Here is a 230,686-nt window from a genome sequence, read left to right on the forward strand (position 1 = left end):
AATATTGTCGCTGATGCCTTCCAGTTCCGGGATCAGCGAGCACATGCCGCGGATCAGCAGATTAACCGGTACGCCGGAGCTGGACGCCGCGTACAGCCTGTCCACCAGCCCTTTGTCGACAAGGTTGTTGAGCTTCAGCGTGATGCCGGACGACAGCCCTTTCTGGGCATTGGCGATCTCTTTATCGATCATATCGTACAGCAGGCGGCGAGAGTTCTGCGGCGAGACCAGCAGATAGTCAAAGTTCACCGGACGGTACGGGTTTTCGATAAAGTTAAAGACCCGGCGCACTTCGTTAGTGATGCGCGCATCGGCGGTTAATAGCGAGTAGTCGGTATAAATTCGCGCCGTTTTCTCGTTAAAGTTCCCGGTACCGATGTGGGCATAACGCACCACATCGTCGCCCTCTTTGCGGGAGATGAGGAACAGCTTGGCGTGAATTTTTAGCCCCGGCGCGGAGAAGATGACGTGCACACCGGCTTCCGTCAGACGGCGCGCCCAGTGAATGTTTGCCTCTTCGTCGAAGCGCGCCTGCAGCTCAACCACCACGGTGACTTTTTTGGCGTTGTGCGCCGCATGGATCATCGCGTCGATGATGCGGGAATCTTTTGCCACGCGGTAGATGTTGATTTTGATCGCCAGCACGCTCGGGTCGAACGAGGCCTGACGCAGCAGCTCCAGCACGTGCTCGAACGTGTGGTACGGATAGTAGAGCAGCACATCGCGTTCGCGGATGGCGTCGAATCCGTTGCGGAATTTATCGAACCACAGATGGCGCAGGCGCGGCAGCGGCTTGTTCACCAGATTGGCTTTGCCGACGTTCGGGAAGCCAATAAAATCTTTGAAGTTGTGGTAACGACCACCCGGTACGATGGAGTCATAGCGCGAAATGGTCAGTTTCTCGCGCAGCATTTCCACCATGGCGTCCGGCATATCGCGCTGGTAAACAAAGCGCACCGGCTCGGCCGTCAGGCGCTGTTTCAGGCTGGACGACATCAGCTCCATCAGGCTGGCTTCCATCTCGTGCACCAGGTCATATTCGGCGTCACGGGTCATCTTCATCGAGTAGGCGTTTAACGCATCGTAATCGAAGAAGCCTTTGAAGATGTCGTCCAGACAGTAGCGCAGGATGTTGTCCAGCAGGATCATTGGCTTGCGTCTGCGCGGGGTTTCCGGCGGCAGGTTCACAAAGCGCGGCACCTTGTCGGACGGGATCTCCAGCAGCGCGTAACGGATGGAATCACCGCGAATAATTTCCACCGCCAGGTAGGTGTAATCATCCTTCAGGAACTGAACCAGATCGGTTTCGCGGTTGATCAGAATCGGGGTAATGTGCTGGCGCAGGTAGTGTTTGAAGTAGTGGCGCAGCCAGTTTTGTTGGTTAACGGAAAGCTGGCGTTCGTTAATCAGGAAGATTTGATTGCGCGCCATCTCCAGCAGCAGTTCGTTATACAGGCCGTCAAATTCCTGATCGGCTTTCAGCACGCGGGACTGGATTTTGCCCAGCAGATGCCGCGAGTGCGAGTTTAAGCCCTGTTCTTCGCTGATGATGATGCGTCTTTTCAGCTCGGCAAAGCGAACCTTGTAGAACTCATCCAGGTTGTTGGAATAAATGCCCAAAAAACGCATGCGCTCGATCAGCGGGTTACTTTTGTCTGCCGCTTCCTGGAGTACACGTTCGTTAAATGCTAACCAGCTTAGCTCTTTCTCGATATATAACTTTTCCTGACCCATTACAGCTCACACTCCAGTTCAATCACAGGACGTGGTAAATCCGTCTCGTCCTTATTATGGCGAGCATTTCCACGATATGTCCAACAGTGCCAGAAAAGTATGACAGTTATTTTTTTTGTTGGGGATTTTAGAAGGTTGGAGAAGGGGATATCGGGTAATGCAATGTACAGGTCGGGTAAGCGCAGCAGCGCCACCCGACATAGCAAACTACTCTTCCGCAGCATGACCCTGCGGGGGTAACTTCACGCCGTCCAGCCAGGCTGCGCCATCGCGCATCTCGAGACGCCCGTCGACAAACCAACTGACCACCAGCGGGTAAATGGCGTGTTCCTGGGTCTGCACGCGTTCGGTCACATCTTCTTCGCTGTCGCCGTCAAAGACCGGGACTTTGGCCTGCAGGATCACCGGACCGCCGTCCAGCTCGTCGGTAACGAAATGCACGGAGGTGCCGTGCTCTTCATCGCCGTTTTCCAGAACCTGACGATGGGTGTGCAGGCCGGGATATTTCGGCAGCAGGGAAGGGTGAATATTCAGCAGACGTCCGGCGAAGTGTTCGACGAAGGTCGGGCTCAGAATACGCATATAGCCCGCCAGCACGACCACGTCCGGTGCGTAGGCGTCAATCTCATGCACCAGCTCGCGGTCAAAGGCTTCACGCCCGGCGAACTGGCTGGCTTCCAGCGCGTGCGCAGGAATGTTCGCTTCCCGCGCGCGCTCAAGGCCGAACGCGTCGGCCTTGTTGCTGAAAACTGCCCGAATGGTGCCATTGATTTTCTTCTGTTTGCAGGCGTCTATGATTGCCTGCAAATTACTTCCGTTGCCGGAAATGAGCACCACGATGTTTTTCATTCAATAACCACACGCTGTTCGGAATCGGAAGCTTTAATCGTACCGATTTTCCACGCGTTTTCACCTTTTTCAGTCAGCAGCTTAACCGCTTTATCCGCTTCGCTTGCCGGCAGGGCGATAACCATGCCCACGCCGCAGTTAAAGGTGCGGTACATTTCGTGAGAGCTCACGTTGCCTGCGGACTGCAGCCAGTTGAAGACGGCCGGCCACTGCCATGAGGATTCGTCGATCACCGCCTGGGTGTTATCCGGCAGGACGCGCGGGATGTTTTCCCAGAAGCCGCCGCCGGTCAGGTGAGCGATAGCGTGAACGTCGACGTTCTCGATAAGCTCAAGCACGTTTTTCACGTAGATGCGGGTCGGCGCCAGCAGATGGTCAGCCAGCGGTTTACCGTCAAGCTCGGTCGTCAGCGAGTCGCAGCCGCTCACTTCGAGAATTTTACGCACCAGGGAGTAGCCGTTGGAGTGCGGGCCGCTGGAGGCCAGCGCGATCAGCACATCGCCATCGGCCACTTTGCTGCCGTCGATAATTTCTGATTTTTCTACTACGCCGACGCAGAAGCCCGCGACGTCATAATCTTCGCCGTGATACATGCCCGGCATTTCCGCGGTTTCACCACCGACCAGCGCACAGCCGGACTGCAGGCAGCCTTCGGCGATGCCGTTGATCACGCTGGCAGCGGTATCCACGTCCAGTTTGCCGGTCGCGTAGTAATCGAGGAAGAACAGCGGCTCTGCGCCCTGAACCACCAGGTCATTCACGCACATCGCGACCAGATCGATACCGATCGTGTCGTGACGTTTTAAATCCATCGCCAGGCGCAGTTTAGTGCCTACACCGTCAGTTCCCGAGACCAGAACAGGTTCACGATATTTTTGCGGCAGCGCGCACAGTGCGCCGAAGCCACCCAGACCACCCATCACTTCCGGGCGGCGGGTTTTTTTCACCACACCTTTGATTCGGTCAACCAGCGCATTACCTGCGTCAATATCAACACCGGCATCTTTGTAGCTGAGAGAAGTTTTGTTGGTCACGGCTTAAATCCCCACGCGATTGCATAGCTAGTAAGAAAAATCGGCGCAATTCTAACAGTCCAGGCAAACGTTTGCGAGCCTATTCTGGACGTGGGGATCTTTTTTTCTGTGTACCCCGGTAATGCAGCCAAACTTGACTCTGTTCACGAAAATGAAACCGGTTTCTGAGAACTGCTTGCAACGGTTATTCCCTTTGCACATCATCGAACTGAAACCGGTTTCTGTAATTGTTTTTGCAGAAAATAACGCAGAATGAGGGAAAGCGAATGTCAGGATTTAAAGCAGGTTTTCTGTGGGGTGGGGCCGTTGCGGCGCATCAGCTTGAAGGCGGCTGGAAAGAGGGCGGCAAGGGCGTAAGCGTGGCCGATGTGATGACCGCGGGCGCGCACGGCGTGCCGCGTGAAATCACCAACGGCGTGCTGGAAGGGAAAAATTACCCTAACCACGAAGCCATCGATTTCTACCACCGCTATAAAGAAGACATCAAACTCTTTGCCGAGATGGGGTTCAAATGCTTCCGCACTTCTATTGCCTGGACGCGGATCTTCCCGAAAGGGGACGAGCTTGAGCCTAACGAGGCTGGCCTGAAATTCTATGACGATCTGTTCGACGAGTGTCTGAAGCACGGCATCGAACCGGTTATCACCCTGTCGCACTTCGAAATGCCTTTCCACCTGGTCACGGAATACGGCGGCTGGCGCAACCGTAAGCTGATCGACTTCTTCGTTCGTTTCGCAAAAGTGGTTTTCCAGCGCTACCAGCATAAGGTGAAGTACTGGATGACCTTCAACGAGATCAACAACCAGGCCAACTTCCACGAAGACTTTGCCCCGTTCACCAACTCCGGTCTGAAGTACGCGCCGGGTGAAGACCGCGAGCCGGTGATGTTCCAGGCGGCGCACTATGAGCTGGTGGCCAGCGCCCTGGCGGTGAAGGCGGGGCGGGAGATTAACCCGTCGCTGCAGATTGGCTGCATGATTGCCATGTGTCCTATCTATCCGCTGACCTGCGCGCCGGACGATATGATGATGGCGATGAACGCGATGCACCGCCGCTACTGGTTCACCGACGTGCACGTGCGCGGCAGATACCCGCAGCATCTGCTCAACTACTTCGAACGTCGCGGCTTCGCGCTGGATATTACCGAAGAAGATAAAGCGGCGCTGACGCAGGGCTGCGTGGACTACATCGGGTTCAGCTACTACATGTCCTTCGCCACCAAAGCGACGGCGGATAACCCGCAGCTGGACTACGACGAGAGCAAGAGCCTGGTCTCTAACCCGTACGTGCAGAAATCCGACTGGGGCTGGCAGATTGACCCGGTGGGGCTTCGCTACTCCCTCAACTGGTTCTGGGATCACTACCAGCTGCCGCTGTTTATCGTTGAGAACGGCTTTGGCGCGATCGACGTGCAGGAGAGCGACGGCACGGTGAACGACCAGTACCGCATTGACTACCTGGCCGCGCACATCAGCGAGATGAAAAAAGCGGTGGTGGAAGACGGCGTAGACCTGATGGGCTATACCCCGTGGGGCTGTATCGACCTGGTGTCTGCCGGTACGGGCGAAATGAAAAAACGCTACGGCTTTATCTTTGTCGATAAAGATAACGAAGGGAACGGCACGCTGAACCGCAGTAAGAAGAAGTCGTTCGACTGGTATAAGCAGGTGATTGCGAGCAACGGCGATAACCTGTAATTGTCGGGTGGCGCTAACGCTTACCCGACCTACACTACACGTAGGCCCGCGTAAGCGCAGCGCCACCGGGCAGAACCCGCACCCAAGCCGGAGCCCAGCCTCCGGTTTTTTGTCTTTGCTTGATCCCTGTCAAGCAACATGGGTATGGCCTAATCCGAAAAAAGCGGTATAATCCCGCGATTTTTTTGCGGACGCCACCTCAGAGGAGAAAGAGAATGAAGATTGTGGAAGTGAAACACCCACTCGTTAAACACAAGTTGGGCCTGATGCGTGAGCATGACATCAGCACGAAGCGTTTTCGCGAACTGGCATCTGAAGTCGGCAGCCTGCTGACCTACGAAGCGACCTCTGATCTGGAAACAGAAAAAGTCACCATCGAAGGCTGGAACGGCCCGGTGCAGGTTGAGCAGATCAAAGGTAAGAAAATTACCGTGGTGCCAATCCTGCGTGCCGGTCTCGGCATGATGGAAGGCGTGCTGGAGCACGTGCCAAGCGCGCGTATCAGCGTGGTCGGGATCTACCGTAACGAAGAAACCCTTGAGCCGGTTCCTTACTTCCAGAAGCTGGTGTCTAACATCGACGAGCGTATGGCGCTGGTAGTTGACCCAATGCTCGCAACCGGCGGTTCTATGATCGCTACCATCGACCTGCTGAAAAACGCCGGCTGTAACAGTATTAAGGTGCTGGTACTGGTTGCCGCTCCGGAAGGGATCGCGGCGCTGGAAAAAGCGCACCCGGACGTTGAGCTGTACACCGCCTCTATCGACCAGGGCCTGAACGAGCACGGGTACATCATCCCGGGGCTCGGCGATGCCGGCGATAAGATCTTTGGTACGAAATAATCGAATAACGATAAATAAGCCGACTTTGATAGTCGGCTTTTTTTTGAATAAAACACCAACAATACTACACAGAGGAAAACACTATGACGCGCCGTGCTATCGGGGTGAGTGAAAGACCGCCGCTTTTACAGACTATCCCGCTTAGTTTGCAGCACCTGTTCGCCATGTTTGGCGCAACCGTGCTGGTGCCAATCCTGTTCCACATTAACCCGGCTACCGTGCTGCTGTTCAACGGCATTGGTACGCTGTTGTACCTCTTTATCTGTAAAGGCAAAATCCCGGCGTATCTCGGGTCAAGCTTCGCCTTTATCTCGCCGGTGTTACTGCTGCTGCCGCTGGGTTATGAAGTCGCGCTGGGCGGCTTTATCATGTGCGGTGTCCTGTTCTGCGTGGTGTCCTTCATTGTGAAGAAAGCCGGTACCGGCTGGCTGGACGTCATGTTCCCCCCTGCGGCGATGGGCGCAATCGTTGCCGTCATCGGTCTTGAACTGGCAGGTGTCGCGGCGAATATGGCCGGTCTGCTGCCTGCTGACGGCCAGTCACCGGATTCCAAAACCATTATCATCTCGCTGGTAACGCTGGGCGTGACGGTGTTTGGCTCCGTGCTGTTCCGCGGCTTTATGGCGATTATCCCGATCCTGATCGGCGTGCTGGCGGGCTATGCGCTCTCCTTCGCGATGGGCGTGGTGGATACTACCCCGATTGCTCAGGCGCACTGGTTCGCCCTGCCAACCTTCTATACGCCACGCTTCGAATGGTTTGCGATCTTCACCATTCTGCCTGCGGCGCTGGTGGTGATTGCGGAGCACGTCGGCCACCTGGTGGTGACGGCAAACATCGTTAAGCGCGATTTAATCCGCGACCCGGGCCTGCACCGCTCCATGTTTGCGAACGGTTTCTCCACCATCATCTCCGGTTTCTTCGGCTCTACGCCAAACACCACCTACGGTGAGAACATCGGCGTGATGGCGATTACCCGCGTCTACAGTACCTGGGTTATCGGCGGCGCGGCGATCATCGCCATTCTGCTCTCCTGCGTCGGCAAGCTGGCGGCAGCGATTCAGATCATTCCTGTACCGGTGATGGGCGGCGTTTCTCTGCTTCTGTATGGCGTGATCGGTGCCTCCGGTATTCGCGTGCTGATCGAATCCAAAGTGGATTACAGCAAGGCGCAGAACCTAATCCTGACCTCCGTTATCCTGATTATCGGCGTGAGCGGCGCGAAGGTGCACATTGGTGCAGCGGAGCTGAAGGGCATGGCGCTGGCGACCATCGTCGGCGTGGGCCTGAGCCTGATCTTCAAGCTGATCTCGGTTATCCGCCCGGAAGAAGAAATTCTGGACGCGGACGATAGCGAAAAAGCGTCACACTGATCGTATTAACGGGCGAGGGATCGCCCGGTTCTCTCCTTGCAGGTTCCGTGTTAAACTCCATTCCGATTTTACGTAGGATCTCTGGTTGAGGTATTTCTGAACGGACCGGCACAGCTCTCTCTGCCACTCTATCTCCCTGACGACGAAACTTTCGCGAGTTTCTGGCCGGGTGATAACCCCTCTTTACTGGCTGCACTGCAAAACGTGCTGCGCCAGGATCACAGCGGATACATCTATATCTGGTCACGCGAAGGCGCAGGGCGTAGCCACCTGCTGCATGCCGCCTGCGCGGAGCTTTCGGCGCGCGGAGATGCGGTAGGCTATGTGCCGCTGGATAAACGTACCTGGTTCGTGCCTGAGGTGCTGGAGGGAATGGAACATCTCTCGCTGGTCTGCATCGATAATATCGAATGCGTGGCGGGGGATGAGCCGTGGGAAATGGCGATCTTTAACCTCTATAACCGCATTCTGGAATCGGGTAAAACCCGGCTGCTGATCACCGGCGATCGTCCGCCGAGACAGCTCAATCTGGGGCTGCCGGACCTGGCGTCTCGTCTGGACTGGGGACAAATCTACAAGCTTCAGCCCCTGTCGGATGAAGATAAGCTTCAGGCGTTACAGCTGCGCGCAAAGCAGCGCGGGTTTGAGCTGCCGGAGGACGTGGGGCGCTTCCTGCTTAAACGACTGGATCGCGAAATGCGCACGCTGTTTGACACGCTCGATCAGCTCGATCGCGCCTCGATTACCGCCCAGCGCAAGCTGACCATTCCGTTTGTGAAAGATATTCTCAAGCTTTGAGTTTGTTCGCCCGGTGGCGCTGCGCTTACCGGGCCTACAAAACCCGTTGCACTTTGTAGGCCGGGTAAGGCGCAGCCGCCACCCGGCTAAAGATCCCCCATTAGATGCTCAACCAAAAGCGGAATCGGTCTTCCCGACGCCACGCTCCGTCCGTTTTCACGCCACAGCGCCGTACCGCTAATGTCCAGATGGGCCCACGGAATAGTTGGCGGGCAGAAGTGATTCAGCAGCCACGCCGCCGAGGCGCTGATCGCCGCATTGTTGGTCGGCGTGTTGCACAGATCGGCAATCGCGCTGTCGGTCTGCTTTTTCAGCCGCGCATCCAGCGGCAGGGACCACACTTCATCGCCGCTCTGCTTACCGGCCAGCGTTAGCGCCGCGCGCAGCGGTTCATCCTGCGCCATTAATCCGCTCAGCTCATACCCCAGCGCCTTCACGACCGCACCGGTTAAGGTCGCCATATCAATAATATAGCGCGCCTGCGGATGGCGCTGGCTGGCCCAGGCGATGGCGTCCGCCAGCACCAGTCGGCCTTCGGCATCGGTGTTGTTGATTTCAACGGTGGTCCCGTTGCAGGCCGTTGCTACCGTGCCGGGCTGCATGGCTTCCGGACCGATGGCGTTTTCCGCCAGCGCCAGCACGCCCATGATGCGAACGGGAAGCCCCAGTTCTGCGACGGTCAGCATCAGGCCCAGCACGTTAGCCGCGCCGCACATGTCGTATTTCATGGTGTACATGCCCGCGCCTTCCTTCAGCCACAGGCCGCCGGTATCGAAGGTTATGCCTTTACCCACATAGCAGCGCACCGGGCCGTCGCTGGCACCGTCATAATGAATCGCCAGCAGGCGCGGCGGACAGGTTGCCCCTTTGCCGACGGCGTGCAGTAGCCCCAGACCCTGCTCAGCAATAGCCTTTTCATTCAGCACTTCGCAGCGCAGAGCGGGGAAGGCGGCACACAGTTTTTGCGCCTCTTCGACTACAAACTGCGGCGTGCAGCGGTCGGACGGGATATCCGCCAGGCGTCGCGCCGCGACCATGCCTTGGGCGATGGCCTGCTGCTGGCGGAAAATAACCCCCAGTCGGTCCTGCTGTTCGGGTAAACAGAGCGCGGTGATGCGCTCAAGACGGACGCTGTCACGGGTTTTCTTCAACTGCAAATCGCTTAGCCTGTGCGCCTGATTAAAGAGAAAACGCAGCACCTGCGCCAGAACCACCTCGTCGATATCAGTCACGTCCAGTATCAGCTCGGGGCTGACGGGCGAGGCAAGCAGCGGGCGCAGCGCCGTCAGTAATCCTTCGGTCAGGCTATCCTGCCAGAGCCCATCGGGCAGCAGGGTGATCCGGGCATAAGGCGCGCAGCCAAAGCGGGCGTCAGCGATGCTGGCAGACTCGCGCATTTCCGCGACCAGCGCCGTTTCGGGCAAATGCGTACAGGAGGTGGAGGCAATCAAATGGCTTTGCGGAGCCGCGTCAGAAAGCGTTGTAATAAACTGATACGTAATCATCATGACTCCTCAATCGGCGCGCGGATCCGCGCGGCATAGGCCTGCATCCACGCATCGTCTACCGCGTGATAATGCGTTTTCTCCCGCAGGCGTTCGGTACGAAAAACGGTGAGGGGCTGGCGAGCCGTCGCCACCACGAACGAAAAGGTTTTGATGTTGGTGGCGGCACCGAATTCGCCCCTGTTGTTCATGCACACCACGGAGAGATCGCCCACGCGGCCAAAGCGCGACATCAGCTTGTCCTCCAGTTCGAACACCACCGAATCCGCCGCCTGCTGCGGCGTCATACCCTGCGCCATCCGGCGGACGATTTCGTAGCTGGTGCAGCCTTTCATCAGATCTTCACCGACGCCCGTGGCGGTGGCGGCGCCGGTTTCGCTGTCACAGTAAAAGCCGGAGCCGATAATGGGCGAATCGCCGAGTCGACCGCGCTTTTTCATGAACAGGCCGCTGGTGGAGGTGGCGACGCTCATCGAGCCCTGCTTATCGAGGCCGATAATGCCGACGGTGTCATGCCCGTCGTAAGGGCTTAAGCCCTTATCCAGCGTTTCGCGGCAGCGTTTGCGGTAGTGCTGCATGGCGCGGTCAGTGAGCATGGTTTTGTCGGCAAAGCCCTGGCTCAGCGCCCATTCCCGCGCGCCCTGGCCGACCAGCAGGCTATTGTAGCGCTGGCGGCTTAACGCATGCGCCACGCGCACCGGGTTGGCGATATCCACCAGGTTGCCCACGGCACCAAACGCCAGCGTGTCGCCGTCCATGTAGGCGGCGTCCAGCTCCACCTCGCCATTTTCGGTGGGCAGCCCGCCGTAGCCGACGGATTTATAAAACGGAAAGTCTTCGACGGCGGCGACGGCATCCACCACCGCAGCGGAGACCGGTTTCCCCGCAGCCAGCGCGGACGCAGACTCCGTAACGCCTTCAAGCGCCATTCTCCAGGTCGCGATAATTCCCCACATGCTTTACTCCTGTTTTGCAAGGGTGGTGTCGGTTTGCGTAACGGTGGCCATTTCCGCCGCGCGGTACTGTTTGTCCACGATACGCATGAAAGGCAGGTACAGCATGGCGCCAATCAGCAGGTTAATAAGCTGCATCACGCTGCCGCTCAGGTGCCCGGTGACGATAAAACCGCTGATGACCGGCGGCAGCGTCCAGGGAATAAACACCCCGGTGGTGACGGCAACCGCGCCAATCTTCATCGCTGCATACTGCACCGTGACCAGCACCAGCGGCACCAGGTTGAACGGGATAAGCATGATCGGGTTCATGATCACCGGCAGGCCAAACAGGATCGGTTCGTTGATATTAAACACCGACGCCCCGGCGCCGAGGCGCGCCACTTCACGCATGTTTTTGCTGCGGGCGAAAATCAGCATCGCAATCACCAGCGACAGCGTGGCCCCCGCGCCGCCCATCCAGATCATGTCAAAAAACTGTTCGGTGATAATGTGCGGCGGCGTCGTGCCTGCCTGAATCGCCGCGATGTTGTCGGTCTGGTTCTCCATCCACAGCGGTCGAATGATGCCGTTGATCATCGAGCCGGAGTTAATGCCCACGGACCACAGAATGGTGATGCTGAACACCGTCATCAGCGCGCCAAAGTATGAGGTGCCATAGTGGCGCACCGGCGTGGCAACCACTTCGTAAATAAACTGGTGGATGGTGTTGTAGTGGGTGTTTTCAAACACGATGCGGATACCCAGCACCAGAATCATCACCAGCAGGGCCGGGATCAGCGCGGCGAACGACTCTTGCACCGCCGGAGGCACGCCGTCCGGCATTTTGATCACCAGTTTTTTGCGCTTCAGCCAGCAGAACAGCTCCGTCCACAGCAGGGAACCAATCATCGCCACGAACAGCCCTTTGCTGCCAATCCACTCCACCGGAATGACAGTGATACCGCCGTTTTCCGCCACTTTGATAAAGGGCGTCAGGATGAGAAAGGCGACCAGCGCCAGGATGCCGCAGGAGATGCGATCCTCACCGTAGTGTTCCGCCAGGCGGAAGGCGACCAGGAAGCTGATGAACAGCGACATGGTGGAGAACACCGCGTTGAACGGGATTTCGATAATGGCGCTCCAGCTCTCACCAAAGGCCTGAGACATAAACTGCTGATAGGCTTGATTCGGGAACGACGAGATCACCAGCAGAATAGAGCCGACGATGATAAACGGCATGAAGGAGACGTAGGCGCCGCGAATGGCCCCGAGATGACGCTGCTGGGCCGTTTTGGCCGCCAGCGGCATCAGTTTTGCTTCGAGAAATCCCAGAACATTGTTCATTGTGAACTCCGTACAAGATTGAGGGGTGTTGTTTGTGTTATGTCTGGGGATTATCAGTGAAGCGTGGCGAGCGAAAGGTGAAATCGGTCACAAAGCAATCGCTGGTGTAGTATAAATCTCACAAGATTGGTTCTGAGGATCCTGCGATGGAAATTAAACTTCATGCTAATGCCACCACGACGCCGCGCATCCGTCGCTATCTTCAGCAGTCCGATAAAAGCGACAGGGAGCTAGCCGCCGAGCTGGGTATTTCGGTCACTACCGTCAGGCGCTGGCGCAACCGCGATCAGGTTTCGGATAACCACACCACGCCAAAAGTGATACACAAAGCATTGAGACACGAGCAGGTTGCGCTGGTCAATGCCCTGCGGGATATCACGGGTGCCCCGCTGGACGAGCTGCTGCAGATGGTTAACAACGGACTCGGGATCGCCGTATCCCGCGCGACCCTGAACCGCTACCTCAAACCGGCTTCGGTAAAGCAGAAGGGCGCGACGTTGCAGGGGAGAAAGGCGCTGAAGGCAGGCATCGTGCCGCAAAAACTCCTGTTACATCATCAGCCTCTGTCTCTGCATATGGACGATGGCGGGGAACAGCACCTGCTCTGGGCGCGTGAACCCGTGAGCGGCTGGTGCTACGCCCGGCTGTACGCGGGCATTTCTCCGCAGCTGCTGGCACACTGGGCGAACGACGCGCTGGAAGCCTGTCCGGCTGATATTCAATCTGTTGAGACTTTTGGTTTCGAGGTTAAGCTAAAGGAGCGCAATGCCACCGTAACGGTGCATCCGCAGCAGTACCGCGCCGTTCAGGTTGATCTGCCGCTATGTGAAATCATCCCACGCCTGAACAGTGAACCGGCAGGCGAGCTGTTGATCCAGCTGTGCGAATTTTACAATCGGGGAAAAACGCAGAAAAAGCTGGGAGAGAGTACGCCGCAGGCCTTTCTGGAAGCGCTGCGGCATAAGGACTAGAGGATCTCGAGCACGTCTTCCGGCGGACGTCCAATGCGCGCCTGGCCGTTCGCCACCACAATCGGGCGCTCAATCAGCTTTGGATTTTCAACCATCGCCTGGATCAGCTCAGCCTCGGTGAGGCTGCTGTCATCCAGGCTAAGCGACTTATACAGATCTTCTTTCTGGCGCATCAGCTCTCTTGCACTGCCCATTCCCAGCATGTGCAGCAGCTGGCGGAGGGTTTGCGCATCGGGTGGGGTGTCAAGGTACAGCACCACCTCCGGCTCAACGCCGTTAGACTTTAGCAGGCTCAGGGTATCGCGGCTCTTGGAGCAGCGAGGGTTGTGATAGATTTTTACGGCGTCGGTCATGACGTGAATTCTCCTTTATTACATCTTCTCGTAAGGCTTAAAGCGCTGCTGCAGGGCGCGCAGCTGATCGATACGCGCGTCGTAACGGGCCTGCTGGAGGCTGCCGAGTTTGACCTGCGAGCTGGCGCTGCTGAGCGTGGAAATCGCCTGATCGAGACGGCCCACCAGGGCAAAACCTTCGGCACGCGCCGCCAGCTCCTGATCGCGGTTGCCAAGCTGGGCTTCCGCCTGAGCGAGCAGATCCCAGCCGTTTTGATCGTCTTTATTATTAAAGGTGTAGCGGTTCAGAATGGTCGCCGCTTCGCCAGGCTGACCGCCCTGTAAGTAAGCGTTCGCCAGGTTAAGCTGCAGCACCGGGTTGGTACGGACGTCTTTCGCCCCTTTCAGACGGTTAATCGCATCGGCCGTTTTCTTCTGCCCCAGATCGATATCCGTCGACAGATCGAGGTACCACGGGTTGTTCGGGTCGGCCGACAGAAGCGGCTGCAGCGCTTTACGCGCCTCGTCGTATTTGCTGGCTTCCATCGCCTGGAGCGCCTGACCATACTGCGCGGCATTTTTCTCACGCACGTTGCCCTTCGCCAGGGTATCCAGCAGGTCGCTGGTGAGCTGGTTACGCCCGGAATTGTACATCCCCAGGGTTCTCACCTTCGCCATGTAGAAATCCTGTGAAGACTGGACCACGACCGGACGCATCTGGTTGGCACGGTTACGCGCGTCCGACAGACGGCTTTCAGGTAATGGGTGCGTCAGCAGGATTTCCGGCGGACGGGAAGAGTAACGCGCCTGATCGAGCAGTTTTTCCAGGAAGCTCGGCATGGCCTGCGGGTCAAAGCCCGAACGCTGCAGCACCTGAATCCCGATGCGGTCCGCTTCCTGTTCGTTTTGCTGGGTAAAGCTGATCATCCCCTGGCGCGTTCCCGCCAGCGTACCGGTCAGGGCTGCCATCCCGGCCTGCGGGCTGGCCATCGCCAGCAGAATAGAGCCCAGCGCGCCCACCCAGGTGAGGGGGGCGTTACGTTTCTGATCTTCCATGGCACGCGCCAGGTGGCGCTGGGTGACGTGCGAAATTTCGTGCGCCATCACCGAGGCCAGCTGGCTTTCGTTGTCAGAGTAACGGAATAACGCCGAATGCAGCACCACGTTACCGCCAAAGAAGGCGAAGGCGTTGATTTCGTCATTATTGATTAAATAGAAATGGAAGGGCGTTTTTACCGAGTCGGCGTGCGAAACCAGGCGCATCCCCAGCCCGTTAATGTACTGTACCAGCAAAGGGTCGTTAATCAGCGGGGCGCTGCCGCGCAGCTGGCGAACATAGTAATCCCCCATTTGCATCTCTTGCCCAATAGAGAGCGTGCTTCCTGCTGTGGTGCCCATGTCCGGCAATGAATCGGACGAGTCAGCAAAAGCGGGCAACACCTGACCGACCGTCACCGCGGCAATCAGTGTTGCAACCAGTGTTTTTCTCAACTGCCTGAACATAACCACTGTCCTGTATGTTGGATGTGCTAATTTGACCGATGAACCGGCATAACGTTCATCTCTGCTGCTCTGCGAGTGTAGCCGTGTTACAGCATGAAGAAAATCCCATTCATCAGGCTTTTGCGGATTGCGATCGGGATACAAAAAGCGAAAGTCTTTTTTGTGACAGTTAGATACAATTCACCGTCTCACTCCCGCCATTCGATTCAGGGAAGGGTTGTATGCTCGAAATGTTAATGCAGTGGTACCGGCGTCGGTTCAGCGACCCGGAAGCCATTGCTTTGTTGGTTATTCTGGTTGCCGGGTTCGGCATTCTGTTCTTCTTTAGCGGCCTGCTCGCGCCCCTGCTTGTGGCGATCGTGCTGGCGTACCTGCTGGAGTGGCCAACGGCGCGCCTGGAGCACATCGGCTGTTCCCGTCGCTGGGCGACCAGCATCGTCCTGGTGCTGTTTGTCGGCATCCTGCTTTTAATGGCCTTTGTGGTGATGCCGGTGGCCTGGCAGCAGGGGATCTACCTTATCCGCGATATGCCCGGCATGCTGAACAAGCTTTCTGATTTTGCCGCCACGCTGCCGCGCCGTTACCCGGCCCTGATGGACGCCGGGATTATCGACGCGATGGCCGAAAACATGCGCGCCCGCATCATGACGATGGGCGATTCGGTGGTGAAATACTCTCTGGCCTCGCTGGTCGGGCTGCTGACGCTGGCGGTTTACCTTGTCCTCGTGCCGCTCATGGTCTTCTTCCTGGTGAAAGATAAGGACCAGATGCTCAACGCCGTGCGCCGTATTCTGCCGCGCAACCGCGGGCTGGCAGGGCAGGTCTGGGAAGAGATGAACCAGCAGATCACCAACTACATTCGCGGCAAGGTGCTGGAGATGATTGTCGTGGGGGTCGCCACCTGGATTGGCTTCCTGATTTTCGGCCTGAACTACTCGCTGCTGCTGGCGGTGCTGGTGGGGTTGTCGGTCCTGATTCCGTACATCGGCGCGTTTGTGGTGACCATTCCGGTGGTTGGGGTCGCGCTGTTCCAGTTTGGGCTGGGGACAGAGTTCTGGAGCTGCTTCGCGGTGTACCTGATTATTCAGGGGCTGGACGGTAACCTGCTGGTACCGGTGCTGTTCTCCGAAGCGGTGAACCTGCATCCGCTGGTGATTATCTTGTCCGTGGTGATTTTCGGCGGGCTGTGGGGATTCTGGGGCGTGTTCTTTGCGATTCCGCTAGCGACGCTGATTAAAGCCGTGGTCCACGCGTGGCCGGATGTGCCGGCGGTGGAAGAGAAATAGGTTTTGTGCGGGCTGGTGCCCTCACCCCGGCCCTCTCCCACAGGGAGAGGGGGAAAACACTAAAAACGGCAACCAGGTTGCCGTTTTGCATTTATCTTGTAGGTCGGGTAAGGCGAAGCCGCCACCCGACACTCACTTTCAGGCACTTTGTTTCAGCCAGTTCAACACCACGTCGTGGTGGTTGCTGGTTTTGAAGTCGTCAAACACATGTTCAACTTTACCGTCAGCGTCAATCAGGAAGCTGATGCGGTGAATGCCGTCGTAGGTTTTACCCATAAACGTCTTCTCGCCCCAGACGCCGAACTGCTCGCACACCTGATGGTCTTCATCAGAAAGCAGCGTGAAGTTCAGCAGCTCTTTTTCAGCAAATCGTGACAGCTTTTCTGGTTTATCCGTGCTGATACCCAGCACTTCCACGCCGACTTTTTTCAACTCGTCCATGTTGTCGCGTAAGCCGCAGGCCTGTACGGTGCAGCCGGGGGTCATGGCTTTCGGGTAGAAATAGACCAGAACACGCTGTCCCTGGAAGTCGGTCAAATTTACTTGCTCGCCGTCTTGATCCGGTAAGCTAAATTTCGGTGCGATGTCACCGGCTTTCAGTGGATTCATTACTCAACTCCATCCTGTTCGTGCTGCGAATAATTGACGACGCTTATACTGCCCTGCGCGTTTAATTCTGTACAGAGGGCTTTGAACGCTTGCTCGATATTTGACGCATCCTGTGAGGCAGGGCTGTGCGCCGTAATTTGGATAAACAGCACCGGAAGACCCTGGTCATCGCTTGTCTGCGTACGGGAAACCAGTTCGGCAATATTCATCTGATGACTGTCAAACAGCGCCGTGAAACGCTCAATCAGATGCGGAGAATCAGGGACTTCAACCTGCACCCAGACGGTAGAAGGCAGTGCCGGACGCGGACGCGCGGTGGTGCGCTTCATGACAATCAGCAAATCCAGTTCGGCCCCCTTCAGCGGCAGGGTCGATTCAATCAACGTAATGGCGTTCCATGTCCCGGAAAGCAACATAATAAATGTGAACTCTTCGCCAAGCATGGCCAGACGGCTGTCTTCAATATTACAGCCGCAGCTGCTTACGTGGCGGGTGATGGTGTTCACGATACCCGGCCTGTCGGCACCCAGCGCAGTGATAACCAGGTAATGTTGTGATGAGGTTGTCAAACCTGTTCTTCCTTTGCATGGTTAAGTCTTCCTAAGGAAAGCATAAAAAAAACATGCATACAACCGCCTGAGCGCCTCAGGTCGCTTGCTTTTATTACAGTTCCAAACGTAACATTGAGGCTCTTGTTCGCACAGAGGATGGCTCATGTTCACGGGAAGTATTGTCGCGCTTGTTACACCGATGGATGAAAAAGGTAATGTCTGCCGGTCAAGCATGAAGAAGCTCATTGATTACCATGTCGCCAACGGAACCTCGGCGATCGTTTCGGTAGGGACTACCGGTGAATCCGCAACGCTGAGCCACGACGAGCACGGCGATGTGGTGATGCTGACCCTGGAACTGGCTGACGGACGTATTCCGGTCATCGCGGGGACAGGGGCGAATGCAACCGCAGAAGCTATCAGCCTGACCAAACGTTTTAACGACAGCGGCATCGTTGGCTGTCTGACGGTGACCCCTTATTACAACCGTCCTACTCAGGAAGGTTTGTTCCAGCACTTCAAAGCCATCGCTGAACATACTGACTTGCCACAAATTCTGTATAATGTGCCGTCCCGTACCGGTTGCGATATGTTGCCGGAAACCGTTGGTCGTCTCTCGGAAGTAAAAAATATTATCGGTATTAAAGAGGCGACAGGGAACTTAAGCCGCGTTCATCAGATCAAAGAGCTGGTTTCAGACGACTTTATCCTGTTGAGCGGTGATGATGCGACCGCGCTGGACTTTATGCAGCTCGGTGGCCATGGCGTGATCTCCGTAACGACAAACGTTGCGGCGCGCGATATGGCAGAAATGTGCAAACTGGCCGCAGCCGGTCACTTTGATGAAGCGCGTGTCATTAATCAGCGTCTGATGCCGCTGCACAATAAATTATTTGTCGAACCCAATCCGATCCCAGTGAAATGGGCATGTAAGGAGTTGGGACTTGTAGCATCCGACACGCTGCGTCTGCCAATGACACCGATTACCGACCACGGTCGTGACATCGTCAGGGCGGCGCTGAAGCATGCCGGTTTGCTGTAGAGTTTAGGGAGATTTGATGGCTTATTCAGTACAGAAGTCGCGCCTGGCGAAGGTTGCGAGTGTTTCGCTTGTTATGCTGCTCGCTGCCTGTAGTTCAGATTCGCGCTACAAGCGCCAGGTGAGCGGTGATGAATCCTATCTGGATGCGACCCCGCTTGCTGAACTTCACGCACCGGCTGGTATGATCCTGCCGATTCAGAACGGCGATTATAATATTCCCGTGACCAACGGCAGCGGCCTGGTCGGTAAAGCGCTTGATATTCGTCCGCCAGCACAGCCTCTGGCGCTGGTTAACGGGGCGCGTACCCAGTTTACCGGTGATACGGCGTCTCTGATGGTTGAGAGCGCGCGCGGTAGCACCCTGTGGCCGCAGGTTGTCAGCGTTATTCAGTCGAAGAATTACACCATCGATAAACGCGATGACGCCAGCCAGACGTTAACCACCGACTGGATCGAATGGAACCGTCTGGATGAAGATCAGCAGTATCGCGGTCGCTATCAAGTCTCCGTAAAACCACAGGGTTATCAGCAGGCGGTTAACGTTAAGCTGTTGAACCTGGAGCAGGCGGGTAAACCGGTTGCGGATGCCTCGTCCCTGCAGCGTTACAGCACCGAAATGCTGAACGTGATTGCCGCAGGTCTGGATAAAACCGCTACCGATGCCGCCAACGCCGCGCAGAGCCGCAGCGGCGCGTCCTTTGATGTGCAAAGCGGCGCGGATGATACCGGCCTGCCAATGCTGGTGGTGCGTGCACCGTTTAACCAGACCTGGCAGCGTCTGCCAGCGACGCTGGAAAAAGTGGGCATGAAAGTGACCGACAGCACGCGTTCAACCGGCAGCATGACGGCAACGTATAAGCCGCTCTCCGACAGCGCATGGCAGGAACTGGGCGCGAAAGATCCTCAGCTTGCCTCCGGTGACTACAAGATTCAGGTAGGCGACCTTGATAACCGCAGCAGTCTGCAGTTTATCGATCCTAAAGGTCACACGCTGACCCAGTCGCAGAACGATGCGCTGGTCGCTGTCTTCCAGGCAGCATTCAGCAAATAAATACGAGGGCTGGTGAATCCAGCCCTTTTTATTTTAGTGCCACGCAAACGTGTGCGTGGCATAATATCCCCAGTTTTGAACACAAATCATCACACCAGGAGTAATGAAGATGCAGAAGCAAGCTGAGTTGTATCGTGGCAAAGCGAAGACCGTATACAGCACGGAAAACCCGGATCTGTTGGTGCTCGAGTTCCGCAATGATACGTCAGCAGGGGATGGCGCACGCATTGAGCAGTTCGATCGTAAAGGCATGGTGAACAACAAGTTCAACCACTTCATTATGACCAAACTGGCCGAAGCGGGTATCCCGACCCAGATTGAAGCGTTGCTGTCCGATACGGAATGTCTGGTGAAAAAACTGGATATGGTTCCGGTTGAGTGCGTTATTCGTAACCGTGCGGCGGGCTCCCTGGTGAAGCGTCTCGGCATTGAAGAAGGTATCGAACTGAATCCACCGCTGTTCGACCTGTTCCTGAAAAACGATGCCATGCACGACCCGATGGTCAACGAATCCTACTGCGAAACCTTCGGCTGGGTGAGCAAAGAGAACCTGGCGCGTATGCAGGAGCTGACCTACAAAGCCAACGACGTGCTGAAAAAGCTGTTTGATGACGCGGGCCTGATCCTCGTTGACTTCAAGCTGGAGTTTGGTCTGTTCAAAGGCGAAGTGGTGCTGGGCGATGAGTTCTCACCGGACGGTAGCCGCCTGTGGGATAAAGAAACCCTGGATAAAATGGACAAAGACCGTTTCCGTCAGAGCCTGGGTGGCCTGATTGAAGCGTACGAAGCGGTTGCTCACCGTTTAGGCGTTAAGCTCGACTAACTCCCTCACTTGCCAAAGGATGTTTGCATCCTTTGGCGTCTTACCTTTGTTTCCTATGGTAATCTTGCCGTTAACCGCCTACGATCATAGCTATTATAAATGGAATAGTTCGAGGTGGTTATGCGCTGGCAAGGGCGTCGTGAAAGTGACAATGTAGAAGACAGACGCAGTGATGGTGGCGGCGGTCCTTCAATGGGTGGGCCAGGCTTCCGGTTACCCAGCGGCAAGGGCGGCATCATCCTGCTGATTGTGGTTTTAGTCGCGGGTTACTACGGCGTTGACCTTACCGGGTTGATGACCGGTCAGCCGCTGCAACAGCAGGAGCATTCTCAGCGCTCCATCAGCCCGAATGAAGATGAAGCGGCCAAATTTACCTCCGTTATTCTCGCCACAACAGAAGACACCTGGAGTCAGCTGTTCGAGAAGATGGGGCGTACCTACCAGCAGCCGAAGCTGGTGATGTACCGGGGGGCAACCCGCACCGGATGCGGTACCGGGCAATCTGTTATGGGGCCGTTCTACTGTCCGGCAGACGGCACCGTCTATATCGATCTCTCTTTTTACGATGACATGAAACGCAAGCTTGGCGCTGACGGTGATTTTGCCCAGGGCTACGTGATCGCGCATGAAGTCGGCCATCACGTGCAAAAGCTGCTGGGGATTGAGCCAAAAGTGCGCCAGCTTCAGCAAAATGCGTCTCAGGCGGAAGTGAACCGCCTTTCCGTTAAAATGGAGCTGCAGGCAGACTGCTTTGCGGGCGTCTGGGGCCACAGCATGCAGCAGCAGGGCGTGCTGGAATCCGGCGATCTTGAGGAGGCGTTAAATGCCGCTCAGGCTATCGGTGACGACCGTCTTCAGCAGCAGAGCCAGGGGCGCGTCGTGCCGGACAGCTTCACTCACGGTACCTCACAGCAGCGCTATAGCTGGTTTAAACGCGGCTTCGACAGCGGCGATCCGGCGCAGTGTAATACCTTCGGCAAAGCGATGTAATGCTGGAGTTTGAACAGCTGACAGGCGAGCTTGAGCGCACCGGCCATCGTCGGCTGGTGGTGCTCAGCGGCGAGGCGCAGTGGACGTTAAGCCAGGCGGTCGCCCTGCGTGACGCCTTGCCCGGAGACTGGGTAAGGCTTGACGAACATCCTTCAAAAGCCATCAGCGGCCTGCTGGGACGCGAGTTCCGGCATGCCGTTTTTGACGCCAGCGCCGGGTTTGATGTCGCCGCGTTTGCCGCCCTGAGCGGAACGCTGAGCGCCGGAAGCCTTCTGGTGCTGCGGGTTCCGCCGCTCGACGCGTGGGCCGGGTTGCCAGACAGCGATTCACTGCGCTGGAGCGACAGCGCCGAAGCGATAGCCACTCCGCATTTTGTACACCATTTCTGCCGGACGATTGCCGCCGATCCCGATGCGATTGTCTGGCATCAGGGCCGCGCGTTATCCCTTCCGCCTTTACCCGACGCGCCTGACTGGCAGCCTGCCAGCGGTGCACCGCAGCGCGAGCAGGCTGAGATCCTGGATGTGCTGCAGGGGATGGCGGAGGGCATCGTGGCCGTCACCGCCGCGCGCGGGCGCGGAAAATCAGCCCTGGCGGGCATGCTGCTGAACCGCATTGCGGGCAGCGCCGTGGTCACCGCGCCGTCGAAGGGGGCGACGGATATCATCGCCCGCTTTGCCGGAGAGCGTTTTCATTTTATGGCCCCGGACGCGCTGCTTGCCTCTTCACACCGGGCTGACTGGCTGATTGTCGATGAAGCCGCTGCGATCCCCGGTCCGCTGCTGGAAAAGTTAGCTGTCCGTTTCCCTCGCGTGCTGTTGACCACCACGGTGCAGGGATATGAAGGGACGGGCCGGGGATTCTTGCTTAAATTCTGCGGTCGGTTTGCCGGGTTGCAGCGCTATAGCTTATCTACACCGGTGCGCTGGGCGGCGGGCTGCCCGCTTGAGCGGATTGTCGCCAGCGCGCTGCTGTTTGACGATACGTTGATCGACCGCCGCCCGGAGGGAGAGGTGCGTCTAACGTCCCTGACGCCGACGGCATGGGAAAGCCGCCCGGCGCTTGCCGCGAGCGTATACGAGCTTCTCTGTGCGGCGCACTATCGCACCTCGCCGCTCGATTTACGCCGCATGATGGACGCGCCCGGGCAGCGGTTTGCCGTTGCCGAAACGGACCCGGATATCGCCGGGGCGCTCTGGCTGGTGGAGGAGGGCGGACTGTCCCCTGAGCTTAGCCGCGCCGTGTGGGCAGGATACCGGCGTCCGCGCGGTAACCTGGTGGCGCAGTCTCTGGCGGCGCACGGCGGCTCTCCGCTGGCGGCGACGCTCAGAGGACGACGGGTGACCCGCATTGCCGTACATCCTCACCGCCAGCGGGAAGGGATTGGCCAGGCGCTTGTACGCAGCGCCAGCGGCGAAGATTATCTGTCGGTGAGCTTTGGCTATACCGATGAGCTTTGGCGTTTCTGGCAGCAGTGCGGGTTTGTGCTGGTGCGGATGGGCAGCCATCGTGAAGCCAGCAGCGGCTGCTACACCGCGATGGCCTTGCTGCCGCAGAGTCAGGCAGGGCGTCAGCTGTGTGAGCAGGCGCAGCAGCGTCTGAAGCGCGATGCGCGGGTGTTATCGGCCTGGAACGGTGAAAAGATCCCCGTGGAGGATGGCTGGGAAGCTACCCTTAATAATGACGACTGGCTGGAGCTGGCGGGGTTTGCTTTCGCGCATCGGGCGTTTTCAACCTCGGTTGCCGCACTGACGCGGCTGTTGTTAACCGTGGACATGCCGCTTCCGGCCCTGCGAGGGAAAATGGCAGGAAAAACGGAAGACGTCGGGCGAAAAGCGTTGCTGGCAACGTTGCGGAGTGAGACCGCGCAAGCGATTGAAAGTCTTGACTATCCGCGCTGCCAGCAGCTGAAAGAAGATATTTTGCAATGGCAATTTTTTCAATGACTTCTTCAGTAAAGTGGCATGGTCATTCACGTCGCGAGGCGTAGAATCCAGGTCATCTATTAAGGAGACCACCATGAAACACGACCATTTTGTTGTTCAAAGCCCTGACAAACCGGCTAAACAGTTACTGCTTCTGTTTCATGGCGTTGGCGATAATGCCGTCAATATGGGTCAGATTGGCAGCTGGTTTGCGCCCGTTTTTCCGGAGGCATTGATTGTCAGCATCGGTGGCGTAGAGCCATGTGGTCCGAACGGACGCCAGTGGTTCTCTGTTCAGGGCGTGACGGAAGAGAATCGTCAGGCTCGCATCGACGCCATCATGCCCACCTTTATCGATATCGTCCGCTACTGGCAGCAGCAGAGCGGCGTGGGTGCCGACGCGACCGCATTGATTGGCTTCTCGCAGGGGTCAATCATGTCGCTGGAAAGCGTAAAAGCGCAGCCGGGTCTGGCGTCACGCGTCATCGCGTTTAACGGCCGTTTTGCGACGTTACCGACCAGCGCGACCACGCAGACCACGATCCACCTGATCCACGGTGGTGAAGACCGCGTGATTGAGCTCTCGCATGCGGTTGCCGCCCAGGAAGCGCTGATTCGCGAAGGTGGGGATGTGACGCTGGATATCGTTGACGATCTGGGCCACGCGATTGACGACCGTAGTATGCAGTTCGCGCTCGATCGTTTGCGCTATACCGTACCGAAGCACTACTTTGACGAAGCGCTCAGCGGCGGTAAGCCGGATAACGATGATATTGTAGAGTTTATGTGAGGTTTTTCCCCCTCACCCCCAGCCCCTCTCCCCAAAGGGGCGAGGGGGGTTTTGTTCCCTCTCCCCTATGGGGAGAGGGTTAGGGTGAGGGGACGTAACGATTACTTCTTCTGGTCTTTATTCGGCCAGTCGTCATCGTCCCACTTGTCGTTAAAATCACGGTGCGGGGGAAGATCCGGTTTGTTGGCGAGAAACTTTTTATGGTCAACGCGCTTAAGATCTTTAATCACGTTCAGCAATACGCCAACCAGAAAAACTAACACCAGAATCCACCAGTACTTTGAAAGCCAATCCATTCGCTATTCCTCTCAGAGCGTTCGTCAGGCGACGAGTTGCTCCATAATACGTTGATACATACGGGCCAGCAGTTGCAAATCTGCCGCATTGACACACTCATTGATTTTATGAATGGTTGCGTTCACTGGACCCAGTTCGACAACCTGGGCGCCCATACGGGCGATAAAGCGTCCGTCTGAGGTGCCACCCGTTGTCAGCAGCTGTGGCTTAATTTCATTATAGTGCTCGATGGCGTTCACCACCGCATCCACCAGTTTACCGCGCTGTGTCAGGAACGGCTGACCGGAAAGCCACCACTCCACGGTATAGCGCAGGTGATATTTTTCCAGAAGGGCGACGACGCGCGCCTTGATCATCTCATCGGTCAGTTCGGTGCTGAAGCGGAAGTTAAACTGGACGAAGTAATCACCCGGGATCACGTTGTTGCTGCCGGTCCCGGCCTTGACGTTCGCAATCTGCATGCTGGTCGGCGGGAAAAATTCGTTGCCTTTATCCCACTCGATGCCCACCAGCTCGCTCAGCATTGGCGCAGCGCGATGGACCGGGTTATCGGCCAGATGCGGGTAAGCAACGTGCCCCTGAACGCCGTGAATGGTCAGGTTACAGGTCAGCGAGCCACGGCGCCCGTTTTTGACGACATCACCCACCACTTCGGTACTGGACGGCTCACCGACCAGACAGTAGTCGAGACGCTCGTTACGCGCCATCAGCGCTTCAACGACCTTCACGGTACCGTTATGGGCGCTGGCTTCTTCGTCGGAGGTGATTAAAAACGCCAGACGGTTTTTGTGGTTTGGATGCTGAGCCACAAAGCGCTCTGCCGCCACGACCATCGCCGCCAGAGAGCCTTTCATGTCTGCCGCGCCGCGACCAAACAGCATGCCATCGCGGATGGTCGGTTCAAACGGCGGGTTAATCCAGCGATCCGCGTCACCGGCGGGAACGACGTCAGTATGCCCGGCAAAGGCCAGCGTTTCACCCTGGCCGCGCCACGCCCAGAAGTTCTGGGTATCGCCAAAATCCATGCGTTCAACGGTGAAACCGATGGCACGCAGGCGCTCAATCATAAGTGCCTGACAACCTGCGTCGTCCGGGCTAAGGGAAGGACGGCGAATAAGCTGCTGAGTCAGCTCAATGACCGGGCATGACATAAACTACACCTCAACGAAAAAAGTCGGAATAAAGGGTTTCACTGAAACCCAGCAGCATAGGCTGCCCTGGCGCGCAGAGCAATGGGCGTTTGATAATTGCCGGCATCTCGAGCATCAGTTTTGCCGCGCTGTCGGCGTTGTTGATACTGGCGCGCAGAGATTCGTCGAGTTTACGCCAGGTGGTGCCGCGGGTATTCAGCAGGGCTTCCCACCCCAGTTCGCCGATCGCGCTATGCAGAAATTCTGCATCAAGCCCGTCTGCACGGTAATCGTGGAAGCGGTACTCCACGCCGTTTGCTTCCAGCCAGCGGCGCGCTTTTTTGATGGTGTCGCAATTTTTAATGCCGTACATCACAACCATGGTGAATCCTTTTGACCTAATGATGATTAAATGTTCAGTAAATTCGAAGATATATCCTTAAGTGGAATATAACACATTCAGGAATCGTCTGGATTTACACTTCTTCTTAATTCAACTCACATCTGTACGCTGAATATTCTTTCATCATTTAAGCATAGATGTCCATACGGTTTAAATTTTGAATAAACTCAGCGGGTAAAATAAAACTCACCCGTCCGTAGGGTTATTTCAAAATATTGCTAGCCGTCACAAAAAATTGAGTCCTCTCCGTTCATATTTATCATAAATCCCCGCAGGACGTGGGGTACAATCACAGCAATTGATTAAATAGTCTTCACAATGATGGTCCGTTTTTGTAGAATGCGCATAATAATAAGAGAGGTTGTTATGATTGAACGTGAACTGGGGAACTGGAAAGATTTTATCGAAGGCATGCTTCGTAAATGACATTCAGTAAGAATTGCAAGAGCACTAAAATAAGTAAAATAACCATAGTGTGAATTAATCACACAATAAAAAGGCGGCCGATAAAGCCGCCTTTTTTTATTTCAACCACTTACTCAGCGCGTTCCTTTAACGGGAAGCGACGACGCACCAGCACAAAGAACAACGGTACGAAGTAAATGGCCAGAATGGTGGCCGAAATCATGCCGCCCATCACCCCCGTTCCGACGGCATGCTGGCTGCTTGAGCCTGCACCCGTGCTGGTTGCCATCGGCAGTACGCCAAAGACAAACGCCAGCGACGTCATCAGGATGGGACGTAAGCGCTGACGGCAGGCGTGCAGCGTGGCGGCCATCAGCTCGTGGCCTTTGGCATTCATCTCGTTGGCAAACTCAACGATCAGAATGGCGTTTTTCGCCGACAGGCCAATCACGGTAAGCAAACCCACCTGGAAGTAAACATCGTTCTCGAGGCCGCGCATCCAGGTCGCCAGCAGGGCGCCGATAACCCCAAGCGGCACGACCAGCATGACGGAGAACGGGACCGACCAGCTTTCATACAGTGCGGCGAGACACAGGAACACCACCAGCAACGACAGCGCGTACAGGGCAGGCGCCTGCGCGCCGGAGAGGCGTTCCTGGTAAGACATCGCCGTCCACTCCAGGCCAAAACCGGTCGGTAGCTCCTGCACCAGTTTTTCCATGATATCCATTGCCGTACCGGTACTGACCCCCGGCGCGGCTTCACCCACAATTTCTAGCGCGGAATAGCCGTTATAGCGTTCCAGGCGCGGCGATCCGCTTTCCCAGCGCGAGGTGGCAAAGGCGGAGAACGGCACCATGCCGCCCGCGTTGTTACGTACGTACCAGCGGTTGATATCGTCCGGTAGCATGCGGTATTTGGCGGCGGACTGAACGTACACTTTCTTCACGCGGCCGCGATCCATAAAGTCGTTCACATAGCTGGAGCCCCACGCGGTTTGCAGCGTGTCGTTAATATCATCGATGGAGACGCCAAGCGCCTGCGCCTTACGCTGATCGATATCCACCTGCAGCTGCGGGCTGTCGTCCAGGCCGTTGTGGCGAACGCGGGTCAGCTGGGGATCTTTACCTGCCAGATCGAGCAGCTTGTCTCGGGCGGCCATGAGCGCGTCGTGGCCCGCGCCCGCGTGATCCTGCAGCTCCATATCAAACCCTGCCGAACTGCCGAGGCCGCTGATGGCCGGAGGGCTGCTGGCAAACACCCGCGCCTCTTTAATGTGGCTGAAGGCTTTAGTCGCGCGCTCGATAATGGCAAACGAGGAGCCTGTCTCGCTGTCACGCTGGTCCCAGTCCTTCAGGCGCACGAACATGCGCGCCACGTTCTGCCCGTTCCCGCCCGGACCCGAGCCGACGGTGGAGAAGACCGACACAACGTTATCTTTCTCTTTGGTATGGAAATAGTCCTCAACCTTTTGCACCACCTTCAGCGTCTGCTGCTGCGTTGAGCCGCTCGGCAGCTGAACGGAGGTGATAAACATGCCGCGATCCTCCAGCGGCAGGAAGGAGGTCGGCAGACGCAGGAACAGGAACACCATGCCGCCCAGCAGCAGAACGTAGACCACCATCCAGCGCACGCTGCGGTGCAGGATCTTGCCCACGCCCGCCTCGTAGCGCGCGGCGTTGCGGTTGAACATGCGGTTGAACCAGCCAAAAAAGCCTTTCTGACCGTGATGCTCGCCCTTGTGTAAAGGTTTAAGAAGAGTGGCGCACAGCGCCGGCGTCAGGATCATCGCCACCAGCACCGAGAGCACCATCGCAGAGACGATGGTAATCGAAAACTGACGGTAAATCGCGCCGGTGGTGCCGCCAAAGAAGGCCATCGGAATAAACACCGCCGAGAGCACCATCGCGATGCCGACCAGCGCGCCCTGAATTTGCCCCATCGATTTTCGCGTGGCCTCGCGCGGCGATAGTCCTTCTTCGCTCATGATGCGCTCGACGTTTTCCACCACCACGATGGCATCATCCACCAGCAGGCCGATGGCCAGCACCATCGCGAACATGGTCAAGGTATTGATACTGTAACCAAAGGCATACAGCACGGCGAAGGTGCCGAGTAGCACCACCGGAACGGCAATGGTGGGGATCAGCGTCGCGCGGAAGTTTTGCAGGAACAGGTACATCACCAGGAACACCAGCGCGATGGCTTCCAGCAGGGTTTTCACCACGTCCTCAATCGACGCTTTAACGAAGGAGGTGGTTTCATAGGCGACTTTGTACTCCAGCCCGTGGGGGAAATACTGTGAAAGCTCGTCCAGACGGTCCAGCACCAGTTTCGCCGTGGCCATTTCGTTCGCGCCGGAGGCAAGCTTAATCCCCAGGCCGGAGGCCTGATTACCGTTGAAGCGGCTCAGGTAGTCGTATTTCTCCGCGCCCATTTCCACCGTGGCGACGTCGCCCAGGCGCACTTCCGACCCGTCCTGATTTACCCTCAGGGTAATATTTCTGAACTGCTCGGGCGTCTGGAGCAGGGACTGTGAGTTGATGGTGGCGTTCAGGGCCTGATTATCAACGGACGGCGTACCGCCAAGCTGGCCCACGGCAATCTGGGCGTTCTGCGATTCGATAGCGTCGGTGACGTCTTTGGCCGTCATCTGCACGCTGTTCAGCTTGTTAGGGTCCAGCCAGATGCGCATGGAATACTGTGAACCGTAGGCGTCAATATCCCCCACGCCGTTAATACGGCTGAGTGGATCCTGAATATTACTCGCCACGTAGTCTGCAATGTCCTGCTTATCCATCGAGCCATCTGTCGAGACAAACGCGATGGTCAAAATGTTGGTATCACCGGTTTTACGCACGGTCACGCCCTGATTCTGCACCGCCTGGGGCAGCTTGCGCATGGCCGACTGCAGCTGGTTTTGTACCTGCTGCACCGCTTCGTCCGGGTCGGTACCCGCCTTAAAGCTCAGGGTCACCGTCGCCTGGCCCGTGGCGCTACTTTGCGAGGACATGTACATCAGGTTATCCAGACCCGTCATGTTCTGCTCGATAACCTGCGTCACGGTGTTTTCCAGCGTTTGTGCGGAAGCGCCGGGATAGTTTGCGGTGACGCGCACGTTAGGCGGTGCCAGATCGGGGTATTGCTCAACAGGAAGTGAAGTAATCGCCAGGACACCTGTCAGACACAACAGGATGGCAAGCACCCAGGCAAAAATGGGGCGATCGATGAAAAAATTCGCCATGAAAGTGTGACCTCGTTTTGCTGCACGTCATTATTGTTTATTGCCCGCATAACTTTAGCGGTAAGGGCCAGGTCAAACGTGGAGAAATAAAGGAGATAATGTAAATTATCATGCGCTTTTCCCTGCGCTTCCCTCTTTACCGTTATTTACCCGTTAACGGCGCGGGTACCGGGAACGTCACGCTGACCAGCGTGCCGCCGTTTTGCGGCTGCGAGAAGTGCAGCATTCCGCCGAGCCGTTGCGCGCGTTCGCGCATAATGTTCAGGCCGTAATGTCCCGGCGGCTCGCTGGCTTCGCCGATCCCGATGCCGTTGTCACGAATGCTGACGCTGTGCGTACCGTCCACCGCGGTCACGCAGCTTACGGTGATCTCGCTGGCCTGCGCGTGCTTAATGGCGTTCAGCACGGCCTCACGCACGATCTGCAGCAGATGCACCTGCTTTTGCGCGTCCAGCGCCAGCGAGGAGAGGCGGCAGTCAAGATGCAGCTTCGCCTGCGTCTGGCTCTGCAGGACGTCGAGGGACTCCTGAAGCGCAGCGGGCAAGTTCGCGTGGTTCAGCGTCAGGCGGAAGGTGGTGAGCAGCTCGCGAAGCTGCTGCCAGGCGTTGTTCAGCTCGCGGGAGAAGTCGGAGATGATGGTCTGCGCCGGAGTATTCTCCTGGGGCACGGCGCGTTTGAGCAGCGCCAGCTGAATGCGCAGATAGGACAGCACCTGCGCCAGCGAATCGTGCAGCTCGCGGGCGATGGTGGCGCGCTCTTCCATCAGCAGCAGCTGCTGGTAGTGCTTTTGCGCCTGGTTAAAGTACAGCCCGCGCCCGAGCATGGTCGCCACGCTTCTCATCAGCGGAAGGGGGACGCTGTCCGTCTCGCTTTGCCAGCGCAGCTCGCCGTAAAGGGTGTCCTGCATCAGTACCGGCAGGTTTTGCAGAGGAGTGCCCTCAGATTCCGTCCCTTCACACAGCCGCCAGTCGTCGCTGGTGCGCAGTTCCAGATAAGTCATCTGCGTATAGTCATGGACAATCTGCAGGATATGCCGGAAGCAGTGGCTGTCTATCTGGCCGGTATTCAGCGCCTGAGAGCACTTGAACAGCATGTCGAGCTGCTGGTGGGCTTCATGCAAATGCCGCGTCTTTTCCGCGACCGAGGCCTCAAGCGAACGGTAAAGCGTAGCGAGCTCGGCGGACATGTGGTTGAAGGCGCGGGAGAGTTGGCCCAGCTCGTTCGGCAGGGCGGTATCCGGCGCCGGGGTCGCAAATTCCCCGCGCTCAACCCGTTCGCTGGCCGCCACCAGATTGTTCAGCGGCAGCACCACCTGGCGACGGATGCGTCGCAGGGTAAACAGCGTCAGGAGCAGGATCCCGAGAGCGCCCGCCAGCGAGAGCAGGGTCACCGTCTGAATTTTATGTTCGGTGTAGTGCTGAAGGGCGAGCACAAAGGCATCAATGCTGCCAACAAAATCCTCAATGTGGGTTTGATACCACGCGCTGTCGCCGCGGGCGATGTGCGCATCCATCTCCAGCCAGGCCACGTGCAGCTGCTGGTAGCGCGCTTTAACATTGTCCGGGACGTACCAGCGGTTCAGCTTCTGCAGGGCAGGCGCGCTCAGCGTCTGTTGCCAGCTGTCGCGATGCGCGGCAAGGGAAGGGCTGTTGCGCTGCATCTCATAGCCCAGACGATAGCTCTGCATGCGCAGCGAACCCGCGATATTGATAGCTTCGGCGTCACGCTGGCTGCTGGCAAGCGTCAGCAGCGCGACGGTGCTGGTCAGCACGGATAAGACAATGATCGAAAAGAAAGCCCAGGCAAGGCTTCCGGAAACGGGTCGTTTAACGGTCACAAAACGGCTCTCTGAATAAAATTGATCTGCCACAGGTTCACTGTAAATAATTCGGCGTTCCGGGCATTTGAACATTGCCCGATCGCGCCGTGATGCGTAAATACCATACTCTTATAAAGAGAAAGGTTATTGAACCAAAAACAGGTGTGGTTATGAATCGTTTTATTATGGCTAACGGCCAGCAGTGCATCGGGTGTCGCGCCTGCGAAGTGGCCTGCGTGATGGCGCACAACGATGAGCAGCACGTCCTGAGCGAGCGCCATTTTCATCCCCGTATTACGGTCCTGAGATCCGGCGACAAGCGACGCCCCGTCACCTGCCATCACTGTGAAAATGCACCCTGCGCGCAAAGCTGCCCGAACGGCGCCATCAGTAAATGCGATGACAGCGTACAGGTGAATCAACAAAAATGCATCGGCTGTAAGGCCTGCGTGGTGGCCTGCCCGTTTGGCACGATGGAGATTATCGTCACCCCGCTCGACAACGGCAGCGTGAAGGCCTCAACGAGCAAGTGCGATCTCTGTCTGACGCGGCCACACGGCCCGGCCTGTATCGAAAATTGCCCGGCAGATGTCCTCTCACTGGCGACGCCTGCTGTCCTTGATACTCTGGCGAAATCGCGCCGACAGCGCACGGCCTGTCTGGAGGCGCAGCCCTGGCATGCGGAGGTCGTCGAAGAAGGTGCTCCGCGCACCAAACTGCAGCAGATGCAGGCGACGGCGCCACGCGGCGAGCCCGACAAACTCGCTGCCGCAGAGCGCGTGGGCCATTTTAACGAAATTTACCTGCCGTTTCGGGCCGAGCAGGCCGCCCGCGAGGCGTCGCGCTGCCTGAAATGCGGCGAGCACAGCATTTGCGAATGGACCTGCCCGCTGCATAACCACATCCCGCAGTGGATTGAGCGCCTCAACGCGGGGGATATCACCGGCGCGGTCGAGCTTTCTCATCAGACCAACTGTTTACCTGAAATTACCGGCCGCGTCTGCCCGCAGGAGCGATTATGCGAAGGTGCCTGCACAATTCGTGAAGAGGCGGGATCCGTGACCATCGGCAACATCGAGCGCTATATCTCCGATCGGGCGCTGGCGATGGGCTGGCGGCCGGATATGTCCGCCGTCACGCCGTCGGGTAAACGCGTCGCGATCGTCGGCGCGGGGCCCGCCGGGCTGGCATGCGCCGACGTGCTGGCGCGCAGCGGCGTGAGCGTGACGGTCTATGACCGGCATCCGGAAATTGGTGGATTGCTGACCTTTGGCATCCCGGCATTCAAGCTGGACAAATCGCTGCTCGCGCGGCGCAGAGAGATATTTACCGCGATGGGGATCCGCTTCGAGCTGAACTGCGAGGTGGGCCAGGACGTGTCGATGTCGCAGTTAAAGCACGATTACGACGCCCTGTTTATTGGCGTGGGAACCTACCGCTCGATGAAGGCAGGTATCCCGCATGAAGACGCGCCGGGGGTCTATGACGCGCTGCCTTTCCTGGTGGGCAACACGCGCCATGTTATGGGGCTGGAGGCGACGGCCAGCGAGCCGTTCATCGACACCCAGGGTTTAAACGTGGTGGTGCTTGGCGGGGGCGATACCGCGATGGACTGCGTCCGCACCGCGTTACGCCACGGCGCGGCGAAGGTGACCTGCGCCTATCGTCGGGATGAGGCCAACATGCCGGGCTCGAAGAAAGAGGTGAAGAACGCCAGAGAAGAGGGCGCGGCGTTTGAATTTAACGTCCAGCCGGTTGAGCTGACGCTGGATCCGAACGGTAAGGTCAACGGTATTCGGATGCTGCGTACCGAGCTCGGAGAGCCGGACGCGCAGGGACGGCGTCGGCCCGTTCCGGTAGCGGGCAGCGAGTTCGTGATGGCCGCGGATGCGGTCATCATGGCGTTTGGTTTTAACCCGCACGCGATGCCGTGGCTGCAGGCGCAGGGCGTCGAAACGGATGACTGGGGGCGGATCGTTGCCTCCGTCGATAGCCGTTACCGTTACCAGACGACCAACCCACAGATCTTCGCCGGGGGCGATGCGGTACGCGGCGCGGATCTGGTGGTAACCGCCATGGCGGAAGGGCGTCATGCGGCGCAAGGAATACTCGACTGGCTTGGGGTTAACGCGCCAAAACATCATTAAACCGGCGGGCGACAAAGCGGGATTCACGGCGTAGTATAGGACGACTCATTGTGTTGTGGAGCCCGTATGACCCTGAAAATTGACGTTATCAAAGACAAAATTCTCTCTGAAAACTACTTTGTCCTGCGTAACATCACCTATGACCTTACGCGTAACAACGGTGAAGTGATCCGCCACAAGCGCGAGGTCTACGACCGCGGCAACGGAGCAACCATTTTGCTCTATAACCGTGAAAAGCAGAGCGTGGTGCTCATCCGTCAGTTCAGGGTGGCGACATGGGTCAATGGCAACCCCGACGGACGTCTGATTGAAACCTGCGCGGGCCTGCTCGATGATGATGAACCGGAAGTTTGTATCCGCAAAGAGGCCGTTGAAGAAACCGGCTTCGAAGTGGGCGAGGTCAAAAAGGTCTTTGAGCTGTTTATGTCACCGGGCGGCGTGACGGAGCTCGTCCATTTCTTCATTGCGGAGTACAGCGACGCGCAGCGCACTCACCGGGGCGGTGGCGTTGAGGATGAAGATATCGAAGTGCTGGAGCTTCCTTTTTCCCGGGCGCTGGAGATGATGCGTTCAGGGGAAATCAGGGATGGTAAAGCGGTGATATTACTGCAGTATTTACAGACGACCGGGTTAATGAACTCTGCTTTCGAACGAATGTAGGGTGTTTTTCGGGTATATCTGATAAATCCGATTGAGCAACCCCGGCGGGAACACGAAGATACTGCCCAGTTAAGCGTTTTCGTTCCGGGATTGTGTCATTCATGCGCTACAGCGTCTTTCTATTTTACCTGTTTTGTGTGCTCCTCGCGCCGCAGGTGCGGGCTGCACCTGCCCAGCAAGCTTTCTCTGACTGGCAGGTAACCTGCAATAACCAGAACTTTTGCCTTGCGCGCAACACGGGTGAACACCGTGGTCTGGTCATGACGCTCACCCGAAGCGCCGGGGCGAAAACGGATGCTACGCTGCGTATCGATCTCGGCGGTCTTGATACGCCCTCGGTCAAAGAGCCGGAGATTGCCCCCCGGCTGCTGCTGGATAACGTTCCCCTGAAGCTGGACAAACAGCGCTGGCAGCTCACGCCCTGGCATCTGAAAACGGACGATGCGGCCACCATCACCGCCTTTCTGAAAAACATCCAGGAAGGGAAGGCCCTGACCCTTCGCGGCGGTAAGCAGGTCATTTCACTGAGCGGTCTGAAAGCCGCGCTGCTGTTCATTGATGCGCAGCAAAAGCGCGTCGGCAGCGAAACCGCGTGGATCAAGAAAGGTGACGATCCGCCGTTAAGCGTTCCGCCTGCACCCGCCTTAAAAAAGGTGGCGGTCGTCAACCCGACTCCGACGCCACTCTCCCACGCCGAACTGAACGACCTGCTGGACTATGGTACCGGACGGATGAACAGCAGCCAGTGCTCGCTGGATCCTAACCGCCGGGAAGTGCGCGTCACCGCGTTAACCGATGACAAAGCGCTGCTGATCGTCAGCTGCGAGGCGGGGGCCTATAACACGGTAGATCTGGCGTGGCTGGTATCACGTAAAAAACCGTTTACCGCCCGCAGCGTCAGGCTGCGTCTGCCGTTTACGCCGTCAAGCAACGGGAGTGAAATGGAGTTGATGAACGCCAGCTTCGATGAGAAGACGCGCGAGCTGACCACGCTCGCGCTGGGGCGCGGTATGGGTGATTGCGGGATCCAGACGCGCTGGCGTTTCGACGGCCAGCGTTTCCGCCTGGTGCGCTACGCCGAGGAGCCCAGCTGCGACAGCTGGAACGGGCCAGATGCCTGGCCCACGCTGTGGATCACGCGGTAGTTTTGCCGGGTGGCGGCTTCGCCTTACCCGGCCTACGAATCTTGCGGTCTGTGACAATATGCCGGGTGGCGGCTTCGCCTTACCCGGCCTGCCAATCCTGCTGCCTGTGACAATGTGCCGGGTGGCGGCTTCGCCTTACCCGGCCTACGAATCCTGCGGCCTGCAAAAGCTCGAACCGTAGGCCGGGTAAGCGATAGCGCCACCCGGCAAAGCAGACAGCTCCTCGTTACTGTTTACGGAAGAAGTCGTTGTACAGCATGTAAAGATGTGCCGCGCTCCACGAGAAATTAGGCGCGCCTTGCTGTGCCCCGGTCAGCGGATTGTAGTTTTCCTGAATCGGGCCGTCGGACGTTAACCCCTTTGCGTGCTTAAAGAAGCTTTCTGCCAGCGTTTGTGCCTGTTCCCGGTAGCCGTAGCGTTCCATCCCTTTCAGGCCAAACCAGAACTGGTCGACCCAGACCCGGCCGCGCCAGTAGATATCCGGACCAAATGCCGGGTTGGTTAGCGCGGCAGTCCCGAGCGGCACGTACGTGTTGAACTCTTTCGGATCCAGCATCACCTTCACCACGGCATCAGCATGCTCCTGCGTGGCCGCACCGTTAAACAGCGGCGACCAGCCTTCCGGCCCTTTTCCGCGCTCGACGATAGGCTTGCCCGCACAGCCGTTCGCCAGCGGTTTATCCTCGATACGGATGTCATAGTAAAAACCGCTCTTTGCGTCGAACATGCAGGTATTGATGTAGCTCGCGAGCCTATCTGCCAGCTGACGGTAGCGGCTGGCCTCCTGCTCTTTACCCAGCAGGCTCGCCATCTGAGCCAGATAGTGATTGTCGCTGTACATATAGCTCGCCTGGTCGACGGACTCCTGCAGCAGCGAGTAGCCCAGCAGCTTGCCCTCTTTGTCGCGGTTTTCGGCAAACTTTACCGTCCAGTCGCTGCGTTTACCGCCGTTTTCGATGTATTTATCCAGCTGGGATTGATCGATAAAACCGAAGACGGCGGCGTCATCGCGCCCTGATTCCCACGAGGCCGCAACCTGCGCCGGGATCTCCAGACTGTCGTAATGGCCCTTATCGATGACTCTGGCATAATTCTTCAGTCCGGAGAGGGATTCTTCTTTATCGCCTCTTTTCACCGCGAAGAGCATGTCGCCACTGGCGGTATTATGGGCCTTGTCGCGCGTCGCGCCGTACTCCGGCACGCCGTTGCCGTTGTGGTCCCGGTTGCGCAGCCACCAGTCGTGATAGGCCACCAGCTTAGGATACATTTCCGCCAGCCAGGCCTTATCCTGCGTGGTGTTGTACACCTCCATCACCGACCACGCCGCCAGGCTCGGTTTGGTATTACGCTCGTTCCAGTTGCCGCCGTCGCCGCCGCGTTCCGGGCTCAGGTTCCAGGCGATGAGGTCCGGCACAAAGCCGGCATCCTGCGGGCGTACCGGATCGTCGGGTTTGATTTGCCAGGAAAAGACTGCACGAATGTTCTCTTTGGCGATTTCCGGGTTGAAGTGCGACATGGCAAACGCCTGTTTCCAGGTATCCCACGGCCAGGTCTGGTTGCCGGAGAACCAGCGTCCGGTGACGGATGGCGTCACCGTGTTATAGCGCACCGCGCCGCCCGGCGAGCGCCAGTTGCCGTTCAGCGTTTCGATGGCCTTCACCGCCACGCGGGTTTGCTCTGGGGTCGCATCAGGGTTGGTTAACCCTTTCTGCAAATAGCCTTCCCAGCGCTGCTGCGAGGCCGTCATATAAGCGGCCGGGCGCGCCAGAATATCGCGGATCTGCACCTGCTCGCGCTTTACCTCATCGGCATTCAGCAGATGGGAGTAGGTGGTATACAGCGTGGTGCTGCCGGTAATGTGCGCCCGGCTGGTAAAGCGGTGCCCGTCAACGGTGGTGTCAACGGGGAGGGATTTATGCACCTGATATTCGGAGCTGCCAGAGGTCAGCAGATCCCAGGTGGAGCGCACTTTGCCAAAGGTCACCTTCAGGCCGTCGCGCGCGGGGACCAGCCTGCGCTGGTAATCCGGATATGCGCCGTCGATGGTCTTATCCGACAGCGGTTTGCCCTCTTTAGCCTCCAGCTTTTCCAGCAGTTCGCCGTCCCACACCAGGTCGAGCGGTGCCTTGCTGATGATGCGGGTTTCCAGCAGCGAGGTGCGCGAGGTGGCAAAGCGCAGCGTCATCACGATCTGCACATCTTTCGCGCTCAGCTTCTGCACGAGCGCGCCGGGCAGGCTGTAAGCCTCAAGGGTAAAATCGACTTTTTTGCCGTTCTGATACACGCTCAGGCGATCGAAATTGGTCGCCATAAAGTTAATGTACTCTTCGGTGAGCAGCGCTACGCCGGGAAATCCTCCCTGGGTCTGCGGCCCGTCCGGCAGCAAATGCCCATGCCAGGCACCCAAATCGAAAAAGGGATTGAAACGCTGGTGGTCGTCAGCGTCGAAATCGTGCATATATTGCGGTGCACCGGCGCGGTTGATGACGTTTTTAAAATCAGCTGGGGTGGTGGCGTGAGCCGAAAAGCTGAGCGCCAGCGCGCAGGCCAGCGGTGTAAGGCTGAGTTTCATGATGGAAGATCCTTTTACCAGTAGAAATATTGCATCAGGAAGACCTGGTCGCTCGGGTCGCCGGAGGCATTTTTCATGTAGAAGCGGCTGTCGGCCGCGGTAGCAAAACGGCCACCGCCGTACTCGTACCAGATACCGAACTGCATAAACGAGGTCGTTTCATCGGCGGCATTGTCCGGGCGATGCTTTGCATAGCTGTAAGCGGTGGAGAGATAGACGCCTTTTAACGCTTCAATCATGGCGCTGACCATATACCCGGTCTCTGTGCCGGAGACGTCCCTGCCGCTGGCGCGTCCGGTGTGATGCCAGGCGCGCGCCGCCAGGTTGGGCGACAGAATGCCGGTCAGGAAGAGTTGACCGGTCCCGTCGGTGACCTCCAGGCCGTTCATCCAGGTGACGTCTTTGACGATGTCATACTGGATATAGCCGTTGGCCATCGCCGGATAGGTATATTTATCGTCATAGCGATCGTATTTGCCAAAATGCAGCCAGGCTTTACTCTCGTCATGGTGCCCCGCAGGCGTGGCGGTGACGCTGTAGCGCAGGTTACCGGAGCGGTTCTGTACCTTGAGCGCGTACATAATGTCGCGGGTGTTGGGGATCACATATCCCAGATCGGGCGTGAAATCCCCCCACCACTGCAGGTCATCGAGGGAGGAGTCCTGACGCAGGCTGAGCATGATTTCGGTGTTGCCGTCAGTTTTGTAGCCGCCGTAAAAGCGGTTAAGCCCACCTTCGAACCCGCCCCAGCTGTGGTCGGGCACCCAGGCGTTCCCCTGATGGTCAGCCTGTACGGTCCAGCCCTCACCGTAAATCAGGCCGAACCAGTGCCCGTGCTTCATTTCCAGACCGCCCTCAATATAGGTGCCGTCACTGTATTTATGCTTATTCTGGCCCTCTAAATCCATATATCCGCCAACCCCCAGTTCGCCATAAAAACGAAATGATGGAGAGGTCATTTCCGGCGTTTTGGTATCGTCGTGCTCCGCTGGCCGAGCCTCTTCTGCGGCAAATGACGGGCAGCAGAAGGAGAGGGCAGCGAGTGCCCCAATCGTTTTCTCTTTAATTTTCATGCACTCATCCCAATGAGAAAATATCCATGCCTTAAGTGTTAATTAATATTTGAGGCAGGTGACGCTTCTATTTGTTGTTGTTCTTTTGATAATCCCCTGACGTATTTGCTGTATTTCCACCAGGCAAATCCGAGGAATAAGACAATGCCACCGACGTTATAGAAAATAATCGTCAGAATATTGGCACCGGTGGGGAAGGTTGAGGCCACAAAGCCGATGGCAAAAATCACAATCAGCATCGACACCACCACCATCCCCGTGGTGCGTGAGCCCATTTTGAAATCACGCGGGAGATGGTCGAGCTTACGACGCAGGTTCAGGTAAGCCAGCATGATGAACAGCGGCGGTAACATTGACGCGGCCGCGGTCATGTTGATGACCGTATTCATCAGCTCCTGCGCGGTGTTCGATCCCATGGTTGGGATAATCATTAACGGAATGACGATCAAATACTGGATCCACGCCGCGCGCGCCGGGACGCCATTCTCGTTCAGCGCCACGGTTTTTGGCCCAAAGATGCCGCTCGGAATTTCAGAGAAGAAGATTTTGACCGGGGTCGCCGTCCACATCAGCAGGGAACCGAACATCGCGGTAAAGGAGACCAGGCCGACAAAGCGGTTCATCAGCACTTCCGGCAGGCCAAACCATACCGCCAGGCCGTGGAACACCTGTACCGAACCACCGGTGAACTTCAGCTCTTTGCTGCTGATAAAGACGTTAATCAGCACCGAGGAGATGGAATAGAGCACGCCGATGAAAATCCCCGCCAGAATGATCACCCTGACGAAGGATTTTGATCCGCCCTTCACGTCGTTAACGTATACCGCAACGGACTCTGCGCCCCCGGCGGCCATAAATATCCAGGTAGTGATGCCAAGAAACGCCCAGTTAAAGTTCGGGATCATCGCGTCAACGGTAATCGGGTCGGCTGGCTGCACACCGCCCATCAGCGCCGCACCGGCCAGCAGAATATAGGAGAGGGTCAGCAGCAGCATCAGCGTTGAGGTCACAGACGTGATCGGCCCCAGCATTTTCGCCCCGTTGGTGGACACCCAGGTCGAGAAGGCGAACAGCACCATGCTCAGTATCGTGGTGGCGAACGGCGTAAGAATGTACTCATAGCCCAAAAAGGCGTAAGAGGCGTAGGCAATAACGCGCGGTAATAACGAGGTAAAGAAGAACAGGTTTACGAACCAGTAGGTGTAGGCAGTAATAAACGCCCAGCGCCCGCCCAGCGAGCTTTTCACCCAGGCGTACACCCCGGCTTCGGAGTTTTTATTCAGGGAGACAAACTCCGCGATGATTAAGCAGAAAGGAATGAAGTAGAACAGGGTGGCTAAAAAGAACATCGGCGCCGAGGCGAGGCCCAGCTCGATATTGTTGTTGATAACGTTATTAAAACTAAATACGGCGGCAAACGTCAGCGACAGCAGGCCGAATTTGCCGATGGTATTACGCTTGGTAGTTTCAGACATAACATATCTCCGGGTACGAGGAGGGCGGTGCTTCATTGGCACCGCTGGTTTTTTTATTTGTTATGGAAATAGCCGTCTTCGATGGTCACATAGAGGACGACTTTTTTAGCAGGCGTTTCGCTGATAAAGCGATACGCCTCGTGGTTTTCACAAATCACGATCTGTCCCTCGCGCACCTGTTCGGTTTGACCCACGCCTTTCAGGTATTCGCGGTCGGTTTCATCCCGGTAGCACTCCACAAGCTGAAGGGCGTCTTTTGCAGCGTACTCAATTTTCTGCGCGCCCTGCAGGTAGTAATGCACCTCGAAATAGCGGCGATGGCCGACGAACAGCGCGTCGGTGCTGGCATCATGTGTCACGCGATAGGCCAGAGAGTCGCCAATCGAATGGGCAACGCCGGGCTGGATGTGGTCGATATTGTTAATGGCCTCTGTGCAGCGCTGCCATTTACGGCCCGTGCGATAACGCTGCTGGAACTGTTCCAGGCTGTCGAGAACGATCATTTTTCTGCCTCGCTGTGCGAATTCATGGAGAAGAAACCGGTGCCGAACCGATGGTGTAACAGTGCCTGCGCGGCGGTTTGTCCGCCTTCCAGCGGGAGCAGGGTGAAGCCGTAGCGGAACGGCCTGAACCAGACGCGCCAGGTATCCAGCACTTCGCTTCCCCAGGAGTTGGAGCCTAAGCCCAGTACCTGATGATCGAGGTTGAGGGTGATGTCATCGCTGCGACGCAGTTCGTTGCAGTGCTGCGCGGCGTGGATGTTCTCTGCCGTATAGTGCCAGGCGCTGAAATGGATGGGCTGTTCAGGCACCACCAGAAGACCGCTGCCGTGACGGTTGGCGAGCGTTGCCCAGCGCACCTGCTGGCGGTTGCCGTTGTTCTGCGGGAACGGGTAGTTTTCGAACATCTCGTCCACCGCGGTGTGCCACAGGTCTATGGTGCTGGCCTGCTGGCTGTCCGGGTAGTTCTCTCCGGGGCCGCGTCCGTAGTAGCTCACCTGGTCGAATTCGCCGTTGATGCCGAGGGTAAAGCCGATGCACGGGATAATGTGCGGGTAATCACCGTAGCGTTCACCGCTCAGCTCAACGTTAATTTGCCCGTCGGCGGCAATGCGCCAGCGGTAGGTGCAGCGCATACCAAAATCAAACACCGGCGGAGCAATCAGCGTGCGGGTTGTAATGACGATCGCATCGTCCTGCTGCTCGATCTCAAAACCGCGCAGATGCTCCTGCATAATCTGCAGGTGGTTGGGTTGCCATAGCCCCTCATACTCCTGCTTGTGGTTATCAATCATCGGCTTGAAGAAATTAATCTTCGGTTCGCGGGTAATCTTATCTACACCGTCAACCTGCCAGGCGCTGAGTTTTCCCGTCATTTTTGAGACGCTTGCGCGGAAATTATGTCCGGTCACGGTACAGTTCAGGCGGTCCTCTTCCAGCAGCAGCGGCGTGGCGTTGGCGTTAATAAACGGCGTAGCGCGAGCCGTGCGCGCTTTAAGCGGGAACTGATACACCGCAATCTCGTGTCCCGCCTCGCTATAGCGGGTGCGGCTGTTTTTGCTGATGCGCACGGTCAGGAACGCTTCGCGCTCGTCGAGTTCGGGCAGGTTCAGGCTCACGCTGCGGGTGCTGTTGGGGGCCAGCCCGGTCATTGTCAGCGGCTGGCTGTGCAGGGTTTCACCTTCGGCACGCACCTCAACGAGCAGGGTGTAATCATCCAGGCTGGTGAACCAGAAGCGATTTTCAACGTGCAGCTCGCCGTTCTGCCAGCGCAGCTTGACCGGGGCAATCACCTGCTTATATTCGCGCAGGCCCGGACCCGGCGTTTGGTCGGAGTAGATCAGCCCGTCGAGGCAGAAGTTGTAGTTGTTCGGATAATCACCAAAGTCACCGCCGTAGGCGTAATACGTATTGCCGCTGGCATCTGCCGCCTGAATACCGTGGTCGCACCATTCCCAGACGTAGTGGCCCTGAATGCAGTCGTGGCGATCGAAGACGTTTTGATACTCGCTCAGACCGCCGGGGCCGTTGCCCATCGCGTGGGCGTATTCGCAGATAATCCGTGGTTTGGCGTGGGGATACTCGCCGAACAGGTTCATCAGCGGCACGCGGGTGTACATGGTAGAGATGATATCCACCACCTCGGCGTCGCGATCTTCTTCGTAATGCAGCAGGCGCGTGTCGTCCAGCGCCTTTGCGGCCCGCGCCATGGCGCGGATATTGCAGCCGTAGCCGGACTCGTTTCCAAGCGACCAGATGATGATTGAAGGATGGTTTTTCTGCGCGTGAATATGGCGTTCGATACGCTCAACGTAGACATGTTCCCACACCGGATCGTCCGTGATGCGGCTCAGGTCGCCGACGTTGGCAAAGCCGTGGGATTCCACATCCGTCTCCGCCATCACGAACAGGCCGTAGATGTCGCACAGCTCGTAGAAGCGCGGATCGTTGGGGTAGTGGGCGGTGCGCACCGAATTGATGTTGTGTTGCTTCATCAGGATCAGGTCGCGCTCGACCCGATCCATGCCCACGGCGCGGCCTTTCTGGTGATCGTTGTCGTGACGGTTTACGCCGTGCAGCTTCAGGTAGCGATTGTTGATGTAGAACAGACCGTCGCGCACCTTGATGTCGCGAAAACCGATACGCTGCGGGATAACCTCCAGCGTCTGCCCGTTCGCATCTTTTAGCGTTACGACCAGATGGTAGAGATAGGGGGATTCCGCAGACCACTGCTGAGGCTGTTTGACCTCAATGCTAAAGGCGGTTTCCGCGCTGCGGGTCACGATCAGGCTGTCGGTTGTGCCCTGATGGATCGCTGCTTCGCCATCATACAGGGCATACTCCAGCGACACGGCTGATGCGTGCGGGGCCAGGTTTTCCAGCTCAAGCTGACAGAAAAGGGTGGCGTTTTTGTAAGCTTCGTCAAAGGTGGTTTTGATCGTGACGTCGCGCACGTGAGTGGGATTTTTGCCGATCAGATAGACGTCGCGGAAAATACCGGCCGTCCACCACATGTCCTGATCCTCAATGTAGGTAGAATCTGCCCACTGCATTACCCGCACGCAGAGCAGGTTTTGCCCGGCATGCACCGCGTGGCTGATATCAAACTCGGCGGTCAGTCGGCTGCCTTTGCTAAAGCCAATGTAGTGACCATTCACGTAGACTTCGAAATAGGTTTCGACGCCGTCAAACTTGATGAGGGTTTGCTTATCCTGCCAGCCGTCCGAAAGCGTGAAGTAGCGCTGATACGCCCCGGTAGGGTTATCTGTGGGCACCCGGGGGACGTCGACCGGGAAGGGAAAGCCTTCGTCGGTGTACTGCAGCTGACCGTGGCCTTCCATCTGCCACATGGCGGGTACGGTTATGTCGCCCCAGTCGGCCATGTACTCAGAGGTGAAGTTTTCCGGCACCAGCAGCGGATGGGTGAAAAAACGAAAATTCCACTGGCCGCTGAGTGATAAAAAGCGGCTGCTGGCTTCACGGGCAAAGGAGCGAGCCTGCGCGACGGTGTCATATGAGAAGAAGTACGCACGCGGCGGGAGCCGGTTCTCATGCGTGAGTTGAATATTTTCCCAGCGATTCATGCGATCTCCCTGTAGGGGTAAAACATCATTGCTGAGGATTTTAGTAAATATTTTACTAAATAAAATCAGTAAAATTGATTTGCTTTAACTCGATCACGAAATAAAAAAAAAGCCGGGCATGCCCGGCAGCGTGTCAAACGAGGGGATTAACGGGTGGTGCCGCGCAGTTTCAGCACGCTCGGCACGAAGACCTGCAGCGGCAGCGCCCGGCCGTCGCGGGATTTTTCCAGCAGCAGGTTAACCCCCTGGCTGCCCATCATTTCAGAGTGGATGCGTACGGTAGAGAGCGGCGGGAAGGTGAAGCGGGCGGTCGGGATATCGTTCACGCTAATGAGCGAAATGTCCTCCGGGATCGCCAGCCCTTTTTCATGGATAGCGCGCAAGACGCCGATGGCTATCGAATCTGAGGCCACAAACAGGGCGGTTGGCCAGCTTGTCTGTGCGAGCATGGTTTTTGCCAGTTCGTATCCGGATGAGCTGGAAAAACCGCCGCGCCAGATATCCTGTTCTGACACCACTCCTTTCAAACGGCCATACTCGACAAAAGCGGCTTCGCGGATATCGGCTTTGCCGGGTTCGTCTTCCCCACCGATAAAGCCAATGCGCTTAACACCCTGATCGATAAAGAAATCAACGATCTGCTTGCTGATGCGCGAGAGGTCAATGTCGACGGAATCGAACGCGCTGCCGGGCTCGTGAAAATCGATAAAGCAGACGTTGTCCGTCAGGGCCATTGCGCTACGGCGAGTGGCCGATGAAGGCTTGCCCACAATCAGTACGCCGGTCAGTTTTTTACTCTCCGGCAGGGTGGCACTGGCGTAACAGTTGCTCAGTTCCACGCCCAGTTTTTCACACTGCGTCTCGATGCCGTGGCGGATGGCAAGGTAGTAAGGGTCGTTAATCTCCAGCTCTTGCTGGTAGCTGTAGAGTGCCAGAATGTGTTGCTGACCCACCGCGGCAGACTGCATTTTGCGGGACGTTGTGCTCTTGTATTCCAGCTTTTCCGCAATCTCCAGAATGCGGTGTTTGGTCTCTTCTTTTACGTTCAACGTTGGGTCATCGTTTAAAACCCGGGATACCGTCGCCAGCGAAACGCCAGCCTCCGTCGCGATGTCTTTGAGCGTAGCCATGTTTGTCCTTATTCCCCACGTGATAACCCATTGTAAAGGATGGGCCAGGACATGCATCAGTTTTTACTAAATATCCTGCCCATTGCGTCCAGCAAATAGCGTGCTAGTATTTAGTAAAATTTTACTAAGGAGAGAGCATGGACACGATAGCTTACGATGACTTTGCAAAGCTGGAGATCCGCGTGGGGACGATCGTGGACGTTAAGCGCCACGCTAACGCAGATAAACTCTATATCGCGCAGATTGATGTGGGCGGAAAAACGCTGCAAACCGTCACCAGCCTGGTGCCCTATTACCGGGAAGAGGAGTTGATGGGAAAAACGGTGGTGGTGCTGTGCAATCTGGCGAAAGCTAAAATGCGCGGCGAAACGTCTGAATGCATGTTGCTCTGCGCGGAAACCGATGACGCCAGCGAAAGCGTGCTGTTAACGCCGGAGCGGGCGATGGCGGCGGGTGTGCGGGTGGTATAAAAAAGGGTGGCAATGCCACCCGATTTTGTAGGCCCGGTAAGCGTAGCGCCACCGGGCACGCAGGCCGCACTAGATCACGCTCAGCGCCTTCTCCACCACGTTCTCAACGGTAAAGCCGAAGTACGGGAACAGCTTATCGGCAGGGGCGGACTCACCGTAGCCCCGCATGCCGACAATCGCCCCTTTGAGCCCGACATACTTGTACCAGTAGTCGGCAATACCGGCTTCCACCGCCACGCGAGCCGCGACGCTGGACGGCAGGACCGATTCCCGGTACGCCTCGTCCTGGGCGTCAAAAATATCCGTAGAAGGCAGGGACACCACGCGCACCGCGTGTCCTTCGGCGGTCAGTTTCTCCGCCGCTTTCACCGTGATTTCTACCTCGGAACCGGTGGCAATCAGGATCACGTCCGGCTTGCCGCCGCTGTCCTTCAGAATGTAGCCGCCGCGGGCGATGTTTTTCACCTGCTCCGGGGTACGCTCAATCTGCGCCAGGTTCTGGCGTGACAGAATTAATGCCGTTGGGCCATTGTGGCGTTCCACCGCCAGCTTCCAGCCCACCGCCGCTTCGACCTGATCGCACGGACGCCAGGTGCTGAAGTTGGGCGTCAGGCGCAGGCTCGCCAGCTGTTCAACCGCCTGGTGCGTGGGCCCGTCTTCCCCCAGCCCGATGGAGTCATGGGTGTAGACCATTATCTGCCGCGCCTTCATCAGCGCCGCCATGCGCGCCGCGTTACGGGCGTACTCGACAAACATCAGGAAGGTGGCGGTGTACGGCACAAACCCGCCGTGATGGGCGATGCCGTTGGCAATGGCGGTCATGCCGAACTCGCGCACGCCGTAGTGGATGTAGTTCCCGGCGATGTCCTCTTTAAGCGATTTCGAGCCGGACCAGATCGTCAGGTTGCTTGGCGCCAGGTCCGCCGAGCCGCCGAGCAGTTCGGGGAGGATAGGGCCGATTGCGTTCAGCGTATTTTGCGACGCCTTACGGGTGGCGATTTTCGCCGGGTTGGACTGCAGGTTTTCAATCAGCGCCTGGGTTTTATCGTCCCAGTCTTCCGGCAGACCGCCGCTCATGCGGCGGGAAAACTCGGCCGCCAGCTCCGGATGCGCTTTTTTGTAAGCGGCAAATTTATCGTTCCAGGCGTGTTGGGCTTTCTCACCGTCTTCACGGGCATCCCAGGCTCTGTAGATCTCTTTCGGGATCTCAAACGGCGGGTATTTCCAGCCCAGCTTCTGCCGGGTCAGCGCCACTTCCTCGTCACCCAGCGCCGCGCCGTGCGCCTCTTCTTTGCCCGCCTTGTTCGGCGAGCCGAAGCCGATCACCGTGCGGCAGATAATCAGGGACGGTTTGTCCTTCACGCTCTGCGCTTCCTGAATCGCTTTTTTCACCGCCTCAGGGTCGTGACCGTCGATCTCATGCACCACGTGCCAGTGGTAGGCTTCGAAGCGTTTTGCCGTGTCGTCGGTAAACCAGCCTTCGGTCTCCCCGTCGATGGAGATGCCGTTGTGATCGTAGAAGCCGATCAGCTTGCCAAGCCCCAGCGTGCCCGCCAGGGAGCAGACCTCGTGGGAGATCCCTTCCATCAGGCAGCCGTCGCCCATAAACACGTAGGTGTAATGGTCGACAATCTCATGGTCCGGCTGGTTAAACTGCGCCGCCAGCGTGCGTTCGGCAATCGCCAGCCCAACCGCATTGGCCAGCCCCTGACCGAGTGGCCCGGTGGTGGTCTCCACCCCTGGCGTATAGCCAATCTCCGGGTGACCCGGCGTTTTGGAGTGCAGCTGGCGGAAGTTTTTCAGCTCCTCAAGCGGCAGGTCGTAGCCGGAAAGGTGCAGCAGGCTGTAGAGCAGCATTGAGGCGTGACCGTTGGAGAGAATAAAGCGGTCGCGATCGTACCAGGTGGGGTCATTCGGGTTGTGCTTCAGAAAATCGTTCCACAGCACTTCGGCAATATCAGCCATGCCCATTGGCGCGCCGGGGTGGCCGGAATTGGCTTTCTGCACGGCATCCATGCTGAGGGCGCGAATGGCATTGGCTAGCTCTTTACGGGACATAGTTCACTCCGTGGCAAGGTTAAAGTTTGGCGGCGAGAAGATCTTCAAGTTTGCGCTGGTCGACGGCGAACAGGCGGATACCTTCCGCCAGTTTTTCCACGGCCATGGCGTCCTGGTTGTGCTCCCAGCGGAACTCCGCTTCGGTCATGGTTTTCGGTTTTGGCAGAACGGTGGAGGTCGGCACCAGCTTGCGGATCACCGTTTCTTCTTTGTCCTGTAGCTCCTGGAGCAGGTTAGGGGAGATGGTCAGGCGGTCGCAGCCTGCCAGGGCGAGGATCTGCTCGGTACGGCGGAAGCTGGCCCCCATCACGATGGTTTCGTAGCGGTGCTGTTTGTAATAGTCGTAGATATTACGGACCGATTTCACACCCGGATCCTCATCCACCACGTACGGATCCATCGGCTGTTTCGCCTGATACCAGTCGTAGATGCGCCCGACAAACGGCGAAACGAGGAACACGCCCGCTTCAGCGCAGGCGCGCGCCTGGGCAAACGAGAACAGCAGCGTCAGGTTGCAGTGGATGCCCTCTTTTTCCAGTACCTCTGCCGCGCGGATGCCTTCCCAGGTGGAGGCGAGCTTGATCAGAATGCGTGATTTATCGATGCCCTGATCCTGGTAGAGCTCAACCAGACGACGCGCCTTATTAATGCTCTTTTCTTTATCGAACGAGAGGCGGGCGTCGACTTCGGTTGAGACGCGTCCCGGGATGCTTTTAAGAATTTCCGCACCAAAATTAACCGCCAGCTTGTCGCTGGCTTCGGCGACCTGCTGCTCCTGCGTTTTCCCGCGCTGTTTACCGTAGGCAATGGCGTCATCAATCAGATGACTAAAATGGGCAAGCCCTGCCGCTTTGAGCAGCAGCGAAGGGTTGGTGGTCGCATCCTCCGGCTGATAGTGGCGAATCGACTCGATATCGCCGCTGTCTGCAACCACGGTGGTGAATTTTTTGATGCCGTCTAGCTGGTTCATAAATGATTACTCCTTGGAAATAAAAGAGTTAGATGAGTGCGTTAGTTCACACTTCTGGAAAAAGCATGATGGACTTAACAAAAAAGCATAGCAGACGGGGGAGGCATTGCTTTTGAGACGGGTAACATGGCTGTTATAAATTGATAACAATTTTTAATGTGTGATGGTGAGAGTTTGGCAGCCTTCAAAGTTTATGCGCTGTCCTGCGGCGATACTATCTGACCGATACGTAAAAGGAATAACAAGATGGACGATCAGTTAAAACAGAGTGCCCTCGATTTTCACGAGTTTCCTGTCCCGGGGAAAATCCAGGTCTCCCCAACCAAGCCGCTGGCAACCCAGCGCGATCTGGCGCTGGCCTATTCGCCGGGCGTTGCTGCCCCGTGTCTGGAAATCGAAAAAGACCCGCTGGCGGCCTACAAATACACCGCGCGCGGCAACCTTGTCGCCGTGATCTCTAACGGAACGGCGGTGCTGGGGCTGGGCAACATCGGTGCGCTGGCCGGTAAGCCGGTGATGGAAGGTAAGGGAGTACTGTTCAAGAAATTCGCCGGTATCGACGTGTTCGATATCGAGGTGGACGAACTCGATCCTGACAAATTCATCAACGTGGTGGCTGCGCTGGAGCCGACCTTCGGCGGGATTAACCTGGAAGACATCAAAGCGCCGGAATGTTTCTATATCGAGCAGAAGCTGCGCGAGCGTATGAACATTCCCGTGTTCCACGATGACCAGCATGGCACCGCGATTATCAGCACCGCCGCGATTCTGAACGGCCTGCGCGTGGTCGAGAAAAATCTCTCCGACGTGCGCATGGTGGTGTCTGGCGCAGGCGCCGCGGCCATCGCCTGTATGAACCTGCTGGTGGCGCTGGGTATGCAGAAACACAACATTGTGGTCTGCGACTCCAAAGGCGTTATCTATAAAGACCGCGAGCCGAACATGGCGGAAACCAAAGCGGCGTATGCGGTGGACGACGACGGTAAACGCACCCTGGACGACGTGATCGACGGCGCGGATATCTTCCTCGGCTGCTCCGGTCCGAAAGTGCTGACCCAGGAGATGGTGAAGAAGATGGCGCGTGCGCCAATGATCCTGGCCCTGGCGAACCCTGAGCCGGAAATCCTGCCGCCGCTGGCGAAAGCGGTGCGTGAAGACGCCATTATCTGTACCGGTCGTTCTGACTACCCGAACCAGGTCAACAACGTGCTCTGCTTCCCGTTCATCTTCCGCGGCGCGCTGGACGTCGGCGCAACGGCGATCAACGAAGAGATGAAGCTTGCCGCCGTTCACGCCATCGCGGAGCTGGCCCACGCCGAGCAGAGCGAAGTGGTCGCGTCTGCGTACGGCGATCAGGATCTGAGCTTCGGACCGGACTACATCATTCCAAAACCGTTCGACCCGCGTCTGATTGTCAAAATTGCCCCAGCGGTGGCCAAAGCGGCGATGGATTCCGGCGTGGCGACGCGTCCGATTCACGATTTCGACGCTTACGTCGATAAGCTCACCGAGTTTGTCTATAAAACGAACCTGTTCATGAAGCCGATCTTCTCCCAGGCGCGCGCCGACGCGAAGCGCGTGGTGCTGGCGGAAGGGGAAGAGGCGCGCGTGCTGCACGCCACTCAGGAGCTGATCACCTTAGGCCTGGCGAAACCGATCCTGATTGGTCGTCCGAGCGTGATTGAGATGCGCATCCAGAAGCTGGGCCTGCAGATCAAGCCGGGCGTCGACTTCGAGATCGTGAACAACGAATCCGATCCGCGCTTCAAAGAGTACTGGAGCGAATACTACGCGATCATGAAGCGCCGGGGGATCACCCAGGAGCAGGCGCAGAAAGCGGTCATCAGCAACACCACGGTGATCGGCGCGATCATGGTGCATCGCGGCGAGGCGGATGCGCTGATCTGCGGCACCATTGGCGATTACCACGAGCACTTTAGCGTGGTGCAGGAGATCTTCGGCTATCGCGACGGCGTCCATACCGCCGGGGCGATGAACGCGCTGCTGCTGCCGAGCGGCAACACCTTTATTGCCGATACCTACGTTAACGACGATCCGACCCCGGACGAGCTGGCGGAGATCACCGTGATGGCCGCCGAGACCGTCCGTCGCTTTGGCATCGAGCCGAAGGTGGCGCTGCTGTCGCACTCGAACTTTGGTTCGTCTAAATCCGCGGCGGCGTGCAAAATGCGCCAGACGCTGGAGCTGGTGCGCGAGCGTGCGCCGGAGCTGATGATTGACGGGGAGATGCACGGCGATGCCGCGCTGGTGGAGAGCATCCGTAACGAACGTATGCCGGACAGCCCGCTGAAGGGATCGGCCAACATACTGATTATGCCGAACGTGGAAGCGGCGCGTATCAGCTATAACCTGCTGCGCGTCTCCAGCTCTGAAGGGGTGACCGTAGGACCGGTACTGATGGGCGTGGCGAAACCGGTGCATGTGTTAACGCCGATTGCCTCCGTGCGTCGTATCGTGAACATGGTGGCGCTGGCGGTGGTTGAGGCGCAGACGCAGCCTCTGTAATTAACCCCACCCCTCACCCTAACCCTCTCCCCATAGGGGAGAGGGGACTGCTCCGGGCCGTCTTTTCACCCTCGCCCCTTTGGGGAGAGGGCCGGGGTGAGGGGTAAGGGTTATACCCAGTCCCGAACCTGAATAAACTCACGCAAGGCAGCCTCCGGGCTGCCTTCTTTTGGTTCGTAGCAGTACTCCCAGCGCACCAGCGGCGGCATCGACATCAGAATCGACTCCGTGCGCCCGCCGGTCTGCAGGCCGAACAGCGTCCCGCGATCCCACACCAGGTTGAACTCCACGTAGCGCCCGCGGCGGTAAAGCTGGAACTCACGTTCGCGCACGCCGTAGTCGGTATTTTTACGGCGCTCGACGATGGGCAGATACGCGTCGGTATAACCTTCACCCACCGCGCGCATAAAGCTGAACGCGGTATCAAAATCAGGCGCGTTGAGATCGTCAAAGAACAGCCCGCCGATGCCGCGCTGCTCGTCGCGGTGCTTCAGGTAAAAGTAGTCGTCGCACCACTTTTTAAATTTCGGGTAAACGTCTTCGCCAAACGGCAGGCAAAGATCCCGCGCGGTGGTGTGCCAGTGCACGGCATCCTCTTCGAAGCCGTAGTAAGGCGTTAAATCGAAACCGCCGCCAAACCACCAGACCGGATCGGCCCCCGGTTTTTCCGCAATGAAAAAGCGCACGTTGGCGTGGCTGGTGGGCACAAACGGGTTGTGCGGATGCACCACCAGCGAGACGCCCATCGCCTCGAAGCTGCGGCCCGCCAGCTCAGGACGATGCGCCGTCGCAGAGGCGGGCATGGCGTCGCCGTGAACGTGGGAAAAATTCACGCCCGCCTGTTCGAAGATGCCGCCGTTTCGCAGCACGCGGCTGCGCCCGCCGCCCCCGGCCTTGCGCTGCCAGCTATCTTCCTGAAATTCACCGCCGTCTGCGGCGGCCAGTTTCTGGCAGATCTCATCCTGCAGCTGCAGCAGGAAGGTTTTTACCAGTTGAGCATCGGGTTTCATCAACGTTTCCTGGAGTGCGCTTTTTGGTTATCGAACCAGTTGAAGTAGCTGATAATGCCGGAGGCGATGGCGTTGGCGATCTTCTGACGAAACGCCGTGGTACCGAGGAGTCGCTCTTCTTCCGGGTTGGTAATGAAGGAGGTTTCCACCAGCACGGACGGAATCGACGGCGATTTCAGGACCACGAACGCCGCCTGCTCGGTGCCTTTGCTGTGCAGACGATGCACCGGCTTAATCTTCTTCAGAATATGCGAGCCGAGCGTCAGGCTGTTTTTGATCGTATCCGTCTGCACGAGGTCGAACAGCACCTGCTGTAGCAGATGATCTTTATCAGTGGCTTTCTTCCCGGCGACTTCATCCGCCCGGTTTTCGCGGTCGGAGAGGTATTTTGCCATGGCGCTACTGGCGCCACGGTTGGAAAGCGCAAACACCGAGGCACCGGCCGCAGAAGGGTTGGTAAAGCCGTCGGCGTGGATCGACATAAACAGATCCGCACCGTGCTGGTGGGCGATCTCAACGCGGTCATACAGCGGAATAAAGGTATCGCCAGAGCGCGTCAGACGGGCGTCAATGCCGTTACTGCGTAAAATTGCGCGCACATTTTTTGCAATCGCCAGCACGACGTGTTTTTCTTTCGACCCGTTTTTGCCGATGGCGCCGGTATCAATACCGCCGTGGCCCGGGTCGAGCATCACCAGACGCTTCGCGCCCGGCTTTTTGGTTTTTGGTTTGCTGTGTCCGTTACTGGTTTTGAGCGTGCTCTCGTCTTTCGCCTGAGCCTGCTTTGCGATGCCCGTTAACGTTAAGGCCGCCAGCCCCGCTTTGAGAACCTGACGACGCGATGTGAGTGCTTTTAATGGTTTGAATGTGCTCATGCGGCCTGAATACTAAAAAAAGGGGTCCTGGTGTTATATCGTATCGTGTTTCCCGTTACGACAGTCCATATTGAGAATTGTTTTACTTTTCATTTCAATACGTGACAAAGTGACATTATGCCAAATTTTGGCGAGATTTTCCCCGGTTATTGGCTAAAGGCGCGCTTCGCGCCATAATCACTGTTTTTAAACCCGAAAAGGCGGTTAATACCATGGAGATACGCGTTTTTCGCCAGGAAGATTTCGAAGAGGTGATCACCCTTTGGGAGCGCTGCGATCTGCTGCGTCCGTGGAACGATCCGGAAATGGATATCGAACGTAAGGTGAATCACGACGTCAGTCTGTTTCTGGTCGCGGAAGTCAACGGTGAGGTTGTGGGGACGGTAATGGGCGGGTACGACGGCCACCGCGGCTCGGCCTATTATCTGGGCGTCCACCCGGAATACCGTGGCCGCGGCATTGCCAATGCGCTGCTGAACCGGCTCGAGAAGAAGCTGATCGCCCGCGGCTGCCCAAAAATCCAGATCATGGTGCGGGAAGATAACGACGTGGTGCTGGGCATGTATGAGCGTCTGGGCTATGAACACGCTGACGTGCTGAGTTTAGGAAAGCGTCTGATCGAAGATGAAGAGTACTGAAATCCATCCGGCAGACTATGACGCGCAGGGCCGCGTCAGGCTGCCCTTTTTATTCTGGTGCGTTCTGCTGCTGCAGGCCCGGACCTGGGTGCTGTTTGTGATGGCCGCCGCGTCGCGCGGGCAGGGCGACACGCTGCTGAATCTCTTTTATCCCGATCACGACGCCTTCTGGCTCGGCTTGCTGCCCGGCTTACCGGCGGTGGTCGCTTTTTTATGCAGCGGACGACGGCAGGCGATCCCACGCTTTTGGCGCGCGCTTCGCTGGCTGCTGATCCTCGCCCAGGTTGCGCTGCTCTTCTGGCAGCCGGTACTCTGGTGGTACGGTGAACCGCTGACGGGCACCGGCGTTGCGCTGGTGGTTGCCGATATTGTGGCCCTGCTGTGGCTGCTGACCAACCCGCGTCTTCGCGCCTGTTTTGCGCATCAGGATGATTAATTCGGCACTTTTTGCCGATGTTGCACTCCAACAAGCGTTGATTTAACAAGAAAGGACGTTTCAATGAAATCGCTGCGTTTACTTTTATGCGCTCTCCCGCTGGCCTTGACCGGCTGTTCGACGCTCTCCTCCATTAACTGGTCCGCTGCATATCCGTGGAACTGGTTTGGCTCATCAACGGAAGTGACCGAGCAGGGCGTGGGGAAAATTACCGCCGCGACGGCGCTGGATCAGGATGCCATTCAGGATGCCATCGGCAGTGATTATCGCCTGCGCAGCGGCATGAAAACGGAGAATGGCAATATTGTTCGCTATTACGAAGCGCTGAAGGGCGACAAGCTGGCGCTGGTGATCAACGGTGACAAAGGCACGGTAAACCGAATTGCCGTGATGGATGACGATATTCCGACGGCGAGCGGTGTGAAGGTGGGTACGCCGTTTAGCGAACTTTATAAGCAGGCTTTTGGCAACTGCACCAGCGCGCCGTCTGACGACAAGGTCGCGGTGGAATGTAAGGCCGAAGGCAGCCAGCACATCAGCTATGTCTTTACCGGAACCTGGAGCGGCCCGGAAGGACTGATGCCGTCTGACGACACGCTCAAGAACTGGAAAGTGAGCAAAATACTCTGGAAGCAGTAATTTGCGCCTGAACAATCCGCCTCGCTGAAATCCGGGTATAATACCTGCCATCAATGCCACGCTGACGTGGCATCTTTATTTCAGGAGGAGCGATGTCTCAGGTTCAGAGTGGCATTTTGCCAGAACATTGCCGCGCGGCGATTTGGATTGAAGCCAATGTTAAAGGGGACGTGGATGCCCTGCGTGCGGCCAGTAAAGCGTTTGTTGATAAGCTGGCCACCTTCCAGGCCAAATTCCCGGAAGCCCACCTCGGCGCCGTTGTTGCCTTTGGCAATAACGTCTGGCGTCAGCTAAGCGGTGGCGAAGGGGCGGAAGAGCTGAAAGACTTCATCCCTTACGGCAAAGGTCTGGCTCCGGCGACCCAATACGACGTGCTGATCCATATTCTCTCCCTGCGTCACGACGTGAACTTTTCCGTTGCCCAGGCGGCGGTAGCGGCCTTTGGCGACAGCATTGAGGTGCAGGAAGAGGTTCACGGCTTCCGCTGGGTGGAAGAGCGCGATCTGAGCGGCTTCGTCGACGGGACGGAAAACCCGGCGGGTGAAGAGGTTCGTCGCGACGTGGCGGTGATTAAAGACGGCGTGGACGCGGGCGGCAGCTATGTGTTCGTGCAGCGCTGGGAGCACAACCTCAAGCAGCTTAACCGCATGAGCGTGCACGACCAGGAGATGATGATTGGTCGTACTAAAGAAGCCAATGAAGAGATCGACGGCGACGACCGTCCCGTTACCTCTCACCTGACCCGCGTTGACCTGAAAGAAGACGGCAAAGGGCTGAAGATTGTTCGCCAGAGCCTGCCGTACGGTACCGCAAGCGGCACGCACGGCCTTTACTTCTGCGCCTACTGCGCGCGCCTGTATAACATCGAGCAGCAGCTGCTGAGCATGTTTGGCGATACCGACGGCAAGCGCGACGCCATGCTGCGCTTCACCAAACCGGTGACCGGCGGCTACTACTTTGCGCCGTCCGTTGAGCGTCTGCTGGCGCTGTAATGGCCTTTCTCCCTCTCCCTGTGGGAGAGGGCCGGGGTGAGGGTATCAGGCCGCACCCCTTATTCCCTTTTCTGCTTCTAAATCACCAAACGGTATATAAAACCGTTACTCCTTTCATCCCCGTTATAAATATTATGACTATAAGATAGTCATCACATTTATAAGGGTGCGCAATGGCCGTTACTGTACTGAAAAAAGGAACTCTGGCGCTGGCAGGTTTACTGCTGGTGGCACAGGCGCAGGCGACTGAACTGTTAAACAGTTCGTATGACGTCTCCCGCGAGCTGTTTGCCGCCCTTAATCCACCGTTCGAACAGCAGTGGGCGAAAGACAATAACGGCGACAAGCTGACTATCAAGCAGTCCCACGCCGGGTCGTCCAAGCAGGCGCTGGCGATTTTGCAGGGCCTGAAGGCAGATGTGGTGACCTACAACCAGGTGACTGACGTGCAGATCCTGCACGACAAAGGCAAGCTGATCCCGGCGGGCTGGCAGAGCCGACTGCCGAACAACAGCTCGCCGTTCTATTCCACCATGGGCTTCCTGGTGCGTAAGGGCAACCCGAAGAATATCCACGACTGGAGCGACCTGGTGCGTTCCGACGTGAAGCTGATTTTCCCGAACCCAAAAACCTCCGGTAACGCGCGTTATACCTATTTAGCGGCGTGGGGCGCGGCGGACAAGGCTGACGGTAACGATAAAGCCAAAACCGAGCAGTTCATGACCCAGTTCCTGAAAAACGTCGAAGTGTTTGATACCGGCGGCCGCGGGGCGACCACGACCTTCGCAGAACGCGGTCTCGGCGATGTGTTGATCAGCTTTGAATCGGAAGTGAACAACATCCGCAAACAGTATGAAGCGCAGGGCTTTGAGGTCGTTATCCCGAAAACCAACATCCTGGCCGAGTTCCCGGTGGCGTGGGTGGATAAAAACGTGCAGGCAAACGGTACCGAGAAAGCGGCAAAAGCCTACCTCAACTACCTGTACAGTCCGCAGGCGCAGACCATCATTACCGATTACTACTACCGCGTGAACAACCCGGACGTGATGAACAAACTGAAAGACAAATTCCCGCAGACCGATTTGTTCCGCGTGGAAGATCATTTCGGCTCCTGGCCTGATGTGATGAAAACGCATTTTGCCAGCGGCGGTGAGTTAGACAAATTGCTGGCGGCGGGGCATAAGTAATGTTTGCAGTTTCGACAAAACGCGTGCTGCCGGGCTTTACCTTAAGCCTCGGGACCAGCCTGCTGTTCGTCTGCCTGATCCTGCTGTTGCCGCTCAGCGCGCTGGTGATGCAGCTTGCTCAGATGAGCTGGGCGCAGTACTGGGACGTGGTCACCAACCCGCAGGTGGTGGCGGCCTATAAGGTGACGCTGCTGTCGGCGTTTGTTGCCTCTATTTTTAACGGCGTGTTTGGCCTGCTGATGGCGTGGATCTTAACCCGCTACCGCTTCCCGGGCCGCACGCTGCTTGACGCCCTGATGGATCTGCCGTTTGCGCTGCCGACGGCGGTGGCGGGCTTAACCCTCGCGTCGCTCTTCTCCGTGAACGGGCTGTACGGCGAGTGGCTGGCGAAATTTGACATCAAAGTGACCTACACCTGGCTCGGTATCGCGGTGGCGATGGCCTTTACCAGCATCCCGTTTGTGGTCCGTACCGTGCAGCCGGTGCTGGAAGAGTTGGGCCCGGAATACGAAGAAGCGGCGGAAACGCTGGGTGCCACGCGCTGGCAGAGCTTCCGCAAGGTGGTTCTGCCGGAGCTGTCTCCAGCGCTGATGGCGGGTGTCGCGCTGTCGTTTACCCGCAGCCTCGGTGAGTTCGGCGCGGTGATTTTTATCGCCGGGAACATCGCCTGGAAAACAGAAGTCACCTCGCTGATGATTTTCATCCGTTTGCAGGAGTTTGATTATCCGGCGGCGAGCGCAATTGCCTCGGTGATCCTGGCGGCCTCGCTGCTGCTGCTGTACTCGATTAACACTCTGCAAAGTCGCTTTGGTCGACGTGTGGTAGGTCACTGATGGCGGAAGTTACGCAATTGAAGCGATACGATGCACCCCGCATCAACTGGGGTAAATGGTTTCTGATTGGGGCGGGGGTGCTGGTTTCCGCCCTCATTCTCGTCGTGCCGACGGTTTATATCTTCGTTCAGGCGTTCAGCAAGGGCCTGATGCCCGCGCTGGAAAACCTGGCGAACCCGGATATGCTGCATGCCATCTGGCTGACCGTACTGATTGCGTTGATCACCGTGCCGGTGAACCTCGTGTTCGGGACCCTGTTGGCCTGGCTGGTGACCCGCTTCAACTTCCCGGGACGTCAGCTGCTGCTGACCCTGCTGGACATTCCTTTCGCCGTATCGCCGGTGGTGGCGGGTCTGGTGTACCTGCTCTTTTACGGCTCCAACGGCCCATTGGGCGGCTGGCTGGACGAGCATAACCTGCAGATCATGTTCGCCTGGCCGGGCATGGTGCTGGTCACCATCTTCGTGACCTGTCCGTTTGTGGTGCGTGAGCTGGTGCCGGTGATGTTAAGCCAGGGGAGCAACGAAGACGAAGCGGCGGTGCTGCTGGGCGCGTCGGGCTGGCAGATGTTCCGTCGCGTGACGCTGCCAAATATCCGCTGGGCGCTGCTTTACGGCGTGGTGTTGACCAACGCCCGCGCGATTGGCGAGTTCGGTGCCGTTTCCGTCGTCTCCGGCTCCATCCGGGGTGAAACCCTGTCGCTGCCGCTACAGATTGAGCTGCTGCAGCAGGACTACAACACCATCGGCTCGTTTACTGCCGCAGCGTTGCTGACGCTGATGGCCATTTTGACCCTGTTTTTGAAGAGTGTGGTGCAGTGGCGTTTAGAAAATCAGGAAAAACGTCAGCATCAGGAGGGAAATCATGAGCATTGAGATTGCCAATATTAAGAAGTCTTTTGGTCGCACCCAGGTGCTGAATGATATCTCGCTGGATATCCCTTCCGGACAAATGGTGGCGCTGCTGGGGCCGTCTGGCTCGGGTAAAACCACGCTGCTGCGTATTATTGCCGGGCTTGAGCATCAGACCAGCGGGCACATCCGCTTTCACGGCACCGACGTGAGCCGCCTGCACGCCCGCGATCGTAAAGTAGGCTTTGTGTTCCAGCATTACGCGCTGTTCCGCCACATGACCGTGTTCGACAACATTGCGTTTGGTCTGACGGTGCTGCCGCGTCGCGAGCGTCCAAATGCAGCGGCTATCAAAGCCAAAGTGACCAAACTGCTGGAGATGGTGCAGCTGGCTCATCTGGCGGATCGTTTCCCGGCCCAGCTGTCCGGCGGTCAGAAGCAGCGCGTGGCGCTGGCGCGCGCGCTGGCCGTTGAGCCGCAAATCCTGCTGCTGGATGAACCTTTCGGCGCGCTGGATGCGCAGGTGCGTAAAGAGCTGCGCCGCTGGCTGCGCCAGCTGCATGAAGAGCTGAAATTCACCAGCGTCTTCGTGACCCACGATCAGGAAGAGGCGATGGAAGTCGCGGATCGCGTGGTGGTCATGAGCCAGGGCAACATTGAGCAGGTTGACGAGCCGGAGCAGCTCTGGCGCGAACCGGCGACCCGCTTCGTGCTGGAATTTATGGGCGAGGTAAACCGTCTTCAGGGCACTATTCGCGGCGGCCAGTTCCACGTTGGCGCGCACCGCTGGCCGCTGGGCTATACCTCCGCGCATCAGGGGCCGGTCGATCTGTTCCTGCGTCCGTGGGAAGTGGACGTGAGCCGCCGAACCAGCCTGGATTCTCCGCTGCCGGTGCAGGTGCTGGAAGCTAGCCCTAAAGGTCACTACACCCAATTGGTGGTACAGCCGCTGGGCTGGTATACCGAGCCGCTGACCGTGGTCATGCGCGACGACGTGCCGCCGCACCGGGGCGAGCGCCTGTTTGTTGGGCTTCAGCACGCCCGTATTTATCACGGGAAGGAGCGCATCGAGACGCGCGAGGATATTGCTCTGGCGGAGTCAGCCTGATAGGTTATTAGGATGTTTATCGCCCGGTGGCGCTGCGCTTACCGGGCCTACAGTTATCACTGCGTCTTGTAGGCCGGGTAAGCGAAGCGCCACCCGGCTTTTTTATTGAGTAAAAATCGTGAATACACTCGAACACACCATCGGCAACACTCCTCTGGTCAAGCTTCAGCGCATGGGGCCGGACAACGGCAGTGAAATCTGGGTCAAACTTGAAGGCAATAACCCGGCGGGGTCGGTGAAAGACCGCGCGGCGCTGTCAATGATTGTCCAGGCCGAAAAACGCGGAGAAATTAAGCCTGGCGACGTGCTGATTGAGGCCACCAGCGGCAACACCGGTATTGCCCTGGCGATGATCGCCGCGCTGAAAGGCTACCGCATGAAGCTGCTGATGCCGGACAACATGAGCCAGGAGCGCCGCGCCGCGATGCGTGCCTACGGGGCCGAGCTGATTCTGGTAACCAAAGAGCAGGGAATGGAAGGCGCGCGCGACCTGGCGTTAGAAATGGCCGAGCGCGGCGAGGGTAAGCTGCTCGATCAGTTCAACAATCCGGACAACCCTTACGCGCACTACACCACCACCGGCCCGGAAATCTGGCAGCAAACCGACGGGCGTATCACCCATTTTGTCTCCAGCATGGGCACTACCGGCACCATTACCGGGGTATCGCGTTTTCTGCGCGAGCAGGAAAAAGCCGTCACTATTGTTGGCCTGCAGCCGGAAGAGGGGAGCAGCATTCCCGGCATTCGCCGCTGGCCTGCGGAGTATATGCCCGGCATTTTTAATGCGCAGCTTGTGGACCAGGTGCTGGATCTTCACCAGCGCGAGGCGGAAAATACCATGCGTGAGCTGGCCGTGCGCGAGGGTATCTTCTGCGGCGTCAGCTCGGGCGGCGCGGTAGCGGGTGCGATCCGGGTGGCGCAGGCAAACCCGGGGGCCGTAGTGGTGGCGATTATTTGCGATCGCGGCGATCGCTATCTGTCTACCGGCGTCTTTGGTGAAGAGAGTTATTCGCAGGGGGCGGGGATTTAAGCGTCATGGAGATGATTCTATTCCGGGATAATACCCGGGCGCAGCAAACCGACATTGTCGCCGTGCAGTCGCAGGTAGTTTACGGCAGCGTGGGGAACAGCATTGCGGTACCGAATATTCGTACCCACAGGCTGAACGTTACCGCCGTGCCGACGGTACTGTTTAGCAACACGCCGCACTACGACACGTTTTATGGTGGAGTGATCCCCGACGAGTGGTTCAGCGGCTACCTTAAGGCGCTGGAAGAGCGCGAGATCCTGCGCGAGCTTAAAGCGGTCACTACCGGCTATATGGGCAGCGCCAGCCAGATCGTTCTGCTGGCGCAGTGGCTGAAGGCGGTCAAAGCGCAGCATCCGGACCTGCTGGTGCTGGTCGACCCGGTCATCGGCGATATCGACAGCGGAATGTACGTGAAGCCCGAGATCCCACAAGCGTATCGGGAGCACCTGCTGCCGCTGGCGCAGGGGATCACGCCAAACGTCTATGAGCTGGAAGTGTTAAGCGGCAAACCGTGCCGAACGCCGGAAAGCGCCATCGCGGCGGCGCAGGGACTGCTCTCCGACAGCCTGAAATGGGTGGCGATCACCAGCGCGCCGGTCGCTGACGACCCGGAAAACATCCACGTGGTGCTGGTGACGCATGAGGGCGTGACCGTCAGCGCGCATCCGCGCGTTGAAACCGATCTGAAAGGGACGGGCGACCTGTTCTGTTCAGAACTGGTGAGCGGAATTGTAGAGGGGAAAACCGTTGCCGATGCTATTCGCATGGCCGGTGATCGGGTGACTGACGTGATGCTTTATACCCAGTCGAAAGGCTACGACGAGCTTATCCTCCCCGCATAAACTAAAATGGCGCCCGAAGGCGCCATTTTTCTGTGTGGCAAGAATTACTTCTTGATGCGGATAACCGGGGTTTCACCCACGGTGACGCTGCCAGACAGTTTGATCAGTTCTTTGATTTCGTCCATGTTGGAGATAACAACCGGCGTCAGGGTAGACTTGGCTTTTTCTTCCAGCAGTGGCAGATCGAATTCAATCACCGGGTCGCCAACTTTAACACGCTGGCCTTCTTCCGCGATACGTTTGAAGCCTTCGCCTTTCAGTTCAACGGTGTCGATACCGAAGTGAACGAACAGTTCGATACCGCTATCAGATTCGATAGAGAACGCATGGTTGGTTTCAAAAATTTTACCGATGGTGCCGTCAACTGGAGCAACCATTTTGTTGCCAGTTGGTTTGATAGCAATGCCATCACCAACGATTTTCTCAGCAAACACTACATCCGGCACGTCTTCGATGTTGACGATCTCGCCGGAGAGCGGAGCAACAATCTCAATAGTTCCGGAGTCTTTTTTATCATCAGAAACCAGAGATTTCAGTTTATCGAACAAACCCATGATCTTCTCCTAAGCAGTAAATTGGGCCGCATCTCGTGGATTAGCAGATTGTTTTTTCTTCAATGAACTTGTTAACCAGCGTCATTAACTCGTCCGTTGTCGGTTGAGCAAGAGCCTGCTCTGCTAATACCTTCGCATCTTCGAAGTTCGTGTTACGGATAATCTTCTTAATGCGCGGGATGGAAATGGCGCTCATAGAGAATTCGTCCAGACCCATACCCAGCAACAGAAGTGTAGCACGTTCGTCGCCTGCAAGCTCACCACACATGCCAGTCCATTTACCTTCTGCATGAGAAGCATCAATAACTTGCTTGATCAAGTTCAGTACGGACGGTGACATTGGCTGGTAGAGATGTGAAATCATATCATTACCACGGTCAACTGCCAGGGTGTACTGCGTTAAATCATTGGTGCCGATACTAAAGAAATCAACTTCTTTGGCTAAATGACGCGCAATGGTTGCCGCCGCAGGTGTTTCCACCATCACGCCGATCTCGATTGACTCGTCAAACGCTTTACCTTCGTCGCGCAGTTCCTGTTTGTAGATTTCGATCTCTTTCTTCAGTGCACGCACTTCTTCAACAGAGATGATCATCGGGAACATGATGCGCAGTTTACCGAAAGCAGAGGCACGCAGGATCGCGCGAACCTGGTCACGCAGGATCTCTTTACGATCCATCGCGATACGGATTGCACGCCAGCCCAGGAACGGGTTCTCTTCTTTCGGGAAGTTCATGTACGGCAGCTCTTTGTCGCCACCGATGTCCATGGTACGGACGATAACCGCCTGAGAGCCACACGCTTCAGCCACGGCTTTATAAGCAGCAAACTGCTCTTCTTCCGTTGGCAGCGCGTCGCGGTCCATGAACAGGAATTCTGTACGATAGAGACCTACGCCTTCCGCACCGTTGCGCTCAGCGCCATCAACGTCGCGGACGGTACCGATGTTTGCACACACTTCTACCTGATGGCCGTCCAGGGTGATGGCTGGCAGGTCTTTCAGCTTAGCGAGTTCCGCTTTTTCAGTCGCAACCTGCTCCTGAACCGCGCGCAGTTTATCGATCTCTTCATTGGTTGGGTTGACGTAAACCAGATTGTTTACGGCATCCAGAATCAGATAGTCGCCGTTTTTCACCTGAGAGGTGACGCTACCGGTACCCACGATGGCAGGCAGTTCCAGAGAGCGCGCCATGATAGAGGTGTGGGAGGTACGGCCGCCCGCGTCGGTGATGAAACCGAGGACCTTTTTCAGGTTCAGCTGTGCGGTTTCTGACGGGGTGAGGTCAGCGGCAACCAGGATCACTTCATCCTGAATCGCGCTCAGGTCGATGATGGCCAGGCCCAGGATGTTGCGCAGCAGACGCTTACCGATGTCACGTACGTCAGCCGCACGCTCTTTCAGGTATTCATCATCCAGTTCTTCCAGGGCAGTTGCCTGACCTTCGATAACTTCATGCGCAGCCGCGTCGGCCGTCATGCCTTTATCTTTAATCAGGGCTATGATTTCCTGCTCCAGCTCCTCATCTTCGAGCAGCATGATGTGCCCTTCGAAGATGGCTTCTTTTTCTTCACCGAAAGTTTCGCCAGCTTTAGTTTTGATTGCTTCCAGTTGCGCAGATGCCTTGGCACGACCGCTCAGAAAACGTTCAACTTCCTGATCAACCTTGTCGGCAGAAATTTTTTTCCGGTCGATGACGATCTCGTCTTCTTTCAGCAGCAGTGCTTTGCCGAAAGCGATACCCGGGGATGCTAAAATGCCTGAAATCATAACCCTACCTTACTTGTGACTGATATTTAAAAGAACCCGGAAACTTACTCGAGCTCAGCCATCAGTTTAACCAGATGCTCAACTGCTTTCTGCTCGTCTTCACCTTCTGCAGAGATGGTGACAACGGTGCCCTGAGTCAGGCCCAGAGTCTGCAGTTTGAACAGGCTTTTTGCGCTCGCGCTTTTGCCGTTGGAAGTCACAGTGATTTCAGAAGTGAAGCCTTTTGCTTCTTTAACAAACTGAGCAGCAGGGCGGGTGTGCAGACCGTTCGGAGCGGTAATGGTAACTTCTTGCTGGAACATTGTATTTCCCCAACTTATAGGTTTAGTGTTGTGGAACTAAAGTCTAGCCTGGCGACTGAACTTTAGCCTGTATTGTTAGCGCTGACGTTTCGATCGTCATTAAACATTATGCAGCGAAAGCAAGACTTGAACCAAATCATAAAATCGATTCAGCAAGGCTATTTCGTTCACTGATTAATTTCACGCATCAAAATAATTGCTGGTTTAAATACCAGACCCAACGGGGTGAAGCAATGCCAGGAGGGGCAAAAGTTTGAAGCAGGCCACAAAAAAGCACCTGAAAAGGTGCTTTTTTACGCGTTATTAACATGCTGGCACTACTGTTGCAGCTCTTTTTCGGTAAACAGATCGGCAAACAGTGCGGTGCTCAAGTAACGCTCACCCGAGGAAGGAAGGATAACCACAATATTCTTATTGGTAAAGGCTTCATCTTCCTGAAGTTTGAGCGCTGCCGCAACGGCCGCACCGGAAGAGATACCCGCCAGAATGCCTTCTTCATCCATCAGGCGACGCGCGGTAGAGATGGCTTCTTCGTTAGTGATGGTAACCACTTTATCGATCAGCTTCAGATCCAGGTTGCCCGGAATGAAGCCTGCGCCAATACCCTGGATTTTATGCGGGCCTGGTTTGAGCTCTTCACCCGCCAGTGCCTGGGTGATAACCGGTGAGTCAGTCGGCTCAACGGCCACGGTGATCAGGTCTTTTTTACCCTTTGTGCCTTTAATATAGCGTGACACGCCGGTCAGCGTACCGCCGGTACCCACGCCGGAGATAAAGACGTCAACCTGGCCGTCGGTGTCTTCCCAGATTTCCGGACCGGTGGTCTTCTCGTGAATTTCCGGGTTAGCCGGGTTGCTGAACTGCTGCAGCAGCAGATATTTCGCCGGATCGCTGGCCACAATCTCTTCGGCTTTCTGAATGGCACCCTTCATGCCCTTCGCGCCTTCGGTCAGCACCAGGTTCGCGCCCAGCGCTTTGAGCAGCTTACGACGCTCGATGCTCATGGTTTCTGGCATGGTCAGCGTCAGCTTGTAGCCACGCGCGGCCGCCACATAGGCCAGAGCGATACCGGTATTGCCGCTGGTCGGTTCCACCAGCTCAACGCCCGGCTTCAGTACGCCACGTTTTTCAGCATCCCAAATCATGTTTGCACCGATACGGCATTTTACGCTGAAGCTCGGGTTACGTGATTCGACCTTCGCCAGAATGCGTCCATTACCGATACGGTTCAGTCGAACCAGGGGCGTATGACCGATAGTCAGCGAGTTGTCTTCATAAATCTTACTCATGGCCTGTCCTTAACTGTATGAAATTGGGATACCGACCCAGCATACCTGCTAAGCAGGTAGGGGGAAGTAAGGAATTCGCATATCTATATACTGCAAGGAAATAATGGGGATCAGTATGGAATAAGGGGCGGCATAAGCCACCCCTGCTTTACACATTTTTGCATTATTTCCATAACGCGTGCTTAGCACGGTAGCAGTCGACCCACATCGCCGTCGCGCCGCAGACGGCGACGGGCATGATGAACAGATTCAGGAAGGGAATCATGGTGAACAGGCTGGTCAGCGCGCCAAACTGCATATTGGCGACCTTCTGGCTGCGCAGGGCGGTGCGCATCGCTTTAAACGGCACCTTGTGGTTATCGAACGGATAATCGCAGTACTGAATGGCCAGCATCCAGGCGCTGAACAGGAACCACAGCACCGGCGCCACCGTCTGGCCAATGCCTGGCACAAAGTAGAGGATAAGCAGCACGATCGCGCGGGGCAGGTACCAGGCAAACTTTTGCCACTCGCGCTTCATGATGCGTGGCAGGTCTTTCATGATCCCCAGCACGCCCGTATCCGGCGGCGTTGCGCCGGTAAGCCGCGCTTCCAGCTGTTCCGCCAGCAGACCGTTAAACGGAGCGGCTATCCAGTTCGCAATCGTCGAGAAAAAATACCCAAACACCAGCAGCACGGAGATCACCGCCACCGGCCAGAGCAGGTAGTTAAGCCACTGTAGCCAGTCCGGCACATGGCTCATCAGCGACGGGATCCAGCTCTCCAGCTTTGTGAACAGCCACCAGAACGCGCCGCCCATCAGAATAATGTTGATCAACAGCGGGAGAATGACGAAGCGTCGAATCCCCGGCAGGGAGACCAGTTTCCAGCCCTGAGAAAAATACCAGACGCCGCTGCGCGGGGGAGAAGAAGATGTTGAAACCATAGCCAGGCTGTACTCCTTTTTACACAACCAGTGGAATTGCCCGCCTATATTATCCACTTACGGAGCAATGACCAGTTCGGAAATGTTCGAAAAACCAGCAAAAAGCACGATTTCCTTCATCTTTATGCTGTGAATGCTCTGCACACACTTGCACTTGACGTAAACGGCAAATACTCTTAGTGAGTAAATGTTTGCCGTGGTGGCAAGGTGTTAGAACAACAGAGAATATAATGATGCAGGATTTGCGTCTGATATTAATCATTGTTGGCGCGATCGCCATAATCGCTTTACTGGTACATGGTTTCTGGACCAGCCGTAAAGAGCGTTCCTCGATGTTTCGCGATCGCCCACTGAAGCGCATGAAGTCCAGTCGTGACGACGATGACAGTGAAGATGACATCGACGGCAGCGATGACGACGGCGTGGGTGAAGTTCGTGTTCATCGGGTCAATACTGCGCCCGGCGCAGGCCATGGGGAGCATGAAGCGCCTCGTCCTTCGCAGCACCAGTATCAACCGCCGTATGCTTCTGCACAGCCGCGCCAGCCAGCGCCGCAGCCTGTGGAAGAGCCGGTGCGCCAGCCGCCGCAACAGCCTGTCTATCAGCAGCCTGCCCAGCCGGTTCAACAGCAACCGGTGCAGCAGCCCGTGCAACAACAGCCTGCTCAGCCGGTACAACAGCCGCAGCAGCCTGTTCACGTGCAGCCTGCGCCTCAGCCCGCTCCGGCACAGCACGTTGAGCCTGAGCCCGTTGTAGAGCCAGAGCCGGTTGTTGAAAAACCGCAGCGTAAAGAAGCGGTGATCATCATGAACGTGGCCGCGCATCACGGCAGCCATCTCAACGGTGACGTGCTGCTCAACAGTATTCAACAGGCAGGCTTCAAGTTTGGCGATATGAACATTTTCCATCGCCACCTGAGCCCTGACGGTAGCGGCCCGGCGCTGTTCAGCCTGGCCAACATGGTTAACCCTGGCACCTTTGATCCGGAAATGACCGGTGATTTCGTGACCCCGGGCGTGACTATCTTTATGCAGGTGCCGTCCTACGGCGACGAACTGCAAAACTTCAAGCTGATGCTGCAGTCCGCTCAGCACATCGCTGACGAAGTTGGCGGCGTGGTGCTCGACGATCAGCGTCGAATGATGACCCCGCAGAAGCTGCGCGAGTATCAGGACCGCATCCGCGAAGTTAAGGAAGCTAACGCGTAATCGTCGCGTTTACTTCAACTCCTCCTCAACCCCCGCCTGTCGGGGGTTTTTTCTCATTGATGGTGCGATATGGACTCAATCGAACAACAACTCACTGAACTGCGAACCACGCTTCGCCATCATGAATATCTCTATCATGTTATGGACGCGCCGGAAGTCCCGGATGCGGAATATGACCGCCTGATGCGCGAGCTGCGCGAGCTAGAGGCGCAGCATCCGGAGCTCATTACGCCGGACTCCCCCACTCAGCGCGTCGGCGCTGAGCCGCTGGGGGCGTTCAGCCAGGTGCGCCACGAGGTGCCGATGCTGTCGCTGGATAACGTCTTCGATGAAGAGAGCTTTCTGGCGTTTAACAAGCGCGTGCAGGATCGCCTGAAAAGCAGCGACTCCCTCACCTGGTGCTGCGAGCTCAAGCTGGATGGCCTGGCGGTCAGTCTTCTCTACGAAAACGGCGTGCTGGTGCGCGCCGCGACGCGTGGCGACGGCACGACGGGCGAAGACATCACCACCAACGTGCGTACCATCCGCGCGATCCCGCTGAGACTGCAGGGTGACAACATTCCTGCGCGTCTGGAAGTGCGCGGCGAGGTGTTCCTGCCCCAGGCGGGCTTCGAGAAAATTAACGAAGAGGCGCGTCGCACCGGCGGGAAGGTGTTTGCCAACCCGCGTAATGCGGCGGCGGGCTCTCTGCGCCAGCTTGACCCGCGTATCACCGCGAAGCGACCGCTTACTTTCTTCTGCTACGGTGTGGGGATTCTTGAGGGCGGCGAGCTGCCGGACACGCACCTCGGGCGTCTGCTGCAGTTTAAAGCGTGGGGCCTGCCGGTGAGCAACCGCGTTCAGCTCTGCGACTCGCCGGAAGCGGTACTGGCGTTCTACCACAAGGTGGAAGAGGACCGTCCGACGCTCGGGTTTGATATTGATGGCGTCGTCATCAAGGTGAATTCACTGGCGCTGCAGGAACAGCTGGGCTTTGTGGCGCGCGCGCCGCGCTGGGCGGTGGCGTTTAAGTTTCCTGCTCAGGAGCAGATGACCTTCGTCCGCGACGTAGAGTTCCAGGTCGGCCGTACGGGTGCCATTACCCCGGTTGCCCGTCTCGAGCCCGTGCAGGTAGCGGGCGTGCTGGTGAGTAATGCCACGCTGCATAACGCCGATGAAATCGAACGCCTGGGCCTGCGCATTGGTGACAAAGTGGTGATCCGCCGCGCGGGCGATGTGATCCCGCAGGTGGTTAACGTCGTGGAGTCAGAACGCCCTGCCGAAACGCGCGAGATCGTCTTCCCGACACACTGCCCGGTGTGCGGTTCTGACGTCGAGCGTGTGGAAGGCGAAGCGGTGGCTCGCTGTACGGGCGGCTTAATCTGTGGCGCGCAGCGTAAAGAGTCGCTGAAGCACTTCGTTTCTCGTCGCGCAATGGACGTCGACGGCATGGGGGATAAGATTATCGACCAGCTGGTTGAGAAAGAGTATGTCCACACGCCAGCGGATCTCTTCAGGCTGACGGCAGGTAAACTGACCGGTCTGGATCGAATGGGGCCAAAGTCAGCCCAGAACGTGGTGAACGCGCTGGAAGCCGCCAAAGAGACCACCTTCGCCCGCTTCCTGTACGCGCTGGGCATTCGTGAAGTGGGTGAGGCGACGGCCGCGGGCCTGGCGGCGTACTTTGGCACGTTGGAGGCGCTGGAAAAGGCAAGCATCGACGAGCTGCAAAAAGTCCCGGACGTCGGCATCGTCGTCGCCACGCACGTCTTTAACTTCTTTGCCGAAGAGAGCAACCGTGAAGTCATCGGCAAGCTGCTGGAGGAGGGTATCAGGTGGCCCGCGCCAGTGGTGGTTAACGCCGAAGAGATCGACAGCCCGTTCGCCGGTAAAACGGTAGTCCTGACCGGTAGCCTGAGCCAGCTTTCACGCGACGATGCGAAAGCGCGTCTGGTGGCGCTGGGGGCCAAAGTGGCGGGCAGCGTGTCGAAGAAAACCGACCTGGTGATCGCCGGTGAAGCGGCGGGTTCGAAGCTGGCGAAAGCCCAGGAGCTCGGCATTGCGGTGATTGACGAAGCGGAAATGATGCGTCTGTTAGGAGAGTAACGTGGAGAAAGAACAGCTCGTTGAGATCGCCAATACGGAGATGCCGTTCGGTAAATATAAGGGCCGCAGGCTGATTGATTTGCCGGAGGAGTATCTGCTGTGGTTTGCCCGCAAGGATCAATTCCCGGCAGGGCGGCTGGGCGAGCTGATGGCTATCACGTTACTGATCAAAACCGAGGGGCTGACCCAGCTGGTTCAGCCCCTGAAACGTCCTTAAGCCTTCGCGGCGCGGGTCTCTTCCTGCGCCAGCTTCTCGGTCTGGCGCTTGTAGCGACGCGCCAGCACCGCGCAGACCATCAGCTGGATCTGATGGAAAATCATCAGCGGCAGCACCATCATCCCAATCACCGAGGTCGGGAACAGAATGTTGGCCATCGGGATACCGTTCGCCAGGCTCTTTTTCGAACCGCAGAACACAATCGTAATTTCATCCGCTTTGTTGAAGCCGCACCTGCGTGCCACAAAGACGTTTACCGCAATCACAATCGCCAGCAGGACGATGCTGACCACCACGATAAACAGCAGCGAGCCTGCACCCACCTTGTGCCAGATCCCGTTCACGACCGCTTCGCTAAAGGCGGAGTAAACCACCAGGAGAATCGAGGTCTGGTCGGTTTTTGAAATCCATTTTTTATGCTTCGCCACAAACGCGCCGGTCCACGGTCGGGAAAGATGCCCCAGCACAAACGGCAGCAGCAGCTGCAGACAAATTTTGCCGACCTGCTCCAGGTTACCTTCCGCACCGTGCATGTTCATCAGCAGGCCCACCAGCAGCGGAGAGACGAAAATCCCTAACAGGCTGGAGGCGGATGCTGAACAAACGGCTGCCGCTACGTTGCCGCCTGCCAGCGAGGTAAAGGCGATGGCAGACTGCACGGTAGCGGGGAGAATGCACAGATACAGGAACCCGGTATACAGGGCTGGGTCGACATTGACCGGGGCCCACCAGGCAAACAGCACGCCGAGTATCGGGAACAGAATGAATGTGCTGCACATCACCCACAGATGCAGTCGCCAGTGTCCGCCGCCTGCGATAATGGCCTCGCGGGAAAGTTTTGCGCCATGCATAAAGAACAGCAGGGCGATGGCCGCCGTGGTCAGCCCTTCAAAGAACGGGACGAAACCGCCGCGGGCCGGGAAAAACGAGGCCAGCAGAACGGTAACTACGAGGGTAAGCGTGAACGGATCAAGAATACGAAATAGTTTCATAATGACTCCTGAAATCAGATATCGCTATTGTGCTTTTTTCCATTTGAGAAATAAAATTGATTTATTGCATCCATTCATGAATGAAACAGATGAATTATTCCTTACGTCAGCTTCGTATTTTCGTCACCGTTGCGCATGCCCGCAGCTTTAGCCGGGCAGGGGAGATGATTGGTCTGAGCCAGTCGGCGGTCAGCCACAGCGTGAAAGAGCTGGAGAATCAGACCGGGGTGAAGTTGCTTGACCGCACCACGCGCGAAGTGGTGTTGACCGAAGCAGGGCAGCAGCTGGCCCAGCGCCTCGAACGGCTGCTGGATGAGCTGAACAGTACGCTCAGAGACGTGGGGAGGCTGGGGCAGCAGCTTTCGGGGACCGTGCGCGTCGCGGCCAGTCAGACGATCTCTGCGCACCTTATCCCGCAGTGTATTGCCGAGGGCAGCCATCGCTACCCGGACATTGATTTTGTCCTGCATGACAGGCCGCAGCAGTGGGTGCTGGAGAGTATCCGCCAGGGAGATGTGGATTTTGGTATTGTTATCGATCCCGGCCAGGTGAGCGATCTGGCGTGCGAAAGCGTGCTTTCTGAGCCCTTTTTGCTGCTCTGCCGTGACGACGATCCGCTGGCCACGTTGCCGGAGGTCAGCTGGCCGTCCCTGCAGGGCGCGAACCTGGTTTTACAGGATTATGCCTCGGGCAGCCGTCCGCTGATTGATTCCGCGCTGGTGAATCAGGGGGTAAAGGCAGCTATCGTGCAGGAGATTGGTCACCCGGCGACGCTGTTTCCGATGGTGGAAGCCGGCATCGGCATCAGCGTCTTGCCCGCCCTGGCGCTTCCCCTGCCGCAGGGAAGCCGGCTGGCCGTCAGGCGATTAACGCCCGTTGTCGAGCGAAAGCTGATGCTGGTGCGGCGAAAAAATCGTTCACTCTCGGGGGCGGCGCAGGCTATCTGGGAAGTGGTGCGTATCCAGGCACAACGATTAACCGAAGCCCGCATACGCGACCCACTGTTTAACGCATCAGAAGATTAGATGTAGATATCAATCTGATTAGTGTCTGACGGGCTGTTCACCCCTTCCACTTTGCCCAGCTTTTGATCCTGCTTCTTCTGGGCCTCTTCGGCCTGCTGGCGCTGCAGCGCGGCGAGCTGCGCCTGCAGCACTTTGATCTGGGTCTGAATAAGTTCCTGCTGCTTCTTCTTCTCATCGGTGCTGACGGGACTGTTTGCCAGTTCTTTTAACTGCTGAGTCAGCTTTTTGATCTTGTCGAGAATGCGGGTGATTTGCGCAGAGATATCGTTACTGCTCGAAGTTCCACTCGCGCCGCTGGTTTGAATCTGTTGGGTTGAAGCCTGAATGGTCGTCATACTTTTTCCTCGCGTTATAAAACAGAGGTATCGGCACCGACGGGATTAGCTTGAGCAAAACTGCCATATCTGGCAGGGAGTTGCATCGATACACAATCAGTATTGATGGTGCGGTGAAAGTGTATTGGAGGTCACCGGCAGGCTGCGGATATAAGACGTAAGTCATGCGATCCCCGCTATCGCGATCTTAATCCTTAAGGAGCCTCTATGACCCTCTCGAATAACCCGTGGTACTGTGCCGATATCATTCGCGCCGCTAAGTCGAACTTCACGCCTCGCGTGGCGTTTATTCTCGGCTCTGGCCTGGGCGCGCTCGCCGACCAGATTGATGACGCCGTTTCTCTGAGCTACGAAAAGCTGCCGGGCTTCCCGGTGAGCACCGTGCATGGACATGCCGGCGAGCTGGTGCTCGGACATCTGGCCGGGGTGCCTGTGGCCTGCATGAAGGGGCGCGGCCATTTCTATGAAGGGCGCGGGATGACCATCATGACCGATGCGATCCGCACCTTTGCGCTGCTCGGATGCGAGTTGCTGTTTAGCACCAATGCAGCGGGCTCGCTGCGCCCGGAGGTTCAGCCAGGAAGCCTGGTTGCCCTGAGCGACCATATCAACACCATGCCGGGCACGCCGATGGTGGGGCTGAACGATGAGCGCTTTGGCGATCGTTTCTTCTCTCTGGCCAATGCTTACGACGCGGATTACCGTGCCGTTTTACAAACCGTGGCAACGAAAGAAGGCTTCCCGCTGCATGAAGGGGTGTTTGTCTCTTATCCCGGCCCGAACTTCGAGACGGCGGCCGAGATCCGCATGATGCAGATTATCGGCGGCGATGTGGTGGGGATGTCCGTGGTGCCGGAAGTGATTTCCGCGCGCCACTGCGGCCTGAAGGTCGTGGCCGTTTCTGCAATTACCAATCTCGCCGAAGGTCTGGGTGAGGTCAAACTCTCGCATGAACAAACCCTTGCCGCCGCCGAGCTCTCCCGCCAGAACTTTATCAATCTTATCTGCGGTTTTCTTCGCCATATTGCCTGAGTAAAACAATAAAGTGGCCCGCCAGGGCCACACTGCTATAAGGAATGGGTTATGAACATCACGACTCGCTTAAAGATGATGTCCTTTATGCAATATTTTATCTGGGGGAGCTGGCTGGTTACCCTGGGCGCTTACATGATCAACACCCTACACTTTACCGGCTCCGACGTGGGCATGGTTTACAGCTCCAAAGGACTTGCCGCGATCGTTATGCCTTCGCTGGTGGGGATTATTGCCGACAAGTGGCTGCGGGCCGACCGTGCCTACGTGATTTGCCACCTCGTCTGCGCCGTCGCGCTCTGCTATGCCGCGCAGGTCAATGAGCCCGGGCTGATGTTTTGGGTCATGCTGGTGAATGCGATGGCCTTCATGCCCACGATTGCGCTGTCGAACACCATTTCCTACTCCTGTCTTGAACAGGCAGGGCTGGATACGGTGAGCCATTTTCCGCGCGTGCGGGTGTATGGCACCGTGGGCTTTATTGCCGCGATGTGGGCCATAAGCCTGATGGGGGCGGAGCTGAGCAACGTGCAGCTGTATATAGCGGCTGCCGCGTCCCTGCTGCTGGCGATCTATTCTCTGACGCTACCGGCCATTCCGGTTGCGAAGACAAAAGCGTCTCCGTCTCTGACAAGCAAGCTGGGCCTCAATGCGTTTATCCTGTTTAAACAGCCCCGCATGGCGGTGTTCTTTTTATTCGCGATGCTGCTGGGCGCCGTGCTGCAGATAACCAACACGTTTGGCAGCCCCTTCCTGCATGATTTTGCGCGTAATCCGGCGTATGCAGATAGCTTTATCGTCAAATATCCGTCCATCCTGCTCTCCGTTTCGCAAATGTCTGAGGTGTTCTTCATTCTGACCATTCCGTACTTCCTCGGACGATTTGGCATTAAAGCCGTCATGCTGATGAGCATGGTGGCCTGGATGCTGCGGTTCGGGCTATTTGCCTTTGGCGATCCGTCCGCGACGGGCTTTGTGCTGCTCATGTTCTCAATGATTGTCTACGGCTGCGCGTTCGACTTCTTCAATATTTCAGGCTCGGTATTTGTTGAACAGGAGGTCAGCGCCGATATCCGCGCCAGCGCGCAAGGGTTGTTTATGACGACCGTTAACGGTATCGGGGCGTATTTTGGTTCGGTATTGAGCGGTATGGCAGTGGATTATTTCTCGGTGGACGGGGTGAAGGACTGGCAGACGATCTGGCTGGTATTTGCGGCCTATGCCCTGGCGCTTGCGGTGGTCTTTTACTTCAGCTTTAACTACCGCCACACCTGTAAAAACAGCGGGATGCGCACAGTTGCGCACTAAATTTTCCCTCCGGACGCTGAAAGGCTTTAAGGTAGGCGCATAAGTGTTATCGCCAGGATATGTTTTGATGGAACGCGTCTATCGGACCGATCTCAAGCTGCTGCGCTATTTTCTGGCCGTGGCGGAGGAACTGCATTTTGGACGGGCTGCGGCCCGTCTCAACATGTCTCAGCCGCCGTTAAGCCTGCATATTAAAGAGCTGGAAAGTCAGCTGGGCACGTTACTGTTTATTCGCCACTCGCGAAGCGTCGCGTTGACGCATGCCGGTAAAGTGCTGATGGAAGAGTCCCGTCGGCTGCTCGCCAGCGCAAACCAGGCTCTGGCTCGCGTCGAGCAAATTGGCCGGGGTGAGGCAGGGCGCATTGAGTTGGGGATTGTCGGCACCGCCATGTGGAGCGAGGTGCGCACGGTGATGCGCGCTTTCCTGAAAGAGCATCCGAACGTTGATGTCGTTTTTCGCGAAAAATCGCCGGTAATGCAGATGGCGCTGCTTGAGCGCCGGGAGCTGGATGTCGGGATCTGGCGAATGGCAACGGAACCTACCGCGGGGTTTACCAGCCTGCGGTTGCGTGAGGCGTCCTTTCTGGTGGCGATGCCGGAAGATCACCGGCTGGTCAGGGAGCCTTCCATTGCGCTCGCAGAATTGCAGGACGAGTATTTTGTCACGATGCCGTCGGCCCATTCTGACTGGGCATTTTTACATCGCGTCTGCCAGCAGGCCGGGTTTTCGCCGATGATTGTGCGCGAAGCCGTTGAACCACAAACTGTGCTGGCGATGATCAGCATGGGGATGGGGATTACGCTCGCCGCAGACAGCTACGCGCAAATGCAGTGGCCGGGCGTGGTGTTCCGCCCGCTGAAAGAGCGTATACCGGCAGATTTGTATGTGGTGTATGACGAGAAGCAGGCGACAGCTGCGGTGAAGACGTTGATTGCAACACTGGTGATGTAAATCGCAGATAGCAAAAAAGCGCCTTTAGGGCGCTTTTTTACATTGGTGGGTCGTGCAGGATTCGAACCTGCGACCAATTGATTAAAAGTCAACTGCTCTACCAACTGAGCTAACGACCCGAAATGGTGGGCGATGACGGGCTCGAACCGCCGACCCCCTCCGTGTAAAGGAGATGCTCTACCAACTGAGCTAATCGCCCATTTCGGAACTGCTGCGATAAGGTGAGAATGGTGGGCGATGACGGGCTCGAACCGCCGACCCCCTCCGTGTAAAGGAGATGCTCTACCAACTGAGCTAATCGCCCAATCTCAATTCTTATCTACACTGCGAGTCTACCGAAGTAGATGGTGGGTGATGACGGGCTCGAACCGCCGACCCCCTCCGTGTAAAGGAGATGCTCTACCAACTGAGCTAATCACCCCCGCTGTGTGGAGTCGCATTATAGGGAGAGTTGAAAATGAGTCAACGCATTTTCTAAAGTTTTTATTCGTTCGTCGTAAAATTAAACAAAACGATCGCGAAACGGGCTGTGGCGCATGATTTCTAAACAAAAATCGCAAACTCGGTCACGATAAAGGGATCAACATTGAGGAATCCCCCCACAGTGATAGAATATTGCCCATCGTTTTTTCCCCAGGATTTGCCGATTGCCGGCATCTTTATAACGTAAGGCCATTTCATGAAAATCAAAACTCGCTTCGCGCCGAGCCCGACAGGCTATCTGCACGTCGGTGGTGCACGTACCGCTCTCTATTCCTGGCTTTTCGCACGCCACAACAAAGGTGAGTTCGTGCTGCGTATTGAAGACACCGATCTTGAGCGCTCCACGCCAGAAGCAATTGAAGCCATTATGGATGGGATGAACTGGCTGAATCTGGAATGGGACGAAGGCCCGTATTTCCAGACTAAACGCTTTGACCGTTACAACGCCGTCATTGATGAGATGCTGGTCGCGGGCACGGCGTATAAGTGCTACTGCTCCAAAGAGCGTCTGGATGCGCTGCGTGAAGAGCAGATGGCAAACGGTGAGAAGCCGCGCTATGATGGCCGCTGCCGCCACGACCATAGCGAGCATGCTGCTGATGAACCTTGCGTGGTGCGTTTTGCTAACCCGCAGGAGGGCTCGGTGATCTTTGACGACCAGATCCGCGGCCCAATTGAATTCAGCAACCAGGAGCTGGACGATCTGATCATCCGTCGTACTGACGGTTCCCCAACCTACAACTTCTGCGTTGTGGTTGATGACTGGGATATGGAAATTACCCACGTTGTCCGTGGTGAAGACCATATCAACAACACCCCACGCCAGATCAACATCCTGAAGGCGCTGAATGCACCTGTTCCGGTCTATGCGCACGTCTCCATGATCAACGGTGATGACGGGAAAAAACTGTCTAAACGCCACGGTGCGGTAAGCGTTATGCAGTATCGCGACGACGGCTATCTGCCGGAAGCGCTGCTGAACTATCTGGTGCGCCTGGGCTGGGCCCACGGTGACCAGGAGATCTTCAGCCGCGAAGAGATGATCGAACTGTTTTCTCTGAGCTCTGTGAGCAAATCAGCGAGCGCATTTAATACCGACAAGCTCCAGTGGCTGAACCATCACTACATCAATACCATGCAGCCAGAATATGTGGCGACGTATCTGCAGTGGCACATTGAGCAGGCAAATATTGATACCCGCACCGGCCCTGAACTGGCGGAGCTGGTGAAACTGCTCGGCGAGCGCTGCAAAACGCTGAAAGAGATTGCCGAAAGCTGCCGCTACTTCTATGAAGAGTTTGATGCGTTCGACGCGGACGCCGCGAAGAAACACCTCCGTCCGGTTGCGCGTCAGCCGCTGGAAGTGGTGCGTGACAAGCTGGCTGCACTCACCGAGTGGACTGCTGAAAATGTGCATCACGCTATTCAGGCGACGGCAGACGAGCTGGAAGTCGGTATGGGTAAAGTCGGTATGCCACTGCGCGTTGCGGTGACCGGTGCGGGTCAGTCTCCGGCGCTGGATGTGACGGTTCATGCCATCGGCAAGTCACGCAGCGTGGCGCGCATTAACAAGGCGCTGGATTTTATCGCTGAACGTGAAAATCAGCAGTAATTACGCCTCAGATAAAAAAACGGCAGGGTAACCTGCCGTTTTTTTTATGCCTTTTATTCCGTGATACCCAGCCGCGTAAGAAAGCCATGTATGCCTTCGCGTTTCAATAAGGCGTCCAGACGCTTCTGCTCCGGCTGAGTCATACTCTCCAGCGTCTCAATAATGCCCAGAGACAGGTTTGAAGAGGGGTCACTGTAGGAAGTGGTGACCTCCGCGAGATGGTAGACCGCCTGACGGTTACGGATCGCCGGAAGGCTCATAATATGTTCCTTCACGCGCGCATCTACATGAATGAGCCGTGCCCGACCACCCTTCACGCCGTTGAGTCCTTCCGTTTTCCACCCCTGCTGGCGTATCCAGCGATTAACCGTTTGTCTGGCAACGCCCAAACTCTCCGCCAGCTCTTCCGTGGTCATTTTGCTACGTAATTTTTTCATATCAGTTCTGATCGCGAATCCCTAAACGTTGCAACAATCCGGTAATCCCTTCCCGCATTAACAGCGATGTCATCTGCTTCTGCTCTTCCGGCGTCATTTCATTGGCCAGCGTCAGGAGTAGGGTGTGAAGCGAACCGTCATGGCTGGTGCCTTCTGGCAGTTCGGACGTTTCACTTGCCCGACGTGCGCTGCGGATAAAGTCACGGACTTTTTCGTTCACATGTACCAGGCGCGCTTTCCCGCCCTGGACGCCTGGCTTTGGTGACGTAATCCAACCCTCTTTGCGTACCCATTTATTGATGGTCTGGCGGCTATAGCCAGTGAGGAGGGCTAACTCTTCTGGCGTCATTCGTTCCTTGATCATGCAATTTCCTGAATATCTGTGGGGTTAATTAACGGCTCATTTTATAGCACCGTTTTACGTGAAAACGTGACAGGCTTAACTCCTGACTGCGAGCAGGCTCGCAAAGTGATTCATTTGCATGATTTTTCGGCGATTGAATGGCTGGAATTGATTTTGCCGTTGACACTCCGCAGCGGAATTCATATTATGCCGCCCGTCAACATGACAGCTTTACGATGGGGCTATAGCTCAGCTGGGAGAGCGCTTGCATGGCATGCAAGAGGTCAGCGGTTCGATCCCGCTTAGCTCCACCAAACTCTGAACCCAACAGAGTGCGGTTAGTAAAGTCACATGTGGGGCTATAGCTCAGCTGGGAGAGCGCTTGCATGGCATGCAAGAGGTCAGCGGTTCGATCCCGCTTAGCTCCACCAAAATTGTAAACCCTCGTCAAAAGACGAGGGTTTTTTTTATGTGTTTGTAACACCCTCTCCCGTAATTTGTTATCAAAAAGCAGGTGTTCTCGTACCTCACCTCAATCGACATCAATAAACCAGTCTATAAATAGACTTGAACTTGATTCGTGCAATTAATAAACCTATTATCCATCCGGTCAATAATTCGAACGGATAATATACTCATCAGCTTAATGAATAGAAAAACGTACAATAATGTAAAGATATTTATAATTGCCCTGACACTTTGTCTGATTGCGGTACCTGTTTCCCGTTATCTTTCTCCCCGCGCAATTGTTAATGGTCACGACGTTTATTTAGCATGGCTACCGCTAAGCGTTATGCTGGCGGTAGTTCTGCTATTTGGGCGCAGGGCAATTCTTCCCATTTTGTTAGGTTTTACTGTCACTAATTTATTTTATGTTAATTTAGCACCGCTACAATATTCAGTATTGCTGTTTTGTCAGACCTTTGCGCTGTTCACGGCGTGCGGCGTTCTGCGCATCATGCTGGGTAAGCGTTGGCGCTACGGCATCCCCAATAAGCACATCGGTTTACGTATATTCTGGCTCGGTTTTATCGTGCCGATAGGTATTAAGCTGTCGATGTATTTGGCTGGCTATTTGTTTGATTTTCCGGTGACTATTTCGACCTTTTTCGGCGAAGGAACGGTAATTTATAACGTTGTGGATATACTGAGCCTGATCTGTGCGGCGTTGATTTTTACCATGATGTTCTATTACCCATTAAGAATGATAATTAATCCCCGTTATGCGAGGAGCTTCTGGCGGCAAAGCGTGAAGCCCGTGTTTTTTCACAAGAATTCGTTATATATTTTTGTCTGGCTGATGCTTTTAAGTTTCATTCTCGTCATTTTATGCGGTCCTTTTGAATCCCCCGTCATTGCGGGCTATTTGATGCCGCTGATTTTTATTCTTTTTACCTTAGCGATAAGCCGCCTGACCTACGCGCTTATCTCCCTGCTGTGGTCCGCATCCGCGCTCCTGCTGTTGACCTACAACTACAATTTCCTTAGCGGGGTGGAAACGGGCCATTCGCTCTCTTTTATCCTGTCCGTGCTTATCTCTTTCGCTATCTGTCTGCTTTACATGTCGCGGATCTATCAGCGTAGCGAATGGCTCAAGCGGGGCTGGCAGGACAGAGCGCTCACCGATCCGCTGACCGGGTTACCGAACATCCGTGCCCTGGAGGATTATCTTGAGATTCATCCGGATGCCAAAGTGTGCATTCTGCGCATGGATAATCTCGAATTTTTGAGCCGCCACTATGGGATCCTAATGCGTGTCCATTGCAAACGCACGATCGCCACGTCGCTGCAGCCACTTTTGCAGAAGGATGAGAAGCTCTTCCAGCTCCCGGGAAGCGAGCTGGTGCTGGTATTACTGGGGCCGGAAATTGCTGAACGTCTCCAGCATATGGTCGATCGGCTCAACAGCAGTAAGATTTTCTGGAACAACGCAGGGCTGGATATTGAGTTTGGCGCGTCCTGGGGAATGGTTGAAAATGGCGAAAAGCTGCATCATACGCTGGGGCAGCTGAGCTGGCTGGCAGAGCAGGCCAGCGGAGCGCAAAACGTTCTCGCACTCACGAATAGCCTCGAGGCGGCATCAGGGCAAACAACGGAGCGCGTCCTGATGCTGGCGCGGATTAAGCATGCCCTGGAGACGGATCAATTCCATTTATACGCGCAGCCGATCCAGAAGGCGGACGGGAGCGGGTATTACGAAATCCTGGCGCGTATGGAGAGCGAGGGCGAGATCTTCACTCCTGACCGCTTTATTCCGTTGATTGCCCAGTTCAACCTCAGCCACCGGTTTGATATGTGCATTATGGAGAAATTACTGCTGTGGCTGCGCGATCACCCTGCCACGCAGGCTGGCGCCCGTTTCTCTGTCAATCTGATGCCGCTCACGCTGATGCAAAAAGAGGTGGCGACCGAGATTTGCGCGCTCTTTGAACGCTACGGCGTTGCGCCTCAGGCCGTCGTGATTGAGATCACCGAAGAGCAGGCCTTCTCAAATTCAGGCTGCAGCATGCACAATATTCAGCAGCTTCGCGATTACGGTTTCCGGATTGCCATTGATGATTTTGGTACCGGCTACGCCAACTACGAGCGTCTCAGACGCCTGCAGGCAGATATCATTAAAATTGACGGCTGCTTTGTTAAAGACATTTGTACCGACGATATGGATGCGATGATCGTCCAGTCGATGTGTAATCTGGCGAAGACGAAATCGCTGTGCGTTGTGGCGGAATACGTAGAAACACCGGCCCAGCGCGAGATGCTGCTTCGCTTTGGCGTGGATTACCTGCAGGGCTACCTGATAGGTAAACCCAAGCCGCTGGAAGAGTTGCGGGCATAAAAAAACCGGGAGCCAGGCTCCCGGTTTTTTGTTTAACGATAAAGGTTACAGGACCAGTGCCGCGATGGAAGCAGACAGGACGCTCACCAGCGTAGAACCGTAAACCAGCTTCAGGCCAAAGCGAGAAACCACGTTACCCTGTTCTTCGTTCAGACCTTTAATCGCACCCGCGATAATCCCGATGGACGAGAAGTTCGCGAAGGAGACCAGGAACACGGACAGAATGCCCACTGCACGTGGAGAGAGGGAACTGGCAATTTTCTGCAGATCCATCATCGCAACGAATTCGTTAGAAACCAGTTTGGTTGCCATGATACTCCCTACCTGCAGCGCTTCGTGAGCCGGAACACCCATCACCCATGCAACCGGGTAGAAGATGTAGCCCAGAATTCCCTGGAAGGAGATACCCAGCACCGCGGCGAACAGGGCGTTCAGCCCAGAAATCAGCGCAATGAAGCCGATCAGCATGGCGGCAACGATAATCGCCACTTTGAAACCCGCCAGAATGTATTCACCCAGCATTTCGAAGAAGCTCTGGCCTTCGTGCAGGTTTGACATCTGGATGTTCTCTTCGCTGGCGTCAACGCGGTACGGGTTGATCAGCGACAGAACGATAAAGGTGCTGAACATGTTCAGAACCAGCGCCGCAACAACATACTTTGGCTCCAGCATGGTCATATACGCGCCCACAATAGACATGGAAACGGTAGACATTGCGGTTGCCGCCATGGTGTACATGCGGTTGCGGGACATTTTGCCGAGAATATCTTTATACGCGATGAAGTTCTCAGACTGACCGAGGATCAGGGAACTCACGGCGTTAAAGGATTCCAGCTTGCCCATGCCGTTCACTTTGGATAACAGGAAGCCAATACCACGAATAACGAACGGCAGAACGCGGATGTGCTGCAGAATACCGATCAGCGCGGAGATGAAGACGATTGGGCAGAGAACTTTCAGGAAGAAGAACGCCAGACCTTCGTCGTTCATCTTACCGAAGACAAAGTTGGTCCCTTCGTTGGCGAATCCGAGCAGTTTTTCGAACATTTCGGAGAAGCCTTTCACGAAGCCGAGGCCTACGTTGGAGTTCAGGAAGAACCACGCAAGTAAAACTTCAATGACCAGCAGTTGGACAACATAACGGATACGAATTTTTTTGCGGTCTGTGCTGACCAGCAATGCAAGTGCAGTAACGACAACAAGTGCCAGGACAAAATGAAGGACGCGGTCCATATTTGCTCCAAATATGAGGCAGGTTTAATTTTCGTGCACATTCTATGTAACAAGCGAAAAGAAAACGAGATCGAGGACACACTATAGTTACATCCTGTGACGAGTCTCAAAAATAGTGATCCACAATACATTTTTGTTATGTTAGGTAAATGAGTGAAAAGTTAAGTTTGTGTGCTAGTCTTCACAAAAAGCGCGCGCGATTTCAGTTTCTGTTAGATCGCACCACTTACCCGCCCGCCTATCGTTCAAAGCTATCAGAGAAATCACTGTAAACTTCACAAATGATCTTGATAATCATTCTCATTTTGATAGCATTAAACATAGCAAAGGCTATATTTCAGAGGCAGAAATGACAAACAGTCGCGTAGAGGGTAGCAGTGGCAGGGCCGCGCGCAAGCTGCGGTTCGCATTAATGGGACCTGCGTTCATCGCTGCCATTGGCTATATCGATCCAGGTAACTTTGCGACCAATATTCAGGCCGGGGCCAGCTTCGGCTATAAGCTGCTGTGGGTGGTCGTCTGGGCTAACCTGATGGCGATGCTTATTCAGATGCTTTCCGCAAAGCTGGGGATTGCCACGGGTAAAAACCTGGCGGAGCAAATTCGCGACCATTACCCGCGTCCGGCCGTCTGGCTCTACTGGGTCCAGGCTGAAATCATCGCCATGGCCACTGACCTCGCTGAATTTATCGGCGCAGCGATCGGCTTTAAGCTGATTCTGGGTGTCTCGCTGTTGCAGGGGGCGGTACTGACCGGGATTGCCACTTTCCTGATCCTGATGCTGCAGCGTCGGGGCCAAAAGCCGCTGGAGAAGGTCATCGGCGGTCTGCTGCTGTTTGTCGCGGCGGCCTATATCGTTGAGCTGATTTTCTCACAGCCGAATCTGGCGCAGCTCGGTAAAGGTATGGTGATCCCAAGCCTGCCAACCTCGGAAGCGGTGTTCCTGGCCGCCGGGGTATTGGGGGCGACTATCATGCCGCATGTGATTTACCTCCACTCCTCGCTTACTCAGCATCTCCACGGTGGGACGCGCAAAGAGCGTTACTCCGCCACCAAATGGGACGTGGCGATCGCCATGACCATCGCGGGGTTTGTCAATCTGGCGATGATGGCTACCGCAGCCGCGGCTTTCCACTTCAACGGTCATACCGGTATTGCCGATCTCGACCAGGCCTATCTCACGCTGGAGCCATTGCTCAGCCATGCTGCCGCCACGATATTTGGTCTCAGCCTGGTGGCTGCCGGCCTCTCTTCGACGGTGGTGGGCACGCTGGCAGGCCAGGTGGTGATGCAGGGGTTTGTTCGGTTCCATATTCCGCTCTGGGTTCGTCGCTCTGTTACCATGCTCCCGTCATTCATCGTGATTCTGATGGGGCTCGACCCAACGCGAATTCTGGTCATGAGCCAGGTGCTGCTGAGTTTTGGTATCGCGCTGGCGCTGGTGCCGCTGCTGATCTTTACCAGCAACAAAACCCTGATGGGCGAGCTGGTCAACTCAACCCTGGTGAAAAGGACCGGGTGGGCCATCGTGGTGGTGGTGGTGGCGCTGAACCTGTGGCTGCTAATTGGCACAGCGTTGGGACTCTAAAAGAAAAAGGAGCCGCAAGGGCTCCTTTTTTTATTAGTGATGGTGGCCGTGACCGTGACCTTTTCCGCGACCCCAGCCGCCGCGACGGTCGTCACGATCGTTCCAGCCTTCGCGGTAGCCGCGCTCATACGCGTTGTCTTTATACCAGCCGCGGTGTCTGCCGTTATCGTGTTTCCACCAGCGGTCTCCGCGCCACTCATAGTGACGGTTCCAGTAGTCACGGTCGCGCCAGTAGCCACCGTCCCAGTATCTGCCGTAGTCGTCACGATCGCCAATTTGTAATTTTACTGATGGCAACAGGGTGATTTCGCCCGCAGTGGCGATCAGCGGGGCTGAAGCCAGTAATACCGCTGCAAGAATCAGTGACCTGAACATACTCTTTCTCCTTCACGATCGGGGCCTTTGTTGGGCCTGTTAACGCAATATTACGAGTTGGTAAAGCCTCGTTTCATCGCCTCAACTCCGAATTCCTGGGTGAGAGCACTTTTTGCTAAAATTGGTTCTATTTTGAGCTGCTCAGAATCTCTTCTATACGGGCCAGTTCTTCCGCAGAGAAATGGCGGTTTTCCAGCATGCCCACGGCGTCATCAATCTGCGCCGTTTTACTTGCCCCAATCAGCACTGACGTCACCGTCTCATGGCGTAATACCCATGCCAGCGCCATCTGGGACAGCTTCTGGCCGCGCTCTTCCGCCACGGCGTTCAGCTTTCTTACCTTCTCCAGCTTCTCTTCGGTGATCTGGTCAGGATTAAGGAACTGACTGCCGCTTGCCGCGCGTGAGTCTGCCGGAATGCCGTTCAGATAGCGGTTGGTCAGCTGCCCGCCGGCCAGCGGCGAGAAGGGAATACAGCCAACCCCTTTTTCCTGCAGCACGTCCAGCAGTCCCGCTTCCGGCGCACGCTCAAACAGAGAGTATTTCGGCTGGTGGATCAGGCAGGGCGTGCCGAGATCGTCAAGAATATCAATCGCCTTGCGGGCCAGTTCTGCAGGGTAGTTGGATAACCCGACATACAGGGCTTTTCCCTGGCGCACCGCATGGTCAAGCGCTTTCATGGTTTCCAGCAGCGGCGTTTGCGGGTCAGGACGGTGATGATAGAAAATATCGATATACTCCAGCCCCATGCGCTTCAGGCTTTGATCCAGGCTCGCCAGCAGATATTTGCGTGACCCCCAGTCGCCGTACGGACCCTCCCACATGGTATAGCCCGCTTTGGTGGAGATGATCAGCTCATCGCGCCAGGGCTGGAAATCCTCCTGCAAAATACGGCCGAAATTACGTTCGGCGGAGCCGGGAGGCGGACCATAGTTGTTGGCAAGGTCGAAATGCGTAATGCCCAAGTCGAACGCGCGCTGTAAAAGTTGACGGCTGTTTTCGATAAGCGTGGTGTCGCCAAAATTATGCCACAGCCCAAGCGAGATGGCGGGTAACCTGAGCCCGCTTCGCCCGCAGCGGCGATACTCCATTGTCCGATAACGATTTTTGTCCGGCTGATAACCCATTCTTATGACCTCTGGCGCTGAAGAAAAAAATCAGTGTATGCGTTTACATTAACGTGAAAAAAAACAGCATAGCGCAGCCTTTTTTGTAAAGCATTCTTTCCACGCCCTACTTATCGCCAATTCTGGACAGTCATCACGCTTATTTAATACTCAAGGTGAGGTCAACATTAGAAGGATACCTGTTTATGCGTACCCCATACTGCGTCGCCGATTACCTGCTGGACCGTCTTACAGATTGTGGAGCCGATCATCTGTTTGGCGTGCCGGGCGACTATAACCTGCAGTTTCTCGACCATGTGATAGACAGCCCGGATATCTGCTGGGTGGGCTGTGCCAACGAGTTAAACGCCTCCTATGCCGCAGACGGATATGCCCGATGTAAGGGCTTCGCCGCGCTGCTGACGACATTTGGCGTAGGGGAGTTAAGTGCGATGAACGGCATTGCGGGCAGCTATGCCGAGCACGTTCCGGTGCTGCATATTGTGGGCGCGCCGGGTACGGCGTCACAGCAAAGAGGGGAACTGCTGCACCATACGCTGGGCGACGGTGAGTTTCGTCATTTTTACCATATGAGCGAACCTATCACCGCTGCACAGGCGATCCTGACCGAACAAAACGCCTGCTATGAGATTGACCGGGTGTTAACTACCATGCTCCGGGAACGTCGCCCCGGCTATCTGATGTTGCCCGCCGACGTGGCTAAAAAGGCCGCCACACCGCCTGTAAACGCTCTCACTCTCCGGCACGCGCATGCCGATAGCGCCTGCCTGAAAGCCTTCCGGGATGCCGCAGAGAACAGGCTGGCCATGAGCAAGCGTACTGCGCTGCTGGCCGATTTCCTTGTCCTGCGCCATGGCCTGAAGCATGCCTTGCAGAAATGGGTCAAGGACGTGCCGATGGCGCACGCCACCATGCTGATGGGGAAAGGCATATTTGACGAGCGTCACGCCGGTTTTTACGGCACCTACAGCGGTTCGGCCAGCGCCGGAGCGGTTAAGGAGGCGATTGAAGGGGCTGACACGGTGCTGTGCATCGGCACGCGATTTACCGATACCCTGACCGCTGGCTTCACGCATCAGTTAACCCCGTCACAAACAATTGAAGTTCAGCCTCATGCCTCACGCGTCGGTGACGTCTGGTTTACCGGTATCCCCATGCTTCAGGCAATCGAAACGCTGGTGGAGCTGTGTAAACTGCACGTGCGCGATACGCCTATACCGGCCTCTCAAAGCGCGATGGCCTATCCGCAGCCGGATGGCTCGCTGACGCAGGAGAATTTCTGGAAAACGTTGCAGACGTTTATCCGCCCGGGAGACATCATTCTTGCAGATCAAGGAACCTCGGCCTTCGGCGCGATCGACCTTCGTCTTCCGGCTGACGTGAATTTTATCGTCCAGCCGCTGTGGGGATCGATTGGCTACACGCTGGCGGCGGCATTTGGCGCGCAAACCGCCTGCCCGAACCGGCGCGTGATTGTGCTGACGGGGGATGGCGCGGCGCAGCTCACCATCCAGGAGCTTGGCTCGATGCTGCGGGATAAACAACACCCCATCATTCTGGTCCTTAACAACGAAGGGTACACGGTGGAAAGGGCGATCCACGGGCCGGAGCAGCGGTATAACGACATTGCGCTATGGAACTGGACGCAAATCCCGCAGGCCCTGAGCCTTGATCCTCAGGCCCAGAGCTGGCGAGTCAGTGAAGCGGAGGAGCTGGCGGATGTGCTGGAAAAAGTCGCGCACCAAGAGCGTCTCTCGCTGATTGAAGTGATGCTGCCGAAAGCTGATATTCCACCGCTGCTGGGGGCGCTTACCAAAGCGCTGGAAGCGCGCAATAACGCCTGATCACTTGTCGTTTCGCCAGGCCATCATCATCGGTTTGCCCGCCAGCAGGAGCCAGGCGGGCAACATTACGATACAGAGCAGGGGGAAAAGCGTTGAATCGGGTACCACCACTGCCGCCATAAACAGGCTGAGCCACGCGTCGCGCGTGACCACCAGAACCAGCCCCAGAATAGAGCAGGAGACGGTAATGGCCGCCGGCACCGCATCGACATGTTCGTGCAGCATCAGCCCCAGCGCTACGCCAACAAAGACCGCCGGGAAGATGCGTCCACCGCGGAAACCGCAGGCTGCAGCCACCACCAGCGCGGCCAGCTTAATCACGGCAAACAGCAGATAGTCGGAGACGCTGAACACCTGGCTGAAGGCCAGCTGCTGCATCTCGTCCAGACCTTTGAACAATGTCACCGTCCCGCCGATTGCCCCTAAAATACCAAGAATCAAACCGCCGGCCCCCAGGATTAGCACCGGGTGTTTCAGCTTATGCACCAGCCGGTGCAGGCGAGGAAGACACCATACCGCGACCATCCCCAGCGCGATGGCGATGGCGACAACGATGGCGCCGCTGAAAATATCGGCTATCTGCATCTGGCCGTAGTGGGGAAGGGAGAGTGAAAAATGGGGATGGAAAAACAGGCTGGTCGTCAACGCCCCCGCGGCTGCGGCCATCAGCGGCGCAAACAGCTTATCCCACAGCGGGACGTCGTTATTGCTGCTGAGCGTCTGCGAAAAGATCAGTGCGGCAGCGACGGGCGTGCCGAAAAGCGCCCCGATGGTGCCTGCTGAGGCGAGAATGGTCCAGTCCAGCGCGCCGACGCGGGGCAAAATGCGTGAACCGAGGAAAACCGCCAGGCCAATATTCACCGCCATAATCGGATGCTCAGGCCCCAGGCTAACGCCGCCCGCCAGACCGATAATCAACGCGATAATCAGCCCCGGCAGTGCCGAAGGGGAAACCGGGGCGCCAATCAGCGGTTCCTGCGCCGGGTCTGGTCCAGCATGGCCGGGACTGAAACGGATCACCAGGCCCACCGCAATACCGGTCAACGTCAGCATCATGATGATCCAGGCAGGAGAATCAGCGGTGGCACCCAGTTTTGCCGGAAGCGCTGTCCATAATATTGTTTGCAGCACCGACGCGACTTTCATCACGACAATGAGCACCAGGCTTGAGGCTACGCCAATGATTAACGCCGGAATGGCCAGCAACAGCATGGTTCTGGCTCGCGGGTGGAGCATGATGATTTCCTTGTACAAAACGGTATTACGTTACTTTGCACATTAAGCTTTATGGCAATAGTGCAAAAGGTGCTGAAACGGTAAAGTTATTCTGTGACGAAGATCGATAATCCATGGGCATTCACCTTACGGCCGTTGTTGTTATCACGCCTTGAATTTACAGTGTCCCAAAGATTTATTCTGACTTTAGCGGAGCAGTAGAAGAATGACAAAGTATGCTTTGGTAGGTGATGTGGGCGGCACGAACGCGCGCCTCGCATTATGCGATGTAAGTAGCGGTGAGATTTCCCGGGCGAAAACCTACTCAGGGCTGGATTATCCAAGCCTTGAGGCCGTTGTCCGCGTCTATCTGGACGAGCATCAGGTAAGCGTTGAAGACGGCTGCATCGCGATTGCCTGCCCGATAACCGGCGACTGGGTCGCAATGACCAACCATACCTGGGCATTCTCCATCGCAGAGATGAAAAAAAACCTCGGGTTTTCGCATCTTGAAATCATCAATGACTTCACGGCGGTGTCCATGGCGATCCCGATGCTGAAGCCCGAGCATCTGATCCAGTTTGGCGGCGCTGAACCGGTCGAAGGCAAGCCGATTGCGGTTTACGGGGCCGGTACCGGCCTGGGCGTGTCGCATCTGGTGCATGTTGCCCAGCGCTGGGTGAGCCTGCCGGGTGAAGGCGGCCACGTAGACTTTGCGCCAAACAGCGAAGAAGAGGGCATTATCCTCGAAGAATTACGCGCTGAGATCGGCCACGTCTCCGCCGAGCGCGTCCTTTCAGGTCCGGGGTTGGTGAACCTGTACCGGGCGATTGTGAAATCTGATGGCCGTCTGCCGGAAAACCTGCAGCCGAAAGACGTTACCGAACGCGCGCTGGCGGACAGCTGCATTGACTGCCGTCGTGCCCTGTCGCTGTTCTGCGTGATCATGGGACGTTTTGGCGGCAACCTGGCGCTGACGCTGGGCACCTTCGGTGGGGTCTATATTGCGGGCGGGATCGTACCGCGCTTCCTCGACTTCTTTAAAGCCTCGGGCTTCCGCGGCGGGTTTGAAGATAAAGGGCGTTTCAGAAGCTACGTGCAGGATATTCCGGTTTATCTGATCGTGCATGATAACCCTGGCCTGCTGGGTTCGGGTGCCCACCTGCGTCAGGTTCTCGGCCAGATCCTCTGACGCATAGCCCTCTCCGGCGGGAGAGGGCGCTTTCTTTACAGGTGCATCAGCTGGCGGAACTCTTTCACCTTGCTGCGGCTCACCGGCACCTGAAAATCCAGATCCTTCAGACGCAAAATGTAGGTGTTGTTAAACCAGGGTTCGATCTCGCGGATCTTGTTTAAATTCACGCAGAACGAACGGTGGCAGCGGAAAAAGTGTGCCGCTGGCAGCTTGCTGCAAAACTCGGTGATGTTCATTGCCATCACGTACGATTCCCGCCGCGTGTAGACAAACGTCATCTTTTCATGGGCTTCGGCATAGTAGATATCATTGACCGGCGTCACGATGATGCGCTCGTCTTTGACCAGATTAATGGTGTCGTTTTCCCGTACCGTTGGGGTGGCGCTAGCGGGGGCGGTCTGCTGCTGCCATGCGGCCTCCAGCTTTTGCAGCATGCTGACAATCCGCGACTCCTGATAAGGCTTAAGAATGTAGTCAAACGCCTCCAGCTCGAAGGCCTCTACGGCGTGCTCTTTCCAGGCGGTAACGAAAACGATAAACGGCTTATGGGCAAACTGATTGATGTTTTGCGCCAGCAACACGCCATCCAGCGACGGGATATTGATATCCAGGAAAATGGCGTCGACCCGGTTATGCTGCAGAAACTTCAGCACGTCCAGACCATCATCAAACGTACCCACAATCTCCATCTGGCTGTGGGTTTTAATAAGCCAGGTGAGCTCCTGCTGAGCCAGGAATTCATCTTCTACGATGATAACTTTCATAGGCTACTCCACCTGGGGCAACAGTGATGTCGTCGTATGTGCGAGAGAGCGCTCATTCGGGACGTAAAAAGAAATTTCGGTGCCCGGCTCAAGACGGTGAATATGCAGTCCGTCGCCGTAAAGCAGCTTGACCCGGTGGTGCACGTTCAGCAGGCCGATTTTATTTCCGGGCATCTCGTTAGACTCCACGCGCTCAATGACTTTTGGATCAATCCCGTGGCCGGTATCGCGCACGGCAATACGCACGCGGTTGCCGCTTTCGGTGACGCTGATGGTGACGACACCTTTGCCTTTACAGGGCTGAATACCGTGAACAATCGCATTTTCGACCAGCGGCTGGATAAGCAGGCTCGGGATCACGCAGTTGACCTCTTCATCAATATCGTAAATGACCGTGAGCTTGTCGCCAAAGCGCGCCTGCTCAATCGCGATGTAGTCCTTGATCTGATACAGCTCTTTTTTGATGTCGATCTGCTCGTCGTCCTTCAGCTCGATGTTGTAGCGCAGATAGCGCGACAGGTTGAAAATCAGCTGGCGCGCGGTGTCCGGATTAAGACGAATGGACGAGGAGATAGCGTTCAGCGCGTTAAACAGGAAATGGGGATTGATTTTACTCTGCAGCGCGCGCAGCTCTGCCTTATTTGCCATCTCACGCAGCTGTTCCGCCCGCGAAACCTCAAGCTGGGTGGAGATAATCTGCGACAGGCCAATCGCCATCTCCTGCAGGGAGGAGGTGATCTGATGCGCGTGACAGTAATAAATTTTCAGGGTGCCCGTCACGACGCCTTTCTCCCACAGCGGGATCACCAGCATCGAGTGGATTTCCGGCGTTCGGTGGGCTTCATCATTGTTTTTAATAATGATTTTACCGTAGTTAATCGCCTGTCGGGTGGTCGGGCTAATGGTGTCATCGTTGTCGCGATAGTTGTGTTCCCCGACGCCAACGTAGGCCAGCACGTGGTCAATATTGGTGATGGCGACGGCGTCAGCATGGATATCGTGGCGGATAATTTCGCAGACCTGACGCAACGATTCCGCGTTAACGTGGCGGAAGAGCGGCAGCGTTTTGTTGGCGATATCCAGCGCCAGCTTGGCCTGACGGGCGGCACTGGCCTCTTTTTCTCCTTCAACGCTTTGCACCAGCAGCACGATAAACCCGATGCATACGCTGCCCAGGATCATCGGGATACCGATTTTCGAGACGATATCCAGCCCCAGCGCGGTGGTGGGGGCCCAGACGACGACCAGGATCATGGTCAGCGTTTCGCACACCATGCCTGCGACGATCCCGGCGCGCCAGCGCTGTTTTTTCGGGATTTTGCGGCTGATCCAGCCGGAAAGCACCCCGGCGATAATACTGGTGATAAAGCACGGCACCGCCGTTACGCCACCGATATCAATCAGGTAGCGGTGCGTCCCGGCAATCAGGCCGGTGATGACGCCCACCCACGGACCAAACAAAATCCCGCCGGACATGACGGCGATTATGCGCACGTTAACCAGCGAACCCTCTACCGGCACGCCGGACCAGGTGCTGAACAGGGCAAACAGCGAAAAAATGGCGGTAACGGCCAGCAGCTCTTTTGGCGAGTGGGCTGATTTGTGCAACAGCTCGCGAAACAGGCGAATGCGAATGAGGAAGAACAGGCAAATCAGCATTAATGCCGCGCGGTCAAAAACCGCCAGCAGCATGGTGAATATTTCGTGCACGAGTAGACCTGGGATAACGGGAAAGAACCATGATAAAAAACCTGGCGCGTATTGACCAGCTATCCGTCAGGTTTATCAAATGAGGAAAAACCATAATTTGTAAAGGGGATTATCTGGCGGTGACCGATGCGTCCTGTTTTTTCGTTTCTGGTGCATCGTCAGGTAACTGTTTTGATATCATCATGTTAAATAACGGCTATCATAAAGCCGATCCCGAAACAGAGGCTTCCGCTTTTAGGCGCAGCCGGGTTCCTGTTTTCAGACGATCGCTTTTTTTTCATTTCCCTCTCGACAGCATGATTTTTTTCAGGTTATTTTCTAAACATGCCACATCGGTGGCAGCGTCGCTCGGACGGTCCGGGCGCTAACGTTAATCTGAGGAATCTATGGCTGAATTCAGTCCTGAACGCCGTTTTACGCGTATCGATCGTCTCCCCCCTTATGTTTTCAATATCACTGCTGAACTGAAAATGGCTGCGCGTCGGCGCGGCGAAGATATCATTGATTTCAGCATGGGTAACCCTGACGGCCCAACGCCACCGCATATCGTTGAGAAGCTCTGCACGGTTGCCCAGCGCCCGGATACGCACGGCTACTCAACCTCTCGCGGTATTCCCAGATTACGTCGCGCGATCTCGCGCTGGTATCAGGATCGCTATCAGGTTGATATCGATCCGGAAAGTGAAGCGATTGTCACCATCGGCTCGAAAGAGGGGCTGGCACACCTGATGCTGGCCACGCTGGATCATGGCGATACGGTGCTGGTGCCTAATCCAAGTTACCCGATCCATATCTACGGCGCGGTGATTGCCGGGGCGCAGGTCCGCTCCGTGCCGCTGGTGGAAGGCGTTGATTTCTTTAACGAACTGGAACGTGCGATTCGCGAAAGCTATCCGAAACCCAAGATGATGATCCTCGGTTTCCCGTCGAACCCAACGGCCCAGTGCGTGGAGCTTGATTTCTTCGAGAAAGTTGTCGCGCTGGCCAAGCGTTATGACGTGCTGGTGGTTCACGATTTAGCCTATGCTGACATCGTCTATGACGGCTGGAAAGCCCCGTCGATTATGCAGGTCCCGGGCGCGCGTGACGTGGCGGTAGAGTTCTTTACCCTGTCGAAAAGCTACAACATGGCGGGCTGGCGTATTGGCTTTATGGTGGGTAACAAAACGCTGGTGAATGCACTGGCGCGCATTAAGAGTTATCACGACTACGGTACCTTCACGCCGCTGCAGGTCGCGGCTATCGCTGCCCTGGAAGGTGACCAGCAGTGCGTTCACGAGATTGCCGCCCAGTATAAGCGCCGCCGAGACGTGCTGGTAAAAGGGCTGCATGAAGCGGGCTGGATGGTGGAAATGCCGAAAGCGTCCATGTACGTCTGGGCGAAAATTCCGGAGCCGTACGCGGCGATGGGATCGCTGGAGTTTGCCAAAAAACTGCTACAGGATGCGAAGGTGTGTGTGTCGCCGGGCATTGGCTTTGGTGATTACGGCGACACCCATGTGCGATTTGCCCTGATTGAAAACAGCGACCGTATTCGTCAGGCGGTGAGGGGCATCAAGAGTATGTTCCGGGCCGACGGTTTTCTTACCTCAAAGAGCGTCGCAGAACATCCCGCGTCGTCATGACATAAAAAAACAGGAGCCGATGGCTCCTGTTTTTTTGACTGCATGTTCTTCACTAGATCATCAGGGCAAAGGTTCCGGCCCAGACTAAAACAATCACCGAAATGCCCATAAAGAAATATTTCACGTTTCATCGCTCCGCGTATCTTGTGGTACGCATTTAAAAACAGAGTCCACCTGATTATAGAGAACTGAAATCCGGTCAAAACGGAAATGAGAATTTTCCCGTTACGCCGTTAACTTCAGCTCAGAATTCTGTGCTTTCCTGTTGCCAGACGGCGCTAATGTACGCCTAAAAATGAGGGGTGACAAGAGGCATTTTTTTAAATAATTTCCGTCACTTACGAGTGTCGTGGAACGGCGACAGTTTGATTTCGCTTCGCAATAAATTCACTTTGGGCGACGCAATCAAAGACGGTTTTTCAGAGGGAAGGCAGGTGATTGAAAAGGTTAGTTTCTTAGCGAAACTAACCTTCATGAAGGGCTTAAATATAGAGTGAGGATTCGCCAAGAGGGCGAGTTTTGAAACGGCGATGCATCCACAGATACTGCTCTGGGGCACGCATGATTTCAGTTTCGATGACTTTATTGATAAACGCGGCGGCTTCGCACTCGTTTTCAGGATAGTTAGCCATTTCAGGGGAGATGTGCAGACGATAGCCTGACTTATCTGCTTTTCTCACCATCGTCACGGTCAGCATGGAGGCGCCAGACAGACGCGAAATAACAAAGGTGCCGTTAGTCGTCGCAACGTCTTTCACCGCAAAGAAGGGCGCAAAGCTGCTGCCTTTCCGTCCATAATCCTGATCCGGTGCAAACCAGACGGCTTCACCTTTCTTCAGCGCTCCAACCATGCCGCGCAGGTTGTTACGGCTGATCATCGCCTTATTGGAACGCATGCGGCCTCGCGTCTGCACCCACTCCATCAGCGCACTGTTGTGCGGCCTGTAGGTTGCCATCATTGGCTGACAAAGCCCCATCACGCGGCCGCCCAGCTCCAGCGACATAAAGTGAACGCCAACGACCATCACGCCGCGCTTTTGCATCTGCGCGCGTTTAAGGTTATCCAGGCCTTCCACGTCAAACCACTTGCGGACACGCTCGTCTGGCCAGAACCAGGCCATGCCGGTTTCAAGCAGCGCCATGCCGATAGACTTGAAGTTTTCAGCGATGAGTTTCTCGCGCTCTTCAGCATTGTACTGAGGAAAGCAAAGCTCAAGATTTTTACGCGCGATGGATTCGCGACGTTTCAGGAAAACGCGGGATGCGCTGCCCAGTTTAGATCCCAGCAAACGAAGAACAGGGTACGGAAGTTGAACCAGCAGCCAGAGTACGCCAAGACCAAACCATGTAAACCAGTAACGCGGGTGCAAAAATGCGCGTTTGAAATTGGATTGAGACAAAATAGAGAAACCTATGTAGAGCCGGTGAAAGTAACGCATAGTGCGATACCACGTGCCTATTAGACCGTAGTACAAGGTCATGGTTGCAGGCTTTACCGATCTTTACGGCGTTACCTGGCCATAGCTGACATTGGGTGGGCGGCATAATGTAACACCGTTATACGATATGTGCTATTACTCGTTTTTGATTAAAAAAGCGGCAATTTGGAAGGTGTTTGATTTTACAGATTTTATAATCAATCGATGCAAGACCAGGCCGTCTATATGAGTTGGGCAGGTAGATCATCTTCTGATGAAGGCGTGCACGGGCAAAAAGAGTAGCGTGTTTGTTCGTGACAGATTACTCACTTAAAAAATTTATTTATCACGTCCACATTAGCGAATGAGAAAATTCCTTGTGAAAATTCTCATGTATTATTTACGCAATCAATAATTCAGTTTGTTTTCATTATTTATAAAAATCTTATTTTTATCGTTCTGCAATAATACGCTGCAGGCAGTTCATGATGTTTGGTATTGGCTTCTTGATGTAAATCAATATTAAGTGTTTTCCCTGGCGTCTATCTGCCTGTGATCATTTTTTCGATACAAATATTCGGTTTGCATAACAAAAGCAGTGTCTTTTTCTGGGGTTGCAGGGTAATTCGCCATAATGTTTTAGTGGAAAATTCTTAAGAAATTTCTTATTACGGATAAAGGATCTGTGTATTTGATTTTATGTCGATCATTATTCTAATATTGCGCATCAAGAACGATACCGTGAAGTTGCCGTAGCAAAACAAAGAGGGATGATGAGATGGCTGACAGTTTTCAGAACGAGGTGCCTAAGGCACGTATTAACCTGAAGCTTGACCTGCATACCGGCGGGGCAAGCAAGAAAATGGAATTACCACTGAAATTACTGGTTGCTGGTGATTTCAGTAATGGGCAGGAGTCTGCTTCAATATCTGGGCGTGAAAAAGTTAACATCACGAAAAATAATTTTGATAGCGTTCTTTCTGAATATTCCCCAAAACTTAATCTAACCGTTAAAAATACGCTGGCTGATGATGGTGGTGAGGACGCTATTCAGCTGACTTTCCAGAGCATGAAAGATTTCACGCCAGAGCAGGTGGCTGCTCAGATACCGCAGCTCAAGGCGATGCTGGCGATGCGCAACTTGCTTCGCGATCTGAAGGCCAACCTGTTGGATAACCAGACTTTCCGAAAAGAGCTGGAAAAAATCGTTCTGGACCAGTCGCTTAGTGCTGAACTGCGAAATGAACTCTCTGCACTGGCAGCAAAAAAACCTTAACCATCATGCTGTTTTAACGGATTAATCAAGGAATGCTCATGTCTGTACAAAATAATATCGCTGGCGGTGAAAGCGTGGTGCTGGAACGTCCCGCTGCGGGAGGGGTTTACGCCTCTCTGTTTGAGAAAATCAATCTGAGTCCTGTCTCCGAGTTGAGCGCATTAGACATCTGGCAGGATGCGCAGGCGATGTCAGATGCGACCGCTGATGAACGTCTAACTGCCGGTATGCAGGTCTTTCTGGAGTGTCTGACCAAAGCGGGCTCGAAAGTCGAAAAACTGGATAAAAGCCTGATTGATCACCATATCGCTGAGCTCGATTATCAGATAAGCCGCCAGCTGGACGCGGTTATGCACCATGACGAGTTTCAGGCGGTTGAAAGCCTGTGGCGCGGTGTGAAGTCGCTGGTTGATAAAACAGATTTTCGCCAGAACGTCAAAATTGAGCTGCTGAGCATGTCCAAAGAAGACCTGCGCCAGGACTTTGAAGACAGCCCGGAAATCATCCAGAGTGGTCTGTATAAACACGCCTACATTGATGAATATGACACCCCTGGCGGCGAGCCAATTGCGGCGCTGATTTCCGCTTACGAGTTTGATGCTTCAGCGCAGGATGTCGCTCTGCTGCGCAATATCTCTAAAGTCTCCGCTGCTGCGCATATGCCGTTTATCGGCTCTGCAGGCCCGAAATTCTTCCTTAAAGAGTCCATGGAAGACGTCGCGGCGATTAAAGATATTGGTAACTACTTTGACCGCGCAGAGTACATCAAGTGGAAATCGTTCCGCGATACTGACGACGCTCGCTACATCGGCCTGGTCATGCCGCGCGTATTGGGACGTTTACCGTATGGCCCGGATACCGTCCCGGTTCGCAGCTTCAACTATGTCGAAGAAGTCAAAGGTCCGGATCACGACAAATACCTGTGGACCAACGCCTCGTTTGCTTTCGCGTCTAACATGGTGCGCAGCTTTATCAACAATGGCTGGTGTGTACAAATCCGTGGCCCGCAGGCGGGTGGTGCGGTTCAGGACCTGCCTATCCATCTGTACGATCTCGGTACCGGCAATCAGGTAAAAATTCCGAGCGAAGTGATGATCCCTGAAACCCGCGAATTCGAATTCGCGAATCTGGGCTTCATTCCTTTGTCCTACTACAAAAACCGCGACTACGCCTGCTTCTTCTCGGCTAACTCTACTCAGAAACCGGCACTGTATGACACCGCAGATGCGACGGCAAATAGCCGCATCAATGCCCGTCTTCCGTATATCTTCCTGCTTTCGCGTATCGCCCATTACCTAAAGCTGATTCAGCGCGAGAACATCGGTACTACCAAGGATCGCCGGCTGCTGGAGCTTGAGCTGAACACCTGGGTCCGCAGTCTGGTGACCGAAATGACCGATCCGGGCGACGAACTGCAGGCGTCTCACCCACTGCGTGATGCGAAAGTGGTGGTGGAAGACATTGAGGATAATCCGGGCTTCTTCCGCGTGAAACTGTACGCGATCCCGCACTTCCAGGTGGAAGGGATGGACGTCAATCTGTCGCTGGTTTCCCAGATGCCGAAAGCGAAATCGTAAGAACAGGCAGGAAGCCGATGAAAACGGAACAACCGCTATGGGGCAGGGGCATTATGGTCTCTCCCCAGCATTTTCAGCAACAGGTCGCGTATGCGGCCTGGTCTGCCGAATGTATTGCCCGGCTGGGCCTCTCCTGTCCGTGGGGGGTAATCAATGCCACTTTCGAACCGGAAGCTCTCAGGCTTGGACGTCTGCAGGCACGTCATCTGCATGTCCGTTTTCAGGACGGTACGCTGATTGATACAGACAATGCCGATACTCTGCCTCCGGTGCTGTCGCTTGAAAGCGAATCGCAGGTGGTGGAGGTGGTACTGGCGCTCCCGCTATTGCGGGCGAACGGCGGCAACTGCCTGAAGCCCGATGAGGTAGCCGAGCGTCCGGTGCGATATCGGCAGCGCTGGCGGGATGTACGCAATACCTTTGGGGAAGACACCCGCCAGATTGCTGTGATACAGCCGGAACTGACGCTGCGTTTTGCCCATCAGAACAACAGCGACTATCTGACCTGCCCGGTCGCCCGACTGCAGCAAGACTCGCAGGGGACATGGCAATTAGATGAGACGTTTCTCCCTCCGCTGTTGGCCCTCCAGGGAAGCCGTTGGCTGGTTACCCAACTGGAACAACTGATGACCCAACTGCGTGCTCGCCTGTGCCGTCTAATGGCAATGCGGCGTGAGAGCAACGAGCGTATGGCTGATTTTGCCGTGGCTGATGTATCCCTGTTCTGGCTGCTTAACGCGCTGAACAGCGCTGAGCCCGTGCTGGGTCAGTTCCAGCGTAACCTGCAAAGCCCTCCGGAACGTCTGTATCCGGAACTTTCTCGCCTTGCAGGGAGCCTGCTGACCTTCTCTCTGGAGCATCAGGTGAATGCCATACCGGCATGGCACCACGAGCAACTTAATGCGGTGTTTCCACCGCTGTTTGATTTGCTTGGCGATCTGCTTGAAGCCAGCCTGCCGTCCCGCGTGGTGGCCCTTTCACTCGACTATGACCCACGGCTGCACTTCTGGCAGGCTCGCCTGCACGACCCGCGTCTGCGCGAAGGGGCTGATTACTATCTTTCTGTTCGCTCGCCGATCCCGGTGGCGCAGCTGCAGGAACAGTTCCCGCGTCAGTGTAAGGTGGGCAGTCCTGACCATGTGAGGGGGATCGTCAACTCTTCCCGCGTGGGCGTGCCGTTGACGCCGTTGCGCCATGTACCAGCTGCCATTCCGCTGCGTCTGGAAAATCAGTATTTCAGTCTCGATCTCTCCCATCCTCTGGCGACTGAGATGCTCCAGAGAGGGACGTGCATGTTTTACGTCCCAGGCATGCTTGGCGAGCCTGAACTTGAACTCTTTGCGGTACTGAGAACATGAGTGAACGTAAACACGGCGCTGCCGTGTCTGTTGATATTGACGTCCTGCTGCAGGATACATGGCTTCAGGTCATTAGCCTTCGCCATGGCCCGCAGTTTCAGGAAGGTGAAGGTCGGGTCTTGTGGGAGCGGTGTATCGCTGATGTGGAGCGCGTTCAGCGCGAACTGAAAGCGAGTGAACTCGATGAAGCCAGCTGTGAGCATATCCTCACTGCACAATGTGCATTGCTTGATGAGGCGGTCAAAGGGCGCGGTGTGGAGGATGACGCCTGTGTGCAGTGGTATGACATTCCCCTGCAGGGACACTTCCTCGGCACGATGGACGCCGGTGACACCCTGTGTGACAGGATGCGCGATGTGCTGCGCGAACCTGCACCAGACATTGCCGTACTGACCTGCTTCCAGCGGGTAATGATGCTTGGATTCCTGGGCGACTATCGCGCGCTGAACGATCCTGAACGCCAGAAGCTGATCGGCGCGCTCAGTGAACATGTCGCGCCGTTCAGCTATCCGCAGACCCATCCTGTTCTGGCAGAAAGCCGTGCCGGGCAGGGAGTGGGCGGTTGGTTTGCATCATGGCCTGCACGTATTGGACTAAGCGTGATTATTCTAGCCGCGCTCTGGTGGGGACTGGATAGCTGGCTCGATCAGATGCTGCAGACCCTGCTGCCGGGAGCCGTAAAATGAGTCCTGCACAACAGCGCGGGCTTGCGCTGTGGGCCGCCCTGCTGAGTGCAGTGGTCTGTCTGGCTTTTCTGCCGGTATCCCGGCTGGCTTCAGTGCTCGTTCTGCTGGCGATGCTCGGGGTTATCTTCGTGTTCTGGTATATCACCAGACCTCGTGCGGAGCATGACGTCACCCTGCTTCTGGATGACCTTCCTGACGCCACTTACCGTCAGCCCGTAGTGCTGGTTTGTGGCGATCTGCCGCTGACTTGGCCGCAACAGTCACCGGTGCTGATCGTCACGCAGGGATGCTGGATCCGCGTTGAGGACCATCAGGATCTGGAGCAGGTTGCCCGTCAGATACTGTGGCAGCGCCCGGATTGGGGCCGTCAGCTGTCGGTGATGGTCAGTGTCTGCCCGCAGAAACATGTCGACAGCGAAGCCCTGACAAGTCGTCTGCTGGCTCTGCGCTGGCAAATCAGCCAGCTGCGTAAAGAAACGGGTCATTCTGTGCCATTGATTCTGAATGGTCAGATCGGCAGCGCGATGGCGGATGACATGCTCTGGCAGGCTGCTATTCCGGGTGAAGAGAGGAGCGTCTGGCGTGAGTCTAATGCGCCTTGTTCGATCGCCGCGTGGGTCAACACCGGCGGTGCGCCCGTGATGCAGCAGCAGGTGCTGATGAACAGCCTGATGAGCTGGTTCCATCAGCATGTCCAGGCGGTATTTATCGATGAGAATCCTGATGTTCCGACCATCGCGCCAGCAGCGGTGCTGTGGGGAATGGGGCCAATTCTTGCCGCGAATCTCGCGTCATCGGCCTGGACGGCGTGGTTGGCGCGTCACACTGCTATGCAGCAGGTGGCCGGCTGGCAGCCGGTAGGGACGGACAGTACGGTGATTTCACCCTTATCGGATTTCATCCTGCCGCTGCTACCGGAGGGGGGAGGACTCACTCCCCGGATCCGTACTTGGTGCTGTGTCCTCGGTCTTTTCACCCTGGCGGCCATCGCCGCGCTGCTCAGCAGTGGCTGGAACAATCGCCAGCTGCTGCATCGCGTGAGCTTCGATGTTGCCCGTTACGACAGCCTTTCTATGGATGATTACGGCCCGAAGGCTAGCGCCGTTGAGATCCTCCGGGAGGATGCGGCGCAGCTGGATAGCTATGCACGTAACGGTGTGCCAACCCGGCTGGGTCTGGGGCTTTATCAGGGAGAACGTCTACGGATGCCGGTGCTGGAAGCGATTCGTTCGTATGTACCGCCCCCTCCGCCACCTAAACCGCAGCCGACCCCAAAACCGGTACCGAAAATTGTGCGGCTCGACAGCATGTCGCTATTCGATTCCGGCAAGTTCGTGCTGAAAGCGGGCTCTACCAAAATGCTGGTCAATTCCCTGGTGGGAGTTAAGGCCAAACCGGGCTGGCTGATTGTCGTATCCGGACATACCGATAACACCGGCACTCCGCAACTGAACCAGACGCTGTCCCTGAAACGTGCTGAAGCGGTGCGCAACTGGATGCGTGACACCGGCGACGTGCCGGAAAGCTGTTTTGCGGTGCAGGGCTATGGCGAAAGCCGCCCTGTCGCAACCAATGACACCCCGGAAGGCCGTGCGCTCAACCGCCGTGTCGAAATCAGTCTGGTACCGCAGGCGAATGCCTGTCTGATACCTGGCAAACCCTCAGCGTCATCGCAGGATGATGGCGCTTCACTACACAATGGAGAGTAATTCCATGGCAATTCCTGTTTATCTTTGGCTGAAAGACGACGGCGGCGCGGACATTAAAGGTTCGGTGGACGTTCAGGATCGTGAAGGCAGCATCGAAGTTGTCGCTCAGGAACATAACCTGTACATCCCGACCGATAACAACACCGGCAAGCTGACCGGTACCCGTATCCATACGCCGTTCCTGTTCACCAAGGAAATCGATTCCTCCAGCCCGTACTTGTACAAGGCGGTGACCACCGGTCAGACCCTCAAGTCTGCGGAATTCAAGTGGTACAAAATCAACGACGCGGGCCAGGAAGTGGAGTACTTCAACACCAAACTGGAAAACGTGAAGGTGGTGAAAGTGAATCCTGAGATGTATGACGTCAAGGATCCTTCAAAGGAGAAGCACAACCACCTCGAGCGCGTTGAACTGCGTTACGAAAAAATCACCTGGACCTACAAAGACGGCAACATCATTCATTCCGATTCCTGGAACGAACGCGCCACCGCGTAATCCTGATGCGGGCAGGTTTGTCCTGCCCGCAGTTTTTTGCTGAGTGTCTGAGATGCGGGTACTCAGCAAAGAAACAACAATCTGCCTGCCTGACCTTATGCGCTTTGGTAAACAGCGAGGGGCGGTAGCGTGTCCAGGAACCGACAAAGAGAGAATCTCATGGAAAATCCAGCCATCCTGTTACGTCGTCTGAACCCTTACTGTGCCCGAGCAATGGAAGGCGCAGCTTCGCTCTGTCAGACCCGTGCCCATGCCGAAATTCTGCCGGAGCACTGGCTACTGAAGCTGCTGGAGCAGGGGGAAGGTGACCTGACGGTGTTGGCGCGTCGCTATGAATGGGATATGGATAGCATCTGGCAGGATTTACTTGGCTGGCTCGACAGACAACCTCGCTCCGTGCGCCATCGGCCCCAGCTCTCTGATGACATCCAGACTCTGATGCAGCAAGCCTGGCTACTTGCCTCACTCAATGGCGAAGAGCACATTCGCAGCATCCATCTGCTGATGGCACTGGTGGAAAAACCAAAACTGGCACGTTGTGACGGTCTTTGGCCGTTGTTAACACTTGCTCAAAGCCAGCTGGAACGCCTGCGACCTTTGCTGGATGCGCAATCGGACGAGCGTCTGGAAATGCAGCACGAAGCTGAACTGACGCAGCGCCACGGTGGTGAGGTGGAATTTGTCGGGCGCCCGGCTGGAGTGGAAATGAAAGAGGGGGAACTGAGTCCGGCGCTGCAGAACGCAATGGACAAATTCACCCTTGATGTCACCGTAAAAGCAAGGGAAGGGAAGATCGATCCGGTGTTCGGCCGGGATACTGAAATCCGCCAGATGGTGGATATCCTCTCCCGCCGTCGCAAGAACAACCCGATTCTGGTGGGCGAGCCGGGCGTAGGGAAAACCGCACTGGTTGAAGGCCTGGCGTTGCGTATCGCCGAGGGGAATGTGCCGGAATCCCTCAAAACGGTCAGTTTGCGTACCCTTGACCTGGGCCTGCTCCAGGCTGGTGCAGGCGTGAAAGGTGAGTTCGAACAGCGCCTGAAAAACGTCATCGATGCGGTGCAGCAATCGCCTGTACCTGTCCTTCTTTTTATTGATGAAGCGCATACCATCATCGGCGCAGGTAATCAGGCGGGTGGCGCAGATGCAGCCAACCTGCTGAAACCCGCGCTGGCGCGTGGCGAACTGCGTACTATTGCGGCCACCACCTGGTCTGAATACAAACAATACTTCGAGCGTGACGCCGCGCTTGAGCGCCGTTTCCAGATGGTCAAAGTGGATGAGCCGGACGATGACACCGCCTGCCTGATGCTTCGTGGCCTGAAATCCCGCTATGCCGAACACCACAATGTGCATATTACCGACGATGCGGTGCGCGCGGCTGTTACGCTTTCCCGCCGCTATCTTACGGGCCGCCAGCTGCCGGACAAGGCAGTTGACCTGCTCGACACCGCCGCAGCGCGCGTCCGCATGAGCCTCGACACCGTGCCGGAACCGCTGACCTGCATTCGCTCGCAGATTACCTCTCTTGAAATGGAGAAGCAGGCGCTGCTGGAAGATATTGCTGTCGGTAATCAGAACCATGGTGAACGCCTGACCGTCATTGAACAGGAAGAGAACGATCTTATCGTTGCTCTCGACGAGCTTGAAACTCAGTACGAGCAGGAGCTGAAACTCACCGAACAACTGCTGGAAAGCCGCCAGGACATCTCCCGTCAGAGCGAGACGCACGCGCTGCTGCAGGAACTGAGCGGCATGCAGCACAGCAACCCGCTGCTCTCCCTGGATGTGGACGTGCGCACCGTTGCCAACGTGATTGCCGACTGGACAGGCGTGCCGCTGTCATCGCTGATGAAGGATGAGCAGACCGAACTGCTGACTCTGGAAAATGAAATCAGTAAGCGCGTGGTTGGGCAGGATGTGGCGCTCGAAGCCATTGCGCAGCGTCTGCGTGCGGCAAAAACGGGCCTTACGTCCGAGAACGGTCCGCAGGGCGTATTCCTGCTGGTGGGGCCGAGCGGTGTGGGGAAAACCGAAACCGCGCTTGCGCTGGCCGATGCCATGTACGGTGGCGAGAAGTCACTCATTACTATTAACCTCTCTGAATACCAGGAGCCGCATACTGTTTCCCAGCTGAAGGGGTCACCTCCGGGCTACGTCGGCTTCGGCCAGGGCGGGATCCTCACCGAAGCCGTTCGCAAGCGTCCATACAGCGTGGTACTGCTGGATGAAGTGGAAAAGGCGCACCGTGACGTGATGAACCTGTTCTATCAGGTCTTTGACCGTGGCTTTATGCGCGACGGCGAAGGGCGCGAAATTGACTTTCGCAATACCGTTATCCTCATGACCTCCAATCTCGGCAGTGACCACCTGATGCAACTGCTGGATGAAAACCCGGAAGCCACCGAAGCAGACCTACACGAACTGCTGCGTCCGATCCTGCGTGATCATTTCCAGCCCGCGCTGCTCGCCCGCTTCCAGACGGTGATTTACCGTCCGCTGGCTGAAGCTGCCATGCGTACCATCGTGGAAATGAAACTGTCACAAGTCAGCAAGCGCTTGCATCGTCACTACGGCCTGGCCACGCAGATTGATGAGAGCCTGTATGACGCCTTGACCGCCGCCTGCCTGCTGCCGGACACCGGTGCGCGCAACGTCGACAGCCTGCTGAATCAACAAATTTTGCCGGTGCTGAGCCAGCAGTTGCTGACCTATATGGCCGCAAAAGAGAAGCCGCACACGTTACGCCTTGGCTGGGATGATGAAGAAGGGATTGGCCTTGAATTTGAATGGAATCAGGGGGTAACGTATGAGCACTAATCCTCCGATCAGATACAGCCATAACCATCACCTCCTCGTGGTGAAGGGCTGTGAAGCTGAACACGACGTGCTGGCCTTTTCAGGCGACGAAGCCCTGAGCCGACCGTTCAGCTACCGTGTTGAGTTCACCAGCCGCGACCACGGCATCAGCAAAGAGATGATGCTGATGAAGCCCGGTTCGCTGACGCTGCAGGCCCCGGTTGACCAGGGTTACGGAATCAAAATCCAGCAGCCGCTGCGGGTGATTCAGGGGGTGGTGACCGGTTTTGAACGTCTCGGCACCTCAAAAGATGAAACGCATTATGCCCTGACGCTGCGGCCCCGTCTGGCACTGCTTGACCGTTCGCACCAGAACGCCATTTACCAGGACATGTCGGTCCCGCAAATTGTGGAAAAAATCCTGCGCGAGCGTCACGGCATGCGCGGCCAGGATTTTTTGTTCTCGCTCACAAAAGAGTACCCCCGCCGTGAGCAGGTGATGCAGTACGGCGAGGACGACCTGTACTTTATCACCCGCCTGCTTGGCGAAGTGGGCATCTGGTTCCGCTTCACCACCGACACGCGCCTGAACATTGACGTGGTGGAGTTTTACGACGGTCAGCAGGGGTATGAGAAAGGCCTGAGCCTGCCGTCGGTACCGCCGTCCGGGCAGCACTCGCAGGGTGTGGACTCGGTGTGGGGAATGGAAAGCCATCACAGCGTGGTGCAGAAGCAGGTCAGCACCCGCGACTACAACTACCGTCAGGCCACTGAGGATATGAATACGCTGGTTGACGTCACCCGGGGCGACGCGACCACGTACGGGGAAGCGTACCACTATGCCGACAATTATCTGATGCCGGGCAGCGCGTATAAGCGTAATCCGGTGCCCGAGTCCGGCGCGTTTTATGCCCGCATCCGGCATGAGCGCTACCTGAATGGCCAGACGCAGACGCGGGCCATCACCAGCAGTCCGGCGCTCTCTCCGGGTATGCTGCTGAAAGTCTCCGGCGGGTATGAAGTGGCTGCCGTGTTTGCTCAGGGTGTGGTCATCACGGCGATGCGGACCCACGCGCGGCGGGATGAAGACTTTCGCCTCCATTTTGACGGCATTCCGGACAGCCCGGATTTCAGCTTCCGCCCTGAGCCTGGGGCTCGCCCGGTGATGGCCGGTACCTTACCGGCCCGCGTCACCAGCACCACTGAAAATGATACCTACGGCCATATCGATAAAGACGGGCGCTACCGCGTCAACATGCTGTTTGACCGTGACAGCTGGGAGACGGGGTTCGAGAGCCTGTGGGTGCGCCAGTCCCGACCGTATGCAGGTGACACTTACGGCCTGCACCTGCCGCTGCTGGCGGGCACCGAAGTGGCGATTGGCTTTGAAGACGGCAACCCGGACAGGCCGTACATTTCTGGCGTACTTCACGACTCAGCCCACGGCGATCACGTCACCATCCGCAACTACAAACGTAACGTCCTGCGCACGCCGGCGAACAACAAAATTCGCCTCGATGACGAGCGCGGGAAAGAGCATATCAAGGTCAGCACCGAGTACGGCGGCAAGAGCCAGCTGAACCTCGGCCATCTCGTCGACGGCGAAAAGCAGAAGCGCGGTGAGGGGTTTGAGCTCAGGACGGACAGCTGGGGCGCCATCCGTGCGCAGAAAGGGATATTTATCACCGCTGACGGGCAGACGAAGGCGCAGGGGCAGGTGCTGGATATGGCAGAGGTTAAGCGCCAGCTATCCGACGCCCTGTCTTTGGCTGAATCACTCTCCAGTCTTCTGGAAACTGCAAATATCGATTCACTGGATAATGACAAACAACAAAGTTTCTTACAGCAAAGTGTGGATGCCCTGCAACAGTCGGTGATTGTGGCGGGTGCACCAGCAGGGATTGCACTTTCCACGCCTCAGCATATTCAGTTCAGTTCTAACCAGAATCAGATATTAACTGCGGGTGGGAATACGGAAATATCAGCGCTAAAACGCATTGCATTAGTCGCGAAAAAAGCGGTGGTGGTGTTTGCACATGAGATGGGAATGAAACTGGTTGCGGCGGCAGGGAAAATCGAAATGCAGGCTCAGACTGATGGGCTTGATATCACAGCCGCGAAAGGGTTAACCATTACGAGTACTGAAGATGAAATCCTTATCACTGCGAAAAAGAAAATCATTTTGCAGTGTGGTGGTTCTTATCTGACGATTGATCCGGCCAAAATAGAGCACGGCACCAATGGCTGCTTTAAGGTAAAAAGTGCTGATTTTGACTATGCGGGGCCAGCGAAACTGAACGTTCCCTACCCGAAATTCACCGCCTGTGAATCCATGGCTTCAGAAGCTTCAGGCAAAGGTGATGCGATCATACCATTGAGCTAAGGACGACTGATGATTAATTACCTGGAGCAGCCTTTGCAACTGGCGGACCATCAATATGCAGTTATTGACCGCATGCGGGTGCCAGAACTGCCGGAAAACTGGCCGCATATCGAACTGGTTTCGCCGATGCTGGCACCGCAAGCCCATCTTTACCCGTGGCTGATATCGTTGCATGAGCTTCCACCTGGTGAGTGGAGAACATTTATGGCAGACCTTTCACGGTGTGCAGACCCAACTTCACCGCCGACGTGCGTCCTTTTATTGTCCAGTCAGCGCCCGATTAAGATCGTACACAATCTGCTGGTTAATGCCCTGTTTTTTAAGGATGCACACCAAAAGGGACATATCCTGCGTTATTACGATCCGCGAGTGTTGTTTCATCTGCACTGGATGCTAAACCCATGGCAATTGTCTAACCAGCTACCCGCCCAGGAAATACCGTACTGGACATTCTGGCTGGAGGGAGAGTGGCACACACTGGCGTTCCCGGCTCGAGTTTCTTGCCAGCCCGGAGACCAAACAGAAATTCCGCTGGCGCAATTACAGCGTTGCGGGCAGATAAACCTTGTCCTGGAAAAACTGCCACGCAATGTCGATATGGCACAGCGTCAGGAAAGCAGTCGCAAAATAGATGCTTTGCTTGTGCAGGCGATGACATGTGGACTGCCGACCCAGGAAGATCGTATTGCATTTGCGCTGCATGCATTAGTGCAGCCAGAAGGTTTCTGGATGGCTCCGAAGATGGCGGCATTTTTGGCACAGTCCCGACAGGCTCCTGACTATTATCGTGATGTAACCAGTAACTGGGATGAACATCTCTGGCAGGAGATGACCCAAATGCAGCCTTATAATCATGCATGGAACAATTAATATGAGCACACAAAAAGGCTGTAAGTTCTGTACCCGCTATGGGTTGCCACTTTTACCCGTTCGCCCGGCGGTTGTGGCAAAGGATGATGCATTACCTCTTTTGCCAGGTAGCGTCACCGTACCTGCAGTAGCAAAGGGCGAAACTGCATGGACGGGACGCTTGCTGCGTGAGGGCTATTTATACATCTGGTCTGAGTCAGGTAACCGCTGGATAAATTATTTTGTCACTTGCGAAGGATATTATTACCCGCTGCCTGAAAATGGAGATGTGCCTCCTGATATTGCAAATGGTAAGGCTAAGCCATGCGTTACTCAGCCAGAAGAACTTGCGAGTGCATCACTGATAACGCTGCCGGTAAAGCCCTTGAGCATGAAAAACGGCGTGTTCTGGTTCTGCTGGTCCGAAGTGGAATGGACACCAGCGGTCCGCACAAAGCATGAAGAAGCGTCTTATCGCATTCAGTATATGCAACCTTTTGACATGGATGCCTGGATTAATAGCGGTAAGGCGGACCAGGTTATTGCAATATCGTCGCTGACTGAAACTGTGGCGGAATACAGCAGTGAAGGAAAAAACAGCAGCGCCAGGATATGGTCCCCTGCACCGTGGAAAGCTGCCACGACATTTGAAGCCCTTTTAATTAAAAAATCGGCAGACAAGCTTTACCCAAATAAAGGGGCAATGATTGTGCTGCAGGATCCACCTGCAGTCTTGCAAGATCTCTCCGCCGTTATAGACTTTGAATTGCAAAAAAACGTCTACAAAAAAGCCGAATATCAACGGGAGCTTGCTCTGGCTTCTGCAATTACTGGTTTGAAAGAATCGATGAGTCGCCAGTTTGAACGGGACTCTATTGAGAAGAGTGAGAGCGAAGAGCGAATGGCGCTTTCTGGTCCCTTTGGCTACGCCGGGAATAGCGATGTTCCGGATAATATGTATACCTCGATCGGTGATCGGAAAGTAAAACCTGAGGCAGCCAGGAAGTGGGCGAAGTATGAACAATACTATGAACCATCAAAAGTGGCTGACTTTCAGAAGAAATTTAATAAAATTTTACAGCAGTATAACGACAGTGTCGTAAGTCCACGCACCGAAATGTATCTTGAGTGGATAAAGGGCAGCGTGTTGCTCCGATATTTTAAGCATAATTTTGATACCCAGGAATTGAAAAGCGGTATTGAATATGTCCAGACGCTGAATTACTGCATTGCCGGGATGCAGGACAAAGTGGGGGTCATTCGTCATTTTAATGATTTGTTGTCAGGGACACCCACAGATGTAACAAATATACTGGCTCGTGCGCTAATATTAAATCAGGATGTTCTGGCTGAAAAGTTAGCTAAAGCTACTGAAGGCTTTTCGGACTGGTTTGCCATTCCCTGGAATGGGATCGCCGATGCCTTTAAAGATAGTATCGAAAAAATGCGTGATAATGCTGCCGGTGTGACAGGAATATTCATTGGGTTACTTTCAGGTATATTAACAAAACAGATCGCACAGGCATTAGAATCAAACAAAGTCTACGGCTGTTTAGTTGCGATGGGTGCAATAACAAATAAAGCACTGGTTCCTTTAGAAAAAACAGGGAAATATAAAGAGTTTGTTTCTGAAGTGGTCACGCAACTGGCTAAGGAAAGCGGACTGGACAGCAGAGCAAATAAAGACAGCTTACGACATTATGTTAGACGGGAGCTAAGACGACTCAGAATCGACGGGTTGCCAATGGAAGTTGAGGAAACAAAAAAATTTCTGGTCATGGTTGATATTGACAAAGTACACGAGATGGCATCGCTGCCACCCAAAGAGCGTGCTATTGCATTGAGTAAATTACTTCGAACATCAGCAGATGTTGAGGCTCAGCAATTTAGCCGCTGGCAGGGCGCCGTTCAGCGTGGAGTCACAAAAGCCGGGCAGGCTATGCCATTTACATTAGGGGTATGTTCCGGGATTCTTCAGGTTGCAGCACTTTTTATTTCTGCTGATATTCACAATAAAAAAACGCTCACTGCTGATCAGGGAGAAGCTCATTCCCGATTTTGGGCGGGAGTATTAGGTCTTGGAAGCACGACATTAGGCATTATTGAGACCGGTATTAAACAATTTCGGTTATTTGCTAATGCTGCGTCGAGGCTCCGGGTTTTCAGCTCTGAAACCTTTCTCAGATGGGTTGGTTATGCGGGGAAAGCATTGGGCGTGGTGGCTGGAGTAATTGCTGCGGGGTATGATTTATATCATGCATTCAATGAATTAAACAAAGGGCATATTGGACTTTTTGTTGCTTACGGTATGTCTGGGCTCGCTGGTTTGTGGCTTGCAGTTGCTGTAGTTTGGGCGATACCTGTGATAGGAACGTTTATAGCAGTTGCGATTTTGATAGGCACTACTATTTATCTTGCGTTTCAGAATCGCGATAACATTCAAAAATGGCTGGTGCAGTGCTTATGGCGACGAATACCAGTTGGCACTGATTATACGAAGGAAAATCAAGAAAAATATAAGCAGATAGAGGCTGCTGAACTGCCTATATGGCCAACCATGAAAATGGAAATGGATGAGCTTAAATTAGCGCTCGGAGTGGAGGGATAAAATGGATTATTACGGTCTTTTTCCTAAGTTTAAATTAAACCGTGAGCTTAATGATGAAGAGATAAAGCATCAGCTAAAACAACACCAGGTAACTAAACTGGATGGGCAATCTGTAGTTCCTGATATGAAAGTGATAACACTAAATTCCCATTATCTGGAACTGGTTGATAAATACTTCTCAGCAAAAGGGTTTCTGAGTCTGATTGCTGCATTTGTTTTTTTTTCAGCATCTCTGTTTTACCTTGCTGTTCTTCTTGACACCGTTCCATATCTCCGGTGGATGTTTTCGAAAAATGAAAAATCTCTTTTGATTTTCACTTTAATGTTGATTCCGGCAATTCTGTTTTCATTCAAGCTTCTAAAAACAGAATGGTTTGCCTGGACTCATTATCCCGTTCGCTTTGACAGAAAAAACAGACTGGTGCACGTATTCCGGTTAAATGGTTCAACCTACAGCGTTCCCTGGGATAGCGTTTTTTTCACCACAGGACTGAGCCACAGAAAAGATGCGAACAAAGACTACTACATCAGCGGTCATGTGCTGGCGGATGATAATGAAACCGTGATTGACACCTTCTGTCTGCCGGCCACGCATTCGGACAGGAAGCAGCTTGAAAGGCACTGGGAGTTTGTCCGACGTTACATGGAAGAAGGGCCTGAGTCCGTCATTGGAGTTGTTGACTTTTGCCTGCCTATCGCAAAAAAACGCGAGAGCTATCGCTTTGGTCTGCTCTATCTTTTATCCGGCTTTAACGGCGCACCGTTATTTCTGTTTCCGTTCCTGTTTGTGCTGGCCATTATTTTCAGCGTTCCGCGCTACCTGGCGATGGTGACAAGCAGAGTGCCCGTCTGGCCCGAGAGTATTGAGTCACTGTGCCGGGTTGTTAAAGATGACCCTTATCGGGTCGATGCTTCTTGTAATCCTGAACATCTATGGCGGAATATTTTCAGGAAACCATCAGCAAACAACAGAAAATAAAGATGAAAGGTATGTTGGAATAGGTTGAGGTTAAATTGGCTCCGGGAGTGTAGAATAAAATGGATTATTACGGTCTTTTTCCTAAGTTTAAAGTAAACCGGTTTCTTCGTGATGAAGAGAGAACGCATCAGTTAAAACAACACCAGGCAACTGAACTGGATGGGCAATCTTTAGTTCCTGATATGAAAGTGATAACACTAAATTCCCACTATCTGGAGTTGGTTGACAAATATTACTCAGCGAAGGGTTTTGGTGGGTTTGTCGCTGCATTTGGCTTTTTTTCTACGTCACTACTGTACCTCGCTGTGTTGATTGACACCGTTCCCTATCTCAGATGGAAATTTTCTGGTAGTGAAAAAATACTATTGATTTCTACTTTAATGTTGATTCCCGCCATTCTGTTTTCATTCAAGCTTCTAAAAACAGAATGGTTTGCCTGGACTCATTATCCCGTTCGCTTTGACAGAAAAAACAGACTGGTGCACGTATTCCGGTTAAATGGTTCAGCCTACAGCGTTCCCTGGGATAGCGTTTTTTTCACCACAGGACTGAGCCACAGAAAAGATGCGAACAAAGACTACTACATCAGCGGTCATGTGCTGGCGGATGATAATGAAACCGTGATTGACACCTTCTGTCTGCCGGCTACGCATTCGGACAGGAAGCAGCTTGAAAGGCACTGGGAGTTTGTCCGACGTTACATGGAGGAAGGGCCTGAGTCCGTCACAGGAGTTGTTGACTTTTGCCTGCCGATCGCAAAAAAACGCGAAGGATATCGCTTTGGTCTGCTCTATCTTTTATCCGGCTTTAACGGCGCACCGTTATTTCTGTTTCCGTTCCTGTTTGTGCTGGCCATTATTTTCAGCGTTCCGCGCTACCTGGCGATGGTGACAAGCAGAGTGCCCGTCTGGCCCGAGAGTATTGAGTCACTGTGCCGGGTTGTTAAAGATGACCCTTATCGGGTCGATGCTTCTTGTAATCCTGAACATCTATGGCGGAATATTTTCAGGAAACCATCAGCAAACAACAGAAAATAAAGATGAAAGGTATGTTGGAATAGGTTGAGGTTAAATTGGCTCCGGGAGTGTAGAATAAAATGGATTATTACGGTCTTTTTCCTAAGTTTAAAGTAAACCGGTTTCTTCGTGATGAAGAGAGAACGCATCAGTTAAAACAACACCAGGCAACTGAACTGGATGGACAATCTTTAGTTCCTGACATGAAAGTCATAACACTATATTCCCACTATCTGGAGTTAGTTGACAAATATTACTCAGCAAAAGGATTTCTTAGTTTAATCGCTTCATTTGCTTTTTTTGGATTTTCATTGCTCTATATTACTGTGCTAATTAAGAGTGCTCCCTATATTGATTGGAAGTTTTCGACTAGTGAAAAAATGCTTCTGTCGATGAGTTTGATTTGTATTCCAATCATGATAATGACATTCAAAATCCTTAAAGCAGAATGGTTTGCCTGGACACATTACCCCATTCGCTTTGACAGAAAAAACAGACTGGTGCACGTATTCCGGTTAAATGGTTCAGCCTACAGCGTTCCCTGGGATAGCGTTTTTTTCACCACAGGACTGAGCCACAGAAAAGATGCGAACAAAGACTACTACATCAGCGGTCATGTGCTGGCGGATGATAATGAAACCGTGATTGACACCTTCTGTCTGCCGGCTACGCATTCGGACAGGAAGCAGCTTGAAAGGCACTGGGAGTTTGTCCGACGTTACATGGAGGAAGGGCCTGAGTCCGTCACAGGAGTTGTTGACTTTTGCCTGCCGATCGCAAAAAAACGCGAGGGCTATCGCTTTGGTCTGCTCTATCTTTTAGCCGGCTTTAACGGCGCGCCGTTATTTCTGTTCCCGCTCCTGTTTGTGCTGGCCTTTATTTTCAGCGTTCCGCGCTACCTGGCGATGGTGACAAGCAGGGTGCCCGTCTGGCCCGAGAGTATTGAGTCACTGTGCCGGGTTGATAAAGATGACCCTTATCGGGTCGATGCTTCTGGTAATCCTGAACATCCATGGCGAAATCTTTTCAGGAAACCATCAGCAAACAACAGGGAATAAAGATGAAGGGTATCATTCGTATCGGTGATAAAACCACCGGGGGCGGCCAGGTTATGGATGGCTCAAAGAAAATGAAATTTGCCGGTATTGGTGTGGCGCGTAAAGGCGATCCGGTCAGTTGCCCGATATTAGGCCACAGCCCTTCTTTTATCGCTGAAGGGCATCCAACTATGAAGGATAATGGCGTACCAGTTGCGTTTCACGGATATAAATGTACCTGTGGATGCACACTGATTACTTCTTTAAGTAATGCGACTACGAGTAAATAATGCCCGTTGATCTTACCTGTATTCCAGCCCGTGCAAAACGACAATCTGCACCTTCCTTTAAGCGCTGGGTGATACTCCTGGTTGTACTTATTGTGGCCGGAGCTGGGATCACAGCCTATTTCTGGCCTACCAGTTCGCCCACTCATACGGCTACGTTCTGGTTTTGTTTTCTTGGAATTCCCTCGGCCATCGGTGGGGTTGCATTTGCGTTTCGCTGGCTGATTTATCTTGCTGGGGAATGGCTGGCAGATGGCTGGGATGCGGCCAGGGAGTGGGATCTTGCTCAGGACATTCGGTCCGGTCAGCGTAGTCTCGGTATGTTAGGTTACGTAGTTCACCTGCCGCATGTCATTTCCTCTGAATCCATTTCGCAACAGATGCAAGTACCTGAAGGTATTATATTGCCTGCAAAGGTGGACGAGACAGGCGAGTTGCTTATCCACCACGCCAGTTTTAGCGATATGGGATTACCTGTACTGGTGAGAGTAAAAGAACGGATAAACTCCTTGCTAAGGGAGACTGCGCTACAAAACGTATTTCAACGCATGCCCCAAAAGTCCCCCCTGGCTGTGTTATTTCAGTTCAGCCCGGATATATCTTTATCACCCGAAGAGCTCGCCGCGATAAAGCAACTGGTGCAAAACAGCATTGGTTTCCCTTTCAATATTACTTTTATCAGCGGGGAAGGATTACAGGCGATTGATGCGTGGCTTGATAGACCAGATGCGATGCAGACCCTGCTTGTTATTACTCTGAACCTTACTGAAAAAATCATAGATGGTACCGGGGAAGCGGCGGCAGCACTATTGATGAGTTCACCTGAAAGACCTGAGGTAAACCGGAACGTTGTGGCTCAGGTCCATCGACCTGAACAGATGAAGACTACGCAGGATATGAGTAGCGCGCTTATGCAGGCGTTACACTGGGGAGAGTCTGCTCCAGAAGAGATAAAACAGATCTGGTTAACGGGCACGGGTGTCAGCAATAAAGCAACCGCCTTGCTCTCAACCTCTGGTGTTCGATTTCCTGTTGCTGGACAACCTTGTGATATTGATTTAAAAACGGGGCTGACGAGGAATGTTTCGCCCTGGCTTGCGATAGCTGTTGCTGCCGACCAGGCTGAACAGTCTGAATCACCACAACTTGTTGTGTACGTTCCGGACGAAAGTATATTTCCCTGGTTTATGACTGTTAGCCCTGTATCGAAATAATTCCCCAGCATTATCCATTGTCTGTGAACCGATGAGTTTACTTTCGGTTCCAGTTTTCCCACGACTGATAAAACTGCCATCAGCTTTTTGATCGGAGTGCATTGAAGTGACGCGTCTTTTGGCAATATTTAAAAATACAACGTTCCAGCTATGGCTGATTCTTTTGTTTCTTTTTGTAGTGGGAACGACAGTTTTGTGGTTACTTGAATTCTCTCCCGAAACGCTGGGAGTGACGGACGGCTCTGTACAGCAAGGATATTGGATTTTCACCTGCACGTTGCTGACTGGCGGTTTGGTTTTATTTATTATTCTATTTTTTATTGTCACTCGCCTGTTCGGTGAGAAAAACTATAAAGCTATTAAGGCTGCCTCAACCGGAAAAGAAACAAAGGCTCAGGCTGAAAAGAAAAAGGATAATACATATTGGAATGAGTATTTGACTCTCAGAACATCCCTCCGCCGTAGATATACTTTCTTCTGGCACCATAAAATCCGTCTCTTGCTAATCGCTGGTGATGAAGCCGCGATTGAACAGCTTGTTCCAGGCCTGCAACAGCAGCAGTGGCTTGAAGGCAATCGTACCGTACTGATTTACGGCGGCAGTCTGGCTTCTGAGCCCGATCGCGAAAAATACACCGCGCTGCGTAAACTTCGCCGGGGACGTCCACTGGACGGGGTTATCCGTGTCATGCCTCCAGCGTTTAACCTGACACCGCAGATGAGTGACAACGATTTACGCGGTCTGGAAAAAATCAGCGAACTACTGCGTTATTCCGCACCGGTATGGTTATGGCAACTGCGCGACAGTAAATGGTCGCAGGCTAAGCGTATTGAGCAGGTGGTGGGGGCTCATTTCCCGCTGCGCGCTAAAGAAAGCGACATTATCGGTCAGCTTGAACTGATGTTGCCGGCATTGCGGACGCAGGGGGTGAACCAGGTCACTGAGAACAACCGTCACGATTTCCTGCTACGTCTGGGCCAGCATCTCAAAGACGGCGGCATTGCCCGTTGGGCTCAGCAACTGGCGCCATGGCTCTTTGTCTCTCAGCAGCGTGTTCCGCTGCGTGGCCTGATATTTAGCTGCCTGCCGGACAAAAAGTCTACTGACGCAGAGTCCTCTATCGCGTCTGTACAGCGTCATGCCCTTACTCTGCCTGTAACCTGGCAAGGTATTATTGAAGACTGTACCCGAGTACGTGGCCGCCGTATCGGTATGGCCTGGGAGCAGACGCTTGCATGGGCATTGATGGCTATCATTGGTGTCTGGGGGGCCGGGACGCTGCTGTCATTTGCGGTTAATCGCCAGCAAATTGTCTCCGTCGCTGAGCAGGCTCATGCCCTGGTCGAGCATCCTTCCGTATCCGACTATCAACTGACGGCATTGCATGAACTGCGAAATGACGCCGGCCGCCTGCTGCACAATATTCAGGAGGGCACGCCCTGGTATCAGCGCTTTGGCCTTGACCATAACCAGCAACTGCTCGATGCGTTGCTGCCCTGGTACGGCGTGGCGAATAACCGGCTAATACGCGACCCGGCAAATGCTGCCCTGGCGCAAAAGCTCACCGCCCTGATCAACTCAGCGCCAAACAGCGACCAGCGTGCACAGCTGGCGAAACCGGGTTATGACCAGCTTAAAGCCTGGCTGATGATGGCCCGTCCGGATAAAGTCGACGGCGCGTTTTATGCACAAGCTATGAAAACCGTGCAGCCAACGCGTATGGGGATCTCCACCGGGCTATGGCAAAGCCTGTCGCCGGATTTATGGGCCTTCTATATCACTGAACTGCCAAAGCAGCCACAGTGGAAAATCACACCGGATGCACAGCTGGTTAGCCAGAGCCGCCAGGTGCTGTTGCAGCAGATTGGCCGCCGCAATGCAGAAAGCACGCTGTACGAGAACATGCTCAAATCAGTGCGCCGTAACTTTGCCGATGTGTCCCTCGAAGACATGACCAGCGGTACCGATGCGCGGCGGCTGTTCACCACCGATGAAGTGGTGTCGGGCATGTTCACCCGTCAGGCATGGGAAGGGGGAATTCAGCAGGCTATCGAAAAGGCCGCAAATTCGCGACGGGATGAAATCGACTGGGTGCTGAGCGATTCCCGTAAAGCCGTATCTGCGGACATGTCGCCGGAAGCGCTCAAAGCCCGCCTGACTGAGCGTTACTTCACTGACTTTGCCGGCAGCTGGCTGAACTTCCTTAACAGTCTGCGCTGGAATCCTGCGAACAATATTGCCGATGTGACCGACCAGTTGACGCTAATGAGTGATGTCCGCCAGTCGCCACTGATTGCCCTGATGAACACCCTCGCCTGGCAGGGGCAGACCGGCCAGCAAAGCGAAGGCCTTTCGGACTCCATTATCAAATCGGCAAAAGATCTGGTTGGTGGAAAAGACAAACCCGCAATTGACCAGTCGGCGACAGGTCCACAGGGGCCGCTGGATGAAACTTTCGGTCCGCTGCTTCAGCTCCTGGGTAAAAATACGGGCAGCAACGTCATGTCGGCTGACAACTCTCTGAGTCTGCAGACCTATCTGACCCGTATCACTCGCGTGCGTCTTCGCCTGCAGCAGGTGGCCAGCGCCTCAGATCCGCAGGAGATGATGCAAACCCTGGCGCAGACCGTATTTCAGGGAAAAAGCGTTGACCTGACCGACACCCAGCAATATGGCAGTCTTATTTCGGCAAGCCTTGGTGAAGAGTGGAGTGGTTTTGGCAGCACCATGTTTGTGCAGCCGTTGACTCAGGCCTGGGAGACCGTGCTCCAGCCGTCGGCGGCGAGCCTGAATGACAAATGGACTCGCTCCGTGGTGGCGAACTGGCGCACCGCATTTGAAGGGCGCTTCCCGTTCGCAGCGAGCAAGAGTGACGCCTCCTTGCCGATGCTGGCAGAGTTCATCCGTAAAGACAGTGGTCGCATAGATCGATTCCTGACCACAGAACTCAGTGGGGTGCTTCACAAAGAAGGCAGCCAGTGGGTACCGGATAAAGTCAACAGCCAGGGGCTGAGCTTTAACCCGGCTTTCCTGCGGGCCATTAACCACCTGAGCGAACTTTCAGACATTCTGTTTACCGATGGCAGTCAGGGCATCAGCTTCGAGCTGCAGGCACGCCCGGCATCGCAGGTTGTAGAAACTCAACTGACCATTGATGGACAAAAGCTGCACTACTTTAACCAGATGGCTGACTGGCAATCCTTCCGCTGGCCGGGAGACACTTATAAACCAGGGACGATGCTGACATGGACCTCCGTTAATGCAGGCGCGCGTCTTTTCGGGGACTACCGCGGGACCTGGGGCTTTATTCGCTGGCTGGATCAGGGCAAGCGCCAGCAGCTTGACCGCAGTCAGTGGATGGTGAGTTACACAGCCCAGGATGGTCGTACCCTGCAGTGGGTACTGCGTTCACAGTTGGGTAGAGGGCCACTGGCATTACTGGAACTGCGTGGCTTCACGCTGCCGGATCAGATTTTCAGCGTTGACAGCGCGGCCACGGCTCAGGCTCTGATGGCCAATACGGAAATCAGTGACATGGATGGAATCGAATAATGAGCACTTTGCAGAATCTGATCGCCGCCTGTCAGGCGGATGAAATTGAGCTGCGACAGCAGGCGCAGGCGCGCACGGAACGCTGGCATCCCTGGCTTGCTCCTGTCAGCGATACCAGCCCTGCTGGGGAGGAACCGGGATATGACGATGATTTTCAGCGTATCAGAGAGGAGGTTAATAAACTCTCCGGCATCGATACCGGGTTGATTTGTACGCTTGCCGAAAAACTGCTGACCACCACCGCCAAAGATATCCGTATTGCGACCTATTACTGCTGGGCCCGTCTGCACCAGGACGGCGAGGCTGGCTTTGGCGAAGGGCTTGAACTGCTGGCGGGATTACTGCAGCGCTACGGAGCGCAGCTTCATCCGCAGCGGGAGCGAAGCCGTAAACCGGCGCTGGAGTGGCTAGCAGGCTCTCGTCTGCTTGATAGTCTGTCCCTGTGGCCTGAAGTGGTACGCGACGATGCTATGCGTACAGTCGGTGCGCTGTTGCTCATCCGCAGCAGTCTTGAGGCTGAGCCAGAAGCGTCGCGGCCGGATTTGAATGCGCTCTACAGCGCACTGGAATCCCGCCTGATGAAGGCTGGTGGCGTGGATGCTTTGGTTCCGCAGAACGCCAGTAACAACCCTCAGTCACAGACCTCTGCACACACGACAGAGCATGACGCGCCAGTCCTGAGCCGCATCACGTCCGGTCAGGATTTGTTGAGTCAGGCCCGTACTCTGGCGGGATATTTGCGTGAACAACCCGATGGATGGCTTCCCGCACACCGGCTGATGAAAAGCCTGCGCCATGACACGCTGAGAGCGATCCCTGCACCGGATGCCGAAGGGAAAACACGTATCGAACCACCGCGGGCTGATCAAAGGGCCATGCTCAAACGATTATATCTGCAGCAGAGCTGGCTGGAGATACTGGAGCAGGCGGACAGCACCTTCTCGCGTGGTGCTAATCACCTTTGGCTGGATTTGCAGTGGTATATCCACCAGGCTCTGGTGAAATTGGGTCAGGATGTCCTGGCCGACATCATCATCGCCGACCTGAGAGGGCTGCTGCGACGCCTCACCGGACTTGAAACCCTGGCCTTTAATGACGGAACGCCGTTTGCTGATGAGGTCACGCTCAACTGGATAAATCAAAGCGTGCTGGACGATATGTCCAACTGGCGTGATGAGCCGGTCAGTGCTGTCAGTGAGACGGGCAACGATATTCTGGCCCTCGAGCCGGAAGCGCTTGAAAAAGCGGATTCGGATGGCCTGGATGCCGCACTCCACTGGCTTCAGACACGTCCAGGGGCGGACTCCACGAAAGATAAATGGTTGCTGCGCCTGCTGATGGCACGCGTGGCGGAACAGAAGGGCAAAAATGAACTGGCCCTGCATCTGCTGGGTGAACTTGATGGTGCAGCGCAGTCAATCACCCTCACGCAGTGGACGCCAGCGCTGTTGTTTGAAGTCAAATCGCGCCGCCTCCGTTTGCTGCGCATGAAAGCCACACGCAGTGAAACCGATAAATCACTGCTTCAGCCTGAGATGGACCAGCTTCTGTCCGGTCTGATTGCGCTCGATCCGGCCAGCAGTGCGGTGCTCTGCGGGTAAAACGCCTGGCCTACCTTTAAAATTCATATATTCAGGTTTTTATGGACGATTTAACCCTGCGTTATTACGACGCTGAAATGCGCTACCTGCTGGAAGCTGGTGAAGAGTTTGCCCGCGCTCACCCCGAGCAGGCGGCAATGCTCAACCTCGATAAAGCCGGCGCGCGCGATCCGTACGTAGAGCGCCTGTTCGAAGGCTTTGCCTTCCTGATGGGGCGCCTGCGTGAGAAGCTCGATGACGACCTGCCTGAGCTGACTGAAGGGCTGGTCAGCCTGTTATGGCCGCATTACCTGCGCACCATTCCCTCGATGTCGGTGGTGGAGTTCACCCCTGACTGGCGTGAGATGAAAGAGCAGATGCGCATCGTCAAAGGCTTTGAGGTGAATTCTCGGCCTATTGGTGAAAAGGGCACACGCTGCCGGTACACCACAACTAAAGAGATCACCCTTCAGCCGCTGTCGCTGGAGCACGCCCGCCTGTCGACTGACCCTGACGGACGTTCGGTCATCAGCCTGCGCTTTAACTGCAGCCACCTGGCCGACTGGAGCTGTGTCGATCTCAGCCAGATCCCGCTCTACTTCAACGCTGATGCACCGCTGGCCTGCGCCATGCATGAAGCCTTTACCATGAACACGGCCCGTCTATGGTTACGGATGCCGGGTGACGTGGACAGAAGACCGCTCGACGGGTACTTCGCCGCGCTGGGATTTGGCGATGACGATGACCTGTGGCCGAAGGGCAGCAGCAGCTTTAGCGGCTATCAGCTGCTGCTGGAGTACTTCACCTTCCGTGAGAAATTCATGTTCACGGGGCTACGTGGGCTTGAGACTATGGCCTTTCCGGCTGAGCTCCCATGGTTTGAAATCGACGTGGTGCTGGCAGAACGCTGGGAGCATGATTTCAGCTTTACCGAAAAGCATCTGCGCCTGAACTGCGTGCCGGTAATTAACCTGTTCCCGCTGGAATCTGATCCGCTGACGCTCAACTCGCTGCAAACCGAGTACATGCTGCGCCCGATGCGCGTGCAGGATGGCCATACCGAGATATACGCGGTCGATTCGGTGATGTCATCGAGCCAGCATACCTACGTGCCGTTCTCAAGCTTCCGCCACAAAGGCGGAATGATGCGCCATGAAGCCCCGGAATATTACTACCACACCCGCGTGCGCCGCGGTCCGTCAGGGCTGCACAATACGTGGCTTATCCTGGGTGGCGAAGCGTTTGATAACCACACCGTCCCTGAAGATGAAAGCCTGTCGCTGACGCTCACGGGTACCAACGGCCAACTGCCGCGACGAGCGTTGCAAAGTACCGTGCTCGATACGGTAATGAAAACCACGTCAGCCAGTATCGCCGTGCGCAACCTGTGTGCGCCAACGCTTCCCTGTTATCCACCGGCGCAGGACCGTTTCCACTGGCGCGTGCTGAGCCATCTCGGCAGCGGGTTCCTGTCGATGATGGATAACGCCGATGTGCTGCGCGGTACCCTTGCGCTGTATGAATGGACGGATAGCGAAATGAACCGCCGTCGTCTGGAAGCCATCATCGACGTGAAGCACAGTGAAACCGAGCGATTTGAGCAGGGTTACCTGGTGCGCGGCGTGCAGATTGAAGTAACGCTGGACAGCCACGGCTTTGCCGGACGCGGCGACATCTGCCTGTTCGGCGAGATGCTGAGCCGTTTCTTTGCGCTCTACACCGACATCTATCTGTTCAATCGCCTGATTATTATTCTGCAACCAACCGGAGAACGCCTGGAATGGGAAGAGAAGCACAATCGCCGCATTCCCGGCTGAAACCGAGGCTTGAAGCCGACCTTCACCGCATTAACTTCTATCGGTTATGTCAGCTGCTGGAGAAACGCAACCCGGGCAGACCGCTAATGGGATCGACCAGCCATCCCTCTGATGATCCGGTACGCTTTGCGCCGCATCCTGGGATGGGGTTCCCGGCCAGCGAACTGAAGTCTGTCGAATATGACGAAGAGGATGACAGCAAGCCCGCTGTTATTCGCACCACCTTTATGGGCATGTACGGTGTCGATTCGCCCTTACCGACGGCGTATCTCGATGACATCACCCTGCGCCGGGAAGGGCATGAAGCGCTGCAGGGTTTTCTGGATATCTTTAGTCATCGCATTCTGACGCAGTTTTACCGCGTCTGGCGTAAATACTCTTACCCCGCCACGTTTGAGCCGGGCGGAACGGACAGCATTTCACAGTCGTTATTGGGTTTGGTTGGTCTGGGGATACCGGGCACGGCAAATCATATTGCCACGCCAGTGTCGCGCTTTCTGGCTCTGCTGGGGGTTCTGCAGCAGCCGGGCAAAACTCAGGAAGGGATGCAGGCACTGGTGAGCCTGCTGGCCCCTTATACGACGGTGCAGGTGCGTCCGTACTGTCTCCGGCCTGTAGAGATCGACAGGCTGCTGGGATTTTACGGTGACGAAGATTTTCTGCTTGATGGCAATACGCCGCTGGGTGACGAAGCGATGGATGCCGGCAGCCAACTGCTGATTGCTCTCGCGACGGACAACGAACAGGAAGTGCAGGGCTGGAAACCGGATGGCCAGTTGTACCAGGACTTTCTGGTGATGCTGCGGGTTTATCTGGGCTGGCGGTTTAAGGCCAGAATGACCCTGACGACGTCGGTTCGACTGCTGGCCGTACCCCCGCTGGGTGAAAATCCTTTCTGGCTAGGAATGAACGGCGTGCTGGGCGCGGAAGGTGATAGTTATCCTGATGACATGCCTGCAACCTTTACGACAGAGCTGGGATATTACAGCGGGCTGGAGCCCGCGAAACCACAACAAGGAAACCGACGTGTTACGTACAAGTTTAACTAAGACCATGCGCTGGTTGATGCCTCTGATGGCGCTCACTCTGACAGGTTGCGGAGTGACGCAAAGCGTCACCGACGGTACCAAATCGGCGTTTAATTCTGTGTTCTATAAAAAGATTAAAATCCTGCATCTGGATTTCACCGCCCGTGAAGCGCTGAACACCGACTCTCGCGAAAATAACTCGCTGTCTGAGCCTGTCGTGGTCCGGGTTTACCAGCTCAAAGACCGCAAAACCTTTGACAAGACGGTTTATCAGCAACTGCTTCAGGATGATGCCAGCATTCTGAAAGATGACATGCTGGCCAGTCGTAATGTCGTGGTGAAACCGGGCGGTGATGCAAGCCTTGATATGCCGATGGAAGAAGAGGCGCAGTTTGTCGCGGTAGTGGGGTTATTTCGCCATCCGGATATGACCAACGACACCTGGAAGCAGGTTATCAAGCGCAGCGATCTGGAACCGGATAAACCGCGCATTCTGGAAGCTGGCGAGAACCATCTTACGCTGCAACCGCTTAAGGACGACTAATGCCCCAGGGACATAACACGCCTTCGCTGTATGAAATGCTAACCGGAAATTTTACAGGTGGTCTCAACCTCAACCAGGTCAGTGAAGAAAATCAGGTCATCCTCTCGGTACTCGATAACATGCAGCGCGTTCTTAACTGTCGCGCCGGCACGCTTGCGCATCTGCCTGACTACGGGCTACCCGATACGACCAAAATTCTGCAGGGCATGCCGGGAACGGCCCATGAGCTTATGGGCACATTGTCTGCCGCCCTGCTCAAATATGAGCCGCGCCTGAAAAAGATAGACGTTGTTCTGCTGGAGCAGAACGTACCCGGCGAGTTGCGCTATGCGATTGACGCCGAACTTAAAGGGATTGGTCTGGTGCGCTACGGCACTGAGTTTATGCCCGAAGGACGGGTTCTGTTGCGGCATCTCAGGCAACAGCAGTATCTCGACACAACAACCCGTATATAAGGTCTGATAACACCATGTCCGTAAAATCACAGTTCCTGAAGAAGCTACAGGCCAGACAGCCCGTTCCGGCTTTGCCTGGCAGTAAGAGTCAGGTTGACATTGCTGAGTTTCGCCTGCGAATGGATCAGCTTCAGACGCAGATGGATGAGTGGCTGACAGGTACCGGACTGAACGTAGAGACACTGACGACATCAGTCCCGGACCTGCTGGTGGAGAGCGGGGCTTTCGAGATTTCCGGTATCGTTCTGCGTTATGAAAACCGGGCGGTTAAGTTTATGCCGCTCTTTCTTTATGGGCAGGGAGTAGCTGGTTGTGTCGAGGTGACTTTCTGTTCTGGGGAAAAGATTATTTCTCAAGGACGCCTGTTCATGCGGATGGGGTGTGTAAGTGACTGGACCTTTACTCTCCCTGATACGCCATACCGGTCAGGACAACTATTTGATGAAGGTATTTTTTTCGGTCTGATGTTAGCGCTATTGCCATAGCGATAATATTCATTCTCTTTATTAGTCACTGCGAATTGACTCGCGAAATGATCATGGAAGCAATAATGAAAAAACTAAGCCTCTTTCTTATGTTCAGTGTCCTTTTTACCTTGCAGGCTGAGGCCGCACGAGGAAGACAGCCCTGTTCAGGTTCAAAAGGAGGGATTGCACATTGCACCACGGATGGTCGTTTTGTCTGTAACGACGGCAGCTTTAGCCAGTCGAAGCGATTCTGTTCCGGCTACGGGAACGCAGACGCCCTCCAGCAGGAAAAGCCTTCCGTTCCCGCCAGTAAAACTCGTACGAAGAAAAAGGTTACAATCGCGAAAAAACAGGAGCAGCAACCCGTTATGGAAAGCGTTGAGCCAGCCAATACGCAACCCCGACAGCCCACATGTGCACCTCTTTATATGGCCAACAAGCCCGGCTTCACCCATTTACCGATTTGTTCAGGGAATCAGTATTAATCCTTGGGGAAAAGGTTCCTTTTCCACTGTGCGGATTGAATAAACTGGATTGCAAGAAGAAAGGAAATAAAAATGGCACGAAGAAAAAAGGATAACAATGCTGCGGGAATTATTCTGGTTATTATTGGCGTAATTATCTGGGGTGTTTATGTCGCGGTAAGGGCATTAATTAATCTTAATGAGCGATTTATTGAGTCAGTATCGAACCCGGTCGGAATACTCGGTCTGTTCTTTGGTTTACTGATAGCTGTTGCGCTGTTAATACGGGTTTTCATTTACCGGGGCTTCCGGAAGAAAACCGCGGAGCTTGAGCAGGCTATGTCGTACCTCATTCAGAAAGAGAAAGCCTTTGAAGAAACTGTCAGCACTGAAGTGGCTCGCGGCCTGTATCAGGAAAAGAAAGAGCTTTCGGGTCAGTGGGAGGAATTTCGCAATGCCAGAAATAAAGCCTCCCGGGCACTGCAGCGTATTGTGGATTCTGCGTATAAATTCAAAGTCAAAACACTGCTTTCCGGCACCACGGTGAATAACTGGCAAAGCAAGTATGACCAGCTCAGGAAGGAAAGAGACGCTTACGCGGCTATCAGCGAGAAAATCACCTTTTTGAAACTTGAAGACAATGCCGACTGGGAAGGCGTAAAACAGGAGTTTCTGGATAAGGTCGCCCTGCTGGAAAAAGCCCAGGAAGAAAAAGAGTTTCAGGCAGAGCTGAAGCGTCAGATGCGGGAAGAAAAACAGCGTCAGGATGAGCTGGAGCAGCAGCAGCGCGAAGCGGAAGAGGAGGAGCAACGCCTTGCGGAGCAGCAGCGTTTACTGGAGGAAGCTCTGCTCGCCGCTGAAGGGGCTCACAGGGAAGAACTGGAAAGACAGCGTCTGGAGCTGGAGCAGAAAATCCAGGACGTGCATCAGCAGTATGAACGCGCCAAATCCATGGCTCAGCTTACAAAGCAGGGACATGTGTATGTGATTTCGAATATCGGTTCCTTCGGTGAGAACGTTTTCAAAATCGGTATGACCCGACGGCTGGAGCCCATGGAGCGCATAAAAGAACTGAGTGGTGCAGCCGTGCCGTTTGATTTTGACGTTCACGCCATGATTTCCTGCGATGACGCCCCCGCACTTGAAAAGACACTTCATGATCATCTGGAAAGCTACCGGATCAACAGAATTAACCTGCGTAAGGAGTTTTTCCGTGTCGAGCTCAGCAGAATTATCGATGAGGTAGAACGTCACCATGGTCAGGTTGAATATATTGCTGACCCAGTGGCTTTGCAGTATCTGCAAAGTCTCGAATATGCAGAAAACGAAGCCGCATAAACGATAATTCGCCATGTTTCCTCATGTCAAAGGAATATCTGGTCATGAATGACATCACCCCACGTAAAATAAAAACCGGCGGCGACCCGCGCACGCTTCCGGAATATGCATCCCTGCGTAATGAACTGAGTAAGCTAAGCCATCCCGCGCGCCCGGATGTGAACTGGGTATATGTGGAAAAGTGCTGCCTTTCATTATTCGAGCAAAACGGTGTTGAGTTGCAGACAGCAGCCTGGTATACCCTTGCCCGTACGCATCTGTCTGGATTGGCGGGCATGAATGAAGGGCTGGCAATCCTGGAGGCGCTGATTAGTCGGCAGTGGGATATTCTCTGGCCGCAGGCGTTGCAGGTTCGTATGGAAATCCTGAGCAGTCTGAGTCAGCGCCTGCAGCAGCTCGTACGTATGCTTCCATTGAACAACGGTAATCTTAGCGAGCTTTATAGCGCTGAAGAGCTGCTTACCAGCCTGGGGGCGGTGCTCCAGCGTCTTGAGCTCAAACACTATAGTCAGTTCGATACGCTACGAACGCTGATACATTCAAGCGCAGCAAGGCTGGAAAACAGTAATGGCGTAACAGATTTGAATGAGAGCAGGCCTGGCAGTGAAACGCCTCCGGAGAGAGCTGAGCCGATCGAGGAGGTGAAATGGGTCTATGTTGCGCAGCAGGAAACTGAGCCGAATAGTGAGGACCATATGGCAGCTCCCGGATCTGCCACACCATGGAAAGCCTTTGTTGCCGGGATGAGTTCTACGCTGGTGGTTTGCATCGCTGTGGCGTGGGGAGCAGGCTTTCTGTCCAGACCCGATCCCTTAACGGCTCAGGCTATTGCCTCGCTAGCGCCGTTATCTGAAGTGCTTACACCTGCTCAGCAAGACGCGTTAATACAGCGAGGTACTTTACCGGCCACGTTAATCACAGATACGCAGCAGCAGCTTGCCCGACTGGATAAACTGCCTCCTGACTGGAGCATCTCCTACAGCTTTCAGCTCTTAGAGCAGATCCAGACACTGCGGCCGGAGGAGGCTAAACCGCTCACAATGCAGTGGCAGCAAAAATTTAACGCGACAGCCTTACCTCTGGACGCAATGAACAGCTGGTATCAAGGAATGATGAAGCTGCAGCAACTGAGTAATCGGCTAAGTAGTCTGGATGAGCAAAAAGGAAATTATATAACGGTGAGCGAGCTTAAATCCGTGGTTTTTTCGACGATGCAGTCATTTAACCATGCGATACCGGCTGAAGAGCAGCTCAGACGCCTGTCGCAGTATCCTGCCGGAAATGCGCTTCCTGAAGCAGAAAAGACCCAGCTGGAGCTGCATCTTAAACAACTGGCGGCACGGTATGTTCTAATAAAACAGGGTTCTTCAATTCTGGCGGCGGACAGGTGAATATGCTGGAAAAAGCGTGGAGGTCAAAGTGTCCCCTGCAGACTTCGAATTTGTGTTTTAATTCATTGATGATAATGCGATTTAAGTTGTTCGATTAATTCATGTGCCCCCAATAAGGCCCCCTTCTGTAGTAAGTCAAAACTAGAAGGTTGAACGGGAATTTTTACCTCCATCTGAAGTGTTTTGGATTGCACGGTGCCTGCCTGTTTACGGAATCGTAGTGAGCATCATCGGCGTTTGAAAATGATACCATATAGCAGACCACATTAATCAGGTCGGCCAGTTCAATACCATCGATATCAACAGCGATAGGACCCACGTTGAAGGCCAGTATGTTAATGGAATCAGTTTCCGTGGTCAGGGACAATTCCATGAATGTTGTTCCTGAGCTGCTTTCCCTGCGATGATATGTGTGATCCTTTTGTATCCAAAACGCTGCATCAGTCCCGTTGCCCGCCTGGCCCGGAGAATATCAATTGTCCCGATAAAAGCGGACTGTAGGTGAAAGGAGAAACCCGGGCGATCAATTCGCACCAGTTCAGATTTTTCAACGAGAAAATTGAGTGCGTCTGCTAGTGAAATCCCGGCATCAATATGCTGCTGAATCACATTGCCATCACCAAACTGTGTGTCGTGAAGCGAAAGGCCGTAATGCCTTTCCAGCAGATACGTCAGAAGTTGCTGCCAGATTTCAACGGGCGTCGGGTGTGGCGGTGCCTTCCGCACCGAAATGGCGGATAAGGTTTGCATAATAAAATGCTCCTGAATAAAGTCGGGTTGAAAAGGGGATGGTTTAGAAAGTGGCGTTAACGGGGGATGCCGTTGCCTGACGTTGGATAAATCGCGATATAAATGTAGCCATGAGAGCCGAGTGAATCAGCCTCACAGGTCAGCCCTTTTGCATAAAGTGTAACGCAATGCTGATGGCGGGGGTTGAGCTCACCGGAAACCAGCATTAATTCCAGCTGTTTGAGCAGTACCTGAAATGCCTGATCAAGATGGCGTAAATCTGCGTCACTGAATGTACCGGCAATACTGGCGCGGTCAGCCAGGTAATGAAGACAGTTGCCTTCCTGTACCAGTCTGGCACCAAAACACGGGGTTATGTTGCGCCGCAGCCCCCACCAGGGCTCCGCTGTCATGATTTGCTGCATTTGTTGTGCTGTGCATTTAAGTAATCCTTAACTATGGGTTAATTCAGGGTAACGCTGCGCAATACGACATACGGGCCGTTGCGGTCCTGGCGGCGTTCAGCAAATACGGCCAGGACACCGCTGATATCCTGTACCTCCCGGCCGGCATAGTGACAGATGCTGCCGGACCACTGATATTTCCCGGTGCAGAAGCGAAACAGCCGGGACTGCGGATGCTGGTGGTATATCGTCATTGCCTGACGTTTGCTGATTATTTTCATCGTTGCTTTCTTCCTGGCTTTACAGCCAGCCACGTTCCGAAAACGAAACGATATCCATCCCACCGACCACCAGGTGGTCAAGCAGGCGAATATCAACCATTTCAAGTATCTGCTTCAGACGTCCGGTAATCAGCCTGTCGGCATTACTGGGCTCAGCCTCTCCCGACGGGTGGTTATGGGCCAGTATGGCAGCCGCTGCGTTATGCTTCAGACCGGCTTTAACAACCTCACGTGGGTGTATAGTGATATTGTTGATTGTTCCGAGGAACAGCGTGTCGTGGGCTATCAGGCGATGCTGGTTGTCGAGCCAGAGGACGGTGAAAATTTCACGTTCCTGCGTGGCGAACTGCAGGCGCAGCCAGTCCCGGGCGGCATCGCCTGAGGTAAATGGCGCGCCAGGCTCGCGTAGCCGGCATGCCAGCAGGATTAAGGCTTCCCGTATGGTCTGCTGTGCGGATGGTGAGAGTGCGGTGGCAAACAAAGGTAATTGTTGTTCCATAGCGGCTCGCCTCAGTCGATGATGTGCATAATGGCGCTGCATTCAGAATGCGCCAGCGCATAGTCCCGCAACCGGTAATAGTGCACGGTCATGGCATCGCATTCCGTACGGCAGGCATGGTGGCTGTAAGTTATGAGGCAGACTGCAATCCCGGCAGCCTCTGCGCTCATTTCGGCGCTGTTGCCGTTCATGCTGTTAAACAATTTCCATTTTTCATCGTTGCCAGCACCGGCTACTGGGGCGATAAACGCACCGCCGTTGCTTAACATATAAAACTGCCAGATACCCCCGCAGTAATCTTCACAGAAGCGGTCCATCCAGGCGAAGATGGTGGGCTCCAGGACTATCCACTGCGGTATGCCGTCAAAGTGCTGTGGCCAGAAGGCGAAACGCTGTTCATCGGCCACCGGCGTGCACACGATGCATCCTGCATCAGTTTGTGGTGATGTGAGTGATTTCGTCACCGTGCCGGTGAGGTTAAGAACGTTGTTCATGTGATTTCCTTTGTTTTTCAGATGGGGTATTGAAATGAAGTGACGGACAGGGCTCTGCCGGGCCATCTTCATCACAGCGTGAGGGCCAGTGACCTTCAGGTATGCTTAATGCACAGGCTAAGTCCTGCCGGGCGGTAAAGAAGGTGCGAACACCAGACGCACCGGTCGCCGTCAGAGGCGGAGCGACAACCGGCCCGGCAGGTCAGGCGTATGTTCCGATACAGGTATACCTGTTGCTGCAGGATGCATGCTTCTCTTCACTGAAGACGCCGGGAGCATAATGTGCCAGCTCATCGCGGGGTAACGGGCGGTCAGCCTTGTCCACCGTGACCGCACCAGAGCGGCTGGCTAATTTCATAAAAACTCCCTGAATACATAAACGAAAAAAGGCCCTACTTCCGTAAGGAAGTACGGCCTGTCGATAGACTGAATAACGTGAAAGTGATGCGAACCGGGTTGTCAGATTAGCAGGTAATAATGTGGCGCAATGGGCACAACGAAAAGCAGGCGGGATAGCCTGTAAATCATTCCGGCCCTTATCATCCGTCCTGCTGTCATTTTGCTTTCATCGCCTGGCATAAAGCAGAGCGCCACATAACGGGGCGGGTATTACCGATACCGTAAACCACACCCAGAATTGGCATCCCTTAGCTCGGGCACATCCTCCGGTAAATGCTGAAGCCATAATCCATAACGGCAAAATAAGGAATATGGCTGATCCTTACTGATGGTCGGCGAGACGTCTGAGCGGGGCAATCTGCGTGTTACCCTGGGCCAGACTGCAGTGACCGGCTCCGGCGGCGACCAGCGCGCCGGCGAGCGCCGGAGCCAGAGTACGGACAGGGTATTGCCAGCTCCACGCCAGCGGCCCGTGAGCGGATACGCCGTCATTTTCATAGAAATGAAAAACAACGCTTCCCGTTTTATGCTCCAGCATTCGCGACGCGGCGCGGGTCAGGTCCGGGGAGGCCTGACTGTCGAATAATGTGGACCGCTGCTCAGCATGCGTCTTCATCTGATGCTCTCCCTCCGGGTAATACTGGATGGTCATACCCGTTGCGCCTGACGCCTTACCACCGGTGATGTCCTTCAGCCAGTAAAGGACATTCAGGCGCTTTTCCGGCCCGTTGCAGGTCAGAATAAACCGTTGCGATTCCTTCCCCCTCGTGGCGGTGATAATAAAATCATCCACGCCCTCCATGATGTGGTCGTGCGTGACCTGTATGTTTTCTGCCATCACGCCTGTTTGGCTGACCGGTTTCGGGTCGTATGCTGCCGTCCGGCCCGCCTGGGTCCAGAGTACGGCGACGATAATCAGAAATCTGGTGACAGTTATTACGGTTCTCATTGCGTTCATTCTCCTATTTCAGGCAGGACGACATACATATTCTGTCCCCTGACCTCAATGGTCACGGGCTCACTTTCGCCGGTATTCAGCAGCACCCGTGCCTGCCAGAAACGACCGCTCACTTCTTCACGCATCTCTGTCACGCGGATACAGCGTTCGTCAAACCCCACATCACGAAGGATTTTTGTCACTGCATTGCAGGCGTTCAGCGCCAGTGTTGCCGTCCCGGACTGTTTGTTCAGCAAATATATCCCTGCGAATGACAGTGCCGTACACAGCAGCCAGACCTGCATCAGCCGCCAGGGCTTACCCTGCATCTGGTCACGCTGACGGAGATACACCACCGGGAACCAGAACCAGAGACAGGAAGGGGGCGTGATGCCCTGTTTCATCAGGTTTGACCGGTCCAGCAACACCCAGACCAGGGCAACAACCATATAAATGGTCGGTGCGAGGGGTTTGGGAAAATTCAGGAACAGCACAATCCAGAGGAGCGGAAGGACAGCCGCCAGGCACCAGGCGAACAGGTCGGGGCGTACAAACGGGTATGATTTCATGGTTTCGCCTCCCGCTGAATCGTACCGGAGGACAAAATGCAGACAAAGTACATCATAGAATATTCCTTTATAAACAATTGATTAAATATCATTAATGGCAGGGTTATCTTCACATGCAGCATAGATCGTACTGACTTATGAGAAGGCGGGATAATTGTTAATTCAGATCGATATACGTAAACCGATCGTCGATAACTATCAAAAATAACGATCGATATAAATTTATTGATAGTCAAAATCAATTTAATAAGCCTTATTCGATCGTTGAAACAGATCGAAACGGCAGTGGCTGGCACAGAAATTCAGAACAGAAAACGCCAGACGGCACGGATAACGGACAGGAACTGCTGGCGCAGACGCTGAAAATGGCGGATGAGCGTCCCTGAGCGCTGCAGGAGCACGGTGGCGTCGTCAAAAATATCCGCTGCCACGCTGACAAAACTGTCCCGGGCAATCCTTTCTGCTGATTCAGTACGTAAATCAGGATGAAGGTGGCAGGTAACGGTGCTGCTGCTTCGCACGGGCAGCGCCCTGAGCAGCGCTTCGGCCCATCGTGCCAGGTTGTAATGTTCTGCGGCTGAAACGGCAATGACCGGATGGACTGCGGCAAACAGTGTGGCTGCCAGTTCAGCACGGCTAATGAGATGTATGGCCTGTTGCGGTGAGGGATGATGGCCGGTCAGGTCCCATTCCCTGCAGGGCTCTATTTTGTCGGCCTGAGACAGCACGAACAGAAAACGCTCAGGTTTTGCTCCTGTGCTGAGCAGTTCGTGATAACAACGGAGGTCATCTTTCCACGCCCGGTCGTCTGCTTTAAGTACCCATACAACAAGATCCAGTCCGGGTGACTCTTCCCGGTAAAGGCGGCAATATATCCGGTCGAGTTCCGGCGTTTCCCCGATACCGGGAAAATCAAGAATATGAAGAATACGGCTGTCGTGGCGTACCTGATAGCGCTGTATATGTCGCGTACATCCCTTGACGGCATCCACCCTGGCCGGAGAGTTGCGAAACAGGGTATTACAGAGGCTGGATTTACCTGCGCCCGTTTTTCCCATCAGCCCGATGACAGGTTCATAATTTATAATACTGCTGAGTCTGTGGCTGATTATACCGGCCACCTCAGCAGGCAGCCCGGACAGGAGCTGCGTCAGTGGCGTTTGTGTCGGGGATCCATTATTCATATTTCACCAGTGATAAAAGGACGAGTTATCACCGGGGTAATATAGGTCTGAAAATATTTACAACTTAAATTTGAACTGTATTCCTGCCATCAGGACAACAATACAGTCCTTTCTCAGGGCCGTCGGCGGAACGATTGTGTGGCATTTATACGCGCTTCCAGTCCTCTGTAACGATCGTCTATCAGCATCTCAAGAACGGACATATTATCCGTCCGGTAAAACTCCACCAGAAATGCCAGTTTTTCGGCATGCTCTTCACTGAGCGTATCCCTGCCTTTACGGGCAGCCTGTTTTTTGCGGAAGGTTTTCTGATAAAACGCTTTATTTAGTTTTTTGCATATTTCCCGTTGTATTCTGGTAACAATATCCCATAAATCGAGAAGGGCATAAATGGTATGGAATACCTCCTCCGCGTTAACAGGGGAAGGCAGCATCACGGGGCAAAGAGGATTGTCTCCCTCAGTATTAAAAGCCTGCTGATATTTTACCAGAGAACGGTACGCCCACACGCAGGTATCCGTATCGTCAGGGGTAAGCCATTTAAAACGCGTGAGGTGAATGGCATTTTTACGCCAGATATCCAGGTTTTCTGTAAGCCAGATACGGATCGCGGGGGCATTATTTGTTCTGACGCAGAGATAATCCACAAAAGCAATAAGTGCCGTCAGACGCTCATGATGACTGACCGGAGATAAGGTCAGGCCTGATTCTTTATACCAGGAATCATAAGGCATGTTATCCAGGGCCTGATTTATGCGCTGGTTACATTCTGGATCCAGACATGCTCTTCCCCATAACCAGTATGTTGCCCGGATGTCGTTTTCCAGCCATGAAAAGTGTTTCTCAGGAAGGATCGTTGTGCTGAGAGCCAGTTCCATTCTCCGGATAAATATCTGTCGCTTCTCACTCGCAGGGAGATAAGCCTCAAGAACGTCATTAATAATCCGGCACGAACGGGTGACGTCCGGGTTATTACCGTCGAAGGCATGATTTCTGCTTTCGGGGATATTCGCATAGATATAGTGAAAGTAAAAACGACAGGCACGAATGTCTTTTGATCTGATGTTCAGCCGGGTGTTGTCCGTCACATATGTTCCTTTTGATAGCTATTGTTCATTTACTGCTCATTTGTACCGTGTCATTATGACACTTTTACGTAGAGAATACGTAGCACTAATTCATAAATCGTAGTTTTTACGTAGTGGCATGAGGTTAGCATGATGTGATTACGTAACGAAAACGTAGTTCACCGGGGAAAGGGTAAGTTACCGGATAAGACATGATTATGGCCGCAAAGAAAAACACCAGACCGCATTTTTGTGCAATATGATGAAAGAGATGCCCGGCCGGAAGTCCGGTCTGTTTTGAGAATGGCGACGACAATAATCAGGTGCTAACTTGAGAGTGAATTTAAAAGAAAATACCGGATTTAAATCATGAAAATCCACTTTTCTTCTTTTATTGCATTTCTCATTTTAACCGGGCCTTTTTGTCGGGTTGGTAATATATATAATATAGAGGGATGAATATAGAGAAATGAAGATAGGGTAGTGAATGTAACACAGAGTAATTAGGATTAGATGGTGTCGGGTAATTGATGTTGAGCTGTATGGATTAGTAAACCTCATGTCATGCAGGATGATTGGCCTTATATGCTGGTGTTAATCAGTACTGTCAATGTGCCTGGTAAGTGTATTGTATATGGGTATTGTTTATGGATTTAATTTTCTTGAATGTTTGTGGTGGGTTTGTTTACCCCTGATGTGGCGCAATTATCCAGCAAGATAGTAACAGAAAGGATATCGAATGCAGATGGTTCGTGCTGGTATGCGATGCAAATTAATTAAATACTGCTGGTTAATATTCTGTTGGATAAACCATAAACTTTAAGATAATGAATAATGAGTATTAATACAGCCAGCTATGGCATGCTAAAATCTGTCTATGTAAAACGTATCCAGAACGCCCTTGATAAAGCCCTTCAGGAATATCCACGGTTGTTTGTACTGAGAGTGGATCTGCGATTGCCGGATACTGATACCACTGCCTGTAATACGGATTCATCCCTGATTACACGTTTTATTGCCTCCCTGAAATCACAGATTTTTGCAGACTTACTGAAAAGGCATAATGAAGGCAAACGTATTCATCCCAGCCGGATACGTTATATCTGGGCGAGAGAATTGAATGAGTCCGGTAAAAAACATTATCATGTTACGTTACTGCTTAACAGGGAGACATATGCCTATCCAGGGCGTTATACAGCCATAAACGGTCGGTATTCACATAATCTGGCATTAATGATTATGGAAGCCTGGGTAAGGGCACTGGGACTCCATAAGGTGGAAAACCATACGCAATATTATGCGCTGACAGAGTTTCCTGAAAATTGCTATTACCACCTGAGCAGGAACAGCGACAAGTTTACTGAGCAACATACCGAAATAACTAACCGGGTCAACTATCTGGCCAAGGAGCACAGCAAGGATAATACAGACGGTCAGCGTAACTTTGGCTGCAGTCAGTGCTGATTAAGAAATAAGTATTTTTCTACTGGCGAAAGGAATGTTATGGCGGAGTACCAGAGTAACGATACATCAATTGCTCCTGGCACTCCTGTCTTTCATTCCCTTAAGACAGAGAGAAAACGTCATGACAGATACAAAACCCCGAAACCTTCTCAGCGATAAAATGGTCGATATGGCCTTCATTACGGAGTTTACCGGGCTCAGCGATAAGTGGTTTTACAAACTCATTCAGGACGGGCACTTTCCTAAACCTATTAAGATGGGGCGCAGTTCACGCTGGCTCAGGAGTGAAGTGGAGGCATGGGTACAACATCGAATTACAGCTTCCCGTGGCACCTGAGCAGACATGGTCTGCTGATGGAAAAACAACGCCGTACTAAACCAAAGAACATCCCGGAGAGCTAGAAGTGTCTCCTTTGCCAGCGACAGTATTCTGGTGACAGACCCGCCCGTTTCTTTTCGTACCACTGTAACACCCGCACAATTTTAATCTCGGTAGCCTGCAGGTACTGAATACAACGAATCATCTTCCGCTAACGTATATCTGACCCGCCATACATCCCATGCTACGATGCCCATGCCAGGACAGCTTACGCCTGCGTGTTGCCTGGTGGTAAGGAGCACCACGATGTATGCCAAATCTTACATGGTCCTGGTCGGTAATGGTTGCCTCACTGGCGCCAGGGCGGCACAAAAGTTACGTTGCGATTCCGGTAATCAGCACGAGCGAGCTGTGAACGACTATACGATGCCATTTTCTCATTAGGCTTTCGAGGGATAATTATTTTTATACCTTTTTGCAGTTCGTTACGTAAAGCACGTCCGAAATAGGCTTTATCTGCCAGTACCGAGCTACCACGGTGTTTTAACTGCCGTTCTGACGTCGAACACAAATGTCATCCAGCGCCGTCACTAACCAGTCAATGAGGCCATGAGCATCAATAGTTGAAAGTAATTTATTGAAAACAATGTTAATCACTACTAGCTTCGACCATCGGTTAAAACGGCTGTAAATGGTTTTTCATGGACCATATCGCGCTATGGTGCACCAGAACACAACCCCAGAACATACTGTTGATGATCATACAATGTTCTTCTCAGGGGAGCGGCCTGTGGTATAGCTGTTTCAGCGGGTAGTAAGGGCTGGATAAGAGTCTATTCTTCATCGGAAAGATTGTAGCGAGCCATAGTTCAATGTTTTGTGGGAACAGGTTATCACTATAGCTCAGTTGGTTAAAGGACACAGCCTAGTTGACTTCAAACTTTACGGGGAAAATTTAAGGCTCAAGAAAGCCCGTACGGCACTTCATTGGATGACTTTGGTAATCACCTATGGGGAATTTTAGTGAGCTCGCGCCTTTCAAATTTCTCTGCAATTTCGTATTTCAGATGGTGGGGTTAAGAGGAGTTGTTAACTTCACAGGTGATTAGTGAATTTTCTTTCGTTTTTATGGAATGTTAATATTCCATTTTTTTTTTTTGCGTGTGGGGGGGGCAGGGGTATATTTAATTTTATTAAAACTAGGAAAAAGGTGTTACATTAATTATGAAAGACAAAATCTTGGCCACTCTAGTTTTGTGTTTCGCTTCCGGCTATGTCATGGCGGGCGAAAATATGGGGGACGTGCAATTTTTAGGGGTTGTCAGTGACGAAACCTGTAATATTCAACCAGACGTGGGTGGAGCAACAACTTCACTTGTCCGTCTGGGGAGTGTTAAAACATCCACAACTGCAGGAGGTGATGGAAGCAATGAGGGGACACCTGTCGCATTTTCTCTGAAACCAACTGCAGCATGTGCCGAGACCATGAGCAGTGCGGTATTTGGTTTCTCGTCCTCAAGCCTGAACTCTCTGGGAGTTGGGAATAGCTCAGGAACAGCTACAGACGCTAATATGATCTTGACAGCAATCAATGCTACCGGTGGTCCGGTGGAGATTAAACAAGGATCCACCACAGTTGAAGTCCCAATTACTGATTTGAATACTACTGGTGCCGAGTTTACTGCACAGTTGATGGGGGGAACTATTGCTGGTGAATACAACTCTACAGTTGTCTACACAGTATATTACAATTAAGTTAAGTTCCCTGTTGCGTTAATATCAAATGCAACGGGGAACATTCTTAGGTGTAAATGTTGGTTTATATGTGTCATCGTATTATCGTAAAGTATATTTCGTTATTCGAAACACTAGTGCTGTTGTCATTTTTTAACTGGAATGCGAATGCAACAGAATTTAACATGGCTTTTGCGAAGGGGGTGGAAGAAGTCCCTTCTGTTCTGAAGTCAGACGTGAAATACCCTGCCGGTCAATATTATGTCGATGTGCTTTTGAATGGCGTATTCCTTAGGCGTATGCAATTGGTCGTATCTCGGAATAATGAGCGGGATAATCTGTTGTGTCTTGATAATGAATGGTTGCAGAGTGCAGGTGTCTGGTTTCAAAAAGATGCCTACGAAGAAACTTTTGATGTTACTAAAGATTGTTATGCTCTTGAACGAAAGGAAAGCACACATCTGAATCTGGATATGAGTGCTCAGACACTGGATATTATTATTCCTCAGGCTTGGTTGCTGGAAAAAAATGATGCTGCCCGCTGGGATTATGGAATTAACGGTCTGCGCATCAGGTATGACGGTAATTTCAATAAAAATGTCCAGTCAAATAGCGGGGATGATGAATTTAACGCATTTGTTAATTTAGATACCGGTCTCAATATAGGGAGATGGGTATTATCGAGTGACATGAATATCAACCGCAATGTTACTGGAAATAAATTCTCAACCAATAACTTTGTTTTATCGACAGCCATCAGTCAGGTACAAGGAGACCTTTTTCTCGGTTATTCTCAGTCCCGTACAGAATTGTTCACTGATTTTGGCTTCTACGGAGTATCCCTGCGTTCAAATCGTAATATGCGCGCACTGCGTACCCGTGGATATGCCCCGACAATCACAGGAATAGCTACCGGCACGTCACGTATCACAGTGAACCAAGGCGGTTATACCATCTATTCCCGCGTGGTGCCGCCAGGACCATGGCGCCTGGATGATATAGCCTCGACAGGTAACGGAGACCTGATGGTGACTGTAGAGGACGAAGTCGGGCGGAAAACCGTAACCGAATACCCGGTCGCTACGCTACCTTCCCTGCTTCGCTCCGGGGATCATGAATATAACCTTGCACTCGGAGAACGTAATAAATCAAACACTCTTGACGATGCTTTCTCCAGAGAGGAGGGGGCTTTTGTGCTGGCGAGTTTTGACTGGGGGCTCCCGACAACCACGCTTAATATGGCGGCAATACTCCATGGACAGTATCAGAGCGGAGGCATTGGTATCACGCAGCCATTGGGGGGATGGGGGGCGCTGGCCCTTAGTGTGAACGGGTCACGAGCGGATTATAATGATGGTTCACGGCGCGAGGGAATGAGTTCATCAGTGAAGTATTCAAAAAGTTTCAGCGGCAAAACTGACCTTCAGCTGATGGCGTACCGTTACCAGAGCCAAGGTTACACCGAGTTTGCAGACTGGGATCCGAAAAGGACGAATATAGAATTATTTAATGATCCCCATGACTCAGAATATGAAACGAAGTATATATGGTCTGACGGAAGGGAAAAAGCTCGTTATGAATCACGTCTTTCCCATCGACTGGATGGTGTATTTCTCAGTGGTTCATTTTGGCAACAGACATACTGGGATCGTAATAAAAGCACTCATGGCGCGAATATTTCGGCAAGTACTACCATGGCGAGTGGTATATCTCTGACTCTAAGTGGAAACTGGTCCCAGAGTGCTTGGTATGCAGAAGATGATTATTCCACAGCGTTAGGGATAAGCATCCCATTTTCTCTGGGGGACATCCGCCACTACAGTAGTAATACTATTGGCTATAGCCGTTACAGTGGAATAAATTTTAATAATACGACATCTGCAACAGTGAACGAACGTTTGAATTACAATCTCAACGTTGGTACTGATGAGAAACGCAATGATACGATAGGGGTATCTGCCAGTTATGCATTTGACCGAATCCAGACAAATATGGCCTTATCGCAAAGCCGTTATGCTACTACCTTGTCGGGTAATGTATCAGGCTCCGCAATTGCTACTGCAAAAACAGATTTGCTTCTGACGAAAGAATCAGCTGAGACGATAGCGGTTCTGAAGATTAAAGATATACCCGGAGTGACTTTTAATAACTCTCTGCCCACTAACAATAACGGTAATACGGTAATGTATTTATCGGAATATCACCCGACCACTATAAATATTAATCCGGAGAACGTTCCTGATAGTGCAGAATTGCTGACAACTTCTTATGAAGTGGTGCCGACAGAAAAAGCTATTATTTACCGTGAATTTGATTTCGAACAAGTTAAACGCTACATCCTCCAAGTTAAAGATATTCATGGAAAGTTGTTGGCCGGCGGGACTGCCAGAACGGAACAGGGACTGGATGTGGGGTTTGTTAACCGTAATGGTGTGTTATTGATGAACCTGATTGCAACGCCCCAGAAAATCCTTATAAGCCAAAGCGAAAGAGAGTGTAGTATAAATATGGCTGGTCTGAAAGACGGAATTAACCTGGTTCAGGAGACACATTGTGAGTAAATACAAAATTATGCAGGGCTCCCTAATAATGATGACTCTGATGAGTTCAGCGGTTACAACATCAGCTATGGCAGCCTTCACTTTGAATGGAACTCGTTTTATTTATGAAGAAGGAAAAAACAGCATTTCCCTTGAAGTAAATAACAGCACAAAGGAAACCTATGGCGGACAGGTGTGGATAGACAATGTCTCTCAGAACAATGCGAATGTGTATTTTGTACCATCCCCCCCATTTTTTAAAGTGGAAGCGGGCAGAAAACAGGTTTTGCGTTTGATTAATGCTAATCCGGCTCTGCCGCTTGATAGGGAATCAATATTCCTGATTAATCTACAGGAAATACCGCCTAAATCGAAGCAAACGGACGGCAGTATGATCGCGATTGCAATGAACACGCAGGTGAAGCTGATTTACCGTCCGAAGGCGCTACTTAAAGGCCGAAAAGAGGCCGAAAAAAAACTCACTGCGATACACAGGGACGGACGTGTGTGGCTAAAAAATACAACGCCGTATTATTTTGCAGTGACAAAGTTGAAAGTAAACGGAAAAAATATCGAAATACCTAGAGCACAGCAACGGGGGTTGGCGATGCTGGCCCCCTTCAGTGAAGCAGATACAGGGCTGAAGAAAAACGATAAGTTAGCGATTGTGGCTATAAATGACTGGGGCGGGGAGCAGGAATATGAGGTTAACTAGCCGAATACTGCCTCGGCTATTTATTTATCTGCTATCCCTGATCGGGAATTCAACCGTACAGGCAACACCTTTAGCCACAGCGTCTGCTACCGTTACCCTGAATATTACGGTCACGCAACCATCATGCACCCTCACGATGCCCGAGACAGTATCACTGGGGGGAATGTTACAGGGGATACGTAGCTACGCCCCTTTGTTTATCGACATACGCTGTGGGTCTGGTTCAGGCGTAACTTCAGCGCTCTACGCAGAAATTGTGCAGGGTTTCCCGACAGCCGGCTATGTCGACCGTATTAATATGATCGCTCCTGCCGACAGCAGTGGAACAGCAGCGCAGTTGTGGCTGAAAACAGTAGACGGTAATTCTGTAGTGATGGACCCTAACGGAAGTTCGAACATGGACAGTCAGTTCTGTAGAGGGAGCACAGATCGTCAGTGTACTCTCATACCCTACACCCAGATAGCAGCGGACACTCCTAGAGGAATAACATCAGCCGTGGTGCGTGTCAGTGTGACATACCCCTAAAACAACGTCAGTTTTAAAATTCTGCCCTGCCATGTAGGGCACTACATCTTCCTATAAGCAGCGAGAAAAATTAATATGAGATCCTTTGCGCTAGCTTGCCTGGCCGTGTCTTTTCAAGCAGCCTGCTATCCTATGAATTGCGTGCTAAGTAATAACTCAACGGGCACCGAACCGACACTTTCGAATCCGCTGAAAGGAACACCTGGCCCGGTGGGAACGACCGCTCAGTCCAACTACGATAATCTGCAGATCCGCCCATTTGCCCCAAGTCTGACATGGGAAAATGGCTTAACCGCTAACATAACCGTACCTCAACTTACCAGCACGCTGACGGGGCGCCCGTGGGTTGAATTAACAACGAATTCTGCAAGCGTTAAAGGACCAGGACCTGATTGTTGGCAATCCGCGGCATACGCCTGGGACGGATCAAATCATGGTATAACGACCAGTGGATCCCCGGATGACCTAGGGTGTTTATTCACAAATGATTCGTGGAACTGGAGACAAACAGTAACGCTAAGCAAAACTAAAGCCGGTTTCAGTTTTCCTTCCACTGTTTGGGACCGGGCAGACAGTAAGATCGTATTTAATTCAGAGGGTTATCCGGTAAGTGCAAGCGGGTCAAGCACGGATTTAAACTGCTGCACAGCTACAGCAACAGGATCGTTACCACGACAATACACTACTACAATCACTAACGGCGTTGAAGAAATGGTCAAAACGACACAGCATGTCTTAAAATATACACTGACATGTACACGCGACCCTATAAACTTTGTGGTGAACATCAATCCCTCTGAATTATCGTTAATAACATCACCCGGCCAGACCCAGACACAAACTCTAAGTGTGAGCCCCACTGCAGATGGAGCATCAGTTGGAACATGGTCGATGCAGGCATTACTGGACACAAATATGAACGAGGACGTCGCCACCATCAAAATAGCTGACATGGCTGGAACCAATATACCGTTTGGTGAAATGCGGAGCTACAACGGGAACGTGCAACTGCAGGTGTCTGCTACGGGGCTACGAACAGGTACCGGCGAGCAGCGGATAACCCTTAATGTCGAATTGCCGTAGAATCTAGCCTCAGCAGATGCTGTATTAAAGCAACATATGTGCAGGAGTTTATATAAAATGTTCCGTCATGCATAATGGCATAAAAACGTCATAGGGCCATCTTGCCTGGGCGATAAGTGCCTGAGCGTGTAGCTTTCCTTGGCTTATTTTACGTGCGTAGTAATCTGGAGATAGCCTCCCTTCGCGTGGCGAAGGTGCGTCAGGCGACCCTCTGTGATAATTCTGGCTGCGGTCCTGACGCCGATTCCAGGCATGCTGGTAAGGACCGAGTAAATAGGGTGAGTAAGAGCCCGTTGTTCTGTCTCAAGGGTCACCCCATAACTTGCCATTGTACTGGTCAGCCAAAACAGCGCTCCTAAACTCGCTGTTAAGGTGCTAAAAAAAATATGATCGCATTATAAATGGAAAGCAGGTCAGCGCTGGAGGACGCGCTTCGCCATATCTTAATCGTAAGCTAAAGGAAGACAGTCGCCGGGTAAATCCAAAGCGGGTATACCGGATCATGAAACTCAAAAATCAGTTGCTGGCAAATCGGGTCAGGAGAAAAAGCATCGTAACCATACTGGTAATGTGATCATGCTGAAACCGGATACCTGATGGTGCTCTGACGGCTTTGAAATACACGGCTGAAACCGGGAAGTGGTACGAGTGGTATTCAGCCTAGACTGTTGTTATCGGGAGGTTACCTGCTGAGCTGGAGTGCCACCATAGGGGCCTCAGCAGTGCGGTGGTGCATGATCTGCTGACATAAAGTCTGAAGAAGCTGTTCGTTAACACGCTGATGGTCCCACCTCCAGTTGAATGAGTGACCGCTAACGGCTGTTGTTATATAGCAGATGCCACACGCACGTTCGCCAGTTCACTGAGGCTCAAAGTGTGTACCACGCCAGTATGTAGCCCGGAAAGTAATGGCATGGCAGATTCGTTCGTGAAGATGTTCAAACGGGATTACGTCTACGTAAATGACCTGCAGGATGCAGTATCAGTGATGGACATCTGGCAGAATGGATGGAAGATTATAATAACCAGCATCCACACAAAGGCTTGAACATGAGGCCCCTGCGCGATGCCGTGTTAGCAGTTAATTAGTCGTGTCCGTTTTAGCAGGAGCAACTCCACCAGTCAGGTTTTGTTTCAGATATCGTTGAAAAGAATTGATGGTACTATCAGCATATATGGCCATGGTGCGGCATAAAATTTAAGCAGGGTTGCATGTTAGTAAGGATGTCATGTCGGTTCTTCAGGATGGATGGCTGTGGTAAGACAGGACAGGATCGTCACGCAGGCGTATGCAGAGTCTCACCTTCGACGCCACACCTGCAGCACTACCTTGTTTTTCCTTTCTAATGCATGCTTTTTTTTGCATCAGCAAGAGATTTCCTATACTCGCTCAGTGGCAATGGACGACCAAATAAATATCCTTGTATATACGTCACGCCCAGGGCTGAAAGTTGTTTAGCTTGTTTTTCCGTTTCCACGCCTTCTGCTATCGTCTTAAACCCGAGCAGTGTTGATAGCTGTATGAGATTTTTTACGATATGAACCGAGAAGGCATCTTTTTCAATGCCTGTGATGAAAATTTTGTCAATTTTTACAATCCCTGCTGAAAAGCGCTTCAGGTATGCCAGGTTCGCGTTACCAGTTCCGAAATCATCAATAGCAATAATCACACCGGCTTGCTGTAGTTGATGGCAAATTCCAATGGTTACGGGATCATCATCAATATGATCCCGTTCTGTTATTTCAAGAACTAAAACAATACTAGGATTGTTAACCTTCTTGATAAATCGGAGACACATAGCGTTGATATCATGGTTACGAAAATCAGAGGCGCTGACATTTATGTGGCAATAGAAAGGTTCTGGTAAAACATTCTTGTTATTTTTAATGAAATCAGACACCTGGTCTGAAACCTGCTCAGTGATTCTGGTGATTAGCCCACTTGTTTCTGCAAGGGGAATAAACTGATCTGGTGGGATTATCCCCATTGTCGGGTGGTTCCAGCGAACCAGAGCCTCACACCCAACTATATTTAGCGTGTTGCTGTCTACGATATGTTGTAACCAGGGTTCAAATTCCCCCTGATTTATCGCGCTGGTCAGTAAGGCAACTGGCGTAGAGTGTCTGTTCAGGAGTCTATAAAGGAATGCCGAAAGGATGAATGACAAAATAAAAACAATCAATGGTCCCCCACGAGCGTAATTCCAGATAACTTCCCTGTCCAGAAGGGAAGGCCGGGAAGTGAAAACCTGTATGCCATACATCTGTGATGTTGCTACTCGGGTCCTGTTAGTCCAGCCAGGGTTAGTACGATGCAGTTGTCCATCTTCTCCCATCCACACATCGCCAATTTTCAGATAGAGGGGGGTGGGGATGCTTAATAAAGCTAGGGCGTTCTCAAGATAATATCCGTCAATGCCTACTAGAATACTCAGGCTGTTTTTGTTAACTCTGTATACGAGGAGAGATCTGGAAGGTGTAACCTGATTTCCTGATAGCAGTTGTAAATTACCGCGAAAATATTTCTGGTCACTCAAATGATAGTTCGTGGGGCCATAGAGGGATGTGCAGTATATGCTATTCCCGGTGACAAGGTTAATCGTTCTAACATCCGGGAGGGTAGTGACAATGCGTCGTAACGAAAGCACAAGTTCCTCCGAGCAGGGTTTACCTGCCAGATCATCGGATTTTTGTGCCGCAAGATTTGCATGGCTGACTGCACCATCCATTCTGTAAAGTGCTCGCCCGAGTCTTGCCTGCATCTCATCTTCTAGGCTGTCAGAAACAAACCAGAGGATAAAGGTACTTCCCATCCCCGTTAAAACTAAAAATACGATAATCGTGATCAACAGGTTTTTGTATTTATCCATTAACGTTCCAGTCGTGAGCAGTGCAAAAGGACAGAATATTTGTATATTAACAGAATACAATCACCATGCTAAAGGGGATAGGTAAAACTGTCGATGATGAAATTTTTTCCCCACGCAAGATATATACCTCACCTAAACTCATTGGTATATGTGTTTTCATATATTACTATCTGTATGAATGAGTATTTATTCTTGTTGTGAATGTTTTAATTGTTTATGATTTTGTTGGCAAATGTGAGGGCCGGTGCTTTGTTTTGTCACGTCTGCGTGTAGATAAAGGCGATTACCCGAGATGCTTATATATTTTACAAGAATGAAGATGTGAAAACAGTGGTACCTTTATCGCCGTGGTGGACGCGTGAGCGGTAGCATTCTCATTTTTGAAGTGCTCATCTGCCGCCATCAACTCTCAGCTGGTACGCCTTCGGCATCAGTATTCAGAGGCCCTGTTCACCCGGGAAGGTCACCTGCTGGAGCTGAATCCGAGCAGAAAAAATACTGTACCGGCGCCTTTCTTGGCTACTGCAGCAACTGTGCCATCGTATTGAAGCATCACTGTTGAGCTGAAGGTTATCCGGTGCTCTGGATTTTCATTTATTCCGGGGTTTATTTCTCTCGTTGATTATGTTTTTTTTAATGAATTGTTTTTTTTGTTGTGGATGTGCTGCGCATTGAATGAGTTGATAAAGGGATTGGTTAAAAAATAAAAATCTTCAGGGGTGGGCTGAGTGAAAGATGTGCATTAGTTTTGTGTGTTATGTTTTGTATTTATACGTGCAATATAACGACCGGGAATTAAGATTTCTTTTGGGTAAGGTTTTTAATATGACGCGCTAGTTGTGTCATGGTGAAAAGGGGGCGGGCAGAAATGATTATTTCTGCTTGACTGATCATTGTGTGTTGTTGTTTGCATTGCGCATGTCAGGAATTACATTGTCGTGAAAAGTAATATTTACTCGCCGCAGAATTCAGGGGCTCCCATTGGTCACTGTTGTGTTTCTGCCACGCCTGCCTTTATGAGCGTGCTTCCCCTTAAGCGCATTGCCCGCCTCTGCCTTGCTCTGAAGTTATTTACTCTCTCCGCCTCCGTGGTTAGTCCTGTGGTCATGGCTGCATCTTTCGCTACCCTGCAGACAGCTCCCGGCGGACTGATGGGGCAGCCGGCGGTCACGTATACCCTGAAGACGGGCGAGACTCCAGAGAGTGTAGCGAAAAAGTTCAGCCTGACTCTGGAGCAGTTACAGGAATTCAATCAGTTTCGCACCTTCAGCAAATCTTTTGCACAGCTGAGTGCCGGTGATGAGGTTGACGTGCCCGCTGCGAATAATGTAGCTGCTGGTGCAGGGAAGCCGGATCAGGAGTATTTGCAGACGACAACAGCAGCACAGCAACTTGGCAATATCCTTTCGGCGGACGATTCCACCCGCCAGGCTTCTTCACTGGCCCGGGAAATGGCCACGGGCGCAGTGAATCAGGAAGTGCAGAACTGGATGAACCGGTTCGGCACTGCGCGCGTGCAGGCTAGCGTGGATGACAGGGGGAGCCTGGATGGCAGTTCACTGGATTTCCTACTCCCCCTCTATGACCGTGATGACTGGCTGCTATTCACCCAGTTGGGTGCGCGCAACAAGGAAAGCCGTAACACGCTGAATCTGGGCCTGGGCGCCCGCCGTGATGTTAATATCTGGCTGCTGGGGCTGAATGTCTTTTATGACCTTGACTGGACCGGTCATAACCAGCGAATCGGGGTGGGGGGAGAAGCTTTTCGAGACCACATTAAATTCTCGGCTAACACCTACTTCCGTCTGACAGACTGGCATCAGTCCCGCGATTTTGCCGACTACAACGAGCGCCCGGCGAACGGCTTCGACGTGCGTGCCGAAGGCTGGCTGCCTGCGTATCCGCAGATCGGCGGCAGGCTGATGTACGAGCAGTACTACGGCAATGAGGTGGCGCTATTTGGTAAGGACAACCGTCAGAAAGATCCATACGCCATGACGGTGGGGGTGACGCACACACCTTTCCCTTTGCTGACCTGGGGAGCCGAGCACCGGATGGGGAAAGGTAGCACAAACGACAGCCGGGTGACGCTGAGCCTGAATGTACGTACGGGGGAATCCCTGAACAGCCACTTTGACCAGAGACTGGTAGCAGCCATGCGCACACTGTCAGGCTCGCGTCAGAGCTTTGTGGAGCGTAACAGCAACATCGTGCTGGATTACCAGAAGCAGATGCTTATCCGGCTCGGTCTGAATGACCGGGCCGGCGTGTCCGGGACGGCGGATGCCGTCACTGCACAGGTGACGGGCAAATACCTGCCTGCTACGGTGGAGTGGGATCCAGCGGCCCTGGTTGAGGCAGGCGGAACGGCTTCGCCGCCCGTAACCAACGGCCGGGTGCTGAACTTCACCTACCCGCCCTACAAACCGGGCGGAGTCAACACGTACATAGTGAGTGCTGTAGCGAAGGATGTGAAAGGGAATACCTCTCCGAGGAGCGAGAGCGTCATTACCGTCACGGGCGGTGGTGTCAGCGTAGTGAACTCCAGCCTGGCGGCGGCCCCGGCCACCATCACGGCGGACGGGAGCAGCGCCTCGGTTATCACCCTGACCCTGAAGGACACGAACGGTAATGCGGTAAGTGGCCAGACAGTGAGCTTTAACAGCAGCCTGACGGGGAGCACGACGGGTGATGTGACGGACAACGGTAACGGGACCTACACGGCGAATCTGACCGGTACGGCGGCGGGCGTAACCAGCGTGACGGCGACGGTGGGGGGGAATGCCTTCGGCGTGAGCCCGGCATCGGTGACGCTGACGGCGGATGCGAATAACCTGAGCACCACCCTGTCGACGCTGGCGGCGGCCCCGGCCACCATCACGGCGGACGGGAGCAGCGCCTCGGTTATCACCCTGACCCTGAAGGACACGAACGGTAATGCGGTAAGTGGCCAGACAGTGAGCTTTAACAGCAGCCTGACGGGGAGCACGACGGGTGATGTGACGGACAACGGTAACGGGACCTACACGGCGAATCTGACCGGTACGGCGGCGGGCGTAACCAGCGTGACGGCGACGGTGGGGGGGAATGCCTTCGGCGTGAGCCCGGCATCGGTGACGCTGACGGCGGATGCGAATAACCTGAGCACCACCCTGTCGACGCTGGCGGCGGCCCCGGCCACCATCACGGCGGACGGGAGCAGCGCCTCGGTTATCACCCTGACCCTGAAGGACACGAACGGTAATGCGGTAAGTGGCCAGACAGTGAGCTTTAACAGCAGCCTGACGGGGAGCACGACGGGTGATGTGACGGACAACGGTAACGGGACCTACACGGCGAATCTGACCGGTACGGCGGCGGGCGTAACCAGCGTGACGGCGACGGTGGGGGGGAATGCCTTCGGCGTGAGCCCGGCATCGGTGACGCTGACGGCGGATGCGAATAACCTGAGCACCACCCTGTCGACGCTGGCGGCGGCCCCGGCCACCATCACGGCGGACGGGAGCAGCGCCTCGGTTATCACCCTGACCCTGAAGGACACGAACGGTAATGCGGTAAGTGGCCAGACAGTGAGCTTTAACAGCAGCCTGACGGGGAGCACGACGGGTGATGTGACGGACAACGGTAACGGGACCTACACGGCGAATCTGACCGGTACGGCGGCGGGCGTAACCAGCGTGACGGCGACGGTGGGGGGGAATGCCTTCGGCGTGAGCCCGGCATCGGTGACGCTGACGGCGGATGCGAATAACCTGAGCACCACCCTGTCGACGCTGGCGGCGGCCCCGGCCACCATCACGGCGGACGGGAGCAGCGCCTCGGTTATCACCCTGACCCTGAAGGACACGAACGGTAATGCGGTAAGTGGCCAGACAGTGAGCTTTAACAGCAGCCTGACGGGGAGCACGACGGGTGATGTGACGGACAACGGTAACGGGACCTACACGGCGAATCTGACCGGTACGGCGGCGGGCGTAACCAGCGTGACGGCGACGGTGGGGGGGAATGCCTTCGGCGTGAGCCCGGCATCGGTGACGCTGACGGCGGATGCGCCTGTTCCAATGCCTGGTTCGACAACAATACTGGTTAACGGTGCCACTTTCGGTGTAAACGACGGCTTCCCTCGTAATGGCTTTGTCGGCGCGGAATTCCAGATTGCAGTGAGTGGCAATGCGACTAATAACAGTAGCTACGACTGGAGTGTTAAGGGAGCATCGTGGGTAGGAGTTGACAGTTCCGGGAAAGTCTCATTTAGCGGAACAGGCACATCGAATGAGGTGACTATTTTGGCGACGCCGAAAACAGGTGGTTCTCCACTCAGCTACACCTTCCGGTTGAATACTTGGTTTATTAACAATGGTTCAATCAAATTAACTGCCGCTGAAGCTGATGCCTTCTGCGCTGCTCAGCCGGGTGGATATGCCACACCGTCGTACAAGCAAATGACAAATGCACCGTCACTTAACAGCAATGGAACACGCTCAGCAACAGGCCAGTTGTGGTCTGAATGGGGCAACATGTCTGTGTATCCTAAACCATGGATTGGCAACAATTATTGGGCATCCGAGGTGTCAGGCTCTGGTCGGTACGGTGTAAACCTGAATAGCTTTGGCCGCGTCCAGTATAACACTTTGACGGTCGGCCAGTTCGTTGCTTGTTCGAAAGGGCTTTAAACTTGAATTTTTAATATTTAAATTTGATTTTTGATCTTCCCAGCCGCCTTTAAGCGGCTCGGGCTTTTTAAGAATGTATATGAGTGATATGAGGGTAAGGGAGTGTATAAACGTGAAAAGTTGGCGCTGAGTGCGCGGGAAAACATGGTGGCATTTAATCGGGAGGGGATCTTCTCTTGATGAAATCAACAGTCGTTGTTTGCGTATCTGACGATATTGTCCGGTAACGTGAAGATATTATATAAAAAAGTAAAGCGCCTTAATAACAGAATTGCCTTCTTGGCATTCACGTATCAGCTTGAATCGACGCTTCCGCTGAACAAGAAGGTCCGGACACCCGTTTCATCCTAATCCACGGCGCTCTGATGAGGTACATGCTAGGCTATGGCTACGTCCTGATGCGTCAGGCGTTCAGAATGTAAAAATGCGGAGCACGGAAGCAGCCTTAATGCTAGCCGTGGATCGGAGAGGCTGATGCAGCCGGCTCCTGAGTCATGCGTTGATGCCGACCAAGTATACGTTACACTCGCAGGCGTCACACTTACTCCAGTATGAAAACCTGTCCTCTCAGGGATGATAAGACGTTATTACAGGAAGCACCCTTTAAAGATATTGCAGGCAGCCTTATACCTTAGCCATTGTTTAAATTCAATATCGTCGCATGTAGTCAGTGCTAGTATGAGTGTGGATAAATCATTTATCTTTTTCAGCGACAGCACGGACCAACCTATGGGGGCAGGATTTTCTGTTCTGATCGAAGGTACGAACAATAGCAATATAGAGCATGGCAACGTAGCAGGTGTCGGCCTCCGGTTTGGTCTGCCCCTGGAACTGCTAACCGCAGGTCCGATGGTGAAGGCCAGATATCTCAATCCATCTAGGGGGATCGGGATGCTGCTACGGCATCCGGCGGGGCTCTGGGCTGGTCTGTCAGTCGTTCAATCCAACTTAAAGTACACGCTATTTGTATTCTCCGGAAACCCTGTTTGATGGTGCAAAAAGCTATCATGAGGCGGTGATATCGCCTACAATAATAACGATGCAAGCCGGAGAGTATCATGAACACATATATCAGTCATAAACATTTTCACCTTATTGCGGATTTAGCAAAAACAAAAAATTTCAGTGAAACCGCAAGAAAATTCCATATCGCGCAATCCAATTTAAGCAGCCTGATTGCCTCTGTCGAAGCGAGTCTGGGGACCCAAATTTTTAACCGTGACAGCCGACCAATTTCGTTGACTGAATTTGGAAAAGGACTCATGCCATATATCGAAAAAATGCTTGATTCGCAAAGTGGAATGAATACCTTTGTCGACTCTTGGCAGAATGCTTCCGTTGGTCGCATTCGCATGGCCTGCTCCGTCGGCATACAAGCCTGGCTTGTCCGCCATTTTCTGCCAGATATGCTATCCGGCGCTCCTGGGCTCAATATTACAATGCTGACGGCAAACCAGTTGGAGTACGATTATTTTAAGGGAAGCCTGTTACCCGAAAATGCTGATGTTATGGTATCTTATACTCAACCTTCAAATAAAAACCTCATCGCGATAAAGGCTTGTGTTCTAAGGTTGAATATTTATTCGACGGACGCGTTTTATCGCGATCACCCTTTTTCGTCTTTCCGTCAACTGGCAGAGCATCCGTTTATTCTCATGAATTCGCTGGGGCAAACTCAGGATGAAAATATTCTGGACATCAAAAATATACAGACGGGTGAAACTGATAGGATAACGGTTTCAGGGAGTCTTCATTTTGATAATGGCTATATTGCTGCGGAGGCCTGTCGTCAGGGGATGGGATATCTGCTTTACTCACACTTACAGGTCAGGGAGGATGATCTCCTGAAGGCACGATTGGATGAAAATCATGGGGTATTTTTACCTATTTATATTATCTATCGTCGTCAGGATAAAAACATGCAGAGAATTAAAAATGTTGTCAGCACGCTGCGGGATACCTTGGCATCCCTGGAGTATTAAATCTTGATGTTTTTTCCTCGTCTGACTTTTTCGATGCCACCCTGGAGGCTGAATGTACTCAACAGGTCTCTTATTGATATTGGTACAGGCTTATATAGGATGTTTTTCCGTTTCCCAGAGGGATCCCTAAATATTTACTTAACCCCATGTGTGTGCTAATTTAAAAGTAGTTTAACTACAAGTCGGTGACCTTGATGCGAGCGTTGAAAGAAATCGAAATAATTGTATTCCTGGATATCGTTAAGTCGGGGAGTTTCACACAAACATCGGAAAATCTTCGTATTTCGCAGGGGAATATAAGTAAAATTATTATAGCTCTTGAAAATAAATTGGGGATGCCAGTTTTTGACAGGGATACCAGGCCTGTTAGCTTGTCTCGCTTTGGTGCGGCAATTTTTCCTTATATAGAGCAACATTATTCTTCTCTCCGAACAATGTCTTCATTTGTAGATTGTTTTAAAAACTCTAATGCTGGGGTTGTGGCAATATATTCCCCGACAGCAATGCAACATTTTTTAGCGAAATATATAATTCCAAAACTATGTAATACATATCCGGATTTGTATATATCGTTAAAAACACATCACCCTTCATCTGGAGATTTTATCAATGGTGCCGTCAGGATGCCCGATGATTGTGATATTTTATTTTCTTATTTACCTCCAAAGCAAGACACCCTTGTTTCACGGAAGCTCCTTCCAGTTAAGCTCAATGTGTATGCTAATGATTTATTTTATTTCAATAATGTTTTCCATCATCCATCCGAACTTAGTGAAAAGAAGTTTATCTTAATTCATTCTGCATCAAATGGAAAACATTTAAATGATTTTGTCATAACAAATAATGATTTGAAAGAGGTTGTGGATATAACTGTGACTGGAAGTGTTATGGCAGATAACGTTTTTTCTGCGCGAGAGTTGTGTGAAAATGGTATGGGATATCTTTTTTTTCCTGATGTTTTGATAAGCCCAGGAAGTGTTATTAAACCTAGGTTACCTGAAGGGTTCGAATGTGTTATAAATCCATATTTAACATATCGAAGAAAAGAGCACCAGCCAATACGTATGCGCGATACAATAGATTTTTTATTACATGAGATCTCTTTGTATATTACTAATTTAAAATGATGGGTAGGGGGAGAAATTATGTCATAAGGAATGACCTTATATTCGTTTAATGTAGATATATTTCTCTAAATAGCTGTGTCTTATACCACTTAGTTTTTTGCCAGACCGTGTTCGCCTCTAAGGAACTGATTGATGGTTTACATAAAATGGCTGGCTTTTTCAACAGTTGCTTCATTGTGCGACATTGATGATTGCGCCTTATTGGTTTGCGAAGTTCAAGCAATAGCCGTTCCACATGTTTCACATAAAGCGAGTAAACCTGTTGGTAATGATCCTCAGCTTTGGGTCCTCCTTCAGCCAGCGCTCTGTTCCACAGTTTTGCGGGTAATATCGTTACCCTCGTTCAGCATGAAGATTTTCGCTCGTCGGCACGTCGTTTTATGCCGCTTCAGCAGGCTGATTAACAGCACTGAGGATATGTAAGTGACTTTGCCTGTTCCGCTGTACATGCTCTGACCAGATGTTATTTTTCGTTCTGACCCGGTGTCATCATGCGTTTGTTGTAGCCCGCTTGGCTGTCGTTTAGCGCCAGTTTTGGAATTAAGATATCAGCCTCATCTTCACAAAGTACCGAATGTACTGTGCTTTATTCTTCTGGTGCTTTGTGGATTGCTGCCATGTTTACATCCTTATACGCATCACGGATACGCAGAGTTGGCTCATTCCTTCGCCATATAAGCCCTTGAAGACGGCAGCTCGCGGTGAACGGGACCCTGCATGTAACTGGCAGCCGGTTATCTCATTGGTTTTATATTGATATAAATTCTGTACTCCAGCGAGAGCGCTGGTAGCTAAAATCGCCGGAACCATGTTTTACCAGTACAGATATATTCAAAAGGACAGAGATGGGCTCGTTTGACAGGTAACGATTTCAATCCTGCAACATCTGACATCCTAAACCCGTTAATCCATCGACCAACGGAAGAGTGGGTGATAAAATGTAATTAAACAACCGCGGTCACGGTCGTTCTCTGATATAGTATCAGCATGATGTTTGCCGCGCATGCTTTTTATCGTGGATTTGTTGGGACTCTTTGCGCATCGATTATCATTCTTCATCAAAAATTGCTACTATGATCGAAATCGCTCATTCCAGTTGGTGATTTGTGATGTTTGACGACTGTTCAGTTCACACATTCAGGGCTTAGGTAACTTTCAATGACCTGCTATTTGGTGAAGCTATTTAGTATAGATAAAACATTCATTTTTTAGGCGTTTTGTAAGGTATTGTAGCAGGGAACAATAATACGAGTAAGAGCCCTATACCTAACGGGAAAAAAAGATAAATAGAGTGAAGTGAAATCATGTATCCATTAATTCCACTCTCCAGGCAGATAGCTATAATAGGGAAAACCAAAAACACTAGAGATGCTTGAAATACACCCGCCTTTTTTTGTAGTGCAAAATAGCTTAATATTCCACAGACCCCTGCCACTATACCTAAATACATAACAGCTCCCAAAGATGCAGGTGAAAAACCATCAATGCTGTCATTCTCAAGCATAATCCCAGCAACCGAAAGGAGCAATCCAGCAAACAGGCAGGGCAAGGCATTAAAAGTTATCACAGAAAGAGTTGAGCACCGTTTTTTGCATTGAGTATAAATAATCGCATGCATCACCACTGCAAGCATAAGTGCAATAACACCTTCAGTATGACCTTCAACGTCTCCATTACTTTCAAATAATAAAATCCCACACAATGAAAGTAACGCCATAAGCAGGCCTGTAAGTTGCAGTAAATTGGTTCGCTGGCGTAGCAGGATTACGGATGCAACTAACACTGCTGCGGGCATGGTCGCAAAAATAATTGCTGCCAACGCAGAGCTAACGAATTGCTCACCATAAATCATTAACGTAAACGGCAGGGAAAAATAAAACAAAACAACCATGCACTGAAAAACACGCTCCCCCGGTGGAAACAATAGTGGCATTTTTGTTATACCAGCAATACACAACAATACTGGGGCTGCGCACAGAAAGCGCAGTCCTGTTGCCAATACAGGTGAGATTGATTTGACTGCAATCTGCATGGCCAACCAGGTAGTTCCCCATGTCAGTGACACCACAATAAATAATAAGATAGCAACCATATTTTTATGCATGATTTTTTGCCTTTCAATTTCCGCTATTCAGCCTCTCAACTACTATGAGGACTGTTCATTATCACAAGAGTGCGGGGGGTTAACCTAAATGTTACCAAAATGGCGATACCTGCATTCACATAATTTTTTTTGTATGGCTAATCTGATGTTGCCAAATATCCGTTGTTACTGAAATCAAAACTCCTGCAAATTAATTGCAATCAGCATTTCAATATGTACAATCAGTTGGTTTCTTCATGCCATATATCACTTATATTTATAAGTTTTTTTCTGACCAGGGGTTTCAAGTGCAGTATATAAGGTGATGCATAAAGAATGCAGTCACTCTTTTATAGAGGGCACCATGCAACTGAAAAAAACTAAGCTAACCGCAATGCAACCCCCTTCTGGCATGTGGAAAATCATTATTATCATGGCGTTAAGTTTGTGTTTGTATGATATTAGTAATGATATTTTATTGTGGGTTAACCATGTAAGCTTAAGTAAATTATATGCTTCAAATCCCCGGTGTTAAATTTATAATTGAAGTTCTTTTTATTTTCTGACATCATCAAAATGATGTCTTTGAATAAACACTCATATCTAGGTACTGATCACCGCCATTTATGGGGCTTGCCGCCAGTGTGTAGTAGCAATGTTTAGATTCTACCCCTAGCGCATTACATATCTTATCGGCCAGTTTTTGTACCGAAACCGATTGTGCAGAGGATGGCCGCTCCAAAGTGTAAAGAGCAATTCTTGCTTCAGCAATTATTTTCCCTTCAGGAATTTGATGTGATGCCTGAGCTAATGCTGGTGCAGTAATTAATAGTATAATAAAGAATTTAAAATAAATCACATTTAATCCAAAAGTTATGTTTCACATAGCGGAGTTTGAAGTGTAATAATCTGCCTTTAGAATTCAATCTTTTTATTGGAATAAGATTATTCATAAATAACACCCTAAATAGATATAACGGCTCTTATTGTATAATTGGTAAATGTCATAGTTACTATCGATAAGATATTCGTGACTGTAATACATCTCGTCGTTGCGGATTTTAAATGTTAAATCACATTCCCGGTCTTTTTTTTCTATAACTCCAGACTTATTGTCTGTCTTATTTTAGATTTGCCGACACCACAGATATCCCCGCGGTGAACGGTTACTAAAGACTGTGCGGATGCCATTCGTTAAAATGTTCGAGCACCATCGACAGATTCTGCATTGCTGTATATGCATCGGGCCTGTGACCACGCTGGTATAGCCGCGGTTCATCGTCTTCACGAAGCTCTCTGCGATGCCGTTGCTCTCCGGGCAGCGAACTGCCGTTCTTTTGGGCTCCGGTCCCGCAATCAGGCGAACCGCCTGGTTTGTCGATTTCTGTAAAGTGAGGCGTTCTCTGGCTGTCACTCAAAAGGATGAGTAGGTTGTGGTTGACCGAAGCTTCGTTCAACCACAACCAGCATCGTGTCCTGCACTGTATCGCTGTTGAAGCCGTCTTTGCCAACTTCCCAGTGCAACGCTTCATGAACGCAGCAGTCTAGGGCAAAAGTCACGAGGAATTTCTCTCTCTTATCACAGAGGAACTTGAAGCCATCTGGGCACCAACATTTTTTGCTGTCGGCAAGCGCCACTTTGCCAGTATAGGCCCGGGTAGATAGCTGCCCTCGGAGTATTCGTCCCAACAACAACACAGGCTGACACATGCTCCGGTAAATCCGCTTGGCATTGACGATCGCCAGCTCTAGTGTTTCAGACTGTCGGCGCGGTTAACGCCCAGAAATAGAGGTAGCCATAGGTTGGCAGTTCACCGATGCCGCCGTGGATCATTTCAAGCACTCTACTATCATCAGTCAGACGTTTCCGGCGACCATCCTACCAAGCATGTAGTGGCACACGCGAGACCTGGAGGCAGCAGCTGACATAGTTCAGTCGCTATCCCTGGGCAATAAGGGCGCATGTGCAATCTCTTTTTTCCGACCGGACTCCACCGCCTCTTTGAGGAGCTCGGCTTCCATAATCTTTTTGCCAAAAGGCGCCGGAACTTGCGGATATATTTATTAGCCGCAGCAAGTTCGGAGACGATTACGCCGCTTGCATCTCAAGCCCCTGCAGTCAGGTAACCGCCTTTTTACTGCCTGTGCCATTTAAAGAGCTGATTAACAATGATGCCATGCAAGCGAAAGACATGAAATACGTTCTTTCGGGGTTCCATCGTCAGCTGCATAGTGACTATTTTTTCCTTCGCCGTATGGTGTCAACGGCGCTCGGGTCCAGATAAAGCTATAACCATCTTGTTATTCTGACGGGGTTAAATAGAGTGCCAAAACTACCTTTTACTCTAAGAGAGGCGAAGTGTCTGGCGAACTATGGTGCTAATCTAGAGCCAGTCCGCACCCATGTCATTGCGGCAGTAGAAAAGAATTAAGGGCTAATCATGACAAAAATCTTTGCAATGTGATAGGAAATAACAGCGATATCATATTATGATCGCAATCACTTATAACAGTAAAGACGAGTGGGGAGGGGGGATTACGCAACGGGATATAAAATATGTATTATAAAAGACTTGAAGTATGAAGAAACTTTCCTTTTTCATCAGTGGTTATACGTAATAGGGGTATTAACTCCTTCTGTGAATAAAGTAATGATTTAAGATGAGTTAAAAGAGCGACAAAGGAGATATAGTCGCTCATTTTTAAAAGATTTTGTTGTTGTCAGGATGTTAGTTATTTATAGACAACCACGGTGCCAGAGAGCCCCCCCTCTTGTTCCTGAACGGATGAAATCACATAGTATTTTCCGCCCTTTTTATCGACTTCTTTTGCTACTTCGCTTTGTAGATCGGATGGCATTGAAAATTGCTTACCTGCAGTGTCAACGGATATTTCACCAATCTTTTCTAATTTATAATGGTTTGCTTCTTCTTGAGTAATCATTTGCGAAGCAAGGACGTTAAATGAAAACAGTCCGCCAGACATAATTAGCAAGGGAAGTATTTTTTTCATGAGTAATCCTTATACAAGTTAGTGGGTAAAGCTAATACTGAGGATATCAGATGGGAAAACTTTATCCAGATAAAATTTGTGAGCTAACGCCCGATGTTATCATTTTTGTAATACAGATTTCTGAATGCTGTGTGATTACAAGGCTCACAAAGTGCTTAAAATCACAAAACATACCAATAGTGCTCAGGAGGCATTCATGTGAGCTACACAATAAACTGCGATTAAGAGAAATATCATCAATCAGCATATCGCTACCTGAGGGTTGTTATTTCTGGTGATTTAACGATATCAAACGGGGTAATGCGCTGCCAGACGCTTTCTAGCGCACCTTTATGCCTGCGAATACTGATTTTCTCGTTATCTGGAGATAAAGCATATTGTTCAAAACACACACTGATGCTGCAAAAACGGCAGCGTGAACCACATTGGCAAAATTATAGGTGAGTAGGGGGGTAATGCAAATTTGCTGGATCACGAAAAGGCCGGAGAGATGGAGATAGTCGCGTTTATAAACATGGAGCGCGTCAATAGCGCCCCTGATGTGTGTATGGATTAAACCTTTTTAAGTCCTTTCCACATGCGGCCTGCGGACTCTGTTACTAAAACCCTGGAGCCGGATTTGATACCCGTCGCAACTTGATAGGCTTTATCGAGCACAGTCCTAATGGTTTCTGTTTCAGATTTGAACTCATATTCCGCATCAGGTAAGTGATAAACGATACCTTCGCTGCTTTCGATGGTCTTTGAAAAACCGGCTGTCATCATTTTTTTATGCAAGTCGTCGTAATCTCCCGATGCCGGATCGTTAAGCTCTACGCGTACTGTATAAATTTTCATTCTAAATCCCTTTGAGATTGTGGAATTAAAAATTTACCATTTTTCTTCGTCTGTGAAAAGCAGGTAGTTCTGACCGTCTGGCAGGGAGTGCAAAACAGGCGTATACCTTCTCGGAAATCCCTTTGTGGAACGGAATAATTATATTCCAATCAATCAATGGTGTTGTGTGATAATTATGGTTATCGTCTTTGACGGGGATTTTATCCTACATGCCTGTGCTGAAAATGAATGTTATTTAACCTGTTGTCGGGGGGGTGGCCCGCAATATATGCTTAGGTATTTTTATTGTGGGCTTTTTTTTTCGAGTCTCATGTTAGCGCCAGTCTGGCACGGGTATTATCGTCCCAAAGCGTTCCTGTGTCTTTCAGGTGCTAACATGAGACCTGAAGTAATTATATGTAAAACTTTATACCGGCCCCGTGCCGGTTTTTTATTGCACCTACATCTGCGCGGCTTTTTTATTTTAGGTATAAAATCCAATGAATATAAAACTCCTGCTTGCAAATCTGCTGGCGGGCCCCACTGTGCTCTATACCTCTTCTGCGCTCTCAATCACGCGCTCCGCGGACAAGAACGACCAGAGCCTCATTAATGCTGAGGTTCAGCCGGACAGTATAGTGGCGCTTACCAGCCCACATGGCTCAGTTTGCATCGATACCAGTCCGTGCTAATGCCAGACCTGCAAAGGGATGTGAGATGAAAACGCTAATGCTTAGTCTGGAGTGGTTATGGAGTGGTTAGGTATGCTGACTGGCTGCGCTTGTAGCGTTACGTTGGCGTACAAATCACTTCTGCGCCTGAAATGGACAATACCCGCGTACTGGTGGTTGGCAAGGCAGTGACGGGATGTAAGATTAAGAAGCAGGCTTGCTAACCTAGTGTAAGACTACGCACATTAACTAATGTGCCCATCATAATTCTAATTAAATCATAATAATATCGCAGGAATAACAAGTATTGGTGCAACTGCTGGTAGTGATTGTGGCGGCAGCGTGTATGACTGATTGTTCAGGCAAATAGACTCCGGCGGCCGGCCGATTTCGCAAGATGTGGCGGGAATTCTGGATGATGAGAAGTTGGTTGTCCAGTCAGAAAGCAGGCCTGCCTTCTGTTCGTATGGCTTTTCCATAAATATCCACCCAGCGACGACAGAAATAAGCGTGGTATTTATCATGAAATAACTGAAGAAGTTAGGGGGGCGTATAAGAGAGTGTGTGATTCGGGTCTGTCTTTTGTATGCCCCGGCTTGCAGAACTTCTGACTGAAACTTCCGGGCGTGCATGCCGTAATTATCTGACATATGCATCCTCTACTTCGAGGGGGCTGTTCTTACTCAGCATCAAATGCTTCATCAGAACACGAGTTTGATATCAGTCTTCGTTAAAATTGCAGACGTCATGGTGCTGAGTGGTATGCGGGAGGAGGGCAGGCAGGAGCTGTGCTCAGAATAATGCAGGGTTCTGGATCTCGGGGAAACATGAGTATACTAATCGCAATCCAGTATCAGTAAAATTCTCTCCAGGTAGGTGATTGCATCACCGTTATCGAAAATCAGGCTCATCCAAATAAACAGGAGGGAGCCGAGTGTCACAAGAGCTAAGTAACTAAGCGTCATTGATATTTAGAAAAATCCCCGGTGAAAGATCAGGTAAAATGTATAGGGAAGCACATGGTGTTTCCTAATTAACCGATTTTAAATGGGCTGAGTAGGATGGATATATTCTGTTAAGCATCCCCTATCGCTAATCATTATCGCGTTCATGATTAGCGATAGCGTCGTTCATTATTTTTGTGATCGATGCAAGAACTATAAAGATAAAAAAGCAAAATAATAAAATTAAATCCATGTAGTTGAAGTCCATAAAAATCTCACAAATGTTAAGTGATGGTTAATTATGTCATCATTTGCTCTCGGTTCCTAACCCTAAATACAGAATGCTTTTATTCATGTCGTGGGTAACAGTGCTTTCTGAACAGACCTGTAAACGGATGGCACTTATAGGTATACAAGGAAAACTATGTCAGGAATTGAGAGTTGCTCCTGAATTTAAATCATTTCATTTTTCATTATGTATCTTGGGTTAATTAATCTATATGCACACCGCAGAGTGAGGAGATGTTAAGATGAAATTAAGTAATCGACCGGTCCTGTCTCCTCGCTGTGGTTCCATGAGTGCGCATTATGAGATTGTACGCCTTTCTGCTATAAGGGATATGCCGCTGGAGTCTGAAATAGTGGTGGAATGGAGTTAATTACTGAAAGTTCATAAAAAAAGGCCTTCTGCCTGATGTGTCATAAGGCAATCGCTCTTTTTGAAGAAGACACCTTGAAAAAGAGCATATAGATAAAGGTATAGCTGCCAGTTGCTTTCTGGTGCTTGCAAGTTGCCGCTGCCCATCGCATGCCCCACCGGCTGAAGTAGAAAAAGCGTATTTGTTTTGGCTCTTACTAAGCTCCGCACGTGAACCAGCCAGTGTAAGCCCTTTAGACGCGCAGAAAGCCACAGCATCAGCCACTAGGTCCATTTGTCCGTTTGTTTCATACCACTTTGTCAACGTAAAGGTCCATCTAAATCCTGGCAGCCCATACCAGGAAAAAGGGAACTGCCAGACAATCACATCGGCCCAGAACAGGCTTTCCTGCTCCGCAGCGATATTGAATTTGTCGTCCGGATATAGCCAGTCCAGACGACAAATCTTAGCATCGGGAAGGGGGCCGTTAATGCGATGGAACCCTAAAAATCATGTAACTATCAAATGTTCTTTTTACATACACCAGGGTTGAAAGAAGAATCATACTGGTGCCCCCCACTAGTATAAATATAACCATCAGTTAACCTGATTGTAATATGTGTCGTAGAGGTATTGGCATAATTACTCCAGTAACTACCTGCTCTAAATTCACTTCCAGAATAAGCGGTGACATCTCCCCACTCTCCCCACAAAGAACCTAGTTGTCTTGTATCTAAACCAGATGACATCTCCTCTCGCGAGGGTATGCTACTTCCTTGAGAAATACAGTAATTATCTGTATCGGGCCAAGTACGATTTGTAGAGCCAGCATCAGAAAACCACTTCCCAACAGTGAATGTATACGCATAGGGCATCCCTGCAATACCCGATTTCGGCGTCGCCGTGACCGTGACCGTTTTCGAGCTGCTTGTCGCCGATTCAGTAAACGTCACATTACCACTGCCATCCACGCTCACCCATTCCTGATCATCGCTCCAGATATAATCATCCGCGTTACCCGTATTACCTGTAGATGTGGTTGAGGCTGGCTGCACCCTGAATGTTGCCTGAGCAAACCCTGTGCTCGGGAAACCGCTGTTCAGGGCAAAATTATGACCATTAACGACCACATTACCTGGCATCGTGATAGCTGCACCCATCGTAAAAATAGTATTCACATTCTGAGTGCTGCCGTTAATGCTCGCCACCACGTTACTGGTCCCGGCCGTTCTACTGGTCAGGCTCATCGTGACCGTGCCATCCGCTCCGGTGGTACCGGTGGCTGCCATGGTCGCACCGTTATCCGCGCTGAAGCTCACGGCCTCACCGGCCAGCGAGTTACCGAACGCGTCCGTCACCGTTGCCTTCACGCTGTTGGTTGCCGTGCCGTCGTTCACGACATTATTGGTCACCACCATCAGATTGCCACCGGTAATCTGTGCCGTAGCAGGATTTCCCGTCATGGTGACCACCACCGGTGTAACCGCCAGGGCGCTGCCGTTCACGTTCGCGGTGATGTTTGCCGCCCCCGCAGTCGTCCCCCTCAGCGCCGCCGTGTAGGTCCCGTCCTGGTTATCCGCCACGCTACTTAAGGTAGTGCCCGCCAGGCTGCTGGTCAGGGATACACGCATGCCCGGCTGTGGGTTACCGCTGCCATCTTTCAGGCTCAGGGTCACCAGCGAGGTCGCCATACCGTTCGCCACAATCGTGGCTGGCGAGGCTGTCATTGCAGACTGTGCAGCATCCGGCATGTTTGCCGCAGCAGTCAGGGTAATCGCCCGGCGCAGCGACGTGGCATGCACGTCATTAATCACCGGCTCTACAGTTCCCTGTCCGGCCACTGTACCGGTCAGCGAGGCGGTATACGTCCCCGGAACGCTCTCGTTCACTGCTGACAACGTGGTATTTTCCACACCACTTACCTCAAAACTGACATTTTTCAGCCCGCTCATCGGCCGGCCCTGAGCGTCAGTGGCCTTCAGCACAAGCTGGCTGCTGTCCTGGCCGTCCGCCCGGATCACTGCCGGAGACAGCAGCAGGGATGAGCGGTTTTCCGCAAATTCCCATGCCGCGAAGGTTATGCCCGTCTGCTGACTCTGCCCTTTGAACGTCGCGCTCACCGTGGCTGCGCCCGGAACCACAGACGTAATGTCCAGACGGGCATATCCCTGCTTATCCGTGACAACGTCTTTCGTCTGTTTGCTGCCATCCGACAACGTGACGTCCATGCGAACCGTCTGATCCGGAAGCGGCTTACTGTTACCGTCCATCAGCGACGAAGTCACCGTTACCGGTGTCACACCATCGGCCGGTGCATTATCATTCTCCACCTGCATCTCTCCCTGGAATCCCGCTGACGGCGGAAGTACTTCAACCACCAGGGTCTGAGCATCACTCCGGTTGCCCTGTTTGTCTTCAGCAACCGCTTTCAGGTGATAGATGTTGGATGCCGGCGATACCGCCTGTGTCCGGGCTGCCACACGGGATTCCGCCTGATATTCAGGCAGAGTCAGGGAGAAGCGAGTGTCGCTGAGTGTACGAAATTCCCCGCCTGCCGCCAGAAACGCTGCATTATCCCAGGTCACTGACTCTGTCGGATACTTACTGTTCACCAGAACCGCAACGTTGTGTACTGAGCCCGGCTCACCGCGGATGCTCTCCTGGCTCATCTTCATACTGATAAGCTCCTGCTTGCGGTACTCCAGAACAATGTTGTTATTGCGATCCACAATGCTGTGGCGGTTTTCACTCAGCTTACGCATTTCCCCTGCGCCGTCAGGATGTATCTGAGACTGCCATGACTTGTCCGGCCTCCAGGTCAGCTGAAGGTTGACACTGGTCTCACTCATCTGACCTTTTCCCGTCCGCTGGTCAATGCCCAGCGTCATCAGCGGAAACGGCGTCCAGTTAATTCCGGTCGTGACGGCATATGCATTCTTCTGGCGCTCATCTTTACCAAACAGTGCCACCTCATCACCAAAATACTGCTCATAAATCACTTTGCCGCCCAGCTGCGGCAGCGCCGGCAGCCAGCCATTCAGTCGGATATCAAACCCGTCAGCCGGACGCTCGTCATAATCATCAAAGTCCCGCGACTGGTGCCAGCCCGTCAGACCGAAGTAGCCATTGGCAGAGAGCTGCAAATAATCCCGCCACAGCTCAGCTCCCATGCTGACCCGGCGGTTATTCCCGGTCAGGTCTTCGTCATAAAAGCCGTTCGTCCCGTACATCCACTCTCCGTTGAACCAGCGCATCCCCAGCCCCAGGTTAACGGTATTACGGTCATCACGGTTACGCGCACCAATCTGAGTGAACAGCACATTATCCGGGGTCTCATACAACGGCACCAGCCAGTCAATGCTGCTGTTTTCCAGTGAGAAATCCTCGTTCAGGCTCAGCTGGGCCTCCACGGTACCGAACTGTCCCAGCCACTGCTGTACAGCATCATTCGCTGTCCCCGTCACAGCCTGGCGTGCCGCGCCGGCTACTGCGGCTGTTTTGTTCTCATTCTGCAGCAGGCCAATAGCACGACTGAGTCCGCCAGCTCGCCTGGCGTCCATCTCATCTTCGGTCTTCGTCTCCGGCGGGGGAGGGGTTCCCTTCCCGTTAGCCGGGCGTGGTGCAGGAATATCAATTTCATCCCCGGCACTCAGGCGTTCAAATGGTTTACTGAAGGTACGGAACTGGTTGTATTTACGCAGTTGTTCCACAGTCAGCCCCAGACGTTCAGCGACCAGCACTGTCGTCTCGCCATCAGTCAATATATAGGAACGTGAAGGAGCAGAAAGTTGCATCTCCAGCCACTGTTTCTGTGCAGTCGACGACGCATCCGCTCCCATTGAAGTCACTGAGGCGACAACGGGCGCGGATACCGAAAATAACTGTGCGAACAGACAAAACCAGGCCGTGCGCCGAAGAAAGAGCCCGGGAGCTAGTGTGTTTTTTTGCATGACATATTACCTGAAGGGAAAATTACCTGAGTCGTGGGGAAGGGGAGTAAAATAAGGTGTACGAAAATCAAAAAAATAAGCTTAGTGCTTAAGGGGAGCATTAATTAATTGTTTTTTTGATTTACACGAAACGCACAGGGCATTACCCTGGAATACAACAGACAACCCCTAATCCGTATAAGTTAAATAAACATAATCATTAAGCGGATTTTATATGAGGGGGGATATTAATGATATGTTTTCTGTTTATATATTAATATATAAACATATAAATACATGCCCTCACTTCAGAAGTGCTTCACGACAGTTGGACAGTCATTTGACAGGCGGACTGCCCCCACTCCGGTAGGCGATCCCGCCCTATAAGCGTATCCATACGAAGCATGGCCAGATAGCTACGGTTTGCAACGATCCTACCGAGTACACGGACCGCTCGCTGAGCTGGCAAATTCGGACCGATTTCTTCGCCGACACCTCCCGGTTAAAGTCATCAACGACATTCAACGTGCGCAAACGGCGGTCACATACCATGATAGCAGCCATATATTTCAGACTGGCGATACAGTGGGCATACTCTGCATACTTAGAGTTCATTAGGCGGGCCAGCAGCCCCGGTCCTGCTATAGCCTGCTCGATGGGGCGAGAAGACCTGCGCGATGGCATCGCACTGAGTACAGGCGTGTCTTATACGTGCAGTCAGTATAAGCTGGAAGGCGATGCGCATCTGTTCCAGCTGTTCGGAGACATCCTTATCCTGATTACTCAGCAAGCCGCCATACTCCAGGCTTCGGAGTACTATGGGTAACAGCCGTTTTTCATCGCGGGCGAATGATTCCGGGAACGGTTTGCAGGTTTGGGTCTGGCGCAACGTGCGCTGCGTGGCCGGGTCGTTAACACTATCTGTAAGGGTATCGCTTTCTTTCTGAGTAACCTTTGGGTCAGCTTCCATCTGCGCGATACGATGGAATACTTTCTCGAAACGACTGCTGAAATTCATCCTACGGAGCTTGTCCATCTGTGCCTATAGATGTTCTCTTTCGCGTTCACGATCGGCAGGTATTTCCAGTATGGCACGGTTCAGCGCTTCCTGTTCGTTTGGTCAGCAGGCACAGCCCGTCTCCAGTAGACCACAGCAGTTTGACCTGGCAGCCGCTGCGCCCCGGAAGATGAAGACATGACCTGACATCGGATCGTCCTTCTATGCTGCCCGTACCTTTGCAGCTAGGCCGTTGAAGCCATTTCTCATATCGGTGATACCACTAGCCAGATTTTACTCCCGGAATGTATCGTAAGAAGTGTTAATCAAGATTATCCGTGGCGATTCACCTTTGCACTTTCACTTAAGCGCATACTTTCATTCCGTTACTTTTCTTTTTATCTCTTCAGGCTCGGTGATATCCTCCAATATCCACGAGTCAAGAGAAAAAAATCACATGCCTAACTTCATGGTACGTATCGAACTGCAAGATGTGAATCCAGACTACAGGAAGCTCCACGAGCTAATGACAAAGCTTCAATACTCAGACGAATACCTTCAATATCCTTCGAAATACAAATTGCCAGAAGCTCAATATATAAAACCATCCAGATCGCCAATGCTTAGCCCTGGTAGATTCGCTGAGGAGTGCGAAATCCACAAAGAGGTCAATAGAATTAGCGAAGCGCTGAAATTACAATTCAAAAAATTCAACATTCTTATGACCACCTTTGATAACCTCAACACGAACTACCTGACCCGAGTCAGCTACTCACCGTTCTCATAAATCAGCGGGAGAAGAGATAATTTCTCTGGACAAGATAAGAATGTAATCCGAGTGCAAAAAAACAACTAATCCCACAGTCAGGTACCTCCTTTCCTGAGACACCTGACTTGCTCTGCTCTGACCGCTTTTGGTTCGGGAAACCATCCAGACTGAAGTTATGCAAAGTCAAATTGGCTAACTGATTTATCACTGCTGGCATTCAGAAAATCAGTCCTTTTTCGCCGTTAATGGTGTGGAACTGCTGCAGAATACCCAATGCCTGAGTTGATACTGGAACCAGATGCTCTGTATGGATTTTTGAGCCTCGATGGTAATGCTTGACCCCGTCAAAAGGTTTCCGCTTAGGGGGAATGGTCCACATGGATTTCCTGAAGTCGATTTCATACAACCTGGCAAAGCGTATTACACTGGAACGGATGAAGATAAGCAGGGTACGTTTAGTTGCCAGTCGGGTGAGAGGATGTCCTCTGTAGGTATCCAGTCGTTCAAGAAGCTCTGAAATATGATTTAAAGCGAGGGCAGGGCGGTACTGGCGTTTCCCCGTTGTTAAAGCGCCAGCAATATCCACGGCAGGGTTATAGCTAATAATGACTGATTCGCAGCATAGCGCATGATTGTAGTGATACGCTGCTGAAGGCGCGCTGCGACTTCATATATCTCCTTTACTTCGGCTGTTTTAACGGGAACTTATAAGGTTGTCCTCCGGCTTATTTACACGTATTTTAGTGTCAGTTAACACCATTGGCGGCATATCCTGATAGTAAAAGGGGTATAAATTTTATCGAATTCGACTATACCCTCAGTTGTATCAACTAAAGGGGGGTGATTCGGGTTGAAGTACATTGAGTTGAGTGGAGTCAATGGATTGCAGAGGTGCTGATTTTAGCGGGCCTGGAATGCAAAAACGGACCTCCATGGAGGTCCGTTGATATGAATTTGGTGCCCCGGAATCGAATCCGAACCAAGGGCATGGGGATTTTCAAAACTGGTGCTTAATTTGGCACTTCTGACAGTAAAGGCCAGTCTTCTGGTACCAGGGCAGGGGGCTTTGTCCAGGGGCGCTCGGTTAAAGCATCCTGGAACCACTGGTCGCGAAGATTTGCGTGCTCTGTCACGATAAGCTGGAAGCCTGGGACTTCTTCTTGTGTAAACTTCAGCAGTAATGCAAACAGTCTACGTACTGCTGCTAAGTCAGCATCAGCTTCCGTTTTCTGAACAGTACCATCAGCTTCCTGGTATATTTTTTCAGAAGGGAAATAAACTTGGGTAGGCTGATCAATTAAAAGAAACTGAGGGATGGGGCAATTGTTCTTTGAGGCAAAGAGATGAAGGGCTAACAATGCAGACAGGTGATAAGCGAGATGATTTTCGCCACCTCCAGTTCGACTCATTGGTACCGGACGATCTGTACGATCAAAGATAATAGTCATTTGGCTTAGATCAAACCGTGCAGGGAGCCCCTGAAATTCTGCATCAAAAGCCATGATGTAGCGCGTAATCTGTGACGAAATGTTATTCAGAATAGATATGAGTCTTTCATGGCTGCTATCAGCTCCAACTTTCCTTTGTAGGTCTTTGACTTTGAGCTTAAGACGACGATTTTCTGCTTCATATGTGGCCAGCTCAGAATTAGGTACAAGGTCTTCAAGGAACAAACTTATACGACCAATTACTCTTGCCGCAGCATTATTGCGTGTGCCTAATTGCTCAATAACTTCGTTTGCCGCGATTGCCGCAGCAAGCTCCACTTCTTTGGCTCTTATCGAGCTTACAATGGTCTGAACCTCATCTTCTAGTTGAGTAAGATAAGCATCCATTTTAGGGCGTTGGCCAGCCACAATGCTCATTTCAGCGTCGAGAGTTGTTAGTTCGCTCAGGAGTGCTTCAGCAATTGGAGATTCCAGTGCTAAATTTGCTTCACAGAAAGGCCATTGCCATTCGCCAGTTTCCGAATTTTTCGGTAGAGCCTTGATAGAAGATAATCGGTCTTGCTGTTCTAAAATTTCTTTTTCAAAATTACCTGATTGCTTGGCATACATCCGAGCAGAATCAATTCGGGACTGGATCTGACGTCTGTCTTGTCGTAAACCAGCAATTTCATTTTCAAGAATAGATATTCTATGTCCATCGTCTTCAGGTAGGGGGGACGGAATCCACTGCATTGCAGAACGCAAAACATTAATTACTTCGTCAGTTCCGATTCTGTCTTTGTCTTGTGTGATGATACCTACGGCTCTGGCTTCAGATAAAAGCCCAGAACCTTTTAGCAGTGATGTATCGATTGTATCGCGAGCTTGTTCAAGACGTTTGGCGTTGATTTTCAGATCTCGCTGCGCTGTTCGGAGTTTGGCCTCAAGTTCATAGCGTTCATTTGATGAAATGCCTAGAAGAATCGGTAATGTGTCGCGAATAGCTTGTGGCTGAAATGCCTCATTTTGTCGATAAAAAAGTTGATCTTTATTTGCTACAAGGCCCTGCTTTTGGAAAAGGTAATAAAAAGTATGCTTGATGTTTGCATCAAAGCTTTCTCTGCTGTGCCCAATTGCCACGTCTGTACGGTTCTCGCGGATGCCAAGTAATCGTGACAACAGTGCGACTACTGAATCATCATCGGTGTTAACCGAGAGGTCTTTGAAATTTGGTGCGGTCAGTTCATTTCCTCGTCGCAGCATAACGGTGCCACAGCTTGTGGCTCCTGCATTTGGTGTTGGTTTCGCGATCAGTACTTGTTCCTGTGAAAATTGATAAATGACTGCGAACCATGACACTTTATCACGAATAATACCTTCTGGTACGTTAAAGGTAGATCGACCCATGCAGTATTCAATGATCTCAGAAAGAGCTGATTTACCGGTTGAGGAACGGCCAGTAATGACATTTAAACCATTAACCTTAAATTGCAGGTCCCGACGTTGGCCATCATGGCTGTAGACATGAATCGACTTAATTTTCATGGGCGTATTCCAAAGGTCGTGTACACCGTAACGCGATCTGCAATACGGGCAAATTCTTTTCCTATATAGCGCGCGACACGCTGGCATGAGATAGATTCTTCAGTCCCTATGACCGATTTGCGAACTTTATTAGGTACTGTTTTCAATCGGCCGTCTTGCGTTACAACAAAACATCCTCGTTCCATGAGCACTCCAAAAGCTTCTAGCGTAAATGGCAGCATATTATTGACGCGGTTAGCAAAATTAATGAGTAATTCGGGATTGTTTTCTATAGTTTTCAAAAGGTAGCGGCGAGGATTTTCAGCAAACACTTGGCGAGAATCTTTTTGCAGACATAATGGTAAAACTAAAAGAGTCAGAGAAAATGGCATGCCCTGTGAGTTTTCCTCTTCGTAGCTCTGCATTGCTCTAAATAGTACAACACCACAAAATGCTGGATTGAAAAGATTTCTTATCTCGAATGGACGCTGATCCCATTGCTTCATGCTTGGGCTCCCAACAATTGACCAACTCTATTTAGGAATTGGGGATGCCAGAAAATTTTGGGTAGTGGTCTACTGTTCGCAAGGATGTGAAATCCTCCTCGAACTACATAAGGCTCAGTCACTCGTTCTCTGATACGCAATGAGTGAATATTACCACTTTCAAGATCGGCCCATTTATACAATGCTTTTCCCGCAGTAATAAGTACTTCTTCAGCTGAATTTTCATCTAATTCTTCAAAAACGACATCTTTATATCGACTCCATTCATCAACAAGGCGGTCTTCATAATCTTCCATCTCTCCTGTTACCAAAAGGTTTTCACGTGCCCATGAAGAACGCTGCTCAAATGCTCTGTAGTAGTCGAGAATCGCGTTTCGGATTCGATTAGAGGAAACCCCTATTTCACGGAGTTGCACAACAAAGAGCCTGGGATCATTCATCGCATCGATTTCTCCAACGGGCATTTTTCCTCTGAAAGTAATCGGCAGATTGTCCGATTTGTACTCTTCAGAAAATGCTGCAAGTTTGTCTGAAATCTCATAACCAAAAATCGCCTCTTTACGTTTCCCTGTTAGCAGATCGACTATGGTGTTATTCCACCAGCCTTCAAGTCGTTCAAAAATAGCGTCTCGGTTATCACGTCTAATGATACGCATGTGCTGATTTTTGATAATTGCTGGGAGGTCTTCAATGCGAGGCCCGCCATCAAATATGATTATACGTGATAAGAAGTCATCTTTTTGCTCATCAGTCAGTTTATTGAACTCATCGGCTATTGCCGTGATCAGTTTTGACTTGCTTCTAGCTAGAGCTGTGTTGGTGAGTTGAGTTATTGATACTGAATTATCGTTTTTTGTTGGCGGTTCGACTAAGAAGTGTTGCAGGAATGAGGAGTTTGAGATAGATCCGGTCGTAAACAGAAAGAAACGAAGATTTGCTTCTGTTTTACCATCACGATTATAGCGGTCAAGCCAGATGCGGACTGACTTCCAGAAATCGGTAGACAGGTCGGTTAGAGTATCTCCATCCCCTTTGTGTTTGAGCGATGCCAGTGTTTTGACACCATCAAAACTAACGAAGTCTAGGTCATCATCTTTTTCGATCAAAACAGATGTATCTTCTGGCCACTGTAGAAGCTTAAGTAGCGCAAAACGAGGCTGATAGATATACCCTAAGCCCTGTTCACCAGCAGCGTATTGATCGCTAAATACTCTGGTCATTTTTAGTCCCTGCGTCGATTGCGCTTTCAGCTGTACGGAAAAATGACTCATGAAAGCAACAAGCTACCATCCAATGTTTGGCGGTACGTATCACATCATCGATATTAGCTTAAAACAATACCACTGTGTTTCCTGCGTGAATAGAAAAAGTAAGTGCTTAAGGATGCTAAATGTGAAGTGAATAGCCTTCCGTGCCAATGTTTATCGCGCTAATGAGGCACTTTGTAACCTGAATGGAAAACGGCGTTCGGTCATGTGAAGGTTTTCGTTGTAAAAACTCTTCTTCATGGGGGACCCCTTACGTTGCTGATGAAGACATTACTAACACAGCGGTGTATTAATCAACGGGGATCAGGTCAATCCTCCTCAACAGTGGCGAGTCTCTGACCGTCAGGAGCCTTGCTGAAGAATTTAACGTTTGCGAAAAAACAATACGGCGTAATCTAACCGAATGTCTTGCTTACCTGAACTTGCTCCGTCAGAGAAAGCAGTACAGGATCGCTTCACGCTGGAGTTCATGCAGCGCGGTAAATATGCCAGAAGGTTATAGAACAAACAAAAAATAAAAGAATTACGTTCCCCGCACCTTCAGGTGCGGGTGAACAACCACTAACTTTTTGTCGATGAACTGAGAAGCTTGTCAATATAATCAGCGTACCACTGCATCATTTCTCGTCTTCCATCTAGATACTGTGCATGGTTATATGTGCCGCGAATGCTATTTTTATCCACGTGAGCGAGCTGCATCTCGATCCAGGCTGTATTAAAGCCCTGTTCATGCAGAATGGTGCTCATGGTATGGCGAAAACCATGTCCAGTCGCTCTCTTATCATAGCCAATCCTTTTAATAACCATATTAACGCTAGCTTCACTCATCGCTTTGTTAACATCGTTTCGTCCTGCAAAAATAAGCTGGTAGGTTCCTGTTATTTCTTGCAGTTGACGAAGAGCGCTCAAGGATTGAGCAGATAACGGGATTACATGAGGACGTTTCATTTTCATTCTATTTTTGGGAATTTCCCAGATACAATTATCGAAGTCAATTTCACTCCATTCAGCCAGACGTAACTCTACTGTTCTCAAGCCTGTCAGCATGAGCAAACGGGTTGCGAGAAGAGTAATAAGACTTCCAGAGTAGCTTGATAACTTTTGCAAAAACTCAGGCAGCTCAGCGGCGGTAAGGAAGGGATAGTGCTTTTTCTCATGGCCTTGCAAAGCGCTACCAAGATCAGCAGCAGGGTTGTATTCGGCACGACCTGTAACAATCGCGTAGCGAAAAACCTCACTACAACGCTGGCGTACTTTGCTTGCAAGCTCATGCGCTCCCCGCTTTTCCATTCGTTGTAATACGGACAAAAGCTCCAGTGGTTTTATGTCATTAACTGGCTGAGAGCCTAGATAGGGGAAGACATTATTTTTAAAAGCTCGTTTGACGTAATCAGCATAACTTTTTGACCAACCAGAAACTTTTGCACTGTACCATTCGAGCGCTATTGCTTCAAATGTGTTGGTAACCAAGAGTTTTTTAGCTAATTGCGTGGCTTTTTTGACCTCTCCCGGATCCTTATCATTCGCCAATACCTTTCTTGCTTCATCTCTTTTAGTGCGAGCTTCCGCAAGTGAGATGTCCGGGTAGGTTCCGAATGAGAGCTTTTTCTCTTTCCCGGCAAATCGATATTTCATGCGCCAGTACTTTGAACCGTTAGTATTGACCATGAGATAGAGCCCTCCGCCATCAGAGAGCTTATAGGCTTTGTCTCTGGGCTTTGCAGTCTCGACCTGACGCGCATTTAAGGTCATTTTTGGGGGCCTCATTTTTCATTGAACAGAATAAGCCCCCACTAAGGCCCCCACGTGTTTATTGATTCACGTTGAAATGGGTAGACATCAGTTGACGTCGCATAGCCAGAGTAGAGGGTTTATATCTGATTATAAGAGGGTTTTATTGAATTTGGTAGATGTCAGAAGATGTGTGTATGGTGTCCCCTGCAGGAATCGAACCTGCAACTAGCCCTTAGGAGGGGCTCGTTATATCCATTTAACTAAGGGGACGAGGCGGCACGAGTATAGCTCTATTTACACTTTGGGTTAAGCGCATTGCCGCCTGACTGCTCAAAGAGTCACCATTCAGGTCGATTTTTTTGTCGATTTATCATCATTTTCCCGTGCCTTAAGCTCAGCTTTGCGTTTGTTCGACATGTCGTTACGGATTTGGGCATGGCTTAACAGCGCGAAGATAAACGTTCCGCCGCAGATGTTTCCCGCCAGCGTCGGAAGGGCGAACGGCCAGAAAAAATCGCTCCAGTGAAGCGTACCGTTAAAGACCAGATAGAGGATTTCCACGGTGCCGACCACAATATGCGTGGTGTCCGCCAGCGCAATCAGCCACGTCATGAGTATGATCACCACAATTTTGGCGCTCCCCGCTGAAGGAAACATCCAGACCATCGTGGCGATAATCCAGCCGGAGATGATGGCATTTGAGAACATCTCGACCGGGGTGTTTTTCATCACATCCATGCCAATTTTCACAAACGCATCCCGGGTGGGTTCATCAAAGATCGGCATATATTCAAACGCCCATGCCGCGATGCCCGTGCCGATGATATTACCCAGCAGGACCACGCTCCAAAGCCGCATCAATAAACCGAAATTACCGAGGGTGGGGTTTTGCATTACCGGCAGAACCGCGGTCACCGTGTTTTCGGTAAACAGCTGCTGGCGGGCCATGATGACAATAATAAAGCCGAAGGTATAGCCGAGGTTCTCCAGTAAAAATCCGCCGGGTACGCCTTCCAGCTGCACATGAAATATCCCTTTTGCGAGCAGTGACGCGCCCATTGAGAGCCCGGCAGCAATGGCTGACCAGAAGAGGGCCATGGCGTCGCGCTCCATCTCCTTTTCGCCATCCTGGCGGATATGCTCGTGGATGGCCATCGCGCGGGAGGGGAGGCGATCTTCATCAATTTCTATCTTCTCGCCGCGCGCTTTCTCCTCGCTTTCAATTTCAAGTTCCTCAGTGTTCTCGCCAATTTTTTCTTCGCCCACGTCTTTCATATTTGCTCCCGGAGGTTGATCTTTCTGTTAAGCGTAGCGGCTTTTATCGGGATGCCTGTGGGGATGCTCTTAAATTGGCGGCAATGACAACAAAGGTGATACATCTCTTTCAAAGTCATTATAAAATTGCCAGCGAAACGAATTCCAAAAGCCAGGCTATGCTGAGATCAGAGTCACGGTGGTTACTGCCCGTAATTGTGCTCATAGACATCGGTAAACGTGCTGTTACAATCGCTTGCACGTTTACAGACGGAGCGTCAACGGCTCCGTTACGGATGGCAATCAACGATAGCCATACTGAACAGGGAGATATTTATGAAACTTCGGCTGTCGGCGCTTGCGCTTGGCGCGACGATGCTTGTGGGCTGCGCCAGCTCCGGTGAGCAAACGGGACGCTCCGATCCTCTCGAAGGATTTAACCGCTCAATGTATAGCTTCAACTACAACGTACTGGACCCGTATGTGGTTCGTCCGGTGGCAGTAGCATGGCGCGATTATGTTCCACAACCAGCGCGTAACGGGTTAAGCAACTTTACCAGCAACCTCGAAGAACCTGCGGTAATGGTGAACTACTTCCTGCAGGGCAACCCGTATCAGGGGATGGTCCACTTTACCCGCTTCTTCCTGAACTCCATTCTGGGGATGGGGGGCTTTATTGATGTTGCAGGTATGGCTAACCCGAAACTGCAGCGTGAACAGCCGCACCGCTTCGGCAGCACGATGGGACATTACGGCGTCGGGTATGGTCCGTACATGCATTTACCGTTCTACGGCAGTTTCACCCTCCGTGATGATGGCGGCGATATGGCGGATACGCTGTATCCGGTCTTGTCATGGCTGACCTGGCCGCTGTCGGTGGGTAAATGGACGGTGGAAGGGATTGAAACCCGCGCACAACTGCTCGACTCTGATGGTCTGCTGCGCCAGTCTTCTGACCCGTACATTATGGTACGTGAAGCGTACTTCCAGAATCATGACTTTATTGCCAACGGCGGTAAGCTGAAGCCGGAAGAGAATCCAAACGCGAAGGCGATCGAAAACGAACTAAAAGACATCGATTCGGAATAAATAAAAAAGGTGAGCAATGCTCACCTTTTTTGATTTCAGCGCAATTAGAACGCGTAGTTGAAGTTCGTACCGAACAGCCAGGCTTTACCTTCAGAGGTAAACTCGTACGGACCTTCTTTGAACGTCACTTTCTGACCGTGCATATAAGATACGCCCGCGTCGATGGAGGCATTTTCGTTGAGCGCATAGGTCGCGCCAGCACTCAACCAGAAACGGTCCTGATCCGGAATGGAAATGGAACGTTTGTCTGCCGGAACCGGGCTGTCGTCAAATGCGATACCGGAACGGAAAGTCCAGTTTTTATCGTAGTAGTAGGTAGTACCCAACGCAATACGATAGGCGTCGTGGAAGCTTTCGTCCTTATAGAACAGCGTTTGACCATTGGTTCCGGTCGCTTTCAGCTCCTGGAACTGGCTCCAGCTGGTATAGGCCAGGCTGTAGTGAATGGCCCATTGTGGTGCAACGCGGTTGTAACCGGAGACTTCCCACATTTCTGGCAAATGCAGTGACAGTGAACCTGGAACGGTCTGGTTTGATGTTCCCCAAGGAATGGTGGTGCCCGCACCTGGAACCAGATTGTTCACAGGCGTCAGGATGCCGCTCTTGTAATCGCCGTCGAAGTCAATTTTGACTTCAGAACGATAGGTCAGGCCCCAGCGGTTGTTTTTATCCAACTCGTACAGGATGCCGGCGTTCCAGCCATAGCCCCACTCATCACCTTTAAGGCTGGCAATTTTATTGCTGTTTTTAGGCAGGCGAGCAGTCTGTTCCCCGGCATAACGTTCGATTTTGGCATCAGCATAGACGGCATCAAAGCCCAGACCAAAACTCCAGCTATCGTTCAGGCGATACGCACCGCTCAGGTTAAGGTTCAGCGTAGTAAGGTCTGTTTTACCGCCGTATTCACCTGCCGGATAGTTGTTATTGAACTCGGTAGCAAGACCGTAGTTAGACGTTACGGATGCACCCCAGCCAAACTGTTCGTTGATAGGTGCAACGAAGTGCAGGTTCGGGATCCATGCTGTTGGGGCAATATTGTCCGCTTTAAGGCTCGCACCTGAAGGCGACTTGCCGGAAATATTGACATCAGGATCGATATACACCGCACCAGCAGAGAAAGTCGGACGATCAAACATCATGATCAATGCAGGGTTACGACTCGCGTTACCTGCATCATCAGCAATAGCGCCTTCCCCGGAATACGCACGGCCAAGGCCAGAGGAAGAAAATTCGTTTAACTGAAAGCCCGCTGACCAGGCGGAAGTGGAGACGAGTGCCACTGCGACTGCCAGCGCAGTCTTGTTGAACAGGGTTTTCTGGCTCATGACCATAACCTCATTGAGTTATTTTTATTCAATAATTGTTACATACCGTAACAGGAGCGCGAAGTGTAGGGTCTGAGGTATGACAGACAAATCAGACCAGTGGCCAGAGTATAGGTCTGACCAGCCGGAATGTTGCAAGTTTGTTTATTAATATTTTCAAACATGTTTCGTGAAACGAGATCTGGTTGGCAAAATTGTGACCATCGCGACTCACCCAAAAGGGTGGTTTTTGTTTTAGATCATTTTTTAGTGTGATATTGGTCACTTATCCGATTTTGCGCCATTAACGGCTGGAGAGAGCCCGCGCCGGGGCGTAAAATAGCAGCATCGTGTTTATCTCGCGCGCTGCGCGAATACAGAGGAAATTGAGCTATGAGTAAATGCAGTGCTGATGAAACCCCGGTTTGCTGCTGTATGGATGTTGGGACCATCATGGACAACACCGATTGCACCGCCTCTTACAGCCGCGTATTCAGCAACCGTGCCGAAGCGGAAGAGACCCTGACCGCACTGAGCAAGCGTGCGCGTGATGTTGAATCCGATCCGTGTGAAATCAAGTCTACCTTTACCGAAGTGGAAGGCGGCGTGAAGCTGGACATCGACTTTGTCTTCGCCTGCGAAGCAGAAACGCTGATTTTCCAGCTGGGCCTGCGTTAATCCCTGCGGTCTGGTGCCCTCACCCCGACCCTCTCCCACGGGAGAGGGTGCAAACATTAAAAACGGTAACCTACGGGTTACCGTTTTGCTTTTACCTTGCGCACCCGGCAACAAACCGCACAAATGCCTCTGCCATGCAGGGGCATTTTCTTTTTCTTCTCTGTGCCTTAGCTCGCACTTTTTCGTTTCCCCGATTGGCTGAATGTAAAAAAATGGTTAAGACTATTATCAGGTCAGACCACTTTATGTTTGAGAAAATTTTTTACAGGGGAGTGTTATGAGTCAGGCATTACCGCTTATTACCCGTCAGGGCGATCGCATTGCCATAGTCAGTGGATTGCGCACGCCATTTGCGCGTCAGGCAACGGCGTTTCATGGCATACCGGCCGTCGACCTGGGGAAAATGGTAGTGGGGGAGATGCTGGCTCGCAGCGAAATTCCGCCTGAGGTCATTGAACAGCTGGTATTCGGTCAGGTCGTGCAGATGCCTGAAGCCCCCAACATTGCGCGGGAAATCGTCCTCGGTACCGGGATGAACGTGCATACCGATGCCTATAGCGTCAGCCGAGCCTGCGCAACCAGTTTCCAGGCCGTGGCTAACGTCGCTGAAAGCCTGATGGCGGGCACTATTCGCGCCGGGATTGCGGGGGGGGCGGACTCCTCTTCGGTGCTGCCAATTGGGGTCAGTAAAAAGCTGGCGCGCATCCTGGTAGATGCCAATAAAGCCCGCACGACGGGTCAGAAACTCAAACTCTTCTCGCGTTTACGCCTGCGAGACCTCATGCCTGTACCACCTGCCGTCGCGGAATACTCCACCGGCCTGCGCATGGGCGATACCGCCGAGCAGATGGCTAAAACGTATGGCATTACCCGTGAACAGCAGGATGCCCTGGCGCATCGTTCACATCAGCTTGCGGCAAAAGCCTGGTCGGAAGGCAAGCTGAGCGACGAGGTGATGACGGCTTATATCCCGCCTTATCGTGAACCGCTCGCGGAAGATAACAATATTCGCGGTACCTCGACGCTGGCGGATTACGCAAAGCTGCGCCCGGCGTTTGACCGCAAGCACGGCACGGTGACGGCGGCGAACAGTACGCCGCTGACGGATGGCGCCGCCGCCGTGATCCTGATGACTGAATCCCGCGCTAAGGAGCTGGGCATCACCCCGCTAGGGTATTTACGCAGCTATGCCTTCACCGCCATTGATGTCTGGCAGGACATGCTGTTAGGTCCGGCGTGGTCCACGCCGCTGGCGCTGGAGCGCGCGGGGCTAACGCTGGCTGATTTAACCCTGATTGATATGCACGAAGCGTTTGCCGCGCAAACCCTGGCAAACGTTCAGCTGCTGGCAAGCGAGCGTTTCGCGCGCGATGTGCTGGGCCGCGCCCACGCCCCAGGCGAAGTGGATCAGAGTAAATTCAACGTGCTGGGCGGCTCTATCGCCTATGGTCATCCGTTTGCCGCCACAGGGGCAAGGATGATCACGCAAACATTACATGAACTCCGTCGCCGTGGCGGCGGGTTTGGCCTTGTTACCGCCTGCGCGGCGGGTGGCCTTGGCGCAGCAATGGTTCTGGAGGCTGAATAATGGATATGCCATCTGCATTTAATCTGACAGTTCGCCTCGATAACGTGGCCGTTATCACTATTGATGTGCCTGATGAAAAGATGAATACCCTGAAGGCCGAATTTGGTGTTCAGGTGCGCGCGATGCTAAAGCAGATCCGCGACAATAAAGCCATTCGTGGTCTGGTGTTTATCTCTGCCAAGCCGGATAACTTTATCGCCGGGGCCGATATCAATATGATCACCCGGGCGCAAAGCGCTCTGGAAGCCGAAGAGCTGGCGCGTCAGGGCCAGCAGGTGATGGCGGAGATCAGCGGCCTGCCGATCCCGGTTATTGCCGCGATCCACGGCGCCTGTCTGGGCGGCGGGCTAGAGCTGGCGCTGGCCTGTCACAGCCGGATTTGTACTGACGATGCGAAAACCATTCTGGGTCTGCCGGAAGTGCAGCTGGGCCTGCTGCCAGGCTCCGGCGGAACGCAAAGACTGCCGCGCCTGGTGGGCGTCAGCACGGCGCTGGAGATGATCTTAACCGGTAAACAGCTGCGCGCCCGCCAGGCGCTGAAGTCCGGTCTGGTCGATGACGTCGTGCCGCAGTCCATTTTGCTGGAGGCCGCCGTTGAGCTTGCGCTGAAAGGGCGTCAGGCAAGACGGCCTCTGCCGGTACGTGAGCGCGTGCTGGCCGGCCCGCTGGGGAGAACGCTCCTGTTCAACATGGTGGGCAAAAAGACCGAACAAAAAACCAAAGGCAATTACCCGGCGGCAAAGCGAATCCTGGAAGTGATCGAAACCGGTCTGTCGCAGGGCAGCAGCAGCGGCTATGCCGCTGAAGCTAAAGCCTTTGGCGAGCTGGCGATGACGCCGCAGTCACAGGCGCTGCGCAGCATCTTCTTCGCCAGCACGGACGTGAAAAAAGATCCTGGCAGCGAGGCTGAGCCTGCGCCGCTGCGTGCCATTGGCGTACTGGGCGGGGGGCTCATGGGCGGCGGTATTTCTTTTGTTACCGCCAGCAAAGGCAAATTGCCTGTACGAATCAAAGACATTAATCCTAAGGGGATCAACCACGCGCTGCAGTACAGCTGGCAGAACCTTGATCAAAAGGTCAAACGCCGCCATATCAAGGCAAGCGAGCGTGATAAAACCCTGGCGATGATTTCCGGTACCACGGATTACAGCGGTTTTGCGCACCGCGATCTGGTGATTGAAGCCGTGTTTGAGGATCTGGCGCTTAAGCAGCAGATGGTGGCAGACGTTGAGCAACATTGCGCCCCACATACCATTTTTGCGTCCAATACGTCGTCATTACCCATTGGCGATATCGCGGCGAAAGCCGAGCGTCCGGAGCAGGTGATTGGACTGCATTTCTTTAGCCCGGTCGAAAAAATGCCGCTGGTGGAGGTGATTCCGCATGCGACCACCAGTCCGCAAACCATCGCCACGGTAGTCAAGCTTGCGAAGAAGCAGGGGAAAACGCCGATCGTGGTAGCAGATAAAGCAGGCTTCTACGTTAACCGCATTCTGGCTCCCTACATTAATGAAGCAATGCGGTTGCTGACGGAAGGCGAGAAAATCGAACACGTCGATGAGGCGCTGGTAAAGTTTGGTTTCCCCGTTGGCCCAATCCAACTTTTGGATGAGGTGGGAATAGATACCGGCACTAAAATTATACCAGTGCTGGAAGCCGCCTATGGCGATCGTTTTAGCCCACCTGCAAACATTGTTTCTGCGATTTTGAAGGACGATCGCAAAGGCAGAAAAAATGAACGCGGTTTCTATCTTTACGGCGCGAAAGGGCGTAAAAGCAAGAAACAGGTCGACCCTTCGGTTTATGGGCTTATTTCGACCACCGGTCAGGGAAAACTGTCCGCCGTTCAGTGCGCTGAGCGCTGCGTGATGATGATGCTCAATGAAGCGGCGCGCTGCTTTGGTGAACAGGTGATCAAGAGCGCACGCGATGGTGACATCGGCGCGGTATTTGGCATTGGCTTCCCGCCGTTCCTGGGCGGCCCGTTCCGTTACATGGATACGCTCGGCGCGGGTGAAGTGGTTGCTATCCTGCAACGTCTGGCTTCGCAATATGGTCCACGGTTTACACCCTGTGACGAATTATTGCAGATGGCGGAACGCGGCCAGACATTTTGGTCTGCAAGGGAAACTGTCCTCGTAAGCTGAGGTCAAAGAAGGGTAAATCCTGAAGTGAATGAACCTGTTCTGGCGATTTTGTAAACAGAGATTGACTATACTTACGCCATTGAGGTAAAAAACAGCGTTTCATTCACCGAATGGATCAGGCACAATGCCCGGCCATCGGGTTTTCTACCTCGCAGTATTTATCGCGGGTAGCTAACGCCGGTGATTCTGGTTAACAAAAGCGGTGCAATATGCAAGTTTTTATCATGCGTCACGGCGACGCGGCACTCGATGCCGCCAGTGACTCAGTACGTCCTTTGACCGTCTGTGGCTGCGACGAATCTCGTCTGATGGCGACCTGGCTTAACGGTCAAAAAGTGGACATCGAACGCGTTCTGGTGAGTCCGTTCCTGCGTGCAGAACAGACGCTGGACGTGGTAGGGGAGTGTATGAACCTGCCATCCAGTGTGGATGTTCTTCCTGAACTCACCCCATGTGGCGATGTAGGCCTTGTCAGCGCTTATCTTCAGGCGCTGTGCAATGAAGGTGTCGCTTCCGCGCTGGTCATTTCCCACCTGCCACTGGTTGGCTATCTGGTATCTGAGCTGTGCCCTGGCGAGACCCCACCGATGTTCACGACATCCGCCATTGCCAATGTTTCTCTCGACGAAACGGGCAAAGGTGTCTTCAACTGGCAAATGAGTCCGTGCAACCTGAAGATGGCAAAAGCGATCTGACGTGACGTGCGATATGGCGGGGTGCAATGTGCTTCCCGCCATTCTGTCAGGGCAACTCTGGCGGCTGCCACTCTTCCACTTCAATCAACACCAGCAATGCGGCATCTCCGCCGTACTCTTTGGGTGCCTGATGAAAAGCCATCACGTGTGGATGCTGAGCCAGCCACAGTGGCGTCTGTTGCTTGAGGATATGTTTACCGTGGCCATGCATCACGCAGGCGCAGAAAACATGTTCACGGCGACAGGCAGCGATCAACGCTCCCAGCTCCTGTTTCGCCTGCATCTGCGTTAAACCGTGCAGATCGAGAAACAGCTCCGGCGAATAATCTCCGCGACGTAACTTTTTCAGCTCAAAATGGCTGACGTCTTCGCGCACGTATTTTACAGCCCCCTGCGTGTTGAGCAGCGGCTGAAATTCATCTGAAAAATAGTGGCTGTTATCCGCCTGCTCCTGCAGCAGGCGTTTGACCGGTACTTCGCTGATTTTTTTACGCTGCGGGCGATGGACGATGGTGTCCTGCGTGATTTTACGCGTCCCGGTCATTAGCTGTTGGAAGAGCGCCTGATCCTCCTCGCTGAGCGATGTTTTCTTTTTCATTCGTCATTCTCATCTCGTATTTCCGACAGTGTACCCGACTAAACGCATTTTTTAACCTCAAGCGAGACGCGTCATTGCTGATTTATCGCCGTCTTCATGGCAAACTAGCCGCCGAAAATTATGCGAGCATGCCCTGGAGGAAAGAGTGGATAAAATATTTGTCGATGAAGCAGTAAACGAGCTGCATACCATACAGGACATGTTGCGCTGGTCGGTTAGCCGCTTCAGCGCCGCCAATATCTGGTACGGTCACGGTACCGATAACCCGTGGGATGAAGCCGTGCAGCTGGTGCTGCCGTCTCTCTACCTGCCGCTGGATATCCCGGAAGACATGCGCACCGCGCGCCTGACCTCCAGCGAAAAACACCGCATCGTTGAGCGCGTGATCCGCCGCGTGAACGAGCGCATCCCGGTCGCCTATCTGACCAACAAAGCCTGGTTCTGCGGCCACGAGTTCTACGTCGATGAACGCGTGCTGGTGCCGCGCTCGCCGATTGGCGAGCTGATCAACAACCACTTTGAAGGCCTGATCGGCCATCAGCCGCAGCACATTCTGGATATGTGTACCGGCAGCGGCTGCATCGCGATTGCCTGCGCGTACGCCTTCCCGGAAGCGGAAGTGGACGCCGTCGATATCTCCACCGACGCGCTGGCCGTGACCGAGCACAACATTGAAGAGCACGGCCTGATCCATCACGTTACGCCAATTCGCTCTGACCTGTTCCGCGATCTGCCAACGCTGCAGTACGATCTGATCGTCACCAACCCGCCGTACGTCGATGCGGAAGACATGTCCGATCTGCCGAACGAATACCGTCACGAGCCGGAGCTGGGTCTGGCGTCAGGCTCTGATGGCCTGAAGCTGACGCGCCGTATTCTGGCCTGCGCGCCGGATTATCTGACCGACGACGGCGTTCTGATTTGTGAAGTGGGCAACAGCATGGTACATCTGATAGAGCAGTACCCGGATGTGCCGTTCACCTGGCTTGAGTTCGACAACGGCGGTGACGGCGTCTTTATGCTGACCAAAGCGCAGCTGCTCGACGCGCGCGAACACTTCAGCATCTATAAAGATTAATCCAGCGGGCTTCGGCCCGTTTCACAACGCTCAAACACAAACAACAACATCGGAGCCGTGATGGCAGGAAACAGTATTGGACAGTTATTCCGCGTGACCACCTTTGGCGAGTCGCACGGGCTGGCGCTGGGCTGTATCGTTGATGGCGTACCGCCAGGCATCGAACTGACCGAAGCCGATTTACAGCACGACCTCGACCGTCGTCGTCCGGGCACCTCTCGCTACACCACGCAGCGTCGCGAGCCGGACCAGGTAAAAATTCTCTCCGGCGTCTTTGAAGGCCGCACCACCGGGACCAGCATTGGTCTGCTGATCGAAAACACCGATCAGCGCTCCCAGGACTACGGCGCTATCAAAGACGTCTTCCGTCCGGGCCACGCCGACTACACCTACGAACAAAAGTACGGCTTCCGCGACTATCGCGGCGGCGGGCGTTCTTCCGCGCGTGAAACCGCGATGCGCGTGGCGGCAGGGGCAATTGCTAAGAAATATCTGCAGCAGAAGTTTGGCATCGTCATTCGCGGCTGCCTGACCCAGATGGGCGACATTCCGCTGGCGATCAAAGACTGGGATCAGGTTGAACAAAACCCGTTCTTCTGTGCCGATGCCGACAAGCTGGAGGCGCTGGACGAACTGATGCGCGGGCTGAAAAAAGAGGGCGACTCCATTGGGGCGAAAGTCACCGTGGTGGCCGACGGCGTCCCGGCTGGCTGGGGCGAGCCGGTATTCGACCGTCTCGACGCCGACATTGCCCACGCGCTGATGAGCATCAACGCGGTGAAGGGCGTAGAGATTGGCGACGGCTTTGACGTGGTTCAGCTTCGCGGCAGTCAGAACCGCGACGAAATCACGAAGGCGGGCTTCCAGAGCAACCATGCGGGCGGCATCCTGGGCGGTATCAGCAGCGGGCAGCAGATTGTTGCCAACATCGCGCTGAAGCCAACTTCCAGCATCACCGTACCGGGCCACACGATTAACCGCGATGGCGAAGAAGTTGAGATGATCACCAAAGGACGTCACGATCCGTGCGTGGGGATCCGCGCGGTGCCGATCGCTGAAGCGATGCTGGCGATCGTGCTGATGGATCACTTCCTGCGCCAGCGCGCGCAGAATGCGGATGTGACGACCACCATTCCACGCTGGTAAACATGAAAAAAACCGCAATTGCTCTGCTGGCGCTGCTTGCCAGTGGAGCCAGTCTGGCCGCGACGCCATGGCAAAAAATCACCCACCCGGTGGCGGGGAGCGCGCAGTCCATTGGCGCCTTTTCCAACGGCTGTATCGTCGGTGCCCAGGAGCTTCCTCTCCAGTCTGATACCTATCAGGTGATGCGCACCGATCAGCGACGTTATTTCGGCCACCCGGATCTGGTGCTGTTCATCCAGCGTCTGGGAAACCAGGTGCATAACCTGGGGCTAGGCACGATGCTGATTGGCGATATGGGGATGCCTGCCGGCGGTCGCTTTAACGGTGGACACGCCAGTCACCAGACCGGACTGGATGTCGATATCTTCCTGCAGCTGCCGAAAGCCCGCTGGACCTCCGCCCAGCTGCTGAAACCGCAGGCGCTGGATCTGGTGGCGAGCGACGGTAAGCGCGTGGTGCCGTCCCTGTGGACGCGAGAGGTATCCAGCATGATCAAGCTGGCCGCGGAAGATAACGACGTCACGCGGATTTTCGTTAACCCGGCCATTAAGCAGCAGCTCTGCCTTGATGCCGGAACCGATCGCGACTGGCTGCGTAAAGTGCGCCCGTGGTTCCAGCATCGTGCGCACATGCACGTTCGTCTGCGCTGCCCGGCGAATAGCCTGGAATGTGAAGATCAGCCGCTACCACCGCCAGGCGATGGCTGCGGTGCGGAACTGCAAAGCTGGTTTGAACCGGCAAAACCTGGAACCTCTAAGCCTGAGAAGAAGACACCGCCTCCGTTGCCGCCTTCCTGCCAGGCGCTACTGGATGAGCATGTACTTTAATGGATAATTTCGTCGATCTGTTTATGGTGTCACCGTGGATGCTGGCGGCACTGTTTTTTGTTGCGATGCTAGCCGGTTTTATCGATGCCCTGGCGGGTGGGGGCGGTTTGCTGACCGTTCCGGCACTGCTGGCGGTGGGGATGAGCCCTGCCCAGGCGCTTGCCACGAACAAACTTCAGGCCTGCGGCGGATCGCTCTCCGCGTCGCTCTACTTTATTCGGCGTAAGGTGGTAAACCTTGCCGATCAGAAGCTGAATATTCTGATGACCTTTATCGGCTCGACCTCAGGTGCGCTGCTGGTTCAGCACGTGCAGTCTGATATTTTGCGTCAGATCCTGCCGATTCTGGTTATCTGCATTGGCCTCTACTTTTTGCTGATGCCTAAGCTCGGTGAAGAGGACCGCCAGCGTCGTCTGCACGGCCTGCCGTTTGCCCTGATTGCCGGGGGCTGTGTGGGTTTTTACGACGGTTTCTTCGGGCCGGGGGCCGGTTCATTTTATGCGCTGGCCTTCGTGACGCTGGCCGGGTTTAACCTCGCCAAATCTACCGCCCATGCCAAAGTGCTCAACGCGACCTCAAACGTCGGCGGCCTGCTGCTGTTTATCATCGGCGGTAAGGTCATCTGGGCAACCGGATTTGTGATGATGGCAGGACAGTTCCTGGGCGCGCGCGCGGGCTCGCGTCTGGTGTTAAGCAAAGGACAAAAACTTATTCGCCCGATGATCGTCATCGTCTCGGCCGTAATGAGCGCCAAACTTCTTTATGATAGCCATGGACAGGAGATCCTCACCTGGTTGGGGATGCACTAATGAACAGTACGCATAAATACGAACAGCTGATTGAGATTTTCGACGGCTGTTTTGCTGACGATTTTAATACCCGTCTGATTAAAGGCGACGACGAACCGATCTATCTTCCTGCTGATGCAGAGGTTCCGTATAACCGCATCGTCTTTGCCCACGGCTTTTATGCCAGCGGCTTGCACGAGATTTCGCACTGGTGCATTGCGGGGAAAGCGCGGCGTGAGCTGGTGGACTTCGGCTACTGGTACTGCCCGGACGGGCGTGACGCCGCTACCCAGGGGCAGTTTGAGGATGTGGAAGTGAAGCCGCAGGCGCTGGAATGGCTATTCTGCGTCGCGGCGGGTTTCCCGTTCAACGTCAGCTGTGACAACCTCGAAGGTGACTTCGAGCCAGACCGTATCGTCTTCCAGCGCCGCGTTCACGCGCAGGTGATGGAATATCTTGAGAAAGGCATCCCGGCACGTCCGGCACGCCTGATCGAGGCCTTACAGAATTATTACCACACGCCGGTTATCACGGCGGAATGCTTCCCTTGGCCGGAAGATCTTTAACAGAGGAAAGAAGATGATCGCAGAATTTGAATCACGCATTCTGGCGTTAATTGATGACATGGTGGAACACGCCAGTGATGATGAGCTGTTCGCCAGCGGTTATCTGCGTGGTCACCTGACGCTCGCGGTAGCCGAGCTGGAAGCGGGTGACGATCACTCTGCCGACGCCGTTCACGCTGAAGTCACTCGCAGCCTGGAAAAAGCCATTCTGGCCGGGGAGCTCTCTCCGCGCGACCAGTCACTGGTGCTGGGCATGTGGGACACTTTGTTCCAGCAGGCTAAACGCTAAGCCGCCGCCTTCTCTTCCCTCTCCCCTTTGGGGAGAGGGCCAGGGTGAGGGGATTTGACCGCACCCTACTTAACCTTCTTCCCCTTCAGCAGCTTCCGTACCCACAAGCGATTCGGATTTAGCCCCGCAAGCGTAACCCTGTCCAGCGGAATCGGCTCGTCGCTCATTTGCGCGGCTAACACTTCTGCCAGCAGCGGTGCGGAACACAGCCCGCGAGACCCTAATCCACCCAGCATATACAGCTCCGGATAAACCGGCGCGCTTACCCCGTTATCCCGGTTATCAGCAAGGTCCTGATAGGCCTCAATCGTTGCCTCATAGTCCGGCACATTTCCCGCCATCGGCAGATGATCGCGGGTGGCGCAGCGAACGCCGCAGCGCGCTTCCCCCTCGCTGACGTCAACCTCTTGCGCCCATGCCGCATTCGGGAAACAGTCAATCAGGCGCTGGCGGTTCTGCGCCTGATCCGCGTCGCTGTAGCGCATATCCGTTTCGCCACGATGGTAGCTGGCCCCGATGCAGTGATGACCGTTAGACGGATTTTGCGGCGTCAGATAGCCGTCATAGCACAGCACCTGACGCAGTTTGCTCAGTTCGGGCGCGGAAGGAATATGGCTTACCTGGCCGCCGACCGGATAAACCGGCAACGTTTCTGTCTGGATAAACTGGCTGATGTTATGCCCGTTTGCCAGCACAACGCTGGCATGGCTCGCCGCTTTGCCATCCGCAAAACGCAGATTCCAGCGCTCGCTTCGGCTCAGCGATTCAACGGTGTGAGCATAATGCGCCGTCAGCCCGCGCGACTGCGCCAGGGCAATGACCGCCGCGGTCAGCTCAGCCGGGCACAGCCAGCCGCCGAGCGGATACTGAATTCCCCCACAGCCGGTTTCCACGCCAGCGGTGTCTGCCACCTCTTGCGCACTCACCGCACGGGCAACCTCGTCAGGCAGGCCCAGCGACAGCATCTGCGTGATTTTCTGCTGGCTCTTTTCATCCCAGCCGAGCTGCGTCACGCCGCACCAGTCATGGTCAAACGCCACCGGCAGGGCGTCGTACAGGCGACGTGCGAAGGTAAACGCCGCCGGGAAAAACCGGAACAGGGCCGGGTCATGCGCGCTTAAAAGCGGATAGAGCGCCCCCTGGCGGTTGCCGGAGGCGCCGCTTGCTGGCGCATCGTCAGCACAGTAGAGCGTGACCTGCCAGCCACGGTGGAGAAGCGCGAGGGACAGCAGGGCGCTGGCGATCCCCCCGCCGACTATCGCCACCTCACGTGATGCGCTGGCGCGGCGTGCAAACCAGGGCGCCTGAGCGGGAACGTCCAGCGTCTGCTCCATTCTGCCGACCAGCATGTCGCGCTTGCGGCCAAAGCCTTTGGTCTTCTGCATGGTAAAGCCCGCCTCCTGCAGCCCGCGGCGGACAAAGCCTGCCGAGGTGAAGGTGGCAAGCGTTGCGCCAGGACGCGCCAGCCGGGCCATCGCGCTAAACAGATGCTGGCTCCACATGTCCGGGTTTTTGGCGGGGGCAAAGCCGTCCAGGAACCACGCGTCCACCGTCTGATTCATCGAATCATCGAGCGTATCGGTCAGGTCATTGATGTCGCCAAGCCATAAATCCAGCGTTACGCGTCCGCCGTCCAGAATCAGACGGTGGCAGCCGCCGATGTGAGGCGGCCACTGCGCCTGAAGCTGCTCCGCCAGGGTGGCAAGCTCTGGCCAGCGCTGATGAGCGAGCCGCAGATCGTGCGCGGTGAGCGGGAATTTTTCGAAACTGATGAAATGTAATCTTTGTAGCGTAGCCTCAGGGTGTGCAGCGTGAAACTGGTTAAACGCCTGCCAGAGGGTTAAAAAATTCAGCCCGGTGCCGAATCCACTTTCCGCGACCACAAACAGGCTGCGCGAATGCTCCGGGAAGCGGGTGCTGAGCTGGTTTCCGTCGAGGAAAACATAGCGAGTTTCTTCGAGTCCGTTATCATTAGAAAAATAGACGTCATCAAAATCTCGGGAAACAGGTGTACCCTCAGCGTTGAATTCGAGGTTGGCGGGTTGTATAGCGTTTTGTTTCACGTAAGTTACTCGTCTGACAGGCAGTGGCACGATCTTAACGATGTGAGTCCATCGGTGCAAATTTCCGCAGAAAATGTCTGATCGGACTTGTTCGGCGTACAAGTGTACGCTATTGTGCGACTCGAAACTTACTATAGTGCGACTTACAGAGGTATTGAATGAAACGTGCAGTGATTACTGGCCTGGGCATTGTTTCCAGCATCGGTAATAACCAGCAGGAAGTCCTGGCATCTCTGCGTGAAGGACGCTCCGGGATCACTTTCTCTGAAGAGTTTAAAGATTCAGGTATGCGTAGCCACGTATGGGGTAACGTCAAACTGGACACCACCGGTTTGATTGACCGCAAAGTGGTTCGTTTCATGAACGATGCCTCTATTTATGCTTATCTCTCCATGCAGGAAGCGATCAAAGATTCCGGCCTGAGTGAAGAGGTTTATCAGAACAACCCGCGCGTGGGTCTGATCGCCGGTTCCGGCGGCTCGTCAAAAGCGCAGGTATTCGGCGCTGACGCAATGCGTAGCCCGCGTGGTCTGAAAGCAGTAGGTCCGTACGTGGTGACTAAAGCCATGGGTTCTGCGGTTTCCGCGTGCCTGGCGACCCCATTCAAAATCCACGGTGTGAACTACTCCATCAGCTCCGCGTGTGCGACTTCCGCACACTGCATCGGTAATGCTGTTGAGCAGATCCAGTTGGGTAAACAGGACATCGTATTTGCTGGCGGCGGCGAAGAGCTGGGCTGGGAAATGGCCTGTGAATTCGACGCGATGGGCGCACTGTCCACCAAGTACAATGAAACCCCGGATAAAGCCTCCCGTACCTATGATGCGCACCGTGACGGTTTCGTTATCGCTGGCGGCGGCGGTATGGTTGTGGTTGAAGAGCTTGAGCATGCCCTGGCACGCGGCGCGCACATCTACGCTGAGATCGTGGGCTACGGTGCAACGTCTGATGGCGCCGACATGGTTGCGCCATCCGGCGAAGGCGCGGTGCGCTGCATGAAGATGGCGATGCACGGCGTTGACACCCCAATCGACTACCTGAACTCCCACGGTACCTCTACTCCGGTAGGCGACGTGAAAGAGCTGGGTGCGATCCGTGAAGTCTTCGGCGACAACAGCCCGGCGATCTCCGCGACCAAAGCCATGACCGGTCACTCTCTGGGTGCGGCTGGCGTGCAGGAAGCGATCTACTCTCTGCTGATGCTGGAAAACGGCTTTATCGCGCCAAGCATCAACATTGATGAGATGGACGAGCAGGCTGCTGGCCTGAACATCGTGACCAAACCAATGGACGTGACGCTGACCACCGTCATGTCAAACAGCTTCGGCTTCGGTGGCACCAACGCCACGCTGGTAATGCGTAAGCTGAAAGCATAAGCGTTTGAATGTATAGTAGAAGGGAGCCTGATGGCTCCCTTTTTTTATGCCTGAATTCGGAGTTATGCATGACGGCCGCAACCTCAGAAAAAAACGCCACGTCCGGGAACATCTCGCTGTTCCGCATCGCTTTTGCGGTATTTCTAACCTATATGACCGTTGGCCTGCCGCTGCCGGTGATCCCGCTGTTCGTTCATCAGGAACTGGGCTATGGCAACACCATGGTCGGCATTGCCGTGGGCATTCAGTTTTTAGCCACGGTATTAACCCGCGGTTACGCCGGACGGCTGGCGGATCAGCACGGTGCAAAACGTTCGGCATTACAGGGGATGTTTGCCTGTGGGCTGGCGGGCGGCGCATGGCTGCTGGCTGCTCTGCTGCCGGTAGACGCCGCGTATAAATTTGCGCTGCTGGTGCTGGGCCGTTTAATCCTTGGCTTTGGTGAAAGCCAGCTGCTGACCGGCACCCTGACCTGGGGAATGGGTCTGGTGGGGCCGGCACGCTCCGGCAAGGTGATGTCCTGGAACGGCATGGCCATCTATGGCGCGCTGGCCGCAGGCGCACCGCTTGGGCTGCTGATCAATAGCCAGTTTGGGTTTGCGGCGCTGGCCGCCACCACGATGGTTTTACCCCTGCTGGCGTGGGCGTTTAACGGTTCGGTCCGTAAGGTGCCCGCGCACAAAGGCGAGCGTCCTTCCCTGTGGAGCGTGGTCGGCCAGATCTGGCAGCCGGGTCTTGGCCTGGCGCTGCAGGGCGTGGGTTTTGCGGTGATTGGTACCTTCGTCTCGCTCTATTTTATGAGCCGCGGCTGGGCGATGGCCGGTTTTACGCTTACCGCGTTTGGCGGCGCGTTTGTGCTGATGCGCGTGCTTTTTGGCTGGATGCCGGATCGCTTCGGCGGCGTGAAGGTCGCGGTAGCGTCGCTGATGATAGAGACCGTGGGTCTGCTGCTGCTGTGGAATGCACCCGTGGCATCCGTTGCGCTGCTTGGCGCGGCGCTAACCGGCTGCGGCTGTTCACTGATCTTCCCGGCGCTGGGCGTTGAAGTGGTGAAGCGCGTGGCCCCGCAGGTGCGCGGTACGGCGCTGGGCGGCTATGCGGCGTTTCAGGATATCTCATACGGGGTAACCGGACCGCTGGCCGGGGTGTTAGCCACCTCGTTTGGTTATCCGTCCGTCTTCCTGGCCGGTGCGGTTTCTGCGGTGGTGGGGATCGTGGTGACGCTGGTGGCGTTTCGCAGGACTTGAGCCGTTGTTGCCGGGTGGCGGCTGCGCCTTACCCGGCCTACGATTCGAGCCGTTGTAGGCCCGGTAAGCGCCGCGCCACCGGGCAAAACCTCAGGCAACCAGCCAGAAAATCGCCAGTGCAATCAGTAGCGCAATAAACATCAACCCCGGACGCGCAGAGAGCGTCCTGAACGTCTCGACGACCGGCGCAAACAGCGGGCTGTAGATCGGCTGAATGTTTCTCACCTCCGGCACGCCGCCTTCACGCTCGGCGCGACGAACGAAGATTTGATTGAGCAGATCCTGCACCTGCGCGGTGGTCAGTACCGTTTGCGGCGTGGCCTGCCAGTTTTGCTGGGCGTAATCCCGAATCACGTCGAGCTCATGCGGCTCAAGCGGCTGCTTCAGTGCCGCCTGGACGGTATGCAGGGTAGGGGCATTCTGGGCGCTGAGCGTCTGGCGCGCCTGGAGCCAGGTTACCAGATGAGTAAACTGTTTGGCCGGGATCAGCTCACCCGCCTTCACGCCGGACAGCTCCAGCATGGATTGCCAGATAAGCTTCGTCGGTTCGCCGGTGGCCGCAGCCAGCTTTGTCACCATCTGCTTGAGCGTGTTGTGCTCGGCGGGCAGCAGCGAACGCTCGGTCGCCGGGCGCACCTGAGGCTGCGGAATCGACAGCTCGTTGTTCTGCAGCAGGGTCAGCACGGTTTTGAGCTGGTCGGGCGTCAGCTGCCCCAGCGCGGTCTGACCATACTGCTGGCGAATAAAATCACTCACCGCCTGGCGGTTATTGCCCTGGCCCAGCAGCTCCGTCAGCTGAGCAACAATCTGGCGCGTGGTGTGGTTCTGCTGCGCGTTATTGATACGCTGGTTCAGGTTTTGCTCGGCAGCAGGGAAATGACGCGACTGCAGCGGTGCGTCGTTCCTCACGCCTAGATCATGCTTAACCCCGGCCCAGACTTCCGCGTTTTGCTGTGAAGTCAGCGCAATCAGGCGCGTGATCAGTCGCTCCAGCACGGTGCGCTGTTGCGTGGATAGCGGTTGTTCACCGGCAACGTTTGGCGTGACGGGGCCTTCACCCGGAGGGCGTGGCGGCGTACCTGAAATGGGCTGCATCGTCAAAAATCCTTAAAGTCAAAACTCAGCGTAAACCAGGTATACGTATATGCCTGGCGGCCAGATTATGGCACACTTGACAGGTTTTCTTCCTCTCAAACAGGTACTCAGACGTGAAAATCCTCGTTGATGAAAATATGCCTTATGCCCGTGAGCTGTTTAGCCGCCTGGGTAACGTTAAGGCTGTCCCTGGTCGCCCGATCCCGGTCAACGAACTGGATGACGCAGACGCGCTGATGGTGCGCTCGGTGACCAAGGTAAATGAGGCGTTGCTTGCCGGTAAAGCGATTAAGTTTGTCGGAACCGCAACGGCAGGGACCGATCATGTGGATGATAAGTGGCTGAAGCAGGCTGGAATCGGTTTTTCCGCCGCGCCGGGCTGTAACGCCATTGCCGTTGTGGAATACGTTTTCTCCTCGCTGCTGATGCTGGCCGAGCGCGACGGGTTTGCGCTGAAAGACCGCACCGTGGGGATTGTCGGCGTGGGTAACGTCGGCGGACGCCTGCAAAAGCGCTTTGAAGCATTTGGGATCCGCACGCTGCTGTGCGATCCGCCGCGCAAAGACAACGGCGATGAGGGCGATTTCCGCTCGCTGGACGAGCTGGTCGAACAGTGTGACGTGCTGACGTTCCACACGCCGCTGTTTAAAGAGGGGCCGTATAAGTCGCTGCATCTTGCTGACGAGGCGCTGATCCGTCGTCTGAAGGCTGGCACTATTCTGATAAATGCCTGCCGGGGTCCGGTCGTAGATAACGCCGCGCTGCTGAGATGTCTGAATGAAGGACAAGACCTCAGCGTGGTGCTGGACGTCTGGGAGCCGGAGCCGGATCTCAACGTTGAGCTGCTTAACAAGGTGGACGTGGGCACGGCGCATATCGCCGGTTATACCCTTGAGGGGAAAGCGCGCGGTACGACGCAGGTCTTCGAGGCCTACAGCGCTTTTATCGGCCATCCGCAGCAGGTAGCGCTCGATACCTTACTCCCCGCGCCTGAATTTGGCCGCATCACCCTGCACGGCCCGCTCGATCAGGCAACGCTGAAAAGGCTGGTGCATTTGGTGTATGATGTGCGCCGCGATGATGCGCTGCTGCGTAAAGTGGCGGGGATCCCGGGTGAGTTTGATAAGCTGCGCAAGAACTACGTTGAGCGCCGCGAGTGGTCTTCCCTGTATGTGATGTGCGACGACGCGTCGGCGGCGACGCTGCTGCATAAGCTGGGATTTAACGCCGTTCATCACCCGGCGCATTAATGTCTTCTTAATGCTCCCTGTCGGATACTCCGACAGGGACGCTTTTTTATTTCTGGAGTAAACCACCATGTCTGAAGGCTGGAACATTGCCATTTTAGGTGCCACGGGTGCCGTGGGCGAAGCCCTGCTCGAAACCCTTGCTGAGCGTCAGTTCCCGGTGGGCGACATCTATGCGCTGGCGCGTACCGACAGCGCAGGTGAGCATCTGCGTTTTAACAGTAAATCCGTTATGGTCCAGGACGCGGCAGCGTTCGACTGGACGCAGGCGCAGCTGGCGTTTTTCGCCGCGGGTGCTGAAGCGACTGCTGCGTACGTTGAAGAAGCGACCAACGCAGGCTGCCTGGTGATCGACCTGAGCGGCCTGTTCTCAATGGAGCCGGATGTGCCGCTGGTGGTGCCGGACGTGAACCCGTTTGTGCTGGCTGACTACCGCAACCGTAACGTCATTGCGGTCCCGAACAGCCTGACCAGCCAGCTGCTGACCGCCCTGAAGCCGCTGATCGACGACGGCGGCCTGTCGCGCATTACCGTCACCAGCCTGCTTTCCGCGTCCGCGAACGGCAAAAAGGCCGTTGACGCGCTGGCCGGGCAGAGCGCGAAGCTGTTGAACGGTATCCCGATTGATGAAGATGATTTCTTTGGCCGCCAGCTGGCGTTCAACATGCTGCCGCTGCTGCCGGACCGCGAGGGCTCCGTGCGCGAAGAGCGCCGCATCGTCGATGAAGTGCGTAAAATTCTGCAGGATGATGGCCTGATGATCTCCGCGAACGTCGTGCAGTCCCCGGTCTTCTACGGCCACGCGCAGATGGTTGGCTTTGAAGCCCTGCGTCCGCTGGCGGCAGAAGAGGCGCGCGACGCGTTTGGCCGCGGTGAAGACATCGTGCTCTCTGAAGAGAGCGAGTTCCCGACGCAGGTTGGCGATGCCACCGGCAGCGCGCATCTTTCCGTTGGCTGCGTGCGTAACGATTACGGTATGCCGGAGCAGGTTCAGTTCTGGTCGGTTGCTGACAACGTCCGCTTTGGCGGCGCGCTGATGGCGGTCAAAATCGCTGAAAAACTGGTGCAGGAGTACCTGTACTGATGTCAGACGTGGAACAAAAGCCGGTCCATAGAATTGCCCTCGGCATTGAGTACGATGGCAGTAAATATTATGGCTGGCAGCGTCAGAACGAGGTGCGCAGCGTCCAGGAAAAGCTGGAGAAAGCGCTCTCGCAGGTAGCAAACGAGCCGATTAACGTCCTGTGCGCAGGACGTACGGACGCGGGTGTTCACGGTACGGGGCAGGTGGTTCACTTTGAAACCACCGCCGTGCGTAAGGATGCAGCCTGGACCCTGGGTGTAAATGCGAATTTGCCTGGTGACATTGCGGTGCGTTGGGTAAAAACTGTGCCGGATGATTTTCACGCGCGCTTCAGCGCCACGGCGCGTCGCTACCGGTATGTCATCTACAACCAGCGCCTGCGCCCGGCGGTGTTAAGCCAGGGCGTGACGCATTTTTATGAGCCGCTTGATGCGGAACGTATGCATCGCGCGGCGCAGTGCCTGATTGGTGAAAATGACTTTACGTCGTTTCGTGCGGTGCAGTGTCAGTCCCGCACGCCGTGGCGCAACGTCATGCACATAAACGTCAGCCGTTTTGGCGCGTATGTGGTGGTGGATATCAAAGCCAATGCCTTTGTACATCATATGGTTCGGAATATTGTGGGCAGCCTGATGGAAGTGGGTGCCGGACACCAGCCGGAGAGCTGGATTGCAGACCTGCTGGCAGCGAAGGACAGAACGCTTGCGGCAGCCACGGCGAAAGCGGAAGGATTGTATCTGGTCTCAGTAGACTATCCGGATCGATTTGACCTGCCGAAACCGCCAATGGGCCCGCTGTTTTTAGCGGACTAAACAAAGGTGCAATTAGGGCTTAGACAATATGGACGTAATTCGTTTTTTGATTGATTTCATTCTGCATATTGATGTTCACCTGGCGGAGCTGGTCGCGCAGTATGGCGTCTGGGTTTACGCCATTCTGTTCCTCATTCTGTTTTGTGAAACCGGTCTGGTCGTTACCCCATTCCTGCCGGGGGATTCACTGCTGTTCGTTGCCGGGGCGCTATCGGCGTTACCCACTAACGATCTGAACGTGCATCTTATGGTTGTGCTGATGGTGATTGCCGCCATTGTCGGTGATGCGGTCAACTATACGATTGGACGGGTATTCGGTGAGCGGCTTTTCAGCAATCCTGATTCGAAAATTTTCCGCCGCAGCTATTTAGACAAAACCCATGCGTTCTATGAACGCCATGGCGGAAAAACCATTATCCTTGCGCGTTTTGTGCCTATTGTGCGCACATTTGCACCGTTTGTGGCGGGAATGGGGCATATGTCCTATCGTCATTTTGCGGCATACAACGTGATTGGCGCGCTGCTGTGGGTACTGCTGTTTACCTACGCAGGCTACCTGTTTGGCGATCTTCCGGTGGTTCAGGAAAACCTTAAGTTACTGATTGTAGCGATTATTGTGCTTTCCGTACTGCCGGGCGTTATCGAAATCATTCGTCACAAACGTGCGGCGGCAAAACAAGCGAAGTAAATGCACGCTGGCGGTTCGACCACTTTTTTATCCAAAGTTTCGGGCTGTTATGTTTTAATGTGCAACATTCATGGTCTGTTGGAGGCAAAAATGGCATTATTCGCCTCTTATAGCAAAACTGGCATACGACCAGGTTCAGGCAGAAAGGTTATCAATGAGCTGGATTGAACGAATTAAAAGCAACATTACCCCGACGCGCAAAGCGAGCATTCCTGAAGGGGTATGGACGAAGTGTGATAGCTGCGGTCAGGTTCTGTATCGCGCAGAGCTGGAGCGCAACCTTGAGGTGTGTCCGAAGTGTGACCACCATATGCGTATGTCGGCGCGCAACCGCCTGCATAGCCTGCTGGACGAAGGCTCTCTGGTAGAGCTGGGTAGCGAACTCGAGCCAAAAGACGTGCTGAAGTTCCGCGATTCCAAAAAATACAAAGATCGTCTGGCCTCTGCACAGAAAGAGACCGGCGAGAAAGACGCGCTGATCGTCATGAAAGGCACCCTGCATGAGATGCCGGTTGTCGCCGCTGCCTTTGAGTTCGCCTTTATGGGCGGCTCTATGGGCTCCGTGGTCGGTGCGCGCTTCGTGCGTGCCGTAGAGCAGGCTCTGGAAGACAACTGTCCGCTGATCTGCTTCTCTGCCTCCGGCGGTGCGCGTATGCAGGAAGCGCTGATGTCGCTGATGCAGATGGCGAAAACCTCTGCTGCGCTGGCGAAAATGCAGGAGCGCGGTCTTCCGTACATCTCCGTGCTAACCGACCCTACCATGGGCGGCGTCTCCGCGAGCTTCGCGATGCTGGGCGATCTGAACATCGCTGAGCCAAAAGCGCTGATCGGCTTTGCGGGGCCTCGCGTTATCGAGCAGACCGTTCGTGAAAAGCTGCCGCCGGGCTTCCAGCGCAGTGAGTTCCTCATTGAGAAAGGTGCTATCGACATGATTGTCCGCCGTCCGGAAATGCGCCTGAAGCTGGCGAGCATCCTGGCGAAGCTGATGAATCTGCCAGCGCCAAACCCGGATGAGCCGCGCGAAGGCGTGGTGGTACCGGATCAGGAACCCGAGGCCTGATAACTGAAAAGGGCAGGGCCGGTTGGCGCTGCCCTTTTGCTTTCTAATCTGTTAATGACAACCGGGCATTATGGAAAATAAAAGCATTCCCCAAGCCACGTCGCCCCTGGCCGCGTGGCTTTCTTATCTGGAAAACCTGCACAGTAAAACCATCGATATGGGGCTTGAGCGCGTAAGCCAGGTCGCCGCGCGTCTTGATGTGCTCAAACCGGCACCTTTCGTGTTCACCGTCGCGGGCACCAACGGTAAAGGCACTACCTGCCGCACGCTGGAATCTGTCCTGATGGCCGCGGGTTACAAAGTTGGCGTGTACAGCTCTCCACACCTGGTCCGCTATACCGAGCGCGTTCGCGTGCAGAACAGCGAGCTGCCAGAATCGGCGCATACGGCGTCGTTCGCGGAAATTGAAGCCGCGCGCGGCGAAATCTCATTAACCTATTTTGAATACGGCACCCTGTCGGCGCTGTGGCTGTTCAAACAGGCGCAGCTGGATGTGGTGATCCTGGAAGTAGGGTTGGGCGGACGTCTTGATGCGACCAATATGGTGGATGCGGACGTGGCGGTAGTCACCAGTATCGCGCTGGACCATATCGACTGGCTGGGCCCGGATCGTGAAAGTATTGGCCGCGAGAAGGCCGGTATTTTTCGCGCAAATAAGCCCGCCGTGGTCGGCGAGCCGGATATGCCGTACACCATTGCTGACGTGGCAAACGAGAAGGGCGCGCGTCTGCTGCGCCGCGGCGTTGACTGGCAGTATGAGGTTCAGGAAAACGTCTGGCGCTTTAGCGATGCGCAGGGCGCGCTGGACAACCTGCCGCTGCCGCAGGTGCCGCAGCCGAACGCGGCAACCGCGCTGGCGGCACTGCGCGCCAGCGGCCTCGCGGTCGGCGAGCAGGAGATCCGCGACGGCATTCAGAACGCAATTCTGCCCGGGCGTTTCCAGATTGTCAGCGAGTCACCGCGCCTGATTCTGGACGTGGCGCATAACCCGCATGCGGCGGCGTATCTCGCGGGACGTCTCAAATCGTTACCAAAAACCGGGCGCGTGCTGGCGGTTATCGGTATGCTTCATGATAAAGATATCGGCGGGACGCTGGCCTGCATGGAGAGTGTGGTCGATAGCTGGTATTGTGCTCCTCTGGAGGGGCCGCGCGGCGCGACGGCTGAGCAGCTGATGGAACATCTCGGCAAAGGCGCAATCTACAGTAGCGTGGCTCAGGCCTGGCATGCCGCGATGGCGGATGCTAAACCAGAAGATACCGTGCTGGTGTGTGGGTCATTCCACACGGTGGCACATGTCATGGAAGTGATGGACGCGGGGAGAACCGGTGGCGAGTAAGTTTCAGAACCGTTTAACAGGAACCATTGTGCTGGTCGCGCTCGGGGTGATTATTCTCCCGGGTCTGCTCGACGGGCAGAAAAAGCATTATCAGGACGAGTTTGCCGCTATTCCGCTGGTGCCGAAACCGGGTGACCGCGATGAGCCGGATATGCTGCCAGCGGCGACGCAGGCGCTGCCTGCTCAGCCTCCGGAAGGGGCGGCGGAAGAGGTGCGTGCAGGCGATGCCGCCGCACCGTCGCTCGATCCGTCACGCCTGGCGGCAGCGAACAACAGCGATATCGATCCGGTGCCGGTAGAGCAGCCTAAACCTGTTGAAAAACCGAAGCCGGTTGAGAAGCCGCAGCCGAAACCGCAGCGGGATAAAGCCGCAGAGCAGCTGGCTGCCGCGTCAGAAACCCCACCGCCGGCAAAACAAGACGCGGCGCCGACCGGAAAAGCGTACGTTGTTCAGCTCGGCGCACTGAAAAACGCCGATAAGGTCAACGAGGTCGTGAGCAAACTGCGCAGTGCGGGATATCGTGTTTACACTTCACCTTCCACGCCGGTGCAGGGTAAAATTACCCGTATCCTCGTGGGGCCAGAAGCGTCCAAAGACAAGCTTAAAGGTTCGCTCGGTGAGCTGAAGCAGATCTCCGGCCTGAGCGGTGTGGTGATGGGCTACAGCGCGAACTGATAAGATCTACCCCTCACCCCGGCCCTCTCCCCAAAGGGGAGAGGGTGAAAATCGCATCGAGCGCGTTTGTATCATACTGCATCGTACAGTTCCCTCTCCCCTTTGGGGAGAGGGTTAGGGTGAGGGGCGTTGAACATTTTTTCAGCGCCTTTTTTATTTACGCGAGGGAAGGAAATCCCTACGCAAACGTTTTCTTTTTCTGTTAGAATTCGCCCCGAACTGGATGACAGGGCGTTAAATCGTGGGACATATATGGTCTGGATTGATTACGCCATCATTGCGGTGATTGGTTTTTCCTGTCTGGTTAGCCTGATCCGTGGCTTTGTTCGTGAAGCGTTATCGCTGGTGACATGGGGCTGTGCTTTCTTTGTCGCCAGTCATTACTACACTTACCTGTCTGTCTGGTTCACGGGCTTTGAAGATGAACTGGTCCGAAATGGAATCGCTATCGCGGTGCTGTTTATCGCAACGCTGATTGTCGGCGCTATCGTGAATTACGTGATAGGTCAGCTGGTCGAGAAAACCGGTCTGTCAGGAACGGACAGGGTGCTCGGGATCTGTTTCGGGGCGTTACGAGGCGTGCTGATTGTGGCCGCGATCCTGTTCTTCCTGGATACCTTTACCGGGTTCTCCAAAAGCGAAGACTGGCAGAAATCGCAGCTCATTCCAGAGTTCAGCTTCATCATCAGATGGTTCTTTGACTATCTGCAAAGCTCGTCGAGTTTTTTGCCCAGGGCATAAACCCTGAGATGTGGCTTAACGAGGAAAAGACGAATGTGCGGTATTGTCGGTATCGCCGGTTTCATGCCGGTAAACCAGTCGATTTATGACGCGTTAACGGTGCTTCAGCACCGTGGGCAGGATGCTGCGGGTATCATCACCATTGATGCAAACAACTGCTTCCGTTTACGCAAGGCGAATGGCCTGGTAAACGATGTGTTTGAAGCCCGCCATATGCAGCGTCTGCAAGGTAATATGGGGATCGGTCACGTTCGTTATCCTACTGCTGGCAGTTCCAGCGCCTCTGAGGCACAGCCTTTCTACGTCAACTCACCGTATGGCATCACCCTTGCTCATAACGGCAACCTGACCAACGCGCATGAGCTGCGTAAAAAGCTGTTCGAAGAGAAACGTCGCCACATTAACACCACCTCTGATTCTGAAATCCTGCTCAATGTGTTCGCCAGCGAGCTGGATAACTTCCGTCACTACCCGCTGGAAGCAGACAACATCTTTGCTGCGATTGCCGCGACAAACCGCCAGATCCGCGGCGCGTACGCCTGCGTAGCGATGATCATCGGTCACGGCATGGTGGCCTTCCGCGATCCAAACGGCATTCGTCCACTGGTGCTCGGCAAACGCGACCTCGGCGATGGCCGTACCGAATATATGGTTGCCTCTGAGAGCGTGGCGCTGGATACCCTGGGCTTCGAGTTCCTGCGTGACGTTGCGCCGGGTGAAGCGGTCTATATCACCGAGAAGGGCCAGCTGTTTACCCGCCAGTGTGCCGATAACCCGGTCAGCAACCCGTGCCTGTTTGAATACGTTTACTTTGCCCGTCCGGATTCCTTCATCGACAAGATTTCCGTCTACAGCGCGCGCGTCAACATGGGCACGAAGCTGGGCGAGAAGATTGCCCGCGAGTGGGACGATCTCGACATCGACGTGGTTATTCCTATCCCGGAAACCTCCTGCGATATCGCGCTGGAGATCGCCCGTATTCTGGACAAGCCATACCGTCAGGGCTTCGTGAAGAACCGCTACGTTGGCCGCACCTTTATCATGCCGGGCCAGCATCTGCGCCGTAAGTCCGTGCGCCGCAAGCTGAACGCCAACCGCGCGGAATTCCGCGACAAGAACGTTCTGCTGGTGGATGACTCCATCGTTCGCGGCACCACCTCTGAGCAGATTATCGAGATGGCGCGCGAAGCGGGTGCGAAGAAAGTCTACCTGGCCTCTGCTGCGCCGGAGATTCGCTTCCCGAACGTGTACGGCATCGATATGCCAACCGCCAACGAGCTGATCGCTCACGGGCGTGAAGTGGATGAAATTCGCCAGATCATCGGTGCCGACGGCCTGATTTTCCAGGATCTGAACGATCTCATCGACGCGGTGCGTGCCGAGAACCCGGAAATTCAGCAGTTTGAATGCTCCGTGTTCAACGGTATTTACGTGACCAAAGACGTTGACCAGCAGTACCTCGACTATCTTGATTCGCTGCGCAACGACGATGCGAAAGCCGTTCAGATGCAGAACGATCTTGAAAGTTTAGAGATGCACAACGAAGGTTGATGCTCCGGCAGGTGAGGGCGAAGGCCCTCACTTGCAACTCCCCGCAAAATCCTGCACAGTCTGCCCTGAAATCAGTAAGGGCGAAAATCATGAAACGACTCATTGTTGGGCTTAGCGGCGCCAGCGGCGCGATTTACGGCGTACGTCTGTTACAGGTTCTGCGTAACGTGGCGGAAGTTGAGACCCATCTGGTGATGAGCCAGGCGGCGCGGCAGACCCTCTCTCTGGAAACCGATCTCTCCCTGCGCGATGTTCAGGCACTGGCGGACGTGGTTCACGATGCCCGTGATATCGCCGCCAGCATCTCCTCAGGCTCGTTTAAAACGGCCGGCATGGTTATCCTGCCCTGTTCCATTAAAACGCTCTCCGGCATTGTGAACAGCTATACCGACACCCTGGTAACGCGCGCGGCGGATGTAGTGCTGAAGGAGCGTCGTCCCCTGGTGCTCTGCGTGCGGGAAACGCCGCTGCATCTCGGCCACCTGCGTTTGATGACCCAGGCCGCTGAGCTTGGCGCCGTCATCATGCCGCCGGTACCGGCGTTTTATCATCGCCCGACCTCGCTGGATGACGTGATTAATCAGACCGTTAATCGCGTGCTTGATCAGTTTGACATCGACCTGCCAGAAGATCTCTTCACCCGCTGGCAAGGAGCCTGATTCTGTGCACAAACAGAGTGCATGAAAAGAGACGTTGCCCTGTTTCAGGGCAATTATGCAACGGCGATCATATCCTCGACATTTAATTCGTTTTTTCCCTTTTTCTCTTTCCGGTTCGTTCGGCAGACCTGCTATCTTTCACCATTAAGGCAATATCGCAACGTTTTATTAACATATTTAACGTCGAAGTTTTGACCAGACGGCAATGTGGCATAAGACCTGCAAGATGAAGCCTGCAACACAACACACAACACAATACATAATAAAATCACGGTACTTGAGGGTAAATGTATGAAGAAGACGGTTCTGGCTCTGTCTTTGCTCGTGGGGTTAAGTGCGGCAGCAGGTAGCTACGCAGCGCTTCCACAGACGGTTCGTATCGGTACAGACGCAACCTACGCGCCATTCTCTTCCAAGGATGCGAAAGGCGATTTCGTGGGGTTTGATATCGATCTGGGAAATGAAATGTGCAAACGCATTGCGGTGAAATGCACATGGGTGGGCAGCGACTTTGACGCGTTAATCCCGTCGCTGAAAGCCAAGAAAATCGACGCCATTATCTCTTCTCTCTCCATCACCGAAAAACGCCAGCAGGAGATTGCCTTCTCTGACAAGCTCTACGCCGCGGATTCTCGCCTGATTGCGCCGAAAGGTTCCCCGATTAAGCCAACCATCGACTCGCTGAAAGGCAAGCATGTTGGCGTGCTTCAGGGATCGACCCAGGAAGGTTATGCCAATGCCACCTGGCGTGAAAAGGGTGTAGACGTGGTGGCTTACCAGAACCAGGATCTGATTTACTCTGACCTGGCCGCAGGCCGTCTGGATGCGGCATTCCAGGATGAAGTCGCCGCGAGCGAAGGCTTCCTGAAACAGCCTGCGGGTAAAGACTATGCGTTTGCAGGCCCGTCGGTAAAAGACAAAAAATACTTTGGTGATGGCACCGGGATTGGCCTGCGTAAGGATGATACCGAGCTGAAAGCCGCCTTCGACAAAGCCTTTGCAGAGCTGCGTAAAGACGGTACTTACGACAAACTGGCGAAGAAATACTTCGACTTCAACGTATACGGTGAATAATAGCTGGCGCTAACGCACCGCAAAGGTGCGTTACGGGAGCGGTTGACCCAATGCGGTGCATTTGTTGCACCGTGTTGGATCGCTTTGTGCATACTTACGCATTTATAATGCAAAAATTCCCGCCTGAAGGGCATTAGTCTTTGCCTGACAGAGGGGATTGATGGCACATTAGCACCACCCCGTCGTCGTAAAAATCCCGTATGAAGACAGTTTGTTGAGGACAAATATGAAAAAACTCGTGTTGTCACTATCTCTGGTGCTGGCCTTTTCCAGCGCCACCGCGGCATTCGCAGCCATTCCGCAGAAAATTCGGATTGGTACCGATCCAACCTATGCGCCGTTCGAATCGAAGAATTCAAAGGGTGAACTGGTCGGTTTTGACATCGATCTGGCTAACGAGCTGTGCAAACGCATCAAAGCACAGTGTACCTACGTTGAGAACCCGCTGGATGCGCTGATCCCGTCCCTGAAAGCGAAAAAAATCGATGTGATTATGTCCTCGCTCTCCATCACCGAAAAACGCCAGCAGGAGATTGCCTTCACCGACAAACTCTACGCGGCCGATTCTCGTCTGGTGGTGGCTAAATCTTCTGACGTTCAGCCAACGCTGGAGTCCCTGAAAGGCAAACGCGTCGGCGTTCTGCAGGGCACCACGCAGGAAACCTACGGCAACGAACACTGGGCGCCGAAGGGGATTGAAATCGTCTCCTACCAGGGCCAGGAAAATATCTACGCTGACCTGACGGCAGGCCGAATTGATGCGGCATTCCAGGATGAAGTTGCGGCAAGCGAAGGCTTCCTGAAAACGCCGGTGGGTAAAGATTACAAGTTTGGCGGCCCGTCCATTAAGGACGTGAAGTTGTTTGGTGTGGGCACCGGTATGGGCCTGCGCAAAGAAGACAACGAGCTGCGCGAGGCGCTGAACAAAGCGTTTGCTGAAATGCGCGCTGACGGCACCTACGACAAGCTGGCGAAAAAGTACTTTGATTTTAATGTTTACGGCGGCTAATCGCCCCGTCAAATAACGTGCGGCCCCTCCCGCTGCGGGAGGGGATAAGACACGGTTCCACCACTCACGATACGACAGGGCTCGCGGTATGCTGTACGGATTTTCTGGCGTTATTTTACAGGGCGCGCTTGTCACCCTTGAGCTGGCTATCAGCTCCGTGGTGCTGGCGGTGCTGATAGGTCTGGCAGGCGCAGGGGCGAAGCTTTCGGCTAACAAACCGCTGGCGCTAATTTTTGAAGGCTACACCACGCTTATTCGCGGCGTTCCCGATCTGGTGCTGATGCTGCTTATCTTTTACGGTCTGCAGATTGCGCTGAACAGCGTAACGGACGCGATGGGCATGGGACAAATTGATATCGACCCGATGGTGGCCGGTATTATTACCCTCGGTTTTATCTACGGTGCCTACTTCACCGAAACCTTCCGCGGCGCTTACATGGCCGTGCCGAAGGGCCACATTGAGGCGGCAACCGCATTTGGTTTTACCTCTTCACAAACGTTTCGTCGGATTATGTTCCCGGCCATGATGCGTTATGCGCTTCCGGGCATCGGCAACAACTGGCAGGTTATCCTCAAAGCGACAGCGCTGGTCTCGCTGCTCGGTCTGGAAGACGTCGTGAAAGCGACTCAGCTGGCGGGCAAGAGCACCTGGGAGCCGTTCTATTTTGCGGTGGTCTGCGGCGTGATTTATCTGGTCTTTACGACCGTCTCCAATGGTGTGCTGCTTCTGCTCGAGCGTCGCTACTCCGTGGGTGTGAAGAGGGCTGACCTGTGATTGAGATTATTCAGGAATACTGGAAATCCCTGCTGTGGACGGATGGCTACCGCTTTACCGGCGTGGCGATTACGCTCTGGCTGCTGATCTCCTCCGTGGTGATGGGCGGCATTCTGGCGGTGTTTCTTGCCATTGGCCGCGTGTCGAACAATAAATTTATCCAGTTCCCGATCTGGCTGTTTACCTACGTGTTTCGCGGTACGCCGCTGTACGTGCAGCTGCTGGTGTTCTATTCGGGGATGTATACGCTTGAGATCGTAAAAGGCACTGAGATGCTGAATGCGTTCTTCCGCAGCGGTCTGAACTGTACGGTGCTGGCGTTGACGCTCAACACCTGCGCCTACACCACCGAGATTTTCGCGGGGGCAATTCGCTCTGTCCCTTACGGTGAAATAGAAGCGGCGCGCGCGTACGGCTTTTCCTCAGTGAAGCTTTATCGCTGCATTATTCTGCCGTCGGCACTGCGTATCGCGTTACCGGCGTACAGTAACGAAGTGATTTTGATGCTGCACTCCACCGCGCTCGCCTTTACCGCGACGGTGCCGGATCTGCTCAAAATAGCGCGCGATATTAACTCCGCGACCTATCAGCCGTTTACCGCGTTTGGCATTGCGGCGGTGCTCTATTTAATTATCTCTTATGTTTTGATTAGCCTGTTCCGTAAGGCTGAAAAACGCTGGTTGCAGCATATAAAACCTTCTTCGACGCACTGAGAAAGATGATGGCTGAGAACAAATTAAACGTTATTGATTTGCACAAACGCTACGGCGAACATGAAGTGCTGAAAGGGGTGTCGCTGCAGGCTAACGCAGGCGATGTAATCAGTATCATCGGCTCATCCGGCTCGGGTAAAAGTACCTTCCTGCGCTGCATCAACTTCCTCGAAAAACCGAGCGAAGGCTCGATTGTGGTGAGCGGGCAGAATATTAACCTGGTCCGTGACAAAGACGGCCAGCTGAAGGTGGCGGATAAACACCAGCTGCGTCTCCTGCGTACGCGCCTGACGATGGTATTCCAGCACTTCAACCTCTGGAGCCACATGACGGTGCTGGAGAACGTGATGGAAGCGCCGGTTCAGGTACTGGGGCTGAGCAAGCAGGAAGCCCGCGAGCGCGCGGTGAAATACCTGGCGAAAGTGGGTATCGACGAGCGCCAGCAGATGAAGTACCCGGTGCATCTCTCCGGCGGTCAGCAGCAGCGTGTCTCCATCGCGCGTGCGTTGGCGATGGAACCGGAGGTGCTGCTGTTTGACGAACCAACCTCCGCGCTGGACCCGGAACTCGTTGGCGAAGTGCTGCGCATCATGCAGAAGCTGGCCGAAGAGGGCAAAACGATGGTGGTGGTGACGCACGAAATGGGCTTCGCCCGTAACGTCTCGAACCACGTGATTTTCCTGCATCAGGGGAAAATTGAAGAGCAGGGCCACCCGGACGAGGTGCTGGCGAACCCGCAAAGTCCGCGTTTACAGCAGTTCCTCAAAGGATCTCTGAAGTAAAGAGGGCATCAGCCCGCAGTGCAGCCCAATCGCCCGGTGGCGCTTCGCTTACCGGGCCTACAAAAACCGTAGGCCGGGCAAACGCAGTGCCGCCCGGCATTCAGGCCGCACCGCACTCCAGCCGATACACCCAGTCGTCATAGCGCACGCCGTTAATCTCATACGCCTTTTCCAGCACCTGCGTACGTACAAACCCCGCTTTCTCAAGCACCCGCACCGAACCGCCGTTATCCGCCAGTACGTACGCGTTAATCGCTTTCACGCTGGTCTGGTTAAACGCGTAATCACACACCGCGCGCAGCGCCTCGCTGGCAATCCCTTTTCCCTGCGCGGCAGGCACAACCGTATAGCCGATATCGGCCTCTTCACGATTCTCAGGGCTGATTTGCAGACCAATATCACCCAGCGGCGTATCGTCCTCCAGAGTGCGGATCACGAAGACATGCTCCGCCATCAGGCGTGCGGCAAACGCGCGTCGGGTCTCTTTTTCCGGCGCGATGGCGGCCATGTAGCGCATGATGCTGCGATCTTCACGCAGCGAGCGAAAGAAGGCCCAGTCGGTGGGTTCGAAAGGAGTGAGGTGAAGTCGGGGAGTGGTGATCGTTGCCATTGTTACGCCATTTCTTCGGAACATGGCCTGTCACTGTAACATATTCACCGCACCACATCCCCCAGCGCCTCTTCTAATTCATACCAGCGGAACGCAAACCCGGCCGCTTCCAGCCGTTTTGGCAGCGCCCGCTGTCCGCCTAATACCAGCACGGACGCTTCACCCATCATCAGGCGAATGACCGTGGCAGGTACGCGCAATATCGCCGGGCGGTGCAGGGCATGCCCCAGCGCGTGGGCAAACTGTTCGTTACGCACCGGATAGGGCGCAACCATGTTAAACGGCCCGCGCAGATCGTTATCCAGCAGCCAGAGAATACCGTTGACCATATCGTCGATATGGATCCAAGCCAGGTACTGACGACCATTGCCGATGGGGCCGCCGAGCCCGAGTCTGAAAGGGGGAACCATCTTCGCCAGAATACCGCCTTTCGGCGCAAGCACGACGCCGGTCCGCAGCAGGCAGACGCGGGTACGATCGCTTTGCGCCGCACAGGCGATACGCTCCCACTGGGCGCAGAGCTTATGGGTAAACTCGTTATGGGGCGGCTCTTCCTCGGTTACCACCACCTCACCGAGATCGCCGTAATAGCCCACCGCTGAACCCGAAATCAGCACCGAAGGCGGGGTGTGGCTATTGCGGATCAGCTCGACCAGCTTTTCGGTAATGTTCCACCGGCTGCTGCATAACAGCTGTTTTTGCTCTTCCGTCCAGCGCTTATCGGCGATGGGTTCACCCGCGAGGTTAATGACGGCGTCGAAGCCGTCCAGATTTTGCTGCTCGGCCAGATTTTTCCAGATATCGATACCCGCCCCCAGCACCTGGCGCGCTTTCTCCGGGCTGCGCGTGACCACGGTGATGTCGTGATGCAAGGCCTGCAGACGCGCAATCAGGTGACGACCAATCAGGCCTGTACCGCCGGTCAGCAAAATCTTCATACAACCTCCAGGTTTACGCCTGGCGTCGCCAGCTTAACGTCATGGAGACGGAATCGGCGTAGCGCAGGGCGTGAAGTTTATCGATCTCAACTTCAGCATAAGTGACCCAGTGATGTTCGCGTGCGATATCGAGCACATCCTGAGTTAATTTTTCCAGCAGAGAGAAGCGGTTATTCTCCACGTACTGAATGATGTTTTTGGTGATTGTGCGGTAGTTCAGCGCGTCGTTGATGTCTTCGCTGGCTCGCGCTTTGTCTGCGGGGTAGTGAATCACCACGTTAATGACAATATCCTGACGGTTGGCGATCTCTTCCTCTTTGATACCGATGAAGGTACGCAAGCGTAAATTTTTTATACGAATAACAGCATCTGGCTGTGACATTGCAGGTCTTCTCCGTGTCAGTATTTCCTGCTCATCATACATGAGAGGCTCGCAGGCACCCAGCCTCATAGAGGGTTAAATCTGCTGGATTTTTTGCATCGCTCGCTCGGTGGCCGGGCGGGTTCGAATGCGCTCAAACCAGTTGTTCACCGCCGGGTAAGAGGCCAGGTCAATGCGGTGTTTTTCATGCGTATTCACCCACGGCCAGCAGGCGATATCGGCAATACTGTAATGATCGCCCCCGAGCCACGGCGTTTTCTCCAGCCGACGGTTCAGAACGTCATATAGCCGTTGAGTCTCAACCTGATAGCGTTCTATCGCATAAGGAATGGGCTGCGGGGCGTAAGCGGTAAAGTGATGATTTTGACCCAGCATGGGCCCCAGCCCGCTCGCCTGCCAGAAGAGCCATTGCAGGGTATGGTGACGCTCGCGCAGTTCGCCGCTCAGCAGTTTGCCGGTTTTCTCCGCCAGGTAGAGCAAAATTTCACCGGATTCAAACAGGCTCAGCGGTCTGCCCCCGTCCGTCGGCTGGTTATCAATAATGGCCGGGATTTTATTATTCGGCGAGATAGCCAGAAAGAGAGGGCTGAACTGATCGCCTTTGCTGATATCCACGCGAATAATCCTGTAATCCAGCTCGGCTTCTTCAAGAAAGAGGGTGATCTTATGGCCGTTTGGGGTAGGGGCGTAATAAAGGTCGATCATTCTCAACTCCTGTCCATGCGAATAGTGGTGCCATGACAAATGAGTATAGGTGGTTGTTGTAAATCGTGAGTTTTCATCAAGTGACAGCGAGGCAAAGAGATTATATGTTGAGTAAAAACCGATCAGCCTATGAGGATGTTATGAACCAGCCCGTCATCACGTTGTGGTCCGATGCGAATTTCTTTTCTCCCTATGTTATGAGCGTATACGTTGCGCTGGCCGAAAAAGGGCTCACTTTTACGCTGAGGACCGTCGATCTTGACGGCGGTGAACATCTCAAGCCGCAGTGGCAGGGCTACGACCTGACCCGACGGGTGCCGGTGCTGGAGATTGACGGTTTTGCCCTGAGCGAATCGTCGGCGATTGATGAATATCTGGAAGATCGGTTCGCGCCGCCCGAGTGGGAGCGCATCTATCCTCATGACCTGCAAAAACGCGCGCGGGCGCGCCAGATTCAAGCGTGGCTGCGAAGCGATCTGGTGCCGATTCGCGTGGAACGCTCGACGGACGTCGTGTTTGCCGGGGTGAAAAAGCCAGCGCTCAGCGCAGAAGGCCGTGAAAGCGCGCAAAAACTGATTGAAACCGCCACCTCGCTCCTCGCACACGGCAACCCGAACCTGTTCGGCGAATGGTGCATTGCCGACGCCGATCTGGCGTTGATGCTTAACCGCCTGATCCTCAACGGCGATGAGGTGCCGCAGCTGCTGGTGGATTATGCCGCGTTTCAGTGGCAGCGCGCCTCCGTGCAGCGCTATGTGGCACTCTCGGCTAAGCGTGCGGGCTGATAAGCCCTGACGCTTCAGGTATGATGGGGGCAGTCTGTTTTCCCGAGGAGTGACTGATGAAACTGATGTTTGCGTCGGATATCCATGGATCGCTGCCCGCTACCGAGCGTGTCCTCTCCCTGTTTGCACAAAGCGGCGCGCAGTGGCTGATTATTCTGGGGGATGTGCTCAATCACGGCCCGCGCAACGCGCTGCCGGAGGGCTACGCCCCGGCGCAGGTTGCGGAAAAGCTCAACCCGTATGCCTCGCGCATCATTGCCGTTCGCGGCAACTGCGACAGCGAGGTGGACCAGATGCTGCTGCAATTTCCCCTTACCGCGCCATGGCAACAGGTGCTGCTGGAACAAAGCCGCCTGTTCCTGACCCATGGGCATCTTTTTAGCCCGGATAATCTCCCGACGCTCGCGGCTGGCGATGTCCTGGTTTACGGTCATACTCATATTCCGGTTGCTGAAAAGCGCGGTGAGATTTATCACTTTAACCCGGGTTCGGTCAGCATACCGAAAGGCGGTTATCCTGCGAGCTATGGCATGCTGGATGGAAATACCCTGAGCGTTATCGCACTTAATGATCAGCAAGTTATTGCGCAGATAGCGATTAATCCGTAAGTTACACCTCAACTGCAAACGCGCCGAAAGAGCGCTTAGAAGAGAAGGTTTCCCGATGGTGGAGCAGAGTCATTTGGCAAGTACAGAGTGGGTTGACATTGTCAGCGAAGAGAATGAAGTGATCGCGCAGGCCAGCCGCGAACAAATGCGTGCGGAGCGTCTTCGCCACCGCGCAACGTACATCGTTGTGCATGACGGTATGGGCAAAATTCTGGTCCAGCGCCGTACGGATACCAAAGATTTTCTCCCGGGTATGCTGGATGCCACCGCAGGTGGGGTTGTCCAGGCAGATGAAGTGCTGCTGGATTCCGCGCGTCGTGAAGCGGAAGAAGAGTTAGGTATTGCCGGCGTGCCGTTTGCCGAACACGGTCAGTTCTATTTCGAAGACGAAAACTGCCGCGTCTGGGGCGGGCTGTTTAGCTGCGTTTCTCACGGCCCGTTCGCCCTGCAGGAAGAAGAGGTGAGTGAAGTCAGCTGGATGACGCCGGAAGAGATCACCGCGCGCTGCGACGAGTTTACGCCGGATTCGTTAAAAGCGCTGGCGCTGTGGATGACCCGCAACGCCAAAAACGAATCGACCAAATCAGAAAAAGAGGAAGAGGCTGAGTAAGATTCAGCAACTCTCTCTCAGACACAGACTGGACGCGATGGGCTTTTGATCGCGCCAGTCACCGTCATTCAGACGCTCCAGCAGCGCTTTCCCGGCTTCAATTCCAATCTTACGATGCGGCACCGCCATCGTCGTCAGCGGCGGCTGACAGACGCGGCTCACGTCGCTATCGCCAAAGCCTACCACCGCCAGATCGTCCGGCACCTTGATTCGCCTGCGCTGGCACTCGTACAGCGCGCCGCATGCCAGCTCGTCAGAGACGCACACCAGCGCATCCAGCTCTGGCCATGCCAGCAAAAACTCAGGCAACTGCGCGGCACCCGTGGAGAAGCTCGGCGGCATCGCCGCGTTAATGACCCGGGTCGGCGACATATGGTGGCGAAGCATAGCTTTGTACCAGCCCTGCAGATGCTGCTGGAAAATCCACTGCTCCTGGTTGGCGCACAGCAGGCCAATATTTTGATAGCCGCGCTTAATCACCATTTCCGTAAGTTCGTACATGGCCGCTACGTTATCAATCCCGATATTCATATCAATCGGGTCGGCGCGCATGGCGCCCATCTCCATCACCGGAATAGAGGCGTTTTTCAGCCAGTGGCGAACGGTGTCGGTATGTTCAACGCTGAGCAGGATAGCGGCGGCAATATTCGACGCCAGCAGCGTCTCCAGCAACTTCTCCTCCTGCTCAAGACGATGCTGGGATTCAGCCAGCATGATCTGATACCCGGCAGGCTGTAGCACCTGCTGCAGCCCGGCGAACATCTCCGAGCAGCCGGCTTCGGAGAGATTAGGCACCACCATGGCTATCGTCCATGACGACGCCGAGGCCAGCGCGCTGGCGGCAAGATTAGGCATATAGCCCAGCTCCTGCACGGCAGCTTCAATTTTTTCTCGTAGTTTATCGGAAACCTGTTCGGGCGTGCGGAGTGCACGGGACACGGTCATCGTGCCCACACCGGCAAGCTGTGCGACATCGGCGAGTGTCACTTTACCAGTACTGCGCCGTTTTCGGGTTAAAGACATACACCTTCCTGCTGACCAGACGCGTTCTTCATTTCCTTCGCTTCACGTGACAGGCAGTATACGCCTTAAATCCCTTTTTTTGCTGTGATTTAGCACCGTGATTGCAATTTGATAGCGCTATCACATTTCTGCATGTTAACCATTGGTAGCGCTATCTTTGTGATCGCGATCGCAGTCATCCAGCGATGTGTTGAATAAAGTTTGCTCATCTTCAAGCGTGTAGCGGGAGTGAAAAGTGCTCAAAAAATGGATATATGATACAACCATCACGCTGCAGGATAGCGTGGAAAACTGGCCGCAGGCGCTGGAGCTGTGCGCGAAGCCGCTTCTGGATTTGCAGGTGATTGAGCCTGAATACGTCACCGCTATCATCCAGCAGCACCACACGTTAGGACCTTATTATGTGCTGGCACCAGGGCTGGCGATGCCGCATGCGCGGCCGGAGGAAGGCGCCAAAGGACTGGGGTTGTCTTTATTAAAACTAAAACAGGGCGTCTCGTTTGGTGCCGGTGAGTTTGACCCTGTCGATGTCATTATTATGCTCGCGGCACCCGACAAAAATAGCCATATTGAGATGATCTCATCGCTGGCTGAATTATTTTCCAGCGATGCCGATATGGCTGAACTGCATCAGGCGAATACCCTGGAGGAAATTAAAACGATTATTGACCGCTTCTGATTTAATTCTTTAATCCGATTATTCACAACATTACGCGCCAGCGTGATGGGGCGTGCTCTACTCAAAATAAGGGGACAACAATGAAAATCATGGCTATTTGCGGCTCCGGCCTGGGCAGCAGTTTTATGGTCGAAATGAATATTAAAAAGGTGCTTAAAAAGCTGGAGATTGAGGCTGAGGTTGAACATTCCGATCTCTCCTCGGCCACGCCGGGCGCGGCCGATCTTTTCGTGATGGCAAAAGACATTGCGGCCAGCGCCAGCGTCCCGGAAAGCCAGCTGGTGGTGATTAACAACATCATCGATATCAACGAACTTGAAGCGCAGCTGCGCGCCTGGTTCGAAAGACTTTAACCCTGATAAGGCGAGGTGGATATGTTTATCCTTGAAACGCTGAATTTCGTTGTTGATATTTTAAAAGTCCCTTCGGTGCTGGTCGGTTTAATTGCGCTAATTGGTCTGGTTGCGCAGAAAAAAGCCTTTTCGGACGTGGTGAAAGGAACGATTAAAACCATTCTCGGCTTTATTGTGCTGGGCGGCGGCGCCACGGTGCTGGTGGGATCGTTAAATCCTTTGGGCGGTATGTTTGAGCACGCCTTTACGATCCAGGGCATTATTCCAAACAATGAAGCGATTGTGTCAATCGCGCTGGAAAAATACGGTGCAGCGACCGCGCTGATTATGGCCTTCGGCATGGTGGCGAATATTATCGTCGCGCGCTTTACTCGCCTGAAGTACATCTTCCTGACCGGTCACCACACGTTTTATATGGCGTGCATGATTGGCGTGATCCTGACGGTCGCGGGCTTTGAGGGTGTGGGTCTGGTGTTTACCGGCTCGCTGATCCTCGGCCTGATCATGGCCTTCTTCCCGGCGATTGCCCAGCGCTACATGAAGCGCATAACCGGCAACGACGAAATTGCCTTCGGCCACTTCGGCACGCTGGGCTACGTACTGTCCGGCTGGATTGGCAGCAAGGTTGGCAAGGGCTCCCGCTCAACGGAAGAGATGAACCTGCCGAAGAACCTGAGCTTCCTGCGCGACAGCTCGATCTCCATCTCCCTGACCATGATGATTATCTACCTCATCCTGGCGGTGAGCGCCGGGCGCGAGTATGTGGAGGCCACCTTCAGCGGCGGCCAGAACTACCTGGTGTATGCCATCATCATGGCGATCACCTTTGCGGCGGGCGTGTTCATCATCCTGCAGGGCGTGCGCCTGATTCTGGCTGAGATCGTTCCGGCCTTTACCGGCTTCTCCGAAAAACTGGTCCCTAACGCGCGTCCTGCTCTGGACTGCCCGGTGGTCTATCCCTATGCGCCAAACGCGGTGCTGATTGGCTTCCTGTTCAGCTTCCTCGGCGGGATTGTGGGGTTGTTGATCTGCGGTCAGTTTAGCTGGGTGCTGATCCTCCCGGGCGTCGTGCCGCACTTCTTCACCGGCGCCACGGCGGGCGTGTTCGGTAACGCCACCGGTGGACGCCGCGGGGCAATGATTGGCGCCTTTGCTAACGGCCTGCTGATCACCTTCCTGCCGGTCCTGCTGCTGCCGGTGCTGGGCGCCATTGGCTTTGCCAACACCACCTTCTCGGACGCCGACTTCGGCGCGGTCGGGATTGTCCTCGGCAATCTGGCGCGCTTCCTGTCGCCGCTTGCCATCACCGGACTGGTTGTGGCGTTGTTCGCGCTGCTGGTGGCGTACAACGTCTTCGCGAAAAACAAACCTGCGGGCGGTAACGCGCAGGAAAACACCGGAGCCAAATCATGAATGAGAAAGAGATAACCGAACTCGCGCGTCAGATCCGTCTTGAGACGCTGAAATCCCTGACGCAGCTGGGCTTTGGGCACTACGGCGGCAGCATGTCGGTGGTTGAAACCCTGGCCGTGCTGTACGGCGCGGTGATGAAAATCGACCCGGCGGATCCGGACTGGCCGGAGCGAGACTATTTTGTCCTGTCTAAAGGTCATGCGGGCCCGGCGCTCTACAGCACGCTGGCAATCAAAGGCTACTTCCCGGTGGAAGAGCTGAGCACCCTGAACCAGAACGGCACTCGCCTGCCAAGCCACCCGGACCGTCTGAAAACGCGCGGCGTGGACGCCACCACCGGTTCGCTGGGGCAGGGGATCTCCATTGCTGGCGGTATGGCGCTCTCGCACAGGCTGGCGGGGCGACCGAATCGGGTCTTCTGCATCGTCGGTGATGGCGAGCTGAACGAGGGGCAGTGCTGGGAGGCGTTCCAGTTTATCGCCCACCATCGCCTCAACAACCTGACGGTGTTCGTGGACTGGAACAAACAGCAGCTCGACGGCGAGCTGGACGAGATCATCAGCGCGTTCGACCTGGAGGGGAAATTCCGCGCCTTTGGCTTTGACGTGGCGACGGTGAAGGGCGACGACATTCCGGGCCTGCTGGCGGTGACGTCGCGGGTTCCGGCTGCTGACGCGCGTCCGTTAGTTGTTATCCTCGACAGCGTCAAAGGGCAGGGGGTACCGTACCTGGAACAGCTCAGCAACTCGCACCACCTGCGGTTGACCGCGGAGAGCAAAGCGGCCCTCAACGAGACGATTCGCCAACTGGAGGCTTCACATGATTAAGGTTGCACCGGCAGGAGAGAAAGACGCAGTTGAGATGCGTAAGGTCTACGCGGGCTTCGTGGCAAAGCAGATTGAGGCAGGAAGCGAGATTATCGCCCTTGAAGCGGATCTGATGAGCTCGATGGCGATGGACGGCGTGGCGCGCGATTATCCGCAGCACGTGATTAACTGCGGCATTATGGAGGCCAACGTCATCGGCACCGCAGCCGGGCTGTCGCTCACCGGGCGTAAGCCATTCGTGCACACCTTCACCGCGTTTGCCAGCCGTCGCTGCTTCGACCAGCTGTTTATGTCCCTGGACTACCAGCGCAACAACGTGAAGGTGATTGCCTCGGACGCGGGCGTGACGGCCTGCCACAACGGCGGCACGCATATGTCGTTTGAGGATATGGGCATCGTGCGCGGTCTGGCGCACTCGGTGGTGCTGGAGGTGACCGACGCGGTGATGTTCGAGGACGTGCTGCGCCAGCTTATCAACCTCGAAGGCTTCTACTGGGTGCGGACCATTCGTAAGCAGGCGCCGAGCGTGTATGCCCCGGGCTCAACCTTCACCATTGGCAAAGGCAACGTGCTGCGCGAAGGAAGCGATATTACCCTGATTGCCAACGGCATCATGGTGGCGGAAGCGCTGGAGGCGGCGCGCCAGCTGGAGCAGGAGGGGGTAAGTGCGGCGGTCATCGACATGTTTACCCTGAAGCCCATCGACCGGATGCTGGTGAAAAACTACGCCGAGAAGACCGGGCGCATCGTCACCTGTGAAAACCACAGCATTCACAACGGCCTGGGGTCGGCGGTGGCGGAAGTGCTGGTGGAAACCTGCCCGGTACCGATGCGGCGAGTGGGCGTCAAGGAGCGCTACGGTCAGGTGGGGACGCAGGATTTCCTGCAGAAGGAGTATGGCCTGACGGCACATGACATTGTATCGGCGGCGAGAGAGCTGCTGTAAATAAAAAAGGCGACCCTTTGTGGTCGCCTTTTTGTTGCCCGGTGGCGCTTACGCTTACCGGGCCTACGGTCCTGTAGGCCGGATAAGCGAAGCGCCATCCGGCAAGACCTTACAATTACTGCTGCTGCGAAGACTGAATCGCGGTCAGAGCGATGGTGTAGACGATATCGTCAACCAGCGCGCCACGGGACAGGTCGTTCACAGGTTTGCGCATCCCTTGCAGCATTGGCCCGATGGAGATCAGGTCTGCAGAACGCTGTACCGCTTTGTAGGTGGTGTTACCGGTGTTCAGATCCGGGAAGATGAACACGGTAGCGCGACCTGCAACCGGAGAGTTCGGCGCTTTGGATTTCGCAACGTCGGCCATAACGGCGGCGTCGTACTGCAGCGGGCCGTCGATCATCAGGTCAGGACGTTTTTCCTGGGCCAGACGTGTCGCTTCACGCACTTTCTCTACGTCGCTACCAGCACCAGAGGTACCGGTGGAGTAGGAGAGCATCGCGACGCGCGGTTCGATACCGAAGGCAATCGCAGAGTCCGCGGACTGGATAGCGATTTCGGCCAGCTGTTCTGCGGTTGGATCCGGGTTGATCGCGCAGTCGCCGTAAACGTAAACCTGTTCAGGCAGCAGCATGAAGAACACGGAAGAAACCAGAGAGCTGCCTGGCGCGGTTTTGATCAGCTGCAGCGGTGGACGGATGGTGTTCGCCGTGGTGTGAACCGCACCGGAAACCAGACCGTCAACTTCGTCCTGCTCCAGCATCAGCGTACCCAGCACCACGTTGTCTTCCAGCTGCTCGCGCGCAACGGCTTCGGTCATGCCCTTGCTCTTACGCAGCTCGACCAGACGGGCAACGTAGCTTTCGCGAACCACTTCAGGGTCAACGATTTCGATGCCAGCGCCCAGCTCAACGCCCTGAGACGCCGCAACGCGGGTGATCTCATCCGGGTTACCCAGCAGTACGCAGGTCGCGATGCCGCGCTCGGCACAGATAGCAGCCGCTTTAACGGTACGTGGTTCGTCGCCTTCTGGCAGAACAACGCGTTTGCCCGCTTTACGCGCCAGCTCGGTCAGCTGGTAACGGAATGCTGGAGGAGACAGACGGCGGCTGCGCTCGGAGGTCGCGGTCAGGGATTCGATCCAGTCTGCGTTGATGTAGCCCGCAACGTATTCCTGAACTTTCTCGATACGCTCGTGGTCATCAACCGGCACTTCCAGGTTGAAGCTCTGCAGGCTCAGGGAGGTCTGCCAGGTGTTGGTGTTCACCATGAAGACCGGCAGGCCGGTAGCGAACGCGCGTTCGCACAGCTTGCTGACGCGTGGGTCCATCTCGTAGGCACCGGTCAGCAGGATCGCACCGATTTCCACGCCGTTCATCGCGGCCAGGCAGGCTGCAACCAGAACGTCAGGACGGTCTGCGGAGGTCACCAGCAGAGAACCAGCGCGGAAGTGTTCCAGCATGTGCGGAATGCTGCGCGCACAGAAGGTCACGGACTTCACGCGGCGGGTGTTGATGTCGCCTTCGTTAACGATGGTAGCGTTCAGGTGACGCGCCATATCGATTGCACGGGTGGCAATCAGATCGAAGCTCCATGGCACCGCGCCCAGTACTGGCAGCGGGCTGGATTCCTGCAGCTTAGCCGGGTCAACTTTGACAACTTTTGCTTTGGAAGAGTCGTCGAAGATCTCGGACAGGTCAGGGCGAGTACGGCCCTGCTCATCCACCGGTGCGTTCAGTTTGTTCACGATTACGCCGGTGATGCTGGTGTTTTTCGCGCCGCCGAAGCTGCTGCGCGTCAGTTCGATACGCTCGTTCAGCTGCTCTGGGGTATCGGTGCCCTGAGACATCACGAAAACGATCTCTGCGTTCAGGGTTTTCGCGATTTCAAAGTTCAGAGACTGGGCAAACTGATGTTTGCGCGTCGGGACCAGGCCTTCAACCAGCACCACTTCCGCGTCTTGCGCGTTAGCATGGTAGTTGGCGATGATCTCTTCCATCAGCACGTCTTTCTGGTTGCTGGACAGCAGAGATTCAACGTGGCTCATCTTCAGCGGTTCAGCCGCTGGCAGATTGGAGTTCTTGCGAACGATAGTGGTGGTCTGGTCTGGCGCATCGCCACCGGCACGTGGCTGGGCGATTGGCTTAAAGACGCTCAGACGAACGCCTTTGCGTTCCATAGCACGGATAACGCCAAGGCTGACGCTGGTCAGGCCGACGCTGGTTCCGGTAGGGATCAGCATAATAGTACGGGACACGGTTTATCCTCTTTCGTTACCGCCGCGATTGGGCGGGTTACAAAACAGCACCGCCAGCATTGCTGGCGGTGTGGAATCAGGCAGTCAGGCGGTGCGCGTCTTGCGCAATGACCAGTTCTTCGTTAGTTGGGATAACGAGAGCAGGGCGAGTGCCTTCTTTGTTGATGAAGCCAGACTTGCCGAAGCGGGCAGCCAGGTTACGCTCGTGATCAACGTCGAAGCCCAGAACGCCCAGTTTGCCCAGGGACAGTTCACGAACCATTGCCGCGTTCTCACCTATACCACCGGTGAAGATAACCGCGTCCAGACGGCCTTCCATCAGCGCAGTGTAAGAGCCGATGTACTTCGCCAGACGGTGGCAGTAAACGTCCATTGCACGTTTAGCGTCTTCTTTCTCTGCGTAGTTGTCTTCAACGTAACGGCAGTCGCTGGTGACTTCGGTCAGACCCAGCAGGCCAGACTCTTTGGTCAGCATTTTGTTGATCTGGTCAACGCTCATGCCCAGGGTGTCGTGCAGGTGGAAGATAATCGCCGGGTCGATGTCACCGGAACGGGTACCCATCACCAGACCTTCCAGCGGGGTCAGACCCATAGAAGTATCAACACATTTACCGTTGCGGATAGCGGAAACAGAACCACCATTGCCCAGGTGGCAGGTGATGATGTTCAGTTCTTCAACCGGCTTGTTCAGGACTTTTGCTGCTTCCTGAGTCACATAGAAGTGGCTGGTGCCGTGCGCGCCGTAACGACGTACGCCGTGTTCTTTGTACAGGCTGTATGGCAGGGCATAGAGGTAAGACTCTTCCGGCATGGTCTGATGGAACGCGGTGTCGAATACGGCCACGTTTTTGTCTTTCAGATTCGGGAAGGATTTCAGCGCTTCAGCGATACCGATCAGGTGAGCCGGGTTGTGCAGCGGTGCGAAGGACGCAGAGTCCTTGATGCCCTGGATCACAGATTCGTCGATAACGACGGAGCTGGTGTATTTTTCGCCGCCGTGGACGATACGGTGACCAATCGCAGTCAGCTGAGCAGACAGTTCTGGTTTTTGTGCCAGAATAGTGTTAACGATAAAGTTCAGCGCTTCACTGTGAGCGGCGCCTGCACCTAAAGCCGCTTCTTGTTTGCTGCCGTCCATCTTCCACTTGATACGTGCTTCAGGCAGATGGAAACATTCGGCCAAACCAGAGAGGTATTCGTCACCGTTGAGCGCATCGATGATGGCGAATTTCAGTGAGGAGCTACCGCAGTTCAGAACCAGTACTAACTTACTCGACATGGAAGTACCTATTATTGATACGTGGCTAAAAAAACGTCAGTGAGTCTAACAGCGTAACGCATGATGACTCAGACATTTATGATTAACATCATGCCAAACGAACATTGTGGCATGATGGAAGAAATAACTATGATTTTATGCCATTTTGCACAATTTTCAGCCAATGGCATAATATGCAATAATTTGACGAGTTAATGATTCTCGTCTATGGCCCTATCAGGCTGGCACAGGATACCCGATACGGGGTAGAGATGACAAAATATTTTGAACGTTGTCATAGCTTGTTGTGGTTTTGCACGAAAATTTTAATTTTTATATGTGAAGTTGAGGTACAGCCATGTCGACACCAGAAAACCCGTCCGTAAATTTCTTTAGTCTGTTTCGTCGGGGACAGCATTACGCAAAGACGTGGCCGATGGAAAAGCGCCTTGCGCCGATGTTCATTGAGAATCGCACCATCCGCGCCACGCGCTATGCGATTCGCTTTATGCCGCCTGTCGCTGTCTTTACGCTGTGCTGGCAGATTGCGTTGGGCGGGCAGCTGGGTCCTGCGGTCGCGACGGCGCTCTTCGCGTTAAGCCTGCCAATGCAGGGCCTGTGGTGGTTAGGTAAACGGTCCATCACCCCACTTCCCCCTTCTATTTTACACTGGTTTTATGAAGTGCGCGGAAAACTGGAGGAGGCCGGGCAGGCGCTCGCCCCGGTTGAAGGCAAGCCCGATTACCAGGCGCTGGCGGACACGTTAAAGCGTGCTTTTAAGCAACTGGATAAAACATTCCTCGATGACTTGTGATTGATCATCGAAACGACGACGAAAAGAAGGCACAGTAACAATCAGTTACCGTGTCTTTTTTTTAAAGTGCAATGCGCTACAGGAGTCGAAAGATGGAAATGACCCATGCTCAACGTCTGATTTTGTCTAACCAGTACAAGATGATGACTATGCTTGATCCCGATAACGCTGCGCGCTACAGCCGCCTGCAAACCATCGTCGAACGCGGTTTTGGTTTGCAAATGCGCGAACTGGACCGCGAGTTTGGCGAGCTGAAAGAAGAAACCTGTCGCATCGTGATCGACATTATGGAGATGTATCACGCCTTGCACGTGTCCTGGACGAATCTCAAAGATCAACAGTCCATTGACGAGCGCCGCGTGACCTTCTTAGGCTTTGATGCCGCAACGGAAGCGCGTTATCTGAGCTATGTTCGCTTTATGGTGAATACAGAAGGGCGCTATACCCACTTTGACGCGGGCACCCACGGCTTCAACGCGCAGACCCCAATGTGGGAGAAATATCAGCGTATGCTAAGCGCGTGGCACGCCTGTCCGCGTCAGTACCATTTAAGCAGCAACGAAATTCAACAAATCATTAATGCCTGACGGAGGTGCGTGTGCAGTGTAGAGGTTTTCTGTTTGATCTGGACGGTACGCTGGTGGATTCGCTGCCGGTTGTGGAGCGTTCATGGTGCCATTGGGCTGACCGACATGGCATCGACCATCAGGACGTGCTGAATTTTATCCATGGCAAACAGGCCATCACCTCGCTACGGCACTTCCTGGCCGGACGCTCTGAGGACGAAATTCAGGCGGAGTTCAAATACCTGGAACACATTGAAGCCACGGATACAGACGGCATCACCGCCTTACCGGGCGCGCGCGAGCTGCTTGAGCATCTGAACGAAGCGCAGATCCCGTGGGCGATCGTCACCTCAGGCTCCATTCCCGTCGCCCACGCCCGTCATAAGGCGGCAGGTTTACCGAAGCCGGAAGTGTTTATCACTGCGGAGCGCGTAAAGCGCGGTAAACCGGAGCCCGACGCGTTTTTACTGGGCGCTGAACTGCTGGGCCTCGCCCCCGCAGAGTGCGTGGTGGTGGAAGATGCGGCCGCTGGTGTACTGGCCGGGCTGAACGCCGGAAGCCACGTTATCGCCGTTAACGTTCCGGCGGGATCCCCCCGGCTGGAGGAGGCAGACTTTGTGCTGGATTCACTGACGGCACTGGCTGTATCTAAAGCCTCTGACGGAGTTGTAACCGTCTCGCTAAAAATGTAATCACATGATATAGCCCCACATTGCTGGGGCTTTTTTATGGCACAATTTCTCCTCTCCCACTGACAAGGACATGTTGTGAACGGTGAACTGATTTGGGTACTGAGCCTGCTTTTAATCGCCATCCTTCTTTTTGCAACGGGCAAGGTACGCATGGACGCCGTCGCCTTGTTTGTCATCGTCGCGTTTGTGCTGAGCGGTACGCTTACGCTGCCGGAAGCCTTCTCCGGATTTAGCGATCCCAACGTGATCCTGATTGCCGCCCTGTTTATTATCGGTGATGGGCTGGTGCGTACCGGTGTGGCAACCATCATGGGATCGTGGCTGGTGAAGGTGGCGGGCAGCAGCGAAACCAAAATGCTGATCTACCTGATGGTGACCGTCGCCGGGCTGGGGGCGTTTATGAGCTCAACGGGCGTGGTCGCCATCTTTATTCCGGTGGTGCTGAGCGTCTCCATGCGGATGCAGATCTCGCCGTCGCGCCTGATGATGCCCCTGAGTTTTGCCGGTTTGATCAGCGGAATGATGACGCTGGTGGCAACGCCACCGAACCTGGTCGTCAACAGCGAGCTGATCCGGGAAGGATTCCAGGGCTTCAGTTTTTTCAGCGTCACTCCGCTTGGGCTGGTCATTCTGGTGCTGGGTGTAGTCTACATGCTGCTGACCCGGTTTGCCCTGAAAGGTGAAAAACAGGATAAGAATAAAGAAGGATGGAAGCGACGCACCTTCCGCGATCTGATTAAAGAGTACCGTCTCACCGGGCGCGCGCGCCGTCTGGCTATTCGCCCCGGCTCGCCGATGGTGGGACAGCGCCTTGACGACCTGAAGCTGCGTGAGCGCTATGGCGCAAACGTGATCGGCGTTGAGCGCTGGCGTCGTTTTCGCCGGGTGATCGTCAACGTCAACGGGGTGTCGGAATTCCGCGCGCGGGACGTCCTGCTAATTGATATGTCCACCGCGGACGTGGATCTGCGCGAGTTTTGCAGCGAACAGCTGCTGGAACCGATGGTGCTGCGCGGGGAGTACTTCTCCGATCAGGCGCTGGATGTCGGCATGGCCGAAGTATCGCTGATCCCGGAATCGGAACTGTTGGGTAAAACCGTGCGGGAAATGGGGTTCCGAACCCGCTATGGCCTGAATGTCGTGGGGCTGAAGCGCGATGGCGTGGCGATGGAAGGGGCGGTGGTGGATGAGCCGATCCTGCTGGGCGATATCTTCCTGGTTGTCGGTAACTGGAAGCTGATTAGCCAGCTCGGGCAAAAAGGACGTGATTTTGTGGTGCTCAACATGCCTGTCGAGGAGAGCGATGCCTCCCCGGCGCACAGCCAGGCGCCCCACGCGATTTTTTGTCTGGTGCTGATGGTGGCGCTGATGCTGACCGATGAAATCCCCAATCCGGTCGCGGCAATCATCGCCTGCCTGTTGATGGGCAAATTCCGCTGCATTGACGCCGAAAGCGCGTATAAAGCCATTCACTGGCCGAGCATTATTCTCATCGTCGGGATGATGCCCTTCGCCCTGGCGCTGCAAAAAACCGGCGGGGTGGATCTGATCGTTAAAGGCTTAATGGACGTTGGCGGCGGGTATGGGCCGTACATGATGCTGGTCTGTCTGTTTATTATGTGCGCCACCATCGGTCTGTTTATCTCCAATACCGCGACGGCGGTACTGATGGCGCCGATTGCGCTGGCGATGGCCAAATCCATGGGCGTGTCACCGTATCCCTTTGCGATGATGGTCGCAATGGCGGCCTCTGCGGCGTTTATGACGCCAGTGTCTTCACCGGTGAATACGCTGGTGCTGGGGCCCGGGAATTACAGGTTCAGTGATTTCGTGAAGCTGGGCGTGCCGTTCACCGTGCTGGTGATGCTGGTATGCGTGGTGTTGATACCGGTCCTGTTCCCGTTCTGAGCATTTTGCCGGGGGGCGGTTGCGCCTTACCCGGCCTACAAACTAAAAATTACAACGGTGAATCCTGGCTAATCTCATCCAGCGAAAGATGGAAGCTCGGCACAAACACCTGCATAAAGTAATCCATCTCTTCGCTGCGGCGGGATTCCAGCGTTTTTTCCAGACGCGTTTTCGCCAGTAAAAATTCGTTATTCCCCGCGGACAGCTCTTCCAGACACTTCAGGTAGGCGCAGAGCGCGTCGGCCTGTTTGACCAGCGACTTTTCATCTTCCGTGTACTGATGCTCATCGATGAGCGGCTCAAAGATGTCGCGCAACTCGTCCGGCACCATGTCAATCAGCTTCTGCTGGGCAATCTTCTCGATGGCCTTATATTCCTGCGCGATCTGCGAGTTGAAATATTTCACCGGCGTAGGCAGGTCGCCGGTCAGCACTTCTGACGCATCGTGGTACATCGCCAGCAGGGCAATGCGCTCTGGATTGACCTGACCGTTGAATTTGCGGTTTTTAATGGCGGCCAGCGCGTGAGCGACCATCGCAACCTGCAGACTGTGCTCTGAGACATTTTCCGTGCGGACATTGCGCATCAGCGGCCAGCGGTTGATGAGTTTCAGGCGGGAGAGGTGGGCAAAGAAATGACTCTGACTCATAGGTTACCTTTTGTCTTCACTGCGACAGGCGTTCATTGTGCGGGGAGGGGAGGGAAGATGCAAATCTGAAGGTGTTGTAGGCCGGGTAAGCGCAGCGCCACCCGGCAGAAAGCCAGCGTTACTGATGATAACCGGACAGGAATCGCCCGAAGCGGCTGATGGCCATTTCGAGGTCATCTTCGCGCGGCAGCGTCACGATACGCACGTGATCCGGCCACGGCCAGTTAAACGCCGTACCCTGAACCAGCAGCACTTTTTCCTGCAGCAGGAAATCGAGCACCATTTTCTGGTCGTCATGAATATTGAAGCGCTTCGCGTCAATTTTCGGGAACATATAGAGCGCGCCATTTGGCTTCACGCAGGAGACGCCCGGAATATCGTTGATCAGCTCCCACGCGCGGTTGCGCTGTTCGTACAGGCGACCACCGGGAACGATGAACTCGCTAATGCTCTGATAGCCACCGAGCGCCGTCTGGATCGCGTGCTGCGCCGGAACGTTGGCACATAAACGCATGGAGGCCAGCATCTCCAGCCCTTCAATATAGCCTTTGGCGTGCTTTTTCGGACCGTTCAGTACCATCCAGCCCTGGCGGAAACCGGCCACGCGGTAGGTTTTAGACAGGCCGTTAAAGGTGACGGTCAGCAGATCCGGGGCCAGCGCAGCGATTGAGTGGTGCTGTGCCGCGTCGTACAGGATCTTGTCGTAGATTTCGTCGGCAAAGATGATCAGGTTGTGCTGGCGGGCGAGCTCGACGATCTCCATCAGCAGCTCTTTTGAGTACACCGCGCCCGTTGGGTTGTTCGGGTTGATGATCACGATGCCGCGCGTGCGGGGCGTAATTTTTGCGCGAATATCATCGAGGTCCGGGAACCAGTCAGAGGACTCGTCGCACAGATAGTGCACTGCTTTACCGCTGGACAGTGATACGGCAGCCGTCCACAGCGGATAATCCGGCGCGGGTACCAGCATTTCATCCCCGCTGTTCAGCAGCGCCTGCATCGCCTGCACAATCAGTTCGGAGACGCCGTTGCCGATATAAATATCTTCAACGGTAACATCACGCATACCGCGTGCCTGGTAGTGCTGCATGATGGCTTTACGTGCGGAGTAAAGTCCTTTTGAATCACAATAGCCTTGTGCAGTAGGAAGGTTGCGGATCACATCAACCAGAATTTCATCCGGCGCTTCAAAACCAAATGGCGCAGGGTTACCAATGTTGAGTTTCAGAACCTTGTTGCCTTCTTCTTCAAGGCGTTTTGCCTCTTTCAGAACCGGGCCGCGGATGTCATAACAGACGTTATCTAGCTTGCTGGATTTTTCGATAGGGGACATGAACCTTTAACCTTTTCGCTATTATTGCCACTCCCTGCCGTGGAAGTCAGCACGGAATAATGTACTCCCCCCTCGCTTCGTTTTGAAGGGTGTGCAGTAGAAGATTTTGTGCCGGGAGCAAAATGTTGATAAATCTTTTTCGCTGTGTGCGTGCTTTTATGCTGGCGTAAAGTTGTGCTCACAGCGTCTCGTTAGGTTAAATGTGCTATTCATTTGTCAAAATTGTGTATATTGTGCTGGTAAAAATAAGTGGTAAGCAGGACAAAGGTGGCAATCACCCTGAGTGACATTTCGTTAAACCTGAATGCTTGATACATGTTCTGGTAATAGCATGCTGTGGCTAAAAGTTACTCATGTGAAATTAATGTTAAGTGCCATTAATGAATGGTCTTAATCTAAATTAAAATTTATTTATTATTAACCTAAAAAATGCAACTTTAGTTAATTCTAATAAAATTAGTTTAGAAGCTTAACATTCTTCTTTAATCCTCAATATTGCAATAAGACTTATAAATAAAGTGGATTTGGGTTAAGATGTCTTTCAGGAAAGCAGAGGTCAGAAGCATGCTTTTTGTATATCTGACGCTGTTTTTCCGAATTAATTGATTGTTATTGTTGGAGTTATCTCTGGCTGGAATGTGTCGAACATCTCCTGCTACGTTGACAGCGCTGCGATAAAGATGGCAGAAAAGGTGTTACACCTTTAATGTAATTTACATAAACCTGCGAACATCTAAATATCCTGAACGTTTAAGAGAATAAAAATAACGTCATGAAACGTGCTTTCTGACTGTTGATATAAAGCAGCACAATAACTATCTGTCAGGCAGTCTGCCGGGCCGGGATGCGAGGGAAAATCTTCAGAGGGAATTGCTTAACTGTACACACACAGCTTCAACCCGGGCAGCTCCGCACGAGCAACCTGAAAGTGAATAGATATGATAAATGCAAATCGTCCGATAATGAATCTCGACCTCGATCTGCTGAGAACGTTTGTTGCGGTCGCCGATCTCAACACTTTTGCAGCAGCTGCTGCCGCCGTTTGCCGTACTCAGTCTGCCGTCAGCCAGCAAATGCAGCGGCTGGAGCAACTGGTTGGTAAAGAGCTTTTTGCGCGTCATGGGCGTAATAAGCTCTTAACGGAACACGGTATTCAGCTTCTGGGTTATGCCAGGAAAATTCTTCGCTTTAATGATGAAGCATGTATGTCATTAATGTTTAGCAACCTTCAAGGGGTGCTAACGTTAGGCGCATCTGATGAGTCAGCGGATACTATATTGCCGTTTCTTCTCAACCGTATTAGCTCGGTTTATCCGAAGCTTGCGCTGGACGTTAGCGTAAAGCGTAATGCCTTTATGGTTGAGATGTTAAATGAGAATAAAGTCGATCTGGTGGTGACGACGCATCGTCCCGGGCAGTTTGATTGCCTGACGTTGCGTACATCACCTACGCACTGGTATTGCGCAGCCGAATACGTGCTGCAAAAAGGCGAGCCGGTTCCACTGGTCTTACTGGATGATCCGAGCCCGTTCCGCGACATGGTGCTCACAGCGCTGAATGAGGCCAACATTCCGTGGCGTCTGGCGTATGTGGCTTCCACGCTGCCAGCGGTTCGTGCCGCCGTGAAGGCCGGTCTGGGCGTAACGGCCCGTCCGGTAGAGATGATGAGCCCCGATCTGCGCGTCCTTGGGAAATCCGATGGTCTTCCTGCGCTGCCGGATACGGAGTATCTGCTCTGCCACAATTCGTCCAGCCATAACGAGTTGGCCAAAGTGGTGTTCGAGGCGATGGAAAACTACCATAACCCGTGGCAGTTCGAACGCGTTACCTCCGAAGGGGGGGACGACTCCCTGATCGTTGAAGGGGATTTTGAGTGATCGATAGCTCAAAATTCTGGTAACAAAATGTAAGTGTAAAAAAAAGCCACTCGTGTGATTTTCACATGCAGTGGCTTTTTTTTAGCAAAAATACCCGCTTATGGCGCATGGATTTTCAGGATATTCTATATTTATCAATAAGTTAAATGCTTTTGCTTAAAACTTGTCCGTTTTCCGTTCTAACTTCATCCATATCCCTCTCATGTTAAAAAAACAGGAAATATGTTGCCGTTTTCCAGGTTGAATTAACAAAAGCGTGTCTCAGATCAAGAAAATACTCCTATTTGGGGGGAGGAATCGTTGGCAAATCCTGTCAAAATAGGAGGGTTATTTTTTTTACTTCCGAAACGGACACGATTCAACAACATACATTTGACGGCAAGTCATGCACCCACCAGGGTTAAAGGGCACCAAATGTTAATGAGAATCGCTCGATGTAATTTAATGTGAAGAAACCTTTGTTAAAGTTGACAATAGGTTATAGAAAGGAGTAAAAAACCCCATCATTTTGCTGTCTACGTCTCATTTCTGACAGTTAGTGTAAGGTTATTTGTTCCTCCCCATGAATCGATGTGATGCCCATCTGCCAGCAAGAGCAGTGTCGTTGGTATCACTTTTGATGAGTAAGCAATGAGTATGTCAACATCCACAGAAGTCATCGCTCATCACTGGGCATTCGCAATCTTTCTTATTGTAGCCATTGGCCTGTGCTGCCTGATGTTAGTCGGCGGCTGGTTCCTGGGCGGTCGCGCCCGTGCAAGGCACAAAAACACACCTTTCGAATCAGGTATTGATTCAGTAGGTTCCGCTCGCTTACGCCTGTCTGCCAAGTTCTATCTGGTAGCCATGTTCTTCGTCATCTTCGACGTGGAAGCGCTTTACCTTTTCGCATGGTCAACGTCCATCCGCGAAAGTGGTTGGGTGGGCTTTGTCGAGGCCGCAATTTTCATTTTAGTGCTACTGGCCGGTCTGGTTTATCTGGTGCGTATTGGCGCGCTTGACTGGACGCCTGCGCGTTCACGTCGTGAACACATCAACCCGGAAAACAGTATCTCTAATCGTCAGCAGTAACAGCGAGGCAATAAGATGGATTATACGCTCACCCGCATAGATCCTAACGGTGAGAATGACCGTTACCCCCTGCAAAAACAGGAGATCGTAACCGACCCCCTGGAGCAAGAAGTCAATAAAAGCGTGTACATGGGCAAACTCGAACATGCCATGCACGATATGGTCAACTGGGGTCGTAAGAACTCCATCTG

General features: G+C 53.8%; 193 protein-coding genes, 7 tRNA genes and 11 pseudogenes (2 of these 211 running past the window's edge). 121 read left to right on the plus strand and 90 right to left on the minus strand.

Annotated elements, in window-relative coordinates:
• From ppk1 to purM, 3 genes are all read right to left on the minus strand, one after another.
• On the minus strand, positions 1-1,734 hold the 5' portion of the coding sequence (ppk1, locus tag NQ230_RS06335; RefSeq protein WP_121425174.1) for a polyphosphate kinase 1. 327 nt of this gene lie to the left of the window's left edge; the window shows 1,734 of its 2,061 coding nt (coding positions 1-1,734); it begins with the start codon at positions 1,732-1,734; its stop codon lies beyond the left edge, outside the window.
• A gap of 207 nt (positions 1,735-1,941) precedes the next feature.
• Positions 1,942-2,583 carry a phosphoribosylglycinamide formyltransferase gene (gene purN, locus NQ230_RS06340; RefSeq protein ID WP_121425175.1) on the minus strand — a complete coding sequence of 214 codons (642 nt, stop codon included), beginning with the start codon at positions 2,581-2,583 and terminating at the stop codon, positions 1,942-1,944.
• Complete coding sequence (purM, locus tag NQ230_RS06345; protein ID WP_257260478.1) at positions 2,580-3,617, minus strand: phosphoribosylformylglycinamidine cyclo-ligase; 1,038 nt, start codon at positions 3,615-3,617, stop codon at positions 2,580-2,582. The genes purN and purM overlap by 4 nt, the downstream gene beginning before the upstream one ends.
• 266 nt (positions 3,618-3,883) lie before the next feature.
• Between purM and NQ230_RS06350 the strand changes: the two genes are divergently transcribed.
• From NQ230_RS06350 to NQ230_RS06365, 4 genes are all read left to right on the plus strand, one after another.
• On the plus strand, positions 3,884-5,314 hold the full coding sequence (locus NQ230_RS06350) for a 6-phospho-beta-glucosidase (protein ID WP_257260479.1): 1,431 nt from the start codon (positions 3,884-3,886) through the stop codon (positions 5,312-5,314).
• Positions 5,315-5,529: 215 nt separating this feature from the next.
• A complete protein-coding gene (gene upp, locus NQ230_RS06355) occupies positions 5,530-6,156 on the plus strand; it encodes a uracil phosphoribosyltransferase (RefSeq protein WP_023308769.1) in 627 nt (208 codons plus the stop codon).
• Positions 6,157-6,239: 83 nt separating this feature from the next.
• Entirely contained in the window at positions 6,240-7,529 is a 1,290-nt protein-coding gene (gene uraA, locus NQ230_RS06360; protein WP_023308768.1) for a uracil permease, read from the plus strand.
• A 96-nt stretch (positions 7,530-7,625) separates the two neighbouring features.
• The gene (locus tag NQ230_RS06365; protein WP_211438414.1) at positions 7,626-8,327 is read left to right on the plus strand and encodes a DnaA inactivator Hda; all 702 of its coding nucleotides are present in this window, start codon (positions 7,626-7,628) and stop codon (positions 8,325-8,327) included.
• 86 nt (positions 8,328-8,413) lie between these two features.
• On the opposite strand, the gene NQ230_RS06370 is transcribed toward NQ230_RS06365, so the two are convergent.
• Genes NQ230_RS06370 through celB form a run of 3 tightly spaced genes read right to left on the minus strand, consistent with a single transcriptional unit; the run spans position 8,414 to position 12,111 of the window.
• Positions 8,414-9,832 (minus strand): leucyl aminopeptidase family protein, encoded by a 1,419-nt coding sequence (locus NQ230_RS06370; protein ID WP_257261320.1) that lies wholly within the window; start codon positions 9,830-9,832, stop codon positions 8,414-8,416.
• Positions 9,832-10,788: a glycosylasparaginase gene (locus tag NQ230_RS06375; RefSeq protein WP_032643584.1), complete on the minus strand. Its 957-nt coding sequence runs from the start codon at positions 10,786-10,788 to the stop codon at positions 9,832-9,834. The genes NQ230_RS06370 and NQ230_RS06375 overlap by 1 nt, the downstream gene beginning before the upstream one ends.
• A 3-nt stretch (positions 10,789-10,791) precedes the next feature.
• Positions 10,792-12,111: a PTS cellobiose transporter subunit IIC gene (celB, locus tag NQ230_RS06380; protein ID WP_024907562.1), complete on the minus strand. Its 1,320-nt coding sequence runs from the start codon at positions 12,109-12,111 to the stop codon at positions 10,792-10,794.
• 146 nt (positions 12,112-12,257) lie between these two features.
• Here celB and NQ230_RS06385 point away from each other — a divergent pair, with 146 nt between their 5' ends.
• Positions 12,258-13,082 carry a helix-turn-helix domain-containing protein gene (locus NQ230_RS06385; RefSeq protein ID WP_257260482.1) on the plus strand — a complete coding sequence of 275 codons (825 nt, stop codon included), beginning with the start codon at positions 12,258-12,260 and terminating at the stop codon, positions 13,080-13,082.
• Here NQ230_RS06385 and arsC read toward each other — a convergent pair.
• Complete coding sequence (gene arsC / locus NQ230_RS06390; protein ID WP_159514663.1) at positions 13,079-13,435, minus strand: arsenate reductase (glutaredoxin); 357 nt, start codon at positions 13,433-13,435, stop codon at positions 13,079-13,081. The two genes, NQ230_RS06385 and arsC, sit on opposite strands and share 4 nt — an antisense overlap.
• A gap of 18 nt (positions 13,436-13,453) precedes the next feature.
• Positions 13,454-14,917 (minus strand): beta-barrel assembly-enhancing protease, encoded by a 1,464-nt coding sequence (gene bepA / locus NQ230_RS06395; RefSeq protein WP_257260483.1) that lies wholly within the window; start codon positions 14,915-14,917, stop codon positions 13,454-13,456.
• Positions 14,918-15,138: 221 nt separating this feature from the next.
• Here bepA and NQ230_RS06400 point away from each other — a divergent pair, with 221 nt between their 5' ends.
• Positions 15,139-16,203, plus strand: coding sequence for an AI-2E family transporter (locus NQ230_RS06400; RefSeq protein ID WP_024907566.1), 1,065 nt, complete (start codon positions 15,139-15,141; stop codon positions 16,201-16,203).
• Positions 16,204-16,341: 138 nt separating this feature from the next.
• On the opposite strand, the gene bcp is transcribed toward NQ230_RS06400, so the two are convergent.
• Entirely contained in the window at positions 16,342-16,812 is a 471-nt protein-coding gene (gene bcp / locus NQ230_RS06405; protein ID WP_014171119.1) for a thioredoxin-dependent thiol peroxidase, read from the minus strand.
• Positions 16,812-17,381: a glycine cleavage system transcriptional repressor gene (locus NQ230_RS06410; protein WP_029739969.1), complete on the minus strand. Its 570-nt coding sequence runs from the start codon at positions 17,379-17,381 to the stop codon at positions 16,812-16,814. The genes bcp and NQ230_RS06410 overlap by 1 nt, the downstream gene beginning before the upstream one ends.
• Positions 17,382-17,526: 145 nt before the next feature.
• Here NQ230_RS06410 and dapA point away from each other — a divergent pair, with 145 nt between their 5' ends.
• The 6 genes from dapA (at position 17,527) to ypfH (ending at position 23,984) form a co-directional block, all read left to right on the plus strand.
• Complete coding sequence (dapA, locus tag NQ230_RS06415; protein ID WP_121425182.1) at positions 17,527-18,405, plus strand: 4-hydroxy-tetrahydrodipicolinate synthase; 879 nt, start codon at positions 17,527-17,529, stop codon at positions 18,403-18,405.
• A gap of 16 nt (positions 18,406-18,421) precedes the next feature.
• A complete protein-coding gene (bamC, locus tag NQ230_RS06420) occupies positions 18,422-19,456 on the plus strand; it encodes an outer membrane protein assembly factor BamC (RefSeq protein WP_159514662.1) in 1,035 nt (344 codons plus the stop codon).
• A 109-nt stretch (positions 19,457-19,565) separates the two neighbouring features.
• Positions 19,566-20,279: a phosphoribosylaminoimidazolesuccinocarboxamide synthase gene (gene purC / locus NQ230_RS06425; protein WP_257260484.1), complete on the plus strand. Its 714-nt coding sequence runs from the start codon at positions 19,566-19,568 to the stop codon at positions 20,277-20,279.
• Between the two features lie 120 nt (positions 20,280-20,399).
• Positions 20,400-21,269 carry a KPN_02809 family neutral zinc metallopeptidase gene (gene ypfJ / locus NQ230_RS06430; RefSeq protein WP_029739971.1) on the plus strand — a complete coding sequence of 290 codons (870 nt, stop codon included), beginning with the start codon at positions 20,400-20,402 and terminating at the stop codon, positions 21,267-21,269.
• On the plus strand, positions 21,269-23,215 hold the full coding sequence (locus tag NQ230_RS06435; RefSeq protein ID WP_257260485.1) for a tRNA(Met) cytidine acetyltransferase TmcA: 1,947 nt from the start codon (positions 21,269-21,271) through the stop codon (positions 23,213-23,215). The genes ypfJ and NQ230_RS06435 overlap by 1 nt, the downstream gene beginning before the upstream one ends.
• 73 nt (positions 23,216-23,288) lie before the next feature.
• Positions 23,289-23,984, plus strand: coding sequence for an esterase (gene ypfH / locus NQ230_RS06440; RefSeq protein WP_047652645.1), 696 nt, complete (start codon positions 23,289-23,291; stop codon positions 23,982-23,984).
• A gap of 101 nt (positions 23,985-24,085) precedes the next feature.
• Here the strand turns inward: ypfH and NQ230_RS06445 are convergent, their stop codons facing one another.
• The 3 genes from NQ230_RS06445 to NQ230_RS06455 are packed head-to-tail and all read right to left on the minus strand — an operon-like array spanning position 24,086 to position 25,793.
• Positions 24,086-24,280 (minus strand): hypothetical protein, encoded by a 195-nt coding sequence (locus NQ230_RS06445; RefSeq protein WP_257260486.1) that lies wholly within the window; start codon positions 24,278-24,280, stop codon positions 24,086-24,088.
• Between the two features lie 24 nt (positions 24,281-24,304).
• Positions 24,305-25,432, minus strand: a complete 1,128-nt coding sequence (dapE, locus tag NQ230_RS06450; protein ID WP_047060712.1) for a succinyl-diaminopimelate desuccinylase — start codon at positions 25,430-25,432, stop codon at positions 24,305-24,307.
• Between the two features lie 10 nt (positions 25,433-25,442).
• Complete coding sequence (locus tag NQ230_RS06455; RefSeq protein ID WP_023332980.1) at positions 25,443-25,793, minus strand: ArsC family reductase; 351 nt, start codon at positions 25,791-25,793, stop codon at positions 25,443-25,445.
• Between the two features lie 387 nt (positions 25,794-26,180).
• On the opposite strand from NQ230_RS06455, the gene ypfM reads away from it, so the two are divergent.
• Entirely contained in the window at positions 26,181-26,240 is a 60-nt protein-coding gene (gene ypfM / locus NQ230_RS06460) for a protein YpfM (RefSeq protein WP_015572204.1), read from the plus strand.
• A 109-nt stretch (positions 26,241-26,349) separates the two neighbouring features.
• Here the strand turns inward: ypfM and acrD are convergent, their stop codons facing one another.
• Both acrD and narQ read right to left on the minus strand, forming a co-directional pair.
• A complete protein-coding gene (gene acrD, locus NQ230_RS06465) occupies positions 26,350-29,463 on the minus strand; it encodes a multidrug efflux RND transporter permease AcrD (protein WP_257260489.1) in 3,114 nt (1,037 codons plus the stop codon).
• 142 nt (positions 29,464-29,605) lie between these two features.
• Positions 29,606-31,300 (minus strand): nitrate/nitrite two-component system sensor histidine kinase NarQ, encoded by a 1,695-nt coding sequence (gene narQ, locus NQ230_RS06470; protein WP_257260490.1) that lies wholly within the window; start codon positions 31,298-31,300, stop codon positions 29,606-29,608.
• A gap of 152 nt (positions 31,301-31,452) precedes the next feature.
• Between narQ and aegA the strand changes: the two genes are divergently transcribed.
• From aegA to NQ230_RS06485, 3 genes are all read left to right on the plus strand, one after another.
• The gene (gene aegA, locus NQ230_RS06475) at positions 31,453-33,429 is read left to right on the plus strand and encodes a formate-dependent uric acid utilization protein AegA (RefSeq protein ID WP_257260492.1); all 1,977 of its coding nucleotides are present in this window, start codon (positions 31,453-31,455) and stop codon (positions 33,427-33,429) included.
• Positions 33,430-33,495: 66 nt separating this feature from the next.
• Entirely contained in the window at positions 33,496-34,089 is a 594-nt protein-coding gene (nudK, locus tag NQ230_RS06480) for a GDP-mannose pyrophosphatase NudK (protein WP_121425190.1), read from the plus strand.
• A gap of 101 nt (positions 34,090-34,190) precedes the next feature.
• Positions 34,191-35,234 (plus strand): DUF1176 domain-containing protein, encoded by a 1,044-nt coding sequence (locus NQ230_RS06485; RefSeq protein ID WP_121425192.1) that lies wholly within the window; start codon positions 34,191-34,193, stop codon positions 35,232-35,234.
• 226 nt (positions 35,235-35,460) lie between these two features.
• On the opposite strand, the gene ygjK is transcribed toward NQ230_RS06485, so the two are convergent.
• From ygjK to ebgR, 6 genes are all read right to left on the minus strand, one after another.
• Positions 35,461-37,806, minus strand: a complete 2,346-nt coding sequence (gene ygjK / locus NQ230_RS06490) for an alpha-glucosidase (RefSeq protein ID WP_257260496.1) — start codon at positions 37,804-37,806, stop codon at positions 35,461-35,463.
• 14 nt (positions 37,807-37,820) lie between these two features.
• Positions 37,821-38,879 carry a protein YgjJ gene (gene ygjJ / locus NQ230_RS06495; protein ID WP_257260498.1) on the minus strand — a complete coding sequence of 353 codons (1,059 nt, stop codon included), beginning with the start codon at positions 38,877-38,879 and terminating at the stop codon, positions 37,821-37,823.
• Between the two features lie 38 nt (positions 38,880-38,917).
• A complete protein-coding gene (locus NQ230_RS06500; protein ID WP_257260500.1) occupies positions 38,918-40,354 on the minus strand; it encodes an amino acid permease in 1,437 nt (478 codons plus the stop codon).
• Positions 40,355-40,407: 53 nt separating this feature from the next.
• Positions 40,408-40,857: a beta-galactosidase subunit beta gene (locus tag NQ230_RS06505; RefSeq protein WP_159514653.1), complete on the minus strand. Its 450-nt coding sequence runs from the start codon at positions 40,855-40,857 to the stop codon at positions 40,408-40,410.
• Positions 40,854-43,937, minus strand: coding sequence for a beta-galactosidase subunit alpha (gene ebgA / locus NQ230_RS06510; RefSeq protein WP_257260501.1), 3,084 nt, complete (start codon positions 43,935-43,937; stop codon positions 40,854-40,856). The genes NQ230_RS06505 and ebgA overlap by 4 nt, the downstream gene beginning before the upstream one ends.
• Positions 43,938-44,083: 146 nt before the next feature.
• Positions 44,084-45,067 (minus strand): transcriptional regulator EbgR, encoded by a 984-nt coding sequence (gene ebgR / locus NQ230_RS06515; RefSeq protein ID WP_257260502.1) that lies wholly within the window; start codon positions 45,065-45,067, stop codon positions 44,084-44,086.
• A 137-nt stretch (positions 45,068-45,204) separates the two neighbouring features.
• On the opposite strand from ebgR, the gene NQ230_RS06520 reads away from it, so the two are divergent.
• Entirely contained in the window at positions 45,205-45,537 is a 333-nt protein-coding gene (locus NQ230_RS06520) for a tRNA-binding protein (RefSeq protein ID WP_024907583.1), read from the plus strand.
• Between the two features lie 69 nt (positions 45,538-45,606).
• On the opposite strand, the gene tkt is transcribed toward NQ230_RS06520, so the two are convergent.
• Complete coding sequence (gene tkt / locus NQ230_RS06525; protein WP_063143476.1) at positions 45,607-47,595, minus strand: transketolase; 1,989 nt, start codon at positions 47,593-47,595, stop codon at positions 45,607-45,609.
• A gap of 19 nt (positions 47,596-47,614) precedes the next feature.
• Positions 47,615-48,565, minus strand: a complete 951-nt coding sequence (gene tal, locus NQ230_RS06530) for a transaldolase (protein ID WP_024907585.1) — start codon at positions 48,563-48,565, stop codon at positions 47,615-47,617.
• 246 nt (positions 48,566-48,811) lie between these two features.
• Here tal and maeB point away from each other — a divergent pair, with 246 nt between their 5' ends.
• Positions 48,812-51,091, plus strand: a complete 2,280-nt coding sequence (maeB, locus tag NQ230_RS06535; RefSeq protein ID WP_126329918.1) for an NADP-dependent oxaloacetate-decarboxylating malate dehydrogenase — start codon at positions 48,812-48,814, stop codon at positions 51,089-51,091.
• Between the two features lie 110 nt (positions 51,092-51,201).
• Here the strand turns inward: maeB and hemF are convergent, their stop codons facing one another.
• Both hemF and amiA read right to left on the minus strand, forming a co-directional pair.
• Positions 51,202-52,101 carry an oxygen-dependent coproporphyrinogen oxidase gene (gene hemF / locus NQ230_RS06540; protein WP_257260503.1) on the minus strand — a complete coding sequence of 300 codons (900 nt, stop codon included), beginning with the start codon at positions 52,099-52,101 and terminating at the stop codon, positions 51,202-51,204.
• Positions 52,101-52,976, minus strand: coding sequence for an N-acetylmuramoyl-L-alanine amidase AmiA (gene amiA / locus NQ230_RS06545; protein WP_023308739.1), 876 nt, complete (start codon positions 52,974-52,976; stop codon positions 52,101-52,103). The genes hemF and amiA overlap by 1 nt, the downstream gene beginning before the upstream one ends.
• Positions 52,977-53,188: 212 nt before the next feature.
• Between amiA and NQ230_RS06550 the strand changes: the two genes are divergently transcribed.
• The 10 genes from NQ230_RS06550 to pdxK all read left to right on the plus strand — a co-directional run bounded on the left by NQ230_RS06550 (position 53,189) and on the right by pdxK (position 61,532).
• Entirely contained in the window at positions 53,189-53,614 is a 426-nt protein-coding gene (locus NQ230_RS06550) for a GNAT family acetyltransferase (RefSeq protein ID WP_032643505.1), read from the plus strand.
• A complete protein-coding gene (locus tag NQ230_RS06555) occupies positions 53,601-54,050 on the plus strand; it encodes a DUF2919 domain-containing protein (RefSeq protein WP_121425208.1) in 450 nt (149 codons plus the stop codon). Before NQ230_RS06550 ends, NQ230_RS06555 begins: the two co-directional genes overlap by 14 nt.
• A 63-nt stretch (positions 54,051-54,113) precedes the next feature.
• Positions 54,114-54,689: an RpoE-regulated lipoprotein gene (locus NQ230_RS06560; protein WP_257260505.1), complete on the plus strand. Its 576-nt coding sequence runs from the start codon at positions 54,114-54,116 to the stop codon at positions 54,687-54,689.
• Positions 54,690-54,781: 92 nt separating this feature from the next.
• The gene (locus NQ230_RS06565) at positions 54,782-55,681 is read left to right on the plus strand and encodes a Dyp-type peroxidase (RefSeq protein ID WP_023332959.1); all 900 of its coding nucleotides are present in this window, start codon (positions 54,782-54,784) and stop codon (positions 55,679-55,681) included.
• Positions 55,682-55,854: 173 nt separating this feature from the next.
• A complete protein-coding gene (locus NQ230_RS06570; protein WP_121425210.1) occupies positions 55,855-56,868 on the plus strand; it encodes a sulfate ABC transporter substrate-binding protein in 1,014 nt (337 codons plus the stop codon).
• The gene (cysT, locus tag NQ230_RS06575; RefSeq protein WP_004123378.1) at positions 56,868-57,701 is read left to right on the plus strand and encodes a sulfate/thiosulfate ABC transporter permease CysT; all 834 of its coding nucleotides are present in this window, start codon (positions 56,868-56,870) and stop codon (positions 57,699-57,701) included. The genes NQ230_RS06570 and cysT overlap by 1 nt, the downstream gene beginning before the upstream one ends.
• Entirely contained in the window at positions 57,701-58,576 is an 876-nt protein-coding gene (gene cysW, locus NQ230_RS06580) for a sulfate/thiosulfate ABC transporter permease CysW (RefSeq protein WP_023308733.1), read from the plus strand. The genes cysT and cysW overlap by 1 nt, the downstream gene beginning before the upstream one ends.
• Positions 58,566-59,660, plus strand: a complete 1,095-nt coding sequence (gene cysA, locus NQ230_RS06585) for a sulfate/thiosulfate ABC transporter ATP-binding protein CysA (protein WP_004853015.1) — start codon at positions 58,566-58,568, stop codon at positions 59,658-59,660. Before cysW ends, cysA begins: the two co-directional genes overlap by 11 nt.
• 118 nt (positions 59,661-59,778) lie before the next feature.
• Complete coding sequence (gene cysM, locus NQ230_RS06590; protein WP_032643539.1) at positions 59,779-60,690, plus strand: cysteine synthase CysM; 912 nt, start codon at positions 59,779-59,781, stop codon at positions 60,688-60,690.
• A gap of 5 nt (positions 60,691-60,695) precedes the next feature.
• A complete protein-coding gene (gene pdxK, locus NQ230_RS06595; protein ID WP_159514643.1) occupies positions 60,696-61,532 on the plus strand; it encodes a pyridoxine/pyridoxal/pyridoxamine kinase in 837 nt (278 codons plus the stop codon).
• Between the two features lie 44 nt (positions 61,533-61,576).
• Here the strand turns inward: pdxK and crr are convergent, their stop codons facing one another.
• The 5 genes from crr to cysZ all read right to left on the minus strand — a co-directional run bounded on the left by crr (position 61,577) and on the right by cysZ (position 66,370).
• Positions 61,577-62,086 carry a PTS glucose transporter subunit IIA gene (crr, locus tag NQ230_RS06600; RefSeq protein WP_003861316.1) on the minus strand — a complete coding sequence of 170 codons (510 nt, stop codon included), beginning with the start codon at positions 62,084-62,086 and terminating at the stop codon, positions 61,577-61,579.
• 40 nt (positions 62,087-62,126) lie between these two features.
• Positions 62,127-63,854 (minus strand): phosphoenolpyruvate-protein phosphotransferase PtsI, encoded by a 1,728-nt coding sequence (gene ptsI / locus NQ230_RS06605; RefSeq protein ID WP_023332954.1) that lies wholly within the window; start codon positions 63,852-63,854, stop codon positions 62,127-62,129.
• Positions 63,855-63,898: 44 nt separating this feature from the next.
• Positions 63,899-64,156 (minus strand): phosphocarrier protein Hpr, encoded by a 258-nt coding sequence (gene ptsH, locus NQ230_RS06610; protein WP_000487600.1) that lies wholly within the window; start codon positions 64,154-64,156, stop codon positions 63,899-63,901.
• 317 nt (positions 64,157-64,473) lie between these two features.
• Complete coding sequence (gene cysK / locus NQ230_RS06615) at positions 64,474-65,445, minus strand: cysteine synthase A (RefSeq protein WP_014884739.1); 972 nt, start codon at positions 65,443-65,445, stop codon at positions 64,474-64,476.
• A gap of 163 nt (positions 65,446-65,608) precedes the next feature.
• Complete coding sequence (cysZ, locus tag NQ230_RS06620) at positions 65,609-66,370, minus strand: sulfate transporter CysZ (protein ID WP_159514642.1); 762 nt, start codon at positions 66,368-66,370, stop codon at positions 65,609-65,611.
• Positions 66,371-66,600: 230 nt separating this feature from the next.
• On the opposite strand from cysZ, the gene zipA reads away from it, so the two are divergent.
• The 3 genes from zipA to NQ230_RS06635 all read left to right on the plus strand — a co-directional run bounded on the left by zipA (position 66,601) and on the right by NQ230_RS06635 (position 69,880).
• Complete coding sequence (gene zipA / locus NQ230_RS06625; protein WP_257260507.1) at positions 66,601-67,578, plus strand: cell division protein ZipA; 978 nt, start codon at positions 66,601-66,603, stop codon at positions 67,576-67,578.
• 69 nt (positions 67,579-67,647) lie between these two features.
• The gene (ligA, locus tag NQ230_RS06630) at positions 67,648-69,663 is read left to right on the plus strand and encodes an NAD-dependent DNA ligase LigA (RefSeq protein WP_121425213.1); all 2,016 of its coding nucleotides are present in this window, start codon (positions 67,648-67,650) and stop codon (positions 69,661-69,663) included.
• Between the two features lies 1 nt (position 69,664).
• Complete coding sequence (locus NQ230_RS06635) at positions 69,665-69,880, plus strand: DUF3820 family protein (protein ID WP_121425215.1); 216 nt, start codon at positions 69,665-69,667, stop codon at positions 69,878-69,880.
• Here NQ230_RS06635 and NQ230_RS06640 read toward each other — a convergent pair.
• Positions 69,877-70,872, minus strand: coding sequence for a bile acid:sodium symporter family protein (locus NQ230_RS06640; protein ID WP_023332950.1), 996 nt, complete (start codon positions 70,870-70,872; stop codon positions 69,877-69,879). The genes NQ230_RS06635 and NQ230_RS06640 overlap by 4 nt on opposite strands.
• Positions 70,873-70,961: 89 nt before the next feature.
• Between NQ230_RS06640 and NQ230_RS06645 the strand changes: the two genes are divergently transcribed.
• A complete protein-coding gene (locus tag NQ230_RS06645) occupies positions 70,962-71,897 on the plus strand; it encodes a LysR family transcriptional regulator (protein ID WP_257260509.1) in 936 nt (311 codons plus the stop codon).
• Here the strand turns inward: NQ230_RS06645 and NQ230_RS06650 are convergent.
• A complete protein-coding gene (locus NQ230_RS06650; protein ID WP_029740388.1) occupies positions 71,894-72,232 on the minus strand; it encodes a FlxA-like family protein in 339 nt (112 codons plus the stop codon). The genes NQ230_RS06645 and NQ230_RS06650 overlap by 4 nt on opposite strands.
• Positions 72,233-72,439: 207 nt before the next feature.
• On the opposite strand from NQ230_RS06650, the gene xapA reads away from it, so the two are divergent.
• The 3 genes from xapA to NQ230_RS06665 all read left to right on the plus strand — a co-directional run bounded on the left by xapA (position 72,440) and on the right by NQ230_RS06665 (position 75,524).
• Positions 72,440-73,264: a xanthosine phosphorylase gene (xapA, locus tag NQ230_RS06655; protein WP_257260511.1), complete on the plus strand. Its 825-nt coding sequence runs from the start codon at positions 72,440-72,442 to the stop codon at positions 73,262-73,264.
• 51 nt (positions 73,265-73,315) lie between these two features.
• Positions 73,316-74,572 carry a nucleoside permease gene (locus NQ230_RS06660; protein WP_257260522.1) on the plus strand — a complete coding sequence of 419 codons (1,257 nt, stop codon included), beginning with the start codon at positions 73,316-73,318 and terminating at the stop codon, positions 74,570-74,572.
• Between the two features lie 67 nt (positions 74,573-74,639).
• A complete protein-coding gene (locus NQ230_RS06665; RefSeq protein WP_257260523.1) occupies positions 74,640-75,524 on the plus strand; it encodes a LysR family transcriptional regulator in 885 nt (294 codons plus the stop codon).
• A gap of 43 nt (positions 75,525-75,567) precedes the next feature.
• Here NQ230_RS06665 and NQ230_RS06670 read toward each other — a convergent pair.
• From NQ230_RS06670 to NQ230_RS06685, 4 genes are all read right to left on the minus strand, one after another.
• Positions 75,568-75,643: transfer RNA gene (locus NQ230_RS06670), tRNA-Lys, on the minus strand.
• Between the two features lie 4 nt (positions 75,644-75,647).
• A tRNA-Val gene (locus tag NQ230_RS06675) sits at positions 75,648-75,723 on the minus strand.
• A gap of 29 nt (positions 75,724-75,752) precedes the next feature.
• A tRNA-Val gene (locus NQ230_RS06680) sits at positions 75,753-75,828 on the minus strand.
• A 41-nt stretch (positions 75,829-75,869) separates the two neighbouring features.
• Positions 75,870-75,945: transfer RNA gene (locus NQ230_RS06685), tRNA-Val, on the minus strand.
• A gap of 258 nt (positions 75,946-76,203) precedes the next feature.
• On the opposite strand from NQ230_RS06685, the gene gltX reads away from it, so the two are divergent.
• Positions 76,204-77,619, plus strand: coding sequence for a glutamate--tRNA ligase (gltX, locus tag NQ230_RS06690; RefSeq protein WP_257260524.1), 1,416 nt, complete (start codon positions 76,204-76,206; stop codon positions 77,617-77,619).
• Positions 77,620-77,672: 53 nt separating this feature from the next.
• Here gltX and NQ230_RS06695 read toward each other — a convergent pair whose 3' ends face one another.
• Both NQ230_RS06695 and NQ230_RS06700 read right to left on the minus strand, forming a co-directional pair.
• Complete coding sequence (locus NQ230_RS06695) at positions 77,673-78,056, minus strand: YfeC-like transcriptional regulator (RefSeq protein ID WP_159514636.1); 384 nt, start codon at positions 78,054-78,056, stop codon at positions 77,673-77,675.
• Between the two features lies 1 nt (position 78,057).
• A complete protein-coding gene (locus NQ230_RS06700) occupies positions 78,058-78,420 on the minus strand; it encodes a YfeC-like transcriptional regulator (RefSeq protein ID WP_048992413.1) in 363 nt (120 codons plus the stop codon).
• 217 nt (positions 78,421-78,637) lie between these two features.
• On the opposite strand from NQ230_RS06700, the gene NQ230_RS06705 reads away from it, so the two are divergent.
• The 3 genes from NQ230_RS06705 to NQ230_RS06715 all read left to right on the plus strand — a co-directional run bounded on the left by NQ230_RS06705 (position 78,638) and on the right by NQ230_RS06715 (position 81,235).
• Positions 78,638-78,713 (plus strand) — tRNA-Ala (locus NQ230_RS06705).
• A gap of 41 nt (positions 78,714-78,754) precedes the next feature.
• A tRNA-Ala gene (locus tag NQ230_RS06710) sits at positions 78,755-78,830 on the plus strand.
• Positions 78,831-79,045: 215 nt separating this feature from the next.
• The gene (locus NQ230_RS06715) at positions 79,046-81,235 is read left to right on the plus strand and encodes a sensor domain-containing phosphodiesterase (RefSeq protein ID WP_257261321.1); all 2,190 of its coding nucleotides are present in this window, start codon (positions 79,046-79,048) and stop codon (positions 81,233-81,235) included.
• Between the two features lie 45 nt (positions 81,236-81,280).
• On the opposite strand, the gene NQ230_RS06720 is transcribed toward NQ230_RS06715, so the two are convergent.
• Positions 81,281-82,468, minus strand: a complete 1,188-nt coding sequence (locus NQ230_RS06720; protein WP_104950408.1) for a NupC/NupG family nucleoside CNT transporter — start codon at positions 82,466-82,468, stop codon at positions 81,281-81,283.
• 349 nt (positions 82,469-82,817) lie between these two features.
• Here NQ230_RS06720 and NQ230_RS06725 point away from each other — a divergent pair, with 349 nt between their 5' ends.
• Positions 82,818-84,056: an Nramp family divalent metal transporter gene (locus tag NQ230_RS06725; protein WP_063143495.1), complete on the plus strand. Its 1,239-nt coding sequence runs from the start codon at positions 82,818-82,820 to the stop codon at positions 84,054-84,056.
• Positions 84,057-84,089: 33 nt separating this feature from the next.
• On the opposite strand, the gene NQ230_RS06730 is transcribed toward NQ230_RS06725, so the two are convergent.
• Together NQ230_RS06730 and mgrA are read right to left on the minus strand one after the other, a co-directional pair.
• Entirely contained in the window at positions 84,090-84,431 is a 342-nt protein-coding gene (locus tag NQ230_RS06730) for a DUF2502 domain-containing protein (RefSeq protein ID WP_121425226.1), read from the minus strand.
• Positions 84,432-84,558: 127 nt separating this feature from the next.
• Positions 84,559-85,557, minus strand: coding sequence for an L-glyceraldehyde 3-phosphate reductase (gene mgrA, locus NQ230_RS06735; protein WP_257260530.1), 999 nt, complete (start codon positions 85,555-85,557; stop codon positions 84,559-84,561).
• 185 nt (positions 85,558-85,742) lie between these two features.
• Here mgrA and ipdC point away from each other — a divergent pair, with 185 nt between their 5' ends.
• Positions 85,743-87,401, plus strand: a complete 1,659-nt coding sequence (gene ipdC, locus NQ230_RS06740) for an indolepyruvate decarboxylase (protein WP_257260532.1) — start codon at positions 85,743-85,745, stop codon at positions 87,399-87,401.
• On the opposite strand, the gene NQ230_RS06745 is transcribed toward ipdC, so the two are convergent.
• Positions 87,402-88,637, minus strand: a complete 1,236-nt coding sequence (locus NQ230_RS06745) for an ion channel protein (RefSeq protein ID WP_213820427.1) — start codon at positions 88,635-88,637, stop codon at positions 87,402-87,404. It lies immediately after the preceding gene.
• Between the two features lie 205 nt (positions 88,638-88,842).
• On the opposite strand from NQ230_RS06745, the gene glk reads away from it, so the two are divergent.
• On the plus strand, positions 88,843-89,808 hold the full coding sequence (gene glk / locus NQ230_RS06750; protein ID WP_023332935.1) for a glucokinase: 966 nt from the start codon (positions 88,843-88,845) through the stop codon (positions 89,806-89,808).
• A 35-nt stretch (positions 89,809-89,843) separates the two neighbouring features.
• Here the strand turns inward: glk and NQ230_RS06755 are convergent, their stop codons facing one another.
• Complete coding sequence (locus tag NQ230_RS06755) at positions 89,844-90,575, minus strand: LytR/AlgR family response regulator transcription factor (RefSeq protein ID WP_033146137.1); 732 nt, start codon at positions 90,573-90,575, stop codon at positions 89,844-89,846.
• A gap of 3 nt (positions 90,576-90,578) precedes the next feature.
• A complete protein-coding gene (locus NQ230_RS06760; protein ID WP_121425231.1) occupies positions 90,579-92,285 on the minus strand; it encodes a sensor histidine kinase in 1,707 nt (568 codons plus the stop codon).
• A 386-nt stretch (positions 92,286-92,671) separates the two neighbouring features.
• On the opposite strand from NQ230_RS06760, the gene alaC reads away from it, so the two are divergent.
• On the plus strand, positions 92,672-93,910 hold the full coding sequence (gene alaC, locus NQ230_RS06765; protein WP_257260535.1) for an alanine transaminase: 1,239 nt from the start codon (positions 92,672-92,674) through the stop codon (positions 93,908-93,910).
• A 52-nt stretch (positions 93,911-93,962) separates the two neighbouring features.
• On the opposite strand, the gene ypdK is transcribed toward alaC, so the two are convergent.
• The gene (ypdK, locus tag NQ230_RS06770) at positions 93,963-94,034 is read right to left on the minus strand and encodes a membrane protein YpdK (protein WP_099458937.1); all 72 of its coding nucleotides are present in this window, start codon (positions 94,032-94,034) and stop codon (positions 93,963-93,965) included.
• Positions 94,035-94,392: 358 nt separating this feature from the next.
• Positions 94,393-95,349, minus strand: a complete 957-nt coding sequence (gene lpxP, locus NQ230_RS06775; protein ID WP_063143503.1) for a kdo(2)-lipid IV(A) palmitoleoyltransferase — start codon at positions 95,347-95,349, stop codon at positions 94,393-94,395.
• Between the two features lie 757 nt (positions 95,350-96,106).
• Between lpxP and tssB the strand changes: the two genes are divergently transcribed.
• From tssB to NQ230_RS06900, 25 genes and pseudogenes are all read left to right on the plus strand, one after another.
• Positions 96,107-96,604 (plus strand): type VI secretion system contractile sheath small subunit, encoded by a 498-nt coding sequence (tssB, locus tag NQ230_RS06780; RefSeq protein ID WP_257260537.1) that lies wholly within the window; start codon positions 96,107-96,109, stop codon positions 96,602-96,604.
• Positions 96,605-96,636: 32 nt separating this feature from the next.
• Positions 96,637-98,181 carry a type VI secretion system contractile sheath large subunit gene (tssC, locus tag NQ230_RS06785; RefSeq protein ID WP_032643506.1) on the plus strand — a complete coding sequence of 515 codons (1,545 nt, stop codon included), beginning with the start codon at positions 96,637-96,639 and terminating at the stop codon, positions 98,179-98,181.
• 17 nt (positions 98,182-98,198) lie between these two features.
• On the plus strand, positions 98,199-99,539 hold the full coding sequence (gene tssK, locus NQ230_RS06790) for a type VI secretion system baseplate subunit TssK (RefSeq protein WP_257260538.1): 1,341 nt from the start codon (positions 98,199-98,201) through the stop codon (positions 99,537-99,539).
• Entirely contained in the window at positions 99,536-100,225 is a 690-nt protein-coding gene (gene tssL / locus NQ230_RS06795; RefSeq protein WP_257260539.1) for a type VI secretion system protein TssL, short form, read from the plus strand. The genes tssK and tssL overlap by 4 nt, the downstream gene beginning before the upstream one ends.
• Entirely contained in the window at positions 100,222-101,934 is a 1,713-nt protein-coding gene (locus NQ230_RS06800) for an OmpA family protein (protein WP_257260542.1), read from the plus strand. Before tssL ends, NQ230_RS06800 begins: the two co-directional genes overlap by 4 nt.
• A gap of 4 nt (positions 101,935-101,938) precedes the next feature.
• Complete coding sequence (gene hcp, locus NQ230_RS06805; RefSeq protein ID WP_014884709.1) at positions 101,939-102,430, plus strand: type VI secretion system effector Hcp; 492 nt, start codon at positions 101,939-101,941, stop codon at positions 102,428-102,430.
• 159 nt (positions 102,431-102,589) lie between these two features.
• Positions 102,590-105,250 carry a type VI secretion system ATPase TssH gene (tssH, locus tag NQ230_RS06810; protein ID WP_257260543.1) on the plus strand — a complete coding sequence of 887 codons (2,661 nt, stop codon included), beginning with the start codon at positions 102,590-102,592 and terminating at the stop codon, positions 105,248-105,250.
• Positions 105,240-107,612: a type VI secretion system Vgr family protein gene (locus NQ230_RS06815; RefSeq protein WP_257260544.1), complete on the plus strand. Its 2,373-nt coding sequence runs from the start codon at positions 105,240-105,242 to the stop codon at positions 107,610-107,612. The genes tssH and NQ230_RS06815 overlap by 11 nt, the downstream gene beginning before the upstream one ends.
• 9 nt (positions 107,613-107,621) lie before the next feature.
• Positions 107,622-108,482 (plus strand): DUF4123 domain-containing protein, encoded by an 861-nt coding sequence (locus tag NQ230_RS06820; RefSeq protein ID WP_257260545.1) that lies wholly within the window; start codon positions 107,622-107,624, stop codon positions 108,480-108,482.
• A 1-nt stretch (position 108,483) separates the two neighbouring features.
• Complete coding sequence (locus NQ230_RS06825; RefSeq protein ID WP_257260546.1) at positions 108,484-111,069, plus strand: T6SS effector BTH_I2691 family protein; 2,586 nt, start codon at positions 108,484-108,486, stop codon at positions 111,067-111,069.
• A 1-nt stretch (position 111,070) separates the two neighbouring features.
• Complete coding sequence (locus NQ230_RS06830) at positions 111,071-112,048, plus strand: DUF6708 domain-containing protein (protein ID WP_257260547.1); 978 nt, start codon at positions 111,071-111,073, stop codon at positions 112,046-112,048.
• Between the two features lie 59 nt (positions 112,049-112,107).
• Positions 112,108-113,085: a DUF6708 domain-containing protein gene (locus tag NQ230_RS06835; protein WP_257260549.1), complete on the plus strand. Its 978-nt coding sequence runs from the start codon at positions 112,108-112,110 to the stop codon at positions 113,083-113,085.
• 59 nt (positions 113,086-113,144) lie between these two features.
• Complete coding sequence (locus NQ230_RS06840) at positions 113,145-114,122, plus strand: DUF6708 domain-containing protein (protein WP_257260551.1); 978 nt, start codon at positions 113,145-113,147, stop codon at positions 114,120-114,122.
• A gap of 2 nt (positions 114,123-114,124) precedes the next feature.
• The gene (locus NQ230_RS06845) at positions 114,125-114,391 is read left to right on the plus strand and encodes a PAAR domain-containing protein (protein ID WP_193066312.1); all 267 of its coding nucleotides are present in this window, start codon (positions 114,125-114,127) and stop codon (positions 114,389-114,391) included.
• On the plus strand, positions 114,391-115,602 hold the full coding sequence (locus NQ230_RS06850) for a KPHS_23130 family T6SS system protein (protein ID WP_257260552.1): 1,212 nt from the start codon (positions 114,391-114,393) through the stop codon (positions 115,600-115,602). Before NQ230_RS06845 ends, NQ230_RS06850 begins: the two co-directional genes overlap by 1 nt.
• A gap of 451 nt (positions 115,603-116,053) precedes the next feature.
• Positions 116,054-119,155: pseudogene (locus tag NQ230_RS06855) on the plus strand (ImcF-related family protein); the annotation flags it as partial.
• Positions 119,155-120,756 (plus strand): type VI secretion system protein TssA, encoded by a 1,602-nt coding sequence (gene tssA / locus NQ230_RS06860; protein ID WP_257260554.1) that lies wholly within the window; start codon positions 119,155-119,157, stop codon positions 120,754-120,756. The pseudogene NQ230_RS06855 and the gene tssA, both read left to right, overlap by 1 nt.
• Positions 120,757-120,797: 41 nt before the next feature.
• Positions 120,798-122,552 (plus strand): type VI secretion system baseplate subunit TssF, encoded by a 1,755-nt coding sequence (tssF, locus tag NQ230_RS06865; RefSeq protein ID WP_257260555.1) that lies wholly within the window; start codon positions 120,798-120,800, stop codon positions 122,550-122,552.
• Positions 122,516-123,601, plus strand: a complete 1,086-nt coding sequence (gene tssG, locus NQ230_RS06870; protein ID WP_257260556.1) for a type VI secretion system baseplate subunit TssG — start codon at positions 122,516-122,518, stop codon at positions 123,599-123,601. Before tssF ends, tssG begins: the two co-directional genes overlap by 37 nt.
• Positions 123,579-124,124 (plus strand): type VI secretion system lipoprotein TssJ, encoded by a 546-nt coding sequence (gene tssJ / locus NQ230_RS06875; RefSeq protein ID WP_257260557.1) that lies wholly within the window; start codon positions 123,579-123,581, stop codon positions 124,122-124,124. Before tssG ends, tssJ begins: the two co-directional genes overlap by 23 nt.
• Positions 124,124-124,579, plus strand: a complete 456-nt coding sequence (gene tssE, locus NQ230_RS06880) for a type VI secretion system baseplate subunit TssE (RefSeq protein ID WP_257260558.1) — start codon at positions 124,124-124,126, stop codon at positions 124,577-124,579. The genes tssJ and tssE overlap by 1 nt, the downstream gene beginning before the upstream one ends.
• 14 nt (positions 124,580-124,593) lie before the next feature.
• Positions 124,594-125,064 (plus strand): hypothetical protein, encoded by a 471-nt coding sequence (locus NQ230_RS06885; protein ID WP_257260559.1) that lies wholly within the window; start codon positions 124,594-124,596, stop codon positions 125,062-125,064.
• Between the two features lie 65 nt (positions 125,065-125,129).
• Complete coding sequence (locus tag NQ230_RS06890; RefSeq protein WP_257260560.1) at positions 125,130-125,531, plus strand: YdcA family protein; 402 nt, start codon at positions 125,130-125,132, stop codon at positions 125,529-125,531.
• Between the two features lie 72 nt (positions 125,532-125,603).
• Positions 125,604-126,848: a GIY-YIG nuclease family protein gene (locus tag NQ230_RS06895; protein WP_257260561.1), complete on the plus strand. Its 1,245-nt coding sequence runs from the start codon at positions 125,604-125,606 to the stop codon at positions 126,846-126,848.
• Positions 126,849-126,892: 44 nt separating this feature from the next.
• Positions 126,893-128,239, plus strand: coding sequence for a VasL domain-containing protein (locus tag NQ230_RS06900; RefSeq protein ID WP_257260563.1), 1,347 nt, complete (start codon positions 126,893-126,895; stop codon positions 128,237-128,239).
• Between the two features lie 256 nt (positions 128,240-128,495).
• On the opposite strand, the pseudogene NQ230_RS06905 reads toward NQ230_RS06900, so the two are convergent.
• The 11 genes and pseudogenes from NQ230_RS06905 to NQ230_RS06955 all read right to left on the minus strand — a co-directional run.
• Positions 128,496-128,612: pseudogene (locus NQ230_RS06905) on the minus strand (DUF5983 family protein); the annotation flags it as partial.
• Positions 128,597-128,989, minus strand: coding sequence for a TA system toxin CbtA family protein (locus tag NQ230_RS06910; protein ID WP_257260565.1), 393 nt, complete (start codon positions 128,987-128,989; stop codon positions 128,597-128,599). The gene NQ230_RS06910 and the pseudogene NQ230_RS06905, both read right to left, overlap by 16 nt.
• 56 nt (positions 128,990-129,045) lie before the next feature.
• Entirely contained in the window at positions 129,046-129,393 is a 348-nt protein-coding gene (locus NQ230_RS06915) for a type IV toxin-antitoxin system YeeU family antitoxin (protein WP_257260566.1), read from the minus strand.
• 38 nt (positions 129,394-129,431) lie between these two features.
• The gene (locus tag NQ230_RS06920; RefSeq protein WP_257260567.1) at positions 129,432-129,653 is read right to left on the minus strand and encodes a DUF987 domain-containing protein; all 222 of its coding nucleotides are present in this window, start codon (positions 129,651-129,653) and stop codon (positions 129,432-129,434) included.
• Positions 129,654-129,672: 19 nt separating this feature from the next.
• Complete coding sequence (radC, locus tag NQ230_RS06925; protein WP_257260568.1) at positions 129,673-130,152, minus strand: RadC family protein; 480 nt, start codon at positions 130,150-130,152, stop codon at positions 129,673-129,675.
• An 11-nt stretch (positions 130,153-130,163) separates the two neighbouring features.
• Positions 130,164-130,646, minus strand: coding sequence for an antirestriction protein (locus NQ230_RS06930; RefSeq protein ID WP_257260569.1), 483 nt, complete (start codon positions 130,644-130,646; stop codon positions 130,164-130,166).
• A gap of 211 nt (positions 130,647-130,857) precedes the next feature.
• Positions 130,858-131,004, minus strand: a pseudogene (locus tag NQ230_RS06935) (DUF932 domain-containing protein); the annotation flags it as partial.
• Positions 131,005-131,367: 363 nt separating this feature from the next.
• Positions 131,368-131,883 (minus strand): hypothetical protein, encoded by a 516-nt coding sequence (locus NQ230_RS06940; RefSeq protein ID WP_257260570.1) that lies wholly within the window; start codon positions 131,881-131,883, stop codon positions 131,368-131,370.
• A gap of 116 nt (positions 131,884-131,999) precedes the next feature.
• Positions 132,000-132,551, minus strand: a complete 552-nt coding sequence (locus tag NQ230_RS06945; protein ID WP_257260572.1) for a hypothetical protein — start codon at positions 132,549-132,551, stop codon at positions 132,000-132,002.
• Positions 132,552-132,853: 302 nt separating this feature from the next.
• On the minus strand, positions 132,854-133,735 hold the full coding sequence (locus tag NQ230_RS06950; protein ID WP_257260574.1) for a GTPase family protein: 882 nt from the start codon (positions 133,733-133,735) through the stop codon (positions 132,854-132,856).
• A gap of 113 nt (positions 133,736-133,848) precedes the next feature.
• Positions 133,849-134,823 carry a hypothetical protein gene (locus NQ230_RS06955; RefSeq protein WP_257260575.1) on the minus strand — a complete coding sequence of 325 codons (975 nt, stop codon included), beginning with the start codon at positions 134,821-134,823 and terminating at the stop codon, positions 133,849-133,851.
• Between the two features lie 813 nt (positions 134,824-135,636).
• Between NQ230_RS06955 and NQ230_RS06960 the strand changes: the two genes are divergently transcribed.
• Entirely contained in the window at positions 135,637-136,266 is a 630-nt protein-coding gene (locus tag NQ230_RS06960; protein WP_257260576.1) for an inovirus Gp2 family protein, read from the plus strand.
• 121 nt (positions 136,267-136,387) lie between these two features.
• Positions 136,388-136,603 carry a helix-turn-helix transcriptional regulator gene (locus NQ230_RS06965; RefSeq protein ID WP_257260577.1) on the plus strand — a complete coding sequence of 72 codons (216 nt, stop codon included), beginning with the start codon at positions 136,388-136,390 and terminating at the stop codon, positions 136,601-136,603.
• A gap of 358 nt (positions 136,604-136,961) precedes the next feature.
• Here the strand turns inward: NQ230_RS06965 and NQ230_RS06970 are convergent.
• A pseudogene (locus tag NQ230_RS06970) lies at positions 136,962-137,412 on the minus strand (transposase family protein); the annotation flags it as partial.
• A gap of 397 nt (positions 137,413-137,809) precedes the next feature.
• Between NQ230_RS06970 and NQ230_RS06975 the strand changes: the two are divergent.
• Genes NQ230_RS06975 through NQ230_RS06985 form a run of 3 tightly spaced genes read left to right on the plus strand, consistent with a single transcriptional unit; the run spans position 137,810 to position 141,574 of the window.
• Complete coding sequence (locus NQ230_RS06975) at positions 137,810-138,340, plus strand: fimbrial protein (RefSeq protein WP_257260578.1); 531 nt, start codon at positions 137,810-137,812, stop codon at positions 138,338-138,340.
• Positions 138,341-138,396: 56 nt separating this feature from the next.
• Complete coding sequence (gene pefC / locus NQ230_RS06980; protein WP_306671194.1) at positions 138,397-140,880, plus strand: PefC/AfrB family outer membrane usher protein; 2,484 nt, start codon at positions 138,397-138,399, stop codon at positions 140,878-140,880.
• Between the two features lie 10 nt (positions 140,881-140,890).
• Complete coding sequence (locus NQ230_RS06985) at positions 140,891-141,574, plus strand: fimbrial chaperone (RefSeq protein ID WP_257261324.1); 684 nt, start codon at positions 140,891-140,893, stop codon at positions 141,572-141,574.
• A 1,589-nt stretch (positions 141,575-143,163) separates the two neighbouring features.
• Here the strand turns inward: NQ230_RS06985 and NQ230_RS22945 are convergent.
• A pseudogene (locus tag NQ230_RS22945) lies at positions 143,164-143,491 on the minus strand (hypothetical protein); the annotation flags it as partial.
• A gap of 700 nt (positions 143,492-144,191) precedes the next feature.
• Here NQ230_RS22945 and NQ230_RS22950 point away from each other — a divergent pair.
• Positions 144,192-144,272 (plus strand): hypothetical protein, encoded by an 81-nt coding sequence (locus NQ230_RS22950; protein WP_371745451.1) that lies wholly within the window; start codon positions 144,192-144,194, stop codon positions 144,270-144,272.
• 254 nt (positions 144,273-144,526) lie between these two features.
• Here the strand turns inward: NQ230_RS22950 and NQ230_RS06995 are convergent, their stop codons facing one another.
• Complete coding sequence (locus NQ230_RS06995; RefSeq protein WP_257260579.1) at positions 144,527-146,053, minus strand: EAL domain-containing protein; 1,527 nt, start codon at positions 146,051-146,053, stop codon at positions 144,527-144,529.
• Between the two features lie 1,106 nt (positions 146,054-147,159).
• On the opposite strand from NQ230_RS06995, the gene NQ230_RS07000 reads away from it, so the two are divergent.
• The 3 genes from NQ230_RS07000 to NQ230_RS07010 all read left to right on the plus strand — a co-directional run bounded on the left by NQ230_RS07000 (position 147,160) and on the right by NQ230_RS07010 (position 153,835).
• The gene (locus NQ230_RS07000) at positions 147,160-150,726 is read left to right on the plus strand and encodes an invasin domain 3-containing protein (protein WP_257260580.1); all 3,567 of its coding nucleotides are present in this window, start codon (positions 147,160-147,162) and stop codon (positions 150,724-150,726) included.
• 1,058 nt (positions 150,727-151,784) lie between these two features.
• Positions 151,785-152,708 carry a LysR family transcriptional regulator gene (locus tag NQ230_RS07005; RefSeq protein WP_257260581.1) on the plus strand — a complete coding sequence of 308 codons (924 nt, stop codon included), beginning with the start codon at positions 151,785-151,787 and terminating at the stop codon, positions 152,706-152,708.
• A gap of 194 nt (positions 152,709-152,902) precedes the next feature.
• Positions 152,903-153,835, plus strand: a complete 933-nt coding sequence (locus NQ230_RS07010; RefSeq protein ID WP_257260582.1) for a LysR family transcriptional regulator — start codon at positions 152,903-152,905, stop codon at positions 153,833-153,835.
• A gap of 1,201 nt (positions 153,836-155,036) precedes the next feature.
• Here the strand turns inward: NQ230_RS07010 and NQ230_RS07020 are convergent.
• From NQ230_RS07020 to NQ230_RS07085, 14 genes and pseudogenes are all read right to left on the minus strand, one after another.
• Positions 155,037-155,939: a DMT family transporter gene (locus NQ230_RS07020; RefSeq protein ID WP_257260583.1), complete on the minus strand. Its 903-nt coding sequence runs from the start codon at positions 155,937-155,939 to the stop codon at positions 155,037-155,039.
• Positions 155,940-156,489: 550 nt separating this feature from the next.
• Positions 156,490-156,777, minus strand: coding sequence for a hypothetical protein (locus NQ230_RS07025; RefSeq protein ID WP_257260584.1), 288 nt, complete (start codon positions 156,775-156,777; stop codon positions 156,490-156,492).
• 267 nt (positions 156,778-157,044) lie between these two features.
• Positions 157,045-158,158, minus strand: a pseudogene (locus NQ230_RS07030) (integrase core domain-containing protein).
• Positions 158,159-158,651: 493 nt separating this feature from the next.
• Positions 158,652-158,930, minus strand: coding sequence for a YdgH/BhsA/McbA family protein (locus NQ230_RS07035; protein ID WP_257260585.1), 279 nt, complete (start codon positions 158,928-158,930; stop codon positions 158,652-158,654).
• A 552-nt stretch (positions 158,931-159,482) separates the two neighbouring features.
• A complete protein-coding gene (locus tag NQ230_RS07040; RefSeq protein WP_257260586.1) occupies positions 159,483-159,767 on the minus strand; it encodes a DUF2622 domain-containing protein in 285 nt (94 codons plus the stop codon).
• Between the two features lie 2,574 nt (positions 159,768-162,341).
• Positions 162,342-162,479, minus strand: a pseudogene (locus NQ230_RS07045) (NAD(P)H-dependent oxidoreductase); the annotation flags it as partial.
• A gap of 41 nt (positions 162,480-162,520) precedes the next feature.
• Positions 162,521-165,793, minus strand: coding sequence for an inverse autotransporter beta domain-containing protein (locus NQ230_RS07050; protein WP_257260587.1), 3,273 nt, complete (start codon positions 165,791-165,793; stop codon positions 162,521-162,523).
• A gap of 526 nt (positions 165,794-166,319) precedes the next feature.
• Positions 166,320-166,474: pseudogene (locus NQ230_RS07055) on the minus strand (IS3 family transposase); the annotation flags it as partial.
• A gap of 13 nt (positions 166,475-166,487) precedes the next feature.
• A pseudogene (locus NQ230_RS07060) lies at positions 166,488-167,042 on the minus strand (IS66 family transposase); the annotation flags it as partial.
• Positions 167,041-167,236 (minus strand): annotated as a pseudogene (gene tnpB / locus NQ230_RS07065) (IS66 family insertion sequence element accessory protein TnpB); the annotation flags it as partial. The pseudogenes tnpB and NQ230_RS07060, both read right to left, overlap by 2 nt.
• 678 nt (positions 167,237-167,914) lie before the next feature.
• Positions 167,915-168,399: pseudogene (locus NQ230_RS07070) on the minus strand (tyrosine-type recombinase/integrase); the annotation flags it as partial.
• 305 nt (positions 168,400-168,704) lie between these two features.
• The gene (locus tag NQ230_RS07075) at positions 168,705-170,666 is read right to left on the minus strand and encodes a DUF3732 domain-containing protein (RefSeq protein ID WP_257260589.1); all 1,962 of its coding nucleotides are present in this window, start codon (positions 170,664-170,666) and stop codon (positions 168,705-168,707) included.
• On the minus strand, positions 170,663-171,151 hold the full coding sequence (locus NQ230_RS07080; RefSeq protein ID WP_257260590.1) for a three component ABC system middle component: 489 nt from the start codon (positions 171,149-171,151) through the stop codon (positions 170,663-170,665). The genes NQ230_RS07075 and NQ230_RS07080 overlap by 4 nt, the downstream gene beginning before the upstream one ends.
• Positions 171,148-172,371 carry an ABC-three component system protein gene (locus NQ230_RS07085; RefSeq protein WP_257260591.1) on the minus strand — a complete coding sequence of 408 codons (1,224 nt, stop codon included), beginning with the start codon at positions 172,369-172,371 and terminating at the stop codon, positions 171,148-171,150. Before NQ230_RS07085 ends, NQ230_RS07080 begins: the two co-directional genes overlap by 4 nt.
• Before the next feature lie 383 nt (positions 172,372-172,754).
• On the opposite strand from NQ230_RS07085, the gene NQ230_RS07090 reads away from it, so the two are divergent.
• On the plus strand, positions 172,755-172,937 hold the full coding sequence (locus tag NQ230_RS07090; RefSeq protein ID WP_257261325.1) for a hypothetical protein: 183 nt from the start codon (positions 172,755-172,757) through the stop codon (positions 172,935-172,937).
• A 43-nt stretch (positions 172,938-172,980) separates the two neighbouring features.
• On the opposite strand, the gene NQ230_RS07095 is transcribed toward NQ230_RS07090, so the two are convergent.
• The 3 genes from NQ230_RS07095 to NQ230_RS07105 all read right to left on the minus strand — a co-directional run bounded on the left by NQ230_RS07095 (position 172,981) and on the right by NQ230_RS07105 (position 175,428).
• Positions 172,981-174,171: a tyrosine-type recombinase/integrase gene (locus tag NQ230_RS07095; RefSeq protein WP_257260592.1), complete on the minus strand. Its 1,191-nt coding sequence runs from the start codon at positions 174,169-174,171 to the stop codon at positions 172,981-172,983.
• 177 nt (positions 174,172-174,348) lie between these two features.
• Positions 174,349-174,423, minus strand: a tRNA-Arg gene (locus NQ230_RS07100).
• Positions 174,424-174,498: 75 nt separating this feature from the next.
• On the minus strand, positions 174,499-175,428 hold the full coding sequence (locus tag NQ230_RS07105) for a formate/nitrite transporter family protein (RefSeq protein WP_121425235.1): 930 nt from the start codon (positions 175,426-175,428) through the stop codon (positions 174,499-174,501).
• Positions 175,429-175,743: 315 nt separating this feature from the next.
• On the opposite strand from NQ230_RS07105, the gene mlaA reads away from it, so the two are divergent.
• On the plus strand, positions 175,744-176,496 hold the full coding sequence (gene mlaA / locus NQ230_RS07110) for a phospholipid-binding lipoprotein MlaA (protein ID WP_121425236.1): 753 nt from the start codon (positions 175,744-175,746) through the stop codon (positions 176,494-176,496).
• Positions 176,497-176,540: 44 nt separating this feature from the next.
• Here the strand turns inward: mlaA and fadL are convergent, their stop codons facing one another.
• Positions 176,541-177,821, minus strand: coding sequence for a long-chain fatty acid transporter FadL (gene fadL, locus NQ230_RS07115; protein ID WP_121425237.1), 1,281 nt, complete (start codon positions 177,819-177,821; stop codon positions 176,541-176,543).
• Positions 177,822-178,193: 372 nt separating this feature from the next.
• Between fadL and NQ230_RS07120 the strand changes: the two genes are divergently transcribed.
• From NQ230_RS07120 to sixA, 4 genes are all read left to right on the plus strand, one after another.
• Positions 178,194-178,478 (plus strand): YfcZ/YiiS family protein, encoded by a 285-nt coding sequence (locus tag NQ230_RS07120; RefSeq protein ID WP_045330955.1) that lies wholly within the window; start codon positions 178,194-178,196, stop codon positions 178,476-178,478.
• 277 nt (positions 178,479-178,755) lie between these two features.
• Positions 178,756-180,066 carry an acetyl-CoA C-acyltransferase FadI gene (gene fadI / locus NQ230_RS07125; RefSeq protein ID WP_257260593.1) on the plus strand — a complete coding sequence of 437 codons (1,311 nt, stop codon included), beginning with the start codon at positions 178,756-178,758 and terminating at the stop codon, positions 180,064-180,066.
• Positions 180,066-182,213: a fatty acid oxidation complex subunit alpha FadJ gene (fadJ, locus tag NQ230_RS07130; RefSeq protein WP_257260594.1), complete on the plus strand. Its 2,148-nt coding sequence runs from the start codon at positions 180,066-180,068 to the stop codon at positions 182,211-182,213. Before fadI ends, fadJ begins: the two co-directional genes overlap by 1 nt.
• Positions 182,214-182,422: 209 nt before the next feature.
• Positions 182,423-182,908 (plus strand): phosphohistidine phosphatase SixA, encoded by a 486-nt coding sequence (sixA, locus tag NQ230_RS07135; protein ID WP_045330962.1) that lies wholly within the window; start codon positions 182,423-182,425, stop codon positions 182,906-182,908.
• Positions 182,909-182,954: 46 nt separating this feature from the next.
• On the opposite strand, the gene smrB is transcribed toward sixA, so the two are convergent.
• Positions 182,955-183,506 carry an endonuclease SmrB gene (smrB, locus tag NQ230_RS07140; RefSeq protein ID WP_032643455.1) on the minus strand — a complete coding sequence of 184 codons (552 nt, stop codon included), beginning with the start codon at positions 183,504-183,506 and terminating at the stop codon, positions 182,955-182,957.
• 145 nt (positions 183,507-183,651) lie between these two features.
• On the opposite strand from smrB, the gene prmB reads away from it, so the two are divergent.
• Genes prmB through NQ230_RS07170 form a run of 6 tightly spaced genes read left to right on the plus strand, consistent with a single transcriptional unit; the run spans position 183,652 to position 188,200 of the window.
• Positions 183,652-184,584: a 50S ribosomal protein L3 N(5)-glutamine methyltransferase gene (gene prmB / locus NQ230_RS07145; RefSeq protein WP_008502612.1), complete on the plus strand. Its 933-nt coding sequence runs from the start codon at positions 183,652-183,654 to the stop codon at positions 184,582-184,584.
• A gap of 60 nt (positions 184,585-184,644) precedes the next feature.
• Positions 184,645-185,730: a chorismate synthase gene (gene aroC / locus NQ230_RS07150; protein ID WP_029742149.1), complete on the plus strand. Its 1,086-nt coding sequence runs from the start codon at positions 184,645-184,647 to the stop codon at positions 185,728-185,730.
• A 2-nt stretch (positions 185,731-185,732) separates the two neighbouring features.
• On the plus strand, positions 185,733-186,557 hold the full coding sequence (mepA, locus tag NQ230_RS07155) for a penicillin-insensitive murein endopeptidase (protein WP_023336439.1): 825 nt from the start codon (positions 185,733-185,735) through the stop codon (positions 186,555-186,557).
• On the plus strand, positions 186,557-187,366 hold the full coding sequence (locus tag NQ230_RS07160; RefSeq protein WP_121425240.1) for a sulfite exporter TauE/SafE family protein: 810 nt from the start codon (positions 186,557-186,559) through the stop codon (positions 187,364-187,366). Before mepA ends, NQ230_RS07160 begins: the two co-directional genes overlap by 1 nt.
• A complete protein-coding gene (locus NQ230_RS07165) occupies positions 187,366-187,911 on the plus strand; it encodes an elongation factor P hydroxylase (RefSeq protein ID WP_252032595.1) in 546 nt (181 codons plus the stop codon). Before NQ230_RS07160 ends, NQ230_RS07165 begins: the two co-directional genes overlap by 1 nt.
• Before the next feature lie 13 nt (positions 187,912-187,924).
• Positions 187,925-188,200, plus strand: a complete 276-nt coding sequence (locus NQ230_RS07170) for a YfcL family protein (RefSeq protein ID WP_033146100.1) — start codon at positions 187,925-187,927, stop codon at positions 188,198-188,200.
• A gap of 65 nt (positions 188,201-188,265) precedes the next feature.
• Here the strand turns inward: NQ230_RS07170 and mnmC are convergent, their stop codons facing one another.
• Positions 188,266-190,263, minus strand: coding sequence for a bifunctional tRNA (5-methylaminomethyl-2-thiouridine)(34)-methyltransferase MnmC2/FAD-dependent 5-carboxymethylaminomethyl-2-thiouridine(34) oxidoreductase MnmC1 (gene mnmC / locus NQ230_RS07175; RefSeq protein WP_257260597.1), 1,998 nt, complete (start codon positions 190,261-190,263; stop codon positions 188,266-188,268).
• 158 nt (positions 190,264-190,421) lie between these two features.
• Here mnmC and fabB point away from each other — a divergent pair, with 158 nt between their 5' ends.
• Both fabB and NQ230_RS07185 read left to right on the plus strand, forming a co-directional pair.
• Positions 190,422-191,639 (plus strand): beta-ketoacyl-ACP synthase I, encoded by a 1,218-nt coding sequence (fabB, locus tag NQ230_RS07180; protein WP_257260599.1) that lies wholly within the window; start codon positions 190,422-190,424, stop codon positions 191,637-191,639.
• A 68-nt stretch (positions 191,640-191,707) separates the two neighbouring features.
• Entirely contained in the window at positions 191,708-192,886 is a 1,179-nt protein-coding gene (locus NQ230_RS07185) for an MFS transporter (RefSeq protein WP_159514626.1), read from the plus strand.
• A 90-nt stretch (positions 192,887-192,976) separates the two neighbouring features.
• Here NQ230_RS07185 and flk read toward each other — a convergent pair whose 3' ends face one another.
• On the minus strand, positions 192,977-193,981 hold the full coding sequence (gene flk / locus NQ230_RS07190; protein ID WP_257260601.1) for a flagella biosynthesis regulator Flk: 1,005 nt from the start codon (positions 193,979-193,981) through the stop codon (positions 192,977-192,979).
• 113 nt (positions 193,982-194,094) lie between these two features.
• On the opposite strand from flk, the gene pdxB reads away from it, so the two are divergent.
• From pdxB to hisP, 15 genes are all read left to right on the plus strand, one after another.
• Positions 194,095-195,231, plus strand: a complete 1,137-nt coding sequence (gene pdxB, locus NQ230_RS07195) for a 4-phosphoerythronate dehydrogenase PdxB (protein WP_213820420.1) — start codon at positions 194,095-194,097, stop codon at positions 195,229-195,231.
• Between the two features lie 67 nt (positions 195,232-195,298).
• Positions 195,299-196,312, plus strand: a complete 1,014-nt coding sequence (locus tag NQ230_RS07200) for an aspartate-semialdehyde dehydrogenase (RefSeq protein WP_024908943.1) — start codon at positions 195,299-195,301, stop codon at positions 196,310-196,312.
• Positions 196,312-197,124, plus strand: coding sequence for a tRNA pseudouridine(38-40) synthase TruA (truA, locus tag NQ230_RS07205; RefSeq protein ID WP_257260605.1), 813 nt, complete (start codon positions 196,312-196,314; stop codon positions 197,122-197,124). The genes NQ230_RS07200 and truA overlap by 1 nt, the downstream gene beginning before the upstream one ends.
• 28 nt (positions 197,125-197,152) lie before the next feature.
• Positions 197,153-197,812, plus strand: a complete 660-nt coding sequence (locus tag NQ230_RS07210) for a DedA family protein (RefSeq protein WP_121425249.1) — start codon at positions 197,153-197,155, stop codon at positions 197,810-197,812.
• Between the two features lie 154 nt (positions 197,813-197,966).
• Complete coding sequence (gene accD / locus NQ230_RS07215; RefSeq protein ID WP_023336427.1) at positions 197,967-198,872, plus strand: acetyl-CoA carboxylase, carboxyltransferase subunit beta; 906 nt, start codon at positions 197,967-197,969, stop codon at positions 198,870-198,872.
• A 70-nt stretch (positions 198,873-198,942) separates the two neighbouring features.
• Positions 198,943-200,211 (plus strand): bifunctional tetrahydrofolate synthase/dihydrofolate synthase, encoded by a 1,269-nt coding sequence (gene folC / locus NQ230_RS07220; RefSeq protein WP_257260606.1) that lies wholly within the window; start codon positions 198,943-198,945, stop codon positions 200,209-200,211.
• The gene (dedD, locus tag NQ230_RS07225) at positions 200,201-200,887 is read left to right on the plus strand and encodes a cell division protein DedD (RefSeq protein WP_121425253.1); all 687 of its coding nucleotides are present in this window, start codon (positions 200,201-200,203) and stop codon (positions 200,885-200,887) included. Before folC ends, dedD begins: the two co-directional genes overlap by 11 nt.
• 252 nt (positions 200,888-201,139) lie before the next feature.
• On the plus strand, positions 201,140-201,628 hold the full coding sequence (gene cvpA / locus NQ230_RS07230) for a colicin V production protein (RefSeq protein ID WP_000262116.1): 489 nt from the start codon (positions 201,140-201,142) through the stop codon (positions 201,626-201,628).
• A 33-nt stretch (positions 201,629-201,661) separates the two neighbouring features.
• Positions 201,662-203,179, plus strand: coding sequence for an amidophosphoribosyltransferase (purF, locus tag NQ230_RS07235; RefSeq protein ID WP_024908947.1), 1,518 nt, complete (start codon positions 201,662-201,664; stop codon positions 203,177-203,179).
• An 89-nt stretch (positions 203,180-203,268) separates the two neighbouring features.
• Positions 203,269-203,838, plus strand: coding sequence for a UbiX family flavin prenyltransferase (locus tag NQ230_RS07240; RefSeq protein WP_047346638.1), 570 nt, complete (start codon positions 203,269-203,271; stop codon positions 203,836-203,838).
• A 291-nt stretch (positions 203,839-204,129) separates the two neighbouring features.
• Positions 204,130-204,912, plus strand: coding sequence for a lysine/arginine/ornithine ABC transporter substrate-binding protein ArgT (gene argT, locus NQ230_RS07245; RefSeq protein ID WP_023312560.1), 783 nt, complete (start codon positions 204,130-204,132; stop codon positions 204,910-204,912).
• Between the two features lie 226 nt (positions 204,913-205,138).
• Positions 205,139-205,921: a histidine ABC transporter substrate-binding protein HisJ gene (hisJ, locus tag NQ230_RS07250; RefSeq protein WP_024908950.1), complete on the plus strand. Its 783-nt coding sequence runs from the start codon at positions 205,139-205,141 to the stop codon at positions 205,919-205,921.
• An 88-nt stretch (positions 205,922-206,009) separates the two neighbouring features.
• On the plus strand, positions 206,010-206,696 hold the full coding sequence (locus tag NQ230_RS07255) for a histidine ABC transporter permease HisQ (protein WP_014832782.1): 687 nt from the start codon (positions 206,010-206,012) through the stop codon (positions 206,694-206,696).
• A complete protein-coding gene (locus NQ230_RS07260) occupies positions 206,693-207,409 on the plus strand; it encodes an ABC transporter permease (protein WP_008502590.1) in 717 nt (238 codons plus the stop codon). The genes NQ230_RS07255 and NQ230_RS07260 overlap by 4 nt, the downstream gene beginning before the upstream one ends.
• Positions 207,410-207,417: 8 nt before the next feature.
• A complete protein-coding gene (gene hisP, locus NQ230_RS07265) occupies positions 207,418-208,191 on the plus strand; it encodes a histidine ABC transporter ATP-binding protein HisP (RefSeq protein ID WP_010433274.1) in 774 nt (257 codons plus the stop codon).
• Positions 208,192-208,291: 100 nt separating this feature from the next.
• On the opposite strand, the gene NQ230_RS07270 is transcribed toward hisP, so the two are convergent.
• From NQ230_RS07270 to yfcG, 4 genes are all read right to left on the minus strand, one after another.
• Entirely contained in the window at positions 208,292-208,801 is a 510-nt protein-coding gene (locus NQ230_RS07270) for a GNAT family N-acetyltransferase (protein ID WP_159514621.1), read from the minus strand.
• Positions 208,802-208,845: 44 nt separating this feature from the next.
• Entirely contained in the window at positions 208,846-209,739 is an 894-nt protein-coding gene (locus NQ230_RS07275) for a TIGR01777 family oxidoreductase (RefSeq protein ID WP_257260607.1), read from the minus strand.
• A gap of 13 nt (positions 209,740-209,752) precedes the next feature.
• Positions 209,753-210,121: a dihydroneopterin triphosphate 2'-epimerase gene (folX, locus tag NQ230_RS07280; protein ID WP_023336419.1), complete on the minus strand. Its 369-nt coding sequence runs from the start codon at positions 210,119-210,121 to the stop codon at positions 209,753-209,755.
• Positions 210,122-210,196: 75 nt separating this feature from the next.
• Positions 210,197-210,826, minus strand: coding sequence for a GSH-dependent disulfide bond oxidoreductase (gene yfcG, locus NQ230_RS07285; protein ID WP_213328136.1), 630 nt, complete (start codon positions 210,824-210,826; stop codon positions 210,197-210,199).
• Between the two features lie 140 nt (positions 210,827-210,966).
• Between yfcG and yfcF the strand changes: the two genes are divergently transcribed.
• The 3 genes from yfcF to yfcD are packed head-to-tail and all read left to right on the plus strand — an operon-like array spanning position 210,967 to position 212,829.
• Positions 210,967-211,611 carry a glutathione transferase gene (gene yfcF, locus NQ230_RS07290; RefSeq protein ID WP_257260609.1) on the plus strand — a complete coding sequence of 215 codons (645 nt, stop codon included), beginning with the start codon at positions 210,967-210,969 and terminating at the stop codon, positions 211,609-211,611.
• Between the two features lie 56 nt (positions 211,612-211,667).
• Positions 211,668-212,219, plus strand: coding sequence for a phosphodiesterase (yfcE, locus tag NQ230_RS07295; protein WP_257260610.1), 552 nt, complete (start codon positions 211,668-211,670; stop codon positions 212,217-212,219).
• A 55-nt stretch (positions 212,220-212,274) separates the two neighbouring features.
• A complete protein-coding gene (gene yfcD, locus NQ230_RS07300) occupies positions 212,275-212,829 on the plus strand; it encodes an NUDIX hydrolase YfcD (protein ID WP_023312551.1) in 555 nt (184 codons plus the stop codon).
• 3 nt (positions 212,830-212,832) lie between these two features.
• Here yfcD and NQ230_RS07305 read toward each other — a convergent pair whose 3' ends face one another.
• Entirely contained in the window at positions 212,833-213,852 is a 1,020-nt protein-coding gene (locus NQ230_RS07305; protein ID WP_023312550.1) for a LacI family DNA-binding transcriptional regulator, read from the minus strand.
• 235 nt (positions 213,853-214,087) lie between these two features.
• Here NQ230_RS07305 and NQ230_RS07310 point away from each other — a divergent pair, with 235 nt between their 5' ends.
• The 5 genes from NQ230_RS07310 to NQ230_RS07330 all read left to right on the plus strand — a co-directional run bounded on the left by NQ230_RS07310 (position 214,088) and on the right by NQ230_RS07330 (position 218,070).
• On the plus strand, positions 214,088-214,531 hold the full coding sequence (locus NQ230_RS07310; RefSeq protein WP_023336414.1) for a PTS sugar transporter subunit IIA: 444 nt from the start codon (positions 214,088-214,090) through the stop codon (positions 214,529-214,531).
• A gap of 80 nt (positions 214,532-214,611) precedes the next feature.
• A complete protein-coding gene (locus NQ230_RS07315; RefSeq protein ID WP_121425262.1) occupies positions 214,612-214,884 on the plus strand; it encodes a PTS sugar transporter subunit IIB in 273 nt (90 codons plus the stop codon).
• Positions 214,885-214,905: 21 nt separating this feature from the next.
• Positions 214,906-216,297, plus strand: a complete 1,392-nt coding sequence (locus tag NQ230_RS07320) for a PTS ascorbate transporter subunit IIC (protein ID WP_032659183.1) — start codon at positions 214,906-214,908, stop codon at positions 216,295-216,297.
• Entirely contained in the window at positions 216,294-217,124 is an 831-nt protein-coding gene (locus tag NQ230_RS07325) for a transketolase (protein WP_213820409.1), read from the plus strand. Before NQ230_RS07320 ends, NQ230_RS07325 begins: the two co-directional genes overlap by 4 nt.
• Positions 217,117-218,070, plus strand: a complete 954-nt coding sequence (locus NQ230_RS07330) for a transketolase family protein (protein WP_257260613.1) — start codon at positions 217,117-217,119, stop codon at positions 218,068-218,070. The genes NQ230_RS07325 and NQ230_RS07330 overlap by 8 nt, the downstream gene beginning before the upstream one ends.
• Before the next feature lie 115 nt (positions 218,071-218,185).
• On the opposite strand, the gene pta is transcribed toward NQ230_RS07330, so the two are convergent.
• Positions 218,186-220,327 (minus strand): phosphate acetyltransferase, encoded by a 2,142-nt coding sequence (gene pta / locus NQ230_RS07335; protein ID WP_121931907.1) that lies wholly within the window; start codon positions 220,325-220,327, stop codon positions 218,186-218,188.
• A gap of 76 nt (positions 220,328-220,403) precedes the next feature.
• Positions 220,404-221,606 carry an acetate kinase gene (ackA, locus tag NQ230_RS07340; protein ID WP_023312544.1) on the minus strand — a complete coding sequence of 401 codons (1,203 nt, stop codon included), beginning with the start codon at positions 221,604-221,606 and terminating at the stop codon, positions 220,404-220,406.
• 337 nt (positions 221,607-221,943) lie between these two features.
• Between ackA and yfbV the strand changes: the two genes are divergently transcribed.
• The 4 genes from yfbV (at position 221,944) to NQ230_RS07360 (ending at position 225,565) form a co-directional block, all read left to right on the plus strand.
• Positions 221,944-222,399 (plus strand): terminus macrodomain insulation protein YfbV, encoded by a 456-nt coding sequence (gene yfbV, locus NQ230_RS07345; RefSeq protein WP_023312543.1) that lies wholly within the window; start codon positions 221,944-221,946, stop codon positions 222,397-222,399.
• A gap of 92 nt (positions 222,400-222,491) precedes the next feature.
• The gene (locus tag NQ230_RS07350; RefSeq protein ID WP_023312542.1) at positions 222,492-222,986 is read left to right on the plus strand and encodes a YfbU family protein; all 495 of its coding nucleotides are present in this window, start codon (positions 222,492-222,494) and stop codon (positions 222,984-222,986) included.
• 11 nt (positions 222,987-222,997) lie between these two features.
• Positions 222,998-223,657 (plus strand): sugar phosphatase, encoded by a 660-nt coding sequence (locus NQ230_RS07355; RefSeq protein ID WP_045402709.1) that lies wholly within the window; start codon positions 222,998-223,000, stop codon positions 223,655-223,657.
• 75 nt (positions 223,658-223,732) lie between these two features.
• On the plus strand, positions 223,733-225,565 hold the full coding sequence (locus tag NQ230_RS07360; protein WP_063145417.1) for an SLC13 family permease: 1,833 nt from the start codon (positions 223,733-223,735) through the stop codon (positions 225,563-225,565).
• A gap of 49 nt (positions 225,566-225,614) precedes the next feature.
• On the opposite strand, the gene yfbR is transcribed toward NQ230_RS07360, so the two are convergent.
• Both yfbR and alaA read right to left on the minus strand, forming a co-directional pair.
• Positions 225,615-226,214 (minus strand): 5'-deoxynucleotidase, encoded by a 600-nt coding sequence (yfbR, locus tag NQ230_RS07365; RefSeq protein WP_023312539.1) that lies wholly within the window; start codon positions 226,212-226,214, stop codon positions 225,615-225,617.
• A 118-nt stretch (positions 226,215-226,332) separates the two neighbouring features.
• Positions 226,333-227,547: an alanine transaminase AlaA gene (alaA, locus tag NQ230_RS07370; RefSeq protein WP_008500204.1), complete on the minus strand. Its 1,215-nt coding sequence runs from the start codon at positions 227,545-227,547 to the stop codon at positions 226,333-226,335.
• Between the two features lie 938 nt (positions 227,548-228,485).
• Here alaA and lrhA point away from each other — a divergent pair.
• From lrhA to nuoB, 3 genes are all read left to right on the plus strand, one after another.
• Complete coding sequence (gene lrhA / locus NQ230_RS07375; RefSeq protein WP_021241557.1) at positions 228,486-229,424, plus strand: transcriptional regulator LrhA; 939 nt, start codon at positions 228,486-228,488, stop codon at positions 229,422-229,424.
• A gap of 630 nt (positions 229,425-230,054) precedes the next feature.
• Positions 230,055-230,495 carry an NADH-quinone oxidoreductase subunit NuoA gene (nuoA, locus tag NQ230_RS07380; RefSeq protein WP_014171000.1) on the plus strand — a complete coding sequence of 147 codons (441 nt, stop codon included), beginning with the start codon at positions 230,055-230,057 and terminating at the stop codon, positions 230,493-230,495.
• Between the two features lie 15 nt (positions 230,496-230,510).
• Positions 230,511-230,686: the 5' end (the start) of an NADH-quinone oxidoreductase subunit NuoB gene (nuoB, locus tag NQ230_RS07385; RefSeq protein WP_003861482.1), read on the plus strand. 499 nt of this gene lie beyond the right edge of the window; only the first 176 of its 675 coding nucleotides appear in the window; it begins with the start codon at positions 230,511-230,513; the stop codon falls past the right edge of the window.

The sequence above is a fragment of the Enterobacter asburiae genome, assembly GCF_024599655.1.
GTDB classification, from domain to species: Bacteria; Pseudomonadota; Gammaproteobacteria; order Enterobacterales; family Enterobacteriaceae; genus Enterobacter; species Enterobacter asburiae_D.

What these genes read in the sequence shown, in the direction of transcription:
- NQ230_RS06945 (WP_257260572.1), bottom strand. Translation starts at nt 132,551, where the DNA reads ATGAAATCATACCCGTTTGTACGCCCCGACCTGTTCGCCTGGTGCCTG.
- NQ230_RS07120 (WP_045330955.1), top strand. Translation starts at nt 178,194, where the DNA reads ATGAGTAAATGCAGTGCTGATGAAACCCCGGTTTGCTGCTGTATGGAT.
- crr (WP_003861316.1), bottom strand. Translation starts at nt 62,086, where the DNA reads ATGGGTTTGTTCGATAAACTGAAATCTCTGGTTTCTGATGATAAAAAA.
- NQ230_RS07050 (WP_257260587.1), bottom strand. Translation starts at nt 165,793, where the DNA reads ATGCAACTTTCTGCTCCTTCACGTTCCTATATATTGACTGATGGCGAG.
- NQ230_RS06995 (WP_257260579.1), bottom strand. Translation starts at nt 146,053, where the DNA reads ATGGATAAATACAAAAACCTGTTGATCACGATTATCGTATTTTTAGTT.
- NQ230_RS07020 (WP_257260583.1), bottom strand. Translation starts at nt 155,939, where the DNA reads ATGCATAAAAATATGGTTGCTATCTTATTATTTATTGTGGTGTCACTG.
- NQ230_RS07305 (WP_023312550.1), bottom strand. Translation starts at nt 213,852, where the DNA reads ATGTCTTTAACCCGAAAACGGCGCAGTACTGGTAAAGTGACACTCGCC.
- smrB (WP_032643455.1), bottom strand. Translation starts at nt 183,506, where the DNA reads ATGAAAAAGAAAACATCGCTCAGCGAGGAGGATCAGGCGCTCTTCCAA.
- NQ230_RS06695 (WP_159514636.1), bottom strand. Translation starts at nt 78,056, where the DNA reads ATGAAAAAATTACGTAGCAAAATGACCACGGAAGAGCTGGCGGAGAGT.
- folC (WP_257260606.1), top strand. Translation starts at nt 198,943, where the DNA reads ATGGAAAATAAAAGCATTCCCCAAGCCACGTCGCCCCTGGCCGCGTGG.
- NQ230_RS06375 (WP_032643584.1), bottom strand. Translation starts at nt 10,788, where the DNA reads ATGTGGGGAATTATCGCGACCTGGAGAATGGCGCTTGAAGGCGTTACG.
- maeB (WP_126329918.1), top strand. Translation starts at nt 48,812, where the DNA reads ATGGACGATCAGTTAAAACAGAGTGCCCTCGATTTTCACGAGTTTCCT.
- NQ230_RS07330 (WP_257260613.1), top strand. Translation starts at nt 217,117, where the DNA reads ATGATTAAGGTTGCACCGGCAGGAGAGAAAGACGCAGTTGAGATGCGT.
- fabB (WP_257260599.1), top strand. Translation starts at nt 190,422, where the DNA reads ATGAAACGTGCAGTGATTACTGGCCTGGGCATTGTTTCCAGCATCGGT.
- NQ230_RS06960 (WP_257260576.1), top strand. Translation starts at nt 135,637, where the DNA reads ATGAGTATTAATACAGCCAGCTATGGCATGCTAAAATCTGTCTATGTA.
- tssA (WP_257260554.1), top strand. Translation starts at nt 119,155, where the DNA reads ATGAGCACTTTGCAGAATCTGATCGCCGCCTGTCAGGCGGATGAAATT.
- bepA (WP_257260483.1), bottom strand. Translation starts at nt 14,917, where the DNA reads ATGTTCAGGCAGTTGAGAAAAACACTGGTTGCAACACTGATTGCCGCG.
- NQ230_RS06820 (WP_257260545.1), top strand. Translation starts at nt 107,622, where the DNA reads ATGATTAATTACCTGGAGCAGCCTTTGCAACTGGCGGACCATCAATAT.
- ebgA (WP_257260501.1), bottom strand. Translation starts at nt 43,937, where the DNA reads ATGAATCGCTGGGAAAATATTCAACTCACGCATGAGAACCGGCTCCCG.
- NQ230_RS06350 (WP_257260479.1), top strand. Translation starts at nt 3,884, where the DNA reads ATGTCAGGATTTAAAGCAGGTTTTCTGTGGGGTGGGGCCGTTGCGGCG.
- NQ230_RS06745 (WP_213820427.1), bottom strand. Translation starts at nt 88,637, where the DNA reads ATGCTCCACCCGCGAGCCAGAACCATGCTGTTGCTGGCCATTCCGGCG.
- NQ230_RS07095 (WP_257260592.1), bottom strand. Translation starts at nt 174,171, where the DNA reads ATGACCTTAAATGCGCGTCAGGTCGAGACTGCAAAGCCCAGAGACAAA.
- cysT (WP_004123378.1), top strand. Translation starts at nt 56,868, where the DNA reads ATGTTTGCAGTTTCGACAAAACGCGTGCTGCCGGGCTTTACCTTAAGC.
- tssF (WP_257260555.1), top strand. Translation starts at nt 120,798, where the DNA reads ATGGACGATTTAACCCTGCGTTATTACGACGCTGAAATGCGCTACCTG.
- NQ230_RS06850 (WP_257260552.1), top strand. Translation starts at nt 114,391, where the DNA reads ATGCCCGTTGATCTTACCTGTATTCCAGCCCGTGCAAAACGACAATCT.
- hisP (WP_010433274.1), top strand. Translation starts at nt 207,418, where the DNA reads ATGGCTGAGAACAAATTAAACGTTATTGATTTGCACAAACGCTACGGC.
- NQ230_RS07240 (WP_047346638.1), top strand. Translation starts at nt 203,269, where the DNA reads ATGAAACGACTCATTGTTGGGCTTAGCGGCGCCAGCGGCGCGATTTAC.
- cvpA (WP_000262116.1), top strand. Translation starts at nt 201,140, where the DNA reads ATGGTCTGGATTGATTACGCCATCATTGCGGTGATTGGTTTTTCCTGT.
- NQ230_RS06485 (WP_121425192.1), top strand. Translation starts at nt 34,191, where the DNA reads ATGCGCTACAGCGTCTTTCTATTTTACCTGTTTTGTGTGCTCCTCGCG.
- NQ230_RS06815 (WP_257260544.1), top strand. Translation starts at nt 105,240, where the DNA reads ATGAGCACTAATCCTCCGATCAGATACAGCCATAACCATCACCTCCTC.
- NQ230_RS06550 (WP_032643505.1), top strand. Translation starts at nt 53,189, where the DNA reads ATGGAGATACGCGTTTTTCGCCAGGAAGATTTCGAAGAGGTGATCACC.
- NQ230_RS07200 (WP_024908943.1), top strand. Translation starts at nt 195,299, where the DNA reads ATGTCTGAAGGCTGGAACATTGCCATTTTAGGTGCCACGGGTGCCGTG.
- uraA (WP_023308768.1), top strand. Translation starts at nt 6,240, where the DNA reads ATGACGCGCCGTGCTATCGGGGTGAGTGAAAGACCGCCGCTTTTACAG.
- acrD (WP_257260489.1), bottom strand. Translation starts at nt 29,463, where the DNA reads ATGGCGAATTTTTTCATCGATCGCCCCATTTTTGCCTGGGTGCTTGCC.
- ypfJ (WP_029739971.1), top strand. Translation starts at nt 20,400, where the DNA reads ATGCGCTGGCAAGGGCGTCGTGAAAGTGACAATGTAGAAGACAGACGC.
- NQ230_RS07325 (WP_213820409.1), top strand. Translation starts at nt 216,294, where the DNA reads ATGAATGAGAAAGAGATAACCGAACTCGCGCGTCAGATCCGTCTTGAG.
- NQ230_RS07000 (WP_257260580.1), top strand. Translation starts at nt 147,160, where the DNA reads ATGGCTGCATCTTTCGCTACCCTGCAGACAGCTCCCGGCGGACTGATG.
- NQ230_RS06975 (WP_257260578.1), top strand. Translation starts at nt 137,810, where the DNA reads ATGAAAGACAAAATCTTGGCCACTCTAGTTTTGTGTTTCGCTTCCGGC.
- NQ230_RS07080 (WP_257260590.1), bottom strand. Translation starts at nt 171,151, where the DNA reads ATGAAGCAATGGGATCAGCGTCCATTCGAGATAAGAAATCTTTTCAAT.
- yfcE (WP_257260610.1), top strand. Translation starts at nt 211,668, where the DNA reads ATGAAACTGATGTTTGCGTCGGATATCCATGGATCGCTGCCCGCTACC.
- NQ230_RS06665 (WP_257260523.1), top strand. Translation starts at nt 74,640, where the DNA reads ATGGAACGCGTCTATCGGACCGATCTCAAGCTGCTGCGCTATTTTCTG.
- hisJ (WP_024908950.1), top strand. Translation starts at nt 205,139, where the DNA reads ATGAAAAAACTCGTGTTGTCACTATCTCTGGTGCTGGCCTTTTCCAGC.
- mlaA (WP_121425236.1), top strand. Translation starts at nt 175,744, where the DNA reads ATGAAACTTCGGCTGTCGGCGCTTGCGCTTGGCGCGACGATGCTTGTG.
- bamC (WP_159514662.1), top strand. Translation starts at nt 18,422, where the DNA reads ATGGCTTATTCAGTACAGAAGTCGCGCCTGGCGAAGGTTGCGAGTGTT.
- NQ230_RS07010 (WP_257260582.1), top strand. Translation starts at nt 152,903, where the DNA reads ATGCGAGCGTTGAAAGAAATCGAAATAATTGTATTCCTGGATATCGTT.
- aegA (WP_257260492.1), top strand. Translation starts at nt 31,453, where the DNA reads ATGAATCGTTTTATTATGGCTAACGGCCAGCAGTGCATCGGGTGTCGC.
- NQ230_RS07320 (WP_032659183.1), top strand. Translation starts at nt 214,906, where the DNA reads ATGTTTATCCTTGAAACGCTGAATTTCGTTGTTGATATTTTAAAAGTC.
- NQ230_RS06965 (WP_257260577.1), top strand. Translation starts at nt 136,388, where the DNA reads ATGACAGATACAAAACCCCGAAACCTTCTCAGCGATAAAATGGTCGAT.
- NQ230_RS06835 (WP_257260549.1), top strand. Translation starts at nt 112,108, where the DNA reads ATGGATTATTACGGTCTTTTTCCTAAGTTTAAAGTAAACCGGTTTCTT.
- arsC (WP_159514663.1), bottom strand. Translation starts at nt 13,435, where the DNA reads ATGACCGACGCCGTAAAAATCTATCACAACCCTCGCTGCTCCAAGAGC.
- NQ230_RS07035 (WP_257260585.1), bottom strand. Translation starts at nt 158,930, where the DNA reads ATGAAAAAAATACTTCCCTTGCTAATTATGTCTGGCGGACTGTTTTCA.
- argT (WP_023312560.1), top strand. Translation starts at nt 204,130, where the DNA reads ATGAAGAAGACGGTTCTGGCTCTGTCTTTGCTCGTGGGGTTAAGTGCG.
- tal (WP_024907585.1), bottom strand. Translation starts at nt 48,565, where the DNA reads ATGAACCAGCTAGACGGCATCAAAAAATTCACCACCGTGGTTGCAGAC.
- NQ230_RS06385 (WP_257260482.1), top strand. Translation starts at nt 12,258, where the DNA reads ATGGAAATTAAACTTCATGCTAATGCCACCACGACGCCGCGCATCCGT.
- alaA (WP_008500204.1), bottom strand. Translation starts at nt 227,547, where the DNA reads ATGTCCCCTATCGAAAAATCCAGCAAGCTAGATAACGTCTGTTATGAC.
- fadJ (WP_257260594.1), top strand. Translation starts at nt 180,066, where the DNA reads ATGGATATGCCATCTGCATTTAATCTGACAGTTCGCCTCGATAACGTG.
- folX (WP_023336419.1), bottom strand. Translation starts at nt 210,121, where the DNA reads ATGTCACAGCCAGATGCTGTTATTCGTATAAAAAATTTACGCTTGCGT.
- tssC (WP_032643506.1), top strand. Translation starts at nt 96,637, where the DNA reads ATGCTCATGTCTGTACAAAATAATATCGCTGGCGGTGAAAGCGTGGTG.
- NQ230_RS06920 (WP_257260567.1), bottom strand. Translation starts at nt 129,653, where the DNA reads ATGAAAATAATCAGCAAACGTCAGGCAATGACGATATACCACCAGCAT.
- ygjJ (WP_257260498.1), bottom strand. Translation starts at nt 38,879, where the DNA reads ATGAAAATTAAAGAGAAAACGATTGGGGCACTCGCTGCCCTCTCCTTC.
- NQ230_RS07085 (WP_257260591.1), bottom strand. Translation starts at nt 172,371, where the DNA reads ATGACCAGAGTATTTAGCGATCAATACGCTGCTGGTGAACAGGGCTTA.
- NQ230_RS07040 (WP_257260586.1), bottom strand. Translation starts at nt 159,767, where the DNA reads ATGAAAATTTATACAGTACGCGTAGAGCTTAACGATCCGGCATCGGGA.
- hemF (WP_257260503.1), bottom strand. Translation starts at nt 52,101, where the DNA reads ATGAAACCCGATGCTCAACTGGTAAAAACCTTCCTGCTGCAGCTGCAG.
- NQ230_RS06505 (WP_159514653.1), bottom strand. Translation starts at nt 40,857, where the DNA reads ATGATCGTTCTCGACAGCCTGGAACAGTTCCAGCAGCGTTATCGCACG.
- NQ230_RS22950 (WP_371745451.1), top strand. Translation starts at nt 144,192, where the DNA reads ATGGAAGATTATAATAACCAGCATCCACACAAAGGCTTGAACATGAGG.
- ypfH (WP_047652645.1), top strand. Translation starts at nt 23,289, where the DNA reads ATGAAACACGACCATTTTGTTGTTCAAAGCCCTGACAAACCGGCTAAA.
- accD (WP_023336427.1), top strand. Translation starts at nt 197,967, where the DNA reads ATGAGCTGGATTGAACGAATTAAAAGCAACATTACCCCGACGCGCAAA.
- yfbR (WP_023312539.1), bottom strand. Translation starts at nt 226,214, where the DNA reads ATGAGTCAGAGTCATTTCTTTGCCCACCTCTCCCGCCTGAAACTCATC.
- bcp (WP_014171119.1), bottom strand. Translation starts at nt 16,812, where the DNA reads ATGAATCCACTGAAAGCCGGTGACATCGCACCGAAATTTAGCTTACCG.
- NQ230_RS06730 (WP_121425226.1), bottom strand. Translation starts at nt 84,431, where the DNA reads ATGTTCAGGTCACTGATTCTTGCAGCGGTATTACTGGCTTCAGCCCCG.
- NQ230_RS07165 (WP_252032595.1), top strand. Translation starts at nt 187,366, where the DNA reads ATGAACAGTACGCATAAATACGAACAGCTGATTGAGATTTTCGACGGC.
- NQ230_RS06800 (WP_257260542.1), top strand. Translation starts at nt 100,222, where the DNA reads ATGAGTCCTGCACAACAGCGCGGGCTTGCGCTGTGGGCCGCCCTGCTG.
- NQ230_RS07275 (WP_257260607.1), bottom strand. Translation starts at nt 209,739, where the DNA reads ATGAAGATTTTGCTGACCGGCGGTACAGGCCTGATTGGTCGTCACCTG.
- NQ230_RS07270 (WP_159514621.1), bottom strand. Translation starts at nt 208,801, where the DNA reads ATGGCAACGATCACCACTCCCCGACTTCACCTCACTCCTTTCGAACCC.
- tssE (WP_257260558.1), top strand. Translation starts at nt 124,124, where the DNA reads ATGCCCCAGGGACATAACACGCCTTCGCTGTATGAAATGCTAACCGGA.
- NQ230_RS06400 (WP_024907566.1), top strand. Translation starts at nt 15,139, where the DNA reads ATGCTCGAAATGTTAATGCAGTGGTACCGGCGTCGGTTCAGCGACCCG.
- NQ230_RS06845 (WP_193066312.1), top strand. Translation starts at nt 114,125, where the DNA reads ATGAAGGGTATCATTCGTATCGGTGATAAAACCACCGGGGGCGGCCAG.
- yfcG (WP_213328136.1), bottom strand. Translation starts at nt 210,826, where the DNA reads ATGATCGACCTTTATTACGCCCCTACCCCAAACGGCCATAAGATCACC.
- NQ230_RS06930 (WP_257260569.1), bottom strand. Translation starts at nt 130,646, where the DNA reads ATGAACAACGTTCTTAACCTCACCGGCACGGTGACGAAATCACTCACA.
- yfcF (WP_257260609.1), top strand. Translation starts at nt 210,967, where the DNA reads ATGAACCAGCCCGTCATCACGTTGTGGTCCGATGCGAATTTCTTTTCT.
- NQ230_RS06720 (WP_104950408.1), bottom strand. Translation starts at nt 82,468, where the DNA reads ATGGACCGCGTCCTTCATTTTGTCCTGGCACTTGTTGTCGTTACTGCA.
- NQ230_RS06910 (WP_257260565.1), bottom strand. Translation starts at nt 128,989, where the DNA reads ATGCAAACCTTATCCGCCATTTCGGTGCGGAAGGCACCGCCACACCCG.
- NQ230_RS06565 (WP_023332959.1), top strand. Translation starts at nt 54,782, where the DNA reads ATGTCTCAGGTTCAGAGTGGCATTTTGCCAGAACATTGCCGCGCGGCG.
- dapE (WP_047060712.1), bottom strand. Translation starts at nt 25,432, where the DNA reads ATGTCATGCCCGGTCATTGAGCTGACTCAGCAGCTTATTCGCCGTCCT.
- nudK (WP_121425190.1), top strand. Translation starts at nt 33,496, where the DNA reads ATGACCCTGAAAATTGACGTTATCAAAGACAAAATTCTCTCTGAAAAC.
- radC (WP_257260568.1), bottom strand. Translation starts at nt 130,152, where the DNA reads ATGGAACAACAATTACCTTTGTTTGCCACCGCACTCTCACCATCCGCA.
- lrhA (WP_021241557.1), top strand. Translation starts at nt 228,486, where the DNA reads ATGATAAATGCAAATCGTCCGATAATGAATCTCGACCTCGATCTGCTG.
- NQ230_RS06915 (WP_257260566.1), bottom strand. Translation starts at nt 129,393, where the DNA reads ATGCAGCAAATCATGACAGCGGAGCCCTGGTGGGGGCTGCGGCGCAAC.
- gltX (WP_257260524.1), top strand. Translation starts at nt 76,204, where the DNA reads ATGAAAATCAAAACTCGCTTCGCGCCGAGCCCGACAGGCTATCTGCAC.
- lpxP (WP_063143503.1), bottom strand. Translation starts at nt 95,349, where the DNA reads ATGCGTTACTTTCACCGGCTCTACATAGGTTTCTCTATTTTGTCTCAA.
- NQ230_RS06570 (WP_121425210.1), top strand. Translation starts at nt 55,855, where the DNA reads ATGGCCGTTACTGTACTGAAAAAAGGAACTCTGGCGCTGGCAGGTTTA.
- xapA (WP_257260511.1), top strand. Translation starts at nt 72,440, where the DNA reads ATGACCCTCTCGAATAACCCGTGGTACTGTGCCGATATCATTCGCGCC.
- alaC (WP_257260535.1), top strand. Translation starts at nt 92,672, where the DNA reads ATGGCTGAATTCAGTCCTGAACGCCGTTTTACGCGTATCGATCGTCTC.
- NQ230_RS07005 (WP_257260581.1), top strand. Translation starts at nt 151,785, where the DNA reads ATGAACACATATATCAGTCATAAACATTTTCACCTTATTGCGGATTTA.
- hcp (WP_014884709.1), top strand. Translation starts at nt 101,939, where the DNA reads ATGGCAATTCCTGTTTATCTTTGGCTGAAAGACGACGGCGGCGCGGAC.
- tssH (WP_257260543.1), top strand. Translation starts at nt 102,590, where the DNA reads ATGGAAAATCCAGCCATCCTGTTACGTCGTCTGAACCCTTACTGTGCC.
- ackA (WP_023312544.1), bottom strand. Translation starts at nt 221,606, where the DNA reads ATGTCGAGTAAGTTAGTACTGGTTCTGAACTGCGGTAGCTCCTCACTG.
- cysW (WP_023308733.1), top strand. Translation starts at nt 57,701, where the DNA reads ATGGCGGAAGTTACGCAATTGAAGCGATACGATGCACCCCGCATCAAC.
- tssL (WP_257260539.1), top strand. Translation starts at nt 99,536, where the DNA reads ATGAGTGAACGTAAACACGGCGCTGCCGTGTCTGTTGATATTGACGTC.
- NQ230_RS06840 (WP_257260551.1), top strand. Translation starts at nt 113,145, where the DNA reads ATGGATTATTACGGTCTTTTTCCTAAGTTTAAAGTAAACCGGTTTCTT.
- NQ230_RS07170 (WP_033146100.1), top strand. Translation starts at nt 187,925, where the DNA reads ATGATCGCAGAATTTGAATCACGCATTCTGGCGTTAATTGATGACATG.
- NQ230_RS06715 (WP_257261321.1), top strand. Translation starts at nt 79,046, where the DNA reads ATGAATAGAAAAACGTACAATAATGTAAAGATATTTATAATTGCCCTG.
- NQ230_RS06885 (WP_257260559.1), top strand. Translation starts at nt 124,594, where the DNA reads ATGTCCGTAAAATCACAGTTCCTGAAGAAGCTACAGGCCAGACAGCCC.
- NQ230_RS07350 (WP_023312542.1), top strand. Translation starts at nt 222,492, where the DNA reads ATGGAAATGACCCATGCTCAACGTCTGATTTTGTCTAACCAGTACAAG.
- NQ230_RS06370 (WP_257261320.1), bottom strand. Translation starts at nt 9,832, where the DNA reads ATGATTACGTATCAGTTTATTACAACGCTTTCTGACGCGGCTCCGCAA.
- zipA (WP_257260507.1), top strand. Translation starts at nt 66,601, where the DNA reads ATGATGCAGGATTTGCGTCTGATATTAATCATTGTTGGCGCGATCGCC.
- yfcD (WP_023312551.1), top strand. Translation starts at nt 212,275, where the DNA reads ATGGTGGAGCAGAGTCATTTGGCAAGTACAGAGTGGGTTGACATTGTC.
- NQ230_RS07255 (WP_014832782.1), top strand. Translation starts at nt 206,010, where the DNA reads ATGCTGTACGGATTTTCTGGCGTTATTTTACAGGGCGCGCTTGTCACC.
- NQ230_RS07160 (WP_121425240.1), top strand. Translation starts at nt 186,557, where the DNA reads ATGGATAATTTCGTCGATCTGTTTATGGTGTCACCGTGGATGCTGGCG.
- glk (WP_023332935.1), top strand. Translation starts at nt 88,843, where the DNA reads ATGACAAAGTATGCTTTGGTAGGTGATGTGGGCGGCACGAACGCGCGC.
- NQ230_RS06895 (WP_257260561.1), top strand. Translation starts at nt 125,604, where the DNA reads ATGGCACGAAGAAAAAAGGATAACAATGCTGCGGGAATTATTCTGGTT.
- tkt (WP_063143476.1), bottom strand. Translation starts at nt 47,595, where the DNA reads ATGTCCCGTAAAGAGCTAGCCAATGCCATTCGCGCCCTCAGCATGGAT.
- sixA (WP_045330962.1), top strand. Translation starts at nt 182,423, where the DNA reads ATGCAAGTTTTTATCATGCGTCACGGCGACGCGGCACTCGATGCCGCC.
- NQ230_RS06520 (WP_024907583.1), top strand. Translation starts at nt 45,205, where the DNA reads ATGGACACGATAGCTTACGATGACTTTGCAAAGCTGGAGATCCGCGTG.
- NQ230_RS06755 (WP_033146137.1), bottom strand. Translation starts at nt 90,575, where the DNA reads ATGAAAGTTATCATCGTAGAAGATGAATTCCTGGCTCAGCAGGAGCTC.
- NQ230_RS06700 (WP_048992413.1), bottom strand. Translation starts at nt 78,420, where the DNA reads ATGATCAAGGAACGAATGACGCCAGAAGAGTTAGCCCTCCTCACTGGC.
- NQ230_RS06890 (WP_257260560.1), top strand. Translation starts at nt 125,130, where the DNA reads ATGAAAAAACTAAGCCTCTTTCTTATGTTCAGTGTCCTTTTTACCTTG.
- cysZ (WP_159514642.1), bottom strand. Translation starts at nt 66,370, where the DNA reads ATGGTTTCAACATCTTCTTCTCCCCCGCGCAGCGGCGTCTGGTATTTT.
- fadI (WP_257260593.1), top strand. Translation starts at nt 178,756, where the DNA reads ATGAGTCAGGCATTACCGCTTATTACCCGTCAGGGCGATCGCATTGCC.
- ipdC (WP_257260532.1), top strand. Translation starts at nt 85,743, where the DNA reads ATGCGTACCCCATACTGCGTCGCCGATTACCTGCTGGACCGTCTTACA.
- purC (WP_257260484.1), top strand. Translation starts at nt 19,566, where the DNA reads ATGCAGAAGCAAGCTGAGTTGTATCGTGGCAAAGCGAAGACCGTATAC.
- NQ230_RS07075 (WP_257260589.1), bottom strand. Translation starts at nt 170,666, where the DNA reads ATGAAAATTAAGTCGATTCATGTCTACAGCCATGATGGCCAACGTCGG.
- NQ230_RS07185 (WP_159514626.1), top strand. Translation starts at nt 191,708, where the DNA reads ATGACGGCCGCAACCTCAGAAAAAAACGCCACGTCCGGGAACATCTCG.
- NQ230_RS06900 (WP_257260563.1), top strand. Translation starts at nt 126,893, where the DNA reads ATGAATGACATCACCCCACGTAAAATAAAAACCGGCGGCGACCCGCGC.
- pefC (WP_306671194.1), top strand. Translation starts at nt 138,397, where the DNA reads ATGTTGGTTTATATGTGTCATCGTATTATCGTAAAGTATATTTCGTTA.
- NQ230_RS06560 (WP_257260505.1), top strand. Translation starts at nt 54,114, where the DNA reads ATGAAATCGCTGCGTTTACTTTTATGCGCTCTCCCGCTGGCCTTGACC.
- NQ230_RS06985 (WP_257261324.1), top strand. Translation starts at nt 140,891, where the DNA reads ATGCAGGGCTCCCTAATAATGATGACTCTGATGAGTTCAGCGGTTACA.
- NQ230_RS06640 (WP_023332950.1), bottom strand. Translation starts at nt 70,872, where the DNA reads ATGAAACTATTTCGTATTCTTGATCCGTTCACGCTTACCCTCGTAGTT.
- NQ230_RS06940 (WP_257260570.1), bottom strand. Translation starts at nt 131,883, where the DNA reads ATGGCAGAAAACATACAGGTCACGCACGACCACATCATGGAGGGCGTG.
- NQ230_RS06555 (WP_121425208.1), top strand. Translation starts at nt 53,601, where the DNA reads ATGAAGAGTACTGAAATCCATCCGGCAGACTATGACGCGCAGGGCCGC.
- ygjK (WP_257260496.1), bottom strand. Translation starts at nt 37,806, where the DNA reads ATGAAACTCAGCCTTACACCGCTGGCCTGCGCGCTGGCGCTCAGCTTT.
- cysA (WP_004853015.1), top strand. Translation starts at nt 58,566, where the DNA reads ATGAGCATTGAGATTGCCAATATTAAGAAGTCTTTTGGTCGCACCCAG.
- tssK (WP_257260538.1), top strand. Translation starts at nt 98,199, where the DNA reads ATGAAAACGGAACAACCGCTATGGGGCAGGGGCATTATGGTCTCTCCC.
- NQ230_RS06500 (WP_257260500.1), bottom strand. Translation starts at nt 40,354, where the DNA reads ATGTCTGAAACTACCAAGCGTAATACCATCGGCAAATTCGGCCTGCTG.
- mgrA (WP_257260530.1), bottom strand. Translation starts at nt 85,557, where the DNA reads ATGGGTTATCAGCCGGACAAAAATCGTTATCGGACAATGGAGTATCGC.
- NQ230_RS06650 (WP_029740388.1), bottom strand. Translation starts at nt 72,232, where the DNA reads ATGACGACCATTCAGGCTTCAACCCAACAGATTCAAACCAGCGGCGCG.
- purF (WP_024908947.1), top strand. Translation starts at nt 201,662, where the DNA reads ATGTGCGGTATTGTCGGTATCGCCGGTTTCATGCCGGTAAACCAGTCG.
- NQ230_RS06725 (WP_063143495.1), top strand. Translation starts at nt 82,818, where the DNA reads ATGACAAACAGTCGCGTAGAGGGTAGCAGTGGCAGGGCCGCGCGCAAG.
- NQ230_RS07105 (WP_121425235.1), bottom strand. Translation starts at nt 175,428, where the DNA reads ATGAAAGACGTGGGCGAAGAAAAAATTGGCGAGAACACTGAGGAACTT.
- yfbV (WP_023312543.1), top strand. Translation starts at nt 221,944, where the DNA reads ATGTCGACACCAGAAAACCCGTCCGTAAATTTCTTTAGTCTGTTTCGT.
- pdxK (WP_159514643.1), top strand. Translation starts at nt 60,696, where the DNA reads ATGGAGATGATTCTATTCCGGGATAATACCCGGGCGCAGCAAACCGAC.
- NQ230_RS07315 (WP_121425262.1), top strand. Translation starts at nt 214,612, where the DNA reads ATGAAAATCATGGCTATTTGCGGCTCCGGCCTGGGCAGCAGTTTTATG.
- purN (WP_121425175.1), bottom strand. Translation starts at nt 2,583, where the DNA reads ATGAAAAACATCGTGGTGCTCATTTCCGGCAACGGAAGTAATTTGCAG.
- amiA (WP_023308739.1), bottom strand. Translation starts at nt 52,976, where the DNA reads ATGAGCACATTCAAACCATTAAAAGCACTCACATCGCGTCGTCAGGTT.
- nuoA (WP_014171000.1), top strand. Translation starts at nt 230,055, where the DNA reads ATGAGTATGTCAACATCCACAGAAGTCATCGCTCATCACTGGGCATTC.
- mepA (WP_023336439.1), top strand. Translation starts at nt 185,733, where the DNA reads ATGAAAAAAACCGCAATTGCTCTGCTGGCGCTGCTTGCCAGTGGAGCC.
- ligA (WP_121425213.1), top strand. Translation starts at nt 67,648, where the DNA reads ATGGACTCAATCGAACAACAACTCACTGAACTGCGAACCACGCTTCGC.
- NQ230_RS06950 (WP_257260574.1), bottom strand. Translation starts at nt 133,735, where the DNA reads ATGAATAATGGATCCCCGACACAAACGCCACTGACGCAGCTCCTGTCC.
- aroC (WP_029742149.1), top strand. Translation starts at nt 184,645, where the DNA reads ATGGCAGGAAACAGTATTGGACAGTTATTCCGCGTGACCACCTTTGGC.
- truA (WP_257260605.1), top strand. Translation starts at nt 196,312, where the DNA reads ATGTCAGACGTGGAACAAAAGCCGGTCCATAGAATTGCCCTCGGCATT.
- NQ230_RS07210 (WP_121425249.1), top strand. Translation starts at nt 197,153, where the DNA reads ATGGACGTAATTCGTTTTTTGATTGATTTCATTCTGCATATTGATGTT.
- NQ230_RS06830 (WP_257260547.1), top strand. Translation starts at nt 111,071, where the DNA reads ATGGATTATTACGGTCTTTTTCCTAAGTTTAAATTAAACCGTGAGCTT.
- upp (WP_023308769.1), top strand. Translation starts at nt 5,530, where the DNA reads ATGAAGATTGTGGAAGTGAAACACCCACTCGTTAAACACAAGTTGGGC.
- cysK (WP_014884739.1), bottom strand. Translation starts at nt 65,445, where the DNA reads ATGAGTAAGATTTATGAAGACAACTCGCTGACTATCGGTCATACGCCC.
- fadL (WP_121425237.1), bottom strand. Translation starts at nt 177,821, where the DNA reads ATGAGCCAGAAAACCCTGTTCAACAAGACTGCGCTGGCAGTCGCAGTG.
- celB (WP_024907562.1), bottom strand. Translation starts at nt 12,111, where the DNA reads ATGAACAATGTTCTGGGATTTCTCGAAGCAAAACTGATGCCGCTGGCG.
- ptsH (WP_000487600.1), bottom strand. Translation starts at nt 64,156, where the DNA reads ATGTTCCAGCAAGAAGTTACCATTACCGCTCCGAACGGTCTGCACACC.
- flk (WP_257260601.1), bottom strand. Translation starts at nt 193,981, where the DNA reads ATGCAGCCCATTTCAGGTACGCCGCCACGCCCTCCGGGTGAAGGCCCC.
- NQ230_RS06825 (WP_257260546.1), top strand. Translation starts at nt 108,484, where the DNA reads ATGAGCACACAAAAAGGCTGTAAGTTCTGTACCCGCTATGGGTTGCCA.
- NQ230_RS06645 (WP_257260509.1), top strand. Translation starts at nt 70,962, where the DNA reads ATGAATTATTCCTTACGTCAGCTTCGTATTTTCGTCACCGTTGCGCAT.
- tssG (WP_257260556.1), top strand. Translation starts at nt 122,516, where the DNA reads ATGGGAAGAGAAGCACAATCGCCGCATTCCCGGCTGAAACCGAGGCTT.
- dapA (WP_121425182.1), top strand. Translation starts at nt 17,527, where the DNA reads ATGTTCACGGGAAGTATTGTCGCGCTTGTTACACCGATGGATGAAAAA.
- ebgR (WP_257260502.1), bottom strand. Translation starts at nt 45,067, where the DNA reads ATGGCTACGCTCAAAGACATCGCGACGGAGGCTGGCGTTTCGCTGGCG.
- ptsI (WP_023332954.1), bottom strand. Translation starts at nt 63,854, where the DNA reads ATGATTTCAGGCATTTTAGCATCCCCGGGTATCGCTTTCGGCAAAGCA.
- NQ230_RS06445 (WP_257260486.1), bottom strand. Translation starts at nt 24,280, where the DNA reads ATGGATTGGCTTTCAAAGTACTGGTGGATTCTGGTGTTAGTTTTTCTG.
- NQ230_RS06435 (WP_257260485.1), top strand. Translation starts at nt 21,269, where the DNA reads ATGCTGGAGTTTGAACAGCTGACAGGCGAGCTTGAGCGCACCGGCCAT.
- NQ230_RS06660 (WP_257260522.1), top strand. Translation starts at nt 73,316, where the DNA reads ATGAACATCACGACTCGCTTAAAGATGATGTCCTTTATGCAATATTTT.
- NQ230_RS06455 (WP_023332980.1), bottom strand. Translation starts at nt 25,793, where the DNA reads ATGGTTGTGATGTACGGCATTAAAAATTGCGACACCATCAAAAAAGCG.
- tssB (WP_257260537.1), top strand. Translation starts at nt 96,107, where the DNA reads ATGGCTGACAGTTTTCAGAACGAGGTGCCTAAGGCACGTATTAACCTG.